We start from the raw sequence: 226,795 nt of genomic DNA, 5'->3' as shown, positions 1-226,795 counted from the left end.
CACGCTGGCGCGAATTTGCCTTTGGTGTCTTGGGTTTCGCAGAAGGGCAGGGTCCCGACCCGTCGGCGCTGTACTTGCGGATGGACGAGCGACCCGCCCGGATCATCGTCGTCCCCGGTGACATTGACCGGCTGGTGACAGTCGGCTGGGAGGTACGTGACCACGCCGCGCTGGACCGGGTCAGGGCCGCATTGGCGGGCGCCGATGTGCCCTTCAAACAGCTGTCGCTGGACGAGGCTGACGAGCGGCGCGTCGATGAAGCCATCACGTTCGAAGATCCGGCGGGTACGACACTCGAGGTGTTCCACGGGGCGGTGCTCGACCACAGCCCCGTCGTCACCCCGTTCGGGGCGCGCTTTGTCACCGGTGATCAGGGTCTGGGCCATGTGGTGGTACCCGCCGTCGACGTGAACGGGCTGTTCGAGTTTTACACCGGAGTCTTGGGATTTCGCTCCCGGGGTTCCTTCCGCATACCGGCGCCGCCTGAGTTCGGTCCGGTACGGGTTCGCTTCTTGGGAGTCAACGAACGCCACCACAGCTTGGCGATCTGCCCGGCCGCCAACCAGAATCCGCCCGGTCTCGTCCATATCATGGTGGAAGTTGACAGCCTCGACGCGGTGGGGCAGGCCCTGGACCGGGTCAACGCCAAGGGATTTCAGCTGTCCTCGACGCTCGGGCGTCACACCAACGACAAAATGGTTTCGTTTTATGTGCGCACACCCGGCGACTGGGACATCGAGTTTGGCACCGACGGCATGCGCGTCGACGAAACCTATTATACCGCAGAGGAAATCACGGCTGACAGCTATTGGGGCCACCAATGGGTCGGCGATTTGCCGGCGGCGATGCGCCAGTGACAACGCCCACCGACGTCTACCCGGTCCCGGCCTCCTCGATCGGCGCCTGGGATCTCGAGGCCGACGTCGTCATCGCCGGGTACGGGGTGGCCGGGGCGGCAGCGGCGGTCGAAGCCGCCAGATCCGGCGCCGACGTCCTGGTACTCGAACGCACCGGCTCGTGGGGCGGGGCTGCTGCCATGGCGGGCGGATTCATCTATCTCGGCGGCGGCACGCCACTGCAAAAGGCTTGCGGCTTCGCCGATTCCGTCGACAACATGGCGGCCTTCCTTAATGTCGCGATGGGACCCGGCGCCGACGAAAATCGCATCGCCGACTACTGCGCCGGCAGCGTCGATCACTTCAATTGGCTGGTCGACTGCGGGGTGCCGTTCAAGGCGGAATTCTTCGCCGAGCCCGGGTGGGAGCCGCTGGGCGATCAAGGGCTGATGTACAGCGGTGGCGAAAACTCCCACCCGTTCAACACGGTCGCGACTCCCGCGCCGCGCGGCCACGTCCCGCAGATGTCGAACAAGAAGCAGGGCCAGGCGAGCGCCGGCTACATGCTGATGAAGCCGCTCGTGCAGGCGGCCACCGCGGCAGGTGCGCGGGTGGTCTACGACGTACGGGTGCAGCGTCTGGTGGTGGCGGCCGACGGGCGGGTGGTGGGAACGTGCGCCCGCCGGTACGGCGATGACGTGACGGTCCGCGCGCGCCGCGGCGTGGTCCTCGCGACGGGTAGCTTCGCCTACAACGACGCGATGGTGGCCCAATACGCCCCGCGGATCGCCGGGCGTCCGGCCGCGTCGATCGAGCAGCACGACGGTCAGTCGATCAGGATGGCGCAGGCGCTGGGCGCCGACCTTGCGCACATGGACGCCACCGAGGTGGCGATCTTCATCGACCCGCAGCAATTGGTGCGCGGCATCCTGGTCAACGGCCGCGGTCAGCGCTATGTCGCCGAGGACACCTATCCGGGTCGCGTCGGCCAGCTCACCCTCTACCACCAAGACAACATTGCCTACCTGGTCCTCGACGAAGCCGCGCAAAACGAGGCGATGGCCTCGTTGTCACCGCGGCTGATGTTGCGCCCGCCGACCTGGGTGTGCGAAACCGTCGCCGAGCTCGAGGGTGAGATGGGTCTCGCGCCCGGCTGCCTGCAGGCAACCGTGGCCGCCTACAACGACGGCGCCGCGCGTGGCGAGGATCCGCTGTTACACAAGAAGGCCGAGTGGCTGCGCCCGATCGGATCCCCGGTGGGCGCGATCGATCTGCGCGAGAGTACCGGCGGTTTCACGCTCGGCGGCTTGCGCACCACGCTGGATGCCGAGGTGCTGCACGTCAGCGGACAGCCGATCCCCGGCCTGTACGCGGCGGGCCGCTGCACCGCCGGCCTGGCGGCGTGGGGTTACGCCAGCGGGATCTCGCTGGGCGACGGCAGCTTCTACGGCCGGCGCGCCGGGCGGGCCGCCGCCAAAAACTGAGGATCCGCAGCGGCGGTCGGTACCGTCGATCGCCTGTGCCGCAGCAATTTTCACCGTCCGTCTGACACCACCCACAGCAGTGTGATACATACAGGCATATTTCTATTAGACCGAAGTTGCGGCAAGTGAGGTAGACGGAATCTACGGCTGAGCTCAGATTCTGTCGGTTTGCGGATTGATAATGTAGCCAGTGAATATCGTGTGTCGATTCACAATATGCTTGAGTTGATCTATTACCATTGAGTGGTGGCGAAGCCAGCGCGGATGCACGTAGCCCGAACACCGAGCAAGTATGTGGACAAGGCGGGCAACGTTCGCCGCTATGAGTCGGTCCTGGTGCGCCGCACCTATCGAGACGGCAAGAAAGTCCGCCACGAGACGCTGGCGAACCTGTCCAAGCTGCCCGCCGACGTGATCGCCGCGGTTGAGGGCACGCTCAAGGGCCAGGTGCTGGTGCCGGCCGGGTCTGAGTTCACGATCACCCGGTCACTGCCGCATGGGGATGTGGCGGCGGTAGCTGCGATGGCCCGCCAGTTGGGGTTTCCGGCGTTGTTGGGGCCGGCGTGCCGGTCGAGGGATCTGGTGTTCGCGCTGATCATCTCCCGGGTGATCCAACCGGCCTCCAAGCTGTCCACGCTGGCCTCGTGGGCCGATTCCACCGTGGGGGTCGATCTGGATGTGGCCACCGCATCCACCGACGAGATCTACGCTGCGATGGACTGGCTGGCCGACCGGCAAGACACGATCGAAAAGAAGCTGGCTGCCAAACACTTAGGGCCACAGGCTAATCCCTCGCGGATGGCGTTGTTTGATCTGACCAGTGCCTGGATGACCGGACGGTGTTGCGAGCTGGCCTCGCGCGGGTATTCGAGGGACGGTAAAAAAGGGCTACCGCAAATCGAATACGGCATCCTCACCGATCCAGCCGGCCGCCCGGTGGCGGTGCGGGTGTTTGCCGGTAACACCGCCGACCCGGTCGCCTTCACCGACATCGTCGAGGTGGTGCGCACCCAATTCGGGCTTGATCGGTTGGTGCTGGTCGGTGATCGCGGCATGATCACCTCCGCGCGTATCGACGCAATCCGTGAACTCAATGACAACCCAGACACCGCAACTGGTTTCGGATGGCTCACCGCGCTGCGCGCCCCCCAGATCGCCGTGCTGGCCGCCGATGACGGGCCGCTGCAGATGAGCTTGTTCGATACCCAGGACCTCGCCGAAATCACCCACCCCGACTATCCCGGCGAACGGCTCATCGCCTGCCGCAACCCCGCCCTGGCCGCCCAACGCGCCCGCAAACGCGCCGCCCTGCTGGCCGCCACCGAGATCGACCTGGGCGCCATCGCCGAACGGGTGGCTGCCGGCCGGCTGACCGGAGCCGGCCGCATCGGGGAAGCCGTCGGCAAAATCATCGATAAATACAAGATGGGCAAGCACTTTGAGCGCACCATCACCGACACCAGCCTCACCTACCACCGCAACCAGGCCGGCATCGACACCGAAACCGCCCTCGATGGCATCTACGTGCTACGCACCAGCGTGCCCGCCACCGACCTCAACGCCCCAGGCGTGGTCGTCGGCTACAAGAACTTGGCCCACGTCGAACGCGACTTCCGCAGCATCAAAACCGACGACCTCGACCTACGACCCATCCGCCACCGGCTCACCGAACGGGTCAAAGCCCACGTGTTGATCTGCATGCTGGCCTGCTATGTGACCTGGCACCTGCGCCAGGCCTGGGCGCCGCTGACCTTCACCGACGAACACCCACCCCTACGCGACAACCCCGTCGCACCGGCCCAACGCTCCCAAGCTGCCCAAACCAAAGCCGCCACCCGCCACGCCCCCGACGGCACCGCGCTGCGCAGCTTCCGCGGCCTGCTCACCCACCTGGCGACCCTGACCCGCAACGACATTCGCTACCACGGCACCAACACCACCGTGCCCACCCTGGCCGAATCCACCCCCGAACAGCGCCGCGCCTTCGAACTCATCAAGACCCCCATCCCCTCCAAGTGGCGTAGCCAGAACAACCGACCCGACAAATCAACAAAACACCAGCTCAATCAGTAAATCCGACCGACAAACCGCCGCAACTTCGGATTAGAAATATTGCTGCCGAGGAGGCGCTTCGCGTGACTGCCCAATCCACTCCCACCGCTGTCATCGATCGGGTGTCGTTGGTGCTGGACGCCTTCGACGGGGCCGCCCGGTTGACGCTGGCTCAGATCGTGCGGCGCACCGGTCTGCCCCGATCGTCCGCACACCGCATGCTCGAGCGGCTGGTGCAACTGCGCTGGCTGCGCCGCGACGGTCGCGACTACGAGCTCGGCATGCGGTTGGTCGAACTGGGATCCCTTGCCGTGCACCAAGATCGGCTGCACCGCGCGGCAACACCGTTGCTGCACGATTTGCACCGCGCGACCGGGCTGGTGGTGCACCTGGCTGTTCTCGACGGCGCCGACGTGGTGTACCTGGAGAAGATCGGCGATCGCATGATTGCGGCAATCCCCAGCCGGGTCGGCGGTCGCCAGCCGGCGCACTGCACAGCGGTGGGCAAAGCGATCCTGGCTTACAGCGACAGCACCGATCCGGTCGAGTTCGCCCGCCGCAAAACCAGGTACTCCATCGCCAGCCGAGCGCAGCTGAAAACCGAGCTGACCAAGGTTCGTGAGCACGGAATCGCGTTCGACCGCGAGGAATCGGTGCCCGGATTCGGCTGTATCGCAGCACCAATCGGCGATCCCGGTAAGGCCATCGCAGCCGTGTCAGTGTGTGGGCCAATGAGCCGGATGATGTTCGACCAGCGCCTGGCCGCACCGGTACGCATGACGGCAATGGGCATCTGGCGCAACGTCGAAGACGGACCGAAGCGGGTGGCGCCGACGTTGCAGCCGCTGCGCCCGCTGCGCGGACAGGCGCCACGCCAAGCCGGGCTATCGAGGGCATTGCAATACACATGAGGCCTTTGGTGGCGAATCCCCACTCCGGCACCATCCCCGCCGGTACTGCTGTCCGTGACGTCACCGTCGACGTGTTGATCGTCGGCTCCGGGACGGGACTGGCCGCGGCATTAGCCGCCGACGAACTCGGACTCGACGTGCTGATCGTGGAGAAGTCGTCGTATGTCGGCGGCTCGACCGCCCGCTCGGGGGGCGCGTTGTGGTTGCCGGCCAGCCCGATCCTCGAAAAGCAGCAAGCCGATGACACGCTCGAACGGGCCGAGGCGTATCTCCGGTCGGTGGTGGCAGGCACGGCGCCGGCCGAACGGTCCGCTGGTTACCTGCGAAACGTGGCCGCAACCGTCGGAATGCTGCAACGCAGCACGCCGATCCGGTTCGCATGGGCCAAGGACTATTCGGACTACCACCCTGAGGCGCCGGGCGGCAGCGCGGCCGGGCGAACCTGCGAATGCCGGCCGCTCAACGCCGCGATCCTCGGTGAGTATCGGACCTGGTTGCGGCCCGGGCTCATGCAGCCCAAGATCCCCATGCCCACCACCGCCGCTGACTACCGCTGGATGAACCTGACGGCCCGCGTTCCGCACCGGGGCATCGCGATCATCGCCAAACGCCTCGGCCAAGGTGTGGGCGGACTGCTGCTTGGCCGCCGTTACGTCGCGGGCGGGCAGGCCCTGGTCGCCGGGCTATTCGCCGGTGTGCTGCACGCGGGGATCCCGATTTGGACGGACACGCCACTGCAGCAGTTGACCCTCAAGGGCCGACGGGTCAGTGGCGCGGTGGTGGCCCACGACGGGCGCGAGGTCACCGTCACCGCGCGGTGCGGTGTGGTGCTGGCCGCGGGCGGGTTCGACCACAGCATGGCCATGCGGTGGAAATTCCAGTCGGAATCGCTCGGTGAGCACATGAGCCTCGGGGCGGAGACCAACACCGGCGACGCGATTCGCGCCGCCCAGGACGTCGGTGCTGCAATCGATCTCATGGACCAGGCGTGGTGGTTTCCGGCCGTGGCGCCGCTGCCCGGCGGAACACCGTTGGTGATGCTGGCCGAAAGATCTCTGCCGGGCTCGCTGATCGTCGATCAGCACGGCGCCCGGTTCGCCAATGAGGCGACGGATTACATGTCATTCGGGCAGCGCTTGCTTGAACGGTCGCGGGCGGGCACACCGATTGAATCCATGTGGATCATCTTCGACCAGCAGTACCGCAACAGTTACGTGTTGGCCGGTGAACTGCTTCCGCGAATGCCGATTCCGCGGGCGTGGTATGAGGCCGGCGTCGCACACCGATCCGATGATCTCGGTGCACTCGCCGACAAAATCGGCGTTCCCCGAAGGCAATTGATCGCAACCGTGAACCGGTTCAACGATATGTCGCGAGCTGGATATGACGCGGACTTCCACCGCGGCGGCAGTGCCTATGACCGCTACTACGGCGATCCCACCGTCGTTCCCAATCCGAATCTGCGCGCCCTCGATAGAAAACCGTTCTATGCAGTGAAAATGGTGCTAAGCGATCTCGGCACCTGCGGGGGCCTGCGGGCCGACGACCGCGCCCGGGTGCAGCGCGAAGACGGCGGTGTGATCGACGGGCTCTACGCGATCGGCAACACCGCGGCTAACGCGTTCGGCACCGCCTACCCCGGTGCCGGCGCCACGATCGCACAGGGCTTGGTCTACGGCTACGTCGCTGCCCGTGACGCGGCCGGAGCATGATCAGTCCGGCTCCTCTGCGTTCGCTCTCTTCTCAATCTCGTACCAGAATTCCGGTGCGGGCCAGGGAATTTTGGTGGTCTCGCCGTCTGAGGCACGAGGGAAGACGGCTTCGGCCTCGTCGAGCTCTTTGATCAACTTCAGGGCAAGCTCCCGCTCGTTGGCGTAATACCGCTCGGCCCATTGCAATGCGATCCGCGCGTAGGCCCAGCACGGATCAGCGCCGGCCCAGCGCGCGTCCTTGGCCGCCTTGCGGTGCATCTTGTCGGCATAGGCCACATGGTCTTGGAGCAACTCCTTCAGTCGCGCCGGGCTGGTGAGATGTCCCAGTGTCACCCGCAGTAGCGCGCCGTGCTTGAGGGTCGGGCGGTCGACCGGCGTGTCGTTTGCCCACCGGGTCACCGCTGCCAGGCCGGCTTCGGTGATCTTGTACAGCCTCCGATTGCGCATTCCACCGGTGTTCTCGACACGTGAGGTCACCAGGCCCAGTCGTTCGAGTCTTTTGAGTTCGGAGTAGATCTGGCTGTAGGCCGGGCTGCCGTAGTAGAAGCGCATGCTCCAATCGATGAACTTCCGGATGTCGTAGCCGGAGAGCTCGTGCTCGTATGACAGCATGCCAAGCAGCGCCCAGCTGGTCGACGCGAGGCTCGGCTTGTCCGCAGAATCGCCGCCTTCCATCAGCCGCGTGCCGGGGCGAGCCGCTTGAGAGCCAGCCCGCCTTCGAACGGCCGGTAGCCGAACGCGGCCGGGGCGCGGTAGCCGGTGTCCGCCAAGGGGGTGTGCACCTCGACGACCGTGGGCCCGATCTTTTCGGCGACGGGCGCCAGCGCGTCAAGATCGAAACGGTATAGCCGACCAGCATTGCCGCCCAGGATTTTTCGGCATTCTTCCTCCGACCTGTTGTGCAGCGCCCAACGGATGGCCAGCTTGGAGTGCGGGGTGAAGCCTTCCTCATGCGGATAGTCACTGCCCCACATGATGTGGTCGGCTCCCATGAAGTCGATCATCGGCGCGTCGTAAGGCATCAGCTCGGCGGCCAGATAGCAGTTCCGCTTGGCGTATTCACTCGGGCTCATGGTCAGCGCGTCGACGGATGACCCACCGAACATCCCGTAGGTGCGGTTGTGCGCCTCGGATTTCATGGTAGGCACCATGGCGTCGAGCACCGCCAGTTGCTGCTGAACCCACAGCGTGCCCTGCTCGGTCGGCACGAACCGCAGCGTCGGGTACCGCTCGAACACACCGGCCAGTATCAGGTGGCCGAGGGTGCGCTGCGCCCATAGCGCCATCTCGGTGATCAACACGGCGTTGGACGCGGGCTGGTCCATCGGCATCTCGGGGCTGCCAGCACCCGCGTGCTGCACCACCGTCAGGTCCAACTCTGCGCACAGCGCCCAGACCGGTTCGTAGCGGGTGTGGAACAGCGGGGCGACGTGCGGATCGCCCGGTGAGACCGGAGGAATGAGCACGCCACCGAAGCACTGCTGTTCGGCGCCCCAGCGAATCTCCTGCAGCGCCATGTCGATGTCATTGGGGAAGATCTGGATCAAGCCGCGCCGCCGGGTGGGGGCCAGCGAACAAAAGTCGACCTGCCAGCGGTTGTGGGCCTGCACGCCGGCCCAACGTTTCTCGAACTCGTCGCGAGTGCGGGGCAGGCTGATGGTGATGTTGGGGGTGGTCGGGAAGAACGGTGGCACGGTGTTGGGCAACAACACCTCGCCGGCCACCCCGTCGGCGTCCATTTCGGCAATCCGGAACTCGTGGTCCCAGTTCCGGTTGGCCGTGGCGATAACGAGGTCGTCGAACGGGCTGACATATGACTTGGCCCAAGCGTCGAATTCGTCGTGCAGGCGTGCCGGCAGATACTGTTTGTAGCCGTAGAGATCAGCGCCGGCGTGGGTGTCCGTCGAGATGACGACGTAGCGATCGATCGTGTCCCAGGTTGCAGCCATCGGATCCTCCCGGGCGTTGTTGCTACACCAGGCTAGCTTCCCGATCGGCCCGGCGACCGGCAAGATCGTCATCTCAGTGAGCGGACCACCGGTCTTCGCCTGCACACCGCACCAGCGGGCATGGTGGAGGTCATGCGGATCGGATTCATCGGCTTGGGCAACATGGGCCGCGGCATGGCCGCCAACCTCGTCAACGCGGGTCATCAGGTCACCGTCTACAACCGCACCGCTGCCAAGATGGAGACACTTGTCCAGCGGGGCGCAGCCCCGGCTCACTCGGTCGCCGAGGCCTGCGGCGGCGAGGTGGTGGTCACCATGCTCGCCGGCGACGAGGCGGTCGAAGAGGTCACGTTCGGCGAACACGGCATCCTGGCCTCGCTGGCGGCGGGCGCCCACCACGTCTCGTCGAGCACCATCAGCGTCGGCCTGTCGAAACGCCTCGCCGCCGCGCACGCCGAGGCCGGTCAGCACTACGTCGCCGCACCGGTGTTCGGCAGGCCCGAAGCCGCTTCTGCGGCAGAACTTTTCGTCGTCGCAGCGGGCGCACCCCAGGTGCTGGACCCGCTGATCCCGCTGTTCGATGCGATCGGGCAGCGCACCTTCGTGGTCTCCGAGCAGCCGCACACCGCCAACCTCGTCAAGCTGTCCGGGAATTTTCTGATCGCCTCGGCCATCGAGTCGCTGGGCGAGGCGATCGCGCTCGTCGCCAAGGGCGGGGTGGACCAGCTGCAGTACGTCGACATCCTCACCTCGACCTTGTTCGGCTCGCCGGCCTACCAGACCTACGGCGGGCTGATCGCCCGCCGGCAATTCCACCCGGCCGGCTTCGCGGCCACCCTCGGGCTCAAAGACATCGGGCTGGCACTTGCCGCCGGTGACGAGCTTCGCGTCCCGTTGCCACTCGCCGGCCTGCTGCGCGACCGCTTCCTCACCCTGGTGGCCAACGGCCACGGCGATCTGGATTGGTCGGCGATCGCCAGCCTTGCGGCCCGCGATGCGGGTGTGGCGTCAGACCCGTCAGACCACTCCGCGTAGCCCATCGGCGCCAAACACCGGTTCGAGCATCGCCCTGAAATCCGGGCCGCGCCGCAGCGCGTGTCCGCCGTCGACGTTGATGACCTGTCCGGTGATCCAGCTGGCTGCATCGCTGAGCAAGAACATGGCCAGATTGGCGACGTCTTCGACCTCGCCCACCCGCGGCAGCGGGGTGCAGATCCGGTAGTCCTCGCTCAGCTCCGGCGATTCGGTGATCGCGGCCACCAGGTCGGTGCGGATCAGCCCCGGGCGGATGCCGTTGACACGAACCCACGACGGTCCCAGCTCGTCGGCGGCCAACATCATCAGGTGGTCGACCGCGGATTTGGTCACGCCGTAAGCGCCAAACCAGCGGTGGGTGTTGCTGGCCGCGATCGACGAAATCCCGACGAACGATCCGCCGCCGCCGCGCACGAGTTGACGCGCGGCATGTTTGAGCACGTACATGGTGCCGTTGACGTTGAGGTCGACGGTGCGTCGCCAGGCCTGGGAGTCGATCTGGGTGATCGGGCCGATGGTCTCCGACCCGCCGGCGCAATGCACCACGCCGTGCAGCCGACCGTGCCATGCGGTCGCGGCCTCCACCGCCCGGGCGATCTCGTCCTCGTCGGTCACGTCGGCGGACTCGTAGCGGATCGAGCCGCGGGTACCGGTGGCTGTCTCGATGTCGTTCACGGCGCCCGCCAGCCGGTAGGCATCGCGGCCGATGATCATCACCGCCGCCCCGGAGCCGACTAGTCCGGCCGCGACCGCCTTACCGATGCCGCTGCCACCACCGGTGATCAGGTATGTGCGATCGTCGAAGGAAAGCCGCACGCTCGCTCCTTACTCTCACCCGGCGCAAAGCAGCCCGCAGACCGCTGTTGCAGGATACTTTTGCGGCTGCTCAGCGTGGCTCACGGCTCGTCACGGCGGGCGATCTTCGACGGCTTCGCCTCGCGCCAGTCTTCGACATCGGGCGGCAGCCCGACGGGATAGCGGTTTTCGTTCCGCGCCGCCCAGTGGGCGTGCCCGAGTTCGTGTACATGGAATGCGTGCCGCAGCGCCTCGGTGAATCCCATCGCGTCAGAGGCGGCGTTCACCGAGTCTTTGATCAGCAGCGCCGCCATAGTCGGCCGCTCGGCAATCCGCCGCGCGAATTCCAACGTTTTCTCTTCCAACTGCTCAAGCGGAAAGACCTTGGACACCATGCCTAGCCGGTATGCCTCGTCGGCGTCCAGCGAATCGCCGGTCAACAGTAGTTCTTTGGCTTTGCGCGGGCCGAATTCCCAAGGGTGTGCATAGTATTCGACACCCGGCATACCCATTCGGACACCGACCACATCAGAAAATCTCGCGTTGTCGGCGGCGACGATGAGATCGCATGCCCAGATCAGCATCAACCCCGCGGAGATCGCATTACCCTGAACCTGCGCGATGGTGATCTTGCGCAGATCGCGCCAGCGGCAGGTGTTCTGGAAATAGAAGTGCCATTCCTGCAGGAACGTTTTCTCGGCGATCGGGTCCCGAGTGGCGCCATAGCCGCGAAACGTCGGGTGCTGGCCCGGACCGGGCTTGCGTTCGGCCAACGCGGCCTCCGACCCCAGGTCGTGGCCGGCGGAGAAGTTTCGGCCCCGCGCCGCCAGGATCACCACCCGGACCGTGTCGTCGGCCTCGGCGCGGGCGAATGCGTCGTCGAGCTGGACCAGCAGCGTACGGTTCTGCGCGTTGTGCGCCTCGGGCCGGTTGAGCCACACCCGGGCGATGCGGCCACCGTCGAGCGTTTCGTAAGTCACCAGCTCAGCGGTTTCACCACTGCTGATCGCACTGGTGCCCACTTCGTCGTGGACTGCCATTTCGCCACCTCACCTGGGTTCGTCCGATACTTACAGATTACGGCCACCGCGTAACGCCGCCGTCGGCGGGTTGTAACGCGTATGCGGCCAAAAGGTCATTTCGCCTACAGTGATGTCATGCCTACCAAGTCTGACCCCGGCGAAATCGGCGACGTGGAACCATTGACCGACAGCACCGCAAGCCAGGCCAGGCGCGTAGTGGCCGCATACGCGAACGACGCCGATGAATGCCGCATGTTCTTGTCCATGCTCGGTATTGCGCCGACGAAACCCGAGACGTAAGTGAGTCCCGGGGAAGGCCAGGGCACCAAAGCTTCGGGCTCCGGGGATTCCGATTTCGTGGTGGTCGCCAACCGGCTTCCGATCGACATGGAGCGGCTCGCCGACGGCACCACCACCTGGAAGCGCAGCCCGGGCGGGCTGGTCACGGCGTTAGAGCCATTGCTGCGCCGCCGCCGCGGAGCCTGGATCGGGTGGCCGGGCATCGTCGATGCCGACGAGCAGCCCATCGTCGAAGAAGACCTGCAGCTGTACCCGGTCCGGCTGTCCGCCGACGACGTTGCCCAATACTACGAGGGATTCTCCAACGCCACGCTGTGGCCGCTGTACCACGACGTCATCGTCAAGCCGATCTACCACCGCCAGTGGTGGGATCGCTATGTCGACGTCAACCGCCGATTCGCCGAAGCGACCTCGCGTGCGGCTGCCCGCGGCGCGACCGTGTGGGTCCAGGACTACCAGCTGCAGCTGGTGCCGAAGATGCTGCGCGAACTGCGGCCCGATCTGACCATCGGATTTTTCCTGCACATTCCGTTTCCGCCGGTCGAGCTGTTCATGCAGCTGCCCTGGCGCATCGAAATTATCGAAGGCCTGCTCGGCGCCGACCTCGTGGGCTTCCACCTGGTCGGTGGCGCCCAGAATTTCCTGTTCCTGGCGCGGCGGTTGGCCGGGGCCAATACGTCGCGCGCGGCGGTCGGTGTCCGATCCCGGTTCGGCGAGGTCGACCTCGGGTCGCGCACGGTCCGGGTGGGCGCGTTCCCGATCTCGATCGACTCCGCCGAGCTCGACCGCAAGGCCCGGGACCGCAACATCCGCCGACGGGCCCGCGAGATCCGGGCCGAGCTCGGCAACCCCCGCAAGATCCTGCTGGGAGTCGACCGGCTGGACTACACCAAGGGCATCGACGTTCGGCTGAAGGCCTTTTCCGAGCTGCTCGCCGAGGGCCGCGCCAAGCGCGACGACACCGTGCTGGTCCAGCTGGCGACCCCGAGCCGCGAGCGCGTGGAGAGCTACCAGATCCTGCGCAGTGACATCGAACGCCAGGTCGGCCACATTAACGGCGAATACGGCGAGGTCGGCCATCCGGTGGTGCACTACATCCACCGTCCCGTTCCCCGCGACGAGCTGATCGCGTTTTTCGTCGCCGCGGACGTCATGCTGGTCACTCCGCTGCGGGACGGAATGAACCTGGTGGCCAAGGAGTATGTCGCCTGCCGCAGTGACCTGGGCGGCGCACTGGTGTTGAGCGAATTCACCGGCGCTGCAGCCGAATTGCACCAGGCCTACCTGGTCAACCCGCACGACACCGAACGCGTCAAGGACGCGATCGAGGCGGCACTCAACCAGACCGACGACGAGGGGCGGCGCCGGATGCGGGCCATGCGCCGCCAGGTGCTCGCCCACGACGTCGACCGCTGGGCCCGGTCGTTTCTCGACGCGCTCGCCGAAGCGCATCCGCCGGGCTCTGGCTAGCATGCCCGGCGAGCGCGATACTCGACGCAGTGCTTTGCGCCGCGCGAAGGGAGGCACCAGGTGACCATCGCTCGCGGGTTGACCACCGCCGCCATCTGCACAGCGTTCGAAATCGGACTTGCGGTGGTGTCCGCGAGCCCGGCCGGGGCGCTGGCACCGCCGGCGGACGGCATCTACACCTTCAACCAGGCGGGGGCACCGGCGGCCACGTGGAAGGTGTCGTCGCTGTGCGATCAGGTAAACGGAAGCCGCTATTACGCCGACTACGCCAACCCGATTATCCAGGCCGATTTCTGTGCCGTGAACGTGGTGAGCTACACCGACAGCACCATCAAGCGGGAAGACAAGCTGCAAAACTTCACCGGCAGAGCGCGGCTGACCAATGGCCTGTGGACCTTACAAGTCAAACAAGACGCCGGAGTGTTGTGCCCGGACGGCAGCACCGCGCAGTCCACCGAGACCTACGCGTTCGACGACGAGACGATGACGGGCACGCACACGTCGCTGCACGGTGACGTCTGTGGTCTGCAGCCCGCGATGCACAAGGAGCCGTTCAGCCTGCAGTTCGTCGCGCCGCTAGACCCACCCGTCGAGCGTTATCCGCTGCAATGCAACAACATTGCCATTTGCTACTGAGCCGCCGTCAGATCGGCGTGATGTAGTTGATCAGCCACTTGCCGCCGATGCGTTTGTAGTCGACGCGCAATCGGCTGCCGTCGTAGACCGGTTGCCGTGACTTGTCCGTCACGGTGCGGTTCAGGTAGACCATGACCGTGGCCGAATCACGTTTGGCGGCCATGACTCCCACGCCGACGACGCTGGCCTGCACCACGACTTCGCGCTTGCGCGCCTCCGGGATGATCTGTTGGTTGGCGCTCTTTTTGAACTCCTGTCGATAGTCCGGGGTCAGCAGCGGATACGCGTCACCCAGGCTGCGTTCGACCGTCTGAAAGTCATAGCCGAAAACCTCGGGTATCTGCTTGGCGGCCAGTGCGGGCAGGACCGCCCGTGCCGACTGCTCGCCGCGGGTCTGAACCCGGTCCCAGTAGAACCAGCCACTGGCCGCAGCCAATGCGACGAACACAGCGCTGAGCAGGCCGGCGGCGATCACCTGCAACGGCCGCATCAATTCCCGCCTTCCGGATACTTCAGGTCGTAGCCGGTCATCCGGCCATTGTCGTCCTCGTGCACGATCACCCGCATGCGATAAGGCATGGACGGCTTGTTGACCCCGTCGATGTCGGTGACCGTGACCCGCACCGACACCAGCACGGATGCGTTGTCGGTGACGCCGTCGACGCTTTCCAGAGCCGCACCGCTGATGACCGCCTCGGAGCTGGCCTTGGTGTCGCGGAACAGGATTTTGAGGTTCTCCACGTTGTTGTTCGAGTCGAGCATGCTGCGCAGCGGCCCGCTGGTGCCCTCGACGAACCGATTCACACTCTGGTCGATGGTGTCTTGGGTGTAGCTGAACATGTTGACCACCGTCTGGGTGGCGGTGTCGACGAATCGCTGGTTGCGGGCCTGCTGGGCGTCGGCATGCTGCTGCTGGACAACCAGCACCGTCAGGCCGGCGGCCAACAGCGCGATCGCGACCATGCCCCCGCCCAGGCCGATCCATCCGACCAGGCGACGATGTGCGGGCCGCCGCGGCGGCGGTCCCGGCGCCGCCGTGCGCTGCTTTGGCGGCACGATCGATGCCTGCACCCGAACCGTGGTGGTGGCGCTGGACTCGCCTTTGGCCGGCCCGGCCGCGCGCGACGCCCGACGACGGGCACGGTGCGTCGCCGAGTCCTGCGCCGCCACTACAACTGCCTCGGGTCGCGCATCAGATCCACCCAGTTCTCCGCGCTCGACGCTTTGCTCATGCCGGGCGCGAAGATACCAGTGCCGCCCGCCGGATCCGGGAAGGCTCCAGTGTGCGGGTCATAGGTGGTGTAGGCCGGGCCACTGGCCTGCGGCACCGGACCAGGCGGCGGCCCCCACGGCTTCTCGGGCCCTGGGCCCGCTGGCGGGGGATTGATCCCGACCGGCGGTGGGGGCGGTGGAAGCCACTTCGGGTAAGGCAGCTGCGGCGGCTGCGGCGTGTAGGGCGCTGGCGGTATCCACGCCGGCCGACCATCGGTTCCGCCGGTGTTGGGCGGCGGTGGCACCGGGAACGGCTGATTGGGCGCCGGGCCGGGTCCCGGCACCACCCCGGGTGGCGGCGGCCCCACGATGGGGGTACCCGGATCCGGATCGGTGCCCGGGGGGATATACGGAAACTTGTTCGGCGGCAACACGTTAAGGCCGTTCGTCATCGGAGTGCCGTATGGTATCGGTGGTCCGCGCCACGGGTTGCTGCCTATCGGAACGTAACCGCGCGGGTCACGGCACAGCTGCACGGTCGGTGCCCTCTTCCCGGGGAACTCCTGGCATGGGTAGTTGCGCGCGCCGCGCACCGTGGTCGGGTCGTTCTGCGCGACTTTGCAGTACATGTCCGTCGGCAGCTCGCGCAATGTCTCGTCGGCGGGCGTCCGGATCAGTGGCGGCGGAAGGAACCCGGTGTTGCAGGGCGGCGGATCGCCGAGGTCGATCTTGAAATCCAGCTTGGCCCCCTCGTCTTGGGGTACGCCGCCGGCGGCAGTGGTGATCGCGGCGAACAGTGCCGGCAGCACCACCAGCAACTGCTCGAGCGTCTTGTGGTAGATGACGCCGACCCGGCCCAGGTTGGCCAGGCTCGCCGCCAGCACCGGGAACGAGGGCCGGATACCGGAGAAGGCGGTGCTGGTCTCATCGGCGGCGCCCGGAACCACGGCCAGCAATTTGCGAACCTGCGGATCGGCGTGGCGTACCTGCGAGGTGAATCGGGCCAGCCCGTCGGCCAGTGACCGGATGTCGCTACCGGAGCGGATCTGCGCCCGCAAGAACGGGCCCACCTGGTCGATCAATTCCGAGGTCTGCGGATAGTAGGCGTTGGCTTCGTCGACCAGCAACCGTGACGACTCAATCAGCCGGGCCAGTTCGGGACCAGTGCCGTTGAACGCGGTGAAGGTTTCGTGCAGCAGTTCCCGCAGCCGCGTGTCAGCCACACTGTTGACCAGGGTCTCGGACTTGCGCAGCAGTGTGGCGACGTCCTCGCTGAGCCGAGTATTACTGCGTGCAATGCGAGACCCGTTGTGCAGCTTGGTCGCTGACGGTTCAGCGGGCGGGACGAGGTCGATGTACTGCTCACCGATGGCAGAAACACTCTTGACGCTCGCGATGACGTTCGACGGGACCGGGGTTTGGCTGTTGAGCCGCATTTTGGCGTCGACGCCGTTGCGGTTCAGTCCCACCGACTCCACCCGGCCGACCGCGACGCCGCGGTAGGTGACGTTGGCGTTCTTGTACAAACCGCCGCCGGCTTCGAAATCAGCGGTCACGCTGTAGGTGCCCAGACCCAGGCTGGCCGGCAACCGGAGATAAAAAACCGCGATCAGGGTGACCGTGATGGCGGTGACCACCGCGAAGACGGCTAGCTGAATTCTGGTCAGCCGGTCATGCATCAGCGCGACCCCTGCTGCGGTTGTCCCGGCGGCAGCTTGAACGGGTCGGCGGCTTGCCCCGAGAGGTTGGCCAGTTCACCGATCAAGAAGTCCGGCGGGTTGAGGATCTCACTCATGTGCATCATGTTCGGATCGAGTGCATACGACGTCGTGAAAAACGTTTCGCCGAGCCGTCGGAGGGTCAGGTCGAAGGTGGTGAACACGTTGAGGTAGTCACCGCGGACCGCCTGCTTGATGCCGAAGTTGGGGAACGGGAACGTCAGCAACAGTTGCAATGAGGTGACGAAGTCCTTGCGGTTGTCGGCGAGCGCCTTGGTGGCCGAATACAGACCTTTGAGGTCTTCGGCGAAATCGCCCTTGATTTGCGAAAGCACATGGGAGGCAACGGTTGCCACACGTCTCAACGCGGCAAATGCCTCGACGATGTGGTCACGGTTCTTGTTGAGCACCCGAAGCGCATCGGGCAGCGTGTCCAGCGTCCGGCCCAGGCTGTCCTTGCTGCGGGCCAAAATCGCGGAGAAACGGTTCAGCCCCTCGGCGGCGGCGATGATGTCGTTGACCTGCCGGTTGAGACCCGCGGTCAGGGCCGCGAGCCTGGGTACGAGGTTGGTGAACTGGCCCTCCCGGCCCGCCACCGCCCGGTATGTCTCATCGGTAACCTCTTGCAGGGCACCAAGATTGCCTTTGTTGACCACCACGCCCAGCGCCGCGAGGACCTCTTCGGTGGTGGGATAGCGGCTGGTGCTCGACTCGGCAATCCTCGAGCCGTTGCCGAGCCTGCCGATCGGTGGCGTGTTCACCGGTGGGGCCAGGTCGATGTGCTGGGAACCGAGCAGCGACGTCTGCGACACCTTGGCGGTGGCGTTGGCCGGCAGTACGACGTTTTTGTCCAGCGCCAATTCCACAGCGGCGTAGAAGCTGCCGTCCGCTCGCTGGGCCGCCTGGATACCCGACACGCTGCCCACGGTGACGTCGTCGACCATCACCGGGGAGTTCTGGGGCAAGGTCGCGACGTCCTTTAACTCGACGGTGACCTTGTAGGAGCCTGGTCCGTGACCGGCCGTGCCGGGCAAGGCAATCGAGTTCAACCCACCGAATTGGCAGCCGGCCAGCACCACGCTGCCCGCCGCCAACGCGCCGCCGCGCAACCAGATCCGGTTCATCGGCCGCCCTTTTGCTCCGCCGGAGCCGGCACGGCTGGCGCCGCGCCGGGTGCAGGCCCATTGGGTGCGGAGGCCGCTGACGGCGCCCCCGGCGCGGGCTTGGCGGTCGGGGCAGGCGGCACCAGCAGCGCTTGCAAGTCATCGGGGTTCGGCGGATGTACACCGGGCGCCGGAATCCAGGTCAGCTCCGGGATCGGGGTCGCCGCCTTGGCTTCGGTGGCCGGGGTGTCGTAGATGATCTGACCCTTGTACGCCGTGATCGAGTTGATCGGGTGAAACAGGATCGGCGGGTAGTTGACCGTCAAGCGGCGCAGCACCGGCCCCAGCCGCTCGCGGCAGAACTCAGCCCGTCGGTAGTAGTCCGGAGCCGCTTTCCCGGCGGCGGTATCGAAGGACCCGCCGCAGATGAACTGCACCGGGTTGGCGAACTCCGGTATCGAGAGCAACCCGTTCAGCGTGCCCTGCGCAGGATCGTAGATGTTGTAAAAGTTGGTGATCCCGGGCCCCGCGACATGCAATACCTGTTCGATGTTCTCGCTCTGGTCGCTCAACACCTTGGTCAAGTCGTTCAGTTTGGTCACCGTTGCGACCAACGTCGAGTTGTTCTCGTGCAGGAAGCCCCTGATATCGGTGAGCGCGGTGTTGAGGGTGCCCAACATGGTGTCCAGATCACGTGAGTTATCGGCGAGCACCTGAGATACCGATGCCACGTGACCGGAGAATTCGACGATCTGCTCGTTGCTCTTCGAGAGCGCGTTGACGAGAACCTGGAGGTTTTTCACCGTGCCGAAGATGTCGGTGCGCGAATCCCCCAGCCGCCCAGCGGCTTGCGACAGCTCGCGTAGCGCTGCGTGGAACGAGTCGCCGTTTCCGTCAAGGGTGTCTGCGGCCTGGTTGATCAACTTGCCGAGGGGACCTTGCATCTGTCCCGCCGTTGGACCGAGCTGGCCGGCCAGCTTGCTCAGCGCATCTTTAACCTCGTCCCATTCCACCGGAACCGCGGTGCGGTCCAGCCCGATGACGGCACCGTCGGGCAATGCCGGTCCGCCGGTATAGGCGGGGGTGAGCTGAATAAACCGGGCTGCCACTAGGTTTGGCGCCATGATGACGGCCCTGGCGTTCGACGGCACCTTGACGTCGGGGGGGATCGACATGACGATCCTGACATCGGAGGCTCGTGGCTCGATGCGGTCGACCCGGCCCACTGGTACGCCCAGAATGCGCACCTGATCACCGGGATAAAGCCCTACCGCGGAGGTGAAGTAGCCGACGATCTTGTGGCTGGCCCGCGTCGGCCACACCAGGTAAACACCTGCCAGCAAAAGCAGGGCCAGAGCGGCGGCCGCTACCAACCGCAGCCCCCGCCTGCGTTCTCCAGCGACCGAGAAGAGCGTCATGGCGACTTCGGCCTGATGATCCACCGCTCCTGGATCAGTCCGCGCAGGTAGTCGGCGAAACTGTCGGGGAGCTTGTTGGGTTGGAAGACCAAGTCGAACACGATTGACACCAACGGTGCCGGCAGGACGCTGTAGACATTCACATTGAATCCAGGACCCGAACCAACCACCTCGCCGAGCGTGGTGGCATACGGCGGCAAGCGCTTGAGCGCCTCGGTGATGTACTCGTGGCGCTCATTGAGGTTGTCCAGCACCTGGTTGAGCTTGCTCAGCGACGGGCCAAACTCGCGGCGGTTGTCGGCGACAAATCCTGAGATCTGTTGGGCCAGTTCGTCAATCCCGGAAATCAGTTGTGCCAGCGCGGCGCGGCGGGCGTCCAGCGCGGCAAACAACTGATTGCCGTCGAGGATCAACTTGTTCACCTGCTCGGCACGTTTGGCCAAAACAGCCGTCACCGACTTCGCGTGGGCCAATAACCTGGCCAGCGCTTCGTCGCGGCGGTTGAGGGTGCGCGACAGCGACGTCACCCCATCCAGGGCACCGCGCAGCTGCGGGGTGGCGTCGTGCAGCGCGTCGGTGAGGACGCGCAGCGACGTCTCGAACCGGCCCTTGTCCAAGTCGCCGGCATTGCCGCCGAGATCCTCCAGCGCGGTGCCCAGGGCATACGGCGTGGTCGTTCGGCTCAGCGGAATGGTCGTCGTACTTGCGCTGCCGGCCGGTGTTACCGCGACCGACCGTTCACCCAGGATGGTGTCGGTGCGGATCGATGCCAGCGATTGGTCGCCGACGGCGATGCGGCGGTCGACGGTGAACGACACCTTCGCGGCGTCGCCCGCCAAAGCCACGGACTGCACCCGGCCCACCTTGATGCCCGAAACGTAGACGTCGTTGCCGGGTGCGATACCGCCGGCGTCGCTGAAGTAGGCGTCGTAGCGTTTGCCCTGCGGCCAAAACGGCAACTGGCTATAGCCGAACGACACCAACACAATGCATGCCACCAGGACCACACCGAAGATGCCGGTGCGGACGGGGTCACGTCCGTCTCTGCTATTTGGCAAAGGCGCACCTCCCCTTGCTGGGATCGACCTGGCCGCCCATCGGAATCAGTAAGTCGCCGCCGACGGGGCCGTTGAGCTTGATTGTCACCGAGCAGAAATAGATGTTGAAGTAGGCACCGTAGGAGCCGAGCGCGGCCAGGCGCAAGTAGTCCTCGCCCAGCTGTTCAATATCGTTGTTCACCTCGGCTTTTCGCTCGTCGAGCTCGGCGGCGATGAACCGGGTATTTTGCACGACGCCCTTGAAGGCGGGGCGCGAGTTCTGCAGCAGCGAAGTCAGATCGCGTTCGGCCGAGGCCAGCGGCGGGATCGCTCCGCCCACCGCGTCACGGCCCTGGGCCAGGCCGGTGATCAGTTGCTGCAGCTGGCCAACGCTCGCCGAAAACTGGGCGCCCCTTTGGTCGACGGTGGTGAGCACCGTGTTGAGGTTGTCGATCACGTCACCGATGAGCTGGTCGCGTGCGCCCAGTGTTGACGTGAAGGCGTCGGCGTCGGCCAGCAGGTTCGACAACGCCCCGCCCTGGCCCTGCAGAAGTTCGATCACGTAACTGCTGATGGTGTTGATTTTGTCGGCGTCCAGCCCCTTGAGCACGGGCCGTAGACCACCCAGCAACGCGTCGAGGTCCAGCGCAGGCTGGGTGTGGTGCTCATCGATGGTCCCGCCGGGTGGCAGCTTGCGCAACTCCCCGGGTCCGGAGGTGATTTCCAAATACCGGTCACCGACCAGGTTTTCGTATCGGATCACTGCACGCGTGGACGAATACAGTGTGTAGCGCTTGTCCACGCCGAACGTCACGTTGACGCTGTTGTTCGGGTTGAGCTTGACGTCTCGCACGGACCCGACCGGCACACCGGCGATACGAACCTTCTGACCGGGTTTCAACCTTGTCGCGTCGATGAACGTTGCGTGGTAGGTGTTTTGCGGACCGAACCGGAACTCGCCGAAAATCACCACAAGGCCGACGGCAACAAGCAGCATCGCAACGGTGAAGATGCTGACCTTCACCATTATTGCTCGATGAGATTCGTAGCGCGCCATCAGAAATCGTCTCGTTCCGCGAATGCGCCGTGGAACAGGAACTGCAGCGTCGACGGTGCATCCACCTGCATTTCGGTGAACGGCTCGTACGGAATATACGCGTTGTCGGTCACCAGAAACGGTGCCCGGTACCAGGAGCCACCGTTTTGCTTGGTCGGGATATCAGGTAGGCCACGGCAATTCGGGCCGCCGGAGGCGTTGACGATCGGCAGGCTCTCCGGGTAGGTATACGACGGCGCGCCCAGCACAAAGCTCGACGAGGTGAACAGTCCCGCCTTGCGCACGCCGAGCAGCGGGGCGAATTCCTTGATACCGCGGTCGATACCTTTGAACAGACAGCCAAATTCGGGTGAGTAGTCAGCGGCCACCTTGATCGGGGCGCGGAACCGCTTGATCGCGTCGATGAGGTTGCGCTCGGCCGGCTCCAGTGTGTCGGAGACGCTGTTAGAAGCCCCGATCGCCGCCAGCAGGGTGTCGTTGAGGTCGCTCTGCTGGTCCACGATCGTCTTGCTGATCGTCGGCACGTTGTCGAGCACGGTCGTCAGGTCCGCACCGGCGTCGGCATAAATGTTGGCTACCGCGGCGGTCTTACCGAAATCTTGTTGCAGAGTCGGCAACTTCGGATTCGTTTGCTTGGTAAGGGTGTTCAGGCCCGACAGCAGGTCGCCCAGGTCATTTCCGTGGCCGCGCAGGCCCTCAGCGAGAGCGCTCAGGGTACCGTTCAACTCGACGGGGTCGATCTTGTGCAACAGGTCAATCAGCGACTGGAACAACGTGTTGACCTCAACCGCGACCGCAGAAGCCTCGACGTGCGCGCCCGGCCGCAGCGACACGGGCAAGGGCGATGCGGGCGGAACGAATTCGACTGATTTCGCACCGAAAATCGTGTTGCTGGCAATGCGGACGGTCACGTTGGCCGGAAGGTAATGCAGGTCGTCGCTGTTGATGGCTAAGGTTAGCTGCGCCTCGTCACCGGAATACGCGATGTTTTTTACCTTGCCGATCTGGATGCCGCGGTATTTCACCTTGCCGTCACGTTCCATCACCAGCCCGGCGCGCGGCGCGCTGACAAACACCGTGTCGGTTGACGAGAACGCTGCGGTGTAAGACAGATACGTCAACACCGCGAAGCTCGCCAACGCGCTGGCGAGCACCGCCGCCGCGAGCCTGATCTGAGTGCGTCTGCCCACCTTTGCCACCGTTGCTCAGCCGGAGAGGTTGAAGTTACCCGAGGCGCCGTAGACCGCCAGGGAGATCGCCAGGGTAATGACGACGACAACGATCAGCGACGTCCGCACGGCCTGGCCGACCGCTAGGCCGACCCCGACCGGGCCCCCGGATGCGTTGTAGCCGTAGTACGTGTGGACCAACATCACCGCGATCGACATCACGATGGCCTGCAGGAAAGACCACAGCAGATCCGTCGGATTGAGAAACGTGTTGAAGTAGTGGTCGTACAGGCCTGCCGATTGACCGTTGACAAAGATCGTGATGAACCGTGCAGCGAAGAACGAGGCCAGCACGGCCAGTGAATACAGCGGGATGATGGTGATCAGCCCCGCGATCAGCCGGGTCGACACCAGATAGGACACGGAGTGCACGGCCATCGATTCGATGGCGTCGATTTCTTCGGCCACTCGCATGGCACCCAGCTGGGCTGTAGTGCCCGCGCCGATGGTGGCAGCCAGTGCGATACCGGCCACGACCGGGGCCACGATGCGGACGTTGAGAAATGCCGACAGAAAACCGGTCAACGCCTCGATACCGATATTGCCCAGCGATTCGTAACCCTGGACCGCGATCACGCCGCCGGACGCCAGCGTAAGAAATGCCGCGACGCCGACCGTTCCGCCGATCAGCAGCAGGGCACCGGTGCCCAGCGTCATCTCGGCGACGAGCCTTAACACCTCTTTGCGATAGCGCGTGATCGCGTTCGGGATCCAGCGCACCGATTCGCCGTAGAACAGCGCCTGCTCGCCGAAAGCGTCGACCGGCCCGGCGAACCGGGACAGCCACCGGCGCATGCGCAGCGTGACGTCGTAACTCAAGTGCGCCGCTCCTCCTCACCGCTGCGCTCTGCATCGTCACCGGTGCGGCTCACCGGGCCAGCACCCGCACACCGATCGCGGTCATGACGACGTTGATCACGAACAAGCAGATGAACGCATACACCACGGTCTCGTTGACGGCATTACCCACCCCCTTTGGGCCACCCTTGACCGTCAGGCCGCGGTAGCAGCCGACCAGCCCGGCGACCACCCCGAACAACAGCGCCTTCACCTCCGAGAGCACCAACTCACCCAGATGGGTCAGCACGGTCAGACCGTTGACGAATGCGCCCGGATTGACGCCCTGCAACAACACCGAAAAGACGTAGCCACCGCAAATACCGATCGCCGACACCAACCCGTTGAGCAAAAGCGCGACGAACGTCGACGCCAGCACCCGTGGCACTACCAGGCGCTGGATGGGATCGATGCCCAGCACCCGCATCGCGTCGATTTCCTCGCGGATGGTGCGGGCGCCCAGATCAGCGCAGATCGCAGTGGCTCCGGCACCGGCTACCACCAGGACTGTGACCACCGGGCCCAGCTGGGTGATGGTGCCGAACGCGGTGCCCGCGCCGGACAGGTCGGCAGCGCCGAGTTCGCGCAGCAGGATGTTGATCGTGAACGCCACCAGCACGGTGAACGGAATGGCAACCAGCAGCGTCGGGATCAGCGATACCCGCGCGATCATCCAGGTCTGCTCGAGGAACTCCCGAAACTGAAAGGGTCGCCGAAACGCTCCACGCAGGGTCTCCAGCGACATCTCCACAAACCCGCCCACGGCCCGGGCCGGAACCGCGAGCTGTTCGATCAACCTGAGGTCCCTTCTGGGCCGGGGTCTCTCTGCAACGTGGCGCGGAGCCTCGGCGTCGTCCTGTGCGCGCCGCTTCGTCTTTCTGCTGTCGGACGACGCCCCGCGTGAGCCGGATCATAGTAACTAGAACAGGTTCTGAGTGTCAAAGAACGAGAAAATTAGACAAAAGTTAGTATTTTGTCGAGGTCAGCGGCATTGTGAGCCAGATCATCCTGCAACGTGTTCTAGTCGGCGAAGAGCCCCGCCAGCTATCGTCTCCGCTGGATCAGGACTCCATCAGACCGGTCGCCGAAAAGCTGCGTTCCGGATCGCGCCCAGCAAAGTAGTCATGCAGTGTCGCGCTGAGCTCGCCGGGGTCCCAGGCCGGTGCGTCCGCGGTGAACTGGCGCTCGACGGTGGGCGCGGCCACCAACGTCACCCGCGGGCCATAGACGATGAAAAGCTGGCCGTTGACCGCCTGGGCGGCCGGAGAGGTCAGAAAGCGGACCAGGGTTACCACATGTTCGGGAGACAGCGGATCGATCTCGCCGGTCTCGGGTGCCGCGCCGAACACCTCGGCCGTCATCGCGGTCCGAGCCCGCGGGCAGATCACATTGGCGCAAACACCGTAGCGGCCCAGCGCCCGCGCCGCCGACAGGGTCAGCGCGGTGATGCCCGCCTTGGCGGCGGCGTAGTTGGCCTGCCCGACCGGGCCCACCAGCCCGGCCTCCGACGAGGTGTTGACGATGCGGCCGTAGACCGGGCCGTCGGATTGCTTCGCCCGGGCCCGCCAGTACGCGGCCGCGTTGCGGGTGAGCAGGAAGTGGCCACGCAAGTGCACGGCGATGACGGCGTCCCACTCCTCGTCGGACATGTTGAACAGCATCCGGTCGCGGGTGATCCCGGCGTTGTTGACCACGATGCTCAAACCGCCCAGCCCGTCAGCGCAGGCGACCAGCTCGTCGGCGGTGGCGCGTTGACTGATGTCGCCGGTGACTGCGACGGCTTTGGCGCCGACCGCGGAGATCTCGTCGATGACGTCGGAGGCGTCCAGCGCCGTCGCCACGTCGTTGACGACGATGGTGGCGCCGGCACGCGCCAAGCCGATGGCCTCGGCGCGGCCCAGGCCCGCGGCCGCGCCGGTCACCACCGCGACCTTCCCGGACAGATCGGTCGCGTTCGTGCTGCTAGTCAATTTATGAATACCTCTAGTCGGTGATTAGTCGCTGCGCTTCAGCGCCGCCCGCGGGCACTCGGCGATCGCCTGCTCGGCGAGTTGTTCCCGGTCGGGCGGTATCGGATCGGTCTTCACCACGGCGTAGTCCTCGTCGTCCAGCTCGAAGATGTCCGGCGCGATTCCCATGCACACCGCGTTGCCTTCACACCGATCGCGGTCCACTATCACTCGCACGGCTCTCCTCCTTGGCCTTTCCGGTTGCCGGTAGCACCACCATACGACGACACCTTGCTGGACCCGCATACTAGAACGTGTTACAACCAGGAAGGTAGACGGATCGCGAAGGGACCGCCAATGCGCATCGGTTACACCCCCGAGCAGGAGGAGCTGCGTCGCGAACTGCGGTCGTACTTCGCCAAGCTGATCACCCCGGAACGCCGCGAGGCGCTCAACTCGACGTCGGGCGAAATCGGCAGCGGCAACGTCTACCGCGAGATCGTCGCCGAAATGGGCCGCGACGGGTGGCTGGCGCTGGGGTGGCCCAAGGAGTACGGCGGGCAGGCTCGCTCGGCGATGGATCAGCTGATCTTCACCGACGAGGCCGCCATCGCCGGCGCCCCGGTGCCGTTTTTGACCATCAACAGCGTCGCGCCGACGATCATGGCGTTCGGCACCGAGGAGCAGAAAAAGTTCTACCTGCCCAAGATCGCCGCCGGCGAGATCCATTTTTCGATCGGCTACTCCGAGCCGGGTGCGGGCACCGATCTGGCCAACCTGCGCACCACCGCGGTGCGCGACGGCGACGACTACATCGTCAACGGCCAGAAGATGTGGACCAGCCTCATCCAGTACGCCGACTATGTGTGGCTGGCGGTACGCACCAACCCCGAAGCCAAGAAACATCGCGGCATTTCGGTGCTGATCGTGCCGACCACCGCCGAGGGTTTCTCCTGGACGCCGGTGCACACCATGGCCGGTCCCGACACCAGTGCCACCTACTACTCCGACGTCCGCGTGCCGGTGGCCAACCGGGTCGGCGAAGAGAACGGCGGCTGGAAACTGGTCACCAACCAGCTCAACCACGAACGCGTGGCGTTGGTATCCGCGCAGCCGATCATCACCGCGCTCAACGAGGTTCGGGAATGGGCGCAAAACACCAAGGACGCCTCCGGTGCGCGGCTCATCGACTCCGAGTGGGTGCAGCTGAACCTGGCCCGGGTGCACGCCAAGGTCGAGGTGCTCAAGTTGATCAACTGGGAGCTGGCGTCGTCGAACGAGGCTGCCCCGTCGCCGGCCGACGCATCGGCCGCCAAAGTGTTCGGCACCGAACTGGCCACCGAGGCCTACCGGCTGCTGATGGAGGTGCTGGGCACTGCCGCGACCGTGCGCCCGGATTCGCCCGGCGCGGTGCTGCGCGGCCGGATCGAGCGGATGCACCGGGCGTGCCTGATCCTGACCTTCGGCGGCGGCACCAACGAAATTCAGCGTGACATCATCGGCATGGTGGCGCTGGGCCTGCCGCGAGCCAACCGCTGACCGGGCAAAGGACTTATCCATGGATTTCTCGACAACCGAAGCGGCCCGAGACCTTGGCGGCCCGGTCACTACCATCGTGGACGCGGTATGCACACCGCAGCACCAGCGCGAGCTCGACGGGCTCGAGCAGCGGTTCGACCGTGAGCTGTGGCGCAAGCTGATCGACGCCGACGTGCTGAGCGCCGCCGCACCAGAGTCGTTGGGCGGAAGCGGATACGGGGTGCTGGAGCAGACCGCGGTGCTGGTCGCCTTGGGCCGGGGATTGGCCGCGGTGCCGTATCTGGAGTCGGTGACGCTGGCCGCGGGTGCGCTGGCCCGATTTGCCGCTGCCGAGCTTGCGCAGCAGTGGGGCGCACCGGCGGTCAGCGGCCAGCAGGTCCTCACCGTTGCCCTGGACGGCGACATGGGTGAGGGGCCGGTACAGGCGACCCGCTCCGGCGACGGCTACCGGCTCACCGGCACCCGCACCCAGGTGGGATACGGACCGGTGGCCAACGCCTTCCTGGTGCCCACCGAAACCGATTCCGGCACAGCGGTTTTTCTGGTCGCAGTCGACGATCCCGGCGTGGCGGTGGCCCCGTTGGAGACCACCGGTTTGGGCAGTGTCGGCCAGCTGGAGTTGTCGGGCGTGGAAATCGGCAGTGGGCGGCTAGTCGGCGGCCGCGAGGTTGCTGACTGGCTGTCATTGCGAGCCACTCTGGGCCGCAGTGCTTTTCAACTCGGTGTGCTCGACCGTGGATTGCAGATGACCGCTGACTACGCCCGCACCCGCGAACAGTTCGACCGGCCGATCGGCAGCTTCCAGGCGGTGTCGCAGCGACTGGCCGACGGCTACATCGACGTCAAAGGTTTGCGGCTGACGCTGACACAGGCGGCCTGGCGGGTCAGTGAGAACCTACCCGCCGACACCGAAGTAGCGACCGCGGCGTTCTGGGCCGCCGACGCCGGCCATCGCGTGGCGCACACCGTCGTTCATGTGCACGGTGGCGTCGGGATCGACATCGACCACCCGGTGCACCGCTATTTCCTGGCCGCCAAGCAGACGGAGTTCGCGCTGGGCAGTGCCACCGGAGCACTGCGGCGGATCGGCCGCGAACTGGCCGACAGCCCCGTTTGACTTATGGAGCGCCTACCGACCGTCACAGACTTGCTGAGACCGCTCGTCGACGTCGACGATCGGGGAGTCTATTTCGAGGACTCGTTTGTCAACTGGCGCGACCACGTTCGGCACGGCGCGGCAATCGCCGCCGCCCTGCGGGCACGGCTTGACCCGGGCAAGCCGCCACACGTAGGCGTGCTGCTGGAGAACACGCCGTTCTTTTCGGCGGTGCTGGTTGCGGCGGGGCTGTCGGGCATCGTGCCGGTGGGTCTCAACCCGGTGCGTCGCGGCGCCGCGCTGGCCCGCGACATTCGCCACGCGGATTGCCAGCTGGTGCTAGCTGACTCGAATTCGGCTGCAGCACTGGGTGATATCGAGCATGTCAACGTCGACTCCCCGGAATGGGCCGACGAGGTCGCCGCACACCGAGACACCGAGGTGCGCTTCCAAGAGGCGCGGCCCGAGGATCTCTTCATGCTGATCTTCACCTCGGGCACCAGCGGTGACCCCAAGGCGGTGATGTGCAGTCACGGCAAGGTCGGGATAGCCGGTGTGACGATGACCGACCGCTTCAGCCTCGGCCCCGACGATGTCTGCTACGTGTCGATGCCGCTGTTTCATTCCAACGCCGTGCTGGTGGGATGGTCGGTGGCGTTGGCTTGTCGCGGCTCAATGGTGTTGCGGCGCAAGTTCTCCGCCTCGCAGTTCCTTCCCGACATTCGCCGCTACGGCGCCACCTATGCCAACTATGTGGGCAAGCCGTTGTCGTATGTGCTGGCCACCCCGGAGCGTCCCGACGACGCCGACAACCCGCTGCGCGCGGTGTACGGCAACGAAGGCGCACCCGCCGACGTGGAACGCTTCGCCCGCCGATTCGGGTGTGTGGTGATCGACGGGTTCGGCTCAACCGAGGGCGGGGTGGCGATCAGCCGAACACCGGACACGCCGCCGGGTTCGCTGGGCCCGTTGCCCGACGGGGTTGAGATCGTCGACGTCGACACCGGACAACCGTGCCCGCCCGGCATGGTGGGCGAACTGGTGAACACCGCTGGGGCCGGCCGGTTCGAGGGCTATTACAACGATCCCGAAGCCACCGCGCAGCGCATGGCCGGCGGGGCCTATCACAGCGGCGACCTGGCCTATCGCGACGAGCGCGGCTATGTGTACTTCGCCGGCCGGCTCGGTGATTGGCTACGGGTTGACGGCGAAAATCTCGGCACCGCACCCATCGAGCGGGTGCTCGCGCGCTACCCGAACGTGACCGAGGTGGCCGTGTATGCGGTGCCCGACCCGACCGTCGGCGACCAGGTGATGGCGGCACTGGTGCTGGCGCCGGGAGCGGAATTCGACGCCGATAAGTTTCGCGCCTTTCTGGCCGAGCAGCCCGACCTTGGACCCAAGCAGTGGCCGTCGTATGTCCGGATCTGCAGCACGCTGCCACGTACCGCGACCTTCAAGGTGCTCAAACGCGAGCTGGCGGCCGAGGGTCTCGACTGCGCTGACCCGGTATGGCAGATTCGGCGGTAACCCTCGTCGAAGCGGGAGGCGGGTCGAGTGACAAAGCGCCAGCCGACAGTCGCGATCGCGGGAGCCGGGATGTCTGGCATCTGCGCGGCAATCATTCTGCAGCGGGGCGGTATTGACGATGTCACGCTGTATGAGAAGGCCGACGAGGTTGGCGGCACCTGGCGGGAGAACACGTATCCCGGCCTGACCTGCGATGTGCCGTCGCGGTTCTACCAGTTCAGCTTTGCGCCGAATCCGGGCTGGAGCCACTTGTTTTCACCCGGCGGCGAGATCCAGGAGTACTTCACCGACGTGGCCAAACGAACCGGCGTCTACGAGCGGATCCGGTTCCGTACCGAGGTCGTCAGCGCCGAGTTCGACGGTCGCGGCTGGGTTGTGTCGACCCGCGCCGGCGAGACGTCGCGGGTCGACTTTCTGATATCGGCGACCGGGGTGCTGCACCACCCGAAGATTCCGGACATTCGCGCACTCAGCGACTTCTCGGGTTCGGTGTTTCATTCCGCGCGGTGGGACCACAGCGTCGAGCTGCGGGGCCGCCGGGTCGCGGTGATCGGGACCGGCTCCACAGGAGTGCAGATCGTCAGTCGGCTCGCAGGCACCCCGGCCCGGCTGACACTTTTTCAGCGCACCCCGCAGTGGATCATGCCGATGCCCAATCCCCGCTACCCGCGACTGACGCACCGCACCCATCGGGTCTTCCCTTGGCTGAATCACCTTGGCTACCATGGATACCGGATCCCGATGGAGATCTTTTCCGCCGCGTTGGTCAAGCCGGGCTGGCGTCGGCGTTTCGTGGCCGCGCTGTGCCGGGCGAACCTGCGCACGGTGCGCGACCCGCACCTGCGCAAGGCCCTGACCCCGAACTACACACCGATGTGCAAGCGGCTGGTGATCTCCGGCGGGTTCTATCGCGCAATCCAGCGTGACGACGTCGAGCTGGTCACTTCCCGCATCGATCACATCGAACCCCGCGGCATCGTCACCGACGACGGCATCCTGCACCAGGCCGACGTCATCGTGCTGGCAACCGGATTCGACGCGCACGCCTACATGCGACCAATGCGGGTGGTCGGCCGCGACGGGATCTGCCTGGACGAGGCGTGGCGCGACGGACCGCACGCTTTCGAAACCGTTGCCATGCCAGGTTTTCCGAACTTCTTTATGCTGCTCGGCCCGCATAGTCCAGTGGGCAACTTTCCGTTGACCGCGGTCGCCGAATCGCAGGCCAATCACATCCTGGGTTGGATAAAGCGTTGGCAGCGTGAAGAATTCGACACCGTGGAGCCGACGCAATCGGCGACTCAGGCGTTCAACGCCGCACTGACGGCGGCGATGCCTAACACCGTGTGGACCACCGGGTGTGACAGCTGGTATCTCGGCAAGAATGGGCTGCCAGAAGTGTGGCCGTTCACACCCGCCAAGCACCGCGCCATGCTCGCCGAAACGAAGTTGGAAAACTACGACCTGCGCTTCACGCCCCCGGAACTGGCCCGGCATTGACTCGACCGCCGCCGACTACGCCTCGACAATATCGTGCCGGTAACGCTCGAAAAGCCCTAGAAACTCGGCTTTTTCGGCTTCACCGATCCCATTTTTCGCCAGGGCAGCAGCTGCGTACTGCATGTTGGCATTCCACTCCGCTTCGGTGATCCCCAGCCCGGCGTGCGAGGTCTTCATATCACGGCCGAGATATCTGCAGGGTCCGCCGCTTAGGTCACACATCTGCTCGACCAACAGCTGCTGAGCCCGCGCCTGTGAATCGAGGCTGCGGCCCGACGCGAATCGGGCAAAGGCGGGATCGGCGCGTAAGCTGTTGAACAAGTCCTCGATGACGGCCGCGATAACATCGTAGCCGCCGATCCGGTGGTACAAAGACGCCATTCGAGCCCCCGGCATGTGTGATGACGCTACCTAACCATCGACACCGAGAATGCGTGCGGCGTTGCCGTACAGAAACTTCGGCCACACCGCGTCGCGGAATGGGACGTCGGGCATCTCGGTGAAGATTCGCTCCAGCGACAATCCCATCGGGAAATACCCGGCGTAGAGCACCTTGTCCGCGCCGCGCGTGTTGGCGTAGTCGATGATCGCTTTGGGGTAATACCTGGGCGCGAACGCCGACGTCGAGTAGTACAGGTTCGGCCACTTGAGCATCAGCTTGACGGCCAGGTCCTCCCACGGCTCGCAGCCGTGGCGGGTGACGAACACCAGGTCCGGAAAGTCGAACATGACAATGTCGATACGCGCGACGTCCTGCGGCCCGAACGGCACCCGTGGCCCGGGCACCCCGGCGCACACGAAGATGGGTATGCCCAGCTCGACGCACGTGGCGTAGATCGGGTACATCTTCGCGTCGTCGATCGGTACCTGCGGAAACGTACCCGCAGGGAATACCGACGTGGCCCGGATACCGAACTCGTCGTGCTGGCGGTGAATCGCGGTCACCGACCCCATCACGTCGTTGGGATCGCTCACCGTCCCGGATGGCACGAAGCGGTCGGGGTGCCTCTTCAAGGCCAGCTGCGACGTCTCGTCGGCGACGCCGATCAGACCCTTCTCGATTCCGAAGCGGTCCATCTCGTGCAGCGTCACCCCGATGGGATCGCTGGTGGGCAGGTCTTTCGGCACCTCCTTGAACAGGTACTCGACCGGGAACTCGAACTGCTCGCGCGACTCGCGGTCCTTGGTCTGTCTGCGGATGAAGTCGTACTGGCCGAAGCCTTGCCGGGGAAAGCCGATCATCGTGTCGAACACGGGCAACCCGGCACAGCCAGCCATGAGGTCCTCCGAATCCAAGACTTGCCGATTGCGGCGTCCCCAAGATTGGGACAGGCGTCGATTTTTGTCCAGTGGTCCGGGCTCGGTCGTCAGCCGAGCATTGACGGGACTACCGCCTCGATGAGATGCGGTCCGGGGGTGGCGAACCCGGCCTGCAGCGCGTCGGCAAATTCCTCGGCAGTGTTCACGCGGCGGCCCGGCACTCCCATGCCTTCGGCCAGCTTGACGAAATCTATTGCAGGACAGGTCAAATTGAGCAGTTCGCGCGCCTTAGGCCCCGGTGCGTTTTCTGCGCCGACGCGTTGCAGCTCCAGCCGCAGGATATCGTAGGCCCCGTTGTTGTAGATGACAGTGGTGACGTCCAGGTTCGCCCGGGCCTGTGTCCACAGCCCGGCGAGCGTGTACATCGCCGAGCAGCACCGGTCGATTCGGCGCCGCGATTGCAGCACCTATGGCAGCGGGGATGCCATACCCGATGGCGCCGCCGGTCCGGCCACCGAGATCGACTTGGTGTCGAGGTAGGTTTCGATGCCTTCGCGGCCCAATTCCCGGCCGTAGCCGCTGGCTTTGACGCCGCCGAATGGGGCGTAGGGGTCCATGGTGTAGCCCTGGTTGACCCCGAACGTGCCGGTGCGGACACGGGCGGCCAGCGCCACCCCGCGCTCGGTGTCCTCGGTCCACACCGAACCGGCCAGCCCGTAGTCGGAGTCGTTGGCGATGGCGACCGCCTCGTCCTCATCGCGATAGGAGATGACGGTCAGCACCGGGCCGAAGATCTCTTCGCGCGCGATCAGCATGGTGTTGTCCGCGTCGGCGAACAGCGTCGGTCGCACATACCAGCCGCGGTCCAGACCCTCGGGCATGGCGGTGCCTCCGGTGACCAAGCGCGCACCTTCATGCTGGCCGTTTTCGATGTAGCCGAGCACACGCTGCTGCTGTCGCTGCGAGACCAGGGGACCCAGTTGCGTGGCGGGGTCGATCGGATCTCCCACCCGAATCGCGTGCACTTCGGCGGCCAACGCGTCGACGAAGTCGCTGGACCGCTTGGCGGGCACCAGGATCCGGGTGAGCGCGTTGCAGATCTGGCCGCTGTTCGAAAGGCTCGCCGAGCGGATTCCGGCCGCGACGGGCGCCGGGTCGGCGTCGTCCAGGACGATCGCCGCCGATTTGCCGCCGAGTTCCAGGCTCACCCGTTTAAGCCCGGCCGCGCAGGTCTCCGCGACGCGCTGTCCGGCGGCAGTGGATCCGGTGAACGACACCTTGTCGACACCGGGATGCCCGACCAAGTAGGTGCCGAGGTCGGCACCGCCGGGCAACACGCTGACGACGCCGGGCGGCAGCTCGAGCTGTTCGATGAGCTCGGCAAGCAGCAGCGCGTCAAGCGGGGATTCGGGCGCCGGCTTGAGCACCACGCAACAGCCGGCCAGCAACGCCGGCACCAGCTTGGTGACGATCAGGAACTGCGGCATATTCCACGGCACGATCGCCGCGACCACACCAACCGGTTCGCGGTGGATGCGGATGTCGGCGCCGTAGCAACCGCGGCGGGTCTCCTGCCATGGAAACCCCTCAGCCAGCGAGCAAAACGCGGTCATCATCATCCACGGCAGACCGACCTGGGCGCGCTGGGCGAAACTGATCGGAGCACCGATCTCGGTGGTGATCAGCTTGGCGATCTCCGACCGTCGCGCGTCATAGAGCGCCGCGAGCCGCCGCACCGCGTCGATGCGTTCGGATGGATCGAGCCGCGGCCAGGGCCCGTCGTCGAACGCCTCACGGGCGGCCGCGACCGCGACGTCGACGTCGGCCGGTCCGGCAGCGGCGACGTGCGCAACCGGCGTTTCGGTGGACGGCGAAACCACCTCGATGACGGCATCGCTGCTCGGCGCCGACCACGTCCCGCCGATGAAGAGCTGGTCTCGTCGTTGCACGCCAACCTCCGGGAATATCAAGTACTTGTGATTCTCTCTTTGAGCATATACCGTCGGCGCTGTGGGCAGGTGGTCGTTTCGACAGGAGTAGACATGGCTCGTTTCCCCAAACCACCGGAAGGCAGCTGGACCCAGCACTACCCCGACCTGGGAACCGGTCCGGTGTCTTATGAGGACTCCATCTCACCGGAGTTCTATGAACTGGAGCGGGCAGCGATCTTCAAGCGTGCGTGGCTGAATGTTGGTCGCGCCGAGCAGCTTCCGCGCAACGGAAGCTACTTCACCAAGGAACTTAAGGTCGTCAACACCTCGATCGTCGTGGTCCGCAACACGAACGGCGAGATCAAGGCGTTCCACAACATCTGTCGTCACCGCGGCAACAAACTGGTGTGGAACGACATGCCGCTGGAGGAAACCAGCGGCTTTTGCCGGCAGTTCCGGTGCAAGTACCACGCCTGGCGCTACGACTTGGACGGCAACCTGACCCACGTCCCACAGGAAAGCGAGTTCTTCGACCTGGACAAGAACCGCTACGGCCTGGTGCCGGTGCACTGCGAGGTCTGGGAGGGCTTCGTCTTCGTCAACTTCGCCGCTGAACCCGAGCAGTCGCTTCGGGAGTTCCTCGGCCCGATGATCACTGCGCTGGAAGGCTATCCGTTCGGGCGGTTGACGTCGCGCTGGTATTACCGCTCGGAAGTCAAGGCGAACTGGAAGCTGTACCTGGACGCGTTTCAGGAGTTCTACCACGCGCCGGTATTGCATGCGAACCAGTCACCGACCACGTACTCGAAGGCGGCGGCCGAAGCCGGGTTCGAGGCGCCGCACTACCGCATCGACGGACCACACCGGCTGGTCAGCACATCGGGTGTGCGCGCCTGGGAGATGGCCGCCGACATGCGCAAGCCGATCGAAGACATCTGTCGCAGCGGACTTTTCGGGCCATGGGACAACCCCGACCTCGGCGAGCTGCCTGCCGGCGTCAACCCCGCCAACTGCAATCCCTGGGGCCTCGACTCGTTTCAGCTCTTCCCGAACTTCGTGATCCTGATCTGGGGCCAGGGCTGGTATTTGACCTACCATTACTGGCCGACGTCGTACAACAGCCACCTCTTCGAAGGCACGCTGTACTTCCCGCCGCCGCGCACTCCGCGTGAGCGGGTCGCCCAGGAGCTGGCAACGGTGACATTCAAGGAATACGGCATGCAGGACGCCAACACGCTGGAAGCTACGCAATCGATGATCGAATCACGTGTGGTTGACCGCTTTCCGCTCAACGACCAGGAGGTGTTGCTGCGGCATCTGCACAAGGAAGCCGCCGAATGGGTTGACCAGTACCGGCGCAGCACTGCGGGGGTCTGATGACCGCTAAACTGCCGCCCGAATTCTCCGACTTGGAACCGTTTTCCGACTGGTGTCTGCCGACCGAGCCGCAGCGCTATCATAAGCGGCTCAGCAGCTCGATGGCCGAGATGCAAGCGTTCTACGACGCCATCACCCCCCGCGCGGAAGACGCACTCGCCTACTGTGACAAGTTCAGTCTCGACGACCTGCCCGAGGACGTCATGAACCTGATGCACCTGCTGTACTCGATGATCATGGTGTCCTTCCCGGTCGAATGCTGGAAGCAGCCCCGTATTCCAGACTCCGGCGCATCGACGTTGGATTGCGTTAGCGAACCCGTGCCGTGATCGTGCTGCGGGCCGCCCGCTGGGCTGACGTCGACGCCGGCGAAGTGCGCTCACCGGCTACGGTCGTTGTCGACGGCAACCGAATCGTTTCGGTCAATCCTCCCCAGCCACCTACTGATTCGATTACCGAGATCGACCTCGGCGATGTGACGCTGCTGCCCGGGCTGATGGACATGGAACTCAACCTGCTCATCGGCGGCCCCGGCGGACCGGAGGGATTGCCGACCCCGATGCACGGCGTGCAGGACGATCCCGCCTACCGCACCCTGCGCGGCGCGGTCAACGCGCGAACAACCTTGGATGCGGGTTTCACCACCGTGCGCAATCTCGGACTGATGGTCAAGACGGGCGGCTATCTGCTCGACGTGGCGCTGCAACGCGCGATCGACGCGGGGTGGCACGTCGGTCCACGGATCGTGCCGGCCGGGCACGCCGTCACGCCCTATGGCGGGCACCTGGATCCGACGGTGTTTCAGCGGCTGGCCCCGGGCATCATGCCGCTGTCCGTGGCCGAAGGCATCGCCAACGGGGTGCCGGATGTACGGGCGTGCGTGCGCTACCAAATTCGCCACGGCGCCAAGGTGATCAAGGTATCCGCCTCAGGCGGAGTGATGTCGCACAGCACCTCGCCTGGATCGCAGCAGTACTCCGACGAGGAATTGGCCGCTATCGCCGACGAGGCCCACCGCGCCGGCATCCGGGTGGCCGCTCACGCAATCGGCGACAGGGCGATCCGCGCCTGCATCAAAGCCGGCATCGACTGCATCGAACACGGATTCCTCGCCACCGACGACACCATTGCGATGATGGTCGACCATGGCACCTTTTTGGTGTCCACGACCTATCTGACCGAGGCCATGGCCGTCGACCGCGTCGCGCCCGAGCTCCGCAAGAAAGCCGCCGAGGTGTTCCCGCAAGCGAAAGCGATGCTGCCCAAGGCGATTGCCGCCGGGGTACGGATTGCGTGCGGCACCGACGCGCCGGCGATCCCGCATGGCCAAAACGCCAAGGAGCTCTGCGCGCTGGTCGAACGCGGCATGACGCCGATGCAGGCGATCCGCGCCGCCACGGTCACCAGCGCGGAGCTCATCGAAGCCGACCACGAACTGGGCCGACTGGCCGACGGTTACCTGGCCGACATCGTCGCCGTACCCGGCGACCCCTCGCATGACGTCGCCACCACCCTTGACGTGCAGTTCGTGATGAAAGACGGCCACGTTTACAAGCGTCCTTAGGACACCCCATGGAACTCACCGACAACATTTTGTGGCTGCTCAAGCAGGCCTTTCACTTCTCGCTGAAGACGGTCAACGACGCGATCAGCAGCCACGGGGTGACCACTGCCCAGATCGGCCTGATGCGCCAGTTGGCCAACGAGCCAGGGCTGTCCGGGGCGGAGCTGGCCCGCCGGCTGATGATCAGCCCCCAGGGTGTGCAGTTGGCGATAACCGCGCTGGAGCGCCGCGGCCTCGTCGAGCGCAAGCAAGATCCCCAGCACGGGCGGATCCTGCAGGCCTATCTCACCGACCAGGGCCGCGCGGTGGTCTCCGCGGTGCTCGCCGACGCGCTGGCCGCTCACGAGCGGGTGTTCGGCGTGCTCGACGCCGATGAACGACAGCTGCTGCACGATCTGCTGGCCCGGGTGGTCGAAGAAGGCACGGGCAACCCCCTGTTCAGGGAACAAGGCGATGATGAATCAAGTACTTGATACATATCACAAGTACTTGATACTCTGCTGGATGATGGAACACACGCTGAACGGCGCGCCGAGCCGCGACGGCTTCGCACCGCTTCGCATCAAACAGGTGGTGCGCGAGACCGCTGACGCTGTCTCGCTGATTCTCGATGTGCCGGAACCGTTTTCGCAGCAGTTCCATTACCAGCCCGGCCAGTTCCTCACCTTGCGTGTGCAGGTGGACGGCCAGGAACACCGGCGGTGCTATTCGATGTCGTCGTCGCCGGTGGTCGCCGAGGACCTGCGCATCACGGTCAAACGCGACCCGGGTGGCGTGGTGTCGAACTGGCTCAACGACACCGCCACCCCGGGCGACGAAATCCACGCCGCACCACCGGAGGGTCGGTTCCTGCTCGGCGATTCCGATCGCGAGCTGGTGGCGTTCGCCGGCGGCAGCGGAATCACCCCGGTGTTCTCCTTGATCCGGTCGGCTCTGGCCGTAACCACCCGGCGGGTTCGGCTGTTCTACGCCAATCGCACACGCGAGTCGGTGATCTTCGCCGACACGCTGGCGCGCCTGGCAGAAGAGCACCCGGATCGACTGGTCGTCGTGCAGCATCTCGACGAGGACAGGGGTGTCGTGCAGCCCGATGAGATCGAGGCGTTTCTCGCCGACGCCCGTGACGCCGAGTACTACATCTGCGGGCCACGAGAATTCATGGACACCGTGGAAGCCACCATGCTCGAAAACGGGGTGGCACCCGACCGAATCCATCTGGAGCGGTTCGACGTTGTTGACGCAGCGCTCCCAGCCGTGACGGTGACCGAGGAAGTGACGATCCGGCTGGACCGACGCAATACGGTGGTCCCGTATCGGGCGGGAAACACCGTGCTGCAGACTGCCCGCCTGGCTGGCCTGAACCCGCCGTCGTCGTGTGAAACCGGTTCGTGCGGAACATGTATGGCGCGACTGGTGGAGGGGAGCGTACGGATGATCAACAACGACGCGCTCACCGAGGACGAAGTCGCCGGAGGTTGGGTGCTGACCTGCCAATCCATGCCGACCAGTCGGACACTGAAGGTGGTGTACGAATGACCGAGCGGGTGGCGGTGGTGACCGGCGGCGCATCCGGAATGGGAGAGGCGATCTGTCATGAGCTGGGCCGCCGTGGCCACAAGGTCGCTATCCTCGACCTCAACGGCCAAGCCGCGCATCGCGTTTGCGACGAGCTCTGTGCGGACGGCGTGACCGCGTTGGCGGCCGAGGTGGATGTGACCGACCGTCGGGCGGTCGAGGAGGCGTTCGCCAAAGTGCGCAGCGAGCTCGGCCCGGTGGGCATTCTGGTGACCAGCGCCGGCATGGTGGGGTTTGCGCCGTTCACGGAGATCACTCCCGAGTCGTGGCAGCGGATCATCGACGTCAACCTCACCGGCACGTTTCACTGCTGCCAGGTCGCGATACCGGACATGGTGGCCGCGGGTTGGGGGCGGATCGTGATGATTTCGTCGTCGAGCGCCCAACGTGGCTCGCCCGGCATGGCTCATTACGCCGCCTCCAAAGGAGCGGTGATCACGTTGACCAAATCGCTGGCGCACGAGTATGCGTCCGCCGGCATCACAGTCAACAACATCCCCCCGTCGGGCATCGAAACGCCGATGCAACGCCAATCGCAAGCCGAGGGACACCTGCCGTCGAACGAGACGCTCGCCGGCCGGATTCCGGTGGGCCACCTCGGCACGGGCGCCGACATCGCCGCCGCGGTGGGATTTTTGTGCTCCGAGGAAGCCGGCTTCATCACCGGCCAGGTGCTCGGCGTCAACGGCGGAGCCGTGATGTGAAGGGAGGTTCACATGGCGAGATGGCCTAAACCGGCGGAGGGTAGTTGGACCGAACACTATCCGGAGTTGGGCACCGGACCGATCTCGTTCCGCGATTCCACGTCGCCGGAGTTCTACGCGGCCGAACGCGAGGCGATCTTCAAACGCGCCTGGCTCAACGTCGGGCGCGTGGAGGAACTTCCCCGCGTCGGCAGCTACTTCACCAAGGACATCGCCGCGGCGGGCACGTCGATCATCGTGGTCAAAGGCAAGGACAAGGTGATCCGCGCATTCCACAACATCTGCCGTCATCGCGGAAACAAGCTGGTGTGGAACGACTTTCCCGATCAGGAAACCAAAGGGATCTGCCGGCAGTTCACCTGCAAGTATCACGGCTGGCGCTACGACCTCGACGGCGCGCTGACGTTCGTGCAGCAGGAGTCGGAGTTCTTCGACCTCGACCGTGCAGAATACGGTCTGCGTTCGGTGCACTGCGACGTCTGGAACGGCTTCATCTTCGTCAACTTTGATCCCGAGCCGCGGCAAACTTTGCGGGAGTTCCTCGGCCCGATGATCACCGGGCTGGACGACTACCCATTCGACAAGCTGACCGAACGCTACGAGTGGGTCGCCGACAACAACAGCAACTGGAAGATCTTCGCCGACGCGTTCCAGGAGTACTACCACGTGCCGTCGCTGCACCCGCAGCAGGTTCCGCCCGAGGTGCGGGATCCCAACGCCGGTTTCGAATGCGCGCACTTCCAGATCGACGGACCGCACCGCCTGGTGTCCACGGCAGGCACCCGCCGCTGGCTGTTGGCGCCGGAGTACATGTATCCGATCGAGCGGGTCACGCGCAGTGGGCTGGTCGGCCCCTGGCGGACTCCCGATTTGGGTGAACTGCCAGCCGGGCTCAATCCGGGTGGCATCGAACCCTGGGGTATCAGCAACTTCCAGATCTTCCCGAACCTGGAAATCCTCATCTACGGCGGCTGGTACTTGCTCTACCGGTATTGGCCGACCTCGCACAACACCCACCGGTTCGAGGCGCTCACCTACTTCCATCCAGCCCGCAGCGTGCGGGAACGGATCGAACACGAGGTCGCGGCGGTGGTGCTCAAAGAGTTTGCACTGCAAGACGCCGGCATGCTGGGCGGCACTCAGGCCGCGTTGGAGACTGGCATCGTCGATGACTTCCCGCTCAACGATCAGGAGATCTTGGTCCGCCATTTGCACAAGGCGGTTGCTGATTGGGTGGCGGAATATCAGGCCGAACGTAGACCGGCAGGGGCGCGCCATGGCTGACACGTCGTTGCCTAGTGCTTTTGCCGAACTCGAGCCGTTCGCGCGGATTTGGTGTCTGCCGACCGAAGCCGAACGGTGGGACCGGCGGATGGCCAGCAGCATGGCCGAGATGCGGGAGTTCTACGACGCCTTCTTTCCCCGGTTGGAGGAGGCGATCGAGTATTGCGACAAGTTCTCGCTGGACGACATGCCCGAGGACGCGGTGCACCTGCTGCACCTCATCTATTCGCTGATCATGGTCGCGATGGCGGTGGAGATCATGCATCAGCCCCGGCCCACCGATGCTGCCGATGCCGTCATGACTCGCATCAGCGAGCCGGTGCCGTGAGCGCCGTCCATCAAGAAGGGGACAAGGCGATGAGTCTGCTAACCGTCAAAAAGCTCACCGCATCGGTGGGAGCCGAAGTCACCGGCATCGATCCCGATCGGCTCGCCACCGACGACGCGCTCGCCGAAGCCGTGCTCGACGCACTGGAAACCAACGGCGTGCTGGTCTTCCCCGAGTTGCATCTGAATCCCGAAGCACAGGTGGACTTTTGCCGCCGTCTCGGCGATGTCGACCACTCCTCCGACGGTCATCACCCCGTTCCGGGTATCTACCCGATTACGTTGGACCTGTCGAAGAATTCGTCGGCGGCGTATCTGCGCGCCACCTTCGACTGGCACATCGACGGCTGCACGCCGATGGGCGACGAATGCCCGCAGAAGGCCACCGTGCTGTCGGCGGTGCAGGTCGCCGAACGCGGCGGCGAAACCGAATTCGCCAGCACGTATGCGGCTTACGACGCGTTGAGCGACGACGAGAAGCAGCGGTTCGCGTCGCTGAAAGTCGTTCACTCGCTGGAGGCGTCGCAGCGGCGCGTCACTCCCGATCCCACGCCGGAGCAGTTGGCGCGGTGGCGGTCGCGGCCTACCCACCGGCATCCGCTGGTATGGACGCACAACGACGGTCGCAAGTCGCTGGTGCTGGGTGCGTCAGCCGATTACGTCGTCGGCATGGATCTCGATGCGGGCCGCGCGCTGCTGGCCGAGCTGCTCGAGCGTGCCACCGTGCCCGACAGGGTGTACAGCCACCGCTGGTCGGTCGGCGACACGGTGATCTGGGACAACCGCGGCGTGCTGCACCGAGCAGCGCCCTACGACCCGTTTTCGCCCCGAGAGATGTTGCGCACCACGGTGCTTGGCGACGAACCGATCCAGTGATGCGAAACGCCAAGTAACGCCCGCGTCGAGACTGCGGACACGGCGTCCAAACTGTACCTACGGCGTCGTGCAGGCCCGTTCGACAGCCATGGACGCAGTCTCGACATAGTCCGCTAGCCGAGCATTGACGGGACTACCGCCTCGATGAGATGCGGTCCGGGGGTGGCGAACCCGGCCTGCAGCGCGTCGGCAAATTCCTCGGCGGTGTTCACGCGGCGGCCCGGCACTCCCATGCCTTCGGCCAGCTTGACGAAATCTATTGCAGGACAGGTCAAATCGAGCAGTTCGCGCGCCTTAGGCCCCGGTGCGTTTTCTGCGCCGACGCGTTGCAGCTCCAGCCGCAGGATATCGTAGGCCCCGTTGTTGTAGATGACAGTGGTGACGTCCAGGTTCTCCCGGGCCTGTGTCCACAGCCCGGCGAGCGTGTACATCGCCGAGCCGTCGGATTCCAAGCACAGCACCGGTCGATTCGGCGCCGCGATTGCAGCACCTATGGCAGCGGGGATGCCATACCCGATGGCGCCACCGGTCAGAGTCAGCCAGTCATGTGCCGGCGCTCCGGCGGTGGCTTGTGCCAGCAGCGGGCCCGAGGTGTTGGATTCGTCGACGACGATCACGTCCTCGGGCATGAGCGCGCCAACGACGTCGGCTGCCGACGCCGCGGTCAGGGAACCGGTCGGCAGCACCGGACGCGACGGCGCAGCCAGCGGCGCAGCGATCCCGGGCGCCACCTCCTCGGCGAGCGCGATCAACGCGTCGGCGGCACCGACACCGTCGGCGAGGTGGTGAACTTCGCAGCCCTTGGGTACCAGGTCGCTGGGCCGGCCCGGGTACGCGAAAAACGATACGGGCCACTTGGCGCCGGCCAGCACAAGGTGTTTGGCGCCGTCGAGCTGGGCGGTGACGGCCTCGGCGAAGTAGGCGAGGCGCTCGACGACGGGCCGTCCGGCGCCACGCTGCAACCGGGTCGGGAACGTCTCGCAGTACCAGCGCGTACCGGTGGCCGTGGCGATGCGCGCAGCGGCGGTCAGCCCGGATTCGCGGGTGGCGTCACCGCCGACCAGGACCACCGTCGGCTCGCCCGAGCGCAACACCGTGGCGATTCGGTCAATGTCGGCAACCGGCGTCCGCCGCGCCGACACCGCCCTGGCTGTCGTCGCACCATCCGACCACGACACATCCGCAGGCAGGATGAGCGTCGAAATATGTTGGCTTGCTCGGCTTGTGGTGATGGCTTCGGCCGCATCGGCAGCGACCTCGCCGGTACTACGGCTGCGGCGCACCCAACCCGACACGCTGGCGGCCAGCGCGTCGATGTCGGATTCCAGTGGGGCGTCGTATTTCTTGTGATAGGTGGCGTGGTCGCCGACGACCACCACCATCGGCACCCGGGCCCGGCGGGCGTTGTGCAGATTGGCCAGCCCGTTGGCCAGCCCGGGCCCAAGGTGCACCAGCACCGCGGCGGGCGTCCCGGCGATGCGGGCATATCCGTCGGCCGCGCCGGTGGCCACCCCCTCGAACAGGGTCAGCACGCTGCGCATCCGCGGCGCGCTGTCAAGCGCCGCGACGAAGTGCATCTCGGAGGTGCCCGGGTTGGCGAAGCACACGTCGACTCCCCGTCGACCAGGGTGTTGATCAGCGCGTGGGCGCCGTTCACGTCTGTGCCTTCCGCGTGCCGACCTTGAAGACCCGTTCGGCGTTGGCATGCAAATAGTCGCGGCGGGCGTCGTCGCTCAGTCCGAGGTCGTCGAGGCCTGCCAGCGCATGGACATGCGCGATCATCGGATAGTTGGTGCCGAACAGCACTTTTCGCTGTCCGCTGCCGGTTTTCATGAACCGGATGAGTTCTTCGGGGAGTCGTTTCGTGGTGTAGGCCGAGGTGTCGATGTAGACGTTCTCGTGCTTGCGGGCAACGGCGACCATCTCCTCGGTCCACGGATAGCCGACGTGCCCGCAGACGATGACAAGCTCGGGAAAGTCCAGCGCCACCTGGTCGATGTAGGGAATCGGGCGGCCGGTCTCCGAGGGCCGGAGCGGACCGGTGTGGCCGACCTGGGTGCAGAACGGGACACCCAACTGCACGCATTCGGCAAACAGCGGATAGTAGCGGCGATCGGTCGGTGGCGCATCCCACAGCCAAGGCACCACACGCAGGCCGAGGAACCCGTCGTCACGCACTCGCCGCCGCAGTTCGCGCACCGCATCCATCGGGCGGTCCAGGTCGACCGCTGCCAGACCGGCAAACCGGTTGGGGTGCAATCGAACCCATTCGGCCACCTCGTCGTTGCTGACCAGGTCTTGACCATTCGGGCCGCGCCAGGCAGACAGCAGCCCGACGTCGACAGCCGCGGCGTCCATCGCGGCCAGGGTGGCCTCGATCGGGATTTCGGTATCGGGTATCGCCCCGCCAGTCCAGCGCCGCAGCGAGGCCAGCATGTCGCTGCGCAAAAAGCGCAGTGTCGGGTGCTGCATCCAGACGTCGATCGTCATCGCGCTCGACTGTAGCCTCGGATGCCCAGCTACTGAATCAGGCCCTCCACGGTGATCGGAGACGACCAGCTGCGCCCGGTGTGCGCATCAGGTTCGGGTCGCCGCGTGGTTGGCATGCACCTCGTCGGCGGGCCGGGCTTCGGTTTGCTCCTTGGCCCAGCGGTAATCCGGCTTGCCCGCGGGTGATCGCTTGATCTCGTCGACGTACCAGAGTTTGCGTGGCACTTTGTATCCCGCGATCTCGCTGCGCACAAACCGGTCGAGTTCGGCCAGGGTCGGGCGTGTTCCAGACCGAGGCTGCACCACCGCGGCCACGCATTGGCCGTAACGCTCGTCGGGCACCCCGACCACCAGGGCGTCGAACACGTCCGGATGGCCCTTCAGCGCGGCCTCCACTTCTTCGGGGTAGATCTTCTCCCCGCCACTGTTGATCGACTGCGAGCCGCGACCCAGCAGTGTCACGGTGCCGTCTTGCTCGACCGTCGCGTAGTCGCCGGGAATCGCGTAGCGCACGCCGTTGATGACCTTGAAGGTGGCCGCGGACTTTTCCGGGTCCTTGTAGTAGCCGACCGGGACATGACCCCGCTTGGCGATGACCCCCCGCACCCCGGAGCCGGGTCTGACCTCGTTGCCGTTCTCGTCGAGCACGACGGTCCACTTGTCGATGTTGACGCGCGGGCCGCCCGTGTGCGCCTGGCCTTTGGCGACGACGCTGGTGCCACCGAAGCCGGTCTCCGAGGAACCGATCGAGTCGGTGATCACCCGATTGGGCAGCAGCTCAAGGAGTTTCTCCTTGATACTGGGCGAGAACAGCGCAGCGGTGCTCGCCAGGAGATACAGCGATGACAGGTCGTAGTCGTTGTCCTTGCTCAGTGCGTCCAAAAGCGGCCTTGCCATCGCGTCGCCGGTGAAGAAGAGCAGGTTCACTTTGTGTTTATGCACCGTCCGCCACACTTCGTCGGCGTCGAATTCTGGTGCCAGCACAATGGTTCCGCCGGAGAACAGCGCCATCCACGTAGCGGATTGCGTCGCGCCGTGGATCATCGGGGGAATGGGGAACCGGACCATCGGTGGCGCCGCGGCCGCTTGCTTGGCCAGGTCGTATTCGTCCTTGACGTATTCACCGGTGGCGAAGTCAGTTCCGCCGAGCAGCACCCGATAGATGTCCTCGTGACGCCACATCACGCCCTTCGGGAACCCGGTGGTGCCGCCGGTGTAGAGCAGGTAGATGTCGTCGGCGCTGCGCGGGCCGAAATCACGCTCGGGTGAGCCCTTTTCGAGTGCAGAGTAGAACTCGACACCGCCGTATCGTCGGTAGTCCTTGTCGCTGCCGTCGTCAACCACGAGCACTGTCTTGACGTTGGGGGTATCGGGGAGCACGTGGGCGACGCGGTCGGCGTACTGGCGCTCGTGCACCAGCGCCACCATGTCGGAGTTTTCGAACAGGTAGCGCAGTTCGCTTTCGACGTAGCGGAAGTTGACGTTGACTCCGATTGCGCCCGCCTTGACGATGCCCAGCATCGCGATCACGATCTCGTTGCGATTGCGACAGTACAGGCCGACCTTGTCGTCCTTCTTGACGCCCTGGTCGATCAGGTAGTGCGCGAAGCGGTTGGCCTTCTCCTCGAGCTGGGCGTAGGTCAGCTGATCGTCGCCGCAGATCAAGGCGACACGGTCAGGCACGGCGTCGATCGCGTGCTCGGCGAGGTCGGCGATATTCAGGGCCACGGCCCCAAATTAGAACGTGTTACATTTTCTGACAAGTCCGGGGCCTATACGCAGGAAGGCAGACACCCGTGGAACAACCCGATGCCCTCGTCGAGCAGCGCGGACACACCCTCATCGTGACGCTCAACCGGCCGGCGGCCCGCAACGCGCTCAGCACCGAAATGATGCAAATCATGGTCGAAGCGTGGGACCGTGTCGACCACGATCCCGACATCCGCTGCGCGATCCTGACCGGGGCCGGCGGCTATTTCTGTTCGGGCATGGACCTGAAGGCGGCGACCGCGAAGCCGCCGGGTGAGTCGTTCAAGGACGGCAGCTACGACCCGTCGCGCATCGACGCCCTGCTTAAGGGTCGACGGCTGACCAAGCCGCTGATCGCCGCGGTGGAGGGCCCGGCGATTGCCGGCGGCACCGAGATCCTGCAGGGCACCGACATCCGGGTCGCCGGCGAAAGCGCGAAGTTCGGCATTTCGGAGGCGCGCTGGAGCCTTTACCCGATGGGGGGCTCAGCGGTGCGGCTGGTCCGACAGATTCCCTACACGCATGCCTGTGATCTGCTGCTGACCGGGCGGCACATCACCGCCGCCGAGGCCAAGGAGATCGGGCTCATCGGCTACGTCGTGCCCGACGGGCAGGCACTGACCAAGGCCTTGGAGATCGCGGACGTCATTTCGGCAAACGGGCCGCTGGCGGTGCAGGCGATTCTGCGCGCCATCCGGGAGACCGAGGGCCTGCCCGAGAACGAGGCGTTCACAATCGACACCCAGCTGGGGATCCAGGTGTTCTTGTCTGAGGACGCCAAGGAAGGGCCGCTGGCCTTCAAGGAGAAGCGGCCCCCGCGGTTCAAAGGCCGGTAGCTTGCGCCGAACGTGAAACTGTTGCGAATTTTCGGCCGATTTTTCGCCACAGTTTCACGTTCGATCGATTGTCGGACCGGCCCGGCACACTCCCGCCTATGGGGGAGCCGTTTATTGGCAGCGAGGCCGTCGCATCCGGCCGGGTGACGCCGTACGAATTGCGCACCAGATTCGTTGCTGTCCACCGCGGCGTGTTCCTACCACCTAGTAGCGAGATCAGCGCCGTAGTGCGGGCTAAGGCGGCATGGTTGTGGTCACGGCGGCGGGGCGTGATAGCCGGCCGCTCCGCTTCGGCTTTGCACGGCGCGAAGTGGGTCGACGCTCGGGCGCCGGCCGAGATCATCTTCGACAACCGCCACGCCCCGGCGTCGATCCAAACCTGGTCGGATCACGTCGAAGACGACGAGGTCATGGTGGTCGCCGGCATGCCCGCGACTACACCAGCACGGACGGCCCTCGATCTGGCGTGCCGGTATCCGGTCGGCAAGGCGGTCGCGATGATCGATGCCCTCGCCCGAGCCACACGCCTCAAGCTGGCCGACGTCGAGTTGCTGACCGAGAGGTACAAGGGCCGCCGCGGCATCCGAAATGCCCGCGTCGCGCTAGACCTCGTCGATTCTGGGGCCGAGTCTCCGCGGGAGACGTGGCTGCGACTGCTGTTGATACGGGCCGGTTTTCCTGCCCCGCAGACCCAGATCCCGGTGTACGACGAATACGGCCAGCTCGTCGCCGTTGTCGACATGGGCTGGGACCACATCAAAGTAGGGGTTGACTACGAGGGCGACCACCACTGGATGAATCGACGCCAGTTCAACCACGACATCCGCCGCGCCGATGCGTTGACAGATCTCGGCTGGATCGACGTTCGCGTCACGGCCGAGGACACCGAAGCCGGCATTATCCGGCGAGTATCAGCAGCATGGGATCGCCGAACGTGAAACTGTTGCGAATTTTCGGCCGAATGCTCACCAAGGTTTCACGTTCGGCGCAGCGGCTTTGTCGGTGTGAATACCACCGGCATTGACTCCAGGCCGCTGACGAAATTCGCCGGACGCAGCGGCAGCTGGCCGCCGGAGGCCAACCGCAGATCGGGTAGTCGTTCGAGCACCCGCCGCGTCATCAGTGTGAGCTCCAAGCGGGCCAGCTGATTGCCGAGGCAGAAATGCGTACCGAAACCGAACGCCAAGTGGCTGTTGGGGTTCCGGGTGATGTCGAAGCGCTCCGGTTCATCGAATTCCGCTTCGTCGAAGTTGGCCGACTCGAAGAGCAACATCAACTTTTCGCCCTTGTGCAGCTGGGTGCCGTGGAACTCGGTGTCCGCGGTCAGCGTGCGGCACATGTTCTTCACTGGCGACGTCCAGCGCAGCATCTCCTCGATGGCCCCGGGCAGCAGCCGATCCGGATCACGCCGCAGCATGTCCCACTGCTCGCGGTTGCGCAGCAGCTGCTCGGTGCCGCCGGAGAGTGTGTGTCGGGTGGTCTCGTCGCCGCCGATGAGGATCAGCAGTGTTTCCATGACGAGCTCGTCGTCGCTCAGCCGCTCCCCGTCGACTTCAGAACTCACCAGCACGCTGATCAGGTCGTCGGCAGGCTCTTGCCGACGCGCGGCAATCGTGGCCCTGGTGAAGTCGTTGTAGGCAGCGAAGGCATCCATCGTGACCTGGAAGTCCTCTTGCGACACATGGGAACTGAGGAATGACACCAGATCGTCGGACCACTTGAGGAACATGTCGCGCTGCTCTGGGCGCACTCCGAGCATGTCGCCGATAACCGCCATCGGCAGCGGCGCGGCGAGGTCGCGGACAAAGTCGCACTCGCCGCGTTCACACACGGCGTCGATGAGCATGTCGCAGAGCTCGGCGATCGACGGTTCCTTGTCCTTCACCTGCTTTCGGGTAAAGCCGGCGTTGACGAGCTTGCGCCGCAACAGATGTGGTGGGTCATCCATGTCGATCATCATCGGCAGCGCGTCCTGGTCGGGCCGGATGCCGCCGCTGTTGGAGAACAGTTCCGGGTTGCGCTCGGCGTCGATGATGGCCTGGTATGTCGACGCGGCGGCCAGACCGTTTCGGTCGCGAAACACCGGCTGGTTGGCCCGCATCCAGCGGTATGCAGCCCGGGCTTCCCCGCTGGCGTAGAACTGGCCGTCGGTCAGGTCTACGTCAGGAATTGCGATCGCTTCAGTCATCGCCACCCTCCCCACTACAGTGAGCGTCATGTCTGCCTCGCAACACACCATCGCCGGAACAGTGCTGACCATGCCCGTCCGGATTCGGAAGGCCGACGTGCACGCCGCGATGTTCTCGGTCGACGCCGCGGCGGCGCAAAAGCTCATCGACTACAGCGGTCTGGAAGTCTGCCAGTACCGACCCGGACGCGCCGTGGTCAACCTCATGCTGGCCCGCTACTTCGACGGTGACCTCGGGCAGTATCACGAATTCGGCACCGCCGTCATGGTCAATCCGCCCGGTTCGCGCGCCCACGGCTGGCGGGCATTTAAAGACGCCGCCGCGTTCATCCACCATCTGCCGGTCGACCAGTCGTTCACGTTGGAGGCCGGTCGTCGCATCTGGGGCTTCCCGAAGATCATGGCGGACTTCACCGTTCGCGAGGGGCGTCGCTTCGGTTTCGATGTCAGCGCCGAGGGCTTGCACATTGCGGGCATCGACTTCGGCCCGGGCTTGCCGGTCCCGTCGATGTTCACTGCGCGACCGCAAGTACTGAAGACCTACACACACGCCGAGGGCAGCACCCGGGAAGTGCCCTGGGAGATGAAGACGGCGGGAGTGCGGGGCCGCATCGGCGGCGCGACACTTCGGCTGGGGGCTCATCCGTACGCCGAGGAGCTGCGGTCGCTGGGTCTGCCCAGGCGAGCGCTGACGTCGGGATCGGTGCGCAATGTAGAGATGACGTTCGGCGACGCACGCCCGATCTGACCGGCCCACCAGGCCAATCTAGAACGCGTTCTAATTCGCTGGCAAGATGCGTGCCGAGCGGCCGCGGCCGAAACTAGACCAAGGTGGCTAGCTCACGGACCTGCTCGGGGCTGCGCGCCGAGACCACCATCATGGTGACCCCGGCGGCCTCCCACACGCTGATCTGCTTACGCACGTAGTCGATGTCGCCGACGATGACCGCGTCGTCGACGAGCTCATCGGGGATGGCCTTGGCGGCTTCGTCCTTGCGGTTGCTGCGAAACAACCGAGTGACGTCGTCGACGACCTCGCCGTACCCCATCCGGCGGTAGACGTCGGCGTGGAAGTTGGTGTCCTCGGCGCCCATGCCGCCGATGTAGAGCGCCAGATGCGGCTTGATGCCGGCGAATGCCGCGGTCCGGTCGTCGGTGATCACTACCTGCGCGGTAGCACAGATCTCGAAGTCCTCGCGGCTGCGGCGCGCGCCGGGGCGCGCGAAGCCCTCGTCCAGCCATTCGTTGTACATGTCGGCCAACCGCGGCGCGTAGAAGATGGGCAGCCAGCCGTCGCAGATCTCGGCGGCCAACGCCACATTCTTCGGGCCCTCCGCACCCAGCATGATCGGCAGATCGGCCCGCAGCGGATGGGTGATGGGTTTGAGCGCCTTACCCAACCCCGTCGTGCCTTGGCCGGTCAGCGGCAGCCGGTAGTGCGGGCCATCGCTGGTCACCGGTTTTTCCCGGGCCCACACCTGACGGATGATGTCGATGTATTCCCGGGTGCGCGCCAGCGGCTTGGGAAACGGCTGCCCATACCAGCCCTCCACGACCTGCGGACCGGACACGCCGAGCCCCAGGATGTGCCGGCCTCCGGACAGGTGATCCAGGGTCAGCGCTGCCATCGCGCAGGCAGTCGGGGTGCGCGCAGACAGCTGCACCACCGAGGTACCCAAGCGCACGCGTCGGGTGGATGCACCCCACCAGGCCAGCGGTGTGTAAGCGTCGGAGCCCCACGCCTCGGCGGTGAAAACCGCGTCGAACCCGGTCTCCTCGGCCGCGGCGACCAGCTCACCGGCGTTGTCCGGTGGCTGAGCGCCCCAGTATCCCAGCTGCAACCCGAGCTTCATTAGACTGCCTTTCGACCGATTCTTGCCTGGATTGTTAGAACCTGTTCTACTCGAAGACGTGACAGCCAGCTCAACTCGCCTGACCCTGATCGATCAACCCGAGCCACCCCTTTCGGCACCGCTGACGGTGTCCTTCGACTACACCCGTTCGGTCGGCCCGACGCTGGGTAAGTTCTTCACCGCCTTACGCGACCGCCGCATCGTCGGGGTGCGCGGGTCGGATGGCCGGGTGCATGTGCCGCCGGCCGAATACGACCCGGTCACCTTCGAACCGCTGAGCGAGATCGTACCGGTGTCCACTACCGGGACCGTCGCGTCCTGGTCTTGGCAACCCGAGCCGCTCGAGGGTCAGCCTCTGGACCGCCCGTTCGCGTGGGCACTGATCAAACTCGACGGCGCCGACACCACCCTGTTGCACGCCGTGGATGCCGGCGACGACGGACCGAAAGCCATGCGCACCGGCATGCGGGTGCACGCCCGGTGGGTCGACAACCCGGCCGGCGCCATCACCGACATCGCGTATTTCGCGCCCGGCGAGGGCGAACCGGCAAGAAAATCTCCACAGACCAGCGACAATCGCGACCCGGTGACCATGCTGAGCACCCCCATCCGCATGGAGATTCAGCACACCGCGTCGCGTCCCGAAAGCGCGTATCTGCGGGCCCTTCAGGAAGGAAAGCTGCTCGGGGCTCGCACTGGCGAGGACGGGAAGGTCTACTTCCCTGCGCGGGAAGCAGATCCGGCCACCGGCTTGCCGCTCGACAACTATGTCGAGGTGTCCGACAAGGGCACGGTGACGACGTTCGCGATCATCAACATCCCATTCGCCGGGCAGCGCATCAAGCCGCCCTATGTGGCGGCCTACGTGCTGCTCGACGGCGCCGACATCCCGTTTTTGCACCTGGTGACCGAGGTCGACGCCTCGCAGGTGCGGATGGGCATGCGCGTCGAAGCTGTGTGGCGTCCCCGCGAGGAATGGGGGCTGGGCATCGACAACATCTCCCATTTCCGACCGACCGGCGAACCCGACGCCGACTACGACTCCTACAAGCACCACCTGTAAAGGGCTGTACTGGCAATGAGCGCTCGCAATGTCGCGGTCGTCGGCTTCGCCCACGCCCCGCATGTCCGCCGCACCGACGGCACCACCAACGGCGTCGAGATGCTGATGCCGTGCTTCGCCCAGTTGTATGAGGAGCTCGGCATTACCCGTGCCGATATCGGATTCTGGTGCTCAGGGTCCTCCGATTACCTGGCTGGCCGGGCATTTTCGTTTATCTCAGCGATCGACTCGATCGGGGCCGTGCCGCCGATCAACGAGTCACACGTCGAGATGGACGCGGCGTGGGCGGCCTACGAGGCTTACATCAAACTGCTGACCGGCGAAGTCGACACCGCGCTGGTCTACGGGTTCGGTAAGTCGTCGGCGGGAATCCTGCGCCGGATCTTGTCGCGCCAAACCGACCCCTACACGGTGGCGCCGCTGTGGCCGGACTCCGTGTCGATCGCCGCGCTGCAGGCCCGTCTTGGGCTCGAGGCCGAAAAGTGGAGTTTCGAGCAGATGGCCCGCGTCGCCTACGACTCGTTCGCGGTGGCGCAGCGCGTGGACCGGGTACCGTCGCCCAAGAGTCTTGAAGACCTTTTGGATCAACCGTTTTTCGCGGACCCGCTGCGGCGCCACGACATCGCACCGATCACCGACGGCGCTGCCGCCATCGTACTCGCCGCCGACGACCGCGCTCGCGAGCTGCGCGAAAACCCCGCCTGGATCACCGGTTTCGAGCACCGGATCGAATCCCCGGTGCTGGGCGCACGCGATCTCACGGTGTCACCGTCGACCACCGCGGCGACGAAGATCGCCACCGGGGACAAAATGCGCACGATCGATGTCGCCGAAATCCATGCTCCGTTCACCCACCAACACCTCATCCTCGCCGAGGCGATGCGGCTGCCGGCATCGGTCAAAGTGAACCCGTCGGGCGGCGCATTGGCAGCGAATCCGATGTTTGTCGCCGGTCTCGAGCGTATCGGTTTCGCCGCCCAACACATCTGGAACGGCTCGGCACGACGCGTGCTCGCACATGCCACCAGCGGGCCTGCGCTGCAACAGAATCTGGTCGCGGTTATGGAAAGGAAGAACTGATGGTGCGCCGGCGACGACGCAGAGCGCGCAGTGCGATGAGAAGGAGTAGCGCCGATGGCTAAGCAGCTCGCCGCAGTTCTGGGCACCGGGCAGACGAAATACGTCGCCAAGCGCCACGACGTGTCGATGAACGGCATGGTGCGCGAGGCCATCGACCGAGCGCTCGCCGACTCCGGCGCCACCTTCCACGATATCGACGCCGTCGTGGTCGGTAAGGCGCCCGACTTCTTCGAAGGCGTCATGATGCCGGAACTGTTCATGGCCGACGCCGTTGGTGCCACCGGCAAACCGATGATCCGGGTGCACACCGCCGGCTCGGTGGGCGGATCCACCGGAGTGGTGGCGGCCAGCCTGGTGCAGTCGGGCAAGTATCGCCGCGTGCTGGCGATGGCTTGGGAAAAGCAGTCCGAATCCAACGCCATGTGGGCGCTGTCCATTCCGGTGCCGTTCACCAAGCCCGTCGGCGCCGGGGCGGGCGGCTACTTTGCCCCGCACGTGCGGGCGTATATCCGCCGCTCGGGTGCGCCGACCCACATCGGCGCCCTGGTCGCGGTCAAAGACCGCCTCAACGGTGCCAAGAACCCGCTGGCGCACGTCCAGCAGCCCGACATCACGGTGGAGAAAGTACTGTCGTCCCAAATGCTTTGGGATCCAATCCGATTCGATGAAACCTGTCCGTCGTCAGACGGTGCGTGCGCGATGGTTATCGGTAACGAAGAGATCGCCGACCAGCGTGTGGCCGAGGGTCATCCGGTGGCTTGGATCCACGCCACTGCGCTGCGCACCGAGCCGTTGGCGTACGCCGGCCGCGACCAAGTCAACCCGCAGGCCGGCCGGGACTGCGCGGCCGCGCTGTGGAAAGCAGCGGGCATCACCAGCCCGATCGACGAAATCGACGCCGCCGAGATTTATGTACCGTTCTCGTGGTTCGAGCCGATGTGGCTGGAGAACCTCGGATTCACTCCCGAAGGCGAAGGCTGGAAGCTCACCGAAGCCGGCGAGACGGCGATCGGCGGGCGGCTGCCGGTGAACCCCTCCGGTGGCGTGCTGTCGTCGAACCCGATCGGTGCCTCCGGCCTGATCCGCTTCGCTGAGGCGGCCATCCAGGTGATGGGCAAGGGTGGGGCTCATCAGGTTCCGGGTGCCCGCAGAGCGCTGGGCCATGCCTACGGCGGTGGCTCGCAGTACTTCTCGATGTGGGTGGTGGGGGCCGACAAGCCATGAGCGGTCGCATGAAATACACATGCAGCATCGCGATGGGTCCCATCGACGAACTACTCGACATTGCGCGCACCGCCGAAGAAGTCGGCTTCGACTCGATCGCACTGCCGGATTCGCTCTTCTACATGGAGAAGGCCGCTGCCGACTATCCCTACACCGCGGACGGATCGCGGATGTGGGACGAGAACACGCCCTGGGTGGACCCGTTGATCGCCGCTGCCGCCATGGGTGCGGTGACCTCGACGCTGCGGTTCTACACCAACGTGATGAAGCTCGGTTCCCGCAACCCGCTGCTGCTGGCACGCCAAGTCGGCTCAGTCGCCAACCTCACCAACAACAGGTTCGGCTTTGGAGTCGGCATTGGCTGGGCGCCAGAGGAATTCGAATGGTGCGGCCAGCCCTACGAGCGCCGCGGGGCTAGGGTCGACGAGATGATCGAGGTCATCAGGCTGGTGCTGGGCGGCGGCATGGTCGAATTTCACGGCAAATTCTATGATTTCGACCGATTGCAGATGAGCCCGGCGCCATCGCAGCCGGTGCCTTTTTACGTCGGCGGGCACACCGAGCCGGCGCTCAGGCGGGCCGCGCGGGTCGGCGACGGCTGGACCAGCGCAATGATGACAGCCGAACAGCTCGCCAAGACCATCAGACGGCTGAATGACTTGCGCGTCGAATACGGTCGTGGCGATCGACCGTTCGAGTTTCAGGCCGTGTGCATCGACAGGTTCGGCGTCGACGGGCACCGCGAACTCGCCCAGATCGGCGTCACCGACAACATTGTCATCCCGTGGGTTCTCGATGGCCTGGGCTTCGACGCGCCGCTGGGCAAGAAACGCGACTCGCTGAAACGCTTCGCCGACACCTATATCCACTCCGGCTGGCAGGAGCGATCATGACCGAGCATCCTGCGCACGCCGCTGGTCGGCGCTCACGAGACGCGGTGCAGGCCAGGGACAAACAAGCTTGGCTGGAAGTGTTCGCCGACAACGCCATCGTCGAAGATCCGATCGGGCCGTCGCCTTTCGACCCCGCGGGCAAGGGGCACCGGGGCCGTGACGCGATCTCAGCATTCTGGGACAAGGCGATCGCGCCCACCGACAAGATCGAATTCAACTTCCGCGACACCTACCAGTGCGGCAACGAAGAGGCCAACGTCGGCAACATCGTCATCACCATGGGCGGACACCAGATCACCGCCGAAGGGGTTTTCACCTACAAGGTCGACGACGACGGCAAGCTGGTCGCCCTGCGCGCCTACTGGGAGATGGACCGGGCCGCCGCCACCGCGCGGCCGGTCTAGACGTCGAGCAGCGCTTAGGCACGCTGAGGCGGCCATTTCGTGCGAAATGGGTGGCTCAGCGTCTGCTTCGCCCACCCCTCGCCCAGCGTCGTTGCACGATCGACGGGAAAAACTGTAACGTGTTCTAGTTAGGGGCATCGAGTGGGAGGTGACAGGTGAGTACCGACAGTGTCGGCGTCCGCGACATCGATTCCGGCGCCCTGCCGACCAGGTACGCCCGTGGTTGGCACTGCCTGGGACCTGTCGCGGAGTTCTCAGACGGCGAACCGCACGCGATCGAGGCGTTCGGTACCAAGCTTGTCGTGTTCGCCGACTCGCACGGCGATCTGCACGTGCTGGACGGCTACTGCCGCCACATGGGCGGTGACCTCACCCAGGGCACCATCAAGGGTGATGAGATCGCCTGCCCGTTCCACGACTGGCGCTGGGGCGGCGACGGGCGCTGCAAACTCGTGCCCTACGCCAAGCGCACGCCACGCATGGCCCGCACCCGATCGTGGACCACCGATGTGCGCAGCGGCCTGTTGTTTGTCTGGCACGACGTGGAGGGCAACCCGCCGCCACCGGAAGTCCGCATCCCGGAAATCCCGGAGTGGGCCAGCGACGAGTGGACAGACTGGCGCTGGAATCGCGAGCTGATCCCGTCGAATTGCCGCGATATCATCGACAACGTCGTCGATATGGCGCACTTCTTCTACATCCACTTCGGGTTCCCGACGTATTTCAAGAACGTCTTCGAGGGCCACGTGGCCTCGCAGTACCTGCGCACCGTTGGCCGCCCGGATGTCGATCTGGGTGGCTCCAGCTACACCGGCGAGCAGATATTGGATTCGGAAGCTTCGTATTTCGGGCCGTCGTTCATGATCAACTGGTTGCACAACAACTACGGCGGCTACCAGGCCGAGTCAATCCTGATCAACTGCCACTACCCCGTCACGCAGAACTCGTTCATGCTGCAATGGGGCGTCATCGTCCAAAAACCCAAGGGCATGGACGAAGAGATGACCAACAAGCTCGCCGACGCGTTCACGGTCGGAGTCAGCAAGGGGTTTTTGCAGGACGTCGAGATCTGGAAGAACAAGGCGCGCATCGACAATCCGCTGCTGGTCGAGGAGGACGGCGCGGTGTATCAGTTGCGGCGCTGGTATGAGCAGTTTTATGTCGACGCCGCCGATGTCACCCCGGAGATGACCGACCGGTTCGAGATCGAGGTGGACACCACGAAAGCAAACGAGTTCTGGCACAAAGAGGTCGAAGAGAACCTGCGGCGCCGGGCCGAAGCAGAAGGACAGGCTGCCCAACCGTCACGATGAGCTCGCACAAAGATCCGAGCATCCCAGACGTCGACCAGCTGGCTCGATCGATGCTGGCACTGCATGGCGCTCACCGCGACGGCGGACCGCCGCGTCAGCCGGGGCAGCGCGCCTCAGCACCGCCCGCACCGGTTTTGGAGCCGCACCGCGCCGACGCGCTGCGTGAGGCGACCCAACGCGAGAGGGATCGATACCTCAGTTGGGGCCTACAACCGGTTGACTGCCGGTTCTGCCATGTCTCGGTGCTGGTCCGCAAGCTGGGGCCAGGACATACCTCGGTGCAATGGACTTCCGAAGGCACCCGGGGCTGTGCCTTCTTCGCACAAGTACGGGAAGCCGGTGGCGACACCGCACGCATTCCCACCTGCCCGAAGCTGGCCGACAGCATCGATCATGCGATCGCTGAAGGCATTCTGGAGCCGGCGCCGTCCACACCGCCTCCGTGCGATGGCGAGGACTGCAACGGATAGGGACCCGTCAGAGCCCGGCGAACTTTTCCTTGACCGACTCTGCCGTCAACCCGTAATCGGCAAGCGAATACCTGTGTTTAGGGGCGCGGGGGCCGGTTTGGCTTTCGGCGTGGGCCTTTTTCATGGCAGCCAGCGCCTCGTCGGTGAGCCTCAGCCCGAAGTGACGATAGATCGCCTGTACGGTACCAATCGGGTCGGCCACGAAATCGGCGTAGTCGACGTCGTAGAACTGAGCCGGATTGTATTTGGCGCGTTCGGCGTTGAAACGCTGCAGGCCCCGCGACCAGGTTTCCATTGCGTCGTAGCCAATCTGTGCGCCCACGAACGTGTTTGACCAGCCCTCGGTCGTGTGCTGCGCCAACGAGCACATCGAGGCCATGATCGTCTCGACCGGCCGATGTGTCTGGATCACCAGCGCGTCGGGATAGGTCGCCATGAGGGCGTCAAGAGCGAACAAATGGCTGGGGTTTTTCAACACCCACCGCTTGGCGGCGTCGTTGAGCCCGATCAGCTGAAGGTTTTTACGGTGCCTCTGGTACGCGGGTGTCCAGTCCTGCTGCGACAGCCATTGCGCATAAGTCGGTATGTGCGCCAAGGTTTCATAGGACACCGAATGAAACGACTGCCGCAGCAGCTGCCAGCATTCCTCGAGTTCGTCAGCGGCCATGAAATGCAGCCCGGTGTATTCCGGATTCTCCTGATGATGCCGGGTGAACCGCGCGTCAATTTCCCGATGGACCGGGTTAGATTCCCAGGTTTCGCGTGGCGGGCGGGGCTGCGGGTACTCGGTCAACCACATCTGTAAACCCTGATGGGCCGGATCGGCGCCCAGCAGCCGGTGCAGCGCCGTGGTCCCGGTGCGCACCAACCCGGTGACAAAGATCGGCCGCTCGATGACGACGTCGGCGTGCTCGGGGTACTGTTTCCAGGCCGCCTCGGACAACAACCGCGCCACCAGCGCACCACGCAGGAAGAACCGGTTCATCTTGCTGCCCAACGGCGTCAGGTCCGCCTCGCGGCGGTACGAGTCGAGCAAGACGGCTAGCGCTTCACGGTAGTTGTCGTCGTCGCTGCCGAAATCGTCCAACCCGGTGACCTTGGTGGCCGACTCGTGCAGTTCCTCGACCGTGCCGACATCGGTGCGCTCGGTCACGCCTTGTACTCTCCGCAGTTGACGTCCAGGGTCTGGCCGGTAATGCCGCTGGCCAGGTCGCTCGCCAAAAATATGATGGCCGAGGCGACTTCGTCCTCGGTCGGTAGCCGCTTGAGGTCGGAATTCGCAGCTGTGGCGGTGTAGATCTCCTCCACTGTCGTGCCGTACTTGCCAGCCTGATGCTCGAAGTAACTTTTCAGTGTCTGTCCCCAGATATAGCCCGGTGCAACAGAATTGACGCGAATGCCTTGCTCGCCTAGTTCGCTGGCCAGCGACTGCGACATCGCCAGCAACGCTGACTTGGCCATCTTGTAGGCGCCATACTTCGGCTGAGAGTGCCGGATCACCATAGAGTTGACGTTGACAATCGCACCTTTGGACTCTGCCAGCGCAGGCGTAAAGCCCTGGCTGAGCCGCAGCGCACCCAGCACCGTGAGCTCGATCGCGTCCCGGATATGCTGGAATGTGGTGTCGGCCAAAGGTTTCATCGACGGCACCCGGAACGCGTTGTTGATCAGCACGTCGACCTTGCCGTAGGCCGCCATTGTAGAGTCGACGAGGTTGGCCACCTGCTCGTCGTCGGTGATGTCGGTCGCGACCGCCACCGCACGGCGCCCGGTGTCGGTGATCTGCTTAGCGACGTCGTCCAGGCGTTCGGCGGTGCGGGCCGCCAGCACCAGATCCGCGCCGTCGTGCGCGCATCGGCGAGCCAGCGTGCTGCCCAGTGCGGGCCCTACACCGCTGATCACCACTACCTTGCCGTCAAGCAATCCGGCCATGGCTACCCCAGCATCCGGTTGGCAATTTGTCTTTGGCGCAGAGCTATTCGTGCGCGCCAGTCATCTTGGGAAATCTTGTTGTGCTCGTAATACGGCAGCGCGGCAGGAATCGTGTCGAAGTCAACGAGTTCGACGGTGGGCCCGTCGGCCTCGGTGAGCGCGCGTGACACTCGTTGCCACCGAAACTGCAGAAAGCCGCGCCGGTGACCGAGCGTCTCCACCCAGTTGGTAACGCCGGGATTCTGGCCGGCGACCACGATGCGGATCTTGCCGTCCGGATCAGCTTGGGCCTGAGTGGCGTTCAGCGACGTCTGATGGTTGATGTAGTCCAGCGAGATGTACCACATGCTGCCCAGCTGGAAGCCCAGATAGGGCGCGTCGCTGACCGGCACCGTAATGATCAGCGCCTGATCGGCCGACAACTCGAAATGCCCGGCCGAGGAGTACTGGGTAGCCAGCCCACCCGGCGTCAGGCGGGGCGGCACCATGGTATTAACCGGGATGTTGAGGTAGAACCACTGCGGGAATTGCAGCCACGCCTTCACCCGTTGAACCAACTGCTTTCCTGCTGTGGCATAACGCTTTTCCAGCGTTGCGCGGCTCAGCGGCGGCGGTGCGGTGCCGACGGTGTCGAGTCGCGAGATCGCCAGCGTCCCCCGCTGTTGGGACCAGTCGCCGTACACCTCGCGGATCACCAGTTGCCCGGCAGTGGCTGGGCGCAGTCGCCACTCGAAGCTGCCGTCCTCGGCGATCTCGAGTTCGCGGTCGTCGAACGCCACCTGGCTGGCCGGCACATTGTTGTCAGTGTATTCGCCGCCGAGCAGCTGAAAGCTCAAATCGGTGGTCGTGCCGCGCCGGCCGGTGACGACATAGTCGTGGTCGGGAAGCACGCGGGTGCCGAAATAGAGGGTGTCCGGGTTGTCCAGGCCCATCTTGGTGAAGGGCCCGGTTCCCGACAGCAGGAACGGGTGGTCGCGCTCGTAGTTGAATGCCATGTGCGTGCAGGCTTCGATGCAGCCGGCCAAATATTGCAATCCTTCGAGCAGGTCGGCTTCGGTCTCGATGTGAGGAGCGGCGGCGACGAGTTTCTCTGCCTCGACGATCGCGGAAACCAGCGGCTCAGAAAAGGACGCATCGGACACGACTAGACGCTAGAACGTGTTCCTATTTTGAGTCAATGGCGAACATCCTCGCGCGTCGTGCGCGAGGATCAACGACGACGCCCGCTCACTACGGTGCGCATTGCTGCGATAGGTCGATCAAATGCTGCCGCACATCCGGATGCCGGTTCAGGTAGTCGATGATGCTGCCGTTGTTGCCCTCCGCTTGCGCCCTGGCTTGCAGCTGTTGGTGGAGGTCAGGGTGCTTTTGCAGGTACTGGTCAATAGAGTCGCCGACGGTCTGGTCGCACTGCGGATCTGCGGTGGCCGTGCCCGCCAGGGGCAGCGCGATCACCGTCGCGGCGGTCGCGGTTAGTAGCCCGCCCGCAAGCAAGCTATACCCGCTGCGACGAGCGCCGACTGTCTTGGATGTGCTCATGCGGCAAGGTTACTCGCGCGACCTTTGCGCGGCCCGTGCGTGCGATTTGTCAGGAGCGGCAGTTGCGCGCAGTTCAGTGCGTGACGACCTGACCCTGCTCCTGTTCGCGCTTGATTTCCAGCGCGATGTCGATGAGCTGGTCTTCTTGGCCGCCGATGAGTTTGCGCTGGCCGGCCCGGTACAGCAGCGCCGATGCGGGCACGTCGTAGCGCTCGGCCTGGCGCACGGCATGCTTGAGGAAGCTGGAGTAGACCCCGGCGTAGCCCATGATCAGCGCGTTGCGGTCGAGCAGGCATTCGGCCGGCATGGCCGGGCGCACCACGTCTTCGGCGGCATCGGCGATCTCGAAGAAGTCGATGCCGGTTTTCACGCCGATCTTGTCGAACACCCCGATCAGCGCCTCGACCGGAGCGTTGCCCGCCCCCGCCCCGAAGCGCCGGCACGACCCGTCGATCTGCTTGGCCCCCGCACGCACGGCCTCCACCGAGTTGGCGACCCCGAGGCCGAGGTTTTCATGCCCGTGAAAGCCCACCTGGGCGTCCTCGCCAAGTTCGGCTACCAGCGCCGCAACCCGGTCGCGCACGCCTTCGAGCACCAGCGCGCCGGCCGAGTCGACGACGTAGACGCACTGACAGCCCGCGTCGGCCATGATCCGGGCCTGCGCGGCCAGTTTCTCCGGCGGAATGGTGTGGGCCATCATCAAAAACCCGACCGTTTCCAGGCCAAGCTCTCGGGCCAGCCCGAAATGCTGGATCGACACGTCGGCCTCGGTGCAATGGGTGGCAATCCGGCAGATCGACCCGCCGTTGTCCTGGGCTTCTTTGATGTCGTCTTTGGTGCCCACCCCGGGCAGCATCAAAAACGCGATCCTGGCGTCTTTGGCGGTGTCGGCGGCCAGCTTGATCAGCTCTTGCTCGGGAACCTTGGAGAACCCGTAGTTGAACGACGACCCGCCCAGGCCGTCACCGTGGGTCACCTCGATCACCGGAACCCCGGCCGCGTCCAGCGCCGCCACGATAGCGCGGACTTCGTCTTTGCTGAACTGGTGGCGTTTGTGGTGCGACCCGTCCCGCAGCGAGGTGTCGGTGATCCGGACGTCCCAGATAGTCATCGCGTGCCTCCTGCAACCGACAGCGTTTCCTTGGCGATCTCCTCGCCGACCTTGGTCGCCGCCGCGGTCATGATGTCCAGATTGCCCGCATACGGCGGCAGGTAATCGCCGGCGCCCTCGACCTCGATGAAGGTCGTGACCACTGCCCGGCCACCCGAATTCAACGACGGCTCGTCGAACTGCGGCTCGTTGAGCAGCCGGTATCCCGGCACGTAGGTCTGCACCTCATCGACGACCTGGTGGATGGATTTGGCGATCGCGTCGCGGTCGGCGTCCTCGGGGATGGCGCAGAAGATGGTGTCACGCATAATCATCGGCGGCTCAGCCGGATTCAGGATGATGATCGCCTTGCCGCGCTGCGCGCCGCCAATGGTCTCCACACCGCGGGCGGTGGTCTTGGTGAACTCGTCGATGTTGGCCCGGGTGCCCGGCCCGGCCGACACCGAAGCAACCGAAGCAACGATCTCCGCGTAGGGCACTTGGACGACGCGTGACACCGCGTACACGATCGGGATCGTGGCCTGCCCGCCGCAGGTAATCATGTTGACGTTCGGCGCATCGAGGTGCTCGCGCAGATTCGCCGGCGGAATCACGGCCGGGCCGACCGCGGCGGGCGTCAAATCGATGGCCCGGATCCCGGCCTCGGCGTATTTGGGTGCGGCCGCCTTGTGCACGTAGGCGCTGGTGGCCTCGAACAACAGGTCCGGTTTCTCCGGCTGGGCCAGCAGCCAGTCGATGCCCTCATGGGTAGTCTCCAAACCCAGCTTGCGGGCGCGGGCCAGTCCCTCGGACTCCGGGTCGATGCCCACCATCCAGCGCGGCTCCAGCCACTGCGAGCGCAGCAGTTTGTAGAGCAGGTCGGTGCTGATGTTGCCCGACCCGACGATCGCGACCGAGGCTTTGGATGGCATGAACGCTCCTCTACTCGAACGACAACCGCACCGACCCCAGGCCGTCGAACTCCGCGACGAACGTATCGCCGGGCCGGGCGTCGACGGCCCGGGTACACGAGCCGGGCAACACGATGTCACCTGCTCGCAGCCGTACACCGAAGCTTTCCACCTTGCGGGCCAGCCATGCCACGGCCGTGACCGGATTGCCCAGCACGGCGTCGCTGCGACCCTTGGCCACCACCTCACCGTTGCGCGCCAGCACCGCTTCGACGCCGGTGATGTCGACGTCAACGGGCGCCACCCGCTGCCCGCCGAGCACAAAGCCGGCCGAGGACGCGTTGTCGGCGATGGTGTCGCACAACGCGATGTTCCAGTCGGTGATCCGGGTGTCGATCAACTCGATCGCCGGGACCAACGCGGCCGTCGCACCCAGCACGTCGTCCTCGCTGCACCCCGCGCCGGGCAGATCGGCGGCCAAGATGAAACCGACTTCGACCTCGACCCGCGGATACAGATACTTCGCCGTCCGGACCGGGGTGTGCTCGAACACCTGCATCTCGTCGAGCAAATGCCCGTAGTCGGGCTCGTCAACCCCCATCATCTGCTGCATCGCCAACGACGACAGCCCCACTTTGTGGCCCACCACCCGAGCACCCGCGGCCACCCGCCGACGGATATTTATCAACTGGATCTCGTAAGCGTCGACGACGTCAATCTGCGGGTGGACCGACGTCAACGGGGCGATCGGCTCACGGCTGCACTCCGCCCTCGCCAGATCGGCGGCCAACGCTTCGCGGATGGCGGCTGAAAGCATGAACCGAAGTCCCCTCGTGGGTGTGACCGGGGCAGTAGCGCCCGACGCTGGCAATTCTATAACGTGTTCTACATGACAGCTCAGGAGTTCGACGTCGTCGTGGTCGGCAGCGGCGGCGCCGGCATGGTCGCCGCCCTTACCGCCGCCCACCGTGGCCTTTCGACAATAGTCATCGAAAAGGCCCCGCACTACGGTGGGTCGACCGCCCGATCCGGTGGCGGCGTGTGGATTCCCAACAACGAGGTCCTCAAGCGCGACGGCGTCCGCGATACCCCCGAAGCTGCCCGTCGCTACCTGCACGGAATCATCGGAGGCGTCGTCGAACCGGAGCGCATCGACACCTACCTGCAACGCGGCCCCGAGATGCTGTCGTTCGTGCTGAAGCACACACCGCTGAAGATGTGCTGGGTGCCGGGCTACTCCGACTACTACCCTGAGGCCGACGGGGGCCGCCCCGGTGGCCGCTCGATCGAGCCGAAACCGTTCGACGCCAACAAACTCGGCCCTGATTTGCCCGGGTTGGAGCCGCCGTACAGCAAGGTGCCGATGAATGTTGTTGTGATGCAACAGGATTATGTGAGACTCAACCTGCTGAAGCGTCACCCGAAGGGGTTTTTACGCAGTATGCGAGTGGCAGCCCGCACCTTCTGGGCCAAGGCGACTGGCAAGAATCTAGTCGGGATGGGTCGTGCGTTGGTTGCCCCGCTTCGGATCGGGTTGCGGCAGGCGGGGGTACCCGTACTGCTCAACACGGCCTTGACCGATCTCTATGTCGAAGACGGCGCGGTGCGTGGCGTGTACGTGCGCGATACCAGTGCGTCCGAATCGGCGGAGCCACGGCTGATCAAGGCGAGGCGCGGCGTCATCTTGGCCTGCGGCGGATTCGAACGCAACGAGCAGATGCGGGTCAAATACCAGCGTGCCCCGATCAACGCCGACTGGACGGTGGGCGCGGCCGCCAATACCGGCGATGGAATTGTGGCTGCTGAAAAGCTCGGCGCCGCTTTGGATTTAATGGAGGACGCATGGTGGGGTCCGACAATCCCGCTGCCCAACGGGCCGTGGTTCGCGCTGTCCGAGCGCAACGCGCCCGGCTCGATCATCGTCAACTCGGCCGGCCACCGCTTTATGAACGAAGCGTTGCCGTATGTCGAGGCCACCCACCGGATGTACGGCGGCAAATGGGGTCAGGGCCCAGGGCCGGGTGAGAACATTCCGGCGTGGATGATCATGGACCAGCAGTGCCGCGACCGGTATCTGTTCGCTGGCTTGCAAGGCGGGCAACGCATCCCACGCAAATGGCTGGAATCCGGTGTTGTGGTGCTGGCCGATACCATTCCAGAGCTGGCCGAGAAAATCGGCGTGGATGTCGACGGGCTGGTGCGCACCGTAGAACGGTTCAACGGATTCGCCCGTACCGGCGTCGACGAGGACTTCCACCGGGGGGAAAGCGCCTACGACCGCTACTACAGCGATCCCACCAACAAGCCCAACCCGAGCCTGGGCGAGCTGAAACATCCGCCCTACTACGCGGTCAAGATGGTGCCAGGTGATCTGGGCACCAAGGGCGGCATCCGCACCGATGTCCACGGTCGTGCGCTGCGCGACGACGGCAGCGTCATCGAGGGGCTCTACGCCGCAGGTAACGTCAGCGCCCCGGTAATGGGACACACCTACCCCGGCCCAGGCGGAACCATCGGTCCGGCAATGACATTCGGCTACCTGGCAGCGTTGCATATCGCTGAATCACGTGCAGGAGGCGCTTAGCGATGCCCATCGATCCGGCTGTTGCACTTGGTGCCGAATTCGGGGCTGTTGAATTCTCGTGGACGGCAACGGATGTGCAGCTCTACAACCTGGCTCTGGGGGCCGGCGCAGACCCGGTCAGCCCACGTGAGCTCAGCTACGTGCGTGACCATACTCCCCAGGTTCTGCCGACATTCGGCTGCGTGGCGGCGTCGTTTCACCAGATCGAGCCACCGAAGGTCAGCTGGCCAGGCGTCCAGATCGACCTGGCGAAGATCCTGCATGCCTCCGAGCAAGTGAGCGTGCCGGCCCCACTGCCGCCGACGGGCAGCGCTCGTGCTCTCAGCAAAATCGTCGAGGTATGGGACAAGGGCAAGGCCGCGGTGGTCGTGCTGGAGACATCGGTGACCACGTCGGACGGAGCCTTGTTGTGGACGCAGCGGCGCTCGATTTTCGCCCGCGGCGAGGGCGGATTCGGCGGCGAGCGCGGGCCCTCAGGGGGCGGGTCGTCAGTCGCGGCGCCGGAGCGGGCGCCGGACATCGAGGTCGACATCCCGGTGCTGCCGCAGCAGGCGCTGCTGTACCGGCTCTGCGGCGACCGCAATCCGCTGCATTCCGATCCCGAATTCGCCGCCGCTGCAGGCTTTCCGCGCCCGATCCTGCACGGGTTATGCACCTACGGCATGACGTGCAAGGCGATGGTCGACACTGTACTCGATGGCAATGCCGGTGCCGTCGCTTCCTACGGCGCACGGTTTTCCGGTGTCGCGTTCCCTGGTGAAAAGCTCAGCGTCGCGATTTGGAAAGACGACGACCGATTGTTGGCCAGTGTGGTGGCGCCCGCCCGCGACAACTCGGTGGTGCTCAGCGGGGTAGAGTTGGTGCCGGCGTGAGTTCCTGTCCGGCCGAGCGTGACGCTGCGGTCACGATCGAATGCGGGGGTGACTGCACTGTCACGTTCGGTGAGCAAGCGCGGCGCGGACACGGCGGATGATGTCGGCCGGCCGATCAGTCGTCACGACCCGGACGACGATCCAGCCACGACGCTCTAACATCTCCAGCCGACGGATGTCCCAGAAGTATTGGGACCGATCGCTGCGGTGATGGTCGCCGTCGTACTCGACGGCGACCTTGGCGTCTTCCCACCCCATATCCAGATAGGCGATCACGTCGCCGAAGCCGCTGTAGACCGGGATCTGGGCCTGCGGTCTGGGTAGACCGGCCTGCATCAGGATCACCCGCAGCCAGCTTTCCTTCGGTGACTGGGCACCGGCATCCACGAGCTCTAGTGATTCTCGAGCCTGCTGAAGACCTCGTCGGCCCCGGTGACGCTGGACAAGCAAGTCGACATCGGCGAGTTTGAGTTCGCATGCGCGGGCCAGTGCGTCGATGGCAGGTACTGCCGTCAGGGTGGGATACCAACATGCGAGATCTAGCGCTGTTCTTGGCGGCGTGGTGACCGGAATGCCGTCGATAAGCCGGACTTCGTCGGGCTGAAGGTGATCGCCCCATACCTGGATACCGGGCAGTCGATGCCGGTTGTCGTGAATTAGCTCCGCTGGCTGACGAGCATCCACCCACTTGCTGCCGTACAGGGCAGACGCCGAGAATCCCGCGACCACGCCGCGCCGCCGCGACCACAACCATCCGGCTTTCGCACGCACTGCCGCAGTCAGCTCCGTGCCGCCGCTGACATAGACATCGCGGAACACGCGCCTATACCGGCGGCGCAGCTCGTTGTGGGTGGTCACGCCGGAAATCACTGCCTCACTGCCGATAAACGGTTCCCCCATGACCGGCCAGCGTGCCAGGGCACGGGAACCTAGTCACTTCAGAGTGACGTTGCAGTCACGTTCGAAGCCGAGCGTGACTGTAGCGTCACGTTCGAGCGGGAAGGGCGAGAAATCGTTAGCCCAGAATGAGGCCGGACGTCGGCACACCGGTGCCGGCGGTCACCAAGACATGCTCGACGTTCGGGACCTGGTTCACCGAGGTGCCCCGAAGTTGGCGCACCCCTTCGGCGATGCCGTTCATGCCGTGAATGTAGGCTTCGCCGAGCTGCCCGCCATGTGTGTTGATGGGCAGCCGGCCCCCGATCTCGATCGCGCCGTCGGCGATGAAGTCCTTGGCTTCGCCTTTGCCGCAGAAACCGAGCTCCTCCAACTGGATCAGCGTGAACGGGGTGAAGTGGTCGTAGAGGATCGCGGTCTGGATATCCTCGGGCCCCAGACCGGACTGCGCCCAGAGTTGCCGGCCGACCAAGCCCATCTCGGGTAGGCCGTCGAGCTCGGGCCGGTAGTAACTGACCATCGTGTACTGGTCGGGGCTGGAGCCTTGAGCGGCGGCCTCAACAACGGCCGGCCGGTGCTTGAGATCCTTGGCACGTTCGACCGACGTCACCACGATCGCGACGGCGCCATCGGTCTCCTGGCAGCAGTCCAGCAGCCGCAGGGGCTCAGCGATCCAGCGCGAATTCTGGTGATCCTCAATCGTTATCGGCTTTTCGTAGAAGTAAGCCTTTGGATTCCTGGCGGCGTGTTTGCGGTCCGCCACCGAGATCACACCGAAGTCGCGGCTGGTCGCTCCCGACAGGTGCATGTAACGCCTGGCGATCATCGCGACCTGCGCGGCCGGCGTGGATAAACCGTGCGGATACGAGAACGAGTTGTCCACACCGGTGGAATCGGCGTTCTCTGTCAGTCGGGTCTGTACCTGGCCGAATCGCATTCCGGAGCGCTCGTTAAATGCCCGATACGCCACAACAACATTGGCCACCCCGGTGGCGACGGCAATCGCCGCCTGCTGGATGATCGCGCACGCCGCGCCGCCGCCGTAATGAACCTTGGAGAAGAACGTCAACTCGCCGATGCCTGCCGCCCGCGCGACGGCGATCTCGGTGTTGCTGTCCATCGTGAACGTGGTCAGCCCGTCGACGTCGGACGGGCTCAGCCCGGCGTCATCAAGTGCGTCTTGAACTGCCTCGGCGGCCAGCCGCAGTTCACTGCGGCCGGAGTCTTTTGAAAAGTCGGTGGCGCCAATCCCGACGATCGCCGCCTTACCCGACAGCATCCGCACCGCCCAAGGCCAGCGTGGCCGTGGCGATAACATGATCGCCAAGACTGTTGCGGCCCATCACACTCACTGTGATCACTCCATCTTCGATCGCGGTCACTTCGCCTGAGAAGGTCACCGTGTCGTAGGCATACCACGGCACGCCCAGCCGCAGCGAAATCGACTTGATCAGCGCCGACGGGCCCGCCCAGTCGGTCACATACCGCTGCACCAGCCCGGTATCGGTCAAGATGTTGACGAAGATGTCCTTCGAGCCTTTGGCCTGTGCCTTGTCCCGGTCGTGGTGCACGTCTTGAAAGTCACGGGTGGCCAACGCCGACGAGATGATGAAGGTCGGATCGCCGTAGATCGACAGCTCCGGCAGCTTGGTCCCGACGTCCACCGCTGGGGCACTCATGCTTGCGGCTCCCAGGCGTAAAGTGTCCACGCGGGACCGCTGTTGCTGGCCGGAAAGTCGAGATAGATTGCACGAACGGGCATTCCGATTTCTACCTTCGCCGGGTCGACATTGCGCAGCTCGCCGAGCATGCGGACACCCTCTTCCAGCTCGACCAGCGCGACGACGAACGGGGGCGTCCGGCCGGGCACTTTCGGCGCGTGGTGCACCACATAGCTGAACACCGTGCCTTTGCCGCTGGCCACCACATAGTCGATCGGCGCTTGTTTGTCTTGCCAAACGGCCGGCACCGGGGGGTGCTGCAGGCTGCCGTCCGGGCGGCGCTGGATTCGCAGCTCGTGAGCGTTGACGCCGTCCCAGAAGAACTTCGTGTCATGCGACGCTGCCGGTCGCATCAGAGCCTCCGGATCCAGATCCTCTGGCACCGCTGGCCTTTCGGCATCCTTCGGCCGGAATTTTAGTATACGCCAGTTCATTTCGGCCACATCTTCGTCGCCGACCTGCCACACGATGTGCTGGTTGATGAACCAGCCTTCGCCTAAAGCGGTCTGCTTTGGCCCAATCACATCGCCGAGTTCAGCGCTGACACTGACTTCTTCGCCCGGGCGCAGATACCGGTGATAGGTCTGCTCGCAGTTGGTCGCCACCACCCCGACGTAACCGGCGTCGTCGAAGAGTTGGATGATCCGGCCCAGCGGATCGTCGTCGGGGCGGACACCACCCAGACCCACCATGGTCCATACCTGAATCATGGCTGGCGGCGCCACAATTCCGGGATGACCGACGGCACGGGCGGCTGCCTCGTCGACGTAGATGGGGTTGCGGTCGCCGATGGCCTCGACCCAGTTGTTGATCATCGGCTGGTTTACCGGGTCGCGGCCCACCCGTGGCTTGCTGCGCCCAGCCGCCTTGACCTGTGCAACGGCTTCCCGGATATCGCTCACCCCGGTCATCGCGGCACCCTCGGCACCTTGAGACCCGCGGCGGCGATCATTTCCCGCATCACCTCGTTGACACCGCCGCCGAACGTGATAACCAGGTTACGTTTGGTCTGCACGTCCAACCACTCCAGCAGCTCGGCCGTCTCGGGCTCGGCGGGGTTGCCGAACCGGCCGACGACCTCCTCGGCAAGCCGGCCGATCGCTTGAACACGTTCGGTGGAAAAGACTTTCGTTGCTGCGGCGTCCGCAACGTCGATGGTCTCCCCTGCGGCGGCCACCTGCCAGTTCAGCAACTCGTTGATGCGCCACACCGCGTGCATCTCGCCGAGCGCCCGGCGTACGTCTGCATGGTCGATCGGGGCCACACCGTCGGCCCGCGGCTTGGCGGCCCAGGCGTGCACCCGATCGTAGATGCCGGCGATGCGCCCAGCCGGGCCGAGCATCACCCGCTCGTGGTTGAGCTGAGTGGTGATCAGCCGCCAGCCGTCGTTCTCCTTGCCGACCAGCATATCGACCGGCACCCGCACATCACTGTAGTAGCTGACGTTGGTGTGATGAGCGCCATCGTTGCTGATGATCGGGGTCCACGAGTATCCGGGATCCTTGGTGTCGACGATCAGGATCGAAATACCCTTGTGTTTCGGTGCATTCGGATCGGTGCGGCACGCTAGCCAGATGTAGTCTGCTTCGTGTGCGCCGGTGGTGAAGATCTTCTGGCCGTTGACGACGTAGTGGTCGCCGTCGCGGACCGCGGTGGTGCGCAGTGACGCCAGGTCGGTGCCGGCCTCCGGCTCGGTGTAGCCGATCGCGAAATGTATTTCACCGGCCAGGATCGCCGGCAGGAACTTCTTCTTCTGCTCTTCGGTGCCGTACACCTGCAGCGTGGGGCCGACCGTTTGCAGCGTCACGTACGGCAGCTGCACGTCGGCCCGGGACGCCTCGTTGACGAAGATCTGCTGCTCGAGAGGCCCGAAGCCGCGTCCGCCGTACTCTTTGGGCCAGCCCACACCCAGCCAGCCGTCACGGCCCATGCGCCGCACCACTTCCTGGTAGGCCTTGCCGTGCCGGTCGGTCTTCATCTCCTCCGCTTCTTCGGGCGTGAGCAGCGTCGAGAAGTATTGCCGCAGTTCGGCTTGCAGCTGGCGCTGTTCGGGGGTCAGGTCGATGAACATTGCGCTCCCACCAAATCGTCTGGGTCGCGACCCGCTGCGCCCGGCTTCGCCGCGCTTGCGATCGCCACCAGGTCAAGACGGTGCGACCGTCCGCCCAGTAACCGGTTCAGGTCCTTGATCGTGGAGTAGTACCGGGTCATCGGGTAGGTGATGTCGACCCCGATACCGCCATGCAAGTGGTGACAGGTTTGCATCACCGGCGGCGCCTGCGACGTCACCCAATATCCGAGCACGTCGAGGTCGGCGTCGGCATCAAGGCCCTCGGCAAGACGCCAGACCACGGATTTGGCAGCCAAATCAATTGTGCGCGAGGCGATATAAATTTCGGCGAGTTGCGCGGCGACAGTCTGAAACGTCGACAGCGGTTTGCCGAACTGGTGCCGGTTGGCCACGTAGTCGGCGGTGAGCCGCAGCGCTCCGGCCACCAGCCCATCGGCATAGGCGCCGATCATCGCCAGCGCCAGCTGATTGACCCGATGGACAGCAGCACCGGTCAACACGTCCTGTTCGGGGACCGGCACGTCGAAAAACGTGACGGTGTATTCCTCGCTGCCATTGGACGTCGGGGTGCGGACCAGCTCGACACCGGCGGCCTTCGGCGACACCACGACGACGGCACTGTCGGTGGTGACGATCATCCACTCGGCCCGATCGGCATACCCGACACCCACCTTGGTTCCCGACAGGCGGCTATGCACGAACGTCGTGGCCGGCCGCTCAGGCAGTGCGGCACCTGGTTCATTCAACGCGGCGGTCAGCACCGTCCCGTTAGCCACGCCGGCCAGGTAGCGGTCTTGCTGAGCCTCGGACGCCAAATCCAGCAGTGGCACCACACCGAATCCCAAGGTAGCCAATGCCGGCGTGATGACGCCGTGCCGGCCCAGCTCGGTCAGCGCGGTTGCGACCTCGGCCAGGCCGACGCCGTCGCCGCCCAACCGTTCCGGCACCGGCAGCGCCGTCACACCGCGATCGACCAGCGCCTGCCAGGTCGAATCTCGTTGCAGCACTGAGGTAACCACATCGGCGACAGCCCGCTGCGCCGCGTCAGGTGTGAAGTCCATCAGCGCTCGACCGGGCACTTGCCGGTGTAGTCGACCTGCCAGTGCTTGATGCCGTTCAGCCACCCGGAGCGCAGCCGCTCGGGCTCCGAGATCGGTTTCAGGTCGGGCATGTGGTCGGCCACCGCGTTGAAAATCAGCTCGATCGTCATCCGGGCCAAGTTAGCACCGATGCAGTAGTGCGCCCCGGTGCCCCCGAACCCGACGTGCGGGTTGGGATCCCGCAGGATATTGAAGGTGTACGGATCGTCGAAGACCTCTTCGTCGAAGTTGGCCGAGCGGTAGAACATCACCACCCGCTGGCCCTTCTTGATCTGCACGCCGGACAGTTCGTAGTCCCGCAGCGCGGTGCGCTGGAAACAGGTCACCGGGGTGGCCCAGCGGACGATCTCATCAACCGCGGTCTGCGGACGCTCCTTTTTGAACAGCTCCCACTGGTCGGGGTGTTCAGAAAACGCGATCATGCCGTGGGTGATGGAGTTTCGGGTGGTCTCGTTGCCGGCCACCGCGAGCATCACCACGAAGAAGCCGAACTCGTCGTCGGACAGCTTCTCGCCGTCGATGTCGGCCTGGATCAGTTGCGTGACGATGTCCTCGCCCGGATTCTTGGCCTTTTCCTCAGCCATCTGCATCGCGTACATGATCAGCTCGGCCGACGACGCCTTGGGATCGATGTCGGCATACTCGGGATCCTCGTTGCCGGTCATCTCGTTCGACCAGCGGAACAACTTGTCGCGGTCCTCCTGCGGCACCCCGAGCAGGTCGGCGATGGCTTGCAGCGGCAGCTCGCACGACACCTGCTCGACGAAGTCACCGGCGCCCTGGCCGGCGGCCGTCTTGGCGATGTGTTGTGCCCGCCGGTTGAGCTCGTCGCGCAGCCGGCCGATGGCCCGCGGGGTGAAGCCGCGGGAGATGATCTTGCGCAGCCGGGTGTGGTGCGGCGCGTCCATGTTGAGCATCACGAACCGCTGCACCTCGATGTCCTCGCGCGCCATGTCGTCGGGGAAGCGCGGAATCACGCAGTTCTCGTAGCTGGAGAAGACGTCGCTGCGCAGCGACACCTCCTTGACGTCCTTGTGCTTGGTGATCGCCCAGTAGCCGCCGTCGTGGAAGCCGCCACCCTTGCCCGGCGCCTGTTCGATCCAGCGGATCGGCTCCGCTTTGCGCAGCTCGGCGAACTCCTTGACCGGCAGGCCCTTGACGTTGATGTCGGGGTCGAGGAAGTCGAACCCGGGGGCTAGATTCGCGGTAGGCATCGGTGGGCTCCTCATTACAACGTGTTCTAGTGCCAGTAAAACATGGCTCCACCACAGACGAAAGGCGCGAAAGCATCCTCGCTTGTCAGAGTAATGAAACGTGTTCTAGCCTAGCGGCATGGGTAAGCCGGTAATTGTCGAAGCCACCCGCAGCCCGATCGGGAAACGCAACGGATGGCTGTCGGGCCTGCATGCCACCGAACTGCTCGGTGCGGTGCAAAAGGCGCTTGTGCAGAAGGCCGGCATCGATGCCGGTGACGTCGAGCAGGTCATCGGCGGCTGCGTGACGCAGTATGCCGAGCAGTCCAACAACATCACCCGCACGTCCTGGCTGACCGTTGGCCTGCCCGAGCACGTCGGCGCCACCACCGTCGACTGCCAATGCGGCAGCGGGCAGCAGGCCAATCATTTGGTCGCGGGGCTCATCGCCGCGGGTGCCATCGACATCGGCATTGCCTGCGGCATCGAAGCGATGAGCCGGGTCGGGCTCGGCGCTAATGCGGGCCCGGAGCGCAACTGGCGAGCCGAGTCGTGGGACATCGATTTGCCCAACCAGTTCGAGGCCGCCGAGCGGATCGCCAAGCGGCGCGGCATCAGTCGACGAGACATCGACGAGTTCGGGCTGCAATCCCAGCTAAAGGCCAAACGGGCCTGGGACGAGGGCCGCTTCGACCGCGAAGTGTCGCCGGTCGAGGCGCCGGTGCTCGACGAGAACAAGCATCCCACCAGCGAGCGGCACATGGTGTCACGCGACCAGGGGTTGCGCGACACCACGCTGGAGGGCTTGGCTCAGTTGAAGCCGGTGCTGGACGGCGGTATTCACACCGCGGGCACGTCGTCGCAGATCTCCGACGGCGCGGCCGCGGTGTTGTGGATGGACGAAGACAAGGCCAAGGCGCTGGGATTCAAACCGCGCGCCCGGATCGTCAGCCAGGCGCTGGTCGGCGCCGAGCCGTACTACCACCTGGACGGCCCGGTGCAGTCGACGGCCAAGGTGCTGGAGAAGGCCGGCATGAAGATCGGCGACATCGACCTGGTCGAGATCAACGAGGCATTCGCCTCGGTGGTGCTGTCCTGGGCACGGGTGCACAACCCCGACATGGCCCGGGTCAACGTCAACGGCGGTGCGATCGCACTGGGTCATCCGGTGGGCTGCACCGGCAGCCGGCTGTTCACCACCGCGCTGCACGAGCTGGAGCGCAGCGACCAGAACACCGCGCTGATCACCATGTGCGCCGGAGGGGCCTTGTCGACCGGCACCATCATCGAGCGGATCTAGTGGTCGCTGAAGCCGATCGGATTGCCGCCGCGCAGTCCTACATCGACGCGCTGGTCAGCCATGACGCCGACGCGGTGCCGTTTGCGCCGAGCTGCGTGCGGATCGAGCAGGGGGTGCGGACCGGGCTTTCCGGAAACCATTTGCGCCGCAGCCTAAATCGTGGCTTGCAGTTCCGGCTGATCGCAGCGGCCACTCGACCGGCGTACACGGTCGTTGGCGACGAGGTGCGGGCGGTGTACGACGTGGTCACCAAACCCCGGCTGTTCGGCCGACAAGTTGCAGCGCGGATCGACGAGACATTCCTGATTCCGGCCGACGACGGATTGATCCACCACATCAGGGCGCGGTTCCGGCCCTACCTCCGACGAACGTAGGATCTCGCTCATGCCTTCGAAATCACCACCGCGGTTTCTCAATTCGCCGTTCACCGATTTCGTCATGAAGTGGATGTCGCGCGTCAACACCTTCCTGTACCGCCGCGGCGGCGGCGAGGGTTTCGGCGGCACGTTCCAGAAACGTCCGGTTGCGCTGTTGACCACCACCGGCCGCAAAACCGGGCAACCGCGGGTAAGCCCGCTGCTTTACATGCGCGACGGCGATCGTGTCATTTTGGTTGCATCCCGGGGCGGTTCGGCAAAAAACCCGATGTGGTACCTCAACCTCAAGGCCAACCCCAAGGTTCAGGTACAGATCAAAAAAGAAGTGCTCAACCTGACCGCGCGGGACGCCACCGACGAGGAGCGCGACAAGTACTGGCCGCGGCTGGTGGAGATGTATCCCTCGTACGAGGACTACCAGTCCTGGACCGACCGGAAAATCCCGGTTGTCGTCTGCGAGCCGTAGACCGGTGCGCGGACCAGCCGAGCAATCAAACCCGGCGCTGGCGTTGCCGAGCGTGTAGCCACGGCGAAAAAACGGGGGAGATTTCGCCACTGGTGCACGTTCGGCGCAGATCAGCTAGGCACCATAGACCGGCACCGGCGGCCGCGCCTTGGCGAGCAGGTCTGCGACCACCGGGCCGAGTTCGGCCGGATCCCAGCGCGCTCCCTTGTCGACCTGCGGGCCGTGCGTCCACCCTTCGGCCACCCGGATCAGGCCGCCCTCGACCTCGAACACTTTGCCGGTGACACCCTTCGATTCCGCACTACCCAGCCAAACCACCAGCGGCGAAACGTTTTCCGGCGCCATCGCGTCGAAGCCCTGGTCCGGTTTGGCCATGGTTTCAGCGAACACCTTCTCGGTCATCCGGGTGCGGGCGGCCGGTGCGATCGCGTTCACCGTGACGCCGTAGCGTCCCAGCTCGGCGGCGGCCACCAGCGTCAGCGCCGCGATCCCGGCCTTGGCCGCGCTGTAGTTGCCCTGCCCGACGCTGCCCTGCAGGCCGGCACCAGAGCTGGTGTTGATGATCCGGGCGTCCACCGATTCGCCGGCTTTCGCCCGCTCCCGCCAGTAGCCGGCGGCGTGCCGCATCGTGGCGAAATGGCCCTTGAGGTGTACGGCGATGACCGCGTCGAATTCCTCCTCGGTCGTGTTGGCGATCATTCTGTCTCGCACGATTCCTGCGTTGTTTACCAGCACGTCGAGGCTGCCGAAAGAGTCGATTGCCGTGCGGATCAGGTTGGCTGCGCCGTTCCAGTCGGCGACGTCGTCGCCGTTGACGATCGCTTCTCCGCCAGCCGCCTTGATCTCTTCGACGACTGCATATGCGGGACTGCGTTCACCGGCGCCCGTGCCGTCGAGCCCCACCCCGATGTCGTTGACCACGACTCGCGCGCCCTCGGCGGCGAACGCCAATGCGTGGGCACGTCCGATACCCCGGCCCGCTCCGGTGACAATAACCACTCGGCCGTCGACCAAACCCATCCCGGTTGCTCCTTTACTTGTTGGCGCTCGACGCGGCCAGATACGGCGGGGGCTCGCCGCCGCCATGGACGGCCAACGTCGCCCCGCTGATATAGGACGCCAGATCAGATGCTAGAAATGCTGCCGCCCAACCGATATCGACGGGCTTTGCCAACCGGCCCAGCGGCACGGTGGCCGCCACCCGAGCGATCGATTCGGCGTCACCGTAAAACAACTCCGACTGCTCGGTTTCGACCATGCCACCCACAAGCGCGTTTACCCGCACCTTGGGGGCCCACTCGACCGCCAGTGTCGCAGTGAGGCTTTCGATCCCGGCCTTCGCAGCACCGTACGCCGCCGTGCCGGGCGAGGGACGGCGCCCGCTGACCGAGGAGATGTTGACGATCGAACCACCGTTGCGCTGCTGCATCAGCGCGTTAGCGCGCTGGGAGACCAGCAAGGTGCTGAGCAGGTTGAGCTCGATGATCTTGCGATGAAACGTGTGTGTGGCCTCGGCGGCCAGTGCGTACGGCGATCCGCCCGCGTTGTTGACCAGCACGTCGAGCCGACCGTGCCGCTCGCCGATCGCATCGATCAACCGGTCGACCGCGTCCTCGTCACGCACATCGCACGCGTGAAATTCATAGGGCAACCCCTCGACCGCGCGGCGCGCACAGGTCACCACCGTCGCACCCTGGTCGGCGAACACCGCGCTGATGCCGGCACCGACCCCCCGCACACCACCGGTCACCAGCACAACCCGACCGGCCAGACCCAAGTTGTACGCGGGGGCTCCTTCGGCGCGGGTCACTGTGCTAGCGTACCAAGCAAGTGCTTGCTTAGGTAGTCGACCCCGGGAAGTGCAATGCCGATCACCTCCACCACCATCGAGCCCGGCATAGTCGCCGTTACCGTCGACTATCCGCCGGTCAACGCCGTCCCCTCGCGCGGCTGGTTTGAACTCGCCGACGCTGTGACAGCTGCGGGCCGCGAGCCGGACACCCGCGTGGTGATCCTGCGGGCCGAGGGCCGCGGCTTCAACGCCGGGGTCGACATCAAAGAAATGCAGCGCACCGAGGGCTTCACCGCGCTGCTCGACGCCAACCGCGGCTGCTTCGCTGCGTTCAAGGCGGTCTACGAGTGCGCGGTCCCGGTGATTGCCGCGGTCAACGGATTCTGCGTGGGCGGCGGCATCGGTTTGGTGGGCAACTCCGACGTGATCGTGGCCTCCGACGACGCCACGTTCGGGCTACCGGAGGTGGAGCGCGGCGCGCTGGGTGCGGCGACCCATCTGTCCCGGCTGGTGCCGCAGCACATGATGCGCCGGCTGTTCTTCACCGCCGCGACCGTCGACGCCGCCACGTTGCACCACTTCGGTTCGGTGCACGAGGTAGTGCCCCGAGAGCAGTTGCACGAGGCTGCGTTACGGGTGGCGCGCGATATCGCCGCCAAGGACACCCGCGTTATTCGGGCCGCCAAGGAGGCGTTGAACTTCATCGACGTGCAGCGGGTCAACTCCAGTTACCGTATGGAGCAAGGGTTTACGTTCGAGCTCAATCTGGCCGGGGTGGCCGACGAACACCGCGACGCCTTCGTGAAGAAATCATGAGCAATAAGTTGACCACGCTCGACGAGGCTGTTGCTGGGGTGCGCAGCGGGATGACGATCGGCATCGGCGGCTGGGGGTCACGGCGCAAGCCGATGGCGTTCGTACGGGCTATCTTGCGCACGGACATCACCGATTTGACCGTCGTCACCTATGGAGGACCGGACATTGGGCTGCTGTGCTCGGCCGGCAAGGTGCGACGGGTCTACTACGGTTTCGTGTCGCTGGATTCGCCGCCGTTCTACGACCCGTGGTTCGCGCACGCGCGCACGCATGGCTTGATCGAGGCCCGTGAGATGGACGAGGGCATGCTGCGTTGCGGGCTGCAGGCGGCGGCTCAGCGGTTGCCGTTCCTGCCGATTCGGGCGGGCCTGGGCAGCTCGGTCCTCGACTTCTGGGAAGGTGAGCTGGCGACCGTGACCTCCCCTTACCCCGCGCGGGGCGGCGGGCACGAGACGTTCATTGCGATGCCGGCATTGCGACTCGATGCCGCGTTTGTGCATATGAATATTGGTGACGCACAAGGTAATGCGGCCTACACCGGGATCGATCCATACTTCGATGACCTGTATCTGATGGCCGCGGAGAAGCGCTTCTTGTCGGTGGAGCGCGTAGTGACGACCGAGGAGCTGGTCAAGGCGGTGCCACCGCAGGCGCTGCTGGTGAACCGGATGATGGTCGACGCCGTCGTGGAGGCGCCGTTTGGCGCGCACTTCACTACTGCGGCACCGGATTACAGCCGCGACGAGAAGTTCCAGCGTCATTACGTGGAAGCCGCTGCGTCGGAGGAGAGTTGGAGTCGGTTCGTGGCGACCTACCTGTCTGGCAGTGAAGCCGACTACCAGGCCGCGGTACGGCAATTCGGAGCTTCGTCATGATCAGCCGAGCAGAAGTCTGCGTAATAGCCTGCGCCGAGCTGTTCCGCGATGCCGGTGAGATTCTGGTCAGTCCGATGACAACCGTGGCGTCCGTCGGCGCCAGGCTGGCCCGGTTGACCTTCTCCCCCGACATTCTGCTGACCGACGGCGAGGCCCAGCTGCTGGCAGATACCCCGGCGCTGGGAGTTTGCGGCGCGATCGAGGGCTGGATGCCGTTCGGCCGGGTGTTCGAGACGCTCGCGTGGGGTCGCCGGCATGTGGTGATGGGCGCCAACCAGATTGACCGGTACGGCAATCAGAACATCTCGGCGTTCGGGCCGCTGCAGCAGCCCACCCGGCAGATGTTCGGGGTGCGCGGCGCGCCCGGCAACACCATCAACCATGCCACCAGCTACTGGGTCGGCAACCATTCGCCGCGGGTGTTCTGCGAAGCCGTCGACGTAGTATGCGGGATCGGCTACGACAAGGTCGATCCCGCCAACCCGGCGTTCCGGTTCGTCAATGTCTATCGCGTCGTGTCCAATCTCGGGGTGTTCGACTTCGGCGGACCCGACCACACGATGCGGGCCTTATCGCTGCATCCGGGCGTGCGCGCCGGCGACGTGCGCGACGCGACGTCTTTCGAAGTGCACGGGCTATCGGACGCTGACGAGACCCGGTTGCCGTCCGACGACGAGCTGCATCTGATCCGCGACGTCATAGATCCGAAGTCGCTGCGTGACAAGGAAGTACGAGTATGAGTATTCTGCCTCCTCGTGGCTTTGCTCCGCATGGTCGGCGGTGGTTATGAGGCTGCGCACGCCGCTGACCGAGTTGGTCGGTGTACAACACCCCGTGGTGCAGACCGGGATGGGTTGGGTCGCTGGCGCCCGGCTGGTGTCGGCCACCGCCAACGCGGGCGGGCTCGGGATATTGGCGTCGGCCACCATGACGTTGGACGAATTGGCTGTTGCGATCGGTAAGGTGAAGGCCGCCACCGACAAGCCGTTCGGGGTCAACATCCGCGCCGATGCCGCCGACGCCGGCGACCGGATCGAGCTGATGATCCGCGAAGGTGTCAAGGTGGCGTCGTTTGCGCTGGCACCCAGGCAGGAGTTGATGACCCGGCTCAAAGACGCTGGCGTCGTGGTGATCCCGTCGGTGGGTGCGGCAAAGCATGCCCGCAAAGTGGCCTCCTGGGGCGCCGATGCGGTGATCGTCCAGGGCGGTGAAGGCGGCGGGCACACGGGCCCGGTCGCGACCACCCTGCTGCTGCCATCGGTGCTGGACGCCGTCGATATCCCGGTGATCGCCGCGGGCGGTTTTTTCGACGGTCGCGGCCTGGCAGCCGCATTGTGCTACGGCGCAGCAGGGGTGGCGATGGGCACCCGGTTCTTGCTTACTTCGGATTCGACGGTGCCCGACGCGGTCAAACGCCGCTACCTGGAGGCCGGCCTGGACGGCACGGTGGTCACCACCCGGGTGGACGGCATGCCGCATCGCGTGCTGCGCACCGAGCTGGTTGACAAGCTGGAAAGCGGTTCTCGAGCTAGGGGTTTCGTTGCCGCGGTGCGCAACGCCGCCAAGTTCAAGAAGATGTCGGGCATGACGTGGCGGTCGATGGTGCGCGACGGTTTGGCGATGCGCCACGGCAAGGAGATGACATGGTCGCAAGTGGTGATGGCGGCCAACACCCCGATGCTGTTGAAAGCCGGTCTGGTCGAAGGCAACACCGACGCCGGGGTGCTGGCGTCCGGGCAGGTGGCCGGCATCCTGGAGGATCTGCCGTCGTGCGCGGAGCTGATCCAGACGATCGTTGCCGACGCGATTAAACACCTAGAGGCTGCGTCGGCGCTGGTGGAGTGACCAGCGCGAGCGGGCGCACGTGTACGGCATTGCGGCGTGTTGGCGTACAAAGACGCCCGCTCGCGGCTTTGCGCTCTCCCGCGGGCCGGTCAGATTGTCGGCGGCTCGACCCGCTCGATGGTGTTGACGCGGTCGATGGACCGGTTGAAGGATGCGACGCGCCCAATGCCCGTGGTTTCTGCGCAGGCGACAAGATAGGCCTCCGCAAAATCGATTCGGTCGGTTTCATAGACCTCGACCGCTCGAAGCAGCAATGCCGGGTCTACGCAGACGATCGAGTCAAAGGTGACGAGTGAACGTATCGCCTGAGCAATCTGCTCGCGGCGTGTGCCGTACAACGACTCCAGCACGTCTACGGTTTCGGCGACCACAAAGTGGGCCAGCAGCAACTGCCCTCCCGGTGCGAGATATGACGTTGCGCGCGCAGCCAGATACGGAGGATCACCGGTCAGATGCCGGACCAATATGTTGGTATCGACGAATGCGCTCACCGTCGAGCCGCAGCTCGTTCGGATCTCGTAGGGCGGATCACATCGTCCCATGCGTGGTTTCGCTTCGCCGCGGGCACCGGGATTGTCCCTGCCAAGCTAGGGAAGTCTGGTGTCGCGATAGCACGGCTCGACCGTCCTCGACACGGAAGATAACATCGTCTCCCTCTCGGATGCCGAGCGCGTCGTGCACCGCCTTGGGTATAGTCGCCATTCCTATTGATGTCACCTCGACAGCGGCGTCAATCGCGTCCTCCTTACTTCTTTTTTGGAGTAAGAGATAGCGCGGCGTCTCGCAAAGTACCACGCTGAGGGCTTGGGTTGAGTTGGCGAATCAGTCGATCTCGAAACTGCTTCGATCGAACTTCAGCGTCGCAGCGTTCTCCGATACCGTCCGAATTCGAGTGTCGTCGAATCCTTCTGGTGCCTGGGCTTCGATCTCGATGCGAACATTCAGTTGCACGCCGGGTGGGCCACGAGGTGCTGCAGGACCGGCGTTGATTTTGCCGAAGTCCACGGCGTAGCGCTCCGGATCCAGTGTCCGCACCCCGAAGTACCGCGTCTTCGGTGCAGGCCCGGGCGGAGAAGGCGTGGATATCGGCCCACTACCGCGGTCCTCACTTTCCTCGGCGGCGCCTGCCTCTTCCTCCCCGAGCTCCTCGACTTCTCGGTTGCGCTGGGGACAGCCCGTGACGGCTCGACCAAGAGCAAGGTGTCGGTGATAGTGGGTGGCGGCTCCTGGTCGGTCGGCAGCACTAATCCCACGTATCGCTCGCCGTTCCACGCTTGAGCGAACGCGAATCCGTCTTTCTCCCAGAGAATTTAGTTGTCATACACCGACCACAAGCCGTCCTCGAATACCTGCCGGTCCCGCAGGCCGGGCCATGTACGGTACGGGTCGACGCGGTTGTAGGTTTTGCCGGTGATGCCCTTAGCGCCGTCTTTCGCGGCGAGCATCGCTGTCCAATCCGCTCCTTTGGGCAGCTCTGGTTGGAGAACCCGCTGCAGGAACGCGTCCAGTGCCGTACCGAGCAGCTCCTGCGCGCGGTCGACGCGGTCCCGGTTGCTCAGCGCCATCGGCTAGCTGTTTCATCAATCTCGTGCACGCAACCGCGACAGTATGGCAACTGAGGTGTGACACGTGGCGGTTCTGACGGGTGGTGACTTCCAGGATGTCGGTGCGGTCTGGATCTTCGTCCACCAAAGGGGTGCTGCTCAACAGCATCGCGACTGAGCCGCCCACCGGCGGTCGCTCAGTGCCCGGCGACGACGGAACCGAGGACGGGCGGATTGTTCGCGGTGTCATACCAGTTCGTGAACTCCCCGAGTTCTGAGCGCGACTCCACGTCGGAAAGCACATCGGTCATTGCGAAATCCGCGTAGCGCACGGGTCGACGCAACCGGACGACCACGGCCGGCTTTTGAGAAAATCGCAAGCCATGAGGGCGTGGATGGTGGTGGCGCCGTGGTGGGTGCGCTGGCTGGTGAGCGCTTTGGTAACGGCGGTGACGTTCACCGCGGTCGTGGTGTTACTGCTCCCGGGATTTGTCGCCAGAACCGGCTGGTTGTGGGCGCTGGTGGGGCTGGCGGGATTCAGTCTGGCTATTGCCGGGCCGGTGGTGCTTCTACAAAACCCTGTGCAAAAAAGCTACGCCGCGGCCGTTGCCGGGTTGAATCTCGAGCAGCGCTGTCAGGTCAGCAGGGCACTGCGGCGCGGTGAGGTTCCAGCCGATCCGCGCGTCTTGGCGGCAGCCATCCGTGTGGGCACCCTGAACCTGGCTTACTGTCGTCGCGTCACACGATGGCAGAGGGCGGCAAAGTGGTGGATGCCTGCGCTCTGCTTCGTGCTTGCCGTCTTGGCGTTCGTCGACAACGACGTACGACGCGGCCTGCTATGGGTCGGCTTCGCATTGTATTTCGCAGCGTACTTTGCATGGACGTCTTACCAGGCGCGGCGGCTACCACGCCACGTTGAGCTGTTACGTGCCGCCGCTACCGATATCCCCGAAGCAGCGGCCGCAGCAGGCGAGACCGAGGATTCCATCGTCTTGCCGCGGCGGCGCATCGTGGCGTCGCTGCTCATGATTGTCGTGGTTGGAATCAGCTTCGGGACAATAGGTTATCTATCGGGATCATCGGAGAGACAAACACCGGACTGCCGCACCGCCGGCGATGCCGTCAACTTCATCGACGCACATCGCGACATGCTCGACTCCAGTCTGATCACTGCCGGCGGTCCAGACCTAAGCAGATACCACGACTGGTCCGATCAGCTGCAAAAGTATGCACGACAAGTGTCCACACCGGATGTTTCCCGGCACCTGCGTCGTATCGCGGAACTATCCGCGCAGGCGGTGTCGCTCGTGCGAGACATACGAAACCCCATGGTCAGTCCATCGCCGGATGCCATCCGTGACCACCAAACCGCCTACCAGAAGACGGTCTCCGACCTGGTCCACGAAGACAGGGACCTCGTATCAGCCTGCGGCCCTGACGGTTAAACAAACCGGGCTGCGTCTTGCTGCGCCCGCTTGGCGGGGTGACACCACATTGCCTCGGTGCCAGTATTCCGGAACATCAAGGCCGTCCGCCAGCGATACGTCGCACCGCCCTGACCCTGGTGAAGGGAGTTGCGGTGTTGCGCTGGATAATGTACGACGTCGACCGGAGGTGGTGGGAATGGCGTTCGACGGCGAGTTTCGGGTCAGCCTGGAGGCTTTGGCACACTCGGCGGCGCATGTCAGCGGCCAGGGCGAGAATCTGGCGATCTCCCATTTGGCCTCGGACAACAAGATTGATTCTGCCCAGCCGGAGTGGGTGGGTGCGTCCTCGGTGGCGCTGGTCGCCCGGATGGGCGTGTGGTTGGAGACGTCGCGGACGTTGCTGACCAGAGTGAGTGAGCATGAGATACATGTTCACAACGACGGGATTGAGTTTGCCGCGAGGGAGCGCGAGGCCGCCGAGAAGTTGCGCGCCGTCGGCGGCGGTCCTCACAGGATGGCGGTGGTCGGGGAGTGAGCGGTGACGCTGACGGTCGCCGATATTGATCGGTGGAGCTCGGATGCGGTGCGGGCGGTGTTTCACGCGGCCACCGCGCGGGGGCAGGCCACCTTGGAGGTGTCGCGTCAACTGTCGTCGCTGGCGGTATTCGACACCTGGGAGGGTCAAACCGCCGAAGCCCGCAAACACCAAAACGCGCTGATCCGTCAAGACCTTGACGCACACGGCAACGAGGCGCTGGCGGTGGGTCGCGCGGCGGGCAACGCCGCGGACGATATCGACCACGTCCAGGCTGAATTGCGCCAGCTGCGTGCCGATGCCGCCGCGATGCAGATGTGCATCGATCCGTTGACCAACAAGGTGGTGGCCGCTGCGGGTTTCCGCGGCGACGAAAAGCAGCTGGCGGCCAGGCAGGCCGAGCTACAGCCTCGGCTGAACGCGATCCTAGCCGAGGCCAACGCGGTCGATGGGGAGCTGGCGGCCGCGATCAACATGGCCGACGGTGACACACCGATACCGCCGGGGCCCCATGACAATCGACCGGAAATCCAAGATGCGCTGTCCAAACCGCTGCCCGAGGACCCCAAGCAGTTCAACGATCTGTGGAATCGGCTGACCCCTGAAGAAAAGGACTGGCTGTATAGCCGTGACCACAACATCGGCAACCACCCCGGTATGCCCTGCGATCCCCCCGACCACCTCGGATATGACCACTACAACCGGCTCAATCTCGATGACCAGCTGGCCCGGGCCCGGGCCGCCGCTGCGCAAGCCGACGCGCTGCGCTCCCAACATCCCGACTGGGCGGCTGGCAAGAACATTCCCCAGGCCAATGAGCCGGGCGCGATCTTCGACGACCGGCTGGCCTACGAGGCCTGGCAACGCCAATACGACGCCGCCCGAAACGCCGCGAAATATTTGCCCGACCTGCAAGCCGTCGACAAGACACTTTAAGCCAGCCCGGATCGCAAGCTGATGCTGCTGGACACCCAAACCGGCAAGCAAGCCCGGGCTGCCATCGCGGTCGGAAACCCCGACGCCGCCACCCACGTTTCGGTCACCACTCCGGGCCTCAATACCACTGTGCACGGAGCCATCGAAGGCATGGCGGACGAAGCAACCATGCTCAGGGGCGAGTCCCTGCGGCAGTTGAGCCAAGCTCCCGGGCATGCGCATGACACCGTGTCGGCGATTGCCTGGATTGGTTATGACCCGCCGCAGGTGCCCGGCTTCGACGACCCCGGCAAATCGCTTGCCGGCGGTTGGGCGGTCAGCCACGACGACGTCGCCAAAGCCGGTGCCCACGACCTGGCCCGCTTCTACGACGGCATACAAGCGTCGCATCAAGGTGGCCCCGCCGATCTGACCGCGATCGGGCATTCGTACGGCTCGCTGAGCACGGGGTTGGCCTTGCAGCAACCCGGCGATCATGGGGTATCGCGGGCCCTGTTCTACGGATCGCCGGGCATCGAAGCCACCACGCCCCAGCAGCTTCATCTTCAGCCGGGGCACGTCTACGCCATGGAAACCCCCGACGACCCGATCCAATGGGTTTATGACGGTCCACCCATCGCGCACGACGTGGCCCCGTTCCTACCGCCCCCGTTCAACACTGTGGCTGAGGGCATCCTCGGTGGCGCAGACGCCACCGGCGCCGGCCACTTCGGCCCAAACCCGGCCACCAACCCCAACTTCACCCACCTCGCCACCGGCCCTGCCACCGCGCCCGATGGCAGGCTCCTCGAGGGCGCACACGGCCACAGCGACTACCCCCGCTTCCCCAACGACGGAGGGATCAGGACCACCAACTACAACATCGCCGCCGTTCTCGCGGGCCTCACGCCCATCAGCGAGAACTCACCACCGCGAAAATGACGAACCGCTCCCACCGTCGCCGTGCGAGGACTCTAGTGGTCGCGATCGTCGCGACCGTGCTAGTAGCAACAGGATGCCACGTGAAACAACCCTATGAACCCACCCCGCCTACCGAAGCGGCAAAAGCCCTCGAAGTACTCAAATCCCTACCCTCATTCGAAGACACCAAAACCCAGGTCCAGGCCGCGATGGATGAAATCACCGCGGCCGCTAGCCAACTCATCCCCTCCATCACCTGGGAAACGCCCCACGACGGCTCAGTCGAAACGTGCCATAGGCGCCCCTACGAGCAAACCAACGCGCGAGGGTACCTGTTGCCGGACGAAGTTGCTGAGAACGTCGATGTGTCAGAACAGAACTGGGCGAAAATCCAAGAGGTCGCTAAAGAGGCGGCCGCCAAGCTCGACGCTACCGAAATGCAGGTCATGAAAGACCAGCCTCGAAACCATGACGTCGGCTTCTATGGTCCAACGGGACTATTCATCAAGGTCGGCTACGCAGGGAATCTCGTGGTCTCTGGTTACACCGGCTGCCGGTTACCGCGTGACAAGAAATAGCCTCAGCGCTTTTTCCGGCGTCCACCAGCAAGCACCACCCGCGATGCGGTAGCGCCTGCTTGCACCCGACGCCTTCGGTCGGCGCTTATGCTGCAGATCCTCGTCGACGGGCACCAGCAATACCCCTACGGTTTGCCACCCAGCAGCTACGCACCGTGGGCGGACGCTACCGTGCGGCGAATACGGACTGGTCGTCGACGGGCCGCGGGTCGCCAGCGTGGAACGCAAGTCCCTGGCCGATCTCGTCGGCAGCCTCACCGGCGGCAAGCTGCGCTATCAAATCGCCGACCCGGCCGCGCTGCCGCGCGCGGCCCTGGTCGTGGATTACAGCCGTTCGATGATCGTGACGTTGGCGGTGCCGCCGCCCTCGCACATGGTCTGCAGGCCGTAGCGGCCGCCGGTGCGTTCCAGCTCGCCCAGCATGGTGGCGAACAGCTTGGCCCCGGTGGCGCCCAGCGGATGACCCAGCGCGATCGCCCCACCGTTGGGATTGACCTTTTCCGGGTCGGCCTTGATCTCCTTGAGCCAGGCCAAAACGACCGGCGCGAACGCCTCGTTGATCTCAACGACGTCGATGTCGTCGATCGACAGCCCGGTCTTCTCCAAGGCGTAACGGGTGGCCGGAATCGGGCCGGTCAGCATGAACACCGGGTCGGCGCCGCGCGCGCTGATGTGGTGGATGCGCGCTCGCGGGGTGAGCTTGTGGTCTTTGACCGCCTGCTCGGAGGCCAGCAGTACGGCACTGGCGCCGTCGGAGATCTGGCTGGCCAGCGCCGCGGTCAGCCGACCGCCCTCGCGCAGGGTCGGCAACGCCGCCATCTTCTCCAGCGAGGTCTCCCGCGGCCCTTCGTCGATGCGGAAATCCCCGACGGCGACGATCTCGTTGTCGAAATGCCCAGCGCGAATCGCCGATAGTGCCCGTTGGTGGCTGGCCAGCGCGTAGCGCTCCATCTCCTCGCGCGACAGATTCCACCGCTCGGCGATCAGCTCTGCCCCACGGAACTGCGAGATCTCCTCGTCACCGTAGCGGTGCTGCCACCCTTTCGACTCCGCGGTGGGCGTGGTGAAGCCGAACTGCTTGCCCACCTCCATCGCCGCCGCGATCGGGATCTGGCTCATGTTCTGCATGCCGCCGGCCAGGATCAAATCTGCGGTGCCAGACATGATCGCCTGTGCGCCAAAGGAAATTGCCTGTTGGCTGGAGCCGCATTGCCGGTCAACGGTGACTCCGGGAACCTCCTCCGGATAGCCGGCCGCCAGCCACGCCTGGCGGCCGATGTTGCCGGCCTGCCCGCCGATGGCGTCGACGCATCCGACGATCACGTCATCGACATCGCCGGGGTCGATGTCGAGACGCCCGAACAGACCGTGAAAAGCTGCGGCGCCCAGGTCGATCGGGTGCACACCGGCAAGGGAACCGTTGCGTTTGCCGACGGCGGTACGCACCGCGTCGATCACGTAGGCCTGGGAAACTCCAGCCATGTCAGACTCCTTCTGTTCTTACGGTGATTCCGCCTAACACGATGGCGAGATACTGTTGGCCGACCTGTTCTGCCGTCAGCGGCCCACCCGGCCGATACCAGCGCACCGACACCCAGGTGGTGTCCCGGATGAACCGGTAGACCAGGTCGACGTCGAGGTCTGGCCGAAAGTAGCCTTCCTCCATGCCTTCGCGCAGCACGTCGACCCACATCTTGCGTTGCTCTTTGTTGCGTTCCTCGATGTAGGAGAACCGCGGCTGCGCTGCCAGCCGCTTGGCTTCATCCTGGTAGATGACGACCTGGGCATGACGGTGTTCGATCGCGTCGAACGACGCCATGAACAGTCCCTTGAGCCGCTCCAAAGGATTGGGTTTGGTGTCGATGATTTCCCGGTAACGGCGGAACAGCCAGTCCAAAAAGCCGCGCAACACTTCGTCGACCATTTCCTCCTTGGAGGAGAAATGGTGATAAAGGCTGCCCGACAGGATGCCGGCGCCGTCGGCGATGTCGCGCACCGTGGTGGCCCGCAAACCGCGTTCGGCGAACATCGCCGCCGCCAGCTCAAGCAGTTCGTCGCGCCGGTTCATGGATGCTGGCTCGATACCGAAATCACCTCTCCAGTAAGGTAACTGGAGTAGTCGCTGGCTAAAAACGCGATGGTCGCAGCCACTTCCCATGGCTCGGCGGCGCGGCCGAACGCCTCTTGGGCCGACAGCCGGTCCAGCAGCTCGGGCGAGGCCGTCTTGTCCAGGAACTTGTGCCGGGCGATGCTGGGCGATACCGCATTGATCCGCACCCCGTATTCGACGGCTTCTATTGCGCTGCAACGGGTCAGCGCCATCACTCCGGCTTTGGCGGCCGCGTAGTGCGCTTGCGAGTGCTGGGCCCGCCAGCCCAGCACGCTGGCGTTGTTGACGATCACCCCGCCGTGGTCGGCGTCGCGGAAGTAGCGCAGCGCCGCCCGGGTGGCGCGGAACACCGACGTCAAGGTCACATCCAAGACGCGGTCCCACTCCTCGTCGGTCATCTCGACGACCGGGGTCTGCCCGCCCAGCCCGGCGTTGTTGACCAGCACGTCAATCCGGCCCATCCGCGCGGTGGCCGACGCGATCAGCGCGTCGACCTGGGCGGTGGACGTTACGTCGCACAGCACGTGCTCGACGCGCCCCAGTCCCAGCGCGGACAGCTCTTGAGAAGTCTCCCCCAGCCGTCGTTCGTGGTGGTCGGAGATGACGACGTCGGCACCCTCCATCAGCGCCCGCCGGGCGGTCGCCGAGCCGATACCGGTGCCGGCGGCCGCGGTCACCACGACGACTTTTCCCCTCAAAAGGCCGTGTCCGGCAATCTCTTTCGGCACGACAGCGAGCGTCATCCTTTGACCTCTCGGGGCAGGCCGAGCACCCGCTCGGCGATAATGTTGCGCTGGATCTCATTGGAGCCGCCGTAGATCGTGTCGGCCCGAGTGAACAAGTAGAGCCGCTGCCACTCGTCGAAATCTCCGCCTTCTAATACCATGCCCGCCTTGCCCTGCACGTCCATCGCGATCTCACCGAGTTCACGATGCCAGTTGGCCCACAACAGCTTTGAGACATTATCTTGCCCGGGCTGCTCGACGTCCATGGTGGCCAAAGCGTAGGAGCGCATCGCCCGCAAACCGGCCCAGGAGCGGGTCAGGCGTTCCCGGATCAACGGATCATCCGCGGCGCCGGTGCGTTTGGCGAGTTCGACGATGCCGTTCAGCTCGCGCGCATAGACGATCTGTTGGCCGAGGGTCGAAACGCCGCGCTCAAAAGTTAGCGTTGCCATCGCGACCCGCCAGCCGTCGCCGGGGGCGCCGACCACCAGGTCGGCGTCGGTGCGGGCGTCATCGAAGAACACTTCGTTGAACTCCGAGTCGCCGGTCAGCTGGACGATCGGACGGATCTTCACCCCCGGCTGGTCGAGCGGAACCAGTAGATACGACAACCCGGCGTGGCGCTTTGAACCCTTTTCGGAGCGTGCCAGCACGAAACACCACTGCGCCCAATGCGCCAGCGACGTCCACACCTTCTGCCCGTTGATTACCCACTGGTCGCCGTCGAGCACCGCGGTGGTGGACACGTTGGCCAGATCGCTGCCTGCGCCGGGCTCGGAATAGCCCTGACACCACAGTTCGGTGACGTCGAGGATCTTCGGCAAAAACCGCTGCTGCTGCTCGGGTGTGCCGTAGGCGATCAGCGTCGGCCCGAGCAGTTCCTCGCCGAAATGGTTGACCTTCGCCGGCGCGTTGGCGATCGCGTACTCCTCGTAGAACGCGACCCGGTGCGCAACCGACAAGCCGCGGCCGCCATGCTCGACCGGCCAGCCCAGGCAGGTCAGCCCCGCCTTGGCCAGGTGCTGGTTCCAGGCGCGCCGCTCCTCGAACGCCTCGTGCTCGCGCCCAGGCCCACCGAGCCCCTTCAGCTTGGCAAATTCGCCGACCAGGTTCTCGGCGAGCCACTCGCGGACCTCGGTCCGGAACTCCTCGACGTCCTGCATCCCTGTAGGCTAACCTACCAAGCACTTGCTTTGTAGCCCGGTGACGATGCAGAGCGCGCAGCGCGATGAGGAGGAACCGGGCGCGACAACCCAGCCCGGTGACGATGCAGCGTGGTGGCCAAGGAGCCGTGATGTCGAGGGATCTGCAGACGATTCCTGCGGTGCTGGATCGAATGGCGAGCGAGCTGCCTGACCATCCGTCGCTGGTCACGCCGGATCGCACCCTCACCTTCGGGCAGCTGCGCCAAGAGGTGCGGCAGGCCGCGGCGGCGATGATCAAGCTCGGCGTGGCTCCGGGCGAGCGGGTGGCGATCTGGTCGCCGAACACCTGGCACTGGGTAGTGGCGTGCCTGGCCAGTCATTACTGCGGCGCCGCGATGGTGCCGCTCAACACCCGCTACACCGCGGCCGAAGCCGCCGACATCCTGGCGCGCACCGGGGCCCGGCTGCTGATCGCGATGGGCGAGTTTCTCGGCGCTGACAAAGCCAGTGCCCTGCATCGGGGCGCACTGCCCGAGCTGCGTCACATCGTGCGAGTGCCAGTGGACGCAGACGACGGGACGTGGGACGAGTTCGTCGCCGCCGGCGTGGACCTGGAGGCCGCCGATGCCCGCGCCGCCGCGGTGCGCCCCGACGAGGTTTCCGACATCTTGTTCACCTCCGGCACCACCGGCCGCAGCAAAGGGGTGTTATGCGCCCACCGGCAGTCGCTGGCCGGTTCGGCGGCGTGGGCGGCCTGCGGCAAGATCACCAGCGACGACCGCTACCTGTGCATCAACCCGTTCTTCCACAACTTCGGTTACAAGGCAGGCATTTTGGCGTGCCTGCAGACCGGTGCCACATTGTTTCCCCAGCTGACGTTCGACCCGGAGCGGGCGATGCGGGCTGTGGCCGGACACCGGATCACGGTGCTGCCGGGGCCGCCGACGATCTATCAGACGCTGCTCGACCATCCTGCCCGCGGTCAATACGATTTAAGCTCACTGCGGTTTGCGGTCACGGGCGCGGCAACTGTGCCGGTGGTGCTGGTCGAGCGGATGCAAACCGAGCTCGACATCGACATCGTGCTGACCGCCTACGGTCTGACCGAGTCCGGCGGGTTTGCGACCATGTGCCGTCCCGACGACGACCCGGTCACGGTCGCCACCACGTGCGGACGCCCGATCGCGGACTTCGAGCTACGTATCGGGGACCGTGACGAGGTGCTGCTGCGCGGGCCCAACGTCATGCTCGGCTATCTTGACGAGCCCGAGGCCACGGCGGCTGCCATCGACGCCGAAGGCTGGCTGCACACCGGCGACGTCGGAAAGCTCGACTCCGCAGGGAATTTGCAAATCACCGATCGCCTCAAAGATATGTACATCTGCGGCGGCTTCAACGTTTACCCCGCTGAAGTGGAGCAGGTGCTGGTTCGACTCGACGGTGTCGTCGACGCGGCCGTGATCGGCATGCCCGACGAGCGTCTCGGCGAAGTGGGCCGCGCGTTTGTCGTGGTCCGGCCTGACTGCGGCTTGGACGAGCAGGCCGTGATCGCCTACACCCGTGAGCATCTCGCCAATTTCAAAACGCCCCGCTCGGTGCGGTTTGTCGATGAGCTGCCTCGCAACGCCGCCGGCAAAGTGGTCAAACCCCTACTGCGAGAGCTGGTATAGATGGATCTCGATCTCGACGAGGAAACGCTGGCATTCCAGCGTGAGGTGCGCGAGTTCCTCGCCAGCAACAGGGCGGCGTTTCCCACCAAGTCCTACGACACCGCCGAAGGGTTTGAGCAGCACCGGCGCTGGGACAGGGTGCTTTTCGACGCCGGCCTGTCGGTCATCACCTGGCCGCGCAAATACGGCGGGCGCGACGCGTCACTGTTACAGTGGGTCGTCTTCGAAGAAGAGTATTTCCGCGCCGGCGCACCGGGCCGGGCCAGCGCGAACGGCACGTCGATGCTGGCACCGACGCTGTTTGCGCACGGGACCCAAGAACAACTGGATCGCGTGTTGCCGAAGATGGCCACCGGTGAGGAGATCTGGGCGCAAGCGTGGTCGGAACCCGAGGCCGGCAGTGACCTGGCGTCGCTTCGTTCGACCGCCACGAAGACCGAGGGTGGGTGGCTGCTCAATGGACAGAAGATTTGGAGCTCGCGGGCGCCGTTCGGCGACAAGGCTTTCGGGTTGTTTCGTTCCGATCCCACCGCTGAGCGCCACCGGGGGCTGACCTACTTTATGTTCGACCTGAGGGCCGACGGCGTCACTGTTCGCCCCATCAAGCAACTTAACGGCGATACCGGTTTCGGTGAAATCTTCCTCGACGACGTGTTCGTGCCCGATCGAGACGTGATCGGCGACGTCAACGACGGCTGGCGAGCCGCGATGAGCACATCGAGCAACGAACGGGGGATGTCGCTGCGCAGCCCGGCACGCTTCCTGGCCGCTGCTGAGCGACTGGCTCAGCTGTGGAAATCCCGTGGCAGCAATGCTTTCGGCGATGAGGTTGCTGATGCGTGGATCAAGGCGCAAGCCTACCGGCTGCATACCTTCGGTACGGTGACGCGGCTGTCCGAAGGCGGCGAGCTAGGTCCCGAGTCGTCGGTGACCAAGGTGTTCTGGTCGGAGCTCGACGTGGCGCTGCATCAGACCGCGCTGGAGATCCGCGGCACGGACGCTGAGCTGGCCGATCCCTGGGGCGACGGGTTACTGTTCGCGCTGGGTGGCCCGATTTACGCTGGCACCAACGAGATTCAGCGCAACATTATCGCCGAACGGCTGCTGGGTTTGCCGCGGGAGAAATCACGATGAGATTCGACCTGGACCCGCAGCAGCGCGACTTCGCGGCCAGTATCGATGCCGCGCTGGCGGCAGCCGACGTCGCGGGGGCGGTACGCGCCTGGGCGGCCGGTGATTTCGGCCCGGGACGCAAGGTATGGGCCCGGTTGGCCGACTTGGGTGTCACCGCCCTCATGGTGCCCCAGCGGTTCGACGGCATCGACGCCCACCCGGTCGACCTCGTTGTGGCATTGGAGCGCCTCGGACGCTGGTGTGTTCCAGGACCCGTTACGGAATCTGTTGCGGTAGCGCCGATCCTGCTTGCCGCCGACGACCGGTGTGCGTCGCTGGCAACCGGTGAGCTGATCGCTACGGTCGCATTGCCGCCGCAAATTCCGCGCGCGGTGGACGCCGACGCCGCCGGCCTGGTGCTCTTGGCCCACCAGGGCCGGGTCAGCGAGGCTAATGTCGGAGATCGTCACGATTGCATCGATCCGAGCCGGCGCCTGTTCGACGTCACCGCCACCGCTACCACATGGCAGGCCGACGTTGCCCGGGCCTACGAGTTCGGCGCGCTGGCGACGGCCGCTCAATTGGTGGGCGCCGGCCAGGCGCTGCGGGACGCGGCCGTCGACTACGCCAAGCAGCGCAGCCAGTTCGGGCGGCCGATCGGCTCGTATCAGGCGATCAAGCACAAGCTGGCCGACGTGCATATCGCCGTGGAGTTGGCCCGCCCATTGGTGTACGGCGCTGCCCTGTCGCTGGCCGGCGACTCGGCGGACGCGCGCCGCGACGTGAGCGCCGCCAAAGTGGCCGCCGCCGACGCCGCCCTGCTGGCCGCGCGTTCGGCGCTGCAAACCCATGGCGCGATCGGCTTCACCGCCGAACATGATCTGTCGCTGTGGCTGCTGCGGGTCCAGGCGTTGCGGCCGGCATGGGGTGACCCGGCCGTACACCGCCGGCGGGTACTGGAGGCGTTATGACAGCGAGCGACGAACGCGAACTGCTGCGTGAAACGGTGTCGGCGCTGGTGGCCAAGCATGCTCCGGCCGCCGCGGTGCGGGAGGCGATCCAGTCCGAGCGCGGTTACGACGAAGCGTTGTGGCGGCTGCTGTGCGAACAGGTCGGCGCGGCAGCGCTGCTGGTGCCCGAGGAATTCGGCGGCGCCGGCGGCACCCTGGCCGACGCCGCCGTCGTCATCGAGGAACTCGGCAAAGGTCTGGTGCCCACCCCGCTACTCGGCACCACGCTGGCCGAGCTAGCGCTGCTCGCCGCCGACGAGCCCGACGCCCAAGCGCTCGCGCGGCTGGCGCAGGGCACGGCGATCGGCACGGTGGTGTTCGATCCCGACTATGTGGTCAACGGTGACAGCGCCGACATCGTCGTCGCAGCCACTGGCGACAGGCTCATCCGTTGGAGCGACTTCGTCGCCGAGCCCGTCGCCACAATGGATCCGACCCGCCGACTGGCCCGCGTCAGACCGCAACGCACCGTGCCGATAGGCGCGGACCCCGGTATCGCCGACAGCGCGGCGATCCTGCTTGCGGTCGAGCAGGTCGGCGCTGCGGCCCGCTGCCTGGAGTTGACCGTCGACTACACCAAGCAACGGGTGCAATTCGGCCGGCCGATCGGCAGCTTCCAGGCACTCAAACACCGGATGGCCGACCTGTATGTCGCGGTCCAGGCCACGCGCGCGGTGGTCGACGACGCAGTGACCGAACCGTCGCCGACGTCGGCGGCGCTGGCCCGGATTGCCGCGAGCGAGACGTTCAGCAGGGTGGCTGCCGAGGGTATCCAGCTGCACGGCGGGATTGCGATCACCTGGGAACACGACATGCACCTCTACTTCAAGCGTGCGCACTCAAGTGCCCAGCTGCTCGGGCCGCCGCCCGAATACCTGCGCCGGCTTGAGCGCCAAGTGTTGAATAGCACGACGTGAACGCTTCTATCGCGCTGCGCGCCGGCATCCCGCCGTTCTATGTGATGGACGTGTGGCTGGCGGCCGCCGAGCGTCAACGCACCCACAGCGACCTGGTGAACCTTTCGGCGGGCCAGCCAAGTGCGGGAGCGCCGGCACCGGTGCGCGCCGCCGCCAAGGCGGTGCTAGACAGCAGCCCGCTGGGTTACACGGTGGCTCTTGGCATTCCAGAACTCCGCGCCGCCATTGCTCAGACATATACGCCGCGATATGGGATCACCGTCGAGCCCGACGACGTCGTCATCACCACCGGCTCGTCGGGCGGCTTCTTGCTTGCGTTCCTAGCGTGTTTCGACGCCGGCGACCGGGTCGTTGTCACCAGCCCCGGCTACCCGTGCTACCGAAACATCCTGTCCGCGCTGGGCTGTGAAGTGGTGGACGTGCCATGCGGCCCGGACACCCGGTTTCAGCCGACCGCACATATGCTGGCCGCGCTCGACCCGCAGCCACGCGGTGTCGTCGTCGCCAGCCCGGCCAACCCGACCGGGACCGTCATCGCACCCGCGGAGCTGGCGGCGATCGCATCCTGGTGCGAGAACTCCGGCGTGCGACTCATCAGCGACGAGGTGTACCACGGCCTTGTGTACGAGGGAGCTCCCCAAACCAGCTGCGCTTGGGAGACCTCGCGAAACGCTGTGGTGGTCAACAGTTTTTCGAAATACTACGCGATGACGGGTTGGCGGCTGGGCTGGCTGCTGGTGCCGCCGGAGTTGCGCCGCACAGTGGACTGTTTGACCGGCAACTTCACGATCTGCCCACCCGTGCTGTCGCAGTACGCCGCGGTCGCGGCGTTCACCCCGGAGGCGGTCGCCGAGGCCAACGCACACCTACATCAGTACGCGATCAACCGTCGGCTGCTGTTGGACGGTCTGCGGCAAATCGGAATCAACCGGCTCGCTCCCACCGACGGTGCGTTCTACGTCTATGCCGATGTCGCGGACTACACATCGGACTCGCTGCAGTTTTGCGAGAAGTTGTTGGCCGACACCGGAGTGGCGATCGCACCGGGCATCGACTTCGACACTGCTCGCGGTGGGTCGTTTGTCCGCGTGTCATTCGCCGGACCGACATCCGATATCGAGGAGGCGCTGCGCCGCATCGAGCGGTGGCTGGGCTAACTGGGCGCAGCCGACGGAGTCAATTCGGCGTGCACCGTGCGGCCGTATTTGCGCCGCATCAGCCGATGCGTCAACGGCACCAGAACCCCATGCAGCAACGGGTATTTGCGGCGCAGCAGACGAGCCGCCGCCTGATATTCGGCGCCTTCCAGGAGCCGCACGCGGCCGGGTTGGGTCGGCCCGGTCGGCTTACCCGATGCCGTCGCCGGTCCGAATTCAACTTTCGGATCGCGCCGTATCCTACGTACTTTGAGCGCCCGCTCAAAACTGCGAAAGTATGCGCGGTCGCCGTCTACCGCGATGCTCACCGGACTACTGCCCGGGGTGCCATCCTTTCGGAAGGTGGTGAGCCGCACCGTCTTCTGCCGCACGAAGGAAGCCAGTCTGGGATCGGTTGCGGTGCCGACGGACCCGAGTACATAGCCGAGTTGGCGTAGCCGCAGCAGGAACGCTACGGCAAGTGCCACCGACACCACGCCGAGCACCCATGCCTGAGCGGGCGAACCGCCCAGATCGAGGTCCATCACGTGGTTCACCGTGTGCACGCCGTTGGCCACGATGAACCCAGCCAGCGCGGTGGCCAATGCATCCGACCAGATCAGCGCGAGCAGCAACGTGACACCCAACCCCAGCTGGAACGCGCCGATGTCATGCAGAAAATGCTCGTGCGTTTCGAATCCCACGAACCGGGCGAACAACCCGGGGCCGGCCAGACACCATATTCCAACCACAACATTGGCCAGACCGACCAAGGCCGTCAGCGTGACCAGGTATGCCCGCGCTGCTGTGTTCAACGGTCTCATGGTTAAGCCTCCCGTGATATCTGGTCGTCATCAGCTAGACGGGGCAGCGCGCCGATGTGTGACAAAAGTGGGAAAAGGCACGGCGAGCAGACGCAGAAGTCGCCGCCGCGCCGGGCTTATAGCCAGGTGTCCTGGGTGGTGGTGGTCAGGAACGCTTCGAGATCGTCGCGCCACGCAGCGGGCGTGTTCTTTTCCGGCTCGATTCCGGTGTACTCGCCGCGGTAGAACAGCAGCGGTCGCGGCTTGGCCCTCGGCACTTCCGACAGCGAGTGCACCGCACCGAACACCACGAAATGGTCGCCACCGTCGTGCACCGACGCTACCGTGCAGTCGATGTGCGCCAGTGTTCCCTCGATGACGGGTGAGCCCAATTCGGAGAGATGCCAGTCGATTCCAGCGAACTTGTCGGGCTCCTTCGAACCGAAGCGCGCCGAAATGTGCTGTTGCTTCTCGTGCAAGATGTTGACGCAGAACTTCCCGCTGGCCTCGATAGCCAGCCAGGTCCGCGACACCTTGGTGGGGCAAAACAACACCAGCGGCGGCTCCAGCGACAACGCCGCGAAGGACTGGCACGCGAACCCGACCGGTGCGCCGTCGTGCATGGTGGTGATGATCGTGATCCCGGTGCAGAACTGACCGAGCACGTTGCGAAACGTACGTGCGTCGATCGGTGTCGCGGCCATTACTGTTGACGGGCGCCGACGGTGAAGTCGTGACCCCATAGGCTGACCGCGGTGCTCTCCCTGGCTATCCAGTCCCGATCGTCGACTTGCAGGCCTTCACAACCGAATTCGACGTCGAACCCGCCGGGCGTCTTCATGTAGAACGACAGCATCTTGTCGTTGACATGCCGCCCCAATGTGGCAGACATCGGTACCTTGCGGCGCAGCGCCCGGTCCAGGCACAGCCCGACGTCGTCGGAGTTTTCCACCTCGACCATCAAATGCACGATGCCGCTCGGGGTGGGCATCGGCAGGAAAGCCAGGCTGTGGTGGCGCGGGTTACAGCCGAAGAAACGCAGCCAGGCCGGCGGTCCGTCCGCGGGACGGCCAACCAACTGGGGCGGCAGCCGCATCGAGTCGCGCAGCCGAAAACCCAGCACGTCGCGGTAGAAGTGCAAGGCCTCGGCGTCGTCGCGGGTGGACAGCACCACATGCCCCAGGCCCTGCTCACCGGTGACGAACTTATGCCCGTACGGGCTGACCACCCGCCGGTGCTCAAGCGCGGCGCCATGGAAGACCTCCAGGCAGTTTCCGGAGGGATCGGAGAATTGGATCATCTCGTCGACGCGTCGCTCCGCCAGTTCCGCCGCGGTGGCTTCCTTGTACGGTGTGCCCTCCACGTCAAGCCGGTTGCGGATGTCCTGCAGCCCTTCGGCGTTCGCGCATTCCCAGCCGGCTACCGCCAGGCGGTCATGCTCGCCGGGCACGATCACAAGCCGGGCGGGGAATTCGTCCATCCGCAGATACAGTGCCCCCTCGGTGCTGCCACTGCCCTCGACCATGCCGAGGACCTTGAGGCCGTACTCCCGCCAGGCCCCCACATCGGTGGCCTCGATGCGCAGATAGCCCAGTGACCGGATGCTCATCACGCACCTCCGAGGAAGTCAATCGTGAGCTTGTTGAACTCGTCGAATTTCTCCACTTGGACCCAATGTCCACATTGCCCGAAAACATGCAGCTGGACACGCGGAATCGTCTTCAACGCCACCAGTGCGCCGTCGAGCGGGTTGACCCGGTCCTCGCGACCCCAGATCAGCAATACCGGCTGGCGCAGCCGGTACACTTCACGCCACATCATCCCGGCTTCAAAGTCCGTGCCGGCGAACGACTTTCCCATCGCCACCGTCGCTGCCAGCGCCTCCGGGGTGCTGGCCAACGCATACCGCGCCTCCACCAGCTCCGGGGTAATGATGTTCTTGTCGTAGACCATCACCCGCAAAAACGCCTCGAGGTTTTCCCTGGTGGGCTGCATAGCGAACTTGTTGAGCCGCTTGACCCCTTCGGTGGGGTCGGCTGCGAACAGGTTGATGCTCAAGCCGCCCGGCCCCATCAACACCAGCCGCCCCGCCCGATCCGGGTAGTCCAGCGCGAATCGGACCGCCGTACCCCCGCCCAGGGAATTGCCCACCAACGGCGCCCGCTGGAGGCCAAGCGCGTCGAACAGGGCCTTGAGGGCTCTTGCGGCGTACCGGTTGAACTGCGGATGCTCGGTCCGTTTGTCCGAGTGCCCGTAACCGGGCTGGTCGACGGCCAGCACATGGAACCGCTGGGCGAACACCGCGATGTTGCGGGAGTAATTCGTCCAGCTCGACGCCCCGGGACCGCCGCCGTGCAACAGCACCACCGTCTGCGGATTGCCGACACCGGCCTCGTGGTAGTGCAGCTTAAGTGGGCCGTCAACGTCGAGCTGCGCGTAACGCGACGTGGACTCGAACGTCAGCTCGTCGGTTGTGGTCATCACACCATGGTGTCGCCGGGCGGCAGCCCGAACTCGTGGTTTCCGAAGATCACGTAGGCCCGTTCCGGGTCGTTGGCCGCGTGCACACGCCCGGCGTGGGCGTCGCGCCAGAACCGTTGGATCGGAGCGGTGTTGGCCAGCGCGGTGGCGCCTGAGGCCTCGAAGAGCCGGTCGATCGAGGCGATCGCGCGGCCGGTGGCGCGCACCTGATCGCGTCGCGCACGGGCCCGCAGCGCGAACGGGATCTCCTTGCCCGCCGCCAACAAGGCATACTCGTCACCCACGTTGCCGATCAACTGACGCCACGCGGCGTCGATGTCGCTGGCTGCCTCGGCGATGCGGACCTTGGCGAACGGGTCGTCCTTGGCCTTCTCGCCGGCGAACGCCGCGCGCACCCGCTTGCCCTGATGCTCCACGTGCGCGTCGTAAGCACCGTAGGCCATGCCCACGATCGGAGCCGTGATGGTCGTGGGATGCATTGTGCCCCAAGGCATCTTGTACACCGGTGCGGTGTTGGTCTGCAGCCCGGCGGCGGTGTGGTCGTTCATCGCCTTGTACGACAGGAACCGGTGGCGTGGCACGAAGACGTTCTTGACGTGCAGCGTGTTGCTGCCGGTGCCGCGCAGCCCCACGACATGCCAGACGTCCTCGATCTCGTATTCGCCGCGCGGGATCAAAAAGCTGCCGAAGTCGACCGGTCGGCCGTCTTTGATCACTGGGCCGCCGACGAACGTCCAGGTGGCGTGGTCGCATCCCGACGACCAGTTCCACGAGCCGTTGACCAGATACCCCCCGTCGACCACGGTGCCCGCGCCCATCGGCGCATACGACGACGAGATCCGCACGCTTGTGTCCTCGCCCCACACTTCTTCCTGGGCTTTTTGGTCGAACAGCGCCAGATGCCAGTTGTGCACCCCCACGATCGAACCGACCCAGCCGGTCGACCCGCAGGCACTGGCCAGCCGCCGAGCCGCCTCGTAGAACAGTGTGGGGTCGCATTCCAGGCCGTCCCATTGTCTGGGCTGCAGCAGCCGGAAGAAGCCGATCTCCTGGAGCTCGCTGACCGTCGCATCGGGCAGCCGGCGCAGGTCCTCGGTCTCCTGGGCCCGCTGCCGCAGCTTAGGCAGCAGTTCGTCGATGCCGTCTAGGACCGATTGGGCGTCGCGTTGTTCAATGGACGTCACTGGGTTCCTCCATCAGTACGGGCTTAAATCAGAGACTAGAACACGTTCCGATTCGTGTCGAGCAGGGTATTCCTGCGGCTGGTAGCGGTACTTAACGCGTTTTCTGTAACCTGTTCTAGTTATGTCAGACGAGAAAGCCCGGGTAGTTATGTCAGACGAGAAAGCCCGGGCCGTGGCGGATACCGTTCCCGACGAGCCGCTGGGCAGTCACGTGCTTGAACTGCAGGTCGCCGAGGTGATCGCCGAGACCGACGAGGCCCGGTCGCTGGTGTTCGCCGTCCCCGACGGCGCCGACATCCCGCCCGAGCGGCTGCGCTACGCGCCCGGACAGTTCCTGACGTTGCGCGTCCCTAGCGAGCGCACCGGCTCGGTGGCGCGCTGCTATTCGCTGTGTGGTTCGCCGTTCACCGGGGACGCGCTGACCGTGACCGTCAAGCGCACCGCCGACGGGTATGCGTCGAACTGGCTGTGCGACCACGCCCACCCCGGGATGCGGATCCACGTGCTGGCCCCGTCCGGCAACTTCGTGCCGAAGACGCTCGACGACGATTTCTTGCTGATCGCGGCCGGCAGCGGGATCACCCCGATCATGTCGATCTGCAAATCCGCGCTGGTCGAGGGCAGCGGGCAGGTGGTGCTGGTCTACGCCAACCGCGACGACCGCTCGGTGATTTTCGGTGATGCGCTGCGGGAGTTGGCGGCCAAGTATCCCGACCGGCTGACCGTCGTGCACTGGCTGGAGTCGCTGCAGGGCCTGCCCAGCGCCGCCGCGCTGGCCAAGCTGGCGGCGCCGTACAGCGACCGGCAGGCCTTCATCTGCGGACCGGGACCGTTTATGCAGGCCAGCCGTGACGCGCTGGAATCACTGAACGTGCCGGCGCACCGTATCCACCTCGAGGTGTTCCGCTCGCTGGACACCGACCCGTTCGCCGCGGTGACGGTCGAGGACTCCGGCGACGAACCTCCGGCCACCGCGGTCGTGCAGCTCGACGGTGAAACCCACACCGTGTCATGGCCGCGGCACGCCAAGCTGCTCGACGTGCTGCTGGACCGCGGCCTGGATGCGCCGTTTTCCTGCCGGGAAGGTCACTGCGGCGCGTGCGCCTGCACGTTGCGCAGCGGGAAAGTCACCATGGAGGTCAACGACGTGCTCGAGCAGCAAGATCTCGACGAAGGACTGATCCTGGCCTGCCAGTCTCGCCCGGAGTCCGATTCGGTCGAAGTCACCTACGACGAGTAGCCGTGGGCGTTAAGTTCGGCTGATGGGCAAGCGGCTGGTGACGGCGCTGGGCGGCGCGGGACTGATGCTTGGATTAGCTCCTTTGTCATCGGCCGCCAGCAACACCGCGACCACGTTGTTTCCCGTCGACGACGCGACCCAGCTCGAGACGCACATCGTGGTCGATTGTCACCGGGCAACCGGCAGTTGCGATTTCACCGCGGGGGCCGACTTGCGCACACCCGATGGGGTGACCGGGTTTCCGCCCGACCTATGGTCGCGGCAGAGCACCGAGATCCGCTCCACCGACCGGCTGGCCTACCTCGACGTGCACGCCAGTGGGCAATTCGAGAGGGTGATGAAATCAGGCGGGTCCGACGTGATCACCACCGTCTACTTCGGTGCCGGGCCGCCCGAGAAGTACCAGACCTCCGGACGAATCGACTCCACGGATTGGCGCACCGGCCAACCGAAGACGGACGTCAACGTGATCGCGTGTACGCACATCCAGGTGGTCTACGCCGGGGTCAACCTCACCTCGCCCAGCACCTGCGCGCAAACCGGCTTTTCCTGATTGTGCCGCCGCCCGCCAATTGGGTCGAAACGGCCACGTCGAAATTGCGCCCATGGTTGTGATTTCGTGAAAACCACAGCCATGAGTGCAATCTCGCGAAAGGTCTGCTAGCGCGGCAGGCCCAGCAGCCGCTCGGCAGCCAGTGTGAGCAGGATCTGCTCGGTACCTCCCGCGATGGTCAGGCAGCGGGTGTTGAGGAAGTCGTGCACGACGGCGTCCTCGACCACTCCGGCGCCCTCGGCGATGTCCATCCGGAATTCGGCCAGGGCCTGCCGGTATCGCACGCCGATGAGCTTGCGCACACTGGACTGCGCGCCGGGATCGTGACCGCCGACCGCCAGCTCCGCGATGCGCTGGTCGAGTAGCGCCCCGGTCTGCGCGGCGACGATCAGCCACCCGAGCTGGTCTTGACGAGCGACGTCGAGGTCCAAATCGGCTGCTGCAGTGAGCAACTCTTCCATCGGGTTACCCAGCGCGGTGCCGGTGGCCATGGCCACCCGCTCGTTGGCCAGCGTGGTGCGCGCCAACCGCCAGCCGTCGTTGACCGCGCCGACGACCATCTCGTCGGGAACGAACACGTCCTCCAGGAAAACCTCGTTGAACAAAGCGTCACCGGTGATCTCCCGTAGCGGCCGGATCACGATGCCGGGCGAGCTCATGTCCACCAGAAAGTAGGTGATGCCTTTATGTTTCGGCGCGTTTGGGTCTGTCCTGGCCAGGCACACTCCCCATTGCGCTTTGTGCGCCGACGACGTCCACACCTTCTGCCCGGTCAGCTTCCATCCGCCCTCGACACGCACCGCCTTGGTGCGCAGCGAAGCCAGATCCGAACCGGCTCCTGGCTCGGAAAACAGCTGGCACCAGAAGATTTCGCCGCGCAGGGTGGCCGGGACGAAGCGCTCGATCTGCTCGGGTGTACCGTGCTCGAGGATTGTCGGCGCGGCCCACCACCCGATCACCAAGTCGGGGCGCTCGACGCCGGCCGCGGCCATCTCCTGGTCGATCAGCAGCTGTTCGGCCGGTGATGCGCCGCGCCCGTAGGGCGCCGGCCAGTGCGGCGCCAGCAGGCCCGCTTCGGCGAGGGCCACCTGCTGTTTGTCCTTGGGCAGTGCGGCGATCCCCGCGACTGTGGCGGCGATCTGGGGCCGTAAATCCGCGACCCCCCCGAGGTCGATGCTCAGCCGCCGGCGCCCCCCGGCCCGGGTCAACGCCGCGGTGCGGCGCAACCAGCGCGCCGAACCGCCGAGGAATTGCCCGATGCCGTAGGCCCGGCGCAGGTACAGATGCGCGTCGTGCTCCCAGGTGATGCCGATGCCGCCGAGCACCTGGATGCAGTCTTTGGCGTTGGCCTTGGCGGCCTCGATACCGATGCTGGCGGCGACGGCCGCGGCGATCGACAACTGTTCGGGGTCCGGGTCGGCGACCGCGTGCGCGGCATCAGCCGCAGCCACTGCGACTTGCTCTGCGCGGCATAGCATTTCGGCGCAAATGTGTTTGATTGCCTGGAAGCTGCCGATCGGTTTGCCGAACTGCTCACGCACCTTGGCGTAAGCCACCGCGGTGTCCAGCGCCCAGCGAGTCACCCCGGCCGCCTCGGCGGACAGCACGGTGGCGGCCAGGTCCTGCACCGGGCCGTCGACCACGCTGGCCGGCGCGCTTGCCAGCACCACCCGCGCCAGCGGACGGGAGAAGTCGGTGCCCTGCAGCGGCTCGACCGACACGGCGGCGTCGACGGTGTCGATCAGCAGCCATTTGCCGTTTGCCGGCACCAACAACAGCCCGCCGTCGGTCGCACCGAGCGCCCATGGCACCGTGCCGGATGCGCGCAAAGCGGTATCGACGTGTAGGTCGGCGCTCAGGGCCACGCCGGCGACGCGTTCACCGGATGCCAGCTGGCCGCGCACCCGCGGATCGGATACCGCCAGCGTGGCCAGCGCCGTCGTCGCGACCGGGCCCGGCACCAAGGCCTTGGCCGCCTCCTCGACCATGGCGCAGAGGTCCTCGACCCGCCCGCCGGCGCCGCCGCAGTCCTCAGGCACCGCGACACCGAACAGCCCCAGGCCGGCCAGGCCGTCGTAAACCGGCTGCCAGGCCTCGCGCTTTCCCTGCTCGATGTCGCGAATCGCGGCCGTTGTTCCCGCGCCGGCGGCCCACTCGCGCACCAACCCACGCGCTGCCAATTGCTCGTCGCTGATGGTGGTCGGCACGTTGCGGCTCCTCCGTTGACTAGAACGTGTTCTAATAGTGCCAGCGATCGACCGTCAAGTCGAACGCCGTTGCAGCAGCACACGCCGGTGTCCCCAGCCGCACGGAGGTGAGCAATCGAGGTTCAGGATGCGTATCGTTTTCAGCGAGATCGCCAGATGAAGGAGCTGTCCGTCACATGTCCCCTCACATCTCGGGGCCAGCGAACACCGATGCGGCCGGCGCGCCGGGCGCGCAGCCTCGCGAGGTCATGAACGTGGCGGTGTTGGCCGAATCCGAGCTGGGCTCCGAGGCCCAGCGCGAGCGGCGCAAGCGCATCCTGGACGCGACGATGGCGATCGCCTCCAAAGGCGGCTACGAGGCAGTACAGATGCGTGCGGTGGCAGACCGGGCCGACGTGGCAGTGGGCACGCTCTACCGGTATTTCCCGTCGAAGGTGCATCTGCTGGTCTCGGCGCTGGGCCGCGAGTTCGAGCGCATCGACGCCAAGACCGACCGCTCCACGCTGCCCGGCGGCACGCCGTATCAGCGGCTGAACTTCATGGTCAGCAAGCTCAACCGCGCGATGCAGCGCAACCCGCTGCTGACCGAGGCGATGACCCGCGCCTACGTCTTCGCCGACGCGTCCGCCGCGGGTGAGGTTGATCATGTCGAGAAACTGATCGATTCGATGTTCGCCCGGGCAATGGCCGACGGTGAACCGACCGAGGACCAGTACCACATCGCCCGGGTGATCTCGGACGTGTGGCTGTCCAACCTGCTGGCCTGGCTGACCCGGCGCGCGTCGGCCACCGACGTCAGCAAGCGGCTGGACCTGGCGGTGCGGCTTTTGCTCGGCGAGGAGCACGCCAAAAGCTGACCTCAGGGGTGAGCGCACGGGCGGCGAATGCCAGGCGCGCCCGCCCGAAAGATCGCTTAGGCTCGGGTTCCGTGGTGGCGGTGGACCTCAACGCTGACTTGGGTGAGGGCTTCGGCGTGTGGCGGCTCGGCGACGACGACGCCATGCTCGGCATCGTCACCAGCGCCAACATTGCGTGCGGTTTTCACGCCGGGGATCCAGCGGGCCTGCTGCGGGTTTGCCGGGCCGCGGCCGCACGGGGGGTGCGGATCGGCGCACAAGTCGGCTACCGGGACCTGGCCGGGTTCGGCAGGCGGTTCATTGACGTCTCCGCGGACGACCTGCTCGCCGACGTCATCTACCAGATTGGGGCGTTGCAGGCTCTTGCGCAGGTCGCGGGCTCAGCTGTCTGTTACGTGAAACCCCATGGGGCGCTCTACAACACGATCGTCAATCACCGCGACCAGGCTGCCGCCGTCGCCGAAGCAGTGCGTGTGGTGGACGCCGGCTTGCCGGTGCTCGGCCTGGCCGGGTCAGCATTTTTCGACGAAGCACTGGCACGTGGTTTGCGCACCGTGCCGGAAGCATTCGCCGATCGGGCCTACCGCCCGGATGGCCAGTTGGTGTCTCGCCGCCAACCCGGTGCCCTCCTTCACGACCCGGCTGCGATTGCCGAGCGGGTGCTGAGCATGGTGACGACGGGCCGGGTCACTGCGGTTGACGGCTCGACGATCCCGATCAGCGTGGAATCGGTTTGCGTGCACGGTGATTCGCCGGGCGCGCTGCAGATCGCTTCGGCGGTGCGGGATCACTTGAAGGCCGGCGGTGTCGACGTGAAGGCCTTTTGCTGATGCGGCTCAAGCCCGGGCGGCCGAACATCGCGCGATACTCCGGCAGGTTCAGCCTGCCCGCGGCAAAATCTGACGCGCCGGTATCCGTTACCTGGCTCGGCGTGACGACCCTGCTACTCGACGACGGGACCTCCGCGCTGATGACGGACGGCTACTTTTCTCGTCCCAGCCTGCCCCGGGTGGCGCTGCGCAAGGTGTCGCCATCGCCGGCCCGCGTCTACGGCTGCCTGGCCCGCGCCAACGTGTCGCGGCTACAGGCCGTCATCCCGGTGCACACGCACATCGATCATGCGCTGGACTCGGCGCTGGTCGCCGATGTCACGGGTGCCCGGCTGGTTGGTGGCGAGTCGGCGGCCAACGTCGGGCGCGGATACGGCCTGCCCGAAGACCGGTTGCTGGTCGCGGCCTCAGGCAAGCCAATCTTGTTGGGCGCCTATGACATAACGCTGGTCGAATCACGCCATTCTCCGCCCGACCGGTTTGCCGGAGTCATCACGACACCGGTGCGACCGCCGGTGAAGGCGTCGGCCTTCCGGTGCGGGGAGGCGTGGTCGATGCTGGTCCATCACCGCCCATCGGGCCGACGGTTGTTGATCCAGGGCAGCGCGGGGTTCGTCAAAGGCGCACTGACCGGCCGGCACGCCGAGGTCGTCTACCTCGGCGTGGGGCAGCTCGGGGTGCTGCCGAGGTCGTATCTGCTCGACTACTGGACGCAGACCGTGCGGGCAGTGGGCGCGCGCCGAGTGGTGTTGATCCATTGGGACGACTTTTTCCGTCCCCTGTCAAAACCCTTGCGGGCCTTGCCTTATGCTGCTGACGACCTGGACGTGTCTCTGCGCGTCCTGGGCGAGCTGGCCGCACAGGACGACATCGCGCTGCACCTGCCGACGGTGTGGCGCCGCGAGGATCCGTGGGCCTGAACGTTGACACTGATCCTCGCCCTGGTATTGCTCGCTGTCGTCCTGGGCTTCGCGGTCGCGCGCCCACGCGGCTGGCCCGAGGCTTTCGCCGCGGTCCCGGCCGCTGTCCTGCTGATCCTGGTCGGCGCGATCTCAGTCCATGACGCTGCGGCTGAGGCTGCTCGACTGTCGCGGGTCGTTGCGTTCCTGGGCGCGGTACTGGTACTGGCCAAGCTGTGCGACGACGAAGGGCTGTTCGAGGCCGCCGGCGCCGCGATGGCCCGGGCACATGCCGGGCCGTCGCGACACCTGTTACGGCAGGTGTTCGTCATCGCCGCGATCATTACCGCGGTGCTGAGCTTAGACGCCACCGTGGTGTTGTTGACGCCGGTGGTGCTGGCCACGGTGCGCTGGCTGCGGGCACCGGTGCGTCCGCACGCCTATGCCAGCGCTCACTTGGCCAATGCCGCCTCCCTGCTGCTGCCGGTGTCGAACCTGACTAACCTGCTGGCCTTTCACGTCGCCAAATTGTCGTTCACCAAGTTCACCCTGGTGATGGTGTCGCCGTGGCTGGCTGCGGTAGCGACCGTGTATCTGGTGTTTCGCTGGTTTTTTGCCGCGGATCTGCGTGTGGTGCCCGATCGCCACGAGGTCGGCCCACCGCCACAGCTGCCGGTGTTCGCGGTGACGGTGGTCGTGCTGACGCTGGCGGGGTTCGCGATCGCCGAGGCCGCCGGTGTCGCGCCGGCGTGGGCAGCGCTCGCCGGAGCCACGGTGCTGGCTGTGCGAAGCCTGCGCCACCGCCGTACCTCGGCGACGGAGATCGTGCGCGCGGTCAACGTGCCGTTCTTGGTGTTCGTGCTGGCGCTGGGCGTCGTGGTGCAGGCGGTCATGGTCAACGGGCTGGCCAGCCGCATGTGTGCGCTGATCCCCGCCGGCCGTGGGTTGCTCGCACTGCTTGCAATCGCCGCGGTGGCCGCCACGCTGGCCAACATCGTCAACAACCTGCCGGCTACGCTGGTGCTGCTGCCCCTGGCCGCGACCAGTGGGCCCGCGGCGATCCTGGCGGTGCTGCTCGGCGTCAATATCGGTCCAAACCTGACCTATGCCGGCTCACTGTCGAACCTGTTGTGGCGCAGGGTTCTTCACAGGTATGACGTGCCGGCCAGTTTCGGCGAGTACACGCGGCTAGGGATGTGCACCGTGCCCACGGCACTGGTGGCGTCGGTGCTGGCGCTGTGGGTCAGCGCGCGGTTATTGGGGGTTTAACTCGCGACGGTATATGGGCGGCAACGGCAATGCTAGCTCCGTCATCACCCTGCGCAGCAGTGTGGGGTAGTCGGTGACGATGCCGTCAGCACCGGCGGCGATCAGGGCCCGCATGGCATCGGCGTCGTTGACCGTAGCTGGAATGACCTTGAGCCCCAACATGTGCGCCCGATTCACCAACGCTTCGTCGACAATTGCATAGTCAGGCGAGACGATGTCGGCACCCACAATCCTGGCGCCGACGATCGGATCGCGGACGACGGCCGGGTTGATGCCTGCCAGCCACACTGAACCCGGTGTCCATGTCGCCTCGTTCCATAACGCGACCAACGGAATCGACGGTTCGGCTTGACGCGCCATGGGCAGTGTCCGCCAGTCGAAGCTCTCGATTTCCACCCGGCCGACCTTGCCCGCGGCCCTGACCGCCGCCAGTATGACATCGACGAATTCCTGCGGGCCCGCCGTTCTCGCCGGATCGGCAGCATCGACTTTGGTTTCGATGTCGTAGCGCACGTCGGCTCGATAGGAACCGGTCAGCGCGAAGACATCGGGCAGGGTTGCGATCTTGTTGCCCAGCACGACTTCCGCATTCGGGAACTCGCTGAGCAGTTTGCCGCAGTCAAGCATGCGGATTTGCGCCAAGGTGAGCTCGTGCACCAGCTTTCCGACATAGGGATATTGCGGGTCCGCGGCGAACGCCGGCGCGGTGTCGGCGCACTTGGTGGGCTCGATCGTCAGGTCGTGCCACACCACAGGTTGATGGTCCTTGGTGATGCCGATGTCGAATTCCAGTGTGCTGACTCCAAGCTCGAGTGATTTTGCGAAGGCGCGCAGCGACTCCTCGGTCGTCTCACCGCTGCCGCCGCGATGGGCCACCAGATCGAAGTCGGCGGCCTGCGCGTTGGCCGCCGCCGGCGGACCGCACAGCGCGACGACCACCGCCAGGAGGAATGCGCCGAGCCGGGCCTGCATGGCAGCGAAGTTATCCGCGGCGCTGGCGGGCGATTTCGGCGAGTACCACTCCGGCAGCCACCGACGCATTCAGCGATTCGGCGGGGCCGGCCATCGGGATGGACACCACCGCGTCGCAGGTCTGCCGCACCAGCCTGGACAGGCCCTTGCCTTCCGAGCCCACGACGACCACCAACGGGTCGGTGCCGTCCAGCTCGTCGACGGTCGTAGCTCCGCCAGCGTCCAACCCGATTACCTGTAGCCCACGGTCGGCCCAATCCTTCAGTGTCCGAGTAAGGTTCGGAGCACGTGCCACTGGAACACGGGCGGCGGCACCGGCACTGGTCCGCCAGGCCACCGCCGTCACCGCCGCGGACCGCCGCCGTGGAATCAGCACACCATGCCCGGCGAACGCCGCCACCGAGCGCACGACCGCGCCCAGATTACGCGGATCGGAGATATTGTCCAACGCGACCAGCAGTGCCGGTGGTGACTCCATGGCCGCGGTGAGTAAGTCGTCGGGGTGAGCATAACGGTAGGGCGGGACCTGTAAAGCGATGCCCTGATGCAGCCCGTTGGTGGTGATGCGGTCCAGGTCTGTGCGCGGTACCTCCAGGATTGCGATACCTGAATCGGCTGCCAGCCTTACGGATTCGGTGAGCCGTTCGTCGGCTTCGGCGCCGAGCGCAACGTACAGTGCGGTCGCGGGGACGCCTGCGCGCAGGCATTCCAGCACCGGATTGCGCCCGAGCACCACCTCGGTGTCATCGCCGCGCTTGGCCGGTTGGCGGTGCGGCGGTTTGGCCCGCTTTGCCGCCGGATGATACGGACGCATGTGCGCCGGCGGGGTGGGACCGCGTCCCTCCAGACCGCGGCGGCGCTGTCCGCCTGAGCCCACGGTGCGGGCTTTCTTCGTGCCGGGTTTGCGCACCGCTCCGCGGCGCCGCGAGTTACCGGCCATCACTTGTTGTCATCGCCGACCAGCGACCACTGCGGCCCGTCGGCGGTATCGGTGACCTCAATGCCGGCTTGTTTGAGCCGGTCACGAATCTCATCGGCCAGCGCCCAGTTTCGTTGCTCGCGCGCCCTTTCCCGCCGCTGCAGTTCGGCCTGCACCAGCACGTCCAGGGCGACCAGTGCGGCCGACGTCTCATCGCGGGTGTCCCAACGCTCGTCGAGCGGATCGCAGCCGAGGATGCCCATCATCGCGCGGATCGCGCTGGCCTTGGCCAGCGCGGCGTCGTGATCACCAGCGTCGAGGGCGCGGTTGCCCTCGGCGCGCGTCTGGTGGATCTCGGCCAGTGCGATCGGAACCGAGAGGTCGTCGTCCAGCGCTTGCGCGAACCGGGGAGTCCAGCAACCGGGAAGCACCGTACCGACCCGTCGCCGTACCCGGTGCAGGAAATCCTCAATCCCGACGTAAGCATTGACCGCGTCCTGCAGTGCAGTTTCGGAGAATTCCAGCATCGAGCGGTAGTGTGCACTGCCCAGGTAGTAGCGCAGTTCGGCGGGCCGGACCCGTTCCAGCATGGCCGGGATGGACAACACATTGCCCAGCGACTTGCTCATCTTCTCCCCGCCCATGGTGACCCAGCCGTTGTGCAGCCAGTAGCGGGCGAACCCGTCCCCGGCGGCGCGACTCTGCGCAATCTCGTTCTCATGGTGCGGAAAGACCAAATCCATTCCACCGCAATGGATGTCGAATTCCGCGCCCAGGTAGGTGCGGGCCATCGCGGAGCATTCCAGGTGCCAGCCGGGACGCCCCCGGCCCCACGGCGTGGGCCAAGACGGCTCGCCAGGCTTGGCGCCCTTCCACAGGGTGAAGTCACGCTGGTCGCGTTTGCCGGTGGCCACCCCCTCGCCCTGATGGACGTCTTCGATCCGGTGCCCGGACAACTGCCCGTATTCGGGGTAGCTCAGCACGTCGAAATACACGTCGGCGTCGCCTTCCCGAACAGATGTGTAGGCATGACCGGTGTCGATCAACCGCTCGATCAGCTCGACCATCTGGGTGATGTGCCCGGTGGCACGGGGCTCTGCCGAAGGGGGCAAGACGCCCAGCGCGTCGTAGGCGGCGGTGAACTCGCGCTCGTAGGTGGCCGCCCACTCCCACCACGGCCGGCCGGCAGCGGCGGCCTTGTTGAGGATCTTGTCATCGATATCGGTCACGTTGCGAATAAATGCCACCTCGTATCCCCGCGCGATCAGCCAACGGCGCAGGATGTCGAAGGCCACGGCGCTGCGGACGTGCCCGATATGCGGCAGGCCCTGGACGGTGGCACCGCACAGGTAAATGGAGACATGCCCGGGCCGCAGCGGGATGAAATCACGCACGGCACCACTGGCCGTGTCGTGTAGCCGCAGCTGGGCGCGATCGGTCACGACGTGCCAGCTTACCGGGCTATTCGCCGGCCAGCGGCGTTCGCCGGTTCGGACCCCGCCACCAGACGCGCGGTCCCCGCATGTGCTGACGAAACTTGGCCCTACGCCTTCGCCCGCCGGAAGACCAGCGCGGTCGCCACCGCGGCCAGGCCTTCCCCCCGCCCGGTCAGGCCCAGCCCGTCGGTGGTGGTCGCCGACACCGACACCGGCGCGCCGAGCACCCCCGACAGCAACTCCTGCGCCTCGGCCCGGCGGGGACCCACTTTGGGCCGCTCGCCGATCACCTGCACGGCGGCGTTGCCGATCTGATAGCCGTGGGCGGTGAGCAGGTCGCGGACGTGGCCGAGCATGCCGGTGCCGCTGACGCCTTGCCAGCGGGGATCGCCGACCCCGAACAGGTCACCGATATCGCCGAGGCCCGCCGCCGACAGTAGGGCATCGCAGAGCGCATGCGCGGCGACGTCGCCGTCCGAATGCCCGGCGCAGCCGTCGACGTCGGGAAACAACAGGCCGAGCAGCCAGCATGGCCGCCCTGGTTCGATGGGGTGTACATCAGTGCCCAGCCCGATGCGCGGTAGCGAGCTCACCGGTTCACGATCGCCTTGGCCAACACCAGGTCGAGGGCGGTGGTGATCTTGAACGCCAGCGGGTCACCGTCGACCACTCGGACTTGGGCGCCGACGTGCTCGACGACCGAGGCGTCGTCGGTGAAATCGCCGCCCTCGGCGCGCTGGTACGCGCGCAGCAGCAGCTCGGTGGCAAAGCCCTGCGGGGTCTGCACTGCCCGCAGCCCGGCTCGCTCCGGCGTTCCCAGCACCACGCCGTCCGCGTCAACGGCCTTGATCGTGTCCGGCACCGGCAACGCGGGCACCACCGCCGGATGGCCGGCGCGCAGCGCCTCGACCACGCGCACCACCAACTCCGGCGGCGTCAGCGCCCGCGCGGCGTCGTGCACCAGCACGAAGTCGGGCTCGCCGGCGGCGGCCAACGCCAGACTGACCGATTGACTGCGGTTCGCACCCCCGGCCACGACGGTTGCCAGGTGTCCGAGGATCAGCTTGGCTTGGTCGGTGCGGTCGGGGGGCACCGCCACCACTGCCCGGTCGACGACGCCGGAGTCCAGCAAGCCGACGACGGCGCGTTCGACCAGCGTGCGCCCGTCAAGGTGGAAGAACGCCTTCGGGATACCGGCGGCTAGCCGCGCCCCCGCCCCTGCAGCCGGGACCACCGCGACTACCGTGCCCGTCACACTGCATGCCCCCGGGGCGTTTACGACGCGGCGGCCAAAACCTCGTCGAGGATGGTCTCCGCCTTCGCGTCGTCGGTGTTCTCGGCCAGGGCCAATTCACCGACCAAGATCTGCCGCGCCTTGGCCAGCATGCGCTTCTCGCCCGCCGAAAGGCCCCGCTCCTGGTCGCGGCGCCACAAGTCACGGACTACCTCGGCCACCTTGTTCACATCGCCGGACGCGAGTTTTTCCAGGTTGGCTTTGTAGCGGCGCGACCAGTTCGTCGGCTCCTCGGTGTGTGGAGCGCGCAGCACCTGGAAAACCTTGTCCAGGCCTTCCTGCCCGACCACATCGCGGACGCCGACGTATTCGGCGTTCTCGGCGGGCACTCGAACTGTGAGGTCTCCCTGCGCCACCTTCAAGACGAGATATTCCTTTTGTTCCCCTTTGATGGTTCGGGTTTCGATCGCCTCGATCAACGCAGCACCGTGATGTGGATAGACGACGGTGTCTCCGACCTTAAAAATCATCTGATTCGAGCCCCTTTCGTTACTTCATGCTAACACGGGCCCCCGACACGCGCGGAACAACGGTGCAGGTCAGGGGCACCGCAGGTGAGAACTGGGGCTTGACAGATGCGCAAATTCATGCAAGGGGCCGCCTCAACGGGAATCCCCGTGGAATGCCGACCGCCCTGGTCGATGCCCCGCTGCGCTGCTAAGACGCCCTGCGCTACCGCCGGGGTGAGCGTGCTACTACTGTGCATAGTCGAACCGCGTGGCTGAGCAGGAGGCATGAAGTGAACCGCGTCAGGACCGCCGTGCTGGCCGCGACCGGCCTGGTCGCCGTCGCCACGCTCACCGGTTGCAGCAGCGGCCAGATCGCGCAGACCTCGGAACAGCAGTCCGCGGTCAACGGTGGCGAAGGGTCGGTCAAATACGTCGCGCTGCGCAACGTCTACATCAAGGCGGTGCAAACGGGTGACTTCCTGCGGCCCGGTCAATCCGTGGACCTGGTGTTCGTGGCCACCAACCAGTCACCGGATATCGATGACAAGCTGGTCGCCATCACCACCGACGTCGGGACGGTGACCGTCACTGGTGACAGTCGACTGCCTGCCGGGGGCAAGTTACTGGTCGGCACACCCGACGGACAGGCCATCAAGGCGCTGGACGCCGTCGAGCCCGCGCATGCCGCCAAGGCCACTGTGGCGCTGGCCAAACCGATCACCAACGGACTGACCTACACGTTCAACTTCTCGTTCGAGAAGGCCGGCAGCGCCACCGTGAGCGTCCCCATTTCGGCCGGCTCGACGACCCTGGAGGAGCAGCCCCCGGCGCAGGCCGAGCATCCGTAGCAATCCAGCTTGTCACACCCCGCCGATATGGTCACGGCGTGGCCAAGGCGCGTTCGCAGTACCGCTGCTCGGAATGTCACCATGTGACCGCCAAGTGGGTGGGCCGCTGCCTGGCATGCGGTACGTGGGGCACAGTCGACGAGGTTGCGCTGCTGTCCGCGGTCCGCGGCAGCGCCCGCCGGTCGCCGCTTCAAGCGTGCCGGGCCCTTCCGATCAGCGCCATCGAGCCGCACCACACCTACCACTGCCCGACGGGAGTCGGTGAATTCGACCGGGTACTCGGCGGCGGCGTGGTGCCCGGTTCGGTGACGCTGTTGGCGGGCGATCCCGGGGCGGGCAAGTCGACGCTGCTGCTCAAGGTCGCCCACCGGTGGGCACAAATGGGGCGGCGCGCGCTATACGTCTCCGGTGAGGAATCCGCCGGTCAGATCCGGATGCGGGCCGACCGCACCGGCTGCAGCCACGACCAGGTGTACCTGGCGGCCGAATCCGATCTGCACGCGGTGCTGGGCCATATCGACGCGGTGGCGCCCACGCTGGTTGTCGTGGACTCGGTCCAGACTTTGTCGACCACCGAGGCCGACGGCGCAACAGGCGGAGTCACCCAGGTCCGAGCGGTCACTGCTGGGCTGACCTCGGCCGCGAAGAGGACCGGCGTTGCGCTGCTGCTCGTCGGCCATGTCACCAAGGACGGCGCGATTGCCGGACCGCGGTCGCTGGAACACCTTGTGGACGTGGTGCTGCACTTCGACGGCGACCGCAACTCCGCGTTACGCATGGTGCGCAGCGTCAAGAACCGGTTCGGCACCACCGACGATGTTGGTTGTTTTCTGCTGCAGGACAACGGGATTGACGAAGTGAGCGATCCATCCGGCCTGTTTCTCGATCAACGGCCCGAGCCGGTGCCGGGCACCGCGATCACGGTGACGCTGGACGGGAAGCGGCCTTTGATCGGCGAAGTGCAGGCATTGCTGGCCCGACCATCGGGCGGGTCACCCCGGCGGGCGGTCAGCGGCATCGACCATGCGCGTGCCGCGATGATCACCGCTGTGCTGGAAACACATGCGCGGCTATCCATTTCGGTGACCGACGTTTTCTTGTCCACCGTCGGCGGCATGCGGCTGACCGACCCGTCCTCGGATCTGGCGGTTGCGATGGCGTTGGCATCGGCGTATGCGAACCTGCCGCTGCCCACCACCGCGGTGATCATCGGTGAGGTCGGCCTGGCCGGTGACCTGCGCCGGGTCGCCGGGATGCAACGGCGTCTGGTTGAAGCCGCCCGGCAGGGGTTCACCACAGCGCTGATCCCATCCGGATCCGGTGCGCCGCCGCCAGGTCTGCGTGCGCTCGAGGCGCCGACCATCGTCGCAGCGCTGCACCACCTGGTTGATATCGCACAACACCGCCGCAATACGCCCGCGCCGCTGCATCAACTCGATCTGCCGCCCGGCGCGGCGGGCGATAGATCACAATGAGTGGTGATGAATCCGGGCAAGCTGAACGGCGCCACGCCGGTACCGCGTCCCACCTTGCGTGATGCGATCAGCCGGCTGGCACCGGGCACCGGGCTGCGGGACGGCCTGGAACGCATCCTGCGGGGCCGCACCGGTGCGCTGATCGTGCTGGGTTACGACGACACCGTCGAAGCCATCTGCGACGGCGGCTTCTCCCTCGACGTGCGCTACGCGCCGACCCGGCTGCGGGAACTGGCGAAGATGGACGGCGCGGTCGTGCTCTCCACCGACGGCAGCCGCATCGTGCGAGCGAACGTGCAGCTGGTGCCTGATCCGTCGATACCGACCGACGAGTCCGGAACGCGGCACCGCTCGGCGGAGCGGGCCGCCATTCAGACCGGCTACCCGGTGATCTCGGTCAGTCACTCGATGAACATCGTGACCGTCTACGTGGGCGGGGAACGCCATGTGCTGGCCGACTCGGCGACCATCCTGTCGCGCGCTAACCAGGCCATCGCCACCCTGGAACGGTATAAGGCCCGACTCGACGAGGTCAGCCGACAGCTGTCGCGCGCCGAGATCGAGGACTTCGTCACGCTGCGCGACGTAATGACGGTGGTGCAACGACTCGAGTTGGTCCGCCGGATCGGACTGGTGATCGAAAACGATGCGGTCGAACTGGGCACCGACGGGCGGCAACTGCGCCTACAACTGGAGGAGTTGCTGGGCGGCAACGACACCGCGCGAGAACTGATCGTGCGTGACTATCACGCCAACCCCGAACCGCCGTCAACGGCTCAGGTCACCGCCACGCTGGACGAGCTTGACGCGTTGTCGGACACCGAGCTGCTCGACTTCACGGTTCTGGCAAAGGTTTTCGGGTATCCCTCGACTGCTGAGGCTCAGGACTCGGCGATGAGCGCGCGTGGCTACCGCGCCATGGCCGGTATTCCGCGGCTGCAGTTCGCACACGTCGATCTGCTGGTTCGGACGTTCGGTTCGCTGCAGGACCTGCTGGCCGCCAGCGCCACCGATCTGCAGTCCGTGGACGGAATCGGCGCGATGTGGGCGCATCATGTCCGCGAAGGCCTTTCGCAACTGGCGGAGTCGACGGTCGCCGACCCGCTCAGCTGAGCTCACCGACTCAGTTGCCGGGTGGCACGGGCGGTGCCTCGGGTGCCGGGGCGCCCTGCTGGGGTGCGGCAGGGCCCGGGCCGCCCGGAGCAGGAGCCGCACCCGGCGGGCCGCCCGGAGCAGGAGCCGCACCCGGCGGCGCACCCGGCGGCACCGCACCCGGCGGCGGCGCCTGGGCCAAGATGAACGGAACGGGAGCCGAACGCAGGTTCCCCAGCTGCACGACGAGGTTGTAGGTCCCCGGTCCGATCGGCGGGCGCGGCAACGGGCAATGCGGCGCCGACCCCATCCCGGTCCAGGTGACCGCGGTGACCACCTGCTCCCCGGGCGCAAACGTTTTGATCAGCGTCTCGTTGGAGGGCGCGCAGTCCAGGTTCGACCACAACCGCTTGCCGTCCAACGAGTAGACGTAGGCGGCCAACACCGCCGCTCCAACATCGCGTTTGCAGGACACCAACCCGATGTTGGTGACGACCATGGTGAACTTGGGCTGGTCGCCGATGACATATTGGGGTTGGTTGGTCAGCCCTTTGACGGCAAGTGTCGAGTCGGGGCAGTCATCGCCTTCCTTGAGCACCGGCGGCGGCTGCACCGCCGAAGTGGATGTCTCGGGCGTGCCCGAATTCTGTGCGGCCGGAGGCGGAGCCGGCGTCGCGACCTGGGGCTGCACGATCGGGGACTTTGCCGGCGGTGCAGCACTTGGCTTTTCAGCCGCTGTGGTGTTGGCACCGGCACTGCTGCTCATCACAGCGACGACGATCGCGACCACGATCCCGATCACTACGACCGCAATGCCCAGCGCCAGCCCCCGGCGTCGCCAGTAGATCTCGGGCGGAAGCGGGCCATGCGGCTCTAGATCCAGCACGTTCACACCGTAAGCCCAGGTCACGCCGACACGAGCGACCACGCTCGGCGTGTCGCTTTGCCAGCCCCGGCCACCGGGTGCGCCCGCGGCCCGGTGGCATCGTCACAGCGCGCTACTGCTGGTGCGCCTCATCGCCGATGTCGCCGATGTGATCGCGCAGCACCGCCCGGCCCTCGGCCAGCCGGTAAGTGACGCAGGCGATTCCCAGAGTGCCTGCGGCCACCCGCTCGGCGATGACCGCCGAGCGGGCCAAAAGCTGCGCCGCCGTCTCCCGGACGTGGCGGGCCTCGAACTCGTCCACCGACGTCAGCCCGTCGCGGCGGCCCAACAGGATCGACGGCGTCACCCGCTCCACCAAGTCGCGCACGTAGCCGCCGGGCACCACACCGTCGTCGAGCGCGGCGAGGGTGGCCTTGACGGCGCCGCAGCCGTCGTGGCCCAAGACGACGATCAGCGGGACATCGAGCACCGACACCGCGTATTCGATCGAGCCCAGCACCGCCGAGTCGACGACGTGGCCGGCCGTGCGCACCACGAACATGTCGCCTAGACCCTGGTCGAAGATGATCTCGGTGGCCACCCGGCTGTCGCCGCAGCCGAACACCGCAGCGGTGGGTTTCTGCGCGGCGGCCAGGCTGGCCCGATGCTCGGCGCTCTGGCCGGGGTGTTGGGGCTTGCCGGCGACGAAACGCTCGTTACCCTCCTTGAGTGCCTTCCACGCGGTTACGGGATTGGTATTGGGCATGGCGCACATTGTGCCGTATCCGTCGATGAGCCTTCCCGCGCGCCAACTGCTCGAGTGGTACGAGCGGGCAAAGCGCGACTTGCCCTGGCGGCGCCCGGGCGTCACCCCATGGCAGATTCTGGTCAGCGAGTTCATGCTGCAGCAAACACCGGTGGCCCGGGTCATTCCGGTGTGGCAGGACTGGGTGGCGCGCTGGCCAACCGCCTCGGCCACCGCCGCGGCCAGTGCGGCCGACGTGCTGCGCGCCTGGGGCAAGCTGGGGTACCCGCGCCGGGCCAAGCGGCTGCACGAGTGCGCCACCGTCATCGCCCGCGACCACGCCGATGTGGTGCCCGACGACGTCGAGACACTGCTAACGCTGCCCGGCGTCGGCGGTTACACCGCGCGGGCGGTGGCGTGCTTCGCCTACCGAAAGCCGGTGCCGGTCGTCGACACGAATGTGCGCCGCGTGGTGGCTCGCGTGGTGCATGGCCGCGCCGACGGCCTCGCACCGTCGGCCGCCCGCGACCACGCTGACGTCGCAGCGCTGTTGCCGAATGACCAACGAGCACACCTATTTTCGGCGGCACTGATGGAGCTGGGCGCCACGGTGTGCACTGCGCGGAATCCGCGGTGCGGGTTGTGTCCGCTGCCCGAGTGTGCATGGCGGCGGGCCGGCTATCCCGCCTCGCAGGGGGTCAAACGGGTCCAGACTTACGCGGGAACCGACCGGCAGGTTCGCGGATGTCTGCTGGATGTATTGCGCGCCAAGGATTGTCCCGTCACAAAAGCCGAGCTGGACGTGGCATGGTCAAGCGACAGCCAGCAGCGCGAGCGGGCCCTGGGTTCGCTGCTTGCTGATGGCCTGGTTACGCGCACGGCCGACGGTCGGTACGCGTTAGTGGGCGAAGCGCCGTAAGAACGGCTCCACCGCCTGCCGGTAAACCTGCGGCGCCTCGTCGTGCACCAGGTGACCCGCTTCTGGTACATGAAGATAGCTTGTGCAGTAACCTATTTCGTGCATCATGCGCATCTGGCCAGGTGGTGTGACGGAGTTACCGGCCTCGACGAGCAGCGCAGGTGCGCGCACCGCCTGCCACTGCGACCAGTAGTCGCGGGTGCCCCACTCGGCCGCGATTTCGATCCAGCGTTCGACATGGCCGTGCAGCCGCCAGCCGGTCGCGGTCCGGTCGAAAGCCTCAAGGAAGTACTGTCCCGCGACAGGGCCGAACTCAGCGAATACCTTTTCAACAGAGTCGAATTCGGCGGGCAAAGCGTGCAGCCATGGTTCCCACGGGCCAGTGGTGCGGCCGCGGAAGTCCGGTGCCATGTCCTCCACCACCAGTGCCGCGACGAGTTCGGGATGCTCCGCCGCCAGGCACCATGAATGCAAAGCGCCCATCGAATGTCCAACCAGCCGCGCGGGCGTTCCCAATGCGCTCACCGCGTCGCGCAGGTCGGCCACGAAGCGCTCGGTGCTGATCGGGTACGGGTCGACGACGTCGCGGCCCCGGTGCCACGGCGCGTCGTATGTATAGACAGTGCCGAGCCGGGCCAACCACGGCAGCTGGCGCGACCAGGTGCTGCCCCGGCCCATCAAGCCGTGAACCAGCACCACGGGCCGGCCGTGTCCGCCGCGATGGGTCAGCAGGTCGGGGGGCACGTCGGGCACGGTAGCCTAGCGGCATGCCAGTGGTGAAGATCAACGCAATCGAGGTGCCCCCGAACGCGGGTCCCGAACTGGAAAAGCGGTTCGCGCACCGTGCACACGCCGTGGAGAACCAGCCGGGCTTCCTCGGCTTTCAGCTGCTGCGTCCGGTCAAAGGCGAAGACCGCTACTTCGTGGTGACGCATTGGGAATCCGACGAAGCTTTCCAGGCATGGGCGACGGGACCTGCAATCGAGGCGCATGCCGGTCACCGGGCCAACCCGGTGGCGACCGGCGCATCGCTGCTGGAATTCGAGGTTGTGCTGGACGTTGCCGCAAACCGCCCGACGGCCTAGCGCCGGCCGAGCGCTGCACCGTGTCGCGGCACTGACCGCCGCGGCCACGCTGGTCGCCGCCCTCGCCCCCGGATGCACTCCCCGCCCGCTGCACCGGCGAATGCCGCGGACCCAGGCGTCCGGATCGATATCCGAACACCGCCGGGTATGCGTGCGCAACAGACTGTGGACATGCTCAACTCGGATTGGCCTATCGGCCCGGTCGGGGTTCGTACCCTGGCCGCACCGGACATGGTGGAACCGGTAAAGACCACCATGGAAGAGCTGTGGTGGGACCGCCCGTTTAAGGTCGGCGGCGTCGACATTACCGCCGGCGCTGCGACGCTGCATTTGATCACTTCCTACGGTGCACGGCAAGACATCAAAATCCACACCAACGACGACACCCTGGTCGACCGCTTCGACCTCGTTACCCAAACCCCGACGATCTCGTCGTGGCGGGACGTCGATGTGACGTTGAGCAAGACCGGAGCCCGGTATTCTTACCAGGCGGCCAAAGTCAACGACGGCCGCTGCGAGCCCATCGCGGGCACCAACACCACGCAATCACTGCCGCTGGCATCGATTTTCAAGCTGTACGTGCTCTATGCGGTCGCCCGGGCGGTCACCGCGGGAACGGTGTCCTGGGATGACCAGCTGACCGTGACCGACAAGGGCAAGGCGGTCGGGTCGTCGGGATTGGAATTGCCGGTAGGAGCACATGTTTCGGTGCGCACAGCGGCCGAGAAGATGATCGCGACCAGTGACAACATGGCCACCGACATGTTGATCGGGAAAGTCGGCACCCAGGCTGTCGAGGAGGCGCTCGTCGACGCCGGCCATCACGATCCGGCCGCGATGACGCCGTTTCCGACGATGTACGAGCTGTTCTCCGTCGGCTGGGGCAAGCCGGATCTCCGCCGGCAGTGGAAGCAGGCCAATCCGCAAGTCCGAGCACAGTTGCTGCAGCAGGCAAATTCGCGTGTCTACCAACCAGATCCAAACCGCGCTCACACCCCAGCCTCGGGTTACGGTGCGGAATGGTATGGCAGCGCCGAAGACATCTGTCGCGTCCACACGGCCCTACAGGCCGCCGCCGTCGGTAAAGCCGCTCCTGTCAAGGACATCCTGGCAGCCGTCCCGGGTGTCGACCTTGACCGCCATGTTTGGCCATATGTGGGCGCCAAAGCCGGTGGCCTGCCGGGTGATTTGACGTTCAGCTGGTATGCGGTCGACAGGACCGGACAGCCGTGGGTGGTGAGCTTTCAGCTGACCTGGCCGCGTGACCATGGCCCCAGCGTGACCGGTTGGATGCTCCAAATCGCCAAGCAGGTTTTCGCGCTCCTGGCCGCACCACGTTAACACCATCACCGAGGAGCGCTAAATCGACCGGAGCGTCCAGGCGTGTCCGCGGCAGTGCATCACCGTGCGGCTGAGCGGCGCGATGTCGAGGCGCCAGAAGGACTTGGGCGGGGCGCCGAGAGCAACCAGAATCGCCGCCCGAATCACCGCGGGATGTGTTACCGCAATCGTCGGTAAAACCGTGGAGGTCAACGAGTCCAGCCATTGCGCCACCCGGTCGATCAGGACGGCGATCGATTCACCCCCGTGTGGTGCCCGGGCCGGATCAGTGAGCCACGCCCGTAACTGGCCGGGGCAAACATCGTTGAGCGCCGTGCCGCGCCACCGGCCGTAATCGAGATCGGCCAGCCGCGGCTCCACCTCCGCCCGCAGACCCAGCAGCTCCGCGGTCTGCAGCGCGCGCCGCTCAGGCCCGGCGAGTTGGCGGGTTTGCCGATTGATGCGCAGGCCAGCAGCGGTCTGAGCATGTCGGCGCCCCGCTTCGTTGAGCGGCTCGTCGGCGGGAAAACGCCCGGCCACCATCGCATCGGTCATCGCGTGCGACACCAGCGTCAGCCGCACGACTTCAATCACGCCGTGATACTCGCGGCCCGTCCATCTTCGGTTCGGGTAACCAGCTGCCGGCCGGCGAAAGTCGAAAAGACCAGCCCGATGGTCACCCACAGCACCAGCTGAATACCCACCGACGCCAACCTGAACTCGTACAAGTCATCGGCGGGAAAGCCGGGGTAGATGATCACGCCCGAGGCGTCCCGCATCGGTTCAGGTGTCTCATCCACGGCCGGCAGCAAAAGCATGACTACCGCGATTGCCAGCACGTAGACCGCCGCGGCGGTCAGCCCGGCATTCCACGCACCGATTCGGGACACAAGTTGGCGGGCCAGCCATACCGCACTCGCCGCCAGCACCACCGACGAGAACACCATCACCAAATACCAGCCCGTGCGCGCTGCGATGGTGTCGGCATGACCAACGGCCGGCGGATTGGCCGGGTACTTCAAGAACGGCACCAGGTACAGCGCGCCGAAGACCCCCATCGACAGCAGAACCGAAAACAATTGCGGCCCAATACTTCCCACACGTCCATGCAGGACGGAAAAAAGGACGGCGAACAGCGAGCCCATCGCGACACCGAAAATCAGCATGCCAAAACCAAGACCGGCGTTGGCCTGCACACCTCGGGTGAACAACTCGACGCCGTGATCGTGCACCCCATGAGCCGAGGCCACATCGGCGCGACCGTCCTCGTATTCGATTGCCCGACCGACAACGGGTTCAGCCAGCACGCGCGCGAGCACGAACGCCAGCGTCCCGGCTGTCGCTCCCGCAATACAACCAACGCCGACTAGACGCTTTTCCATGTCGGTGATCAGTGGCAGGGGAATCCGAGCAGATGCCGTGCGTCGTGGACGAACTCGTGCACGTGTGAATCACTGCCGAACACCGACACCGCACCTTGGTCGATCCCGACGAAGTAGATCGCCAGCAATGCCAAAAAAACGGTGCCCGCCAGCCACAGCGCCGCGCTTGCCGCAGACAGGTTGACAGATCGGATTCGGGTGCCGGGTGCCTGGGGATTGGCCACAGTTGACTCCTTCTGGGGATCTCGCGCCCCGCTCGGGGTGGCGCTGACGAGTACCGGGTCTGACTTTGTACAGTGGCGCGACCGTCCTGGAGTCTCACCAGATTCCGTTACCCATCAACGAATGCTGACGACGGCCAGTGTAAACCGTGACCGGCAACCGGCGTGAGCAGACGTAAAAGCCCCGGCTTTTACGTCTGCTCCCCGCAGCTCACTGGCTAGGCGACGCTGACCCGGGCGCGCTCGGCGCGCCAGCCTTAGCCAGGTCCGGCTCGACCGGCTCGGCCGGCTTTCGGGTTCCGGTGAACGTGAATACCGCGTCCTCGCCGGGACCCTCGCCATCCCAGTTGTCCACGTCGACGGTCACGACCTGGCCCGGACCGACCTCCTCGAAGAGGATCTTCTCCGAAAGCGCGTCTTCGATCTCGCGCTGAATGGTGCGCCGCAGCGGACGAGCGCCCAGCACCGGGTCGAAACCGCGCTTGGCCAGCAATGCCTTGGCCTTGTCGGTCAGCTCCAGCGTCATGTCCTTGCTCTTGAGCTGAGCAGCGACGCGGCTGATCATCAGCTCCACCATCCGGATGATCTCTTCCTGGGTCAGCTGGTGGAACACGATGATGTCGTCGATACGGTTGAGGAACTCCGGGCGGAAGTGCTTCTTCAGCTCGTCGTTGACCTTCTGCTTCATCCGCTCGTAGTTGTTCTCCCCGCCGCCCGGGCTAAAGCCCAGCCCGACCGGCTTGGAGATGTCTGCGGTACCGAGGTTGGACGTAAAGATCAGCACGGTGTTCTTGAAGTCGACCGTGCGGCCCTGCCCGTCGGTGAGCCGCCCGTCCTCGAGCACCTGCAGCAGACTGTTGTAGATCTCCTGGTGCGCCTTTTCGATCTCGTCGAACAGCACCACCGAGAACGGCTTGCGCCGCACCTTCTCGGTGAGCTGGCCGCCCTCCTCGTAGCCGACGTACCCGGGCGGGGCGCCAAAGAGCCGCGACGCGGTAAACCGGTCGTGGAACTCGCCCATGTCGATCTGGATGAGCGCGTCGTCGTCACCGAACAGGAACTCCGCCAAAGCCTTGGACAGCTCGGTCTTCCCCACGCCGGAGGGGCCGGCGAAGATGAACGAACCAGACGGGCGCTTGGGGTCTTTCAGTCCCGCGCGGGTACGCCGGATCGCCTTGGACACCGCCTTGACCGCGTCCTCTTGACCGATGATCCGCTTGTGCAGCTCCTCCTCCATGCGCAGCAACCGGGTGGTCTCGGCCTCGGTCAGCTTGAACACCGGGATGCCGGTCCAGTTGCCCAACACCTCGGCGATCTGTTCGTCGTCGACTTCGGCAACCACATCGAGATCGCCTGAGCGCCATTGCTTTTCGCGCTCGGCACGCTGCGCGACGAGCTGCTTTTCGCGATCGCGAAGCGCGGCGGCCTTCTCGAAGTCCTGCGCGTCGATCGCCGACTCCTTTTCGCGGCGCGCCTCGGCGATCTTCTCGTCGAACTCACGCAGGTCTGGCGGCGCCGTCATCCGTCGAATCCGCATCCGCGCACCGGCCTCGTCGATCAGGTCGATCGCCTTGTCGGGCAGGAACCGGTCGTTGATATAGCGGTCGGCCAGGGTGGCCGCGGCCACCATCGCACCGTCAGTGATCGACACCCGGTGATGCGCCTCGTAGCGGTCGCGCAGGCCCTTCAGGATCTCGATGGTGTGCTCCACGGTCGGCTCGCCGACCTGTACCGGCTGGAAGCGGCGCTCCAGCGCGGCGTCCTTCTCGATGTACTTGCGGTACTCGTCGAGGGTGGTGGCGCCGATGGTCTGCAACTCGCCGCGCGCCAGCTTGGGCTTCAGGATCGAGGCAGCGTCGATCGCGCCCTCGGCGGCACCCGCACCGACCAGCGTGTGCAGCTCGTCGATGAACAAGATGATGTCGCCGCGGGTGTTGATCTCCTTCAGCACCTTTTTGAGGCGCTCTTCGAAATCACCGCGATACCGCGAGCCGGCAACCAGAGAACCCAAGTCCAGGGTGTAGAGCTGCTTGTCCTTCAGCGTCTCCGGAACGTCGCCGTGCACGATTTTCTGGGCCAGGCCCTCGACGACGGCGGTCTTGCCGACGCCGGGCTCGCCGATCAGCACCGGGTTGTTCTTGGTGCGCCGGGAGAGCACCTGCATGACCCGCTCGATTTCCTTCTCGCGGCCGATGACCGGGTCGAGCTTGCCCTCCATCGCCGCCGCGGTCAGATTCCGGCCGAACTGATCGAGCACCAGCGACGTCGACGGGCTGCCCGACTCGCCGCCACGACCGCCGGTGCCGGCCTCAGCGGTCTCCTTGCCCTGGTAGCCGGAAAGCAGCTGGATCACCTGCTGGCGCACCCGGGTCAATTCCGCGCCGAGCTTGACCAGAACCTGGGCGGCCACACCCTCACCCTCGCGGATCAGGCCCAGCAGGATGTGCTCGGTGCCGATGTAGTTGTGGCCCAGCTGCAAGGCCTCACGCAGGGAGAGCTCCAGCACCTTCTTGGCCCGCGGGGTGAAGGGGATGTGCCCCGACGGCGCCTGCTGGCCCTGGCCGATGATCTCCTCGACCTGGCTGCGCACGCCCTCCAGTGAGATACCCAGCGACTCCAGCGACTTTGCGGCTACGCCTTCGCCCTCATGGATCAGGCCCAACAGGATGTGCTCGGTGCCGATGTAGTTGTGGTTGAGCATCCGGGCCTCTTCTTGCGCCAGGACGACGACCCTGCGGGCGCGGTCGGTAAATCTCTCAAACATCGGTGGTTACCTGCTCTCCCTCACCATCGGTACAGCGGTGGCATCGCGTACCTGCTATCCACTGTAATGGGCCGCTGCCCGAGGTTCCTACCTATGCGCTGCTAACGCGGGCACGCGTTCCCGGGTGGAAACACGGACGCAACAGACCAACGCCAAAATCGCCGAAAACTTTCCCACGCGACCCGGTGATCGGTTCGCCACCAGCGAAAAGCGAACCGGCGCCCGGCCATCAAGCCGGGCGCCGGTCTTCGCTGTCAGTTGGCGGCGTGGAAGGCCTCGATGATGTCGGCCGGGATGCGGCCTCGAGAGGACACGTTGCGTCCGTTGCGGCGGGCCCATTCCCGGATCGCCGCACTCTGCTCCCGGTCGATGGCCCCGCGGCCGCGACCCGCGCCGGCACGGCCCCGTCGCCGCCCGCCGACCCGGCGACCGGCTTCCACCCACTGCTTCAGGTCGTTACGTAGTTTCGCCGCATTCTTACTCGAAAGATCAATCTCATAGGTCACCCCGTCGAGCCCAAATTCGACCGTTTCATCCGCGGGCGCCTCACCGTCAAAATCGTCGATCAACGTGACGGTCACTTTCTTCGCCATTAGTTCACCCTCTACCGCAGCTCCGGAGCGCACTTACTGTGCAACTTGGATTGTGTCCCCGTTGGACCAATCTGCCATACAAACACAGCTTATTCAATCCCAGCGTTAACACTACCGCACTGGTTCAGTTGCCGAGCGGCCGAACAATGGGAAACAAAACTGTCTCCCTAATTGACAGCCCAGTCAAAGCCATCAACAACCGATCTATACCCATTCCGGTTCCCGTGCACGGAGGCATCCCATACTCCAGTGCGGCGAGAAAATCCTCGTCGAGCCTCATCGCCTCGTCGTCGCCCGCGGCAGCGGCCCGCGCCTGCGCTTCGAACCGCTGCCGCTGCACCACGGGGTCGATCAATTCTGAGTAACCAGTGGCCAGTTCGATTCCCCTCAGGTAAAGGTCCCACTTCTCGGTGACGCCGGGGATACTGCGATGCTGGCGGGTTAAAGGCGTCGTTTCGACCGGGAAATCCTTGACGAAAGTAGGTGCGGTAAGACCAGCGCCCACGGTGTGCTCCCACAATTCTTCAACCAGCTTGCCGTGCCCGTAGCCGGGATGGATCTCGACGCCAAGCCGTTCGGCGATACTGCGCAAGTGGTCGACTGTCGTATCCGGTGTGATCTCTTCGCCCAGTGCGGCCGACAACGAGGGATACATTTGAATCGACGCCCATTCTCCGTCGATGTCATAGACACTGCCGTCGGGTAGCGGCAGTTGTCGGGTCCCGAACGCTTCATCGGCGACGTGTTGAATAAGCTCTCTGGTGACGACGGCCGAATCATCATAGGTTCCATACGCCTGGTAGGTCTCCAACATGGAGAATTCCGGGGAATGGGTGGAATCGGCTCCTTCGTTTCGGAACACCCGATTAAGTTCGAAGACCTTGTCGAACCCACCGACCACGCAGCGCTTCAGGAACAGTTCGGGTGCGATTCGTAGGTAGAGATCGATATCGAGGGCATTGGAGTGCGTGATGAACGGCCGCGCCGCCGCGCCTCCGGCCAGAGTCTGCAACATCGGCGTCTCGACTTCGACAAACCCGCGGCGCTCCAGCCCGGCGCGTATCGCGCGAACGACGGCTATGCGCTGTCTGGCAAGTGTGCGCGCCTGCGGACGCACGATCAGGTCGACATAACGTTGCCGCACCCGCGACTCTTCGGTCATCTCCTTGTACGCGACAGGCAGGGGCCGCAACGACTTCGACGCCATCTGCCAGGAATCGGCGAGCACGGACAATTCGCCGCGACGTGAACTGATCACCTCGCCGTGCACATAAACGATGTCGCCGATATCGACGTCGGTCTTCCAAGCCTCGAGCGCCTGCTGACCGACGCTGGCGAGGCTGAGCATGACCTGCAGCTGGGTGCCGTCGCCGTCCTGCAGGGTCGCAAAGCACAGCTTGCCCGAGTCGCGGGCGAACATCACCCGGCCGGCAACCCCGACGATGTCACCGGTCGCCGAGTCGGTCGGCAGGTCGGGGTAGGCGGCCCGAATCTCGGCCAGCGTGTGGGTGCGTTCGACTGCCACCGGGTAGGGATCGCGGCCTTCCGCCAGCAGCCGAGCGCGCTTTTCCCGGCGTATCCGGAATTGCTCGGGAATGTCTGCATCGGCCGCGCTCACGACGTGCCAGCTTAAATTAACCAGTGCGGGCCGATATCAACCTGGCGATGGTGGCGGGGTTAGGGCCGGGGACGCGTTGAGCACGGCGGCGACCTCGCGGGCCGTTCGGTGCCCGGATTCGACCGCGCCGTCCATCGAACACGTCCAGCGCCGCGCCGTCTCGCTGCCCGCCCAGTGCAGCGGCCCAATCGGCGCGCGCAGCGCCGCACCGAAACGGGTCAGCGTCGACGGCGCGGTGAACGCGCCGTAGCATCCGCCGGTGTAATGCTCTGCGGCCCAATCGAGTTCGATATAGCCAATGGGCTCTTTTGCTGCGGGCCCGAAGTAGGCGGCCAGATCGGCGAGCACGTGGCGCCGACGGTCCGGTGGCGAGAGCCGGCTGGCGGCATCGGCACGCCTGCCCTCGGTGAAGACAACCAGCACGCCGGGGCTTCCAGCGGCAGGGGTGTTATCGAGCACGGTGGCGGCGGTGCGCCGGTTGCTGTTGGCCTGGCCGCTGAAACCAAGTCGACGCCAGAACGGCTCGTCGTAGACGACGTTGGTCTTGATCACCCGTCCCATCGGCATCCGCTGGATCAACTGATCACGGTCGGCGGGCAGTGCGGGCAGGTAGCGGATTCGGCCGCTGAGCGCCGGCGGCACGGCGATAATGGCCCGCCGCGCGGACAGTGTCGCCGCGTTGGGAAGACTGATCCGGACACCACTGTCCCCCCATTGCACGTCGGTCACCGGGCAGTTCAACCTGACCCGCTCGCCGAGTTGCGCGGCGAGGGTGAGCGCGATTCGTTGCGAGCCGCCGACGATGCGGTCCTGCAGCGCCCCGCCCCGAATGGTGGTCAATGCGTCTAGGCCCTGGTTGGCGCCAAGATACGCCAAGGCCCACAGTGCGGACAGATCTTCGGGTTCGGTGGTGAAGACGGCCCTGGTGATGAGCCGCAAAAACTCCCGCCCGCCACGAGTGTGCAGGTGGCGCTGAATCCAGGTGGCCAAGGTCTGCCCATCCAGCGCCGCCGCGCGTTCGTCGACCGTGCTGCCGGGTGGGGGCAGTCTGCGGGTAAGCCGGTCCAGGCGCCATGATCCGTAGCCGATGTCGGCCAGCACCAGCGGATGCAGCCGCGGAATGCGCCCGGTGTAGGTCAGCGTCCGTCCGTCGAAGTCGAGCACTTTGCGCCCCTGGGTGTGCGTCGGGAACAGCGAAAGCCCGAGCTCGGCGATCAAGTCGAGGATCTCGGTTTGGCCGGGGCCGACCCATTGCCCGCCGACTTCGATGGGCGCACCGCCGGGAAGCTGCGCATTGAGCACCCGGCCGCCGACCCGGTCACGAGCCTCCACGACGGCGACCTGCAGGCCGCTGCGCATCACGTCACGGGCGGCAACCAGGCCCGCGAGCCCGGCCCCGACCACCACCACGTCGACGTCTGGCATGTGCGCCTCCGCTCAAGCGCTTTCCGCGGCCGCCTTGATGCGTTGCAGCGTCGTGCGCATGGCCTGGGTGCGCTGTTCGTCGCGGCCACGCATGATGAAGTCTTCGGCCACCCGGACGTCAAGCGGCCAGCGCAGCGCCTCGAACGACTCGGTGACGTCGGTTCCGCCGTTTGCCGGCTGTAGGCGATAGGTCCAGCGGACGATGGGCCTGCCGCCTCGGATGGTCGCCCACGACAGTTCCCGCCCGGGATCTGCGGTGGTGATCTGGCAGGTCATCGACCAGCGCATCCAGCGCCATCGGTTCGACCCTTTGAAGCGGGCGCCCACCGTCGCCGGCGAACCGGCGCCGTCGAGCCAGCGCACCCGATAGCACTCCGGGCTCCACTCGCCCATCCGCTCGACGTCGGCCAACACCTCCCAAACCCGCTCGGGTGCGGCGTTCATGTGCAGTGTCACTTCGCCATGGCGCGCGCTTGTCATGATGACCTCCGTTGTTTGCGTCGTTTCTTCATCAGGTGGTCGTAGGCCATGTCGGCCACTTCATCGAGCAGCCGGCCCCACCGGTCGCCGCCGGGGTCGTTGGCGATCTGCTGGTCGACCAGCCCCGAACTGAGCGCGGTCAGCAGATCCTCATCGGCTTGACCGCCGGTCAGCCCGGCGTCGGCGAGCTGGCGGCGAAAGACGTCGAGCACCTCGATCGCCTTGGCATACGAAGGCTCCGAGGGCACGAACCCCGGGATCGTGCGCTGGAACAGCAACTGGTAGCGCACCGGGTCCGCGGTGCAGAAGTCGAAGAAGATGCGAAAGGTTTCCCGGACGAGCTCGCGGGGACGGCGCGGCAATCCGGCCTGTCGTTGCTTGATGAACTCGAGGAATTCCTCGTTGCCCTGAGCGAACATGGCGTCGTAGATCGCATTCTTCGAGGCGAAGTACGAATACAGCGACGGCACCCGCATCCCGACCCGGGCCGCCACGTCGCTCAAAGTGAGGCCGGCCAGGCCCTTGTCCCGGGCCGCCTGCCACGCCGCGTCCACGATCTCCTGCCTGGTGGCCCGATGCCGCCGACGCCTCCGATCTTCAATAGGTTCTCCTAATGCCATTAGGATATGCTAGTGCTACTCGACGCGGCTCGGCAAGGGTTTGCTTGAGCGGTCCCAGCGTGCACGCGCTCTCTTCAACCGCCGCCGTCGCCCCCAATCAAGCCGCCTACCGGCGCCTGCATGGGTCAACCGGCAGACCTTTGCGATTCGGGGTCCGTAGAGAACTCGATCCGCAACACCTTCGCGGGGCGTACAACGGGTCGCCAGTCACTCGCTGGTGCGCCGCGCCAGGGCCGGCCGGCTCCAAGGACACGCGGTCGACGATGTTTGCGCCGCGTGTGGTCAGGCAGGCGACCCCGGTGTGTTCGTCGAGGCAGAAGTCATCGAACCGGGGCAAACGACGTTGAACCTGCATGGACGGCATGGAATTCGGCCGATCCCCGCCCGGAACACATTGCTAGCGCGCTGTCTTCAGTCGGCCCCGTTGGCTGTCCCGGTTGCGTTCGAAGACCAGGCGCAGGCCGTGCAGGGTCAGGTGCTTGTCGTAGTGGTCGACGGTGTGCAGCTCAGGCAGCAACAGCGGCGCCGTGTGGCCGGTAGCCACCACCGCGACGTTGTCGCCGGCAAAGCCGTCTACGTCCTCGCGGATGCGCTGGATCAAGCCGTCGACCAGGCCGGCGAAGCCGAACACCGCGCCCGCCTGCATGCATTCCACGGTGTTCTTACCGACCACCGAACGGGGCCGGGCCAACTCGATGCGGCGCAATGCGGCGGACCGGGCCGCAGCAGCGTCGGAGGACAATTGCACACCGGGCGCTATCGCGCCGCCCAAGAACTCGCCTTTGGCCGACACTACGTCCACACAGATCGACGATCCGAAATCGACGACGATCGCGGCCGTACCGAATTTATGAAAAGCCGCCAAGCAGTTGACGATCCGGTCGGCGCCGACTTCTTTCGGGTTGTCGACCAGCAACGGGATGCCGGTACGTACGCCAGGCTCAATCAGCACGTGCGGTACCGACGGCCAGTACTGGTCAAGCATAATCCGCACTTCGTGCAGCACCGACGGAACAGTGGACAGGGCGGATGCGCCGGTGAGCCGATCGGAGTCTTCACCGATCAGCCCGTCGATCGTCAGTGCAAGTTCGTCAGCGGTAATCTCGGATTCAGTGCGAATTCGCCACTGCTGCACTACCTTTGCGTTGTCCTTGGACCCGGAGATCAATCCGACGACGGTGTGCGTGTTGCGGACGTCGATTGCGAGGAGCACGGTTAGCGAGGGGACAGCAGTTCGGATGCGTCGGCGGGCACGAAAGCCGGGTCGTGCCCGAGGTCGACCGCCCGGTTGCGCTCGTCGACGAAAACAATCCGCGGCTGGTAGCTGCGGGCCTCGGCGTCGTCCATGGTCGCATAGGCGATGAGGATCACCAGATCGCCGGGATGCACAAGATGCGCTGCGGCGCCGTTGATTCCGATTATGCCGCTGCCCCGCTCCCCGGTGATGGCGTAGGTGACGAGCCGGGCGCCGTTGTCGATGTCGACGATCGTGACCTGCTCGCCCTCGAGCAGGTCGGCGGCGTCCATCAAGTCGGCGTCGATGGTAACCGACCCGACGTAGTGCAAATCGGCTTGGGTGACCGTCGCGCGATGAATCTTCGATTTGAGCATTGTCCGTAACATCAATTCCTCCAACGTGATTCGCTGACCAGATCGTCGGCGGGTACCTGATTGTTGCCGCCGGTGAGAGTTCCGATTTCAATGGCGATGTTGTCCAGAAGCCGGGTCTTGCCGAGCCGCGCCGCGACCAGGAGCCGGGCAGGGCCGCAGGTGGGGGCAGGACCCAGTGCCGGGTCCCGCACCTGCACATAGTCGACCTCAATCCCGGGGACCGCATCGAGCACGGCGCGGGCGGCATCCACCGCCGCGTCGGCACTCGCCGAGGCCGCACGCCTGCCCGCCAGCAGCGCCGCCGACAGCGCCGCCGCCGCTTCGCGCTGCACGGGGTCGAGGTAGCGGTTACGTGACGACATGGCCAGGCCGTCGGGTTCGCGCACGATGGGCACGCCGACCACCTGCACGTCGAGGTTCAGGTCGGCGACCATCTGCCGCACCAGCACCAACTGCTGATAGTCCTTTTCGCCGAAGAACACACGATCCGGCTGCACGATCTGCAGCAGCTTGAGCACCACGGTCAGCATGCCGGCGAAATGCGTGGGGCGAGAAGCACCTTCAAGCTCACAACCCAATGGACCTGGGTGCACCACGGTGCGCGGGCCGTCGGGATACATGGCCGTGACGCTCGGGGTGAAGGCCACTTCGACGCCTTCGGTGCGTAACAGCGCCGCGTCGTCGTCGATGGTCCGCGGGTAGGAGTCGAGATCCTCGCCCGCGCCGAACTGCAACGGATTGACGAAGATAGAAACGACCACCACCGAGCCCGGCACCCGCTTGGCGGCGCGGACCAGCGCCAGGTGCCCGTCGTGCAGCGCACCCATGGTCGGCACCAGCATCACTCGCCGGCCGGTGTGACGTAGCGCACGGCTGACATGGCTGACGTCGCGTGGTGCCGAGTACACGTTAAGCTCGCCGGCGTTGAACTTCGGCGCGTTGTGGGGCATCACCGCGCCAGCACCGCCAAAACGTCGTCGGGGGCATGTGCACGCTGCGCGGTGCGCAGCGCGTTGTCGCGGTAGGCCTCGGCCAGCTCCGGCGCGACATCGGCCAATGCGGCCAGATGCTCGGCGACGGCGGCTGCGTCACCGCGGGCGACCGGTCCGGTAAGCGCGGCCTGACCCTGTTCCAGCGTGTTTTCCAGCGCAGCGCGGGCCAGCGGCCCGATGATTCGTTCGGCGATCCCGCCCGGCCGGTCGTCGACCGTCTGCTGGTCCACCAGGCCGGGCCCGGACAGCGCGGCCCGTAACGCCTGCAACGCGTCCGCGAGCACGGTGACCAGGTGGTTGCTGCCGTGAGCGAGCGCGGCGTGGTACAGAATCCGGGCCTCGTCGCGGACCAGGAACGGCTCCCCGCCCATCTCCCAAACCAGCGACTGGCCGATCGCGTAGCCGACGTCGTCGGCTGCGGTGATGCCGAAGCACGTGTCCGCCAACCGGGTGATGTCCTCGTCAGAGCCGGTGAACGTCATCGCGGGGTGGATGGCCAACGGTATGCAGTCCCGGTGGGCCAGCGGTGCCAGCACGCCCAGGCCGTTGACGCCTGAGGTGTGCACCACGATGGTCCCCGGCCGCACCGCCGCCGTAGCGGCCAGACCGGCCACCAGGCCGGCGAGCTCTGCGTCGGTCACCGCCAGCAGCAACAGTTCCGCGCTGTTCGCGACATCGGGTACCGGCAACACCGGGGTGTCGGGCAAGCGGGACTTGGCGCGTTGCCGCGAAGCTTGCGAGATGGCGCTGCAGGCCACCACGACATGGTCGGCGCGTTGCAGCGCGACCCCCAGCGCGGTGCCTACCCGACCGGCCGAGATGATGCCCACCTTGAGCCGAGCCGGGCGCAATCCGTCGAACTGCACCATCGCAGAAAGGGACCTCGCACGTCGGTTGGTTCGTTCCAGTCCCGCTGCGCGGGTACCGGACGGTCGCTAAGACTCTACCCGGAGACGATGCGGCCGCGCAGTGGGCCTTGTCACTCTTCGCGCCGGCGACGCCGGCCGCCGGTGGGCTCGGCCTGCAACCGTGCCAGCAACTCGGCGACTGATTGCGTACCAGAAGATGGGCCCGCCGCAGGCCCGTCCGAGCTGCGGTGCCGGGCAGTGGGCTCGGCCTGCGCCGACATGGTCGACTCGGCACGCAGCGGGGACTCGGGAGGCGGCGGGCCCGGCACCGGTGGAGCTGCTGGCGGGCCGGCGCCGTGCTCCGCCGAGTGCCGGGGCCGCTGGCTGGTCTCGCCATAACCCCAGCTCATAGCGGTTCCTCCGGGCGGCATGACCGGTGGCTCGGACGGGCGGGCGTGCCGACCAGAGCGCGGCACCTCGGGAGCGGGCTGGCTTACAGCGGTGGAACCGTTTGCGGTGTTGCCCGCTACACCCGCGACGTCGGGATTGTCGGGACGCTCAGGAACCCAGGTGTTTGCCGGCGTCTTCGGGTTCGCCCAGTGGCCCTCGGCGCCGATCGGCTGCCATTGGCTGGCCGGGCCGCGACGCTGAGGCGTCTCGGCGGGCGCGGCATGCCAGTCACCGCCCGTGGGCTCGGCGGGTGCGGGCTGTGGCGCTACGGTTCCGGTTTCGCCGAACCGCAGCTGAGACGATGGCGGCGCCGCGTGCGGCCGCTGGGCAGGTCGTTCCGGCTGGGCTGCGAAGCGCTCTTGGGCAAAAGACCAGCGCCGCTCCCCGGATTCGCGGCCCTGAGACCATTCACGCTGCTCTGGGTGTCGCGCGCTCGGTGACCAGGGGCTGTCTTCTGTTTGCCGCCATGGAGAACCGCCATGCCCCTCGGCCTGGGAGGGCTCGGCGGACGGAGCATGGGTTTCGGCGGTCCGGTATGCCCCGGCGGCCGGATACGGCCCGGGGGCGGGTTCCGGCGCTGCCGGCCGAGGCGGCGGCAGCAGCGGTTCCTCCGGCACGTCGATGATCGACCGGTCTTCGCTGCGGCTGGCGGCCTCTTCCGGCCGCAGCGAAGTCACCCGATCGAACCGGTCGCGCGGACTCTCGTCCTGCCGCTCCCACTCGCTGTAGCTGCGTACCGTGGTGCGTTCGGTCTCAAGCGCAGGCCGGTGACTGAGCTCGGCATCGAACAAGATCTCCAAATTGGTGCGCAGCGCCGCCAATTCGGCCCGCAGTGCCGCCACCTCGTCGGCAGCCTGGGCACGCAGTTCGGAAGCCAGCTCGCGCCGCAGCTGCGATTCCACGGTCAACTCGTATTCGCGGCGAGCCGAGATTTCCCGATCCAACTGCAAGTCGTAAACCAGCTTAAGGTCACGTACCCGCGCCTGATCCACGTCGCTTTGCCGGCGATAAATCACCGACACGAATGCCGCGACGACGGCGGCCCACAAGGCCAGGATCACCGCGAGCTTGAGGAGTTCCACCCGATTGGTGAACACCAGCGCGGAACTGGCCCCGATGGCGAGGACCAGCAACGCCGTCAACAGCAGCCAACCCGGCCTGTGGCCGCCGCGCCGTACCCGGGCGCCGCGGGACAGAACGGTCATGGCCTGACTGTACCGGCCCGAGGTCAATGCGCGTGTCGGTCGCGTACCGGCGATTCTCAACCGGGCCCATTACCCCGTCAGCTTTCGGTGCCTTCGCCTCGTTTGGTGGGGTCGCTCGGCGATCTGCAGCAATGCTGCAGCCACAGCGCGGCGACGAGCAGGGCCAGGGCGCACGCGGCCGCGACCACGGCGCCGGCGGTGTCCTCGCCGGCCACCCGCAGCGTCGAGCGCCGCGGCAGGAGGTACACCAGCACCCCGATCCACCAGCCCAGCACCACGGCGCCCACCCACGCCGAGGCCTTGGCGATCATCACACTGCGGGCCACTGCCAACGGATGCAGCCAGCCGGGCCCGTCGCCGATCTCGCCGTCGTTGATTTTGGTTCGCACATACCGTCCCCACACCGCCTCGGCTGCGGCGACGGCCAGCAGCGACAGGCCCGTCCACACCGTGATCGGCGGAAACCACCGGTACAACAACACCACCAGCAGATAGCCGACCACCGCGGTGGCGATCACCGCGGCCGTCAGGTCCCGTTTGCGTGTCGGTCCCATCAGCATCCTGACGCCGGGGTCGTGAGCACCAAATCCGTCCGTCGCACACCGCTACGATCGGCGGGTTCCAGCTCCGCCAGCAACCGGGACACGGGTCGCTTCTCGCCGGCCACCGTCAGCTCGGCGTCCGGATCGATGGCCAGCCACGGGACCATCACGAACGCCCGCAGATGGGCCAACGGGTGCGGCAGGGTCAAGCCGTCGTCGCGGGACAGCACTTCGTTGCCGCCGTCGTCGTAGCAGGCGACCAAGTCCACGTCGAGAGTGCGCGGACCCCACCGCTGGCCGCGCGTGCGATCGGCTGCCCGCTCCAACGCCTGGGCCCGGCGCAGCCAACCGTGGCCGTCACACGCCGGGTCATCGGCGATCAGCACCGCGTTGAGGAACGGCCCCTGATCCACGCCGCCCCACGGGTCGGTCTCGTAGACCGGGGAGACCGCCCGCACCCACGCGCCCAGCCCGTCGACCACCGACTGCAGCCGGGCCAGCCGATCGCCCAGGTTGGAGCCCATCGACACCACGATGCGGGTCATCGCGCCCCTCCGGCCGGCACCACCGATCCGCGCCCGCCGCGACGCGATCGCCGTGCCACCACCGCCACGTCGGCGAAAGTCTGCGGGATAGGGGCGCTGGGCTTGTGCACCACTACCTCGACGGCATGCACCCGGATGTCTTTCATGACGTCGTCGGCGATCTCGCCGGCGACCGTTTCGATCAGTTTGCGCGGCGGGCCGGCGACGATGTCGCTGGCCCGCTGGGCCAGCACCCCGTAGTCGTAGGTGTCCGAGATGTCGTCGCTGGCGGCGGCATCGGCCAAGTCGATCCACACGGTAATGTCGACGACGAAGTCCTGACCGGTGGCACGCTCGTGCTCATAGACACCATGTCGCCCGCGAACGGTCAAGCCGCGCAACTCAATTCGATCAGCCATCGATCCCGCCCTGTTTCCAGGCCTCGACCACCTTCAGCGCATCGACGGTGGCCCGCACGTCGTGCACCCGCACACCCCACACGCCGTGCAGGGCGGCCAGCGCGGAAATCACAGCGGTCGCCGTCTCGCGTCCGTCGGGTGGGCGCAAGGTCCCGTCAGCGTCGGCCAGCAGCGCGCCGAGAAACCGCTTGCGCGATGCCCCGACCAGCACCGGGATGCCGGTCGCGACGAATTGCGGCAGCGCATGCAGCAGTGCCCAATTGTGTTGTGCGGTCTTGGCGAATCCCAGCCCTGGGTCGATGATCAGTTTGGCCGCGTCCACCCCGGCGGCGACCGCGCGATCGACGCTGGCGAGCAGTTCGGCGCGCACCTCGGCCACCACGTCGCGGTAATGCGGCACCCGGTGCGGGTACTCGGCCGACACCGAGCGCCAATGCATCAATACCCACGGCACTTTCGCTTCGGCCAGCAGCGGCGCCATCGCCGGGTCAGCCCGCCCACCGGAGACATCATTGACGATCCGGGCGCCGCTATCCAGCGCCGCGCGCGCCACCCCGGCGTGGATCGTGTCGATGCTGATCGTAATTCCTTGCGCAGCAAGTTGTTTCACGACGGGAACCACTCGGGCAGTTTCCACCTGCGGCTCGACGCGCACCGCTCCTGGCCGGGTGGATTCTCCGCCGACGTCGATGATGCCCGCGCCCTCGGCGGCCAAGGCCAGGCCGTGTTCGACGGCGCGGTCGGGGTTCAGGTAGCGCCCGCCGTCCGAGAACGAGTCATCGGTGACGTTCACCACGCCCATCACCTGCACGCGTGTCGTGGTCACTTGCGCAAGATGAGCTCGAGCGCTTCGGCCCGAGACGCGGCGTCGGTCTTGAACTGTCCCCGCACCGCCGACGTGGTGGTAACCGCTCCGGGCTTGCGCACCCCGCGCATCGCCATACACAGGTGTTCGGCCTCGACGACGACGATGACCCCGCGCGGATCGAGTTTGCGCATCAGGGCGTCGGCGATCTGGCCGGTGAGCCGCTCCTGCACCTGGGGCCGCCTGGCGTAGAGGTCGACCAGTCGTGCGATCTTCGACAGACCGGTCACCCGCCCGTCGTCGCCGGGGATGTAGCCGACGTGCGCCACACCGTGGAAGGCCACCAGGTGGTGCTCGCACGTCGAGTACAGCGGGATGTCTTTAACCATCACCAACTCGTCGTGTTGCTCGTCGAACGTCGTGTTCAACACGGTGTCGGGGTCGGTGTAGAGCCCGGCGAACATCTCACGGTAGGTGCGGGCGACCCGGGCCGGCGTGTCCTCCAGACCGTGCCGGTCCGGGTCCTCGCCGATCGCGTAGAGCAGTTCGCGGACCGCGGCCTCGACGCGGGCCTGGTCGAACACCGGCATGCGTAGCGTGCGAGTGCGGGGATTCGGCTGCGCCATCGAAGCCTCCGTTGTCAGCCGTGGGCCGGCGGATTGGGCCGGCTCGCATGCTGACCCTGCTCGTCCGGTGACGTGTCGACCGGTGGTGGTGAGTCACCGGGCGCCGGATTCTGCGGGTAGGGCTGACGCGGATAGTTCTGCGGTGGCTGCGGCCGGTACGGCGACTGGGGCGGCGGCGACGGCGGCGGATACCAGTAATTCGGCTGCTGCGGCGGCCACCCGGGCGCGCGCCAGCCTGCCGGGGCTCCGTAATCGGGCTGTGTGGGGCGCCGTGGTGGAGCACCACGGCCGTCGCCAGCCCCCTGACCTGCCGGTGCACCGTTGGCGCCGTTGGTGTTCCGCTCGCGCTCGGCCTCCGCCGCCTCGGCGCTGGCCCGTGCGATAGCTGCCTTGAACGCGGGTTCGGGCACCGGCGGCGGCCACGGCTCTCCACGCTCTTTGGCCAACTCGCCGGGAGTCTTGATCGGCGGCTTGTCCGAGGGGATGCGACCACCGAAGTCGTCGAACATGGTGAGCCGGGGCCGCTTTTCGACGTCGGCGAATATCGCCTCCAGCTCGGCGCGGTGCAGGGTTTCCTTCTCCAACAGCTCACCGGCCAGCGTGTCGAGCACGTCGCGGTATTCGGTGAGAATCTCCCACGCCTCGGTGTGTGCTGCCTCTATGAGCTTGCGGATCTCTTCGTCGATGTCTCGCGCGACCTCGTGCGAATAGTCGGGCTGGGTGCCGATCGTGCGGCCCAGGAACGGGTCACCGTGTTCGGTGCCGTATTTCACGGCGCCAAGCTTGGAACTCATCCCGAATTCGGTGACCATGGCCCGGGCGATTTTGGTGGCCTGCTCGATATCGGACACCGCTCCCGTGGTCGGTTCGCGGAAAACCAGCTCTTCGGCCGCGCGACCACCCATCGCGAACACCAGCTGCGAAATCATCTCCGAGCGGGTGCGCAATCCCTTGTCCTCCTCCGGCACCGCCACCGCATGACCGCCGGTGCGCCCGCGGGCCAGGATCGTCACTTTATATATCGGCTCGATGTCGGGCATCGCCCACGCCGCCAGCGCGTGCCCGCCCTCGTGGTAGGCGGTGATCTTCTTCTCCTGCTCGCTGATCACCCGGCCCTTGCGCCGCGGCCCGCCGATCACCCGGTCCACCGCCTCCTCCAGCGCGGCACCGGTGATGACGGTGCCGTTCTCGCGTGCGGTCAGCAGCGCCGCCTCGTTGATGACATTGGCCAGATCGGCGCCGGTCATTCCGACGGTCCGCTTGGCCAGCGCGTCGAGGTCGGCGTCGGGCGCCATCGGCTTGCCCTTGGCGTGCACTCGCAGAATCGCCTTGCGGCCGTTGAGATCTGGGTTGGTCACCGGGATCTGGCGGTCGAACCGACCGGGCCGCAGCAGCGCCGGGTCGAGGATGTCGGGCCGGTTGGTCGCGGCGATCAAGATGACACCGGCGCGCGGGTCGAAGCCGTCCATCTCGACCAGCAACTGGTTCAGCGTCTGCTCCCGCTCGTCGTGGCCGCCGCCCAGGCCGGCGCCGCGCTGGCGTCCGACCGCGTCGATCTCGTCGACGAAGATGATGCACGGGCTGTTTTGCTTGGCCTGGTCGAACAGGTCGCGCACCCGCGAGGCCCCCACACCGACGAACATCTCGACGAAGTCGGAGCCCGAGATCGTGAAAAACGGCACCCCGGCCTCACCGGCGACGGCCCGGGCCAGCAGCGTCTTACCCGTCCCCGGCGGGCCGTAGAGCAGCACGCCCTTGGGAATCTTGGCGCCCAGCGCCTGATACCGCCCCGGGTTCTGCAGGAAGTCCTTGATTTCGTAAAGCTCTTCGACGGCCTCGTCGACACCGGCGACGTCGGCGAAGGTGGTCTTGGGCATGTCCTTGGAGAGCTGTTTGGCCCGAGATTTGCCGAAGCCGAAACCCATCCGCGCCCCGCCCTGCATGCGGGAGAACATCACGAACAATCCGACCAACAGCAGCAGCGGCAACACATAGATCAGCAGCGAGCCCAAGATGTTGCCCTGGTTGACGACGGTGCTGACCTGGGCATTCTTGCTGCTCAACGCGTCGAAAAGCGGGACAGCGTAGCCGCTGGGGTACTTGGTGATGATCTTGTCGGAGCCGTTGGTGTCGCTGTTGGCGCTCTTCAGCGTCAGCCGCAACTGCTGCTCGCGGTCGTCGATCTGCGCGCTTTTGACGTTGTCGGCTTTGATCTGCGCCATCGCCACCGAGGTGTCGACGGGCTTGTACCCTCGGGTGTCGTCGCTGAAATAGAAAAACGACCAGCCAAGGAGCAACACGACGGCGATCGCCGTGAGGGTGCGGATCACGTTTTTCCGGTTCATCAAGCATCGGCCGTGCTCGGCCAGGTCCTTCCCGATACGCGCAGCTGGAAAGTTCAGGTTACCGCTACGTCTAATTGCCCGGCTCGTCAGCGGGCCCCCTACGGCCCGCGTCGGCGCCGTCTAATGCAACGAGCGTGCGACGGGTGGTGGTTCCCGCCGGTCGCCCGGAACGACGCCCCCTTCTCAGCCGGTTGCCGTTGTGCTTTGGTGAGACCGTGCACGCATCGACCGAGCGGTTAGTTGATACCAACGGCGTACGGCTGCGAGTGGTCGAGGCCGGGGACCGTGGCGCGCCGGTGGTGGTGCTGGCGCACGGTTTCCCGGAGCTGGCCTACTCGTGGCGACACCAGATTCCAGCGCTCGCGGAGGCCGGCTATCACGTGCTGGCCCCCGACCAGCGCGGCTACGGCGGGTCGTCTCGTCCAGAAGCCGTCGAGGCCTATGACATTCGGGAGCTGACCACCGACATCGTCGGTCTGCTCGACGACGCCGGCGCCGAGCGGGCAGTTTTCGTCGGTCACGACTGGGGCGCCCCGGTGGCATGGGGTTCGGCGCAGCTGCACCCTGATCGCGTCGCGGCGGTGGTCGGGTTGAGCGTGCCGCCGGTGCCGCGTGCCCAGGTGCCGCCCACCCAGGCGCTCCGCAAGCTGTTCGGTGAGAAGTTCTTCTACATGCTGTATTTCCAAAAGCCGGGAGTCGCCGACGCCGAACTGGGCGCCGACCCGGCCAAGACGATCCGGCGGATGATGGGCGGCCTGCCCGGCGGCAGCGACCCGGCCGCCGCGCTGCGGATGGCCCGGCCGGGGCCGGAGGGCTTCGTCGACCGGTTGCCCGAGCCCGACGGCCTCCCCGACTGGATCAGCGCCGACGACCTCGACCACTACATCGCCGAGTTCACCCGAACCGGGTTCACCGGTGGGCTGAACTGGTACCGCAACCTCGACCGGAACTGGGAGATCATGGCGCATGCTGTGAGTCCCACCATCAGGGTGCCCGCGCTGTTCATCGCCGGCGCGGACGACCCGGTACTGAGCTTCATGCGCCGCGACCGCGCCACCGAGGTCGTGACCGGACCGTACCGCGAAGTGGTGATCGACGGCGCCGGGCACTGGCTGCAACAGGAGCGCCCCGGTGAGGTCAACGCCACTTTGTTGGCCTTCCTGAACGGATTGGAGTTGCGATGAACCAGCCATTGCGCTTCGGCGTCTTCATCACCCCGTTTCACCCGACCGGCCAATCACCCACGGTGGCACTGGAATACGACATGGAACGCGTTGTCGCACTCGACCGTCTGGGGTTCGACGAAGCATGGTTCGGCGAACACCACTCCGGCGGCTACGAACTGATCAGCTGTCCCGAAGTGTTCATCGCGGCTGCAGCCGAGCGGACCAAACACATCCGGCTAGGCACCGGAGTGGTGTCGCTGCCCTACCACCATCCGTTGATGGTGGCCGACCGCTGGGTGCTGCTGGATCATTTGACCCGCGGCCGGGTGATGTTCGGCACCGGTCCCGGAGCGTTGCCCTCGGACGCCTACATGATGGGCATCGACCCGGTCGAGCAGCGCCGGATGATGCAGGAGTCTCTCGAGGCGATTCTGGCCCTGTTTCGCGCCGAGCCCGGCGAGCGCATCAACCGTCACAGCGACTGGTTCACGCTGCGCGACGCGCAGCTGCACATCCGCCCCTACTCGTGGCCTTATCCAGAAATCGCCACTGCTGCAATGATTTCCCCGTCCGGACCACGGCTGGCCGGCCAGCTGGGAACGTCGCTGCTGTCGCTGTCGATGTCGGTGCCCGGGGGCTACGCGGCGCTGGAAAACGCCTGGGAGGTGGTCTGCGACCAGGCCGGCAAAGCCGGACGCGACGAACCGGACCGCGCGGGCTGGCGGGTGCTGGGAATCATGCATCTTGCTGACAGCCGCGACCAGGCGATAGACGACTGTACCTATGGCCTGCAAGACTTCGCCAAGTACTTCGGGGCCGCCGGGTTCGTGCCGCTGGCCAACCTTGTCGAGGGCGCCCAGTCCCCGCGAGAGTTTGTCGAAGACTATGCAGCCAAAGGTAATTGTTGCATCGGCACACCGGAGGACGCGATCGCCTATATTCAAGATCTGCTCGACCGGTCCGGCGGTTTTGGAACTTTCTTGATGCTGGGCCACGATTGGGCCGCACCGGAAGCGACCTACCGCAGCTACGAATTGTTTGCCCGCAAGGTGATTCCCCACTTCAAAGGCCAACTGGCCGCGCCACGGGCGTCTCATGAGTGGGCCCGCGGGATGCGGGACCAGCTGCTGGGACGCGCCGGTGAGGCGGTGGTCAAAGCCATCAGCGAGCACACCGACGAGCTCAAGCTGGAAAGCGAGCAGAACTGATGCGCGCCGCGGTTCTACGCGAGGGGCGCGTGGTCTACCGCGACGACGTGCCCGAACCGGTACCTGGGCCGGGCCAGGTGCTGGTCGCAGTGCGCTCGTGTGGAATCTGCGGCTCAGACCTGCATTTCGCCGCCCACCGCGACGAGATGCTGGCTTTGAGCGAACAAATGGGTGCCAGCGTGGGCGCTGACCGCAATCGCGACGTCATCATGGGCCACGAATTCAGTGCGGAGGTGATCGAAGCCGGTCCTGACACCGACACTCATCCACCGGGAACACTGGTCACCTCGACGCCGGTGCTGCTTTCGGCCGAGGGCATCGTACCGATCGGCTTCACCGACAGAACAATCGGCGGCTACGCCGAACGGATGCTGCTTTCGGCACCGCTGCTGTTGGCGGTGCCCAACGGATTGGATCCCAGGCATGCGGCGCTGACCGAGCCCATGGCGGTCGGGCTGCATGCGGTCAACAAATCCACGATCCAGCGAGACGAGACGGCACTGGTGCTCGGCTGCGGTCCGATCGGCATCGCGATCATTGCGGCTCTGCGGGTTCGTGGCGTGGAGACAATTGTGGCGTCGGACTTTTCAATTAAGCGCCGAGAACTCGCTGCCACGATGGGCGCCCATCAGACGCTCGACCCTGCGCAGGGCTCGCCGTTCGACACGGTCAGGCCCAAGGTGGTGTTCGAGGCTGTGGGGGTACCCGGCATCATCGACGACGTCATGCGGCGGACACCGGCGGGCAGCCGCATCGTGGTCGCCGGGGTCTGCATGCAGCCCGACACCGTGCACCCATTCTTCGCCATCGCCAAAGAGATCAACATCCAGTTCGTACTTGCCTACAACCCAAATGAATTTGCAGAATCGCTATGCGCAATCGCCGAAGGTCAAATCGATGTCGCCCCGGTCATCACCGGGGAGGTCGGTCTCGAGGGCGTCGGAGCGGCATTCAACGACCTGACCGACCCCGAACGGCACTGCAAGATTCTGGTCACGCCATGAAACCTGGGCAGATGGCTGGGAACTGCCTGCAACCACCCCTGGCACGGCAGCACTGCGCCACAGAAGTTACGCACCAGTAGCGTGGAGCCCGGACCCAGGAGTGGTCTTTGCCGATCGAGCAGATGTGCTGGACAGCATCCGGTTTAGGCAAAACCGGCACGCCATTTTGGCGAAAACCCCGCCAGCGCAAAGCGGTCGAGTTAGCCTCGCTTGTTTGAGTACGATTTCTGAACTGAAAGGGGGTATCCACGTACCGCGGCTCAGGGCAGGCCAAGGCTACGCGGAGCGATTGCGCCATTTCCATGCTCCAGTCTGACCAGCTCCGACGATCAACTGCTCAACCTCTACCAATCTGACCCAACCCGAGTACCGGCCTGGAAGGACTCTCAATGACATTGACCAGTCTTAGCACCCGCACTGCGATCGCCGTGTCCGGTGCCGCGGCAGTATCGGTGCTGACCGCCGCCGTTGCCCCTGCCGCCTACGCCCAGGAGGAATGGGGCGCAATTGCCGTCTCGCCGGACGGCAAGTCCATTGGTGTAGCGACGAATAAACCGAATGAGTACCAGGCTAACATGGCTGCGAGCTCAGACTGCCAGGAAAATAACCCCGTCTGCAACGTGCTGATCACCTTCAAGTACCCCGACTGCGGCGCGGTCGTCCAAAACGGGAACCAGTATTTCGGAGACAGCGGCGCCACGCAGCAGGAGGCCGAACAAAACGCAACGCGCCAGAGTCCGGGCAGCACAGTGCTGCGCTCGGCATGCAACAACCCGCCCGCCGGCGCAACTAGCACCCCTACCACCACAAGCAGCACCCCGACAACGGCAACAAGTACGCCGACAACTACCAGTAGCACCCCGGAAGGCGAGTGATAGCGCTGCCAGCCGCGGCTTCCTCAGCTATCTCGCGGCAATCCGGCTGCCCAGCCTGTTAGCCAGACGTGAACGGTTGCCCAGCCCAGCAGGCCCACATGCCAGCCTGCTGGGCTGGTGTTCATTCTAAGTGTTTGAGCAGCAACATGATCGACCTCGTCCAGACCGGTAACCGGCGCTATCATCGACGACCTTCGCGTGGCGTAGTTCGGCTAATCGCCGCTGCCACGCTGACGGCTGGCCTCGTCGCATGCAGCGCCGAAAACACCGGCAACCGGGCAACTGCGGAGCTCCCTGTGACCGCACGGAGAATCATGGCGAAACCGGCATATGCGAACGCGCGGTGGCTCTACTACGTCGCCGATCGCGACTCGGGTGAAGTCCTGCTGAGCCAGCGGCCCGACGAGATGGTGCTCACCGGTTCGACCGCAAAGGAATTCACGATCGGCACGCTGTACGACACGATGGGGCCCAGCACCCGGCTGACCACACCGGTGTATGCCACCGCGCCGGTAGTAGACGGCGTGCTGCACGGCGACGCCATCCTGGTCGCGTCCGGTGATCTCGCCTTGGGAGGTCGGGGCGCGATGCACGACCGCGTCGACGACGCGTTCGACGCCACCAGTATCGATCACGTCTACGCCGATATCGCTCCCAACGCCCGCAAGGTCAACGACGATCCACTGGCCGGGCTCGACGACCTGGCCCGCCAAATTGCGACGAAAGGTGTGAAAACCATCGACGGCGACGTCATCGTGGACACCCGGATCTGGCGGTCAGCGCAGGGACACGACGGCGCGGTTCCGCCAATCTTCGTCAACGACAACCTGCTCGACATCGAGGTGTCGCCGGGTGCTGTCGGACAGCCGGCCACCGTCCGAACTTCGCCGCCCACAGCGGCGTTCACCGTGCAGTCGAGGGTGTCGACGGTCAAGCCCGGTAATCAGTCGAGCATCGAAGTGACCACGGACCCGGCCAACCCGCACAACATCGTGGTCAGCGGGCTGATCCCGCAAGGCAAGTCGCAGCTCACGATCTACCGGGTAGCTGATGCCGACACCTGGGCTCGCACTTTATTTGTTGAAGCGCTAGGCCGCGCAGGAATTACAGTGCGCGCTCCGGTAATCGGCCCGAATAACCAGCACTGGCTGCCGGCACCCAATAGTTATTCTGCTCGTCGCCGATTGGCAGCACTGCGATCTCCGCCGCTGCGGGCGTTCGGCTCGATGATCTTGCGAACCAGCTACAACACCGGAGCCAACGCGATGCTGTGCCTGCTGGCAACCAAATCCGGATCGACCGATTGCACCGACGGATTGCGAACCATCCGGACCACCGTGGACAAGGCCGGGTTGCCCTCGGACGCCGTCGTACTGACCGACGGGGAGGGCGCCTACCCGGCATCCTCGACCCCTCGGCAGATGACCAACTGGGTCAAGTGGGCGGCCGGCCAGCCGTGGGGGCCGGCATTCGTCGCCGCACAGCCGGTGTTGGGTGAAACGGGCACAATAGCACCGGTCGGCGGCAACAGTCCGGCTAAACCGAAGTTCCCCCTGGTGTGGAGCGGTTTAGTGGGTTGAGCTGGGGTTTTGTGTTGGTGTGCTGACTACGCGAGTCCGTGGCGGTGTGAGACGCCGAGTAGTTCGAAGGCTCGCCGCTGTAGTGGGGTGGGGTTGGTGATCTTGGTGAATGCCGGCAGGTCGTCGGTGGGCTGGATGTGGTTGGCGCAGATGGTGGCCAGGTCGGCGAGCAGGCTGGTGAAGCTGTGCACCGGGTAGTCGTTTTCGGTGCGTTTGCGCGCTGCCTTGGCCAGCGCTTGATCGGAGCGTTGGGCGGGAGCGACGGGGTCGGCACGTTTGGCGGCGGCGGCGGGTTTGTCGTTGTCCTGGAAAAGGATTGGTGCGAGGGCTTGTTTCATGTGCCAGCTGATGTAGTAGGACAGCATCCGTAGGAGCATGTGCGCGCGCACCCGATCGGCGAGGCGGTGCCGGATGGGTCGCACGTCCAGTTCGGTGTTGAGGGTGCGGAAGAACCGTTCGACGTCGGCGAGGTCCTTGTAGCGCAGCACGACCTCGTCGCGCTGCAGTGTCTGGTCGGGCAGGCTGGTGCGGAGCACGTAGATGCCGTCGAGGGCGGCCTCGGCGGCGATGGCGTCCTGGTTGCGGGAGAAACTGAACGCTTCGTCGGTGATTTGCAGGTCAAAATGCTTGGCCATCTTGAACTTGTTGCGCACCTTGCCCACCCGCAGCGCGATCTTGTCCCGCCCGCGTAGTGGTCGTTTGGCGCGGCGGGTGGCCTCGGCGATGGTCTGTAGTTCGTGTTCGGTGGCCGCCAGCAGCTCGCCGCGTTTGCGGGCACGCTCATCAGCCAGGGCGGGGTTGTGGCAGCACACCAGCCGCTCGCCGGGGTAGTCGGGGTGGGTGATCTCGAACAGGTTCTGCTCGTCGAACAGCGACAGCTGCAGCGCCCCGTCGTCGACCAATGCCTTGATCTGCGGGGCGCGCAGCGCGCTGATCCAATCCAACTGCGCCGGGTGCAGCTCGTCGCGGATGCGCGCGCTGGTGAGCATGCCCCGATCCCCCACCAGGGCGATGGTGGTCAGCCCGAACCGGGTCTTGAGCTTGGTGATCTGGGCGCCCAGGGTTTTCGGGTCGGCGGTGTTGCCGTCGAACACCTCAATGGCGATCGGCACCCCGGCTGGTGAGCACAGCAGCCCGTAGACGATCTGCAACCGGCCTTTGACCCCGTCGCGGGCATGCCCGATTTTCCCTAACGGGCAGGTGTGGCCCTCGAACGCCGCCGAGGACACGTCATAGAGCACCAGGGTTCCGTTGGCCAGATGCCGTGCGGCCAACGAGTTTTCGATGGCATCCTGGCGCTCGACCACCCAGTCCATCGCGTCATACAGGTCATCCTCATCGGCACCCGCCACGCCCAGCACCGCACCCAGGGTGCTGGTGGCGGTCTCGATGCGCAGCCCGCGCGCCATCGCCAGCTTGGAGCCCGGCTCGATCACCGACGCGGCCAGCATGGCGCACACCAAGTCCCGGTTACGCGACGGGGCGGGGTCGATCAGCTCGGCCATGCCCAGCTTGGCGGCGGTGCCCAACACCGCGGCCACATGCCCGTGCGGCAGGCTGCGGGTGATGTCAAACGCCCCGGCCAGATCGCCCGTCCCCGGCAGGCCCTTGAGCGCGCGCTGCAGTTTGTCCACCTTGTGCTCGGGCCAGCGCGACAGGTTGGCCAGCGTGCGGGTTTTCACCTTGCCGTTCTCGCGGTAACTTTCGCGCAACAGCACCGCCGGCGGTGATCCACGGTTGGGCACCCGCGTCACGTACATGATTACTTTCTAGCACAACAGCAGTACGAGAGTAGCGAATTTAGAAAATGACACGCCGAACAAGTCTTGCGAATACATGATTACGCCTTGCCGGCACATGAACACTGAAACACCTGCTCACAAAGCAGAAAGGAAATCAGCCCCCTCTCAGAAGGGGGGAACTTCGGGCTAAAGGCAAGGTGCAGGCCAAGACTGGAACCGTAGCGGTGGCCGACCCCGCGACCGGCCGCGCCCTGGTCAACGTGCAGAGCCTGGCGGGCTATATCACTACAGACAAGGGCCGTCGCCTGGTTTTCGACCTGTCGATGAGTGGCGCCGTCTACCCGGACGTGCTGACTGGCCTGCGGGAGGCCAACGACGATGTCGGAATGGTGGCGGCGGCGCTGCAGCAGTCGTTATCTCAATGAGTCGGTCCCTCGGCGCGATGGACAACGTAACCGAGTACGACGAGCGCCAACCAGACGACACCTACCATGATCGCCATGCGCCCATGGGCGGTGAAGGACAGCAAAGCCACCACAACGGCGAGAAATACCAAGGCCAGTACCGTGGTCACCGGTGCGCCCGGCAGCCGATAATCGGAGGCCGGCAGTCTTCCTGCGGCCACCTGCCGGCGATACACCAGATGCGAGGCTAAGATTGAGGCCCACACGAAAATAATCCCAATGGCGGACACCGAGGTGATGTAGGCAAAGGCACGCTCGGGAGAAAGCCAGTTGAACAAACACGCCAAGGCCCATTACCAGAGCCGAGAAGGCGATCGCCGGCAGCGGCACATGGCGAGAGCTCAAGGCCTGCAAGGCGGCTGGCGCCTCACCGCGCTCAGACAAGCTGTGCACCATGCGTCCGGTCGAGTAGATGCCCGCGTTGCACGACGACAGGGCGGCGGTCAACAGAATGAAATTGACGATGCCTGCGGCGGCCGGGATGTCGATGTACTTGAACACCGCCACGAATGGGCTCTGGCCGCTGTGGAAGTGCCGCCATCCGCGGACCGACAAGATGACGAGCAGCGCACCAACGTAAAACAAGCCGATCCGCAACGGCAGAGTGTTAATTGCCTTGCGTAAGGTAACTTTCGGATTCTCTGCTTCTCCGGCAGTCACGCCCACGAGTTCCACTCCAACGTAGGCGAACACCACAGTCTGAAGGCTCAGCAAGGCCCGGCTAAAGCCGGTCGGGAAGATGCCCCCGTCGTTCCACAAGTTGGCAACCGTCGGCCCGGCCGGTGGGCCGATAGTTGGAATAGGTAGCAGCACAGCGATTCCCACGATGATTATTCCGACGATGGCCGCGACTTTGATCAGTGAAAACCAGAACTCCGCCTCACCGAAGATCCTCACCGAAATCAGGTTGGCGGCGAACAGAATCGCCAGCACTGTCAACGCAGTCACCCACTCGGGTATGGCCGGCAACCAGAACCGCACGTACTTGCCGGCAACGGTGATCTCGGCCATACAGGTGGTGGTCCAAACCGCCCAATACGTCCAGCCGTTGGCGAAACCGACGAGGCGCCCGAGAAATTCCTCCGCGTACTCAGACATGCTGCCCGATACCGGCCGGTAGACCAGCAACTCCCCGAGGGCACGCATGACCACGAAGATCGCCAAGCCTCCAACCACATACGCCAATATCAGTGCCGGACCGGCCTGTTCGATGCCGCCGCCCGCCCCATAGAAGAGGCCCGTGCCGATCGCGCCGCCGATCGCCATCATCTGGACGGTGCGCGCCGACAGGCCACGTTGATATCCGACGTCGGCGGTGACGGTCCCGGGCTTGGGGACGTTCATGGGCAACTCTTTATCACAGCATCGGCAGTCGCTATTCGCGGCAGAGCGGTTGCCCGATTGCGTGTCTGGGCGGCAACAGCAAATGTCCTCCGTGCTCGGTGAACACGGTGCTCAGCGGCGGCGGCGCGATTCCTGGTCGCCACGAATCACGTCGGCGAGCGGCCGCATCAGGTTGTAGGCCACCGCGACGGGCACCCTCATGTCCGGGTAGCGCGATTGCCAAACACCGTTGCGCTCAGCCCACGCCGCCAGATTCATGCTTCTCTTCCTACAGCACACCACCAGCACACCACCGACAACTACCGACCACTCGGGCCGCAACAATTGGCAGCCCCCACCCGATCATGCGGCCCAGGTCGTCGTAGTCAATGTCTCGGCCGGCGAGCGTGGTCGTCAGATCCAGCTCGGGCATGCCGACAGCATCCGCCAACTGTGACCTGGTGATCGGTTCACCGGCTGCCAACTGCCGAGCAGTTTTTCGCTCAGGTCGGCCGCGACGGTGTCGTCTGGCATGGGGTTTAGTTGGCCAGGACCACCGCCGCTCGTGCGGTGTCGCGGCACGGTCACAAGCGCCCGATTCCCCGGCAACAGGCCCGCAGTGCCGCGTGGACGCGTTGCGGGGTCGGCAGGTCAAGCCGGCACGCCTGGCCGGTCGGAGCCGGGGCGTTCCGCATGATGTCGACGCCGTCGAGCAAGACCGTCGGCGACGGATAGGGCCCGACCCGCTCCAGGAACAGCACGTCGATGTCGAGATCCGCCAGGCAGTCGGTGATCACTTTTCTTGCCGCGGCAGCATTGGGGCAACCCGGCGCGGTGAGCAACTCGATTCTCATTGCGACTCCTGATTGCCGGTGCTTGTGCCGGCTGCTGATTCGATGGCGTGCAGAAGCGGGCAATTGCGCTTCACCCGCGGTTGACGACAGCTATCGACCAGCTGTGCCAGCGCATCGCGCATTGCGGTCAATTCGTCAATGCGGTGCTGCAACTCAGCGATGCGACCGGAAGCCATCGCCTGTGCGTCCTCGCAGGCATCTGGTCCACCGTCGGCGAGGTGTAAGAGCTCCTCGATGTCGGCGAGGCTGAAGCCGAGTTGTTGTGCCCGCTTGACGAACCGCACCACCCGCACCGCGTCGGGGCGATAGACCCGATAGCCGGATTGGGTTCGTTCGGGTTCGGGTAACAAACCCCGCCGCTCGTAATACCGCAGGGTTTGGGTGTTGACCCGAGCTTGCGCGGCAACCTCGCTGGTTTTCACTCCACCAGCATGGACCCTGCACCCGAGTACCGGGTCAAGGTGCGCGAGCGCAAGAATGTGACCCGGGCCTGCCGCGGGTCAGCGGCGGCTGGCAGTGGCCAGCACGCTGGCCAGCGCATCCAGGACGCCCGGAACCAGCCGGTAATACGCCCACTTGCCGCGTTGCTCACGTTCGATCACCCCAGCGTCGACGAGAACCTTCAGGTGATGCGACACCGTCGGTTGCGACAGTCCCACGGGATCGGTCAGATCGCACACGCAGGCCTCGGCCTCGTCGTGCGCCGCGATCAGCGACACCAGCCGCAGCCGGGTCGGTTCGGCCAGCGCCTTGAGTACCCCAGCCAGCCGCTCCGCGGCCGCGGCGGTCAGCACAGCACCGGTGATCGGCTCGCCGCACCCCGCAAAATCGGTGGCCATGGCGCCGATTCTGGCACATGCATTGACAACTATCGATTTGTAGGGCAGCGTGTCATATAGATATCAGTCAATGTGAGGAGCTCGGGGTGGCTACCGGAGACAGGCGGCGTGAACAAGTTCGGGCCCGCTATGCCGAAGCTGCCGCCGCAGTGACTTCGAGTCGCGCCGACCTGCAGCTCGTCAGCGCGGCCGGCTGCTGCAGGGCAGTCGATGTCGACGGGGGTTTCGGCGCCGGCCTATACAGCCCCGGCGAGCAATCCGAGTTGCCGACCGAGGCCGTTGCGGCCAGCCTGGGTTGCGGCAACCCGACCGCGGTGGCCGGGTTGCGCCCAGGCGAACGCGTGCTCGACCTGGGTTCGGGCGGCGGCATCGACGTGCTGCTCTCCGCACGGCGCGTCGGCCCGGCCGGGTACGTCTACGGCATAGACATGACCGATGAGATGCTTACGCTAGCCGAGGCGAACAAAGCCAAAGCCGGTGCCTCCAACGTCGAATTTCGCAAGGGCACCATCGAAGACGTCCCGCTGCCGGACGCTTCTGTCGATGTGGTCATCTCGAACTGTGTGATCAACCTGTCGGTCGACAAGGCCGCTGCGCTCGCCGAGATGTTTCGCGTGCTGGTTCCCGGCGGGCGGATCGGGATCTTCGATGTGGTCGCAGAAGATCATTTGGGCGCCGCCGACCGGGCCCAACGCGGCTCTTATGTCGGCTGCATCGCCGGCGCGCTGTCCAGGCAGGAATACCTCGACGGCTTGACGGCAGCTGGATTCACTGAAGCATCGGTCACTTTCACTCATCCGGTCGCTGATGGGATGCACGCTGCTATCGTCCACGCCGGCAAACCCGCCAGGTAGACCCGGTTAGTCCGTCACCGGCGGCGGTAAGAGCTCGCCGACTAGGGCTTCCACACGGGCCTTGATGTCATCGCGGATGGCGCGTACGCAGGGCAAGTCTTTTCCCGCTGGGTCGGCCACGTTCCAGTCACGGTAGGACACGCCAGGAAAGTACGGGCACGTGTCGCCGCAGCCCATCGTGATCACCACGTCGCTGGACTGAACGGTGTCCGCAGTTAGGAATTTCGGTGTGCTAGAGGCGATGTCGATTCCAAGTTCGGCCATCGCAGCGACGGCGACGGGGTTGACCGATTCGGCGGGCACGGTGCCAGCGGAGCGCACTTCGATGCGGTCGCCGGCGAAATGGCTCAGGAACCCGGCGGCCATCTGGGAGCGTCCGGCATTGTGGACGCAAACGAACAGCACGCTGGGCTTGTCAACCATTAGTGCCCTGCCCCTGATGGCGCGGTCGCGCGAAACAGTCTGCGGCGCAGCCCTAACGACACATAGACCAGGGCAACCAGGCAGGGAACTTCAATAAGCGGACCGACGACGCCGGCCAGTGCCTGGCCTGAGGTGACGCCGAAGGTCGCGATCGCGACCGCGATTGCCAGTTCGAAATTGTTGCTGGCGGCGGTGAAGGCCAGCGTACTGGTCCGGGCATATCCGAGGCGCAGCGCGAAGCCGACCGCGTAGCCGCCGGCCCACATGATGGCGAAGTAGGCCAATAGCGGGACCGAAATACGGGCGACATCCCAAGGGCGCGAAATAATTTGGTGACCCTGGAGGGCGAACAGAATGACGATGGTGAACAGCAACCCGTACAGCGCCCACGGTCCGAGCCCGGGCAGCAGCCGATTCTCATACCAGCTGCGGCCCTTGATCTTTTCACCGATGCGGCGAGTTACGTAGCCTGCGAGCAACGGCATGCCGAGAAAGATGAGCACCGATTTGGCGATCTGCCACATCGAGGTGTCGATGCCGGTCTGCGGCAGCCCGAACCATCCGGGCAGCACCGCCAGATAGAACCAGCCCAGCACCGCGAACATGAGTACCTGGAACACCGAGTTGAGCGCCACCAGCACCGCGGCAGCCTCACGGTCGCCTCCTGCCAGGTCGTTCCAGATGATCACCATGGCGATGCAGCGGGCCAACCCGACGATGATCAGTCCGGTGCGGTATTCGGCCAGATCGGCCAGCAGCAGCCAGGCCAACGCAAACATCAACGCCGGACCGACGAGCCAGTTCAGCAGCAACGACGCAAGCAGCAGCCTGCGGTCGCCGGTGACATCACCGAGCCGGTCGTAGCGCACCTTTGCCAGAACCGGGTACATCATCACCAGCAGACCCCCGGCGATGGGCAGCGAGATTCCATCGACCTCGACGGCACTGAGCGCATCACCCAGTCGGGGCACCGTCCGGCCCAGCACCAGTCCGGCGGCCATCGCCGCGGCGATCCACACCGGCAGCAGCCGATCCAGCATCGAAAGCCTGCTCGCCACCGCCGTTTCGGTGGTGGCCGCAAAACCGATTGACACGCCGGTCACCGGACGCAGTTCGGCGAGGCTTTCGACGGCCGTTCGTCGAGCTGCAGAACGGCCGAAAGCCGCTGCAACGCAGCGGGTATGACCCAGTAATAAACCCAAGTCCCCCGACGCTCGCAGTCGATCAGCCCCACCGAACGCAACACCTTCAAATGGTGCGAGATCGTCGGCTGGGAGACGTCGAAGGTCGCCGAGATATCGCATACGCATGCTTGCCCGCCCGGATAGCTGGCGATCAAGCTCAGCAACCGGAGCCGCACCGGATCCGCCAGCGCCTTGAACATCCCCGCCAGTGACATCGACTGCGCTTCATCCAGGGGCGTCCCCGAAAGCGGCGGACCCCACAGCGTGGCTTGATTCGACATGCATCTATATTGACATAAATCAAATCAGTCCGCCAGCCGAGGTCCGGGCTGTGGACAAATCCGGCAATGACCCGTTCTGGGCCGGCGGCGATGTCGGTGCGCCCAGTTATCGTCGCAGCGATGCGAGATAACGCGATTGATCCGCTGGAGGCCTGCGGCGTCGGCGAGCCCGCCGCGATGGCCGCTCTTGTGCCGTCGGCGCTGGTGGAGGTGATCGGGTCGGCGCATCGGCTCGAGTCAATGCTGGTGGCGAGGCGGTTGGCTGCGGTGGCGGCGCTGCTGCGGCATCGGCTGGCAGAGCCCGACCGGGCTGATGCCGAGCGCGGCTACGCGGTGATCGACGGGTTCGAGCAGACGACGGCCGGGGTGGCCGCGGTGATGAATCTGTCCCCGACGGCCGCGAGCTATCTGGTCTCGCAGGCCAACGCGCTCGATACCCGGATGCCTAGGGTGGCGAAGCTGCTCGCCGAAGGCCGAACTGATTGGCGCACAGTGCGATTGACATCAGCCGCACCGACCTGGTGACCGATGGGATAGTGATCGCCAAGCTGGACGATTCGCTGGCGTCGCGTATCGGCAAGTGGCACGGCTGGTCGCGCCAGCGCATCGTCAATGCCGTCGATGCCGCGGTGCGTATCGCCGATCCCGATGCCGCCCGTGAGCGTCGCGAGCGCGCCGAGGATGACCGGTACATCGCAACCAGCGCCGGTGAGCATGGCATGTCCGAGATTCACGGGACGGTCGCAGCGTCGGCGGCCACCGCTTTCGACCGGCGGCTTTCGGAATTGGCCAAACAAGTGTGCCCGAACGATCCGCGGACGCTGGATCAGCGCCGCGCCGACGCGCTGACCGCGCTGACCGAGGGCCGCCTCTTAGCGTGCGGCTGCGGAAAATCGCGATGCACCAACAAAACCGAGACCAGCACGGGTCGCGCTACGGGTGGTGCCCAGGTCGTCGTCAGCGTAGTGGCCAGCGAACAGACAGTGACCGGCGGTGGTTCGCGGCCTGGCTACCTTGAGGGGTACGGCGTCATCGACCCGGAGCAGGTTCGCCGGCTCGCCGCGGCTGCGTCGATAAGGTTGGCCGATGCGCAAACCACCCCCGGGGACGCGTTGCGGTATCAACCGTCTGCCGCGCTGGCGCGGGCGATCCGGTGCCGGGATTTGACGTGTCGGTTTCCCCGGTGCAGTCGTCCGGCCATGGCTTGTGATATCGACCATACGATTCCGTTTAACCACTCCGACCCGAAAGCCGGCGGGCTGACTGTGCCATGGAATCTCAAATGCCTTTGCCGCCAACATCATCGGCTGCAAACGTTCGACGGGTGGCGCGACAGCCAGCTGGCGGACGGCACGGTGATCTGGGTTTCACCAACGGGGCAAACCTATCGTACCGCGCCTGCGGGAGTGGACCTTTTCCCGCAGCTGCGCGCTAGCCCGTGCGTTGCCCCCAGGCCGAATCGGCGCAGCCGCTCAAAGTAACGTGCAGCTCGAATCGCCTGCGCGCGCAAGCACAATCGCGAGCAGCGGCCGGTCAACGAGGCGTGACGCTACCTCGAGGACGCTCGCAAAGAGGAGATCGGCGCCCGCAAGTTTCGAAACCATATGCGCGACATGGTGTTTTTATTCAAGGGCACACCGAGCGCCAGCCCTTTTTGTACCTGGGTGAACGATCCTCAGAGAACCTGAGGAGCTGCCGCCGGACTGGCGACCACCCCCGCCGAAACCCCTGCCCGACGATCCGCCGTTCTGACCAACGCTAGGGTGTCGATGATGTCCATGGCTGCGAGCGGGAAACCCTTGTTGCGTTGGGTGCTGGCGCTGAGTGTCACAGCAGCCGCGGTGTCTGCGTGCGGTGCCGACACCGGTTTGATCGCCGACAATCCCCGTCAAGTCACGGTTACCGGGTCGGGCCAAGTTCAGGCTGCTCCGGATACGTTGACCGTCGATGCCGGCATCGAATTCGTCGCCCCCGACGTCACGACCGCGATGAACCGGACAAACGAACGCCAGCAAGCGGTGATAACCGCGCTGACGGACGCGGGTGTGGCCAAACCGGACATCAGTACGACGAACGTCAGCGTGCAACCGCTGTACGGCGGTAGCGAAGGAAACATCATCGGTTACCGCGCCAACAACTCGATCCAGGTCAAGATCCGCAAGCTGGAATCGGCGTCGCATCTGCTGGCTGTCATCGTCAGCACTGGCAGCGATGCCACCCGGATCAATTCCGTGCGCTATGGCCTCGCCGACGATTCCCAGTCAATGCGTGACGCGCGGGCTCGAGCGTTCAACGACGCCAAGAACCGGGCCGAACAGTACGCCCGACTGTCGGGACTTCGGTTAGGTGAAGTGATTTCGATCTGGGAAGTACCCGCAACACCTACTCCGGTGCCGTTGCCTCGGGCGCCGACGGCCGCCACCGACGTTCCGCTGGAACCCGGCCAGCAGACGGTGAATGTCTCGGTGACGGCGATCTGGGAGCTGGGTTAGTCCTGGTAAACGCGCGGATCCAGGGTGCCGATGTAGGGCAGGTCGCGGTAGCGCTCGTCGTAGTCCAGGCCGTAACCGACCACGAACTCATTCGGAATGTCGAAACCGACATAGGCGATGTCCACGTGGGCGCGCATCGCATCCGGCTTGCGCAACAACGTGCATACCCGAAGCGACCGCGGACGGCGGGTGGCAAGGTTGCGCAGCAACCACGACAACGTCAGTCCGGAGTCGACGACGTCTTCGACGATCAGCACGTCGCGGTCGTTGATATCGCGGTCAAGGTCTTTGAGGATCCGCACCACGCCCGACGACGACGTCGAGGAGCCATAGGAGCTGACCGCCATGAACTCGAACTGGGTCGGCAGCGAAATCGCGCGCGCCAAGTCGGTGACGAACATGACCGCGCCCTTCAAAACGGTGATCAGCAGCAGGTCGTGAGCACCGGGAACATCGGTCACGCCGCGGTAGTCGTCACCGATCATCGTGCCGAGTTCGGCGGTGCGGGCCTGAATCTGTTCCTCGGTCAGCAGCACCGATTTGATGTCACCGGGGTACAGCTCGCCCGATTGCGCTGCCACGACCACAGCGTGCCATGCCGCCAACCGACAGCCAACATCGGCGTGTCCAATTGCGGCCATCCGGCCCGCCGAGGGGGCAAACGATGCTCTTCCCGCCAGATAACTGGGCCATCACGTCGTCGAAGTCGACCCACACCGCACGGTCAAGCGATCCGAAGCAGCGGTAACGCTGGTTCATCACCCCCCGGCCGGGGGTTGCGCCATCACGGTGAGCTTGACGCCGTACCGCGGCGCGGCGAAGCCGGCAGCATTGCGCGTGGCCGAAGCCACACCCGGCATCCCAGGCGCCGGTACCACCGAGCCGCTTGCCTGCGGCGCGGCCGTCCAGCCCGAGCCCGCCAGCGTTGCCGGCGCCGCACTTGAGGCCGGGCCCGCCGCAGCCCAACTGTTGGGCACCGACAACCCCCCGATCGAGGCGGCCTTGCCCACACTTCCCGTCGCTCCGCCGAGGCCGCCCGCCAGGCCCGGGGCCGCCGCGGCCGGAGAAATGCTCGCCGGCAACGCCGAGGCGGCCTTGGCCGCGGCCTCGCCGCCGGCCTTCGCGGATTTTTCCATTGTCTCGACGGCCTTGGAGAAGAGGCCTTCGATATCCCTGAACGCGGTGGCGAAGAGCCTCACGTTGGAAATCTGTCTGGCAAACGCGTTAAATGGCGTCGCCGCATTCAGGGTTGACGACCCGCTGATCCCCGCCAGCATGTCGCCAAGTACTCCGCCGACGATCACCCCGGAGCCGGATGGCTCCAAGGTCAGACCGAGCCCGGCAAGCCATGGCGGAGACGTCGTCGAACCGGCAAGGCCCGCCAGCACACCGGGCACCACCGACGTGAACCGCGACAGTTCTTGCGCTGTCGTGCCGGCCCAGGTGCCGACAGCCCGCGAGGCCGCAGCGCTTTGGGCCGCCAACGCAGCCGGGTTGGCAGACCGCGCCGGCGGAACGAACGGCGTCAACCTCGAGGCCGCCGTCGCTGCACCGGCATAGCTGTACATCGCCGCGGCATCCTGGGCCCACATTTCGGCGTAGTGCGCCTCAGCGGCGGCGATGGCCGGGGTGTTTTGGCCGAGAACATTCGTCGCCAGCAGCTGCGCCAACAATGCCCGGTTGGCCGCGATCACCGGCGGCGGCACCGTCGCCGCGAACGCCGCCTCATAGGACTGCGCCGCCGCGGCGGCTTGAGTGGCGGCTTGTTCGGCCTGCTCGGCGGTGTTGTCAAGCCATGCCATGTGGGCCTGCGCCGCGGCCGCCATGGACGCGGCGGCAGGCCCCTGCCACGGCCCGCCCACCAGATCGGCCGTCACAGCCCGGTACGCGGCTGCGGTCGCGTGCAGTTGGGTAGCCAGCTCTTGCCACGCGGCCGCGGCAGCCTGCAGCGGCCCCGGGCCGGACCCGGAATACATCAGCGCGGAATTGATTTCCGGCGGCAAGGCAGCGAAATCCAACATGGTTCCCTGTCCCTAGCTGAACGCGGCGGTGTTGGCGGCTTCGGTAACCGCGTACGAACCGGCGCTAAGGCCCAGCGTCGCCGCCAACTGGTCTTGCACCGCGCCAGCCTGGACGCAGACCGCCTGATATAGCCGTGCGTGCGCGGCGAACTGGGCTGCGGTCAGCACCGATACCAAGTCGGCGCCGGCCGGGGCCACCGTAGTCGTCGGGCCTGCCGCTGCCGTGCTGGCGGCTCTCAGCGCCGAGTTGATGTCGTGAAAATCTCCGGCGGCCGCGGCCAGCATCTCCGGCTCTGCAATTACGAGTGCCATTTACGTTCCTCCTCGAAGGCGATCGCCGTGATGCTAAGCGGCCGATTCGAGGTAATGCTTCTGTGCTGGGCAAACGCATAGAAACCGCGCTCACTATTCATAAATGCGTAAACAAACGTCCATTGTTGAAATTGTATTTAATGAGTCGACTATGCATTTCATCGAAATAGTTCGCCGCACCAGTGAGTAAATGGTATGGGCGGTCACGTTGTCGCACGTGCCAGCGGGAGGCGTCAGCTGCGTTGCACGGGTTCGCGGCGCAAAATCAACATCCCGTTGCGTCGCCCGGCTACCAACCGCTGACCGCGCAGCGCGGATCCCACGGCCACCCCACCCTGACCGCGCCACGCGGTGACCAGGGTATCGATCCCACGAATCTGCTTGTCGGTCAATCCAATAGCGCCACCGGCCAGCAGCCAGCGGCGGATCACCCGCCGGCGAATCGGGTCGGGCAGCGAGGCCAGCGCCGCAGTGTCGAGGCCGTCGCCGACGGCGGCGGCCGCCAGCGCCTGTCCGGCAAGGGTGTCGATGAGCTCGCTGTCCTCTCGCAACGCCGTCGCGGTGCGTGCCAGCGCTTCGGCGACCCCGCCGCCGAGGACCTCTTCAAGCAGCGGCAGCACCTCCTGGCGCAGCCGGGTCCGGGTGAACCGGCGATCGGTGTTGTGCGGATCGTGCCATGCGGCCAAGCCCAGCTCGTCGCAGGCGGCGTGGGTCACGGCGCGTCGCACGCCCAGCAGCGGCCGACACCACGGCGGATCATGCGGGCGCATCCCCGCGATCGAGCGGGCACCTGAACCGCGGCCCAGCCCGAGCAGCACCGTTTCGGCTTGGTCGTCGAGCGTGTGCGCCAACAGCACCGGACGGTCCCCGCGGGCGGCCTGCAACGCCTCGTAGCGCGCGGTGCGGGCGGCCGCTTCCAGGCCGCCGTCGGCGCCGACCTGCACGCGAAGTACTTGGGCGTCAACGCATCCCAGTGACGTGGCCTGTCGCTGCGCGGTGGCGGCGACTTGGGCCGAGCCGGCCTGCAGGCCGTGGTCGACGATCAGCGCGGTGGTGGGGCGCAGGCGGGCCGCGGCCGCGGTGAGCGCCAGCGAGTCGGGGCCGCCGGACAGTCCCACGCACCACCGCTCAACGCCGGTGAGGTAGGTGTCGGTGAACGCCGTGACAGCCGCGGTCAGCTGCGCTACAGGACTCGGTCGATCCATCGTTGCGGGTGTTCGATCTCCGCGGGCAAGGGCAGCGTTTCGGGACCTGACCAGATCGTGTTGAACCGTTGCATGCCGACCCGGCTGACCACCTGGTCGACGAAGGCTTTGCCGCGGGTGTACTGCTTTAACTTGGTGTCGATGCCCAGTAATGCACGCAGCAGCCGCTGCAGCGGGGGCTGCCTGCGGTGGCGACGCTCATCGAACCGTCGGCGGATGGTGTCGACCGACGGCACCACCATCGGCCCGACGGCATCCATCACATGATCGGCGTGGCCCTCGAGCAGGGTGCCGAGCACCAGCAGTTGATCGAGCGCCTGCTGTTGCGGCTCGGACTGCACGGCGCGCAGCAGGCCCAGGATTCCCGGCGAGTTGCCGTCCGGGTTCGCATCGGCGGCGCCGCCGCGACCGCGGACAAAGTCGGCGAGCCGGCGTAGCACCTGGCTGACGTCGTCTCCGCTGTCACGGGTCAGCACGGCCAACGCCTGCGACATGTAGCCGGACAGCCAGGGATTGACGCTGAACTGCACCCGGTGCGTCACCTCGTGCAGGCATACCCACAACCGGAAGTCGGCGGGCGGCACCCGCAGTTGACGCTCGACCGCGATGACGTTGGGGTAGACCAGCAGCAGGCAGCCCCCGTTGCCGGCGGCGAACGGGTCGTACTGGCCGAGAATTCCCGAGGACACGAACGCCAGCACGGCGCCGGTCTGCGCGCCGGTGAGCCGCCCGACGAAAACGCCGCGCGGCTTGTCGGTCCCGCCGGTCATCACCCGCATGGACTCCGCCGCCGCGCGGATCCACTGCGGCCGGTCCACGACCCGCGCGTCGGGGACCGGCCCACCGATGTCCAGGCCCGTGACCTCGCGCACCGGCGGTTCGGCCGCCTTTGCCGCGCTGGTCAGATCGGCGATCACTTGGCGGCGGGTGTACTCGGTCGCCGGTGGACCCGGGCGTGCGAGCCGTTCACCCACGTCGGCGGCGAAGCGCCAGTCGATAGCCCGTCCGACGGTCAGCTCGGCTGATCCGGTCATGTCAGGCATCCACAGGTGCGCAGCCGCGCGGCCAGGGCGTCGATCGCCAAGCGACCGGTCGGGCCGGCGTCGTTGGAGATGAACGCGAACGTCAGCACCCGTCCGCTGGCGTCGGTGACCACCCCGGCCAGGGAATTGACGGCGGTCAGCGAGCCAGTCTTGGCCCGCAACCAGCCCGCCGCGATCCCGTCGGCAGCCGGATCGACGAAGCGGTTGGACAAGGTGCCGCTACCGCCGGCGATCGGCAGCAAATCCAGCAGCGGCCGCAGCGTCGGCTGGTTCGGCCCGGCGGCGGCCTGCACCACGGAGTCGAGTGTCTTGGCGGTCAACCGGTCATTGAGGGACAGCCCGCTGGAGTCCACCAGCGCGGCCCCCGAGGTGTCGACCTGCGCGGCGGCCAGCCGACTGGTCACCGCGTCGACGGCGCCGGCGAAGCTGCGCGGCCGACGCATGGCCGCCGCCACCTCGCGCGCGATGCATTCGGCCATCACGTTGTCGGAGGCGTCCATCATCTCGCCCAGCCGCTCGATGAGCGGCGCGGAGCGGACGGCGGCCAGCTCGCGGGCACCGGGCGGCGCCGTCGCCAACGTCACCGACATAGGGTCGACGCCGAGCGCGGTGGCCAGGGCGCGCCCGGCATCCAAAGCCGGGGTGTGCGAGCGGGTGGAGTCAGGAGTCGCCGGCTGAACACGTCCACCGTCGAGCATCACCGGCTCGATCGGTGCGACGTCCCCACCGTCGATATCGGCCGGGTCCCAACCCGGCGCGGTCTTCGGACCGGTGAACGCCGAGGTGTCCACCTTGACCGCAGTCGGCTTCACCTCACTGCGGCGAACCTGGCCGGCGAGATCGCTGATGCGCGCGGCGTCGTGATACCACGTTTGCCCGCCGGGCGGCACCGCCGACAGGGTGGGATCGCCGCCGCCCACGAGCACGATCACCCCGGGCTCGGCGCCGGCAACCACCCGGGTGGTGATCGTCGCCTCCCGGTCCAGCGTCAGCAGCGCGGCGGCCGCGGTCAGCACCTTGTTGGTCGACGCCGGCAGCAACGGCACGTCGTCAAGCTGATGCCAGAGCTCCTTGGCGGTCATCGCGTCGGTGATCCGGCCGCCCAACCGGCCCAGATTCGGGTCGGCCGCTTGCGGTGCCAGCGTCGCGGCCAGCCCCGCTTCGGTCGGCGCGGGGGCGCTGGCGGGGACCGGAACCACTGCGGGCGGCGCGGCGACAGTGTGTGGCTCCGGCGAGGTCCGTGCCATCTTGGCGTCGCGGCCGCCTGAGGTCAACCACGCCGCCGCCGCCACCAGGGCAGCAACCACCGCCACCACGGCGACCCCGATGATCGCGTGGGTCGATCGCCGCCACCGAGTGGGACGCATGACTCTCCTGACTGTTCTTGTCTTAATTGTGCCGAACCGTTCACCGACCACCGCCGGGTTGGCAGCTGTTCTGTGCTCGGTATCGCTGCACTAGGGTTGACCTGACCCACGACCCGCGACGTCAGCCGACGATCAGCGACCCCCGCAAAGGAGCCGGCACGGTGCAGTTCGACGTGATCATCGAAATCCCCAAGGGCCAGCGCAACAAATACCAGATCGATCACGAGTCAGGACGGATCTATCTGGACCGTTACCTGTACACGTCGATGGTTTACCCAACCGATTACGGCTTCATCGACGACACCCTGGGTGAAGACGGCGACCCGCTCGACGCGATGGTGTTACTGCCCGAGCCGGTATATCCCGGTGTGCTGGTCAAGTCCAGGCCCGTCGGGATGTTCCGGATGACCGACGAAGCCGGCGGTGACGATAAGATCCTTTGTGTCCCGGCCGGCGATGTGCGTTGGGATCACATCAAGGACATCGACGACGTCCCCCGGTTCGAATTGGATGCGATCAAACACTTCTTTTCCCAATACAAGGCCCTTGAGCCGGGCAAGTTCGTCAAGACCGCCGACTGGGTGAACCGCGCCGAAGCGGAGGCCGAGGTGCAGCGCTCAATCGAGCGATTCAAGACCAGTGGGCATTAGACGCTAATCGCTTGTCAGCCGCCCCATTTGGCGGCTTCGGCTTGGTCGCGGGCCAGCATGGCGGTGGTGTTGGTTTCGTGGGTGCCGGCCATCGCCCGATACGCCAGCACCAGCTGCTCCATCGCCTGATTCCACTGCGCCTGCCAGGCCTGATAGGTCATCCCGGTATCGCCCTGCCAGGCCGACGACAACGCCGCCTGCTCACTGGCGATATCCGACCCCAGCGCCTGCAGGGTCCCCGCATAACCGGCCATATCGGCAGCATGCGCCAGCATGGCCGGGTAGTTGTACATGATCTGCGACATCACAACCCCTTTCGCTTCAAACCTTGACCGCTCAGAACCCGGTGTAGGTGGACGCGGCCGCGGCATCGGCGGCGGTGTAGGTGCCCGCCGCCTCACCCAGATTGGCCTGCGCGATATCCAGCAGCGTGTTGATCTTGGCCGCCACCGCCACAAACCGGGCATGGGCGGCCTGAAACGCCGCCGCCGACTCCCCCTGGTGAAACGCCTGCGCCGACAACGCCTCCTGCTCGGCCTGCCCGATCGTCGAGCGCATCAACGCCGCCTTGGCACCAAACGCCGACTGCGCGGCCACCAACTGCGGAATATGAGCATCCAACAAACTCATCACACATCACCTTTCACTCAAATCGGCTGCGACCGTTGGGGTGTCGCTAGCCGTCCTGCTCCCGCTCCCAGCTGCCCGGCAGCATCGGCATGGTCGGCCCCTCACCGAACTCGTCACCGGCCAGCGTCGCCAACCCCGACGCGGTGGCAGGCCTTTGACCCACCGTCCCCGCGAAGCCAAACGATCCGGCGCCGGACTCAGAAGCCACCGCCGAAACGGCGGATTCGTCGTCGATTTCCAGGTATTCATAGCGATAGCCGCGATCGATGATCGTTCCGGGACGCCGCCGCACCCGCGCCTGCTGCTGACTCGGCGCGGACGGTGCGGCTGCCACGGCAGCGGTCTCGGGGGCCGGCCGCGTGGCTCTGCTTCGGCCGGCCAGTGCCGACTCCTGACCAAGACCGATGCCGCCCACCAGGTAACCGAAGCCTTCAGCGCCGGTCACCGGGGTCGGCGGCGCGGGTGGAGGCGGTGGGGGCGCGGCGGATAGGGAAGCGGTTGTCGCGGCCGATGCTGCGGGGGCGGTGGGTGTCACCGGGCTCGTCGGGACGCTCGGCGTCGGTGCGGTGACGGGCGCCGCCACCACCGGCTGCGCACCCGTGGCGGCCGGCTGCGGGAGCGGCGCGGCCACCGCGCCCACCGGCTGCGTCAGCGCGGCCAATCCGGCCAGGCCAGCAGGACTGGCCAGAGCGGTTACGCCGCCGAGGTTGACAATCGCCAGGTTCAAGCCCACCGACACCAGCAGCGGAAGCTCTTGAATGAGAAACCGCAGCGTTCGCAGCGTCCAGTTGACGATCCGGTAGGTCTGCCACGCGATGAAGTAGGAAATCAGCGCCGGGGCCTGGGACGGGTTCAGCAAGCCCTGCCAGTTTTGTTGCAGCCAGGCCAGAGCTTGGGCATTGCCGTTGAAGAAGTTCGGCAAGTTTTGCAAGTACTGCTCGGGGCTCCAATTCGGCTGACCCTGGCCGGGGATCTGCTCCCCGTCCGGGCCGAAGAGCATCTGCCAAATCTCGTCCGGTGTCGGCAACTGGAACGAGCCCGTTCCGCCGCCACCGCCGCCCCCGCCACCCCCACCGGCCCCGCTGCCCGCGCCCCCACCGCTTCCGGCTCCGGCCCCCGCGCCGCTGCCGGCTCCGGCGCCCGCCCCTGCGCCACTTCCCGCTCCGGCGCCCGCGCCGCTGCCGCTGCTGGCCGCCTCGGCGGTCGCGTGATAGGTGCTCATGGTGGTGGCGGCCTGAGTCCACATTCGCGCGTAGTCGGCCTCGTTCAGTGCGATCGGAATTGTATTGATGCCAAGGAAATTCGTCGCGACCAGTGCTGCATGTATGGCGTGGTTGGCAGTCAACTCGGCCATGGTCGGCATCGCGGCCAACGCGGTGGTGTAGGCCGCGGCCACGGTCTCATGCTGGGCAGCCGTTTCGGCACTGACCGCGCTGGCCAACCGCAGCCAGGCCAGATACGGCAGGTGCGCCGCCACGTATCGGTCGGCGGTAGACCCCTGCCACACCGCCTGCGCACCGGACAACACCGCGGTCAGTTCGGTTGCCGCAGCATCATATTCGATGCTCAGCGAACTCCACGTGGCCGCGGCGGCCAGCAGCGGCCCCGGACCGGGACCACTGCTCAGCAACGACGAATGCACCTCGGGCGGAAACGCCATCCACACCGGCGCAATCATTGTCAGCCGCCGGTCACCCAATACGTCGAAGCCGCCGCGGCATCACCGGCCGCGTAACTCGATCCGGCCGCGGCCACCCCCACTCCGGCACGACCCAACACCTCGACGCCCTTGGCCGCCGCGGCCGTATGCTGGCTGCCCCGCGCACTCAACGTCGCGGCGGCTTGCACCGAAACCGGATCGGCCGCCGGCGGCACCACCGCGGTGATAACCGGCGCTGCACCGGCATGCGCAGCCGCCAGCTGGGCGGTGATCGCCTCGACCGCGGCGCTGGTCGCGGCCAGACCCTCGGGAATCACTCGCAACGTCATGACAGCTACTCCTTCCCAACCTCACCGAATCGCGGAAGGCGCCCGATGCCGCGGGCCAACCCCCAGCCCAGCAGCCCGGCCGCCAACCCGAATACCAAGTGCCACTGCAGCTTTTCGCCCATCCCGACTGACAAGATCCCGGCCAGGTGACCGCCACGGATCACAGCAGCGACCGGATCCGCCATCGCGACAAGGTGGATCGGTGCGGCTGCGATCACCACGAGCCAGGGCCGCCGTTGCACCGCGGGTGCTCCAGCCACCGCGTAGAGCATGGCTGCGGCCGCGAGATAGCGGACACTCGGCGATGGCCCGGCATGAAGCATCACCGTCGCCGCCGTGCAGGCGGCCCCGACCGCGATAACCGTGTCTCGCCGGCGCGTCACCAGAGCAACCGCCACCAGCAAGCTCAGCCAGATCAGTGCCCGATGCCCGGGCAACCCGATCGGAATCCTGATATCAGCGGAGCCGACAATCGCGGCAACCGACATCGCGGGAATGGCGACCTCACGGGCAAACAGCAATCCGGTCGTGTCGCGGCCCGCCGAGCGCGGCAGCACACTCGTGGGCGATCGGCAGGCCGAAAGCATGCCCGATCATAACCTCATCCGCGCAATGATTGGGGAATAACAAACTTGAATGCGTAGTTTCGTGGGCTATACGTTATGTAAGTGCGGATAACTGTCAGCGGACTGCTCGGGCCGGTTGCGGCGGTGCTCGCCCTCGGCGCGTGTGCCACCGCAATCGACGCTCGCCACGGCGGCGACCTCGTCGTGCAGCAGACCGGCAGGGAGCTCGCCCGGCTGACGCTGCAGCGGCTGCAAACTCTTCCGCAGGCCGAGATCGTTACCCCGCAGTCGCGAGGCGCCCACGTCCAAAAAGGACCCACCGTGCGCACCGTCCTTGACGTTGCCGGGGCCGCCGACGTCAACAGCGTGCGCGTACAAGGACGCGACCCCGCCCAAACACTGCGCGCAGACGAGCTCACCGACCAAGTCATCTTGACCATCACCAAACACGACACGCTCAAGCTCGCCGGTTCTCATCTCGGTGTCGATCGCTGGGTCCGCGACGTCACCGCGTTGGTCGTCAACCCATGAATCACGCGCTGGCCGGCGTCGATTTGCTCATCGGCATCGACGACACCGACAACTTGCGCAGCCCGGGAACCGGGCGCCGCGCCCGCGCACTGCTGTGCGAACTGGCGACCGCGGGCCTCGGGACGCCGGCCGGAGCCACCCGCCACCAGCTTCTGTTAGACGACCAAATCCCCTACACCACACACAATTCCAGCGCCTGCCTGGCCTGGCGCAGCCGCGACGGCAACCCGGAACAGGTGAAGCGGGATGTCATCGCAGTGGCAGCGAGGTTCCTGGAGCGGGTCTGCCCACCGGACGCCGATCCCGGCCTCGCGGTCGCCGTCCCGGGCCGGCTCACCCATGCGGTGTCACAGGTCATCGACTTCGGCCGCCGGGCAAAGCGGGAAGTGTTGCACGCCAACGAAGCCCGTGAACTCGCCGCAACACTCGGCGTGCATCTATCCGGACACGGGGGCACCCAGGACGGCGTTCTGGGCGCGCTGGCCGCGGTGGGGCTGCACCTGTCGGGCGATGACGGACTGTTCATCACCTTGCCCGGGCTGGAGCAACTGCCCCGTGAAGCCACCGTCGACCAGTTGCGCGCGCGGGTATCCATCGACGAGGTCCGCGACAGCCAGGATCGCCGGCCCGGCACCGGCGAGCCCATCGAGCTTGGCGACTGGGTCCATCCGGTGCTTGTCGACGGCCAGGCCGTGTTGCTGCTCGAACCGCCCACGCGTCAGCCGTGCGGTCGCCGGCGATGGCGGACCGCGCCGCGCTGGCTCGTCAGACAATACTGACCACCGGCCGGCGCGCACCGGTGGGCATCCTGGCATCGGTGACTCCGATGTGGCATTTCGCTGCGAATTTCTGGTGGCTGGTCCTCCCGCTCGGGGGTGCGGTCGGCGGGGGCTTGAGGGCGATCGCCGCCGCCAATGAGCGCCGGGCCGAAAGACGGCTGGAACGGTATCGGTCGAAGCAGCAGGCCAAGATCGCGATGGCGGAGTCCTCCGGGCGGACGCGAGTCAACAAGGACAGCTACCGGCGAGCTTGCCGAACTCCTCGACGAGCACGACCGGACCAACGCCCCGTGGTTCGACTACGAAATCGACGTCGCCGAGCTGCTGGACTTTCCGATGATGACCGATATGCTGCAATCCGCTGACGGCGGCGTTCCACAAGGCCACGCGGCACGCCGACCTGCTGCGCCCGGAGCGTCCGGACGACATTCTCGACGACCGCAACGCGCAGCTGGACTACCGGAACGCCGTGCATGAGTACGTCACCGCTTTCGAGATCGCCGAAGCGGAGGCGATTCGCCGGCGCCACAGCGATTTCTCCGCCGACGAACAACAGCGGATGGCGCGCGCAATCGTGGGGATGATCGAAGGTTAGCCGGCGTCGGAGCGCCGCCCCGGTGGGGTCTTTGTCCGGGTTGGCGGCCGGCCGGCCCGGGCTGATCACGCTCGCTGTGGTACTCGGCGAACCCATCGCCCGCGGACACCGACCTAGCCGGCGTTGACAACCCGGGTGGCCCGCAGGCTGGCCAGCGCGGTGAACGCGAGTGTCACCACGATGACCGCGAGGCTAAGCAGGGTCGGGATCTCGGGCACCTCGACATGGCGGCCGCCGTTGATGAACGGGATCTCGTTCTCCCGCAATGCATGCAGCACCAACTTCACCCCGATGAAGAACAGGATCACGGCAAGTCCGCGGGACAGATACACCAACCTGTCCAGCAGGGCGCCGAGCAGGAAGTACAGCTGTCGCAGACCCATCAACGCGAACACGTTGGCCGCGAGTACCAAGTACGGTTCGCGGGTGAGCCCGTAGATCGCCGGAATGGAATCCAGCGCGAAGACCAGGTCGGCGGCTCCCAGCCCGAGGATGACCAGAAACATCGGCGTCACCAGCCGGTCGGATCCCTGTTTGACGCAGAGCTTCAGGCCGTCCCAGGTGTCGGTGGTGGGTAATCGCCCGCGCGCGAACCGGACGACCACGTTCTTAGCGTCGCGGTCGCGCCCGTGGTCGCGGGCCAGTTTGGCGGCGATGTACACCAAAAACGCGCCAAAGAGATAGAAGACCCAGGAGAACTGCCGGATGGCCATCGCGCCAAGCGCGATGAAAACACCGCGCAGGATCAGCGCGATCACAATCCCGACCAGCAGCGCCTGTTGCTGATACACCCGGGGAACATTGAAGCTCGCCATGATGACGATGAACAAGAACAGGTTGTCAACCGACAAACTGTATTCGGTGAGCCATCCGGCGAAGAACTCCAGCCCGAACTGCTGGCCTTGGAAATGCCAAACCCAGATCCCGAACAACGCCGCGAGCCCGATATAGGTCGATAACGCGATTGCGCATTCCCGCATCGTCGGCTGGTGCGCCCGGCGTGCGATCACCACGACGTCGAACAACAAGATTGCGATCGCCAACCCTGAAACGACGATCCATTCGAGGTCGTGCAGTGGTTCGTGCAATGGATGACCTCCGCTTTTCACGCAAAGCCAGAGGTCTCTTCCACCGCCAGATGCACCCACGGTCCGCGACGCCGGCCGGCCGATGGCGGTCGACGGGATGACGACGCCGCGGTGCCGGAATACTCCCCTCTTGCCGGTAGTCTTGCAGACCAGGGTTAACGGAAGCTGTCGGGCTGGGGACCGGCTCTTAGTATTTTCAATCTGTGCCGATACCGGAGCTGCCCGCTGGGCAGCGGTCGTCGCTGTGACCGAGGTCGGCGGTGCGTCCGCGTCGGCTGCTTTCGAAGGAGCATCCACCGGGCCGATCACACGCGGCAGCGTGGCCCGCGTCGGCACGGCGACCGTTCTGACGGCCTTGTGCGGCTACGCGGTGATCTACCTGGCCGCGCGTGATTTGGCGCCAGCCGGGTTTTCGGTGTTCGGGGTGTTCTGGGGCGCGTTCGGCTTGGCCACCGGCGCCGCGAACGGGCTTCTGCAGGAGACCACCCGGGAGGTCCGTACGGCGCGCTACACCGACATGCTGCCGGACGGCCGCACGCATCCACTGCGGGTAGCCGCCTTGGTCGGGGTGGCGGCGGCTGTGGTGATCGCGGGCAGCTCGACACTGTGGAGCCGGCAGGTCTTCGTCGATGCCCGCTGGCTTTCCGTGGGGCTGCTCAGCGTGGGTCTGGCCAGTTTTTGCGTCCATGCAACGCTGCTGGGCGTGCTGGCCGGGGCCGACCGCTGGAGCCAATATGGGGCGCTGATGGTGACCGACGCCACCATCCGGGTCGCGGTCGCGCTCACGACCTTCGTCATCGGCTGGGGACTGCGGGGATACTTGTGGGCCACGGTCGCGGGGGCGACGGCGTGGCTGATCGTGCTGATCGCCTCGCCGGCCACGCGGGCGGCGGCCCGGCTGCTGACACCCGTAAGCACCGCCGCCTTCCTGCGCGGGGTGGGCCACTCGATCACCGCCGCCGGCGCCAGCGCCATCCTGGTGATGGGGTTCCCGGTGCTGCTGAAGGCGACCTCGGCCGAGCTGGGCGCCGAAGGCGGGGTGGTCATCTTGGCGGTGACCTTGACCCGGGCACCGCTGCTGGTTCCGCTGACCGCGATGCAGGGCAACCTGATCGCGCATTTCGTCGACGAGCGCACCGACCGGCTGCGGGCGCTGATCGGCCCGGCGGCGGTCGTGGGGGCGATCGGCGCGGTCGGGGTGGTGGCCGCTGCGCTGGTGGGCCCATGGTTGTTGCGGGCCGGGTTCGGACCCGGCTACCACGCCGCCAGCGCGCTACTGGCCTGGCTGACCGCTGCGGCGCTGGCAATTGCCATGCTGACGCTGACGGGTGCCGCGGCGGTCGCCGCGGCGCTGCATCGGGCTTATGCGCTGGGCTGGGTGGGCGCCACGCTGGCCTCGACGTTGCTGCTGCTGCTACCGATGCCGCTGGGCACTCGCACGGTCGTCGCGCTGTTGTGCGGTCCGCTGGTCGGGATCGCGATACATCTGGCCGCGCTTGCCCGTCCGCGCGGCTGATCGGCGTGTAGCTTGGGGCATCGACATGGGTTACCCCGACGCCTGGATCGTCGTTCCAGCCTTCAACGAAGCCACGGTCATCGGCGAGGTGATCGCCGACGTTCGCTCGGTCTTCGACCACGTCGTATGTGTCGACGACGGCAGCACCGACATAACCGGCGAGATTGCGCTGGGGGCCGGGGCGCACGTGGTGCGCCACCCGGTCAACCTGGGCCAGGGGGCTGCGATCCAGACCGGCGTGGAGTACGCCCGCCGTCAGCCCGGCGCGCAGGTCTTCGCCACGTTCGACGGCGACGGCCAGCATCGCGTCACAGACCTGGTCACCATGGTCGACCGGCTGTCCGCCGGTGACGTCGACATCGTCATCGGAACCCGCTTCGGCCGGCGCGGCGGCAACCGGCCGCCACTGCTGAAACGGATCGTGCTGCGCACCGCGGCGTGGGTGAGCCCGCGCGGTCGCCGACTCGGGTTGACCGACACCAACAACGGCCTTCGGGTGTTCAACAAGAAAGTCGCCGACAAGCTCGACATCACGATGAGCGGGATGAGCCATGCCACCGAGTTCATCATGCTGATCGCCGAAAACGGTTGGCGCGTAACCGAAGAACCCGTCGAGGTGCTCTACACCGACTATTCCAAATCCAAGGGGCAGCCGCTGCTCAACGGTGTCAACATCATTTTCGACGGATTCCTGCGTGGAAGGATGCCGCGTTGAACTGGATACAGGTGCTGTTGATCTTTTCGATCATTGCGCTGCTGGTCTACCTGTTGCGCTCGCGGCGCAGCGCGCAGTCGCGGGCCTGGGTCAAAGTCGGCTACGTCGTGTTCGTGCTCGCGGCAATCTACGCCGTGCTGCGGCCCAACGACACCACGGTGGTGGCGCACTGGCTGGGAGTGGCGCGCGGCACCGACTTGATGCTCTACGCACTGATCATCGCGTTCAGTTTCACCACGCTCAGCACCTACTTGCGGTTCAAGGACCTGGAGTTGCGCTACGCCCGGCTGGCCCGCGCCATCGCGCTCGAAGGCGCCCGGGCCCCCGAGCGGCGCTAGACCGCGTGCAGCCGGCGGAAGTAATCAACGGTGCGCCGCACGCCTTCTCCCAATTCGACCTGCGGCGACCAGCCCAAAACCCGTTGCGCCAGGCCGATATCGAGGCAGGAGCGCCTCAGGTCACCGAGCCGCGGCGGACGAAACTCCGGCTCGTCTGGCCCGCCGACCGCGGCCGCCACCACCGAATGCAGTTGGCGGTCCGAGGTTTCCACTCCGGTGCCGATGTTGAAACGCATGCCGTCACCCACCGGTCCGGCCGCTTTGACGAAAGCATCCACCACGTCGTCGACGTAGACATAGTCGCGGGTGTTGCCGCCGTCGCCAAAGATCTTGGTGGGCTTGCCGCACAGCAGTGCCTCGGCGAAGATCGCCACCACCCCGGCCTCGCCGTGCGGATCCTGGCGCGGCCCATACACATTGGCCGGCGCTATATGCGAGCACTGCAGGCCGTAGAGGTGCCGAAACGTGTTGAGGTAGATCTCGGCGGCCACCTTGCCCGCGGCATATGGCGACGCCGGGTCGGTCGGCGCCTCTTCGCTGGTCGGGTAGACCGGCGGAGTGCCGTAAATCGATCCGCCCGAGGAGGTGTTCACGATCTTGCGCACACCGGTGCGCCTCGCCGCCTCGGCAAGCCGGATCGTCCCGACGACGTTGACCGAGGCGTCGAACTCCGGGTTGGCCACCGAATGCCGCACGTCGATCTGCGCAGCCAGGTGGAACACCACCTCCGGGCGATGCTGGTCGAGGATGGCGTGCACGTCCGCGGTGACGATGTCGGCCTCGACGAAGAGGAACTCGCGATTGCCGGCCAGATGTTCGATGTTGGTCGCGCGGCCGGTGGCGAAGTTGTCCAGCCCGACCACGGTGTGACCGTCGGCGATCAGGCAGTCGACTAGCGTCGAGCCGATGAAACCGGCTGCCCCGGTGACCAGTGCACGCACCGGCCCACCATACCGACGGGCTCCGCGGGTCGCGCTGGCCGCCGCCGCGTTGATCGCAGCCCAGCTGGCGGCCCGCGCGGTGCTGGCGTTCGGCGGCTACTTCTACTGGGACGACCTGATTCTCGTCGGCCGGGCCGGCACCCATAATCTGCTGTCACCGTCGTACCTGTTCGACGACCACGACGGCCACCTGATGCCGGCCGCGTATCTAGTGGCCGGGGCCATCACCCGGCTGGCGCCGCTGAATTGGATCGGACCGGCGATCAGCCTGGTGGTCCTGCAACTGCTGACCTCACTGGCGTTGCTGCGCGCGCTGCACGCGATCCTGGGCTGGCGGCCGGTCCTGCTGGTCCCGCTGACCTTCGCGCTGTTTACCCCGCTCGGGGTGCCGGGTTTCGCGTGGTGGGCCGCGGCGCTGAACAGCCTGCCGATGCTGGCCGCACTGGCCTGGGTGTGCGCCGACGCAATTCTGTTGGTGCGCACCGGCAACCAGCGCTACGTGATAACCGGTGTGCTGGCGTATCTCAGTGGCCTGCTGTTCTTCGAGAAGGCCGCGGTGATCCCGTTCGTCGCGTTCACGCTCACCGCGCTGCTGTGCCACGTGCAGGGTCACCCGGCCGCGCTGACGACGGTGTGGCGGGCCGGTTTTCGGCTGTGGACGGCGTCGCTGGCGCTGACCGGTGCCTGGATTGCCGTCTATCTGGTGGTGGTGGACCAGCGACGGTGGAGCACCGACCTGACGATGACCGGTGACCTGCTGCGCCGTTCGATCACACACGGCATCGTTCCGGGTCTGGCCGGCGGACCGTGGGACTGGGACCGCTGGGCGCCGGCCTCGCCGTGGGCGACGCCGCCGCCGCAGGTGCGGGCGCTCGGCTGGCTGGTGCTGGCCGGGGCGCTGGCGGTGTCGCTGCTCCGCAAGCACCGCATCGCGCTGGTCTGGCTTGCCGCGGCCGGCTACGCGGTGGCCTGCCAGGTGCCGATCTATCTGATGCGCTCGTCGCCGTTCACCGCGCTCGAACTGGCCCAAACCCTGCGGTATTTCCCCGATCTGGTCGTCGTCCTGGCGCTGGTGGCCGCGGTCGGATTTTGCGCACCGAATCGACCGTCCTCACGCCGGCTCGATGCATCGGCGACGCGCACGGCCGTGACGGCGGGCTTGGCGACGCTGTTGGTGGCCAGCAGCCTGTATTCCACGGCGACATTCCTGCGGTCCTGGCGCGACAATCCGGCCCAGCCGTATTTGCAGCATGCGCGCCAGAGTTTAGCCGCCGCCCACGCGGCGTCTTCGGTGCCGCTGCTCGACCAGGAGGTCGACCCGTTGGTGCTGCAGCGGGTGGCCTGGCCGGAGAACCTGGCCAGCCACGTATTCGCGCTGCTGCCGGATAGACCTGAATTCGCCTCGACCACGACACAATTGCGGATGCTCGACAGCTCGGGACGGCTGGTCGGGGCACGGGTGGCCTGGGTGCGCACGATCCTGCCGGGACCGTTGCCGCAATGCGGATACTTTGCGCAGCCGGACCGGCCGGCGCGGCTGGTGCTCGACGGGCCGCTGCTGCCCGCGGACTGGACCACCGAGATCAACTACCTGGCCAACAGCGACGGCTCACTCACGCTGTCGCTGACCGAAGGCCCCACGGTCAAGGTTCCGGTGCATCCGGGCCTCAACCACGTGTACGTGCGGCTTCCCGGCGCGGGTGAGGCGATCACCGCGCGGGCCGACACCGCCGCGCTGGCCGTGTGCATCGCTGCCGGCCCCGTGGGCTATCTGATGCCGGGGTAATCCCAGCCGCCGTGACGGAGCCACCTAACGGAATCGAACCGTTGACCTGCTCATTACGAGTGAGCCGCTCTACCGACTGAGCTAAGGTGGCATGCCCTGCCGGGCGGCATGAGTCTACCGGTCCAAGCGCAGTGCCTGGCCAATGGTGGCGACCATCGCGTCGACGGCGAACTTGGGTTTGACGTTGACAGCCAGCGCTTCGCGGCACTGCAGCACCGCTTCGATGCAGCGCAACAGCCGCTCCGGGGAGGCATGTGCGGCCATCGCGGTGGCCCGATCCACCATGTCGGGGTGGTTGGCGCGCACCGTGTGCGCGCCGGTGGCCACCATCAGCGAATCCCGGAAATAGGTCGCCAGGTCGATCAGCGCGCGGTCCAAGGCATCGCGTGACGCCCTCGTCTGACGCGACTTCTGCCGTCGCTCAAGGTCTTTGATGGCTCCGGTCGCGCCCCGCAAGGTGGCCGCGGTGCCCTTGCCGGTGCCGCCGGCACCCAGCGCGGTCCGCAACTCCTCGGTCTCCGCCTCGTCACGCCCGGCGGTCGACTCGTAAGCCTCCGCCTCCGCGGCGGCCACCAGCTCCTCGGCGGCGGCGTAGGCCCGTGACGGGGTAGCCGCGTCACGGGCCAGCTCCAGCGCTCGCTGCCGCCGCCGCCGCGCATCCGCATCGGTGGCCAGCCTCCGCGCCCGCCCCACATGCCCGCCGCTGACCGAGGCCGCCCAGTGGGCGGTGTCGGCGTCCAGCCCGTCGCCGTCGACCAGCACCTGGGCGATCGCTGGGGCCGACGGGGTCACCAGCGCGACGTGGCGGCATCGGGAGCGCAGCGTGATCGCGATGTCTTCCGGGTCCACCGACGGCGCGCACAGCAGGAACACGGTCGACGGCGGCGGTTCCTCGACGACCTTGAGCAGCGCGTTGGCCGCCCCTTCGGTCAGCCGGTCGGCGTCTTCGATCAGCACGATCTGCCAGCGCCCGGTGCTGGGGCGCCGCGAGGCGATCTGCACGATGGCCCGCATCTCGTCCACACCGATGGACAAGCCTTCCGGGATCACACGCCGCACGTCGGCGTGGGTACCGGCCATCGTCGTCGTGCACGCCCGGCACTGTCCACAGCCGGGAACACCATCGGCGGTGCATTGCAGCGCCGCCGCGAAGCTCAGCGCCGCCACCGAACGCCCCGAGCCGGGCGGGCCGGTGATCAGCCAGGCATGCGACATCGCCGGGCTGTGAGCCGAATCACCGCGGGCCGCACGCGCAGCGGCCACCAACTCGGCCTCCACCGCCTGCTGGCCGACCAAGCGCGCGAACACTCCGGGCATCACCGCAAACAGTACTGGTCACCGCCGACACCAGCCGCGGCTCAACCTGCTTTTTGGTTGCCGCTAAGTGCCGGCAGCCGGATACGGTGGGTCCGTGAACACCGCAGTGGCACTGAGCGGACGAACCAGCGCGTTCGTCCGCTGGCTGGTGCGCACGCCGTGGCCGGTGTTCTCGCTGAGCATATTTCAGGCCGACATCATCGGCGCGCTGCTGGTGCTCGGCTTCCTGCGCTACGGCCTGCCGCCCGAGGACCGCGTCGAGTTGCAGGATCTGCCTCGGACCAACCTGGCGCTCTTCGCGATCACGCTCGTCGTGCTCGTCGCGACCGGGTTCTCGGTGAGCGTGCGGCTGCTGGTGCCGGTCTTTCGCTGGCAGCGCCGCGACGGCCTGCTGGCCGACAGCGACCCGGCTGCCACCGAGCTCGCCCGCATCCGCGCGTTGCGGATGCCGTTCTACCGCGTGCTGATCAGCCTGTGCTACTGGTGCGTGGGCGGTGTGGTGTTCATCGTCGCCAGTTGGCGAAAAACCAGCCACCTAGGACCGGTGGTGGGCGTCGCCGTCGCCCTGGGCGCCGCCGCGACCGCGATCATCGGCTACCTGCAGGCCGAACGGGTCCTGCGCCCGGTGGCGGTGGCCGCCCTGCGCGGTGGTGTGCCCGAGAATGTGCGGGCACCCGGTGTCATCCTGCGGCAATTGCTGACCTGGGCGCTGTCGACCGGGGTGCCGCTGCTGGCCATCGTGCTCGCCGTGATGGCCGACAAGGCGGCGTTCCTGCACGGGCCACCCGAAAAGCTGCTCAACCCGATCCTGCTGATGGCACTGCTGGCATTGGTCATCGGGCTGGCCAGCACACTGCTGGTGGCCATGTCGATCGCCGACCCGCTGCGCCAGCTGCGCTGGGCGCTCGGCGAGGTGCAGCGCGGAAACTACAACGCGCACATGCAGATCTACGACGCCAGCGAACTTGGCCTGCTACAGGCCGGTTTCAACGACATGGTGCGCGACCTGGCCGAGCGGCAACGGCTGCGCGACCTCTTCGGCCGCTATGTCGGCGAAGACGTCGCCCGCCGCGCCCTGGAGCGCGGCACCGAACTGGGCGGGCAGGAACGCGACGTCGCCGTGCTGTTCGTCGACATGGTCGGCTCTACCCAGCTGGCGGCGACCCGTCCGCCCGCCGAGGTCGTGAACCTGCTCAACGAATTCTTCCGGGTGATCGTGGAAACCGTTGGCCGCCATGGCGGTTTCGTCAACAAATTCCAGGGCGATGCCGCGCTGGCGATCTTCGGCGCGCCTATCGAGCACCCCGACGCTTCCGGTGGCGCGCTGGCGGCAGCGCGCGAACTGCACGACGCGCTGCTGCCGGTGCTGGGTTCGCTGGAGTTCGGGATCGGGGTCTCGGCCGGCCGCGCGATCGCCGGCCACATCGGCGCGCAGGCCCGCTTCGAATACACTGTGATCGGCGACCCGGTCAACGAGGCCGCCCGGCTCACCGAGCTGGCCAAGCTCGAAGAGGGCCACGTGCTGGCTTCCGCGGTCGCGGTCAGCGGCGCGATCGACGCCGAAGCGTTGTGCTGGGAGGTCGGCGAAGTCGTTGAACTGCGCGGGCGAACCGCCCCCACCCAGCTGGCCAGACCGCTGAACCTGGCTGCGCCCGAACAGGTTTCCAGCGAGGTGAGTAGCTAGGCCCGCTTCTTCGCCGCCGCCTTGCGGGTTGTCTTTCTGGCCGTCCGCTTGGCCGGCCCGCGGGCCCGGCGGTCGGCTAGCAATTCGGCGGCGCGCTCGTCGGTGATGGACAACACGTCGTCGCCCTTGCGCAGACTGGCGTTGGTCTCCCCGTCGGTGACATAGGGTCCGAACCGGCCGTCCTTGACCAGCATCTGCCTGCCCGAGGCCGGGTCGATTCCCAGTTCACGCAGCGGCGGCGCCGAGGCGCCTTGGCGGCCACGGCGTTTGGGCTCCGCGTAGATTTTCAAAGCTTCGTCCAACGTGATCGTGAAAATCTGGTCTTCACTCGCAAGCGATCGAGAATCGTTGCCCCGCTTGAGGTATGGCCCGTAGCGGCCGTTCTGTGCGGTGATCTCCTCACCCGTCTCGGGGTCGACACCGACGACGCGGGGCAGCGACAGCAGTTTCAGTGCGTCATCGAGGGTGACGGTCTGCAGATCCATGCTGCGCAGCAACGACGCGGTACGGGGTTTGGGACCACCGGGTTTTCTGCCCTTCTTGGCGGTAACGCCGTCACCGTCGGGCTCCTCGGGCAGAATCTCGGTGACATAGGGCCCGTATCGGCCGTCTTTGGCCACGATCTGGTAGCCGGTCTCGGGATCGTTCCCCAGCACACGACCCTCCTGGGGGGTGGCGAAAAGCTCCTCGGCCACCTCCAATGTCAGCTCGTCGGGCGCCAGGGTGTCGTTAAGGTTGGCCCGCTGAGGCGTCGGCTCGCCGTCGTCCCCGGCCACCATGCGTTCCAGATAGGGCCCGTTCTTGCCCACCCGCACATAGATGGGGCGTCCTTCGGCGTCGTCAAACAACTTGATGGAGTTGACTTCTCGCGCATCGATGCCTTCCAGGTTGACGCCGACCAGCTTCTTCAAGCCGCCCGAACGCGCCACCGAACCCGGTACACCATAGTCGCCGCCGAAGTAGAATTTGGAAAGCCAGTTCGTGCGGTGCTCATGGCCGGCGGCGATCTCGTCGAGACCGTCTTCCATCGCCGCCGTGAATTCGTAGTCGACGAGCCGGCCGAAATGCTGTTCCAAAAGCCCGGTGACCGCGAACGCCACCCACGACGGGACCAGGGCGCTGCCCTTCTTGTACACATAGCCGCGGTCCTGGATGGTCTTGATGATCGACGAATACGTCGACGGCCGCCCGATGCCCAGCTCTTCGAGCGCCCGGACCAGCGAGGCCTCCGTGTAGCGCGGCGGCGGGTTGGTGGAGTGCTGATCCGGGACCACTTCGGCGGCGTCGAGCCGCTGCCCCTCCCTCAGGTGCGGCAGGCGTCGCTCGGCGTCGTCGGCCTCACCGCCGGCCAGCTCGTCGACGGTTTCCACATAGGCCTTGAGAAACCCGGGGAAGGTGATGGTGCGCCCGCTCGCGGCGAACACCACCTGCCGGTCGCCGGACATACCGGTGATCCGCAGGCTCAGCGTGGTGCCGCGCGCGTCGGCCATCTGGGAGGCCACCGTGCGCTGCCAGATCAGCTCGTAGAGGCGAAAGTCGTCACCGTCGAGTTCGCGGCGCACCGCGTCGGGAGTGGCGAACGTCTCACCGGCCGGCCTGATCGCTTCGTGCGCCTCCTGGGCGTTCTTCACCTTGCGGGTGTACTGCCGCGGCGACGGCGACACGTACTCCTCGCCGTAGAGCTGGCGCGCTTGGGTGCGGGCGGCGTTGATCGCCGACTCCGACAGCGTGGTGGAGTCGGTGCGCATGTAGGTGATGTAGCCGTTCTCGTAGAGCCGCTGCGCGACGCTCATCGTCCGTTCCGCGGAGAACCGCAGCTTACGGCCGGCCTCCTGCTGCAGCGTCGAGGTCATGAACGGCGCGTACGGCCGCCGGGTGTAGGGCTTTTCCTCGGCGGACGCCACGGTCAGCCGCGCGCCACGCAATCCCTCGGCGATCGCGGTGGCACCGGCCTCGTCGAGCACGATGAGGCCGGAGACCTGCCGGTCCGCGCGCAGGCCGCCCAGCGCGTCGAAATCGCGCCCGGTGGCCACCCGCAGGCCGTCGACGCTGGTCAGCCGGGCCGTGAAGGTGGGTGGGCTCGCCTTGGGATCGGAGGCGCTGGCGTCCAGCTCGGCGACCACGTCCCAGTACTCGGCGCTGCGGAACGCCATCCGCTCACGTTCGCGCTGCACGATGATGCGGGTGGCCACCGACTGCACCCGGCCCGCCGAAAGCTTGGGCGCGACCTTCTTCCAGAGCACCGGGCTGACCTCGTAGCCGTATAGCCGGTCCAGGATGCGGCGGGTCTCTTGGGCGTCGACCAGGTCGTTGTCCAAATCGCGGGGATGCTCGGCGGCGGCGCGGATCGCCGGTTCGGTGATCTCGTGGAACACCATCCGTTTGACCGGTATGCGCGGCTTGAGCGTTTCCAGCAGGTGCCAGGCGATGGCCTCACCTTCGCGGTCGCCGTCGGTGGCCAGATACAGCTCGTCGGCGTCTTTGAGCCGGGCTTTGAGCTCGTTGACGGTGCTTTTCTTGTCGGGGCTGATGATGTAGAGCGGTTCGAAGTTGTGGTCGACGTCCACACCGAGCCGGGCCCACGGTTCAGACTTGTACTTGGCGGGCACGTCTGCGGCGTTTCGTGGCAGGTCGCGGATGTGACCCCGGGAGGACTCGACGATGTAGTCGGAGCCCAGGTAGCCGGCTAATTTGCGCGCTTTGGTCGGCGACTCCACGATGACGAGTCGCCGCGCGCTGCCATTTCTGCCGGTGCTGCGGCCGCCGTTAGCCAACTGTGCTTACGCTCCATCTCTGTCCTCGGTACCCCGGGAGCAGCCATCGGGCCGCTGTCCAAAGACCCTCGGTCAACCCTGTGGACAACTGACAATGTGGCACCCGCGGCCAGCCGACGCAAACCGACTCTCCGGGACCGGTGCGGTGGTTGGCGGCTAAACGCGAGGCCACTGCGACAACGCCTGCGGGTCGGCGGGCGGTTCCCCGACGTTTTCTACCAGGCGCGATAGCCGTCGTCGGCCGCTGATCCGCAACGCCGGCCGGCTGCCGCGGGTGCCGATGAGCGTGGGTGCGATCCCCACCCGCATCAGCGCCGAGGCCAGCGGTGAATGGGTGTCGGGCGCGTGCGGGTCGAGCCCGAGCAGGTAGCGGTCGGCGTCCGGGCATCCGGCCGCCAGCGTCCAGGCCCGCAGTTCCCGCGGGCCCGGCAGCCACTGCGGTGGCACGGTCTTGACCGCCCCGCGGGTCCACTCAGCGGCGACCGCCCGAAGCCGGGGATCGACGGCCGTGCGCACCAGCGGGGTGTCTTCGTCGGTGCGGGTGATCTCCGGCACCAAGCCGGCGTCGTCGATCATCGCTGCCAGCGCCGCGGCACGCCACGGCTGCTCAACCACGACCGATAGCCGCGCGCCGGCACCGACGATTACGATCTGCCCGGGCGCCGCCAGCACCCCGGTGAGGTCGGCGACCGCGGGCGGCACCGACTCCGCCGAGAAAAACGACAGCTGGCTCACGTCACCGACAGTAAGTCACGCCCGGCACCGATTCGCGCTGCGCAGGCATAACGAAAATCCCCGGCGGACCCGGTAACCGGGACCACGCGGGGATTTCGCCAGGAGCTTTCGCTCAGATGGAACGGACGTCGGTAGCCTGCGGCCCCTTGGGGCTTTGACCGACCTCGAACTCGACTCGCTGATTCTCCTCAAGCGTGCGGAAGCCCGTTCCCTGGATTTCCGTGTAGTGGACGAACACGTCGGCCGAACCGTCCTCGGGGGCGATGAAGCCGAATCCCTTCTCCGCGTTGAACCACTTCACAGTTCCCTGTGGCATTTTTCGATCTTTCCTTCTCTTCTGGGTGCGGTACACCGTGTTTCCGGTGCCCGGGCCTGCTGTGACCGCCATACCTCGCGGAGTCGCTCGGAACTTCACCCGACCTACACCCTCGCAGGAACCGCGGCCGCAACGAGAGATCCTGCGAAAGTTTGACACGAACACAGAAGCTGCGGCCGCCATAAGTCAATCACGTTCCCGGCTTGAGCGACAGCTTGTGGTGCTCAATTCGCCCAATCAGCTGGTGAACAATGCGGTTGATGGCCAGGGCGAGGAGGCACACGTGACATTCGGCAGCGAGTTGCTCGCCGCCGCGGTCGCCGCGGCCGGGCCGGGCGAGCATCCGTTGCGCCATGTCGCCGACCTGGCGCCGCAGGGCGGCCAGCCGCACAGCTGGCCTAGCTGGGCGCGACCGGAGGTGATTCGCGCGTTCACCGATTACGGCATCAGCTCACCGTGGTCGCACCAGTATCGCGCCGCGGAACTGGCCCACGCGGGCCGTCATGTGGTCGTCAGCACGGGCACCGCCTCAGGCAAATCGCTGGCCTACCAGCTGCCCATCCTCAACACGCTCGCGGCGGACCCACGCGCACGAGCGCTGTATCTGTCACCGACCAAAGCGCTCGGCCATGACCAGCTGCGCACCGCGCACGCGCTGACCGCGGCGACCCCGCTACTGGCCGACGTGGCGCCCACCGCCTACGACGGCGACAGCCCCGCCGAGGTGCGCCGCTTCGCGCGGGAGCGCTCTCGGTGGCTGTTTTCCAATCCGGACATGGTTCATCTGTCGATACTGCGCAACCATGCCCGCTGGGCGGTGTTTCTGCGCGGCCTGCGTTTCGTGGTGGTTGACGAATGCCACCACTACCGCGGCGTTTTCGGCTCTAACGTGGCGATGGTTTTGCGTCGCCTGCTGCGGCTGTGTGCTCGCTACACCGCTCATCGCGACCGGCGGCCGACGTTCATCTTCGCCAGTGCGACGACGGCTTCGCCGGGCGCGACGGCCACCGAGCTCATCGGCCAACCGGTCGAGGAGATCACCGACGACGGTTCCCCCCGGGGGGCGCGCACGGTTGCGCTGTGGGAACCCGCGTTGCGCCCCGAGGTGACCGGTGAGAACGGCGCCCCGGTACGCCGCTCCGCCGGTGCCGAGGCAGCACGGCTCATGGCGGATCTGGTCGCCCGGGGCGCGCGCACGCTGACATTTGTGCGTTCGCGGCGCGGTGCAGAACTGACCGCGCTGGCCGCCCGGTCCCGGCTGCACGACATCGCGCCGGAGTTGGCCGACAAGGTGGCGTCCTACCGGGCGGGTTATCTCGCCGAGGAGCGCAGCGCGCTGGAGCATGCCCTGGCCGACGGCCGGCTGCGCGGTCTGGCCACCACCAATGCCCTCGAGTTGGGCATCGACATCGCGGGTCTGGATGCCGTGGTGATCGCCGGCTTCCCGGGCACGGTGGCCTCGTTCTGGCAGCAGGCCGGACGCTCCGGGCGCCGCGGTGCGGGTGCCCTGATCGTGCTGATCGCCCGCGACGATCCGCTGGACACCTACCTGGTGCACCATCCGGCGGCGTTGCTGGACAAGCCCATCGAGCGGGTCGTGATCGATCCGGCCAACCCATATCTTCTCGGTCCACAATTGCTTTGTGCGGCAAGTGAATTGACACTCAGCGACGATGAAGTTCGGGCGTTGCGTGCTGAAGACGTGGCCAACAGGCTGGTCGACGACGGCCTGCTGCGGCGCCGCGACGGCAAGTACTTCCCCGCGCCGGGCCTGGACCCGCATGCCGCGGTCGACATCCGAGGGTCCACCGACGGCCAGGTCGTCATCGTGGAGGCGGACACCGGGCGGCTGTTGGGCACCGTCGGCGCCAGCCAAGCCCCGGCCGCTGTGCACCCCGGAGCGGTGTACCTGCACCAGGGTGAGAGTTACGTCGTGGATGCACTCGACGCCGAGGACGGCATGGCGTTCGTCCACGCCGAAGACCCCGGATATGCCACGTTCGCGCGGGAAGTCACCGACATCGCGGTCACCGGCGAAGGCGAGCGCATGGTTTTCGGGCCGGTGACGCTGGGCTTGGTCCCGGTGACCGTCACCAACCGGGTCATCGGTTATCTGCGCCGCCGGCTCGACGGTGAAGTGCTCGACTTCGTCGACCTCGACATGCCCGCACACACCCTGCCCACGACCGCAGTCATGTATACAATCACCCCAGAAGCCTTGCAGCGCAACGGCATCGACGGGCCGCGAATCCCGGGGGCACTGCATGCGGCCGAGCACGCGGCGATCGGGCTGCTGCCGCTGGTGGCCAGCTGCGACCGGGGCGACATCGGCGGGCTGTCGGCCGCGGTGGGCCCCGACCCGTTTGCCCGGCTGCCCAGTGTCTTCGTCTACGACGGCTATCCGGGCGGAGCCGGCTTCGCCGAACGCGGCTTTCGTCAGGCGAGCACCTGGCTGAGCGCGACGGCTGCGGCGATAGAGGCGTGCGAATGCCCGAGTGGCTGCCCGTCGTGTGTGCAGTCACCGAAATGCGGCAGCGGCAACCAGCCGCTGGACAAGGCGGGTGCGGTCGCCGTGCTGCGGTTGGTGGTCACCGCATTGACCGACGGATGACGACCGACCCCTCGACGGGCGACTTCCGTGGCATGGCGGTACCGCCGCCAAACGCTTGGCTGATCAGATGCGGACGTGCCGAATCGGCGACACGGCGCGACGAACGGTCGGACAACGCGATCCGTTCCCAACCCCGACGGCTTCGGGCGCAGCAGCAAAATACCCGCCCGGGGCAATGAACGCAACTCGTCGGCGAAAGCCGCCGCGCAGAAAACGAATGTAGACAAGCTCAATGTGGCCGATACCGATGTTGGCCGACGTAAAGTCGCTGCTATGGGCCATGACTGGCTGCTGGTGGAGACGCTGGGCAAAGAACCCGTCGTGGTGGCGCAGGGAACGCAGCCCCGCAACCTTGTGCCGATCACCGCCTTCTTGCGGCGCAACCCGCATCTCGCGGCCATCCGCATGGCGATTGCCGAGTCGATGCGAACCCGGGCGAGCCTGGTGGCCACCACACCCACGAGCGACCGGGTCGTCCGCACCGAACCGGTGGTGATGTCCGACGGTCGCATCCATGGTGTCCACGTCTGGTGCGGAGCGGCCGTTGACCGGCCACCCGAGCGAGCAGTCCCCGGCCCGCTGAAATGGGATCTGACCATCGGGGTGGCCACCGGCACCCGCGAGTCGCTGGCCAACAGCGGCAAAAATCCCGACGTCGAGCCCACCCACGGCAGATCGTTCGCCGACGACCTGCCCACGCGAGAGCTCAACCCCAGCGAAAGCAAAGTGCTCGCCCTGGCGATCAAGGCACAGCCCGGGCAAACCCTGTGCGGCACCTGGGACGTCACCGACTGGCGGGGCAACCCGATACGGGTGGGGTTCGTCGCGCGCAGCGCCATCGAGCCCGGGGCGGACGGCTGCGACCACCTGATCGCGCGGGCCATGAACTGGCGCGCCGAGCCCGAGTGCACGGCCGGCTCCGGCGACCGCCTGGCGCAACAGATCGTGCAGGGGCTCGCACAGCCGGGAGTGCATCGCGCCCTGTTCGATCTCAAAAACTGGTCGCTGCTCAAATGGCTCGACGAGCCGTGCCCCTTCTACGATTGGCGCAGCACCGCCCGCTCGCCGCGGGTGCATCCCGACGACGAACAGCTGATGGCTTCCATGACAACGGAATTCGCTCACGGTGCCACGGCGCGGGTATTGCGCCTGCCGGGTCATGACGGAACCTGGACGCCGCTGCATGTGACCGTCAACCGGATCGAAGTCGAAGACAAGACGTTCGCCGGACTGATCTCGCTGCGAGTGCCAACCGACAACGAGTTGGCCGAAGCGGGATTGTCTCCCTCCGGCAACCACACCGGCTGAGACCACCACGACGTTCACCTGGCCGTGCCGATGGGCCCCGCACGGGCCGCCGCCCTGGCCGACCCCCCTCCGGCCACCGCCGCCTCGACCGTGACGACGACATCGAGCCCCTGCAGCTCGCATTCGATGTCGCGGGCCCGCATCCGCCTGGCCACCAGCCCGGCCCGGGCGCAGGCCGCCTCGGCGCCGGCCGGCACGCGTGCGGCTGCAGCAAGCGCAGCCAGGTCGGCGGCCGCCTGTGCGCGGTGGCGGGCCACCACGACCGAGCCGAGGTACACCCCGGCCCCGGCGACGCACAGCAGGACGGCAATCATTGCCGCGGCCAGCACCGTGGCCGAACCGTCCTCACCGCGGCTCGGCCGCCGAAATCCCCTCGGCCCCGATGACCAACGCAGGCAACAAATGCGATCGTGCGGTGACGGTTGCGACGACGAGCTCGCCGTCTCGGCGCACCTGCACGTGCGCTGAGCGTGGCGCGATGCGCCGAGCCGTGTCGACCGCGCGCTCGTCGCCGCGCGCCGCCAGTCGAGCCGCCTCCCGCGCGGCGTCGACGCAACGCACCTGCATCGACATCGCCATGACACCGGCAACGCACACCACCAGCACCGCGACCAGTGCAGCGATCGCCAAGGCCGCCTCCACGGTGCTGGCGCCGGCATCGTCGGCTAGGTCTTGGTGTTGAGGGCCCGGGCGATGATGTTGGTCAACGCACTCACGATGGAATCGCCGGTAACGACCGTGTAGAGGATCGCCCCGAACGCCGCGGCCGCAATGGTCCCAATGGCGTACTCGACCGTGGACATGCCCGACTCGTCGACCACCAAAAGCGCCAGGCGCGCGTGCAATGCGCGAAATACGCTGCCCTTGTACATGTTTCTCTCCCTTCTCCACTCCGATGTGTCGACGCCTCACAGCACACCCGACCGCAGCACGTCGCCGGCAAGCCCAACCACCACCGGAACGATTCCCAGACAGACAAATGCCGGCAGAAAACACAGGCCCAACGGACTGGCAATCAGCACCGCGGCGCGCTCGGCGGTCGCCTCGGCGGCGTGCGCGGCGTCGTGACGGGATTGCGCGGCGAGTTCAGCGACCCCGTCGGCGAGGGCAGCACCCGAACTCGCCGATCGCCGCGCCAGCCGCAACAACGCTTGGGTGTGGTTGTCAAGTGCGCCCGACAGATCCGGCGGCGCCGACCAGGCGGCAGCCGGATCGGCGCCGAGCCTCAGCAGGTCGGCGGCCCGGCGAAGCAGGCAGGCCAACCGCGGGGGTGCCGATGCGGCGGTCGCGGCGGCCGCGGTCGGCACAGCCATGCCGGCCGCCAGGCAGACCGCGAACACGTCCAGGCTGGACGCGACCGCAAGCGGGTCCGCCGCGCGCGCGGTTGCCCGCCGCGGGCGATCCGCGCGGCACGACAACCCGGCCCGCGCCCGCACGACCGACGGACCGGCGGCGGCCAGCAGCGCCAGCGCCAACAACACCGCCGCGGCGCTCACGGCGCCACCCGATCGGTGATCCGGTCCGACCACAGCAGCCCGCCACACATCAGCACGGTTCCGGCCACCAGCAGCCAGCCGCCGGCATGGCCGTCCAGCAAGAACCGCAATGGTTGCGCCCCGATCAACTGGCCCAGCAGCACACCCAACACCGGCAGGCCCGCCAGTATCGCCGCGGTCGCGCGTGCTCCCGCCATCCGCGCTCTCACCTGTGCCGAAAACCGTTGTCGCTCAGCAATATCACGCTGCGCCGCGCGCATTAGCGTAGACATCGCCAGGCCGTGCTCGGCAGCTAGCTGCCAGCACACCGCGAGCCGATCCCAATGCGTCGGCATCGCCGAAGACTGGGCCGCGCCGCGCAGACCGGCGGCGACGTCGGCGCCGAGCCGCGCACGTGCGGCGACCGCGTGAAAGCGCTCGGCGACGGTGCCGCCGGTTTCGGCGGCAGCAACCGAGAATGCCTGTACCGGATGAGCGCCCGCGCGCAATTCGCCGACCAGGACATCGACCGCGGCTTCCAGCGACCGGCTCTCGTCCACACCGAGCCGGGCATGCCGGTGGCGACGGTAGCGCAGCACGACGGTGGCCCCGACCACGGCAGTGGCGAGAGCCGTTGTCGCTGGCAGCAACACAGCCGTCACCGCCGCGGCACATCCGGCGACCCACCAGGCGCGTCTTCGACATGACTGCCGACCCGGCCGGCTGCCCGACGCGAGTCGCCGCCGCGGCGACGACGGCAACACCGCAACCGCGAGCGAGAGCATCAACGCGGCCGCCGCTGGACCGGTCACGTCGACATCCTGGCGTCCAGCAGCCGGCGCAGATCGCCTGCAGCATCGGTCAGCCCGCGCATCGCGTGCCATGCCGTGACGACATCGACTCGCCCACAGTCGCTTTGGCGTAACACGGCGATCTCGGCAAGCCTGCGACGGCCGGCGCGGTCGCGGGCGACGTGCAACAGCACTTGGACCGCTGCGGCGAGCTGACTATGCAGCGCGGCCCGGTCGAGGCCGCCCAGGGCGGCCAACGCTTCCAGCCGGGCCGGGACTTCGCCGGGGCTGTTGGCGTGGACCGTGCCGGCGCCCCCGTCGTGGCCGGTGTTCAGCGCCGCCAGCAGATCCACCACCTCGCCGCCCCTGACCTCGCCGACCACGATGCGGTCCGGGCGCATGCGCAGGGCCTGCCGCACCAGTTGGCGCACCGTCACTTCGCCCACGCCTTCGACGTTGGCGCAGCGCGCTACCAGCTTGACCAGATGCGGATGCGGGGGTGCCAGCTCGGCGGCATCTTCGACGCAGACGATCCGCTCGCCGGGCGCCACCGCGCCCAGCATCGCTGCCAGCAGAGTCGTCTTCCCCGCGCCGGTGCCGCCCGACACCAGAAACGCCAGCCGGGCGGCGAGGATGTCGGCGAGCAGTTGGGCAGCCTGCGGCGCGATCGCGCCAGCCGCGGTCAACACCGCCAGATCCTGGGTGGCCGGGCGCAGTACCCGCAACGACAGGCAAGTGCCGCCGGCGGCGATGGGCGGCAGGACCGCGTGCAGCCGCACCGCGAACCGCCCGGCCCCCAAACCGGTCAGCTGGCCGTCCACCCAGGGTTGGGCGTCGTCGAGACGGCGGCCGGCGGCCAGCGCCAACCGCTGCGCCAGCCGCCGCACCGCCGCGTCATCGGCAAACCGGATTTCACTGCGCCGCAAGCCGTTTCCGTCGTCAACCCAGACCGCATCAGGAGCGGTGACCAGGACGTCGGTGGTACCCTCGGCGCACAGCAGCGGCTCGAGGATGCCGGCGCCGCTGAGCTCGGTCTGCAGCACCCGCAAGTTGGACAGCACTTCGGTATCGCCGAGCACCCCGCCGGATTCCGCCCGGATCGCGGCAGCCACCACATTCGGCCGCAGTGGCCCGGACTCGGCGGCGAGCCGCTCACGCACCCGGTCGATCAGGGAACCGCTCACGCTGCCCCGCTTTCTGACTCCGCCGGTCGGCTCGGTAGCACGGCGAGGACGCGGCGGGCCGCGCCCGCCAAGGCGGATCGCCGCGGCAACCGCAGCCCGCCATGTTCGAGTCGCTCCGCGATTCGCGGATCGGCTCTCATCGACGCCAACAACGGCACGGCGGCGACAGCAGCGATTTCCGCGGCGCGCAGCCCGCCCGGCGACGGACCGCGCACGACGAGACCCACGTTGGGATTGATCGTGCACAGCACCGGTGCGATCGTCGCGGTAGCCGCACATGCCCGCACATCGCATGGACTGACCAGCACAACCAGATCAGCTGACTGCAAAGCGGTTTCGCACGCATCGCTCAGCCGGCGCGCAACATCACAGACCACGGTGACCCCGCCGCGGCGCCCGGCGTCGACGACGGCCTCCACCGGCGCGGGTTCGAACTCGTGGCTGTTGCGGGCGGCTGAGAGGACGCTCACCCCGCGGTGTCGCGGCAGCGCCTCGCGCAGCGCCGACCAGTCGAGCCGCCCGCCCCGCACCGCGAGATCCGGCCAGCGCAATCCAGGCGCAGTTTCGCAACCCAGCACCAGGTCGATGCCACCACCCCAGGGGTCGAGATCGACCAACAGCGTGTCACCGGCGGCCTGCGCTAACGCGGCCGCAAACACCGATGCGCCGGCTCCGCCACGCCCGCCGATCACCGCAATCACCCCGCCGCGCAGCCGCTGGTCATACATCGACTCCGCGGCATCGGCGAGCTCACGGACGAGCTCGCGCTCTTGCGCGGGCAGCACCAGAACATGTTGGGCACCGACGGCAACGGCGGCCGCCCAGGTGGACGCGTCGGGTTCGGTGCCGCACACCACGACCACGTGGGAGCGCCGTGGCAGTGCCTGCTGCCCGCATCGGGCGGCCGCCGCCGCGTCGAGAACCACAGCGGCAGCGGCCGACCAGGTTTTCCGACTCGCTGCCGCCGAGTCGCTGGTGCGGACCACCCGCACCCCGACCGCGGCCGCCGCCCGGTCGAGCTCGTCGCGCAAAAGCGGTTCATCGAGCAGCGCCAACACCCCGACACTGCCGGTCGGGCCGATTCGGCTGCGGGTGGAGGCCACGTCCCCACCGTGCCGGGCCGCTGCGCTAAACCACCAGCCCTACCGCAGATTTTGTGGATAGCGGCCGGTCTGTGGACAACTCGGCCACGAGCTCACCACCGGCCGTGGGAAAGGTGATTCCGCAACGCTCACCAGAGCTTTCGAAAAGGGACGACCCCCGCCAGGGGGGGAGGAGGCGAGGGTCGTCGTGTATCAGCCCCGGGGGGTCGGGCTGATACACCTCGGCACAGGCCGAGTACTGGTTACTATACACGCGACAGTGCCCGCACGCGCAAGTGCTGCTTGCAACAGGAAGCAGGACACCTCGGTGATTGCGAATCCGAAATCATCGACGGGCACGCCGCCCCGACCCACCCTGAGCCGGTCTTTTATCCACAGCCTCACCCCGTGTGCGGGCATCGCCCTATGCTGAGCCGGTGACCGTCGCCAATTCGGCCGCGCCGCAGCAAACTTCGCCGCCGCCGCCCGCGCAACCCGACCGGCAACCCCGCACCGCCGCGTTTTTCGACCTCGACAAGACCATCATCGCCAAGTCCAGCACGCTGGCGTTCAGTAAACCCTTCTTCGACCAGGGGCTGATCAATCGGCGCACGGTGCTCAAGTCCAGTTACGCCCAGTTCCTCTACCTGCTGTCGGGTGCCGACCATGACCAGATGAACCGGATGCGCCTCCACCTGACCAACATGTGCAGCGGCTGGGATGTCGAGCAGGTCAAGTCGATCGTCAACGAGACCTTGCACGACATCGTCACTCCGCTGGTGTTCGCCGAAGCGGCCGATCTCATCGCGGGCCACAAGCTGTGCGGCCGCGATGTGGTGGTGGTGTCGGCCTCCGGCGAGGAGCTGGTGGCACCGATCGCCCGGGCGGTGGGCGCCACCCACGCGATGGCGACCAAGATGGTGGTCAAGGACGGCAAATACACCGGCGAGATCGCGTTCTACTGCTACGGCGAGGGCAAGGTCGAGGCGATCCGGCAGCTGGCCGCCCGGGAAGGGTACGAGCTGGACCACTGCTACGCCTACTCCGACTCGATCACCGACTTGCCGATGCTGGAGGCGGTTGGCCATCCGAGTGTGGTCAACCCCGATCGAGCGCTGCGCAAGGTCGCAAGCGCCAGGGGCTGGCCGGTGCTGATGTTTTCCCGGCCGGTGTCGTTGCGAGACCGCATTCCGGCGCCGTCGAGCGCAGCGGTCGCCACGACGGCCGCGCTGGGTGTCAGTGCGCTGGCCGCGGGAGCCCTCACCTATTCGCTGCTGCGCCGCTTCGCGTTCTGACCGTCAGCAAACATCGGCCGGACCGCTTGAGGCCCTCGCGCCACATTTAAGTCTTGATGTGATTGGGGTCACGTAGTACAAAGGAGTCACGGAAGCCCGGTGAGGCCAAGGTCGATTCGGAAGAGAAGAATCGGTCTCCCGATCCGGGCGGCCCAGCACGGATACCGGCACCCACGCGGAGCTACAGCCGCGATAATGGCAGAAGTGTTGCGGGCCTGCGTAATTGCGAAGATCGGACGGTTTCGACGGCCCTTTGGGTGGGGTCGCAGCCGGACACTTCGCAAGATCGCCGAGGCCAACCCACGCAACCCGAAGTTGCACGCTTGGTAACCGAGTTCCGTGCTAGCGGGCGGCGCGCCGAGACCATTCGGATCGCCGCCCGCTTCACATGTGTGTAGGGCTTATTCCCGATCGGCTCGGCTAACCACGCGCCACGGCGTCGGCGATCGACACCGCCTCGCGCGCACCGGCCTGCAACGCGCGGCAGCACAACAGCACCCAGGCCCTGACGCCTTCCGCCGTGCCGGTCGCGAAGCCGTTGGCGGCGTCGCGATAGTCGGCGCCGCGGCGCATCCAATACACCTCGGGCACACCCAGCCCATGCGGGTCCAATCCGGTGGCAACTGTCACCAGCCGCGACACCGCCCTGGCGACCACACCGTCGGCGCTGCCGAACGGGCCCAGCGTCAACAGCTCGCCGTGCGCGACCGCCGCCACCACCGGCGCCGGGGCCCGGGTGCCGCCGCTGACCAGATCCGCGAGCAGCTCAAGACGCGGCGCGACGTCGGCGTCCACCCGGGGCCGGCCCAGCTGGTCCGCGTCGACCTGACCGGCGGCCGCGAGCATGTGCAGCCGGGCCAGCGCCTGCATCGGCGCCCGCTGCCACACCCCGACCAGGCTGGTCTGTCCACCTTCCAGGGCCTGCGCCACTCGCAGCGCGCCGGCGAATATCGGGTCGCCGGCCGCGGAGACGTCCAGCCTGAGCACGCCGCCATCGAGCACGGCCGAGGCCCGCGCCGCCCGCAACGCCGCCTCGGCCGCGGTCACCGGCCAGTCCCGCAGGTTGGCCGGGTGCCGGTGCGCCCGGCCCAGCGCGTCACGCGCCTGCTCGCAGGCCATGGCCACGCCGGACAGCTCCAGCAGCGGAGCCAGCGGGTCATTGGTCACAGGAGCCTCACGCTATCGGGTGGGTGCGCCGGGGGATGGCGTCGAGCAGTTGGCGGGTGTGCTCATGGCGCGGTCGGGTGAACACGTCCTCGGTCGGTGCGTGCTCGACCACCCGTCCGGCGTGCATCACCAGGACCTCGTCGGCGATTTGGCGTATCACCGCCAGATCGTGGCTGATGAACAGATAGGTCAGGCCGAGTCGAGCCTGCAGGTCGGCGAGCAGGTCCAGTATCTGGGCCTGCACCACGACGTCAAGCGACGAGACGGCCTCGTCGCACACCAGCACCTCCGGGTGCAGCGCCAGCGCCCGGGCGATCGCGACCCGCTGGCGCTGGCCGCCGGACAGCTCGCGAGGCAAGCGGCCCAACAGCCACGACGGCAACGCCACCTGGTCGGCCAGCTCACGCACCGCCTGCGCACGTTGCCGACGGTCGCCGATGCCGTGGACGCGTAAGGGTTCCTCGATGGCACGAAATACCGAGTACATGGGATCTAAACTGCTGTAAGGGTTTTGAAAAACCGGCTGTATTCGCCGGCGAAACGCGAACGCTCGCCGACGGTCTAACGCGCCGACATCCTGGCCGTCGAAAAACACTGTGCCTGAGCTCGGTTGCAGCAGACCGAGCACCATCCGTGCCAGGGTGGATTTCCCCGAACCGGATTCGCCAGCGATCCCCAGCGTGCTGGCTCGCCGCAGCCGAAACGACACGCCGTCGACAGCGCGCAGCTCCGCATGCCGCCACGGCGCTCCGCGTGACATCCGGTAGACCTTCGTCAACTCCGAGGCGACCACGATGTCGTCACCGGTTCGCCGAGCGGGCCTGCCCGCTGGGCGCATCGCCGGTGCCGCGGCGATAAGCTGACGCGTGTAATCGTGCTGGGGATTGGCCAGAACCTCCTGTGCATCACCGGATTCCACGACCACACCGCGCTGCATGACGACCAGACGCTCGGCGCGTTCGGCGGCCAGTGCCAGGTCATGAGTGATCAGCAACACCGCGGTACCGCGTTCGCGGGCCAGACGCTGCAGATGATCAAGCACCTTTCGCTGCACGGTGACGTCGAGCGCCGAGGTCGGCTCATCGGCGATCAGCAGCCGTGGCCGTCCGGCCAACCCGATGGCGATGAGGGCGCGCTGGCACATGCCGCCGGACAGCTGATGCGGATAGCGGCGGGCCTGGGTGGCCGGATCCGGTATGCCCGCCCAGGCGAGCAGGTCCAACGGTCGGTGGTCGGAGATATTATTGGCGCGCAATGCTTCTCGGACTTGAAAGCCGACCCCCCACACTGGGTTGAGGTTGGTCATCGGATCCTGCGGCACGTAACCGATCGCCCGGCCCCGGATCGAGCGCAATACCCGCGGATTGGCCGCGGCGAGATCGAGGCCTTCGAAGAGGATGCGGCCACGAGTGATCCGTCCGTCGCCGGGAAGCAGCCCGAGTATGGCGGCCGCGGTGGTGGATTTGCCTGAGCCGGATTCGCCGACCACGCCAACGGTCTGCCCATGGTGCACCGTGAGCCACACTCCACGAACCGCGGCATCGTCGTCGCCGAATCTGACTTCGAGGTCCTCGACCGCGAGCAGCGGCCCTTCCGCGCCACTCATGACCGTGACACCGGATCCAAGGCGTCGCGTAACGCGTCGCCCATCATCATGAAAGCCAGCACCGTAATCGCTAATGCCCCCGCCGGATAGAACAAGATCGGAGAGCCGGCGCGCAGTCGGGTCTGGGCGATGCTGATGTCACCGCCCCAGGACACCACCGACGGCGGCAGCCCGACGCCGAGGTAGGACAACGTCGCTTCAGTGACGATGAATGTACCCAGCGCGACGGTGGCGACGGCGATCACCGGGCCCACCGCGTTGGGCAGCGCGTGCCATACCAAAATCCGAAACCTGCTCAGCCCCATGGCCTTAGCTGCCAGCACATAGTCGCTGGTCCGCACCTGGATGACCGCGCTGCGCGCGATGCGGGCGATCTGTGGCCAGCCGAACGATGCCAGGATCGCGATCACCGTCCACACCGTGCGGTGCTGCATGACCTGCATGAGCACGATCGCGGCGAGCAGCAGCGGTATTCCGAAGAACACATCAGCGAGGCGGGACACCGCCGCGTCTATCCAGCCGCCGTAGAAGCCGGCCAGCGCGCCCAGGGTTCCGCCGACGACGAACACCGCCAGCGTCGCGCCCAACCCCACGGTGATGGAAGCCCGCGCGCCGTACACGGTGCGGGCGTAGATGTCGTGGCCCTGTAGGTCGGTGCCGAACCAATGCGCCGCCGACGGGTTCAGCAGGCTTTGGCCGGGGTCGGCGTAGGTCGGGTCGGCGCTGGTGAACAACGCGGGGAAAGCGGCGACCAGACCGACGAACACGATCAGCGCTGCGGCCACAAGGAACTTCGGTTGCCGGCGCAGTCCCCACCAGGTGGTGCGCCACAAGCCGTGGCTGACAACTTGTTCAGCCATAGCGGATCCGGGGGTCCAGAACCGCGTAGAGCAGGTCCACCGCCAGGTTGGTGATCAGGTACACCACGACAAGCACGGTCACGATGGACACCACGGTCGGCACCTCCTGCCGGGTGACCGCCTGATACAGCACACCGCCGACACCGTGGATGTTGAAGATACCTTCGGTCACGATCGCACCGCCCATCAGCGCGCCGAGGTCCGCGCCGAGAAACGTCACCACCGGAATCAGCGAGTTGCGCAGAATGTGCACGGTGACCACCCGGGGCCGGGAAAGTCCCTTGGCGGTCGCAGTGCGCACATAGTCGGCGTGGGCATTGGCAGCCACCGCCGAACGGGTCAACCGCACCACGTAGGCAAACGACACCGAACCCAGCACGATGCCGGGCAGCAGCAGCCGCGCGAATGTCGCCTGATCGCCCACCGTGACCGGGACGATCCCCAGCCGGACGCCGAAGGCGAACTGCGCCACGAAACCCAGCACGAAGATCGGGACCGCGATGATGACCAGGCTCGCGGTCAGCACCCCGGCGTCGAAGATGCCGCCCTGGCGCAAGCCGGCGATCACGCCCAAGCCGATCCCGAGGATCGCCTCCACCGCCAGCGCGATCGCCGCCAACCGCATTGTCACTGGAAAGGCTTGGGCCAAAACGGTGCTGACCGGCAGACCAGAGTAGGCGCGGCCGAAGTCACCGCGCACAATGTCGGCCAGATAGTGCAAGTACTGCACCACGAAGGGGTCGTCGAGGTGGTATTGGGCTCGCAGCTGTGCCGCCACCGCTGGGCTCAGCGGCCGGTCCCCGCCCAGTGCGGCTATCGGATCTCCCGGCAGCAGGAACACCATCCCGTAGATCAGCAGGGTGGCGCCGAGAAAAACGGGAACCATCAGCGCGATACGGCGGACGACGTACCAGGCCATGTCACGTCTTGCGGATGTGTTCGTAGTCGGGCAGACCATTCCAGGTCAAGACCACGTTGCGCACCGCGGGTGAGTATCCAGCCACGCTGATGGTGTACCACAGCGGTACAACTGGCATGTCGTGCAACAGGATTCGCTGAGCTTGGTTGGTCAGCGCGTAGGACTGCGGCAGGCTGGGCGCGGACTCGGCGCTGGCCAGCGCGGCGTCGAAATCCCGGTTGGAGTAGCCGACGTCGTTGGCGCCGGCGCCGGTGACGAACAGGGGCGCCAAAAACTCCAGCATCGACGGGTAGTCGCCCTGCCAGCCGGCGCGAAACGCAGTAGTGATGGTGTGACCGGTGATCTGGGTACGAAACCCCGCGAACGTGGGTTGTGGTGCGCCGACCGCGTCGATGCCCAGCGTGTTCTTGATGCTGTTGGCCACCGCGTCCACCCACTCCTGGTGACCGCCGTCCGCGTTGTATGCGATTGCATAGCTCCCGCTCCATTGCGAGATGCCGTTGGCCCGCGACCACAGCTGGCGCGCCCGGTCCGGGTTGAAGTCCAGCGCGTCGCTGCCTTCGATGTTCGGGTTGTATCCGGGCAGCGAACTGGCGGTGAAATCACGTGCGGGCGCGCGGGATTCGATGAAGATCTGTCGACAGATCTGGTCCCGGTTGATCGCTGCCGACAGGGCGAGCCGGCGCAGCCTGCCTTCTTCGCCGCCGAAGTGCGCTAGCCGCAGCGGCGTATCCAGGGTCTGATTGACCGCCGCGGGTGCGGTGACAGCACGCCCGCCGAGGTCTTTGCGGTAGACCGGCAGTACGCTGGTCGGAATCGTGTCCAGCACATCGAGGTTGGCTGAGAGCAGGTCTGCGTAGGCGGTGTCGAGGCTGGCGTAGAAGACGAAACGCAGCCCTTTGTTCTGCGGCACCCGGCTGCCATGGTAAGCGGGGTTGGGCACCAGCTCGATTTTGACGTTGTGCTGCCAGGACCCGCCGTCGGCGAGCTTGTACGGACCGTTGCCGATCGGATGCTGCCCGAACGCCGCCATGTCTCGAAACGCTACCGGCGGAAGCGGATAGAATGGCGAAAAGCCAAGCCGCAGTTTGAAATCGATAGCGGGTGCTTTGAGCCGCACAGTGAATTCACGATCGCTGAGCACCCGCAATCCTGTCATGGCCGTCGCGGCAGGTTTCGGTGCGGCCACCTCGTCGAAACCGGCGATCGGACTGAAGAAGCTTTGCTGCAGCTGGGCGTTGGTGGCCAGCGCGCCGTAGTTCCAGGCGTCGACGAACGAGTGGGCCGTCACCGGTGATCCGTCGCTGAAGGTCCATCCCGGTTTGAGCACGATGCGGTAGTTGACGTTGTCGGTGGTCTCGATCGACTGTGCGACCTCAAGCGTCGGTGTGCCCTTGGCGTCATAGGACATCAGGCCCGCGAAGAGCCGGTCGATGATGCGCCCGCCGTTGCTGTCGTTAGTGTTGGTCGGAATCAGCGGGTTTTGCGGCTCACCGCCGTTGACGATCACCGCGTCGGAGCTGACCCCGCCGCCGCCGCAGCCTGCCAACATTGCGGCGGCAATCACCACAACCGCCGCCACGGCGTGCATCCGACGCATGGGGCCGACCCTAAGTGCTTCGGCTGCGTCGACGTCATCGCCCCGGTTACGCTCGCTCACGTGACCGAGACGCACACCCAGGCACCGTCGTCGTATCCCCCGCCCCCGGACTTCGTCGCACAGGCCAACGTCGGCGACGACGCGTACCGGGAGGCCGAGCGGGACCGGCTGGCGTTTTGGGCCAAGCAAGCCGGCCGGCTGTCCTGGGCGGCGCCGTTCGAACAGGTGCTGGACTGGTCGCAGGCCCCGTTCGCCAGGTGGTTCGTCGGGGGCAAACTCAACGTCGCTTACAACTGCGTGGACCGCCACGTCGAGGCCGGCCACGGCGACCGGGTGGCCATCTTTTGGGAAGGCGAGCCGGTCGGGGAGAGCCGCACCCTGACCTATGCCGAGCTCAAGACCCAGGTATGCAAGGCCGCCAACGCGCTGACCGGGCTCGGTCTGGTCGCCGGCGACCGGGTCGCGATCTATCTGCCGATGATCCCCGAGGCAATCGTGGCAATGCTGGCCTGCGCCCGGCTGGGCATCATGCACAGCGTCGTGTTCGCCGGCTTTACTGCCACGGCGTTGCGGGCGCGGATCGCCGACGCCCAAGCCAAGCTGCTGATCACCGCCGACGGCCAGTTTCGGCGCGGCAAACCCGCTCCGCTCAAGGCCGCCGCCGACGAGGCGGTCGGGCAGCCGGACAGCCCCGTCGAGCGCGTGCTGGTGGTCCGGCGCACCGGCAGCGACGTGCCCTGGACCGATGGCCGCGACCTGTGGTGGCACGACGTCGTCGACCCGGCGGCGCCCGAGCACACGGCCGAGCCGTTCGATGCCGAGCAGCCGCTGTTTTTGCTGTACACGTCGGGCACCACCGGCAAGCCCAAAGGGATCATGCACACCAGCGGCGGGTATTTGACCCAGACGTCGTACACGCACTACAGCATCTTCGACATCAAGCCGGACAGCGACGTGTTCTGGTGCACCGCCGATATCGGCTGGGTCACCGGGCACACCTACAGCGTCTACGGGCCGCTGTCCAACGGCGCCTCGGAAGTCATCTACGAGGGCACGCCGGACACCCCCAACCAGCACCGGCACTTCGAGATCATCGAAAAATACGGTGTGGCAATCTATTACGCGGCACCGACATTAATCCGCACTTTCATGAAATGGGGCCGCGACATTCCCGCCGCCCACGACCTGTCCAGCCTGCGGCTGCTCGGGTCGGTCGGTGAACCCATCAACCCGGAAGCCTGGCGCTGGTATCGCACCGTCGTCGGCGGCGGCCGCACCCCGGTCGTGGACACCTGGTGGCAGACCGAGACTGGTGCCGCGATGATCTCACCGCTGCCCGCCGTGGCCGCGGCAAAACCGGGTTCGGCGATGCGGCCGCTGCCGGGCATCTCGGCCAAGATCGTCGACGACCACGGCAATCAACTCCCGCCCGGGCCCGACGAAGGCGAGCACGTCACCGGCTACCTGGTGGTGGACCAGCCGTGGCCGGCCATGCTGCGCGGCATCTGGGGTGACCCCGAGCGGTACCGCGAGACCTACTGGTCCAGATTCGCCCGGCAGGGCTGGTATTTCGCCGGCGACAGCGCCCGCTACGACGCCGACGGCGCGATCTGGGTGGTGGGCCGCATCGACGACGTGATGAACGTGTCCGGGCATCGGATTTCCACCGCGGAGGTGGAATCGGCGCTGGTCGGCCACTCGGGGGTGGCCGAGGCCGCGGTCGTCGGCGCCAGCGACGACACCACCGGCCAGGCGATCTGCGCGTTCGTGGTCTTGCAGGCCAACCAGCCCGCGACGGTAGGCGAGGAGATCATCGACGAGCTGCGCGCCCAGGTGGCCCGCGAAATCTCGCCGATCGCCCGGCCCCGCGAGGTCCATGTGGTGCCCGAGCTGCCGAAGACCCGCAGCGGCAAGATCATGCGCCGGCTGCTGCGCGACATCGCGGAAAACCGCGAACTCGGCGACACCTCGACACTGCTGGACCCCGGCGTGTTCGACGCGATCCGCGCCGCCAGGTAGCTGTCAGGTCATCAGGCCGGCACCGGCACGAAACCGGCGCCGGGCCGGCCCTTGGCGGCCAGATCCGCCAGCACCGCGTTGATCGACACCACCACCGCCGGGGTGTGCAGCGGGATGTATTTGATGACGCAACCCGGCAGCTTCTCGCTGAAGGCGCCGTGGATCATCCCGACCAGCATGCTGTTGACGGTGACCGGTCCTCCTGAGTCGCCGGGCTGGCCACAGAGCTGGGCGACGATGGTGCCGGGATCTTGGCCCGGCCCGAACGTGACACCGCAGGAATCACCGGTGGTCCGGCCCAGCTTGCAGACCACCTGCCCGGTCGCCGGATCCGGTCCGATGCCATTGATCGGGAAGTTGTTGAAGTTCGCCACCGGCGCCACCTTCGCCGGGTCGAACCGGATGACCGCGTAATCGAGGCTGTCGTTGCCGGCCACCATGGTGCCCAGGGTGCCGTGGTCTTGCGCGGCTTCAGCGGCGACGACGGCGCCGGGCCCGCCGCAATGCGCGGAGGTGAAGCCGATCAGCGCGCCGGTGTTGTCGGTGCCGATGGTGGTCAGGGTGCACAGCGCCTCCCCGTTGACGACGATGCCCGCGCCGCCACCGAGAATGACCTTGTCGTCCGCCTTGCCGGTACCGGCCGGGCCGGCCGCCATCAGCAGGATCAAGGCCACCATCGCCGCCATGACGCGGCGGTGCGCGGTCTGCAAGGCATCCACTCCCGTCGATGAGTCCGGCCCAGAATCGCCAAACGCTGCGTCAGTCTAGCGTGACCACAGGTTTGCCACTGCCGTCTGCGGGTTCTCCTGCGCTGGCCTCGTCTGGCATTGCGCGGCATGGCAACATGAACCGCGACGATGGCGAACCGAAAGGACCGTGTGTGAGCGACGGTGATCGTACGAACACAAACAGCAGGACCCGCCACAAAGACCCGGTGTCGGGCACGCTGACCACGATTCCCTTGACGGATCCGCACGCCTCCCCCGTCGAGCCGTCGATCGGCGCCCTGGTCAAGGAAGCGACAACCCAGGTATCCACGCTGGTCCGCGCTGAAATCGAGCTGGCCCGCGCCGAGATCACCCGCGACGTCAAAAAAGGCCTCACCGGCAGCGTGTTTTTCGTCTCGGCGCTGGTGGTGCTGTTTTATTCGACGTTCTTCTTCTTCTTTTTTCTCGCCGAGCTGCTCAACACCTGGCTGTGGCGATGGGCTTCGTACCTGATCGTGTTCGGCCTGATGGTCGTGGTCACCGCAGTGCTCGCGGTGTTGGGTTATCTGAAGGTCCGCCGCATCCGCGGGCCGCGCCAGACCATCGAATCGGTCAAGGAAACCCGCACCGCATTGGCGCCCGGCCACGAAAAAGCCGAGCAGCGGGCGATCACACCGCAGCGCGGGACGCCCGCCGATCCTTCAGGCTGGTAGATGGCGCCACCGGATCCGTCGGTAACCCGTATCGACGGGCCATGGCGGCATCTGGACATCCACGCCAACGGCATCCGGTTTCACGTCGTCGAAGCGGCTCCGGCCGGTCGCGGCGCGACCGCGCCGCCGTCCGCGCGGCCGCTGGTCATCCTCCTGCACGGCTTCGCCTCGTTCTGGTGGTCCTGGCGTCACCAGCTGCGCGGCCTCACCGGCGCCCGGGTCGTGGCGGTCGACCTGCGCGGCTACGGCGGCAGTGACAAGCCGCCCCGCGGTTATGACGGCTGGACGCTGGCCGGCGACACCGCGGGACTGATCCGGGCGCTCGGACACTCCTCGGCCACCCTGGTCGGCCACGCCGACGGCGGACTGGTGTGCTGGGCGACCTCCGTGCTGCATCCGCGGCTGGTGCGCGCCATCGCGGTGGTCAGCTCGCCGCACCCCGCCGCGCTGCGCCGCTCAGCACTGACCCGTCGAGACCAGGCCCGGGCACTGCTGCCGACCTTGCTGCGCTATCAGGTGCCGATTTGGCCCGAGCGCGCGCTGACCCGAAACGACGGCGAAGAAGTCGAGCGTCTGGTGCGCGGCCGAGCCTCCGCGAAATGGCTTGCTTCCGAGGACTTTTCCGAAACAATTGGCCATCTGCGGCTGGCCATCCAGATTCCGTCGGCGGCACACTCGGCGCTGGAATATCAGCGGTGGGCGGTGCGCAGCCAACTGCGCGACGAGGGCAGGCGGTTCATGAAGTCGATGAGCCGACAACTGGGCATCCCGGTGCTGCACCTGCGCGGCGACGCCGATCCCTACGTGCTGGCGGACCCGGTTGAGCGCACTCGGCGCTACGCGCCGCACGGTCGTTACGTATCCGTCGGCAGCGTAGGCCATTTCGGTCACGAAGAGGCGCCGGACGAAGTCAACCGCCACCTGATGCGATTTCTCGAGCAGGTGCACGGACCCCGGATCAGCTGACGCAGGCTCCGGTGCCGACCGGCTGGGTGTCGCCGATTTTGGCCAGTTGACCGGCTACCTCTTTGGCCGTGAGGACAAACCCGGTGTCGGGGTCGTCGACCGCGGCGCCGAAAACGACGCCGAGCACGTTACCGTTGAGGTCTATCAGTGGTCCGCCCGAATTCCCTTGTTCCACAGTGGCTCTGATCGTGTAAACCTCGCGGGTGACGGTGGCGTTGCGGTAGATGTCGGGACCGCTCAGCTCGATGATCTCCCGGATTCTGGCCGGGGTTGCCACAAAGTCACCGCCGCCCGGATAGCCCAACACCAGCGCGTCGGTGCCGGTTTTCGCCGCCGCATCGGCGAACGCCAACGGCCCGGCCGGCAGGTTCGGCACGGCGAGGATGGCGATGTCGACCGACGGGTCATAGGACACGACGGTGGCGTCGTAGGGGGTGCCGCTGGCGGCCACCGTGACACTGTTGGCGCCGGCCACCACGTGCGCATTCGTCATCACTCGCTGCGGGGAGAGGACAAATCCACTGCCCTCCAACACTTTCTGGCAACCGGGAGCGATGGCCCGGATCTTGACCACACTGGGCTCGGTGGCGGCAACCACCGGGTTACTGGTTATCGCAGCATCCGGTGCCGCGACTGCGACCACCGGTGTGCGGCTGAACGGTTCCAGCACTGCGGGCAGACCCGAGGTGTCCAGCAGCGAGGACATCCGCTTGGGCACCGTCTTGAGCCAGCTGGGCGCGACGTGGTTGACCTCGGCCAGTACCCGCGAGCCGCGCACGGCCGCGGCCAGGGCCGGCTGATCTTTGGACTCGGTCAGTGGCGTGGCCAGCAGCCACGCCGCAACCAGCACCACCACCAGCTGCAGGGCCACTCCCACCAGCGAGTCGACGAATCGGATTGGGCGGCTGCGGATCGCGCCGCGCACCGCGCGGCCCAACACCACGCCGGCGATTTCGCCGACCACGACCAACGACAGGATCAAAAACAGCGCGGCGAATAGCTTGGCCCGCGGCGCGCTGATGTGCGTGACGATGTGCGGGGCCAGCAGCACACCGGCGACGGCGCCCAGCATCACGCCGACGAATGACAGCAGCGAGCCCATCGCGCCCGAGCGCCAGCCCGAGATCGCCGCGATGAACGCCACTGCCAGTACGGCGATGTCCAGCCACTGGGAGGAGGTCATCGAGCTCATCGCGGTGTACCGCCTTCGCCGCCGACCAGCGCCATCGCCTCGTCCAGCTCCAGCACATTGCCGGTGTCCCAGGGCTGTGCCCAGCCGGCCACATCGAGCATCGCCGAAATCACTTGGCCAGTGAATCCCCACACCAGCATCTCGTTCAACAGGAACGCGGGTCCGGCGAAGCGCCGACTGTGCGGACGGCGATACACCATCAGCCGGTTGGCCGGGTTGACGAAGGCGCGCACCGGAACCCGTGCCACCACCGCGGTTTCGGCTTCGTTCACCACGGCGACCGGCCCCGGATCAGGTGAGTAGGCCAGCACCGGGACAACGTGAAAACCCGAGGGGGCGATGAAAGTTCGCTCCATGGTCGCCAGTGGACGAAGTCGGCTGGTGTCGATACCGGTCTCCTCGTGCGCTTCCCGCAGTGCGGTGGCCACCGGCCCGTCGTCGTCGGGATCGCATGCGCCCCCGGGGAATGCGGCCTGTCCCGCGTGGTGGCGCAACGTCGAGGCCCGCACCGTCAACAGCAGATCGGCATCGTCGGGAACAGCGCCGTCCACCGGTGCCGACTCCGGCCCGGAGAACAGCACCAGCACCGCCGCGTCGCGCCCGTCACCGCGCAGCTGCGCCGTCGCCTTGGCGGCGGTCACCAGGGCCAGCACATCGGCGGGCAGCCGGCGCCGAAATGCGTCGGGCACCCGACCGACATTGTCGACCAGCGGGCGCAGCCAGGCCGGGCCGACGTCAGGCGTCAGCGAAACCGCTGCGCTCACCGGCACCTCCTCACCAATCCGGCTTTCCGACCGCTGCCGCGATCTCGTCGGCACTGGCGAAGGCTCGCGGCAGCGTCTGCGCAACGCTACCGTCCGACCGCAATACCACCGTCGCGGGCATCACATTTGGGACGCGCAGCGCCGCAGCGACCCGTCGGCGTCCGTCCTGGAAAGTCGGCAGCCGCACGCCCAGCTCGGCCAGCCGCAGCAATGCGGCCGTTTCGTTCTCGTCCTGGTGCACCGTCACCACTGTCACCGCGGGCCCGACGCGGCGTTGATATTCGGCCATCGCCGGCAATTCGGTTGCGCAGGGACCGCACCAGTACGCCCATAGGTTCAGCACCGCCCGGCGCCCGGCCAGCGATCGTGCGGCATCGACGAGTGCGCCGTCGGCCGCGCATTCCACCACCACGCCGCGCAGCGCGCCCGGTTCTCGTTTGCCCGCGGCCATGGGACAGGGCGGAAGACCGGCACGCTGCCGGGGCCCGGCCAGCGCCGCCGGGGTATCGGCGTCGCGCTGTTCGCGTCCGTCGGTCAGCGGGCCGGTCGGCACCGGCACCCCTGGCGGCGACGAGCTCTCGCGCAGCGTGAGCACCAGCGCGGCAGCCAGGGCGGCCACCACCACCAAGACCGCAATGGTCCAGCGGGTGGTCCGATCGGCAGGAGCGCTCATCACGGCGCGCTACAGGCCGGCAAGCGCCAACAGATGCTCGGTTTCCGGGCCTTGCACCAGCGCGGCCGCGACCAGCGGCTCGGTGGGGCCGGCGCCGAACGACGGACAGTCCCTGGCCAGCACGCACACTCCGCACGCCGGTTTGCGGGCATGGCACACCCGGCGACCGTGGAAGATCACCCGGTGGCTCAGGTCGATCCACTCGCTGCGTTCGATGAGCTCGCCGACCGCGTGCTCCACCTTGACCGGATCTGTTTCGGTGGTCCAGCGCCACCGTCGCACCAGCCGCAGGAAGTGGGTGTCGACGGTGATTCCCGGAATGCCGAACGCATTTCCCAGGATCACGTTGGCGGTTTTGCGACCGATACCGGGCAGCGACACCAGCTCCTCCATCGTGGCAGGGACCTCGCCGTCGAACCGCTCGACCAGCTCCTGGCCCAGGCGGATCAGCGCTGTCGCCTTGTTGCGGTAGAAACCGGTGGGACGGATGAGGTTTTCGAGCTCTTCGCGATCCGCCTGCGCGTAATCCAGCGCGGTTCGGTAGCGGGCAAACAGCGCCGGCGTCGTCAGGTTCACCCGCTTGTCGGTGCTCTGCGCCGACAAGATGGTGGCCACCGTCAGCTCCAGTGGCGTGGTGAAATCCAACTCGCAGTACACGTGCGGAAAGGCTTGTGCCAGTTTGCGATTCATTCGGCGGGCCCGTCGCACCAGGGCGGTGCGAGTCTCCGATGCCCAGCGCCGGTCGGTGGCGGCGTCCGGCACCACGGCTGTTGGGGCGGCACGCCGAGAAGTCTTACCCGCTGTCACCTTCGACAGAGTACTGATTTGTGATCCCACTGAGACATTCGCCGTGTTTACTTGCACCTTGTGTCTTGGTTGCTCGTGGCCTTCGCCCCGGCATTGCTGATGCTCGCGACGTTCGGGCTGGCCCGGCTGGAGGCGAGACTGGCCAATGACACCGTGACCGCCAAGGATGTTGCCGAGTTTCTCGAGCAGGCCGAGGCCGACGACGTCAACACTTTGGCCAAAGACGGGATGCCCGAGGCGTTAGACCACATGCACCGTCGGCAAAGCGAGCGCCTTTCCGATCCCCCGCTCGCCGCGGTCAGCCGCAACAAACACTACGCCGACCCGTTCTACCGGGCCGCGTTCGCCGTTCCCGAAGAGCCGGGCTTGCCGACCAGTCGGCACCGGCATTCGCCAACCAATCCGCAGTTTAGGCCGACTCGACATGCCAATCCTGTGTAGCGTTGGCACGTCGAACGAATGGCCTACCTCTAGACTCGCTTCACCAGCCGGTTAGAGGTTGGCCAGCCCGGCGACAATGCGGGCCGGTGACGGCACGGGGCGAAGCCGGGCAACGAACCTGCGCCAATCACATTGAAAGAGCTAGAGGGGCAACGTGGACGAGATCCTGGCGAGGGCCGGAATCTTCCAGGGGGTCGAACCCAGCGCCGTCGCCGCGCTGACGAAACAATTGCAGCCCGTCGACTTCCCACGCGGACACACGATTTTCGCGGAAGGGGAGCCGGGCGACCGGCTGTACATCATCATTTCCGGAAAGGTCAAAATCGGCCGGCGTTCACCCGACGGCCGGGAAAATCTGCTGACGATCATGGGCCCGTCGGACATGTTCGGCGAGTTGTCGATCTTCGATCCGGGGCCACGGACCTCCAGCGCGACCACCATCACCGAAGTGCGCGCGGTGTCGATGGACCGCGACGCGCTGCGGTCGTGGATCAAGGATCGCCCCGAAATCGCCGAGCAGTTGCTGCGGGTGCTGGCCCGTCGGCTGCGCCGCACCAACAACAATCTCGCCGACCTGATCTTCACCGACGTGCCCGGCCGGGTCGCCAAGCAGCTGCTGCAGTTGGCCCAGCGGTTCGGCACCCAAGAAGGCGGGGCGATGCGGGTCACCCATGACCTGACGCAGGAGGAGATCGCGCAGCTGGTCGGCGCCTCGCGGGAAACGGTGAACAAGGCGCTGGCCGATTTCGCCCATCGCGGTTGGATCCGCCTGGAGGGCAAAAGCGTGCTGATCTCCGACTCCGAACGGCTGGCCCGCCGGGCGAGGTAGGCGGACTACCGGGTCCGTAGATAGTTCAGCTGCGCCTGCACCGACCATTCGGCGGCGTCCCAAAGTTCCTCACCGACGTCGGTGTAGACGTGCTCGACGATCTGGCGCGCGGTGGCGTCATCGCCGAGCTCTGCCAACGCCGACCGGATCTGGTCCAGCCGCTGCTCGCGGTGGGCCAGGTATTCCGACACGACGGCCGCTAAATCGGGCAAGTCCGGCCCGTGGCCGGGCAACACGGTACGACGGCCCAGCGCCTGCAGCCGACGCAGAGACTCCAGATAGTCGCCCAGGTCGCCGTCCTCGGTGTCGATGACGGTGGTGCCGCGGCCGAGCACGGTATCGCCCGTCAGCACCGCGTCGTCGAGCACGAACGACAGCGAATCGGCGGTATGGCCCGGGGTGGCCAGCACCGTGATCGTCAACCCGGCGACGTCGATCACTTCCCCATCGGTCAGCTGCCCACCGAGGCCGCGCAGAAACCCGCTGCCCACCGCGCGCACCACGGCGCCGGTCGCATCGACCAGCTTGTCGATGCCGTCGGTGTGATCGCCGTGCCGGTGGCTGATCAGCACCAGCGCGATGCGGCCGAGCGCGGCGACCCGGCCGATGTGCTCGTCGTCGTCGGGACCGGGATCGACGATCGCCAGCTCGGCGCTGCCCCTGCCGCGCAACACCCAGGTGTTGGTGCCCTCCAGGGTCAGCAACCCGGGGTTGTCGGCCAGCAGCACCGACGCCGTCTCGGTGACCGGCCGCAGCCGACCGTAGGCGGGATGGGTCAGCGCCTCGCCGGCCACCGCGGTCATTCGACCTCGACGACCAGTTCGATCTCGACCGGCGCGTCCAGCGGCAGCTCGGCCACGCCGACCGCCGAGCGGGCATGCGCCCCGCGGTCGCCGAACACGTCGCCCAGCAGCTCCGACGCCCCGTTGACCACACCGGGCTGACCATGAAAGCCAGGTGCCGACGCCACGAAGCCCACCACCTTGACCACCCGGGTCACCGCGTCGATGCCCACCACGGAGTCCACGGCCGCCAGTGCGTTGAGCGCACAAATCCGCGCCAGTCGAGCTGCTTGCTCGGGGCTGACCTGGCCACCGACCTTGCCGGTTCCCGCCAGTTTGCCGGCCTGCATGGGAAGCTGGCCTGCGGTATAGACCAGGTTGCCGGTACGCACGGCCGGGACGTATGCCGCCAGCGGCCGCGCCACTTCCGGCAGCGTGATGCCGAGCTCTTCGAGGCGGGCGGAGGCGCTCACTTAGGGCGCTTCAGATAGGCGACATGCTGCTCACCGGTCGGCCCGGGCAATACCGTGACCAACTCCCAGCCGTCGGCGCCCCACTGGTCGAGGATTTGCTTGGTGGCGTGTGTCAACAGCGGGACGGTGACGTACTCCCATGCGCTCGGTTGCGTCATAGACCGAGCTTATCGGTCGGGTCCGCGCGCCGCGGGCTAGCATGCGCTGGTGGGGAGCACACCAAGTGGCGGGCGTCCACTCGGCTGGCCGTCGCGGCTGGAGAAGGCCCGCTTGCATTTCGTGACCGGTAAGGGCGGTACCGGCAAGTCGACGATCGCAGCGGCGCTGGCGTTGACGCTGGCCTCCGGCGGACGCAAGGTGCTTTTAGTGGAAGTCGAAGGGCGCCAAGGTATTGCGCAACTGTTCGACGTTCCGCCCCTGCCTTACCAGGAGGTCAAGATCGCGACCGCCGAACATGGTGGGCAGGTCAACGCTCTCGCGATCGACATCGAGGCCGCGTTCCTGGAATACCTCGACATGTTCTACAACCTCGGCATCGCCGGCCGGGCGATGCGCCGCATCGGGGCAATCGAGTTCGCCACCACTATCGCGCCGGGTCTGCGCGACGTGCTGCTCACCGGCAAGATCAAGGAGGCGGTGGTTCGCGTCGACAAGAACCGCCTCCCGGTTTACGACGCGGTCGTCGTCGATTCGCCTCCGACCGGCCGCATCGCGCGGTTCCTCGACGTCACCAAGGCCGTCGCCGATCTGGCCAGAGGCGGGCCGGTGTATTCGCAAAGCGAAGGCGTGGTCAAGTTGTTGCACTCCGAGCAGACCGCCGTGCATCTCGTGACGCTGCTCGAGGCACTGCCCATGCAGGAAACGCTGGAGGCCATAGAGGAACTCAGCCAACTGAATTTGCCGATCGGCAGCGTGATCGTGAACCGCAATATCCCGGCCTATCTGGAGCCCGACGACCTGGCTAAGGCCGCCGAAGGCGTTGTCGATGCCGACGCGGTTCGGGCCGGATTGGCCAGGGCCGGAATCCACTTGAGCGACGCCGACTTCGCCGGCTTGCTCACCGAGACCATCCAGCACGCCATCCGCATCACCGCGCGTGCAAAGACCGCAGAAGAGCTCGACCAGCTCAGCGTGCCGCGGCTGGAGCTGCCGACGGTCGCCGACGGTGTCGATCTTGGCAGCCTGTACGAGCTGTCGGAAAGCCTTGCCCGACAGGGGGTTCGATGAGCGCTACGCCGCCGAAACTGGATATTGGCGCGATCCTGGCCGATACCACCAATCGGGTCGTGGTCTGCTGCGGCGCCGGCGGTGTCGGGAAGACCACCACCGCAGCGGCGATGGCGTTGCGCGCCGCCGAATACGGTCGCACTGTGGTGGTGCTGACCATCGACCCCGCCAAGCGATTGGCACAAGCTCTGGGAATAAACGACCTTGGCAATTCGCCACAACGGGTTCCGCTGGCTGCCGAGGTGCCCGGCGAGTTGTACGCGATGATGCTCGACATGCGCCGCACGTTCGACGAAATGGTGATCCAATACTCGGGACCCGAACGGGCACAAGCGATTCTGGACAATCAGTTCTATCAGACCGTTGCTACGTCACTGGCCGGAACCCAGGAGTACATGGCGATGGAGAAACTCGGCCAGCTGCTGAGCCAAGACCGTTGGGACTTGGTGGTGGTCGACACTCCCCCGTCGCGTAACGCGCTGGATTTCCTGGACGCGCCCAAGCGGCTGGGCAGCTTCATGGATAGCCGGTTATGGCGGCTGCTGTTGGGACCCGGACGCGGCATCGGGCGCCTGGTGACCGGTGCGGTCGGTTTGGCGATGAAAGCGCTTTCGACCGTTCTTGGTTCGCAAATGCTCTCCGACGCGGCTGGTTTCGTGCAATCTCTGGACGCTACGTTCGGCGGCTTTCGACAGAAGGCTGACCGCACTTATGCGCTGCTGAAGCGGCGTGGCACCCAGTTCGTGGTGGTGTCTGCGGCCGAGCCGGACGCGTTACGCGAAGCAGCGTTCTTCGTCGATCGACTGTCGCGCGAGCAGATGCCGCTGGCCGGGCTGATCTTGAACCGCACCCACCCGATGTTGAGCGCACTACCGGCCGAGCGGGCAATCGACGGCACGGAAACACTGGAAGCGGCCGGACCCGAGGACTCCACGGCGCTGGCCGGCGCGGTGCTGCGAATCCACGCTGAGCGGGCCCAAATCGCCAAACGAGAAATCCGGTTGTTGTCCCGATTCACCGGGGCTCATCCGCACGTGCCGGTCGTCGGCGTGCCGTCGCTGCCATTCGAAGTCTCCGACCTGGAGGCGCTGCGGGCGCTCGCCGACCAGATGACGTCGGTGCAGACCAGTCAGGCAACCGGAGCCGGCTAGCCCGCGCTGCGCTGCTTGCGTTGCGCAGCGAAGAAATCTGCCCAGGACACCACCTCGGGGTGTTGTTTGAGCAGTGCCCGGCGCTGGCGTTCGGTCATGCCGCCCCACACTCCGAACTCGACGCGGTTATCCAGGGCGTCGGCTCCGCACTCCAACATCACCGGACAGTGCCGACAGATCACCGCGGCCTTACGCTGCGCGGCTCCGCGGACGAAGAGCTCATCGGGGTCGGCGGCACGACACAATGCCTTCGATACCCACGCGATGCGGGCTTCAGCGTCGGTGCGGCGGACAGTGTTGGGCGCGGGTGCTGTAGTCGCCTTGCGCGCCGCGGACCGTGTACCTGACACCAGCGATTCCCCTTCGCTCGGGCCACCGTGGCGGCGGCAACGTGCAGGTCGGGCCGACAATGCGATCTGGGCCACACTATGCACGTCGGTGTTACCTGAATCTCACTGTCCGTCTAAGTTAGGTGGTCAGGTGTCATTTGCGCAACAGTTCAATAGCGGCTTTTTTGGCACAACCGTGCCGTCCGATCATGATGAGGCCCCCAACCAGCTCGTCAACGAGCCGATCTTGAGCTGACCGCTGACGCCGGGGACAATATCGGTTAAGCCCCCCGGCCGTTCCCGGCGGGCTGCCCCACAGCGTCGTTACTGTAGTACCTATGTCGGAGCGCCCTTCGACCGGCATTACGGTCCTCAAGCTGGCCGGATGCTGCCTACTGGCCGCGGTCGTGGTCGCGGCCATGCTGTTCCCGATCGCCGGTGGCATCGGGCTGATGTCCAACCGGGCCTCCGAGGTCGTCGCCAACGGCTCGGCCCAGCTGGTCCAGGGCGACGTGCCCGCGGTGACCACCATGGTGGACGCGAAGGGCAACACCATCGCCTGGCTGTATTCGCAGCGCCGATTCGAGGTGCCCAGCGACAAAATCGCCAACACGATGAAGCTGGCAATCGTCTCGATCGAGGACAAGCGCTTTGCCGAACACAACGGCGTCGACTGGAAGGGCACGCTGACCGGCCTGGCCGGCTATGCGTCCGGCGACGTGGACACCCGCGGTGGGTCGACGATCGAGCAGCAGTACGTCAAGAACTACCAGCTGCTGGTCCTCGCCCAGACCGACGCCGAGAAACGCGCGGCCGTCGAGACCACGCCGGCACGTAAGCTGCGGGAAATCCGGATGGCGCTCACCCTGGACAAGACGTTTTCCAAGCCGGAGATCCTGACTCGCTATCTCAACCTGGTGTCGTTCGGTAACGGTGCGTTCGGCGTGCAAGCCGCCGCCCAGACGTATTTCGGTGTCAACGCCTCCGAGCTGAACTGGCAGCAAGCGGCGCTGCTGGCCGGGCTGGTGCAGTCCACCAGTGCACTCAATCCCTACACCAACCCACAAGGTGCGCTGGCGCGTCGAAACCTGGTGTTGGACACCATGATCGAGAATCTGCCGCAAGAGGCCGACGCGCTGCGTGCCGCCAAGGCCCAGCCGCTGGGGATCCTGCCGCAACCCAACGAGCTGCCGCGGGGCTGTATCGCCGCCGGCGACCGCGCCTTCTTCTGCGACTACGTGCAGGCGTATTTGGCCCGGGCCGGGATCAGCAAAGAGCAAATCGCCAGGGGCGGCTACCTGATCCGCACCACGCTGGACCCCGAGGTGCAAAGTTCGGTCAAACAGGCGATCGACAGCATCGCCAGCCCGGATTTGAACGGGATCGCCAGCGTGATGAGCGTGATCAGACCCGGGAAGAACTCGCACAAGGTGCTGGCAATGGCCAGCAACCGCCGATACGGGCTCAACACCGAGGCGGGTGAAACCATGCGCCCGCAGCCGTTCTCGCTCGTCGGTGACGGCGCCGGATCGATCTTCAAGATCTTCACCACCGCCGCCGCGATGGAGATGGGCATGGGCATCAACACCCAGCTGGAGGTCCCGCCGAGATTTCAGGCCAAGGGCATGGGCAGCGGCGGCGCGAAGGGCTGCCCGAAAGAAACCTGGTGCGTGGTCAATGCCGGCAATTACCGGGGATCGATGAACGTCACCGACGCGCTTGCCACCTCGCCCAACACCGCGTTCGCCAAGCTGATTTCGATGATCGGGGTGCCGCGGGCGGTGGACATGGCGGTCCGGCTCGGCCTGCGTTCCTACGCCGACCCCGGCAGCGCCCGCGACTACGATCCCGACAGCAACGAAAGCCTCGCCGACTTCATCAAACGCCAGAACATCGGATCGTTCACCCTGGGCCCGTTCGAGCTCAACGCTTTGGAGCTGTCGAACGTGGCGGCGACCCTGGCCTCCGGCGGCGTGTGGTGCCCGCCGAGCCCGATCGACAAGCTCATCGACCGTGACGGCAACGAGGTCGCCATCAACGCCGAGCCCTGCGATCAGGTGGTGCCCGAAGGTCTGGCCAACACCCTGGCCAACGCGCTGAGCAAGGACAGCCAGGCCGGGGGCACCGCGGCCGGTTCGGCCGCGGCGGCGGGCTGGAACCTGCCGATGTCCGGCAAGACCGGCACCACCGAAGCGCACCGGTCATCGGGCTTCGTCGGCTTCACCAACCAGTACGCGGCGGCCAACTACATCTACGACGACTCCAGTTCCCCGTCGGATCTGTGTTCCTTTCCGCTGCGGCGCTGCGGCAGTGGTGATCTCTTCGGCGGCAACGAGCCGGCCCGTACCTGGTTTACCGCGATGAAGCCCATTGCCACCAAATTCGGCGAGGTGAAACTGCCGCCGGTCGACCCGCACTACGTCGAGGGCGGACCCGGCTCGCGGGTCCCCAGCGTGGCGGGTCTGGACCTGGATGCGGCGCGCCAGCGTCTCAAAGAGGCCGGTTTCCAGGTCGCCGACCAGCCCACCCCGGTCAACAGCAGCGCAAGGTACGGCGAGGTGGTCGGCACCTCGCCGAGCGGGCAGACCATCCCAGGCTCGGTCATCACCATCCAGACCAGCAATGGGATCCCACCCGCCCCGCCTCCGCCGGAGAACGGCCCGCTGCCGATCGGATCGACAACCGTGGAGATTCCGGGTTTGCCCCCGATCACCATCCCCCTGCTGGGCCCCCGCCGCCCGGCGAGCCGCCGCCATAGGCACTGCTGCGCGCTGTCATCTGCCCAACGGCAGTAGGCTGCCTGCTATGCCTGCCGCTTGGAAAACTACCGGCGCCGCCGCGCTCGGCGCAGTCGTCGCCGGCATCGGTTACGCGTCGGTCATCGAGCGCAACGCATTCGTGGTGCGTGAGCTGACCATGCCGGTGCTGACGCCCGGCTCGTCGCCGCTGCGAGTACTGCACATCAGCGACATCCACATGCGGCCGGGCCAGCGTCGCAAGCAGGCGTTCCTGCGCGACCTGGCCGCCTGGGAGCCCGACCTGGTGGTCAACACCGGTGACAACCTCGCCCACCCGAAGGCCGTGCCCGCGGTGGTGCAAACCCTCGGCAACCTGTTGTCACTGCCGGGCGTCTTCGTCTTCGGCAGCAACGACTACTTCGGGCCGCGGCCCAAGAACCCGCTGAACTACCTGACGAACCCGGACCATCGCGTCCATGGGCGGCCGCTGCCGTGGCAGGACTTGCGGGCGGCGTTCACCGAGCGCGGCTGGCTGGACCTCACCCACAACCGTCGCGAGTTCGAGGTGGCCGGCCTGCACATCGCCGCCGCCGGCGTCGATGACCCACATATCGACCGGGACCGCTACGAAACGATCGCCGGCCCGGCCAGCTCGGTCGCCAACCTGCGGCTGGGGCTGACACACTCCCCGGAGCCGCGAGTGCTGGACCGCTTCGCCGCCGACGGCTACCAGCTGGTGCTGGCCGGGCACACTCACGGGGGGCAGGTGTGCCTGCCGGTGCACGGGGCCGTGGTCACCAACTGCGGTTTGGACCGGTCCCGGGTCAAGGGAGCCTCGCGCTGGGGTGCGACGATGCGCCTGCACGTGTCGGCCGGAATCGGGACGTCGCCTTATGCCCCATTGCGGTTCTGCTGTCGGCCCGAGGCCACGCTGTTGACGTTGATCGCGGCACCGATCGGCGGTCGTGACTCGAGTCGCAGGCGTGGCCGGTCGCAACCGACCGCGTCGGTGCATTGAGGCCACCGACCCGTGTCGCGGTTCACAGCCGGCCACGCGGCTGGACCGATCATGCGATCCGGCTGATCGAGGCTGACGCCCGCCGCAGTGCCGACACCCATCTGCTGCGCTACCCGCTGCCCTCGGCGTGGGCCGGCGACGCCGACGTCGCGCTGTATCTCAAAGACGAGACCACACACATCACCGGCAGCCTCAAACACCGGCTGGCGCGGTCGTTGTTTCTCTATGCGTTGTGCAACGGGTGGATCGGCGAGGACACCACCCTGGTCGAGGCTTCGTCGGGGTCGACCGCGGTGTCGGAGGCATACTTCGCGGCGCTGTTGGGTTTGCCGTTCATCGCCGTGATGCCGGCTTCCACCAGTGCGTCCAAGGTCGCTTTGATCGAATCACAAGGCGGCCGTTGCCATTTCGTCGAGCACGCCGGCCAGATTTACACCGAGGCGCAACGCCTGGCCGCGGAGACCGGCGGTCATTTTCTCGATCAGTTCACCAACGCCGAGCGCGCCACCGACTGGCGGGGCAACAACAACATCGCCGAGTCGATCTATGTGCAGATGCGGGAAGAACAACACCCGGTCCCGCATTGGATCGTGGTGGGGGCGGGCACCGGCGGGACCAGCGCGACGATCGGCCGCTACATCCGCTACCGGCGCCACGCCACCCGGCTATGTGTCGTCGACCCGGAGAATTCCGCGTTCTTTCCCGCCTACGCCGAATGCCGCTATGACACCGTGATCAGCGGCTCGTCGCGCATCGAAGGGATCGGGCGGCCACGGGTGGAGCCATCGTTTCTGCCCGACGTGGTGGACCGGATGGTTTCGGTGCCCGATGCGGCGTCGATCGCTGCCGCACGACATGCCAGCGCGGTGCTGGGCCGACGGGTGGGGGCATCGACCGGCACCAACCTATGGGGAGCTTTCGGGCTGCTCGCCGAAATGGCCGCGCAGGGCCGCACCGGCTCGGTAGTCACGCTGCTGGCCGACAGCGGCGACCGCTACGCCGACACTTACTTTTGCGACGAATGGGTTGCCGCGCAGGGGCTGGATTTGACCGACCCCGCGGCCATACTGGCCGAGTTCGAGCGCTCCGGCGGCTGGGAGTGATCCCAGGCATCGTCGACGTCGCCATCTGGTGCGGTCAGCAACAGCCACAGCACCGCAAGCCCGAGCAGCCCCCCGAATACCACGGCACCCAAGACCGTCATGACCTTCTCGCTTTCCTTACCTGTGGTTAGTCTGCTCAACGCCGTCGGTGAAACCAGCTGTTCCGGGGTGATTTGTGGGCGATGTCGCATCGGTGGCCCGCTGTGATCTGCTGCACGCCACGGTCTTAAGTCGCCGTTGCGGCGCGGTTTGGCCGGTCCGCGGGCCGGTGCGATAGGCTGTCGTGGCTTGCAGCGGGGTGTGGCGCAGCTTGGTAGCGCGCTTCGTTCGGGACGAAGAGGCCGTGGGTTCAAATCCCGCCACCCCGACTCAGTGACTACTTCACGAGTCGCTGTAAAGCAAAGACTGCAGCGGGTTACGGCTGCGCCCATTCCCGCTGACACGCAGCGCACTGCCGGATGAGCGCCGCCCGACCCGGGTCACCCTCACCCGGTGGACGAAACAGATGAGCGGCTAAAACCCCGCAGCCGGGACACACGCAAACCGTCCGGAATTGTTCCGGCGCCGGGGATGCCGTCACACCGGCATCCATCTGACCCGGGTGGGCCGGCGGTTGCCGGCGCGAGCCGGGCACCGGCGGGTCACCCCACCAGACGCGGACGCACAACACCGACGCCATCAACAGCAAGCCGGTGGATACCGCTGCCACCGACGACACCGCAGGGGCCACCATCGCCGTGATGCCGGCGACGAGCGCCAGCGCGAAGCACGTCACGCTGATCTGACGGGCCAGCCGCCGCCCGCCCCGATCCATTGCCTCCCAGTCGCCGATCGCCTCCCGGCGCTGAGCGAGATCAACCAGGGTGGGGTGCCGCCAAGCCCATGACGCGGGCATGCGGCGAAGTTTACTCAGCCGCTCTCCTGCCGCCACGCCCGGCGAACGGTGGCCGGTGACCGCTGGTTACTTCAACATCCGCGTGCCGTCTAAGACCACCAACCGGTGGGTAATACCTCTTCTTGACGTCCGGACTCAAGGGAAGAGGTGTGCGATGGCAGGCGCTACGGTTGCCGACTTCGTGTTGGAACGGCTGCGCGATTGGGGCATCGACAAGGTCTTCGCGTACGCGGGTGACGGGATCAACGGCCTGCTGGCGGCGTGGGGCCGCGCAGAGAATAGACCGAAATTCGTGCAGGCCCGCCACGAAGAAATGTGCGCGTTCGAAGCGGTCGGCTATGCGAAATTCAGCGACCGGATCGGGGTCTGCGCCGCGACGTCTGGCCCTGGAGCGATACATCTGCTCAACGGTCTTTACGACGCCAAGCTCGACCGGGTGCCGGTGCTCGCGATCGTCGGGCAGACCAACCGCAGCGCCATGGGCGGCTCCTATCAGCAAGAAGTCGATTTGATGAGCCTCTACAAGGACGTGGCCAGTGACTACGTCCAGATGGTGACGGTGCCCGAGCAGCTGCCCAACGTGCTGGACCGCGCCATCCGCACCGCGCTCACCAGGCGCACGGTAACCGCGGTGATCATTCCCGCCGACGTGCAGGAGCTGCAATATTCGCCGCCGCCGCACGAATTCAAATACGTGCCGTCCAGTCTTGGATTCGAATGGCCCGACGTCGAGCCCTCGCAGGTGGGCCTGCAGCGGGCCGCCGATGTGCTCAACGCCGGAGAACGTGTCGCCATGCTCGTCGGCTGCGGCGCACGCGGGGCGGTCCGGGAGGTCACCGAGATCGCCGATTTGCTTGGCGCCGGCGTCGCCAAGCCACTGCTCGGCAAAGACGTGCTCTCCGATGAATTGCCATGGGTAACCGGGGCGATCGGGCTGTTGGGCACCCGTCCCAGCTATGAGCTGATGCGTGACTGCGACACGCTGCTCACCGTCGGCTCGAGCTCCCCATATACCCAGTTCCTGCCGCCGTACGGCCAAGCCCGCGGGGTGCAGATCGACATCGACCCGGCGTTGATCGGCATGCGGTATCCGAACGAGGTGAACCTCGTCGGCGACGCCACGGCGACGCTGCGCGCGCTGATCCCGTTGATACAGCGCAAGTCTGACCGTTCCTGGCGCCAGACAATCGAAAAGAACGTGCAGCGTTGGTGGGAAACCATGGCGATGGAAGCCGACGTGTCCGCCGATCCGATCAACCCGATGAAGCTGTTCGCCGAGCTGTCGCCCAAACTGCCCGACAACGCGATCGTCACCGCTGATTCCGGCTCCTCGGCCAACTGGTATGCGCGACAGCTGAAGTTCCGCGGCAACATGCGCGGTTCGCTGTCGGGCAATCTCGCCACAATGGGCCCTGGCGTGCCCTACGGCATCGGCGGCAAGTTCGCAAACCCGGACCGCCCAGTGATCGTGTTTGCCGGCGATGGCGCGATGCAGATGAACGGGATGGCCGAGCTGATCACGATCGCGCACTACTGGAAACAGTGGGCCGATCCGCGGCTGGTCGTCGCCGTACTGCACAACAATGACCTCAACCAGGTGACCTGGGAGATGCGGGCAATGGCAGGCGCACCGAAATTCGCTGAGTCGCAGACGATTCCGAGCGTCGACTATGCCGGTTTCGCCGCAAGCCTGGGCTTGGGTTCGGCGACGTTGACCGATCCCGGCCAGATCGCCTCGACATGGGATCGGGCGCTGGGTGCTGATCGTCCCACGGTGCTCGACGTGCACTGCGACCCGAATATTCCGCCGGTGCCGCCGCACGCCACCTTCGACCAGATGAAAGCCGCGGCGATGTCGGTGCTCAAAGGCGACGAGGATGCGTTCGGCATCATGAAGGAAGGCATCAAGGTCAAGGCACAGGAGTTTCTGCCGCACCGCAGCACGAGCCGCACGTGAGCTGGTCGGTGACGGCTACACCGCATCGTCGTCTTCGTCGTGGCGGAGCAGTTTTTCCGGGTGGTGGAAGAGGTTGACGCGCGGCCGGCCGCGATCCAGGTGCGGCGGAGGTATCCATTCGGTGGCACCGTCGTCGCGTTTGCGGGTTCGCCAGCCGCCCGGCTGGACGATGCGGTGGTTGGTACCGCAGGCCAGGGTCAGGTCGTTGACGTCGGTGACCCGGCACTTGGCGTAGTCGGTAACGTGATGGACCTCGGTGAAGTAGGCGGGTACGTCGCAGCCCGGGGCAGTGCACCCACGATCCTTGGCGTACAACACGATTCGCTGGCCCGGTGACGCCAGCCGTTTGGTGTGATACAGCGCCAGCGCTTTGCCTTTGTCGAAGATCGCCAAATAGTGATGGGCATGGCCGGCGATGCGAATCACGTCGCTCATCGGCAGCAGCGACCCACCGCCGGTGAGTCCCGTGCCGACGCCGGCCTCCAGCTCGGCCAGCGTAGTAGTGACAATGATCGAGGCAGGTAACCCGTTGTGTCGACCGAGTTTTCCGCTGGCCAGCAGCGCCCGCAATCCGGCATTGAGCGCATCGTGGTTGCGCTGCGCGGGCGAGCGGGTGTCGCGGTCGATGGCTTGCTGGCTGGGCGCGCCGTCCACGCATGCCACTTTCTCGGCGGGGTTGGCCATTCCCGGCGCGGCCAGCTTGGCCAGCACCGCCTCAATGGTGGCGCGGGCTTCCGGTGTCAACCAGCCCCGAATCGGGCTCATTCCGTCGAGGTCTTGCTTACCCAGCGTCAGCCCGCGCCGCTGTGCCCGGTCCTCGTCGCTGAAGTTGCCGTCGGGATTGATGCAGTCGGCGATCTTGTCGGCGAGCTTGGCCAGCTGGTCGGGGCGAAACTGAGAGCCTTGGCGCGCCAATTGAGCCTCGGCGCGCTCGCGGGTCGGCTCATCGACCCAGCCGGGCAGCCGCTGGCAAAACCGCCGAATCACCGCCACATGCTCGGCACCGATCTTGCCGGCCCGTTGGGCGGCTGCAGTGGCGGCCAGGTGGGCCGGCAGCCGCTCTCCGGTGAGCCCGGTGCGTGGCCCCAGGTCGGCAGCTTCGCGGATGCGCCGCGTGGCCTCGGTGCGGCTGACCAGCACCCACTCCGCCAGGGCATGCGAAAACTTGCCGCCGAGCTCTTCGGCGCTGGCCTGGTTGCCGATCGCGTTGACCAAGGGATGCTCAATGGCCGGGAGTCGACGACGCACCCGTTCACAGCGCTCCAGCAACGCGAACCGCTCAGGAGTGGTCAACGACTCGCCGTTCAACTCCAGGACTGCGTCCAGCGCCGCGTCGAGCGCGTCGAACTTCTCGACGATCTCCTCACGGGTAGTCGAACGCATGAGCGAATGCTAACGCCAGGTACTGACAACCAGCGGTCCCAGCGGCGATCCGTGAGAAGAACCCGCCACGGATTGCGACGCGGTCACGGATTCGTACCGGATGACACCTCACCGATCACAAATGCCACTCAGATCACTATCGTCACATCAGTTGACCGCTGACGTCTATCGGGGACGTCCTGCCCCGCTGAAAGGTGTGACGTGTCGCCGGTTCCTCGAATCGTGTCGGTATCGGCGGTGTCGGCGGTCGCTTTCGGGCTCATCGTCGCCACCGGCCCTGCGCCGCCGGCGGCCGCACTGCCCTGCAGCGCTCCTGAAGCCAACGTCGATCCGCCTGCCGTCACCCCAGCCACGCCACCGCCCGCGCCGGTCGTCCGGCCACCGACCGGGCGCCGGCCTCGCGGCGCCAACGAGCGGGCGCCACTACCCAAGTTGGGCCCGCTAATTTCTTCGCTGCTGCACCCCAGAGCGCCGGTGCGCCAGCAAGCGGCGGTGATCCCCCCGGGCCCAACCCGCCCGGTGCCGGTAACCAGCAGCCCCCGAATGCGGCGCAGTTGAATCCGAACGCGGCCCCGGGCCAGCCCGAAGCCGCGCCGCCCGCCTCCATCGCGGGTGCCCCGACGTCGCTTGTCGAGTGGGTGACCGGACCCAACGGCCCCAACAAGACCCTCGACCGTTTCGGCATCTCCGGGACCGACCTCGGAATCCTTTGGGACAATGGTGATCCCGTTAACCGCCAAGTGCTCATGGCTTTCGGCGACACGTTCGGCTATTGCCGCCTGCATGGCCAGCAATGGCGCTACAACGTGCTGTTTCGCAGCCAAGACCGCAACCTGGCCGATGGAATCACCGTGCCGCCCGGCGTTCCCAATGACAGATACTCCGGCTCGCCCATGCAGCAACCGAACTTCTCCAAGCAGGTGCTGCCGGGTATCAGGTGGGCACACCAGGAGGGCATGATCCCAACGGCCGGCATCGCCATCGGCAGAACGCAGTACATGAACTTCATGTCGATCAAGCAGTGGGGCCGCGACGGCGAGTGGTCGACAAACTACTCGGCGATCGCGATGTCCCCCGACAACGGCCAGAACTGGGGGATCTATCCGGGGACCGTCCGCGCGTCGTCGCCCGACAGCGTGCCGGGCGCGCGCTATATCCCGGGAAACGAGAACTTTCAGATGGGCGCGTTCATGCGCGGCAAGGACGGCTACATCTACTCGTTCGGAACCCCGTCCGGCCGCGGCGGTCCGGCGTTTCTGGCGCGTGTCCCCCCGAACTTCGTGCCCGACGTCACCAAATACCAGTACTGGAATGGCGACCACAACGCTTGGGTCCCCAACAATCCCGGCGCGGCGACCCCGGTTTTCCCGGGTCCGGTGGGCGAAATGTCGGCCCAGTACAACGATTACCTCAAGCAGTACCTGGTGCTCTACACCAACGGAGGCAGCAACGACGTCGTGGCAAGGACCGCGCCTGCCCCCCAAGGGCCGTGGAGCCCGGAGCAAGTGCTCGTCTCCTCGTTCCAGATGCCGGGCGGCATCTACGCGCCGATGCTGCATCCCTGGTCGACGGGTAAAGACCTGTATTTCAATTTGTCGCTGTGGTCGGCATACGACGTGATGTTGATGCACACGGAATTGCCTTAGGCCGTCCCACCCCGTTTGACCGGTGCCGGGTTGGGGGTATCTGATCCCGGTGACTGGTGCGGCAACCGAACTCGAACCTTCGCTTCCGGCGGCGCACGGGCCGCTGTCGATGGCCGTTCGCCGCTGCCTCACCGAACCGGCTCCGCGCGGACACCTCACCCGGATCGGCGCCTCAGTCCGCGATTCGGATCCCTACGGGCTTGATCTGCAGCTGGCGTTGTACATGTGCTACGAGCTGCATTACCGGGGTTTCGCCGGCGTCGACCCGACCTGGGAGTGGAATCCGGGGTTGCTGCACCTGCGCGCTCAACTGGAGAGGACCTTTCTTTCCGGGGTGCGCCGCGACGTGGGGCCCATCGAACCCGATCACACCGCGATGGCCGAAATGGATGCTCTCTCAATTGAGCCCGCGGTCGGCGAAGGTCTGTCGCATTACCTGCGCAGCACCGGAACCTGGGAGCAGATGCGCGAATACTTCGTGCATCGCTCGCTGTATCACCTCAAGGAGGCCGACCCGCACGCGTGGGCGATCCCCCGGCTGACCGGACAAGCCAAGGCGGCGTTCGTCGCGGTGGAGTTCGACGAGTACGGCGCCGGCCGCGGTGCACACCTGCACCAGCAGCTGTTCGCGGATTTGATGGCCGCAGCCGGGCTGGATTCGACGTATCTGGGTTATCTCGACGCCGTGCCCGCCGAGTCACTGGCGGTGGTGAACCTGATGTCGATGTTCGGGTTGCACCGTTGGCTGCGCGGGGCATGCATTGGGCATTTCGCGGCGACGGAGATCACCTCGCCGCCCGGGTCGCGGCGACTGGTGCAGGCCCTGCAGCGGCTCGGCGCTCCGCAAGCATGCGTCGCCTTCTATCGCGAGCACGTCGAGGCCGACGCGGTGCACGAACAGGTGGTGCGCGTCGACGTGGTCGGTGATCTGGTGGCCGGGGATCCGCGCCTGGACCACGATGTGGTGTTTGGCATGCGCGCCCACGCTGTCGTGGAGAATCGCTTGGCCGACACCATCATTACCGCGTGGAAGGCCGGCCAGACGTCGCTACGGCGTCCGCTGAGCTGACAGCGCGCGCCGGCATCGCCGGTGGCTGGTATCGCAGAGCGGATAGTTCTTGCTGCGTCGGCACATGCAAACGGCCACCATGAATCGATCGGATTCCACGACTGCGCCCTCAGGCGTCTCGATGCGCACCGGACCGGAAATCAGCAGCGGGCCGTTCGCAACCATCCGCACCAACGTGGATTTCGCGGCGGTCATGGCTTGTCCGCTCGGATCACGACCAGTTCGTCTTCGCGGCACCCACGCGGCATCAGCCCGGTGTCTTCTAACCAACCAGCACGCACAGACAGCACCGGGCCGAACGGAATCCGTTGCGAAGAAACAATTTCAGCGCACAGCTCATGCGACCACAGGATGTCCAGCGAGCGTTGGGCGTCGGCGATCGCAGACTGGACCAGCAGCATGGAACCCCCCTCACACAACAGGTTTGACGCTGAGGCGCACAGTGGATCGAGCACGAGGCGCCCGTCGGGACCAGCGTTCCACGCCCACGACGGGCCGGCAGCAGAGTCGATGTAGCAGGAGTCGTCGACGGGCGGGGTGGGCACGTAGGGCGGATTGGACACGACCACGTCGAACGGCGCACAGTCAAGCGCGCACGTCCACGACCCTGCGCGCACGTCGACGTCGACGCCTGCGTGCACCGCATTGCCCTGAGAGCACCGCACGGCGCGCGGGCAGACATCGAACGCGGTAACGCTGGCGGCGCCCAGTTCAGCGGCCGCGATGGCGACCGCTCCACTGCCGGTGCACAAGTCGAGCACACGACGACCCGGCACCAGAGAGCTGCGTTCCATCGCGTCGATGAGCAGAAGCGTGTCATGTTGCGGCGGATATACCCCATCGGCGGTCAGAAAATCGCCGGGGGCGGCGTAACTTGTGGTCACGTGGGCCTTTCGAGACGTCGCCGCGGCGGTCACGGCGTCAGCCGTGACTATGCCCGCATACCGGGGTGTTGAAACCGTCCGGCGGAACTTACGCCCCGGAGGGCTCGTGCGCGAAGGTCTCGACAATCGCCGAGCAGAACGCCGGCAGGTCGCGCGGTGAGCGGCTGGTGATCACATTCGCGTCGACCACGACTTCGTCGTCGACGACGTTGGCGCCGGCTACCGCGCGGTCGACCCGAATCGTTCCCGCCGGCTCCAAGTCGTGGTTGCGTGTCTGGATCTCACCCGGTTTTCAGCGACAACAACTCGGTATGCGCGCCCGCGTCTTCCAGGACCGCCCGTGGTTGTTCCAGCTCCACTTTCTCCACGCCGTCGGCGGCCAGGAACGCAATCCGCTTGCCCTGCAATCGCTTCGGGGACATGCTGTGCTCCTTCGATGGATTACGCTTGTCAGTCATCACCGCCGCCTTTGCCGGATGCGTCGCGCAGCGCGCTTAGCAGCGGTTCGGCGGCCTCTTGCAGGAAGAGGTCCTGAGATTCGCCGCCGATTTGCACCACGGCGACGTCGGTGAAACCCGCTTCCCAGTACGGCCGCACCGCGTCGACGATCGCGTCGAGGTCAGGCCCGCAGGGGATGGCATCCGCGACGTCCTCCGGGCGCACAAACCGTGTGGCGCCGGCGAATCCCGCCGTCGTCGGCAGGTCCGCGTTGACGCTCCATCCGCCACCGAACCACCGGAACTGGTCGTGGGCGCGCTGCACCGCGGTATCGCGGTCCGGGTCCCAGCACACCGGTATCTGGCCGACCACGCGACCACCGCCGGCCAGGCCGCTGGCCTGCCGCGCTGAATGCCACTCGGCGACGAGCTCGCCGTTTGGCTCCACGGCGATCAGATGGTCGGCGTCGGTGCCGAGCTTCTCGATCGCCTTCGTGCCGCCCATCGCCACGGCGATGCCGACCGGCACCTCGGGCAGGTCCCACAGTCGGGCGGAATCCAGCTGGAAGTAGTCGCCGCGCCAGTTGACCAGCGCGCCCGACAGCAACGCGCGAATGATCTGGACGGCCTCGCGCAGCATCTCCTGGCGGCGCACCACCGTCGGCCAGCCCTTGCCGACGACATGCTCGTTGAGGTTCTCGCCGCTGCCCAGTCCCAGGGTGAACCTGCCGTCGGCGAGGATCTGCAGGGTTGCCGCCTGCTGAGCAACGACCGCTGGGTGATAGCGCATGGTCGGGCAGGTCACGTAGGTGTAGAGATCGACGCGTTCGGTGGCGTGTGCCACTGCCCCCAGCACCGTCCAGGCGTTGGGTGCGTGTCCCTGCGACGCCAGCCACGGCGAGAAGTGATCACTGCAGACCTCGAAGTCGAAGCCCCGCTCTTCGGCCGAAATCGCATACCGCACAAGGTCTTTGGGACCACTTTGCTCCGTCATCAACGTGTAGCCAAATCGGGTCATACGCACACGGATACCCAGGCGCGGCGCGTGCAAACGGCCCGTGCGGACCGCAACGGCTAAAGACGGTCCCTGACCGCTGCCGCTAACCGGGCGCCGTCGGCTTTGCCCGCCGCGATCGCGGTGGCCGCTTTCATCACCAGACCCATCTGCTTTTTGCCGGGCTGCTCGCCGAGTTGCTGCGCGACCTGAGCGATCGCGGTGTCGACCACGTTGACCAGCTCACCCTCGGTGAGGGGCGTCGGCAAGTACTCGTCTATGATCC

The 226,795-nt window shown here is 66.2% G+C and carries 224 protein-coding genes, 2 tRNA genes and 11 pseudogenes (2 of these 237 cut by a window edge); 98 read left to right on the top strand and 139 right to left on the bottom strand.

Annotated features, from left to right (window positions below; translation table 11 throughout):
- The 5 genes from bphC to MHEC_RS02635 form a co-directional block, all read left to right on the top strand.
- Nucleotides 1-857, top strand: partial view of a biphenyl-2,3-diol 1,2-dioxygenase gene (gene bphC / locus MHEC_RS02655; RefSeq protein WP_048893532.1) — the 3' portion only. It extends 52 nt beyond the left edge of the window; 857 of the gene's 909 nt are visible here — the last part of the coding sequence; its start codon lies beyond the left edge, outside the window; the stop codon is at nt 855-857.
- On the top strand, nt 854-2,320 hold the full coding sequence (locus tag MHEC_RS02650; RefSeq protein ID WP_235434989.1) for an FAD-dependent oxidoreductase: 1,467 nt from the start codon (nt 854-856) through the stop codon (nt 2,318-2,320). Before bphC ends, MHEC_RS02650 begins: the two co-directional genes overlap by 4 nt.
- 264 nt (nt 2,321-2,584) lie before the next feature.
- Entirely contained in the window at nt 2,585-4,393 is a 1,809-nt protein-coding gene (locus tag MHEC_RS24645) for an IS1634 family transposase (RefSeq protein WP_414018103.1), read from the top strand.
- Between the two features lie 62 nt (nt 4,394-4,455).
- Nucleotides 4,456-5,283, top strand: a complete 828-nt coding sequence (locus MHEC_RS02640; protein WP_048891192.1) for an IclR family transcriptional regulator — start codon at nt 4,456-4,458, stop codon at nt 5,281-5,283.
- A gap of 8 nt (nt 5,284-5,291) precedes the next feature.
- Nucleotides 5,292-6,995 carry a 3-ketosteroid-delta-1-dehydrogenase gene (locus tag MHEC_RS02635; RefSeq protein ID WP_099868949.1) on the top strand — a complete coding sequence of 568 codons (1,704 nt, stop codon included), beginning with the start codon at nt 5,292-5,294 and terminating at the stop codon, nt 6,993-6,995.
- Here the strand turns inward: MHEC_RS02635 and MHEC_RS02630 are convergent, their stop codons facing one another.
- Nucleotides 6,996-7,670: a PadR family transcriptional regulator gene (locus MHEC_RS02630; protein WP_048891190.1), complete on the bottom strand. Its 675-nt coding sequence runs from the start codon at nt 7,668-7,670 to the stop codon at nt 6,996-6,998.
- Nucleotides 7,670-8,944, bottom strand: a complete 1,275-nt coding sequence (locus MHEC_RS02625; RefSeq protein ID WP_048891210.1) for an amidohydrolase family protein — start codon at nt 8,942-8,944, stop codon at nt 7,670-7,672. Before MHEC_RS02625 ends, MHEC_RS02630 begins: the two co-directional genes overlap by 1 nt.
- Nucleotides 8,945-9,076: 132 nt before the next feature.
- Here MHEC_RS02625 and MHEC_RS02620 point away from each other — a divergent pair, with 132 nt between their 5' ends.
- Nucleotides 9,077-9,979: an NAD(P)-dependent oxidoreductase gene (locus MHEC_RS02620; RefSeq protein WP_048891209.1), complete on the top strand. Its 903-nt coding sequence runs from the start codon at nt 9,077-9,079 to the stop codon at nt 9,977-9,979.
- Here the strand turns inward: MHEC_RS02620 and MHEC_RS02615 are convergent.
- The gene (locus tag MHEC_RS02615) at nt 9,962-10,795 is read right to left on the bottom strand and encodes an SDR family oxidoreductase (RefSeq protein ID WP_048891189.1); all 834 of its coding nucleotides are present in this window, start codon (nt 10,793-10,795) and stop codon (nt 9,962-9,964) included. The two genes, MHEC_RS02620 and MHEC_RS02615, sit on opposite strands and share 18 nt — an antisense overlap.
- 80 nt (nt 10,796-10,875) lie before the next feature.
- A complete protein-coding gene (locus MHEC_RS02610; RefSeq protein ID WP_048891188.1) occupies nt 10,876-11,814 on the bottom strand; it encodes an enoyl-CoA hydratase in 939 nt (312 codons plus the stop codon).
- 117 nt (nt 11,815-11,931) lie between these two features.
- Between MHEC_RS02610 and MHEC_RS02605 the strand changes: the two genes are divergently transcribed.
- The 3 genes from MHEC_RS02605 to MHEC_RS02595 are packed head-to-tail and all read left to right on the top strand — an operon-like array spanning nt 11,932 to nt 14,202.
- Nucleotides 11,932-12,096 (top strand): hypothetical protein, encoded by a 165-nt coding sequence (locus MHEC_RS02605; protein ID WP_099868951.1) that lies wholly within the window; start codon nt 11,932-11,934, stop codon nt 12,094-12,096.
- Complete coding sequence (locus tag MHEC_RS02600) at nt 12,097-13,566, top strand: alpha,alpha-trehalose-phosphate synthase (UDP-forming) (RefSeq protein WP_048891186.1); 1,470 nt, start codon at nt 12,097-12,099, stop codon at nt 13,564-13,566.
- A gap of 60 nt (nt 13,567-13,626) precedes the next feature.
- Nucleotides 13,627-14,202: a hypothetical protein gene (locus tag MHEC_RS02595; protein WP_048891185.1), complete on the top strand. Its 576-nt coding sequence runs from the start codon at nt 13,627-13,629 to the stop codon at nt 14,200-14,202.
- Between the two features lie 7 nt (nt 14,203-14,209).
- On the opposite strand, the gene MHEC_RS02590 is transcribed toward MHEC_RS02595, so the two are convergent.
- The 12 genes from MHEC_RS02590 to MHEC_RS02535 all read right to left on the bottom strand — a co-directional run bounded on the left by MHEC_RS02590 (nt 14,210) and on the right by MHEC_RS02535 (nt 25,999).
- A complete protein-coding gene (locus tag MHEC_RS02590; protein WP_048891184.1) occupies nt 14,210-14,692 on the bottom strand; it encodes a hypothetical protein in 483 nt (160 codons plus the stop codon).
- Nucleotides 14,692-15,372, bottom strand: coding sequence for a hypothetical protein (locus MHEC_RS02585; protein WP_048891183.1), 681 nt, complete (start codon nt 15,370-15,372; stop codon nt 14,692-14,694). The genes MHEC_RS02590 and MHEC_RS02585 overlap by 1 nt, the downstream gene beginning before the upstream one ends.
- Entirely contained in the window at nt 15,372-17,093 is a 1,722-nt protein-coding gene (locus tag MHEC_RS02580) for a virulence factor Mce family protein (RefSeq protein WP_048891182.1), read from the bottom strand. Before MHEC_RS02580 ends, MHEC_RS02585 begins: the two co-directional genes overlap by 1 nt.
- The gene (locus tag MHEC_RS02575) at nt 17,093-18,256 is read right to left on the bottom strand and encodes an MCE family protein (protein WP_048891181.1); all 1,164 of its coding nucleotides are present in this window, start codon (nt 18,254-18,256) and stop codon (nt 17,093-17,095) included. The genes MHEC_RS02580 and MHEC_RS02575 overlap by 1 nt, the downstream gene beginning before the upstream one ends.
- Complete coding sequence (locus tag MHEC_RS02570; protein ID WP_048891208.1) at nt 18,253-19,653, bottom strand: virulence factor Mce family protein; 1,401 nt, start codon at nt 19,651-19,653, stop codon at nt 18,253-18,255. The genes MHEC_RS02575 and MHEC_RS02570 overlap by 4 nt, the downstream gene beginning before the upstream one ends.
- Complete coding sequence (locus MHEC_RS02565; RefSeq protein WP_048891180.1) at nt 19,650-20,711, bottom strand: MCE family protein; 1,062 nt, start codon at nt 20,709-20,711, stop codon at nt 19,650-19,652. The genes MHEC_RS02570 and MHEC_RS02565 overlap by 4 nt, the downstream gene beginning before the upstream one ends.
- Nucleotides 20,701-21,747, bottom strand: a complete 1,047-nt coding sequence (locus MHEC_RS02560; RefSeq protein WP_048891179.1) for an MCE family protein — start codon at nt 21,745-21,747, stop codon at nt 20,701-20,703. The genes MHEC_RS02565 and MHEC_RS02560 overlap by 11 nt, the downstream gene beginning before the upstream one ends.
- Complete coding sequence (locus MHEC_RS02555) at nt 21,747-22,946, bottom strand: MCE family protein (RefSeq protein WP_048891178.1); 1,200 nt, start codon at nt 22,944-22,946, stop codon at nt 21,747-21,749. Before MHEC_RS02555 ends, MHEC_RS02560 begins: the two co-directional genes overlap by 1 nt.
- A 6-nt stretch (nt 22,947-22,952) precedes the next feature.
- The gene (locus MHEC_RS02550; RefSeq protein WP_048891177.1) at nt 22,953-23,795 is read right to left on the bottom strand and encodes an MlaE family ABC transporter permease; all 843 of its coding nucleotides are present in this window, start codon (nt 23,793-23,795) and stop codon (nt 22,953-22,955) included.
- Nucleotides 23,796-23,844: 49 nt separating this feature from the next.
- Complete coding sequence (locus tag MHEC_RS02545; protein ID WP_003923164.1) at nt 23,845-24,609, bottom strand: MlaE family ABC transporter permease; 765 nt, start codon at nt 24,607-24,609, stop codon at nt 23,845-23,847.
- A gap of 265 nt (nt 24,610-24,874) precedes the next feature.
- Nucleotides 24,875-25,783 (bottom strand): 3-oxoacyl-ACP reductase, encoded by a 909-nt coding sequence (locus MHEC_RS02540; protein ID WP_048891176.1) that lies wholly within the window; start codon nt 25,781-25,783, stop codon nt 24,875-24,877.
- A gap of 24 nt (nt 25,784-25,807) precedes the next feature.
- The gene (locus MHEC_RS02535; protein WP_048891175.1) at nt 25,808-25,999 is read right to left on the bottom strand and encodes a ferredoxin; all 192 of its coding nucleotides are present in this window, start codon (nt 25,997-25,999) and stop codon (nt 25,808-25,810) included.
- Nucleotides 26,000-26,119: 120 nt separating this feature from the next.
- On the opposite strand from MHEC_RS02535, the gene MHEC_RS02530 reads away from it, so the two are divergent.
- From MHEC_RS02530 to MHEC_RS02515, 4 genes are read left to right on the top strand one after another with little or no spacing between them, the layout of a single operon-like run.
- A complete protein-coding gene (locus MHEC_RS02530; RefSeq protein ID WP_048891174.1) occupies nt 26,120-27,301 on the top strand; it encodes an acyl-CoA dehydrogenase in 1,182 nt (393 codons plus the stop codon).
- Nucleotides 27,302-27,320: 19 nt separating this feature from the next.
- The gene (locus MHEC_RS02525) at nt 27,321-28,418 is read left to right on the top strand and encodes an acyl-CoA dehydrogenase family protein (protein WP_071700509.1); all 1,098 of its coding nucleotides are present in this window, start codon (nt 27,321-27,323) and stop codon (nt 28,416-28,418) included.
- Nucleotides 28,419-28,421: 3 nt separating this feature from the next.
- Entirely contained in the window at nt 28,422-29,927 is a 1,506-nt protein-coding gene (gene fadD17, locus MHEC_RS02520) for a long-chain-fatty-acid--CoA ligase FadD17 (RefSeq protein WP_048891172.1), read from the top strand.
- 27 nt (nt 29,928-29,954) lie between these two features.
- Nucleotides 29,955-31,427, top strand: coding sequence for a flavin-containing monooxygenase (locus tag MHEC_RS02515; protein ID WP_048891171.1), 1,473 nt, complete (start codon nt 29,955-29,957; stop codon nt 31,425-31,427).
- 15 nt (nt 31,428-31,442) lie between these two features.
- Here the strand turns inward: MHEC_RS02515 and MHEC_RS02510 are convergent, their stop codons facing one another.
- The 4 genes and pseudogenes from MHEC_RS02510 to MHEC_RS02495 all read right to left on the bottom strand — a co-directional run bounded on the left by MHEC_RS02510 (nt 31,443) and on the right by MHEC_RS02495 (nt 34,636).
- Complete coding sequence (locus tag MHEC_RS02510; protein ID WP_071700508.1) at nt 31,443-31,808, bottom strand: group I truncated hemoglobin; 366 nt, start codon at nt 31,806-31,808, stop codon at nt 31,443-31,445.
- 30 nt (nt 31,809-31,838) lie between these two features.
- Complete coding sequence (locus MHEC_RS02505) at nt 31,839-32,705, bottom strand: amidohydrolase family protein (RefSeq protein WP_048891169.1); 867 nt, start codon at nt 32,703-32,705, stop codon at nt 31,839-31,841.
- Nucleotides 32,706-32,794: 89 nt separating this feature from the next.
- Nucleotides 32,795-33,194: pseudogene (locus tag MHEC_RS02500) on the bottom strand (thiamine pyrophosphate-dependent enzyme); the annotation flags it as partial.
- Nucleotides 33,155-34,636, bottom strand: coding sequence for an aldehyde dehydrogenase (locus MHEC_RS02495; RefSeq protein ID WP_048891207.1), 1,482 nt, complete (start codon nt 34,634-34,636; stop codon nt 33,155-33,157). The pseudogene MHEC_RS02500 and the gene MHEC_RS02495, both read right to left, overlap by 40 nt.
- 93 nt (nt 34,637-34,729) lie before the next feature.
- On the opposite strand from MHEC_RS02495, the gene MHEC_RS02490 reads away from it, so the two are divergent.
- The 9 genes from MHEC_RS02490 to MHEC_RS02450 are packed head-to-tail and all read left to right on the top strand — an operon-like array spanning nt 34,730 to nt 42,325.
- Nucleotides 34,730-35,995, top strand: a complete 1,266-nt coding sequence (locus tag MHEC_RS02490; RefSeq protein WP_048891167.1) for an aromatic ring-hydroxylating oxygenase subunit alpha — start codon at nt 34,730-34,732, stop codon at nt 35,993-35,995.
- Complete coding sequence (locus tag MHEC_RS02485) at nt 35,995-36,324, top strand: hypothetical protein (protein ID WP_048891166.1); 330 nt, start codon at nt 35,995-35,997, stop codon at nt 36,322-36,324. Before MHEC_RS02490 ends, MHEC_RS02485 begins: the two co-directional genes overlap by 1 nt.
- A complete protein-coding gene (locus MHEC_RS02480; RefSeq protein WP_048891165.1) occupies nt 36,321-37,559 on the top strand; it encodes a metal-dependent hydrolase family protein in 1,239 nt (412 codons plus the stop codon). The genes MHEC_RS02485 and MHEC_RS02480 overlap by 4 nt, the downstream gene beginning before the upstream one ends.
- 8 nt (nt 37,560-37,567) lie before the next feature.
- Complete coding sequence (locus MHEC_RS02475) at nt 37,568-38,032, top strand: MarR family winged helix-turn-helix transcriptional regulator (RefSeq protein WP_048891164.1); 465 nt, start codon at nt 37,568-37,570, stop codon at nt 38,030-38,032.
- Nucleotides 38,033-38,066: 34 nt separating this feature from the next.
- Complete coding sequence (locus tag MHEC_RS02470) at nt 38,067-39,095, top strand: 2Fe-2S iron-sulfur cluster-binding protein (protein ID WP_372507331.1); 1,029 nt, start codon at nt 38,067-38,069, stop codon at nt 39,093-39,095.
- On the top strand, nt 39,092-39,838 hold the full coding sequence (locus MHEC_RS02465) for an SDR family NAD(P)-dependent oxidoreductase (protein WP_048891162.1): 747 nt from the start codon (nt 39,092-39,094) through the stop codon (nt 39,836-39,838). The genes MHEC_RS02470 and MHEC_RS02465 overlap by 4 nt, the downstream gene beginning before the upstream one ends.
- A 12-nt stretch (nt 39,839-39,850) precedes the next feature.
- The gene (locus MHEC_RS02460) at nt 39,851-41,122 is read left to right on the top strand and encodes an aromatic ring-hydroxylating oxygenase subunit alpha (protein WP_048891161.1); all 1,272 of its coding nucleotides are present in this window, start codon (nt 39,851-39,853) and stop codon (nt 41,120-41,122) included.
- Complete coding sequence (locus tag MHEC_RS02455) at nt 41,115-41,450, top strand: hypothetical protein (RefSeq protein ID WP_048891160.1); 336 nt, start codon at nt 41,115-41,117, stop codon at nt 41,448-41,450. The genes MHEC_RS02460 and MHEC_RS02455 overlap by 8 nt, the downstream gene beginning before the upstream one ends.
- 29 nt (nt 41,451-41,479) lie before the next feature.
- A complete protein-coding gene (locus MHEC_RS02450) occupies nt 41,480-42,325 on the top strand; it encodes a TauD/TfdA dioxygenase family protein (protein ID WP_048891206.1) in 846 nt (281 codons plus the stop codon).
- 113 nt (nt 42,326-42,438) lie between these two features.
- Here the strand turns inward: MHEC_RS02450 and MHEC_RS02445 are convergent.
- The 3 genes and pseudogenes from MHEC_RS02445 to MHEC_RS02435 all read right to left on the bottom strand — a co-directional run bounded on the left by MHEC_RS02445 (nt 42,439) and on the right by MHEC_RS02435 (nt 46,543).
- Nucleotides 42,439-43,982, bottom strand: a pseudogene (locus MHEC_RS02445) (acetolactate synthase large subunit).
- Complete coding sequence (locus tag MHEC_RS02440) at nt 43,979-44,815, bottom strand: amidohydrolase family protein (protein WP_048891158.1); 837 nt, start codon at nt 44,813-44,815, stop codon at nt 43,979-43,981. The pseudogene MHEC_RS02445 and the gene MHEC_RS02440 overlap by 4 nt, the downstream one beginning before the upstream one ends.
- A gap of 87 nt (nt 44,816-44,902) precedes the next feature.
- Complete coding sequence (locus tag MHEC_RS02435) at nt 44,903-46,543, bottom strand: acyl-CoA synthetase (RefSeq protein ID WP_048891157.1); 1,641 nt, start codon at nt 46,541-46,543, stop codon at nt 44,903-44,905.
- A gap of 68 nt (nt 46,544-46,611) precedes the next feature.
- On the opposite strand from MHEC_RS02435, the gene MHEC_RS02430 reads away from it, so the two are divergent.
- Nucleotides 46,612-47,400, top strand: a complete 789-nt coding sequence (locus tag MHEC_RS02430) for a crotonase/enoyl-CoA hydratase family protein (RefSeq protein WP_048891156.1) — start codon at nt 46,612-46,614, stop codon at nt 47,398-47,400.
- Nucleotides 47,401-47,498: 98 nt separating this feature from the next.
- Nucleotides 47,499-48,338, top strand: a complete 840-nt coding sequence (locus MHEC_RS02425; RefSeq protein ID WP_048891155.1) for a hypothetical protein — start codon at nt 47,499-47,501, stop codon at nt 48,336-48,338.
- A 38-nt stretch (nt 48,339-48,376) separates the two neighbouring features.
- Here MHEC_RS02425 and MHEC_RS02420 read toward each other — a convergent pair whose 3' ends face one another.
- Nucleotides 48,377-49,588, bottom strand: a complete 1,212-nt coding sequence (locus tag MHEC_RS02420) for a cytochrome P450 (RefSeq protein ID WP_048891154.1) — start codon at nt 49,586-49,588, stop codon at nt 48,377-48,379.
- 28 nt (nt 49,589-49,616) lie between these two features.
- Here MHEC_RS02420 and MHEC_RS02415 point away from each other — a divergent pair, with 28 nt between their 5' ends.
- Nucleotides 49,617-50,336, top strand: a complete 720-nt coding sequence (locus MHEC_RS02415; RefSeq protein ID WP_048891153.1) for an acetoacetate decarboxylase family protein — start codon at nt 49,617-49,619, stop codon at nt 50,334-50,336.
- A gap of 73 nt (nt 50,337-50,409) precedes the next feature.
- On the opposite strand, the gene MHEC_RS02410 is transcribed toward MHEC_RS02415, so the two are convergent.
- Entirely contained in the window at nt 50,410-51,441 is a 1,032-nt protein-coding gene (locus MHEC_RS02410; protein ID WP_048891152.1) for an LLM class F420-dependent oxidoreductase, read from the bottom strand.
- A 58-nt stretch (nt 51,442-51,499) separates the two neighbouring features.
- Here MHEC_RS02410 and MHEC_RS02405 point away from each other — a divergent pair, with 58 nt between their 5' ends.
- The 7 genes from MHEC_RS02405 (at nt 51,500) to MHEC_RS02375 (ending at nt 57,888) form a co-directional block, all read left to right on the top strand.
- A complete protein-coding gene (locus MHEC_RS02405; RefSeq protein WP_048891151.1) occupies nt 51,500-52,504 on the top strand; it encodes a Zn-ribbon domain-containing OB-fold protein in 1,005 nt (334 codons plus the stop codon).
- 15 nt (nt 52,505-52,519) lie between these two features.
- Nucleotides 52,520-53,584: a thiolase domain-containing protein gene (locus MHEC_RS02400; protein WP_048891150.1), complete on the top strand. Its 1,065-nt coding sequence runs from the start codon at nt 52,520-52,522 to the stop codon at nt 53,582-53,584.
- A 54-nt stretch (nt 53,585-53,638) separates the two neighbouring features.
- Nucleotides 53,639-54,808: a thiolase domain-containing protein gene (locus MHEC_RS02395; protein WP_048891149.1), complete on the top strand. Its 1,170-nt coding sequence runs from the start codon at nt 53,639-53,641 to the stop codon at nt 54,806-54,808.
- A gap of 8 nt (nt 54,809-54,816) precedes the next feature.
- Nucleotides 54,817-55,701, top strand: coding sequence for a TIGR03619 family F420-dependent LLM class oxidoreductase (locus MHEC_RS02390; protein WP_048891148.1), 885 nt, complete (start codon nt 54,817-54,819; stop codon nt 55,699-55,701).
- Entirely contained in the window at nt 55,698-56,105 is a 408-nt protein-coding gene (locus MHEC_RS02385) for a nuclear transport factor 2 family protein (protein ID WP_048891147.1), read from the top strand. Before MHEC_RS02390 ends, MHEC_RS02385 begins: the two co-directional genes overlap by 4 nt.
- A gap of 155 nt (nt 56,106-56,260) precedes the next feature.
- Complete coding sequence (locus MHEC_RS02380; protein WP_048891146.1) at nt 56,261-57,418, top strand: Rieske 2Fe-2S domain-containing protein; 1,158 nt, start codon at nt 56,261-56,263, stop codon at nt 57,416-57,418.
- Nucleotides 57,415-57,888 (top strand): hypothetical protein, encoded by a 474-nt coding sequence (locus MHEC_RS02375; protein WP_048891145.1) that lies wholly within the window; start codon nt 57,415-57,417, stop codon nt 57,886-57,888. Before MHEC_RS02380 ends, MHEC_RS02375 begins: the two co-directional genes overlap by 4 nt.
- A gap of 7 nt (nt 57,889-57,895) precedes the next feature.
- Here the strand turns inward: MHEC_RS02375 and MHEC_RS02370 are convergent, their stop codons facing one another.
- The 7 genes from MHEC_RS02370 to MHEC_RS02340 all read right to left on the bottom strand — a co-directional run bounded on the left by MHEC_RS02370 (nt 57,896) and on the right by MHEC_RS02340 (nt 64,177).
- Nucleotides 57,896-59,041, bottom strand: a complete 1,146-nt coding sequence (locus MHEC_RS02370; protein ID WP_048891144.1) for a sulfotransferase family protein — start codon at nt 59,039-59,041, stop codon at nt 57,896-57,898.
- The gene (locus MHEC_RS02365; protein ID WP_048891143.1) at nt 59,038-59,820 is read right to left on the bottom strand and encodes an SDR family oxidoreductase; all 783 of its coding nucleotides are present in this window, start codon (nt 59,818-59,820) and stop codon (nt 59,038-59,040) included. Before MHEC_RS02365 ends, MHEC_RS02370 begins: the two co-directional genes overlap by 4 nt.
- 2 nt (nt 59,821-59,822) lie before the next feature.
- Nucleotides 59,823-60,962 carry a hypothetical protein gene (locus tag MHEC_RS02360; protein ID WP_048891142.1) on the bottom strand — a complete coding sequence of 380 codons (1,140 nt, stop codon included), beginning with the start codon at nt 60,960-60,962 and terminating at the stop codon, nt 59,823-59,825.
- A gap of 88 nt (nt 60,963-61,050) precedes the next feature.
- Nucleotides 61,051-61,359 (bottom strand): hypothetical protein, encoded by a 309-nt coding sequence (locus MHEC_RS02355; RefSeq protein ID WP_048891141.1) that lies wholly within the window; start codon nt 61,357-61,359, stop codon nt 61,051-61,053.
- Between the two features lie 73 nt (nt 61,360-61,432).
- A complete protein-coding gene (dmpG, locus tag MHEC_RS02350; RefSeq protein ID WP_048891140.1) occupies nt 61,433-62,470 on the bottom strand; it encodes a 4-hydroxy-2-oxovalerate aldolase in 1,038 nt (345 codons plus the stop codon).
- Nucleotides 62,467-63,381, bottom strand: a complete 915-nt coding sequence (locus MHEC_RS02345; RefSeq protein WP_048891139.1) for an acetaldehyde dehydrogenase (acetylating) — start codon at nt 63,379-63,381, stop codon at nt 62,467-62,469. The genes dmpG and MHEC_RS02345 overlap by 4 nt, the downstream gene beginning before the upstream one ends.
- 10 nt (nt 63,382-63,391) lie before the next feature.
- The gene (locus MHEC_RS02340; protein ID WP_048891138.1) at nt 63,392-64,177 is read right to left on the bottom strand and encodes a 2-keto-4-pentenoate hydratase; all 786 of its coding nucleotides are present in this window, start codon (nt 64,175-64,177) and stop codon (nt 63,392-63,394) included.
- A 72-nt stretch (nt 64,178-64,249) separates the two neighbouring features.
- Here MHEC_RS02340 and kstD point away from each other — a divergent pair, with 72 nt between their 5' ends.
- Complete coding sequence (gene kstD / locus MHEC_RS02335) at nt 64,250-65,944, top strand: 3-oxosteroid 1-dehydrogenase (RefSeq protein ID WP_048891205.1); 1,695 nt, start codon at nt 64,250-64,252, stop codon at nt 65,942-65,944.
- A 2-nt stretch (nt 65,945-65,946) separates the two neighbouring features.
- Nucleotides 65,947-66,816, top strand: coding sequence for a MaoC/PaaZ C-terminal domain-containing protein (locus MHEC_RS02330; protein ID WP_048891137.1), 870 nt, complete (start codon nt 65,947-65,949; stop codon nt 66,814-66,816).
- Nucleotides 66,817-66,876: 60 nt separating this feature from the next.
- On the opposite strand, the gene MHEC_RS02325 is transcribed toward MHEC_RS02330, so the two are convergent.
- The 7 genes from MHEC_RS02325 to MHEC_RS02295 all read right to left on the bottom strand — a co-directional run bounded on the left by MHEC_RS02325 (nt 66,877) and on the right by MHEC_RS02295 (nt 73,819).
- Nucleotides 66,877-67,716 carry a hypothetical protein gene (locus tag MHEC_RS02325; protein ID WP_048891136.1) on the bottom strand — a complete coding sequence of 280 codons (840 nt, stop codon included), beginning with the start codon at nt 67,714-67,716 and terminating at the stop codon, nt 66,877-66,879.
- Between the two features lie 115 nt (nt 67,717-67,831).
- Complete coding sequence (locus tag MHEC_RS02320) at nt 67,832-68,992, bottom strand: lipid-transfer protein (protein ID WP_048891135.1); 1,161 nt, start codon at nt 68,990-68,992, stop codon at nt 67,832-67,834.
- Entirely contained in the window at nt 68,979-69,392 is a 414-nt protein-coding gene (locus tag MHEC_RS02315) for a MaoC family dehydratase (protein ID WP_048891134.1), read from the bottom strand. Before MHEC_RS02315 ends, MHEC_RS02320 begins: the two co-directional genes overlap by 14 nt.
- Nucleotides 69,389-70,345, bottom strand: coding sequence for a bifunctional MaoC family dehydratase N-terminal/OB-fold nucleic acid binding domain-containing protein (locus tag MHEC_RS02310; protein ID WP_099868925.1), 957 nt, complete (start codon nt 70,343-70,345; stop codon nt 69,389-69,391). The genes MHEC_RS02315 and MHEC_RS02310 overlap by 4 nt, the downstream gene beginning before the upstream one ends.
- Nucleotides 70,342-71,505, bottom strand: coding sequence for an acyl-CoA dehydrogenase FadE29 (fadE29, locus tag MHEC_RS02305; RefSeq protein ID WP_048891133.1), 1,164 nt, complete (start codon nt 71,503-71,505; stop codon nt 70,342-70,344). The genes MHEC_RS02310 and fadE29 overlap by 4 nt, the downstream gene beginning before the upstream one ends.
- Nucleotides 71,490-72,566 carry an acyl-CoA dehydrogenase family protein gene (locus tag MHEC_RS02300; protein ID WP_048891132.1) on the bottom strand — a complete coding sequence of 359 codons (1,077 nt, stop codon included), beginning with the start codon at nt 72,564-72,566 and terminating at the stop codon, nt 71,490-71,492. Before MHEC_RS02300 ends, fadE29 begins: the two co-directional genes overlap by 16 nt.
- On the bottom strand, nt 72,566-73,819 hold the full coding sequence (locus MHEC_RS02295) for a cytochrome P450 (protein ID WP_048891131.1): 1,254 nt from the start codon (nt 73,817-73,819) through the stop codon (nt 72,566-72,568). Before MHEC_RS02295 ends, MHEC_RS02300 begins: the two co-directional genes overlap by 1 nt.
- A gap of 118 nt (nt 73,820-73,937) precedes the next feature.
- Here MHEC_RS02295 and MHEC_RS02290 point away from each other — a divergent pair, with 118 nt between their 5' ends.
- Genes MHEC_RS02290 through MHEC_RS02280 form a run of 3 tightly spaced genes read left to right on the top strand, consistent with a single transcriptional unit; the run spans nt 73,938 to nt 75,941 of the window.
- Nucleotides 73,938-75,098 carry a steroid 3-ketoacyl-CoA thiolase gene (locus tag MHEC_RS02290; RefSeq protein ID WP_048891130.1) on the top strand — a complete coding sequence of 387 codons (1,161 nt, stop codon included), beginning with the start codon at nt 73,938-73,940 and terminating at the stop codon, nt 75,096-75,098.
- Nucleotides 75,098-75,472 carry a hypothetical protein gene (locus MHEC_RS02285; RefSeq protein WP_048891129.1) on the top strand — a complete coding sequence of 125 codons (375 nt, stop codon included), beginning with the start codon at nt 75,098-75,100 and terminating at the stop codon, nt 75,470-75,472. Before MHEC_RS02290 ends, MHEC_RS02285 begins: the two co-directional genes overlap by 1 nt.
- A 10-nt stretch (nt 75,473-75,482) precedes the next feature.
- The gene (locus MHEC_RS02280) at nt 75,483-75,941 is read left to right on the top strand and encodes a nitroreductase family deazaflavin-dependent oxidoreductase (protein ID WP_048891128.1); all 459 of its coding nucleotides are present in this window, start codon (nt 75,483-75,485) and stop codon (nt 75,939-75,941) included.
- 114 nt (nt 75,942-76,055) lie between these two features.
- On the opposite strand, the gene MHEC_RS02275 is transcribed toward MHEC_RS02280, so the two are convergent.
- Nucleotides 76,056-76,961 (bottom strand): SDR family oxidoreductase, encoded by a 906-nt coding sequence (locus MHEC_RS02275; protein WP_048891127.1) that lies wholly within the window; start codon nt 76,959-76,961, stop codon nt 76,056-76,058.
- A gap of 13 nt (nt 76,962-76,974) precedes the next feature.
- A complete protein-coding gene (locus MHEC_RS02270) occupies nt 76,975-77,751 on the bottom strand; it encodes an SDR family oxidoreductase (RefSeq protein ID WP_048891126.1) in 777 nt (258 codons plus the stop codon).
- 54 nt (nt 77,752-77,805) lie between these two features.
- On the opposite strand from MHEC_RS02270, the gene echA20 reads away from it, so the two are divergent.
- Genes echA20 through ipdC form a run of 4 tightly spaced genes read left to right on the top strand, consistent with a single transcriptional unit; the run spans nt 77,806 to nt 81,269 of the window.
- Nucleotides 77,806-78,549 (top strand): (7aS)-7a-methyl-1,5-dioxo-2,3,5,6,7,7a-hexahydro-1H-indene-carboxyl-CoA hydrolase, encoded by a 744-nt coding sequence (gene echA20 / locus MHEC_RS02265; RefSeq protein WP_048891125.1) that lies wholly within the window; start codon nt 77,806-77,808, stop codon nt 78,547-78,549.
- Nucleotides 78,546-79,424 carry a cholesterol ring-cleaving hydrolase subunit IpdA gene (gene ipdA, locus MHEC_RS02260; RefSeq protein WP_048891124.1) on the top strand — a complete coding sequence of 293 codons (879 nt, stop codon included), beginning with the start codon at nt 78,546-78,548 and terminating at the stop codon, nt 79,422-79,424. Before echA20 ends, ipdA begins: the two co-directional genes overlap by 4 nt.
- Nucleotides 79,421-80,164 (top strand): cholesterol ring-cleaving hydrolase subunit IpdB, encoded by a 744-nt coding sequence (ipdB, locus tag MHEC_RS02255; protein ID WP_048891123.1) that lies wholly within the window; start codon nt 79,421-79,423, stop codon nt 80,162-80,164. The genes ipdA and ipdB overlap by 4 nt, the downstream gene beginning before the upstream one ends.
- Nucleotides 80,165-80,210: 46 nt before the next feature.
- Entirely contained in the window at nt 80,211-81,269 is a 1,059-nt protein-coding gene (gene ipdC, locus MHEC_RS02250; protein WP_048891122.1) for a (3aS,4S,5R,7aS)-5-hydroxy-7a-methyl-1-oxo-octahydro-1H-indene-4-carboxyl-CoA dehydrogenase, read from the top strand.
- A gap of 89 nt (nt 81,270-81,358) precedes the next feature.
- Here the strand turns inward: ipdC and MHEC_RS02245 are convergent, their stop codons facing one another.
- From MHEC_RS02245 to MHEC_RS02230, 4 genes are all read right to left on the bottom strand, one after another.
- Nucleotides 81,359-81,760: a PIN domain-containing protein gene (locus tag MHEC_RS02245; protein ID WP_200902177.1), complete on the bottom strand. Its 402-nt coding sequence runs from the start codon at nt 81,758-81,760 to the stop codon at nt 81,359-81,361.
- A 37-nt stretch (nt 81,761-81,797) separates the two neighbouring features.
- Entirely contained in the window at nt 81,798-81,986 is a 189-nt protein-coding gene (locus MHEC_RS24925) for an AbrB/MazE/SpoVT family DNA-binding domain-containing protein (protein ID WP_412176928.1), read from the bottom strand.
- A 105-nt stretch (nt 81,987-82,091) separates the two neighbouring features.
- Nucleotides 82,092-82,274 (bottom strand): hypothetical protein, encoded by a 183-nt coding sequence (locus MHEC_RS02235; protein ID WP_201399418.1) that lies wholly within the window; start codon nt 82,272-82,274, stop codon nt 82,092-82,094.
- 305 nt (nt 82,275-82,579) lie between these two features.
- Nucleotides 82,580-82,834 carry a hypothetical protein gene (locus MHEC_RS02230; RefSeq protein WP_048891119.1) on the bottom strand — a complete coding sequence of 85 codons (255 nt, stop codon included), beginning with the start codon at nt 82,832-82,834 and terminating at the stop codon, nt 82,580-82,582.
- A 362-nt stretch (nt 82,835-83,196) separates the two neighbouring features.
- Between MHEC_RS02230 and MHEC_RS02225 the strand changes: the two genes are divergently transcribed.
- The 5 genes and pseudogenes from MHEC_RS02225 (at nt 83,197) to MHEC_RS23890 (ending at nt 87,580) form a co-directional block, all read left to right on the top strand.
- On the top strand, nt 83,197-84,258 hold the full coding sequence (locus MHEC_RS02225) for a hypothetical protein (RefSeq protein ID WP_048891118.1): 1,062 nt from the start codon (nt 83,197-83,199) through the stop codon (nt 84,256-84,258).
- 178 nt (nt 84,259-84,436) lie between these two features.
- Nucleotides 84,437-84,775, top strand: coding sequence for a hypothetical protein (locus MHEC_RS02220; protein WP_048891117.1), 339 nt, complete (start codon nt 84,437-84,439; stop codon nt 84,773-84,775).
- Nucleotides 84,776-84,778: 3 nt separating this feature from the next.
- Nucleotides 84,779-86,632, top strand: a pseudogene (locus tag MHEC_RS02215) (alpha/beta hydrolase).
- Nucleotides 86,633-86,712: 80 nt separating this feature from the next.
- A complete protein-coding gene (locus MHEC_RS02210) occupies nt 86,713-87,189 on the top strand; it encodes an LppA family lipoprotein (RefSeq protein WP_048891203.1) in 477 nt (158 codons plus the stop codon).
- Nucleotides 87,190-87,244: 55 nt separating this feature from the next.
- Nucleotides 87,245-87,580, top strand: a complete 336-nt coding sequence (locus tag MHEC_RS23890) for an ERCC4 domain-containing protein (protein WP_412176929.1) — start codon at nt 87,245-87,247, stop codon at nt 87,578-87,580.
- Here MHEC_RS23890 and fadA6 read toward each other — a convergent pair.
- From fadA6 to ipdE1, 4 genes are read right to left on the bottom strand one after another with little or no spacing between them, the layout of a single operon-like run.
- Nucleotides 87,514-88,671: a steroid 3-ketoacyl-CoA thiolase FadA6 gene (gene fadA6 / locus MHEC_RS02205; protein ID WP_048891116.1), complete on the bottom strand. Its 1,158-nt coding sequence runs from the start codon at nt 88,669-88,671 to the stop codon at nt 87,514-87,516. The genes MHEC_RS23890 and fadA6 overlap by 67 nt on opposite strands.
- Nucleotide 88,672: 1 nt before the next feature.
- Nucleotides 88,673-89,257 carry a TetR family transcriptional regulator KstR2 gene (gene kstR2 / locus MHEC_RS02200; RefSeq protein WP_048891115.1) on the bottom strand — a complete coding sequence of 195 codons (585 nt, stop codon included), beginning with the start codon at nt 89,255-89,257 and terminating at the stop codon, nt 88,673-88,675.
- Nucleotides 89,254-90,042, bottom strand: coding sequence for a (5R,7aS)-5-hydroxy-7a-methyl-1-oxo-2,3,5,6,7,7a-hexahydro-1H-indene-carboxyl-CoA reductase (ipdF, locus tag MHEC_RS02195; RefSeq protein WP_048891114.1), 789 nt, complete (start codon nt 90,040-90,042; stop codon nt 89,254-89,256). Before ipdF ends, kstR2 begins: the two co-directional genes overlap by 4 nt.
- Complete coding sequence (ipdE1, locus tag MHEC_RS02190) at nt 90,039-91,187, bottom strand: acyl-CoA dehydrogenase IpdE1 (protein ID WP_048891113.1); 1,149 nt, start codon at nt 91,185-91,187, stop codon at nt 90,039-90,041. The genes ipdF and ipdE1 overlap by 4 nt, the downstream gene beginning before the upstream one ends.
- Nucleotides 91,188-91,318: 131 nt before the next feature.
- Between ipdE1 and fadD3 the strand changes: the two genes are divergently transcribed.
- From fadD3 to MHEC_RS02165, 5 genes are read left to right on the top strand one after another with little or no spacing between them, the layout of a single operon-like run.
- Nucleotides 91,319-92,839 (top strand): 3-((3aS,4S,7aS)-7a-methyl-1,5-dioxo-octahydro-1H-inden-4-yl)propanoate--CoA ligase FadD3, encoded by a 1,521-nt coding sequence (fadD3, locus tag MHEC_RS02185; protein WP_048891112.1) that lies wholly within the window; start codon nt 91,319-91,321, stop codon nt 92,837-92,839.
- On the top strand, nt 92,840-93,973 hold the full coding sequence (locus MHEC_RS02180) for an acyl-CoA dehydrogenase family protein (protein ID WP_048891111.1): 1,134 nt from the start codon (nt 92,840-92,842) through the stop codon (nt 93,971-93,973). It begins immediately after the preceding gene.
- Nucleotides 93,964-94,923 carry an acyl-CoA dehydrogenase gene (locus MHEC_RS02175; RefSeq protein WP_172442114.1) on the top strand — a complete coding sequence of 320 codons (960 nt, stop codon included), beginning with the start codon at nt 93,964-93,966 and terminating at the stop codon, nt 94,921-94,923. The genes MHEC_RS02180 and MHEC_RS02175 overlap by 10 nt, the downstream gene beginning before the upstream one ends.
- Nucleotides 94,920-95,879, top strand: coding sequence for an acyl-CoA dehydrogenase IpdE2 (ipdE2, locus tag MHEC_RS02170; RefSeq protein WP_048891109.1), 960 nt, complete (start codon nt 94,920-94,922; stop codon nt 95,877-95,879). Before MHEC_RS02175 ends, ipdE2 begins: the two co-directional genes overlap by 4 nt.
- 44 nt (nt 95,880-95,923) lie before the next feature.
- A complete protein-coding gene (locus MHEC_RS02165; RefSeq protein ID WP_048891202.1) occupies nt 95,924-97,036 on the top strand; it encodes a pyridoxal phosphate-dependent aminotransferase in 1,113 nt (370 codons plus the stop codon).
- Here the strand turns inward: MHEC_RS02165 and MHEC_RS02160 are convergent.
- From MHEC_RS02160 to hsaA, 5 genes are all read right to left on the bottom strand, one after another.
- The gene (locus MHEC_RS02160; protein WP_048891108.1) at nt 97,033-97,839 is read right to left on the bottom strand and encodes a PPOX class F420-dependent oxidoreductase; all 807 of its coding nucleotides are present in this window, start codon (nt 97,837-97,839) and stop codon (nt 97,033-97,035) included. The genes MHEC_RS02165 and MHEC_RS02160 overlap by 4 nt on opposite strands.
- A gap of 116 nt (nt 97,840-97,955) precedes the next feature.
- Nucleotides 97,956-98,522: a 3-hydroxy-9,10-secoandrosta-1,3,5(10)-triene-9,17-dione monooxygenase reductase subunit gene (hsaB, locus tag MHEC_RS02155; RefSeq protein WP_048891107.1), complete on the bottom strand. Its 567-nt coding sequence runs from the start codon at nt 98,520-98,522 to the stop codon at nt 97,956-97,958.
- Nucleotides 98,522-99,427: an iron-dependent extradiol dioxygenase HsaC gene (gene hsaC, locus MHEC_RS02150; RefSeq protein WP_048891106.1), complete on the bottom strand. Its 906-nt coding sequence runs from the start codon at nt 99,425-99,427 to the stop codon at nt 98,522-98,524. Before hsaC ends, hsaB begins: the two co-directional genes overlap by 1 nt.
- The gene (hsaD, locus tag MHEC_RS02145) at nt 99,427-100,299 is read right to left on the bottom strand and encodes a 4,5:9,10-diseco-3-hydroxy-5,9,17-trioxoandrosta-1(10),2-diene-4-oate hydrolase (RefSeq protein WP_048891105.1); all 873 of its coding nucleotides are present in this window, start codon (nt 100,297-100,299) and stop codon (nt 99,427-99,429) included. The genes hsaC and hsaD overlap by 1 nt, the downstream gene beginning before the upstream one ends.
- Complete coding sequence (gene hsaA / locus MHEC_RS02140) at nt 100,299-101,483, bottom strand: 3-hydroxy-9,10-secoandrosta-1,3,5(10)-triene-9,17-dione monooxygenase oxygenase subunit (protein ID WP_048891104.1); 1,185 nt, start codon at nt 101,481-101,483, stop codon at nt 100,299-100,301. The genes hsaD and hsaA overlap by 1 nt, the downstream gene beginning before the upstream one ends.
- Before the next feature lie 148 nt (nt 101,484-101,631).
- Here hsaA and MHEC_RS02135 point away from each other — a divergent pair, with 148 nt between their 5' ends.
- Both MHEC_RS02135 and MHEC_RS02130 read left to right on the top strand, forming a co-directional pair.
- Complete coding sequence (locus MHEC_RS02135) at nt 101,632-102,723, top strand: ferredoxin--NADP reductase (RefSeq protein WP_048891103.1); 1,092 nt, start codon at nt 101,632-101,634, stop codon at nt 102,721-102,723.
- Between the two features lie 22 nt (nt 102,724-102,745).
- Complete coding sequence (locus MHEC_RS02130) at nt 102,746-103,276, top strand: hypothetical protein (RefSeq protein WP_048891102.1); 531 nt, start codon at nt 102,746-102,748, stop codon at nt 103,274-103,276.
- Nucleotides 103,277-103,383: 107 nt separating this feature from the next.
- Here the strand turns inward: MHEC_RS02130 and MHEC_RS02125 are convergent, their stop codons facing one another.
- Entirely contained in the window at nt 103,384-105,483 is a 2,100-nt protein-coding gene (locus MHEC_RS02125) for an acyl-CoA dehydrogenase (protein ID WP_048891101.1), read from the bottom strand.
- A gap of 254 nt (nt 105,484-105,737) precedes the next feature.
- Here MHEC_RS02125 and kstR point away from each other — a divergent pair, with 254 nt between their 5' ends.
- The 4 genes from kstR to MHEC_RS02105 all read left to right on the top strand — a co-directional run bounded on the left by kstR (nt 105,738) and on the right by MHEC_RS02105 (nt 109,338).
- Nucleotides 105,738-106,340 carry a cholesterol catabolism transcriptional regulator KstR gene (kstR, locus tag MHEC_RS02120; protein ID WP_003921731.1) on the top strand — a complete coding sequence of 201 codons (603 nt, stop codon included), beginning with the start codon at nt 105,738-105,740 and terminating at the stop codon, nt 106,338-106,340.
- 71 nt (nt 106,341-106,411) lie between these two features.
- The gene (locus tag MHEC_RS02115; protein ID WP_048891100.1) at nt 106,412-107,170 is read left to right on the top strand and encodes a LamB/YcsF family protein; all 759 of its coding nucleotides are present in this window, start codon (nt 106,412-106,414) and stop codon (nt 107,168-107,170) included.
- Entirely contained in the window at nt 107,170-108,090 is a 921-nt protein-coding gene (locus MHEC_RS02110; protein ID WP_048891099.1) for an MBL fold metallo-hydrolase, read from the top strand. The genes MHEC_RS02115 and MHEC_RS02110 overlap by 1 nt, the downstream gene beginning before the upstream one ends.
- A gap of 3 nt (nt 108,091-108,093) precedes the next feature.
- On the top strand, nt 108,094-109,338 hold the full coding sequence (locus MHEC_RS02105) for an SLC13 family permease (protein ID WP_048891098.1): 1,245 nt from the start codon (nt 108,094-108,096) through the stop codon (nt 109,336-109,338).
- On the opposite strand, the gene MHEC_RS02100 is transcribed toward MHEC_RS02105, so the two are convergent.
- The 6 genes from MHEC_RS02100 to carD all read right to left on the bottom strand — a co-directional run bounded on the left by MHEC_RS02100 (nt 109,324) and on the right by carD (nt 114,429).
- Nucleotides 109,324-110,310, bottom strand: a complete 987-nt coding sequence (locus MHEC_RS02100) for a glycerophosphodiester phosphodiesterase family protein (RefSeq protein ID WP_048891200.1) — start codon at nt 110,308-110,310, stop codon at nt 109,324-109,326. The two genes, MHEC_RS02105 and MHEC_RS02100, sit on opposite strands and share 15 nt — an antisense overlap.
- 10 nt (nt 110,311-110,320) lie before the next feature.
- A complete protein-coding gene (rlmB, locus tag MHEC_RS02095) occupies nt 110,321-111,250 on the bottom strand; it encodes a 23S rRNA (guanosine(2251)-2'-O)-methyltransferase RlmB (protein WP_048891097.1) in 930 nt (309 codons plus the stop codon).
- Nucleotides 111,250-112,671 carry a cysteine--tRNA ligase gene (gene cysS / locus MHEC_RS02090; RefSeq protein ID WP_048891096.1) on the bottom strand — a complete coding sequence of 474 codons (1,422 nt, stop codon included), beginning with the start codon at nt 112,669-112,671 and terminating at the stop codon, nt 111,250-111,252. The genes rlmB and cysS overlap by 1 nt, the downstream gene beginning before the upstream one ends.
- 101 nt (nt 112,672-112,772) lie before the next feature.
- Nucleotides 112,773-113,258, bottom strand: a complete 486-nt coding sequence (gene ispF / locus MHEC_RS02085; protein WP_048891095.1) for a 2-C-methyl-D-erythritol 2,4-cyclodiphosphate synthase — start codon at nt 113,256-113,258, stop codon at nt 112,773-112,775.
- The gene (ispD, locus tag MHEC_RS02080) at nt 113,255-113,920 is read right to left on the bottom strand and encodes a 2-C-methyl-D-erythritol 4-phosphate cytidylyltransferase (RefSeq protein WP_048891094.1); all 666 of its coding nucleotides are present in this window, start codon (nt 113,918-113,920) and stop codon (nt 113,255-113,257) included. The genes ispF and ispD overlap by 4 nt, the downstream gene beginning before the upstream one ends.
- 20 nt (nt 113,921-113,940) lie before the next feature.
- Nucleotides 113,941-114,429 carry an RNA polymerase-binding transcription factor CarD gene (gene carD / locus MHEC_RS02075; protein WP_003921720.1) on the bottom strand — a complete coding sequence of 163 codons (489 nt, stop codon included), beginning with the start codon at nt 114,427-114,429 and terminating at the stop codon, nt 113,941-113,943.
- Nucleotides 114,430-114,698: 269 nt separating this feature from the next.
- Between carD and MHEC_RS02070 the strand changes: the two genes are divergently transcribed.
- Genes MHEC_RS02070 through disA form a run of 3 tightly spaced genes read left to right on the top strand, consistent with a single transcriptional unit; the run spans nt 114,699 to nt 117,844 of the window.
- Nucleotides 114,699-115,256 carry a hypothetical protein gene (locus MHEC_RS02070; RefSeq protein ID WP_048891093.1) on the top strand — a complete coding sequence of 186 codons (558 nt, stop codon included), beginning with the start codon at nt 114,699-114,701 and terminating at the stop codon, nt 115,254-115,256.
- 38 nt (nt 115,257-115,294) lie between these two features.
- The gene (gene radA / locus MHEC_RS02065) at nt 115,295-116,731 is read left to right on the top strand and encodes a DNA repair protein RadA (protein WP_048891092.1); all 1,437 of its coding nucleotides are present in this window, start codon (nt 115,295-115,297) and stop codon (nt 116,729-116,731) included.
- Between the two features lie 6 nt (nt 116,732-116,737).
- A complete protein-coding gene (disA, locus tag MHEC_RS02060) occupies nt 116,738-117,844 on the top strand; it encodes a DNA integrity scanning diadenylate cyclase DisA (protein WP_048891199.1) in 1,107 nt (368 codons plus the stop codon).
- 10 nt (nt 117,845-117,854) lie between these two features.
- Here disA and MHEC_RS02055 read toward each other — a convergent pair whose 3' ends face one another.
- A complete protein-coding gene (locus MHEC_RS02055) occupies nt 117,855-118,709 on the bottom strand; it encodes a hypothetical protein (protein WP_235434781.1) in 855 nt (284 codons plus the stop codon).
- Nucleotides 118,710-118,821: 112 nt separating this feature from the next.
- Nucleotides 118,822-119,454, bottom strand: coding sequence for a carbonic anhydrase (locus MHEC_RS02050; protein ID WP_048891090.1), 633 nt, complete (start codon nt 119,452-119,454; stop codon nt 118,822-118,824).
- Between MHEC_RS02050 and MHEC_RS02045 the strand changes: the two genes are divergently transcribed.
- A complete protein-coding gene (locus MHEC_RS02045) occupies nt 119,453-120,352 on the top strand; it encodes an HhH-GPD family protein (RefSeq protein WP_048891089.1) in 900 nt (299 codons plus the stop codon). The genes MHEC_RS02050 and MHEC_RS02045 overlap by 2 nt on opposite strands.
- On the opposite strand, the gene MHEC_RS02040 is transcribed toward MHEC_RS02045, so the two are convergent.
- Nucleotides 120,332-121,096, bottom strand: a complete 765-nt coding sequence (locus MHEC_RS02040; protein ID WP_048891198.1) for an alpha/beta fold hydrolase — start codon at nt 121,094-121,096, stop codon at nt 120,332-120,334. The two genes, MHEC_RS02045 and MHEC_RS02040, sit on opposite strands and share 21 nt — an antisense overlap.
- Nucleotides 121,097-121,119: 23 nt before the next feature.
- Between MHEC_RS02040 and mhuD the strand changes: the two genes are divergently transcribed.
- Both mhuD and MHEC_RS02030 read left to right on the top strand, forming a co-directional pair.
- Nucleotides 121,120-121,437 carry a mycobilin-forming heme oxygenase MhuD gene (mhuD, locus tag MHEC_RS02035; RefSeq protein WP_048891088.1) on the top strand — a complete coding sequence of 106 codons (318 nt, stop codon included), beginning with the start codon at nt 121,120-121,122 and terminating at the stop codon, nt 121,435-121,437.
- Nucleotides 121,412-122,778 (top strand): annotated as a pseudogene (locus MHEC_RS02030) (serine hydrolase). The gene mhuD and the pseudogene MHEC_RS02030 overlap by 26 nt, the downstream one beginning before the upstream one ends.
- Nucleotides 122,779-122,796: 18 nt before the next feature.
- Here MHEC_RS02030 and MHEC_RS02025 read toward each other — a convergent pair.
- The 20 genes from MHEC_RS02025 to ftsH all read right to left on the bottom strand — a co-directional run bounded on the left by MHEC_RS02025 (nt 122,797) and on the right by ftsH (nt 142,227).
- Nucleotides 122,797-123,351, bottom strand: coding sequence for a histidine phosphatase family protein (locus MHEC_RS02025; protein ID WP_048891086.1), 555 nt, complete (start codon nt 123,349-123,351; stop codon nt 122,797-122,799).
- Nucleotides 123,348-124,139: a CbtA family protein gene (locus MHEC_RS02020; protein ID WP_048891085.1), complete on the bottom strand. Its 792-nt coding sequence runs from the start codon at nt 124,137-124,139 to the stop codon at nt 123,348-123,350. Before MHEC_RS02020 ends, MHEC_RS02025 begins: the two co-directional genes overlap by 4 nt.
- Nucleotides 124,140-124,147: 8 nt before the next feature.
- Nucleotides 124,148-124,363 carry a CbtB domain-containing protein gene (locus MHEC_RS02015; protein WP_048891084.1) on the bottom strand — a complete coding sequence of 72 codons (216 nt, stop codon included), beginning with the start codon at nt 124,361-124,363 and terminating at the stop codon, nt 124,148-124,150.
- A 208-nt stretch (nt 124,364-124,571) separates the two neighbouring features.
- Nucleotides 124,572-127,124: an ATP-dependent protease ATP-binding subunit ClpC gene (gene clpC1 / locus MHEC_RS02010; protein WP_048891083.1), complete on the bottom strand. Its 2,553-nt coding sequence runs from the start codon at nt 127,122-127,124 to the stop codon at nt 124,572-124,574.
- Between the two features lie 254 nt (nt 127,125-127,378).
- On the bottom strand, nt 127,379-127,717 hold the full coding sequence (gene lsr2 / locus MHEC_RS02005; protein ID WP_048891082.1) for a histone-like nucleoid-structuring protein Lsr2: 339 nt from the start codon (nt 127,715-127,717) through the stop codon (nt 127,379-127,381).
- Between the two features lie 124 nt (nt 127,718-127,841).
- Nucleotides 127,842-129,335: a lysine--tRNA ligase gene (gene lysS, locus MHEC_RS02000; RefSeq protein WP_048891081.1), complete on the bottom strand. Its 1,494-nt coding sequence runs from the start codon at nt 129,333-129,335 to the stop codon at nt 127,842-127,844.
- A 36-nt stretch (nt 129,336-129,371) separates the two neighbouring features.
- Nucleotides 129,372-130,760, bottom strand: coding sequence for a flavin monoamine oxidase family protein (locus MHEC_RS01995; RefSeq protein ID WP_048891080.1), 1,389 nt, complete (start codon nt 130,758-130,760; stop codon nt 129,372-129,374).
- Nucleotides 130,761-130,772: 12 nt separating this feature from the next.
- On the bottom strand, nt 130,773-131,240 hold the full coding sequence (locus MHEC_RS01990; RefSeq protein ID WP_048891079.1) for an SRPBCC family protein: 468 nt from the start codon (nt 131,238-131,240) through the stop codon (nt 130,773-130,775).
- Nucleotides 131,237-131,860 (bottom strand): TetR/AcrR family transcriptional regulator, encoded by a 624-nt coding sequence (locus MHEC_RS01985; protein ID WP_048891078.1) that lies wholly within the window; start codon nt 131,858-131,860, stop codon nt 131,237-131,239. The genes MHEC_RS01990 and MHEC_RS01985 overlap by 4 nt, the downstream gene beginning before the upstream one ends.
- 397 nt (nt 131,861-132,257) lie before the next feature.
- The gene (locus MHEC_RS01980; protein WP_048891077.1) at nt 132,258-133,073 is read right to left on the bottom strand and encodes a type III pantothenate kinase; all 816 of its coding nucleotides are present in this window, start codon (nt 133,071-133,073) and stop codon (nt 132,258-132,260) included.
- A 2-nt stretch (nt 133,074-133,075) separates the two neighbouring features.
- A complete protein-coding gene (panD, locus tag MHEC_RS01975; protein ID WP_048891076.1) occupies nt 133,076-133,483 on the bottom strand; it encodes an aspartate 1-decarboxylase in 408 nt (135 codons plus the stop codon).
- On the bottom strand, nt 133,483-134,421 hold the full coding sequence (gene panC / locus MHEC_RS01970; RefSeq protein ID WP_048891075.1) for a pantoate--beta-alanine ligase: 939 nt from the start codon (nt 134,419-134,421) through the stop codon (nt 133,483-133,485). The genes panD and panC overlap by 1 nt, the downstream gene beginning before the upstream one ends.
- Nucleotides 134,421-135,332, bottom strand: a complete 912-nt coding sequence (locus MHEC_RS01965; protein ID WP_048891074.1) for a Rossmann-like and DUF2520 domain-containing protein — start codon at nt 135,330-135,332, stop codon at nt 134,421-134,423. The genes panC and MHEC_RS01965 overlap by 1 nt, the downstream gene beginning before the upstream one ends.
- A gap of 110 nt (nt 135,333-135,442) precedes the next feature.
- Nucleotides 135,443-136,966 (bottom strand): DUF6779 domain-containing protein, encoded by a 1,524-nt coding sequence (locus tag MHEC_RS01960; protein WP_048891073.1) that lies wholly within the window; start codon nt 136,964-136,966, stop codon nt 135,443-135,445.
- A 77-nt stretch (nt 136,967-137,043) separates the two neighbouring features.
- On the bottom strand, nt 137,044-137,520 hold the full coding sequence (locus tag MHEC_RS01955) for a DUF3180 domain-containing protein (protein WP_048891197.1): 477 nt from the start codon (nt 137,518-137,520) through the stop codon (nt 137,044-137,046).
- Nucleotides 137,520-138,053 (bottom strand): 2-amino-4-hydroxy-6-hydroxymethyldihydropteridine diphosphokinase, encoded by a 534-nt coding sequence (folK, locus tag MHEC_RS01950; protein WP_048891072.1) that lies wholly within the window; start codon nt 138,051-138,053, stop codon nt 137,520-137,522. The genes MHEC_RS01955 and folK overlap by 1 nt, the downstream gene beginning before the upstream one ends.
- Complete coding sequence (gene folB, locus MHEC_RS01945) at nt 138,050-138,451, bottom strand: dihydroneopterin aldolase (RefSeq protein WP_048891071.1); 402 nt, start codon at nt 138,449-138,451, stop codon at nt 138,050-138,052. Before folB ends, folK begins: the two co-directional genes overlap by 4 nt.
- On the bottom strand, nt 138,444-139,253 hold the full coding sequence (gene folP / locus MHEC_RS01940; RefSeq protein WP_048891196.1) for a dihydropteroate synthase: 810 nt from the start codon (nt 139,251-139,253) through the stop codon (nt 138,444-138,446). Before folP ends, folB begins: the two co-directional genes overlap by 8 nt.
- Nucleotides 139,254-139,273: 20 nt before the next feature.
- On the bottom strand, nt 139,274-139,882 hold the full coding sequence (gene folE / locus MHEC_RS01935; protein ID WP_039890633.1) for a GTP cyclohydrolase I FolE: 609 nt from the start codon (nt 139,880-139,882) through the stop codon (nt 139,274-139,276).
- Nucleotides 139,883-139,896: 14 nt separating this feature from the next.
- Nucleotides 139,897-142,227 carry an ATP-dependent zinc metalloprotease FtsH gene (ftsH, locus tag MHEC_RS01930; RefSeq protein ID WP_048891070.1) on the bottom strand — a complete coding sequence of 777 codons (2,331 nt, stop codon included), beginning with the start codon at nt 142,225-142,227 and terminating at the stop codon, nt 139,897-139,899.
- 215 nt (nt 142,228-142,442) lie between these two features.
- Between ftsH and MHEC_RS01925 the strand changes: the two genes are divergently transcribed.
- The 5 genes from MHEC_RS01925 (at nt 142,443) to MHEC_RS01905 (ending at nt 148,060) form a co-directional block, all read left to right on the top strand.
- Nucleotides 142,443-143,411, top strand: a complete 969-nt coding sequence (locus tag MHEC_RS01925) for an alpha/beta fold hydrolase (RefSeq protein WP_048891195.1) — start codon at nt 142,443-142,445, stop codon at nt 143,409-143,411.
- Complete coding sequence (locus tag MHEC_RS01920; RefSeq protein WP_048891069.1) at nt 143,408-144,601, top strand: LLM class flavin-dependent oxidoreductase; 1,194 nt, start codon at nt 143,408-143,410, stop codon at nt 144,599-144,601. Before MHEC_RS01925 ends, MHEC_RS01920 begins: the two co-directional genes overlap by 4 nt.
- Nucleotides 144,601-145,605, top strand: a complete 1,005-nt coding sequence (locus MHEC_RS01915) for a zinc-binding dehydrogenase (protein ID WP_048891068.1) — start codon at nt 144,601-144,603, stop codon at nt 145,603-145,605. Before MHEC_RS01920 ends, MHEC_RS01915 begins: the two co-directional genes overlap by 1 nt.
- 389 nt (nt 145,606-145,994) lie before the next feature.
- Nucleotides 145,995-146,480, top strand: coding sequence for a DUF4189 domain-containing protein (locus MHEC_RS01910; protein WP_082169841.1), 486 nt, complete (start codon nt 145,995-145,997; stop codon nt 146,478-146,480).
- Nucleotides 146,481-146,794: 314 nt separating this feature from the next.
- A complete protein-coding gene (locus MHEC_RS01905) occupies nt 146,795-148,060 on the top strand; it encodes a D-alanyl-D-alanine carboxypeptidase (protein ID WP_235434780.1) in 1,266 nt (421 codons plus the stop codon).
- A gap of 26 nt (nt 148,061-148,086) precedes the next feature.
- Here MHEC_RS01905 and MHEC_RS01900 read toward each other — a convergent pair whose 3' ends face one another.
- Nucleotides 148,087-149,820: an IS1634 family transposase gene (locus MHEC_RS01900; protein WP_071700660.1), complete on the bottom strand. Its 1,734-nt coding sequence runs from the start codon at nt 149,818-149,820 to the stop codon at nt 148,087-148,089.
- Between the two features lie 104 nt (nt 149,821-149,924).
- Here MHEC_RS01900 and MHEC_RS01895 point away from each other — a divergent pair, with 104 nt between their 5' ends.
- Nucleotides 149,925-150,227, top strand: coding sequence for a D-alanyl-D-alanine carboxypeptidase (locus MHEC_RS01895; RefSeq protein ID WP_330849087.1), 303 nt, complete (start codon nt 149,925-149,927; stop codon nt 150,225-150,227).
- Here the strand turns inward: MHEC_RS01895 and MHEC_RS01890 are convergent.
- From MHEC_RS01890 to MHEC_RS01865, 6 genes and pseudogenes are all read right to left on the bottom strand, one after another.
- Nucleotides 150,221-151,610, bottom strand: a pseudogene (locus tag MHEC_RS01890) (amino acid permease). The gene MHEC_RS01895 and the pseudogene MHEC_RS01890 overlap by 7 nt on opposite strands.
- A gap of 111 nt (nt 151,611-151,721) precedes the next feature.
- Nucleotides 151,722-151,868 (bottom strand): hypothetical protein, encoded by a 147-nt coding sequence (locus MHEC_RS01885; RefSeq protein WP_162490254.1) that lies wholly within the window; start codon nt 151,866-151,868, stop codon nt 151,722-151,724.
- A 10-nt stretch (nt 151,869-151,878) separates the two neighbouring features.
- On the bottom strand, nt 151,879-152,022 hold the full coding sequence (locus MHEC_RS01880; RefSeq protein ID WP_162490253.1) for a hypothetical protein: 144 nt from the start codon (nt 152,020-152,022) through the stop codon (nt 151,879-151,881).
- 151 nt (nt 152,023-152,173) lie between these two features.
- On the bottom strand, nt 152,174-152,443 hold the full coding sequence (locus MHEC_RS01875) for a hypothetical protein (RefSeq protein WP_048893839.1): 270 nt from the start codon (nt 152,441-152,443) through the stop codon (nt 152,174-152,176).
- Nucleotides 152,440-152,865 (bottom strand): heavy metal-responsive transcriptional regulator, encoded by a 426-nt coding sequence (locus MHEC_RS01870; protein WP_071700590.1) that lies wholly within the window; start codon nt 152,863-152,865, stop codon nt 152,440-152,442. The genes MHEC_RS01875 and MHEC_RS01870 overlap by 4 nt, the downstream gene beginning before the upstream one ends.
- 78 nt (nt 152,866-152,943) lie before the next feature.
- A complete protein-coding gene (locus MHEC_RS01865) occupies nt 152,944-153,282 on the bottom strand; it encodes an ArsR/SmtB family transcription factor (RefSeq protein ID WP_048893621.1) in 339 nt (112 codons plus the stop codon).
- 86 nt (nt 153,283-153,368) lie between these two features.
- On the opposite strand from MHEC_RS01865, the gene arsM reads away from it, so the two are divergent.
- Nucleotides 153,369-154,136, top strand: a complete 768-nt coding sequence (arsM, locus tag MHEC_RS01860; protein ID WP_048893622.1) for an arsenite methyltransferase — start codon at nt 153,369-153,371, stop codon at nt 154,134-154,136.
- A 6-nt stretch (nt 154,137-154,142) separates the two neighbouring features.
- Here the strand turns inward: arsM and arsB are convergent.
- Nucleotides 154,143-155,599: pseudogene (gene arsB / locus MHEC_RS01850) on the bottom strand (ACR3 family arsenite efflux transporter).
- A 59-nt stretch (nt 155,600-155,658) separates the two neighbouring features.
- Nucleotides 155,659-156,024: an ArsR/SmtB family transcription factor gene (locus tag MHEC_RS01845; RefSeq protein ID WP_048893624.1), complete on the bottom strand. Its 366-nt coding sequence runs from the start codon at nt 156,022-156,024 to the stop codon at nt 155,659-155,661.
- Nucleotides 156,025-156,201: 177 nt separating this feature from the next.
- Between MHEC_RS01845 and MHEC_RS01840 the strand changes: the two are divergent.
- Both MHEC_RS01840 and MHEC_RS01835 read left to right on the top strand, forming a co-directional pair.
- Nucleotides 156,202-157,776: pseudogene (locus tag MHEC_RS01840) on the top strand (HNH endonuclease signature motif containing protein).
- 20 nt (nt 157,777-157,796) lie between these two features.
- The gene (locus MHEC_RS01835; RefSeq protein ID WP_048893632.1) at nt 157,797-158,516 is read left to right on the top strand and encodes an SIMPL domain-containing protein; all 720 of its coding nucleotides are present in this window, start codon (nt 157,797-157,799) and stop codon (nt 158,514-158,516) included.
- Here MHEC_RS01835 and hpt read toward each other — a convergent pair.
- The 6 genes and pseudogenes from hpt to dacB all read right to left on the bottom strand — a co-directional run bounded on the left by hpt (nt 158,513) and on the right by dacB (nt 164,464).
- Nucleotides 158,513-159,135, bottom strand: a pseudogene (hpt, locus tag MHEC_RS01830) (hypoxanthine phosphoribosyltransferase). The gene MHEC_RS01835 and the pseudogene hpt sit on opposite strands and share 4 nt — an antisense overlap.
- Nucleotides 159,136-159,274: 139 nt before the next feature.
- Complete coding sequence (locus tag MHEC_RS01825; RefSeq protein WP_048893626.1) at nt 159,275-160,537, bottom strand: PPE family protein; 1,263 nt, start codon at nt 160,535-160,537, stop codon at nt 159,275-159,277.
- Nucleotides 160,538-160,549: 12 nt separating this feature from the next.
- Entirely contained in the window at nt 160,550-160,849 is a 300-nt protein-coding gene (locus MHEC_RS01820) for a PE family protein (protein ID WP_048893627.1), read from the bottom strand.
- A gap of 233 nt (nt 160,850-161,082) precedes the next feature.
- A complete protein-coding gene (gene tilS / locus MHEC_RS01815; RefSeq protein WP_048893628.1) occupies nt 161,083-162,054 on the bottom strand; it encodes a tRNA lysidine(34) synthetase TilS in 972 nt (323 codons plus the stop codon).
- Nucleotides 162,033-163,088: a zinc-dependent metalloprotease gene (locus MHEC_RS01810; RefSeq protein ID WP_048893633.1), complete on the bottom strand. Its 1,056-nt coding sequence runs from the start codon at nt 163,086-163,088 to the stop codon at nt 162,033-162,035. The genes tilS and MHEC_RS01810 overlap by 22 nt, the downstream gene beginning before the upstream one ends.
- Nucleotides 163,085-164,464, bottom strand: a complete 1,380-nt coding sequence (gene dacB, locus MHEC_RS01805) for a D-alanyl-D-alanine carboxypeptidase/D-alanyl-D-alanine endopeptidase (RefSeq protein WP_048893629.1) — start codon at nt 164,462-164,464, stop codon at nt 163,085-163,087. The genes MHEC_RS01810 and dacB overlap by 4 nt, the downstream gene beginning before the upstream one ends.
- 161 nt (nt 164,465-164,625) lie before the next feature.
- Here dacB and MHEC_RS01800 point away from each other — a divergent pair, with 161 nt between their 5' ends.
- A complete protein-coding gene (locus MHEC_RS01800) occupies nt 164,626-165,114 on the top strand; it encodes an inorganic diphosphatase (RefSeq protein WP_048893630.1) in 489 nt (162 codons plus the stop codon).
- A 14-nt stretch (nt 165,115-165,128) separates the two neighbouring features.
- On the opposite strand, the gene MHEC_RS01795 is transcribed toward MHEC_RS01800, so the two are convergent.
- From MHEC_RS01795 to MHEC_RS01775, 5 genes are read right to left on the bottom strand one after another with little or no spacing between them, the layout of a single operon-like run.
- On the bottom strand, nt 165,129-165,419 hold the full coding sequence (locus MHEC_RS01795; protein WP_099868935.1) for a WXG100 family type VII secretion target: 291 nt from the start codon (nt 165,417-165,419) through the stop codon (nt 165,129-165,131).
- 31 nt (nt 165,420-165,450) lie between these two features.
- Nucleotides 165,451-165,744: a type VII secretion system protein EsxG gene (gene esxG, locus MHEC_RS01790; RefSeq protein WP_048893952.1), complete on the bottom strand. Its 294-nt coding sequence runs from the start codon at nt 165,742-165,744 to the stop codon at nt 165,451-165,453.
- A 46-nt stretch (nt 165,745-165,790) separates the two neighbouring features.
- Nucleotides 165,791-167,422: a PPE family protein gene (locus MHEC_RS01785; protein ID WP_201399416.1), complete on the bottom strand. Its 1,632-nt coding sequence runs from the start codon at nt 167,420-167,422 to the stop codon at nt 165,791-165,793.
- A gap of 2 nt (nt 167,423-167,424) precedes the next feature.
- Nucleotides 167,425-167,733, bottom strand: a complete 309-nt coding sequence (locus tag MHEC_RS01780; protein ID WP_048891501.1) for a PE family protein — start codon at nt 167,731-167,733, stop codon at nt 167,425-167,427.
- A gap of 5 nt (nt 167,734-167,738) precedes the next feature.
- Nucleotides 167,739-168,290, bottom strand: coding sequence for a hypothetical protein (locus MHEC_RS01775; RefSeq protein WP_236591465.1), 552 nt, complete (start codon nt 168,288-168,290; stop codon nt 167,739-167,741).
- Between the two features lie 111 nt (nt 168,291-168,401).
- Between MHEC_RS01775 and MHEC_RS01770 the strand changes: the two genes are divergently transcribed.
- The 3 genes from MHEC_RS01770 (at nt 168,402) to MHEC_RS24920 (ending at nt 170,204) form a co-directional block, all read left to right on the top strand.
- Complete coding sequence (locus MHEC_RS01770) at nt 168,402-168,830, top strand: hypothetical protein (protein ID WP_162838784.1); 429 nt, start codon at nt 168,402-168,404, stop codon at nt 168,828-168,830.
- Nucleotides 168,827-169,609, top strand: coding sequence for a hypothetical protein (locus tag MHEC_RS01765; RefSeq protein ID WP_048891499.1), 783 nt, complete (start codon nt 168,827-168,829; stop codon nt 169,607-169,609). The genes MHEC_RS01770 and MHEC_RS01765 overlap by 4 nt, the downstream gene beginning before the upstream one ends.
- A gap of 469 nt (nt 169,610-170,078) precedes the next feature.
- A complete protein-coding gene (locus tag MHEC_RS24920) occupies nt 170,079-170,204 on the top strand; it encodes a hypothetical protein (RefSeq protein ID WP_372507343.1) in 126 nt (41 codons plus the stop codon).
- A 113-nt stretch (nt 170,205-170,317) separates the two neighbouring features.
- On the opposite strand, the gene MHEC_RS01760 is transcribed toward MHEC_RS24920, so the two are convergent.
- A complete protein-coding gene (locus tag MHEC_RS01760; protein ID WP_099869467.1) occupies nt 170,318-171,292 on the bottom strand; it encodes a TerC family protein in 975 nt (324 codons plus the stop codon).
- Nucleotides 171,293-171,491: 199 nt separating this feature from the next.
- On the opposite strand from MHEC_RS01760, the gene MHEC_RS01755 reads away from it, so the two are divergent.
- Genes MHEC_RS01755 through MHEC_RS01745 form a run of 3 tightly spaced genes read left to right on the top strand, consistent with a single transcriptional unit; the run spans nt 171,492 to nt 173,861 of the window.
- The gene (locus MHEC_RS01755; protein ID WP_172442199.1) at nt 171,492-172,808 is read left to right on the top strand and encodes a hypothetical protein; all 1,317 of its coding nucleotides are present in this window, start codon (nt 171,492-171,494) and stop codon (nt 172,806-172,808) included.
- A 25-nt stretch (nt 172,809-172,833) separates the two neighbouring features.
- Nucleotides 172,834-173,523, top strand: coding sequence for a glycosyltransferase family 2 protein (locus MHEC_RS01750; protein ID WP_048891497.1), 690 nt, complete (start codon nt 172,834-172,836; stop codon nt 173,521-173,523).
- A complete protein-coding gene (locus tag MHEC_RS01745) occupies nt 173,520-173,861 on the top strand; it encodes a DUF2304 domain-containing protein (protein WP_048891496.1) in 342 nt (113 codons plus the stop codon). Before MHEC_RS01750 ends, MHEC_RS01745 begins: the two co-directional genes overlap by 4 nt.
- Here the strand turns inward: MHEC_RS01745 and MHEC_RS01740 are convergent.
- Nucleotides 173,858-174,802, bottom strand: a complete 945-nt coding sequence (locus MHEC_RS01740) for an NAD-dependent epimerase/dehydratase family protein (protein WP_048891524.1) — start codon at nt 174,800-174,802, stop codon at nt 173,858-173,860. The two genes, MHEC_RS01745 and MHEC_RS01740, sit on opposite strands and share 4 nt — an antisense overlap.
- Between MHEC_RS01740 and MHEC_RS01735 the strand changes: the two genes are divergently transcribed.
- Nucleotides 174,768-176,588, top strand: coding sequence for a hypothetical protein (locus tag MHEC_RS01735; protein WP_172442196.1), 1,821 nt, complete (start codon nt 174,768-174,770; stop codon nt 176,586-176,588). The genes MHEC_RS01740 and MHEC_RS01735 overlap by 35 nt on opposite strands.
- 18 nt (nt 176,589-176,606) lie before the next feature.
- Here MHEC_RS01735 and MHEC_RS01730 read toward each other — a convergent pair.
- Both MHEC_RS01730 and MHEC_RS01725 read right to left on the bottom strand, forming a co-directional pair.
- A tRNA-Thr gene (locus tag MHEC_RS01730) sits at nt 176,607-176,679 on the bottom strand.
- A gap of 23 nt (nt 176,680-176,702) precedes the next feature.
- Nucleotides 176,703-177,905 (bottom strand): DNA polymerase III subunit delta', encoded by a 1,203-nt coding sequence (locus MHEC_RS01725; protein WP_071700307.1) that lies wholly within the window; start codon nt 177,903-177,905, stop codon nt 176,703-176,705.
- Between the two features lie 67 nt (nt 177,906-177,972).
- On the opposite strand from MHEC_RS01725, the gene MHEC_RS01720 reads away from it, so the two are divergent.
- Nucleotides 177,973-179,589, top strand: coding sequence for an adenylate/guanylate cyclase domain-containing protein (locus MHEC_RS01720; protein WP_235434794.1), 1,617 nt, complete (start codon nt 177,973-177,975; stop codon nt 179,587-179,589).
- On the opposite strand, the gene topA is transcribed toward MHEC_RS01720, so the two are convergent.
- The 3 genes from topA to MHEC_RS01705 all read right to left on the bottom strand — a co-directional run bounded on the left by topA (nt 179,586) and on the right by MHEC_RS01705 (nt 183,414).
- Nucleotides 179,586-182,363: a type I DNA topoisomerase gene (gene topA / locus MHEC_RS01715; protein ID WP_071700308.1), complete on the bottom strand. Its 2,778-nt coding sequence runs from the start codon at nt 182,361-182,363 to the stop codon at nt 179,586-179,588. The two genes, MHEC_RS01720 and topA, sit on opposite strands and share 4 nt — an antisense overlap.
- Nucleotides 182,364-182,519: 156 nt before the next feature.
- Nucleotides 182,520-183,098 carry a hypothetical protein gene (locus MHEC_RS01710; RefSeq protein WP_048891492.1) on the bottom strand — a complete coding sequence of 193 codons (579 nt, stop codon included), beginning with the start codon at nt 183,096-183,098 and terminating at the stop codon, nt 182,520-182,522.
- A gap of 112 nt (nt 183,099-183,210) precedes the next feature.
- Complete coding sequence (locus MHEC_RS01705) at nt 183,211-183,414, bottom strand: cold-shock protein (RefSeq protein ID WP_003921638.1); 204 nt, start codon at nt 183,412-183,414, stop codon at nt 183,211-183,213.
- Nucleotides 183,415-183,697: 283 nt separating this feature from the next.
- On the opposite strand from MHEC_RS01705, the gene MHEC_RS01700 reads away from it, so the two are divergent.
- Both MHEC_RS01700 and MHEC_RS01695 read left to right on the top strand, forming a co-directional pair.
- Nucleotides 183,698-186,025: a DEAD/DEAH box helicase gene (locus MHEC_RS01700; protein WP_071700317.1), complete on the top strand. Its 2,328-nt coding sequence runs from the start codon at nt 183,698-183,700 to the stop codon at nt 186,023-186,025.
- A gap of 273 nt (nt 186,026-186,298) precedes the next feature.
- Nucleotides 186,299-187,333: a PAS domain-containing protein gene (locus MHEC_RS01695; RefSeq protein ID WP_071700310.1), complete on the top strand. Its 1,035-nt coding sequence runs from the start codon at nt 186,299-186,301 to the stop codon at nt 187,331-187,333.
- Between the two features lie 14 nt (nt 187,334-187,347).
- Here MHEC_RS01695 and MHEC_RS01690 read toward each other — a convergent pair whose 3' ends face one another.
- From MHEC_RS01690 to ssd, 7 genes are read right to left on the bottom strand one after another with little or no spacing between them, the layout of a single operon-like run.
- Nucleotides 187,348-187,662 carry an Rv3654c family TadE-like protein gene (locus MHEC_RS01690; RefSeq protein WP_099869454.1) on the bottom strand — a complete coding sequence of 105 codons (315 nt, stop codon included), beginning with the start codon at nt 187,660-187,662 and terminating at the stop codon, nt 187,348-187,350.
- 16 nt (nt 187,663-187,678) lie between these two features.
- On the bottom strand, nt 187,679-187,975 hold the full coding sequence (locus MHEC_RS01685) for a TadE family type IV pilus minor pilin (RefSeq protein WP_048891491.1): 297 nt from the start codon (nt 187,973-187,975) through the stop codon (nt 187,679-187,681).
- Between the two features lie 23 nt (nt 187,976-187,998).
- Nucleotides 187,999-188,205, bottom strand: a complete 207-nt coding sequence (locus MHEC_RS01680) for a DUF4244 domain-containing protein (protein ID WP_048891490.1) — start codon at nt 188,203-188,205, stop codon at nt 187,999-188,001.
- 36 nt (nt 188,206-188,241) lie between these two features.
- On the bottom strand, nt 188,242-188,829 hold the full coding sequence (locus MHEC_RS01675; RefSeq protein WP_200902180.1) for a type II secretion system F family protein: 588 nt from the start codon (nt 188,827-188,829) through the stop codon (nt 188,242-188,244).
- Nucleotides 188,826-189,620 carry a type II secretion system F family protein gene (locus MHEC_RS01670; RefSeq protein WP_048891489.1) on the bottom strand — a complete coding sequence of 265 codons (795 nt, stop codon included), beginning with the start codon at nt 189,618-189,620 and terminating at the stop codon, nt 188,826-188,828. The genes MHEC_RS01675 and MHEC_RS01670 overlap by 4 nt, the downstream gene beginning before the upstream one ends.
- Entirely contained in the window at nt 189,617-190,783 is a 1,167-nt protein-coding gene (locus tag MHEC_RS01665; RefSeq protein ID WP_048891488.1) for a TadA family conjugal transfer-associated ATPase, read from the bottom strand. Before MHEC_RS01665 ends, MHEC_RS01670 begins: the two co-directional genes overlap by 4 nt.
- The gene (gene ssd, locus MHEC_RS01660) at nt 190,780-191,832 is read right to left on the bottom strand and encodes a septum site-determining protein Ssd (protein WP_048891518.1); all 1,053 of its coding nucleotides are present in this window, start codon (nt 191,830-191,832) and stop codon (nt 190,780-190,782) included. Before ssd ends, MHEC_RS01665 begins: the two co-directional genes overlap by 4 nt.
- Before the next feature lie 470 nt (nt 191,833-192,302).
- Between ssd and MHEC_RS01655 the strand changes: the two genes are divergently transcribed.
- On the top strand, nt 192,303-193,160 hold the full coding sequence (locus MHEC_RS01655; protein ID WP_048891487.1) for an HAD-IB family hydrolase: 858 nt from the start codon (nt 192,303-192,305) through the stop codon (nt 193,158-193,160).
- A gap of 420 nt (nt 193,161-193,580) precedes the next feature.
- Here the strand turns inward: MHEC_RS01655 and MHEC_RS01650 are convergent, their stop codons facing one another.
- Genes MHEC_RS01650 through MHEC_RS01630 form a run of 5 tightly spaced genes read right to left on the bottom strand, consistent with a single transcriptional unit; the run spans nt 193,581 to nt 199,312 of the window.
- Nucleotides 193,581-194,327 (bottom strand): oxidoreductase, encoded by a 747-nt coding sequence (locus tag MHEC_RS01650; RefSeq protein WP_071700312.1) that lies wholly within the window; start codon nt 194,325-194,327, stop codon nt 193,581-193,583.
- 7 nt (nt 194,328-194,334) lie between these two features.
- Nucleotides 194,335-195,933 (bottom strand): dipeptide ABC transporter ATP-binding protein, encoded by a 1,599-nt coding sequence (locus MHEC_RS01645; RefSeq protein WP_071700313.1) that lies wholly within the window; start codon nt 195,931-195,933, stop codon nt 194,335-194,337.
- Nucleotides 195,930-196,793 carry an ABC transporter permease gene (locus MHEC_RS01640; protein ID WP_048891484.1) on the bottom strand — a complete coding sequence of 288 codons (864 nt, stop codon included), beginning with the start codon at nt 196,791-196,793 and terminating at the stop codon, nt 195,930-195,932. The genes MHEC_RS01645 and MHEC_RS01640 overlap by 4 nt, the downstream gene beginning before the upstream one ends.
- Nucleotides 196,786-197,712, bottom strand: coding sequence for an ABC transporter permease (locus tag MHEC_RS01635; protein WP_048891483.1), 927 nt, complete (start codon nt 197,710-197,712; stop codon nt 196,786-196,788). Before MHEC_RS01635 ends, MHEC_RS01640 begins: the two co-directional genes overlap by 8 nt.
- A 1-nt stretch (nt 197,713) precedes the next feature.
- Nucleotides 197,714-199,312: a peptide ABC transporter substrate-binding protein gene (locus tag MHEC_RS01630; RefSeq protein ID WP_048891517.1), complete on the bottom strand. Its 1,599-nt coding sequence runs from the start codon at nt 199,310-199,312 to the stop codon at nt 197,714-197,716.
- 60 nt (nt 199,313-199,372) lie between these two features.
- Between MHEC_RS01630 and acs the strand changes: the two genes are divergently transcribed.
- A complete protein-coding gene (gene acs / locus MHEC_RS01625) occupies nt 199,373-201,331 on the top strand; it encodes an acetate--CoA ligase (protein WP_048891482.1) in 1,959 nt (652 codons plus the stop codon).
- Between the two features lie 11 nt (nt 201,332-201,342).
- Here the strand turns inward: acs and MHEC_RS01620 are convergent, their stop codons facing one another.
- Complete coding sequence (locus MHEC_RS01620; RefSeq protein ID WP_048891516.1) at nt 201,343-202,041, bottom strand: S1 family peptidase; 699 nt, start codon at nt 202,039-202,041, stop codon at nt 201,343-201,345.
- Nucleotides 202,042-202,265: 224 nt separating this feature from the next.
- Between MHEC_RS01620 and MHEC_RS01615 the strand changes: the two genes are divergently transcribed.
- Nucleotides 202,266-202,751 (top strand): phage holin family protein, encoded by a 486-nt coding sequence (locus MHEC_RS01615; RefSeq protein WP_099869472.1) that lies wholly within the window; start codon nt 202,266-202,268, stop codon nt 202,749-202,751.
- Nucleotides 202,752-203,717 carry an alpha/beta fold hydrolase gene (locus MHEC_RS01610; protein WP_048891481.1) on the top strand — a complete coding sequence of 322 codons (966 nt, stop codon included), beginning with the start codon at nt 202,752-202,754 and terminating at the stop codon, nt 203,715-203,717.
- Here MHEC_RS01610 and marP read toward each other — a convergent pair.
- Genes marP through nth form a run of 4 tightly spaced genes read right to left on the bottom strand, consistent with a single transcriptional unit; the run spans nt 203,710 to nt 207,036 of the window.
- Complete coding sequence (marP, locus tag MHEC_RS01605; RefSeq protein ID WP_099869474.1) at nt 203,710-204,900, bottom strand: acid resistance serine protease MarP; 1,191 nt, start codon at nt 204,898-204,900, stop codon at nt 203,710-203,712. The genes MHEC_RS01610 and marP overlap by 8 nt on opposite strands.
- Before the next feature lie 5 nt (nt 204,901-204,905).
- Nucleotides 204,906-205,691 carry an NUDIX hydrolase gene (locus MHEC_RS01600; protein WP_172442208.1) on the bottom strand — a complete coding sequence of 262 codons (786 nt, stop codon included), beginning with the start codon at nt 205,689-205,691 and terminating at the stop codon, nt 204,906-204,908.
- Nucleotides 205,684-206,346, bottom strand: a complete 663-nt coding sequence (locus tag MHEC_RS01595; RefSeq protein ID WP_048891479.1) for a TlpA family protein disulfide reductase — start codon at nt 206,344-206,346, stop codon at nt 205,684-205,686. The genes MHEC_RS01600 and MHEC_RS01595 overlap by 8 nt, the downstream gene beginning before the upstream one ends.
- A 9-nt stretch (nt 206,347-206,355) precedes the next feature.
- On the bottom strand, nt 206,356-207,036 hold the full coding sequence (gene nth / locus MHEC_RS01590) for an endonuclease III (protein WP_099869476.1): 681 nt from the start codon (nt 207,034-207,036) through the stop codon (nt 206,356-206,358).
- Between the two features lie 216 nt (nt 207,037-207,252).
- Between nth and MHEC_RS01585 the strand changes: the two genes are divergently transcribed.
- Both MHEC_RS01585 and crp read left to right on the top strand, forming a co-directional pair.
- On the top strand, nt 207,253-207,594 hold the full coding sequence (locus MHEC_RS01585) for a hypothetical protein (RefSeq protein WP_235434796.1): 342 nt from the start codon (nt 207,253-207,255) through the stop codon (nt 207,592-207,594).
- A 154-nt stretch (nt 207,595-207,748) separates the two neighbouring features.
- Nucleotides 207,749-208,423: a cAMP-activated global transcriptional regulator CRP gene (gene crp, locus MHEC_RS01580; RefSeq protein ID WP_003921614.1), complete on the top strand. Its 675-nt coding sequence runs from the start codon at nt 207,749-207,751 to the stop codon at nt 208,421-208,423.
- A 5-nt stretch (nt 208,424-208,428) separates the two neighbouring features.
- Here the strand turns inward: crp and MHEC_RS01575 are convergent, their stop codons facing one another.
- Genes MHEC_RS01575 through MHEC_RS01565 form a run of 3 tightly spaced genes read right to left on the bottom strand, consistent with a single transcriptional unit; the run spans nt 208,429 to nt 209,836 of the window.
- Nucleotides 208,429-209,226, bottom strand: coding sequence for an MBL fold metallo-hydrolase (locus tag MHEC_RS01575; protein ID WP_048891476.1), 798 nt, complete (start codon nt 209,224-209,226; stop codon nt 208,429-208,431).
- Nucleotides 209,223-209,678 carry a RidA family protein gene (locus MHEC_RS01570; protein ID WP_048891475.1) on the bottom strand — a complete coding sequence of 152 codons (456 nt, stop codon included), beginning with the start codon at nt 209,676-209,678 and terminating at the stop codon, nt 209,223-209,225. The genes MHEC_RS01575 and MHEC_RS01570 overlap by 4 nt, the downstream gene beginning before the upstream one ends.
- On the bottom strand, nt 209,675-209,836 hold the full coding sequence (locus MHEC_RS01565) for a DUF4177 domain-containing protein (protein ID WP_071700314.1): 162 nt from the start codon (nt 209,834-209,836) through the stop codon (nt 209,675-209,677). Before MHEC_RS01565 ends, MHEC_RS01570 begins: the two co-directional genes overlap by 4 nt.
- Nucleotides 209,837-209,882: 46 nt before the next feature.
- Between MHEC_RS01565 and MHEC_RS01560 the strand changes: the two genes are divergently transcribed.
- Together MHEC_RS01560 and MHEC_RS01555 are read left to right on the top strand one after the other, a co-directional pair.
- Entirely contained in the window at nt 209,883-210,905 is a 1,023-nt protein-coding gene (locus MHEC_RS01560; RefSeq protein WP_099869458.1) for an ArsA-related P-loop ATPase, read from the top strand.
- Nucleotides 210,902-212,056: an ArsA family ATPase gene (locus tag MHEC_RS01555; protein WP_048891473.1), complete on the top strand. Its 1,155-nt coding sequence runs from the start codon at nt 210,902-210,904 to the stop codon at nt 212,054-212,056. Before MHEC_RS01560 ends, MHEC_RS01555 begins: the two co-directional genes overlap by 4 nt.
- Here MHEC_RS01555 and MHEC_RS01550 read toward each other — a convergent pair.
- On the bottom strand, nt 212,053-212,406 hold the full coding sequence (locus tag MHEC_RS01550; protein WP_048891513.1) for a WhiB family transcriptional regulator: 354 nt from the start codon (nt 212,404-212,406) through the stop codon (nt 212,053-212,055). The genes MHEC_RS01555 and MHEC_RS01550 overlap by 4 nt on opposite strands.
- Nucleotides 212,407-212,723: 317 nt before the next feature.
- Here MHEC_RS01550 and ponA2 point away from each other — a divergent pair.
- The 4 genes and pseudogenes from ponA2 to MHEC_RS01530 all read left to right on the top strand — a co-directional run bounded on the left by ponA2 (nt 212,724) and on the right by MHEC_RS01530 (nt 217,612).
- Nucleotides 212,724-215,143, top strand: a pseudogene (gene ponA2, locus MHEC_RS01545) (transglycosylase/D,D-transpeptidase PonA2).
- A gap of 47 nt (nt 215,144-215,190) precedes the next feature.
- Nucleotides 215,191-216,141 carry a metallophosphoesterase gene (locus MHEC_RS01540; RefSeq protein ID WP_048891471.1) on the top strand — a complete coding sequence of 317 codons (951 nt, stop codon included), beginning with the start codon at nt 215,191-215,193 and terminating at the stop codon, nt 216,139-216,141.
- Nucleotides 216,138-217,244: an L-cysteine desulfhydrase Cds1 gene (cds1, locus tag MHEC_RS01535; protein WP_048891470.1), complete on the top strand. Its 1,107-nt coding sequence runs from the start codon at nt 216,138-216,140 to the stop codon at nt 217,242-217,244. The genes MHEC_RS01540 and cds1 overlap by 4 nt, the downstream gene beginning before the upstream one ends.
- Nucleotides 217,245-217,538: 294 nt before the next feature.
- A tRNA-Pro gene (locus MHEC_RS01530) sits at nt 217,539-217,612 on the top strand.
- Nucleotides 217,613-217,659: 47 nt separating this feature from the next.
- On the opposite strand, the gene MHEC_RS01525 is transcribed toward MHEC_RS01530, so the two are convergent.
- Nucleotides 217,660-218,139 (bottom strand): hypothetical protein, encoded by a 480-nt coding sequence (locus MHEC_RS01525; RefSeq protein WP_048891469.1) that lies wholly within the window; start codon nt 218,137-218,139, stop codon nt 217,660-217,662.
- 154 nt (nt 218,140-218,293) lie between these two features.
- On the opposite strand from MHEC_RS01525, the gene MHEC_RS01520 reads away from it, so the two are divergent.
- Nucleotides 218,294-220,096, top strand: coding sequence for a thiamine pyrophosphate-requiring protein (locus MHEC_RS01520; RefSeq protein ID WP_048891468.1), 1,803 nt, complete (start codon nt 218,294-218,296; stop codon nt 220,094-220,096).
- A gap of 15 nt (nt 220,097-220,111) precedes the next feature.
- Here the strand turns inward: MHEC_RS01520 and MHEC_RS01515 are convergent, their stop codons facing one another.
- Complete coding sequence (locus MHEC_RS01515) at nt 220,112-221,479, bottom strand: HNH endonuclease signature motif containing protein (protein ID WP_048891467.1); 1,368 nt, start codon at nt 221,477-221,479, stop codon at nt 220,112-220,114.
- A 201-nt stretch (nt 221,480-221,680) separates the two neighbouring features.
- Here MHEC_RS01515 and MHEC_RS01510 point away from each other — a divergent pair.
- Both MHEC_RS01510 and MHEC_RS01505 read left to right on the top strand, forming a co-directional pair.
- Nucleotides 221,681-223,125: pseudogene (locus MHEC_RS01510) on the top strand (DUF4185 domain-containing protein).
- Nucleotides 223,126-223,234: 109 nt separating this feature from the next.
- Nucleotides 223,235-224,194 (top strand): iron-containing redox enzyme family protein, encoded by a 960-nt coding sequence (locus MHEC_RS01505; protein WP_099869433.1) that lies wholly within the window; start codon nt 223,235-223,237, stop codon nt 224,192-224,194.
- Here the strand turns inward: MHEC_RS01505 and MHEC_RS01500 are convergent.
- The 5 genes and pseudogenes from MHEC_RS01500 to MHEC_RS01480 all read right to left on the bottom strand — a co-directional run.
- The gene (locus MHEC_RS01500) at nt 224,174-224,389 is read right to left on the bottom strand and encodes a CDGSH iron-sulfur domain-containing protein (protein WP_048891464.1); all 216 of its coding nucleotides are present in this window, start codon (nt 224,387-224,389) and stop codon (nt 224,174-224,176) included. The two genes, MHEC_RS01505 and MHEC_RS01500, sit on opposite strands and share 21 nt — an antisense overlap.
- The gene (locus MHEC_RS01495; RefSeq protein WP_048891463.1) at nt 224,386-225,078 is read right to left on the bottom strand and encodes a HemK2/MTQ2 family protein methyltransferase; all 693 of its coding nucleotides are present in this window, start codon (nt 225,076-225,078) and stop codon (nt 224,386-224,388) included. Before MHEC_RS01495 ends, MHEC_RS01500 begins: the two co-directional genes overlap by 4 nt.
- Nucleotides 225,079-225,166: 88 nt before the next feature.
- Nucleotides 225,167-225,500 (bottom strand): annotated as a pseudogene (locus MHEC_RS01490) (DJ-1/PfpI family protein).
- Between the two features lie 28 nt (nt 225,501-225,528).
- Nucleotides 225,529-226,533, bottom strand: a complete 1,005-nt coding sequence (locus MHEC_RS01485) for an LLM class F420-dependent oxidoreductase (protein WP_048891462.1) — start codon at nt 226,531-226,533, stop codon at nt 225,529-225,531.
- A 56-nt stretch (nt 226,534-226,589) separates the two neighbouring features.
- Nucleotides 226,590-226,795, bottom strand: the 3' end of a protein-coding gene (locus MHEC_RS01480) for a GatB/YqeY domain-containing protein (RefSeq protein WP_048891512.1). 259 nt of this gene lie beyond the right edge of the window; 206 of the gene's 465 nt are visible here — the last part of the coding sequence; the start codon falls outside the window, past its right edge — the gene reads right to left on this strand; the stop codon is at nt 226,590-226,592.

The sequence above is a fragment of the Mycobacterium heckeshornense genome, from assembly GCF_016592155.1.
Classification (GTDB): Bacteria; Actinomycetota; Actinomycetes; order Mycobacteriales; family Mycobacteriaceae; genus Mycobacterium; species Mycobacterium heckeshornense.
The sequence above is the reverse complement of the archived record's forward strand: the minus strand, read 5'-3'. Positions and strand labels throughout refer to the sequence as shown.

Coding starts and splice junctions, on each gene's coding strand:
- rlmB (WP_048891097.1), bottom strand. CDS start 111,250: ATGGCCGGTAACTCGCGGCGCCGCGGAGCGGTGCGCAAACCCGGCACG.
- MHEC_RS02325 (WP_048891136.1), bottom strand. CDS start 67,716: ATGGGGGAACCGTTTATCGGCAGTGAGGCAGTGATTTCCGGCGTGACC.
- MHEC_RS02110 (WP_048891099.1), top strand. CDS start 107,170: ATGCGGCTCAAGCCCGGGCGGCCGAACATCGCGCGATACTCCGGCAGG.
- MHEC_RS01595 (WP_048891479.1), bottom strand. CDS start 206,346: ATGAGCGCTCCTGCCGATCGGACCACCCGCTGGACCATTGCGGTCTTG.
- MHEC_RS01505 (WP_099869433.1), top strand. CDS start 223,235: ATGGCCGTTCGCCGCTGCCTCACCGAACCGGCTCCGCGCGGACACCTC.
- MHEC_RS02510 (WP_071700508.1), bottom strand. CDS start 31,808: ATGGCGTCTTTGTACCACCGGATCGGCGGCTACGATGTTATCGCGGCC.
- MHEC_RS02290 (WP_048891130.1), top strand. CDS start 73,938: ATGGGTAAGCCGGTAATTGTCGAAGCCACCCGCAGCCCGATCGGGAAA.
- nth (WP_099869476.1), bottom strand. CDS start 207,036: ATGAATCGCAAACTGGCACAAGCCTTTCCGCACGTGTACTGCGAGTTG.
- MHEC_RS01555 (WP_048891473.1), top strand. CDS start 210,902: ATGAGCGCTACGCCGCCGAAACTGGATATTGGCGCGATCCTGGCCGAT.
- fadE29 (WP_048891133.1), bottom strand. CDS start 71,505: ATGTTCATCGACCTGACCCCCGAACAGCGCCAGCTGCAAGCCGAACTG.
- MHEC_RS01880 (WP_162490253.1), bottom strand. CDS start 152,022: ATGCCCGAGCTGGATCTGACGACCACGCTCGCCGGCCGAGACATTGAC.
- fadA6 (WP_048891116.1), bottom strand. CDS start 88,671: ATGGCTGGAGTTTCCCAGGCCTACGTGATCGACGCGGTGCGTACCGCC.
- ipdB (WP_048891123.1), top strand. CDS start 79,421: ATGATCAGCCGAGCAGAAGTCTGCGTAATAGCCTGCGCCGAGCTGTTC.
- MHEC_RS02135 (WP_048891103.1), top strand. CDS start 101,632: ATGTCAGACGAGAAAGCCCGGGCCGTGGCGGATACCGTTCCCGACGAG.
- MHEC_RS01750 (WP_048891497.1), top strand. CDS start 172,834: ATGGGTTACCCCGACGCCTGGATCGTCGTTCCAGCCTTCAACGAAGCC.
- ipdE2 (WP_048891109.1), top strand. CDS start 94,920: ATGACAGCGAGCGACGAACGCGAACTGCTGCGTGAAACGGTGTCGGCG.
- MHEC_RS02455 (WP_048891160.1), top strand. CDS start 41,115: ATGGCTGACACGTCGTTGCCTAGTGCTTTTGCCGAACTCGAGCCGTTC.
- clpC1 (WP_048891083.1), bottom strand. CDS start 127,124: ATGTTTGAGAGATTTACCGACCGCGCCCGCAGGGTCGTCGTCCTGGCG.
- MHEC_RS01835 (WP_048893632.1), top strand. CDS start 157,797: ATGTCCATGGCTGCGAGCGGGAAACCCTTGTTGCGTTGGGTGCTGGCG.
- MHEC_RS01485 (WP_048891462.1), bottom strand. CDS start 226,533: ATGACCCGATTTGGCTACACGTTGATGACGGAGCAAAGTGGTCCCAAA.
- MHEC_RS02575 (WP_048891181.1), bottom strand. CDS start 18,256: ATGAACCGGATCTGGTTGCGCGGCGGCGCGTTGGCGGCGGGCAGCGTG.
- MHEC_RS01900 (WP_071700660.1), bottom strand. CDS start 149,820: ATGTACGTGACGCGGGTGCCCAACCGTGGATCACCGCCGGCGGTGCTG.
- MHEC_RS02295 (WP_048891131.1), bottom strand. CDS start 73,819: ATGCCTACCGCGAATCTAGCCCCCGGGTTCGACTTCCTCGACCCCGAC.
- MHEC_RS01985 (WP_048891078.1), bottom strand. CDS start 131,860: ATGGCATTAGGAGAACCTATTGAAGATCGGAGGCGTCGGCGGCATCGG.
- hsaB (WP_048891107.1), bottom strand. CDS start 98,522: ATGGCCGCGACACCGATCGACGCACGTACGTTTCGCAACGTGCTCGGT.
- MHEC_RS01680 (WP_048891490.1), bottom strand. CDS start 188,205: ATGTACAAGGGCAGCGTATTTCGCGCATTGCACGCGCGCCTGGCGCTT.
- MHEC_RS02160 (WP_048891108.1), bottom strand. CDS start 97,839: ATGAGACCGTTGAACACAGCAGCGCGGGCATACCTGGTCACGCTGACG.
- MHEC_RS01915 (WP_048891068.1), top strand. CDS start 144,601: ATGCGCGCCGCGGTTCTACGCGAGGGGCGCGTGGTCTACCGCGACGAC.
- marP (WP_099869474.1), bottom strand. CDS start 204,900: ATGACCTCCTCCCAGTGGCTGGACATCGCCGTACTGGCAGTGGCGTTC.
- MHEC_RS01610 (WP_048891481.1), top strand. CDS start 202,752: ATGGCGCCACCGGATCCGTCGGTAACCCGTATCGACGGGCCATGGCGG.
- MHEC_RS02180 (WP_048891111.1), top strand. CDS start 92,840: ATGGATCTCGATCTCGACGAGGAAACGCTGGCATTCCAGCGTGAGGTG.
- MHEC_RS01990 (WP_048891079.1), bottom strand. CDS start 131,240: ATGACAAGCGCGCGCCATGGCGAAGTGACACTGCACATGAACGCCGCA.
- MHEC_RS02355 (WP_048891141.1), bottom strand. CDS start 61,359: ATGAGCACATCCAAGACAGTCGGCGCTCGTCGCAGCGGGTATAGCTTG.
- MHEC_RS02525 (WP_071700509.1), top strand. CDS start 27,321: ATGGATTTCTCGACAACCGAAGCGGCCCGAGACCTTGGCGGCCCGGTC.
- tilS (WP_048893628.1), bottom strand. CDS start 162,054: ATGGATCGACCGAGTCCTGTAGCGCAGCTGACCGCGGCTGTCACGGCG.
- MHEC_RS02620 (WP_048891209.1), top strand. CDS start 9,077: ATGCGGATCGGATTCATCGGCTTGGGCAACATGGGCCGCGGCATGGCC.
- MHEC_RS01820 (WP_048893627.1), bottom strand. CDS start 160,849: ATGGCACTCGTAATTGCAGAGCCGGAGATGCTGGCCGCGGCCGCCGGA.
- MHEC_RS01875 (WP_048893839.1), bottom strand. CDS start 152,443: ATGAGAATCGAGTTGCTCACCGCGCCGGGTTGCCCCAATGCTGCCGCG.
- MHEC_RS01995 (WP_048891080.1), bottom strand. CDS start 130,760: ATGCCAGACGTCGACGTGGTGGTGGTCGGGGCCGGGCTCGCGGGCCTG.
- MHEC_RS01645 (WP_071700313.1), bottom strand. CDS start 195,933: ATGAGTGGCGCGGAAGGGCCGCTGCTCGCGGTCGAGGACCTCGAAGTC.
- MHEC_RS01795 (WP_099868935.1), bottom strand. CDS start 165,419: ATGTCGCAGATCATGTACAACTACCCGGCCATGCTGGCGCATGCTGCC.
- MHEC_RS02045 (WP_048891089.1), top strand. CDS start 119,453: ATGGCGCACATTGTGCCGTATCCGTCGATGAGCCTTCCCGCGCGCCAA.
- MHEC_RS02280 (WP_048891128.1), top strand. CDS start 75,483: ATGCCTTCGAAATCACCACCGCGGTTTCTCAATTCGCCGTTCACCGAT.
- MHEC_RS02485 (WP_048891166.1), top strand. CDS start 35,995: ATGACCGCTAAACTGCCGCCCGAATTCTCCGACTTGGAACCGTTTTCC.
- disA (WP_048891199.1), top strand. CDS start 116,738: ATGAATCCGGGCAAGCTGAACGGCGCCACGCCGGTACCGCGTCCCACC.
- ipdC (WP_048891122.1), top strand. CDS start 80,211: ATGAGGCTGCGCACGCCGCTGACCGAGTTGGTCGGTGTACAACACCCC.
- MHEC_RS02560 (WP_048891179.1), bottom strand. CDS start 21,747: ATGGCGCGCTACGAATCTCATCGAGCAATAATGGTGAAGGTCAGCATC.
- MHEC_RS02020 (WP_048891085.1), bottom strand. CDS start 124,139: ATGGAAAAGCGTCTAGTCGGCGTTGGTTGTATTGCGGGAGCGACAGCC.
- MHEC_RS02475 (WP_048891164.1), top strand. CDS start 37,568: ATGGAACTCACCGACAACATTTTGTGGCTGCTCAAGCAGGCCTTTCAC.
- MHEC_RS01575 (WP_048891476.1), bottom strand. CDS start 209,226: ATGACCGCGGTGGCCGGCGAGGCGCTGACCCATCCCGCCTACGGTCGG.
- MHEC_RS01845 (WP_048893624.1), bottom strand. CDS start 156,024: ATGTCGAATCAAGCCACGCTGTGGGGTCCGCCGCTTTCGGGGACGCCC.
- MHEC_RS01965 (WP_048891074.1), bottom strand. CDS start 135,332: ATGGTGCAGTTCGACGGATTGCGCCCGGCTCGGCTCAAGGTGGGCATC.
- MHEC_RS02590 (WP_048891184.1), bottom strand. CDS start 14,692: ATGCGGCCGTTGCAGGTGATCGCCGCCGGCCTGCTCAGCGCTGTGTTC.
- MHEC_RS02410 (WP_048891152.1), bottom strand. CDS start 51,441: ATGAAGCTCGGGTTGCAGCTGGGATACTGGGGCGCTCAGCCACCGGAC.
- MHEC_RS01910 (WP_082169841.1), top strand. CDS start 145,995: ATGACATTGACCAGTCTTAGCACCCGCACTGCGATCGCCGTGTCCGGT.
- folB (WP_048891071.1), bottom strand. CDS start 138,451: ATGGCTGATCGAATTGAGTTGCGCGGCTTGACCGTTCGCGGGCGACAT.
- MHEC_RS01955 (WP_048891197.1), bottom strand. CDS start 137,520: ATGGGACCGACACGCAAACGGGACCTGACGGCCGCGGTGATCGCCACC.
- echA20 (WP_048891125.1), top strand. CDS start 77,806: ATGCCGATCACCTCCACCACCATCGAGCCCGGCATAGTCGCCGTTACC.
- MHEC_RS01765 (WP_048891499.1), top strand. CDS start 168,827: ATGAATCACGCGCTGGCCGGCGTCGATTTGCTCATCGGCATCGACGAC.
- MHEC_RS01635 (WP_048891483.1), bottom strand. CDS start 197,712: ATGGCCTGGTACGTCGTCCGCCGTATCGCGCTGATGGTTCCCGTTTTT.
- MHEC_RS01810 (WP_048893633.1), bottom strand. CDS start 163,088: ATGACCGGATCAGCCGAGCTGACCGTCGGACGGGCTATCGACTGGCGC.
- MHEC_RS02580 (WP_048891182.1), bottom strand. CDS start 17,093: ATGCATGACCGGCTGACCAGAATTCAGCTAGCCGTCTTCGCGGTGGTC.
- MHEC_RS02330 (WP_048891137.1), top strand. CDS start 65,947: ATGCCCATCGATCCGGCTGTTGCACTTGGTGCCGAATTCGGGGCTGTT.
- fadD3 (WP_048891112.1), top strand. CDS start 91,319: ATGTCGAGGGATCTGCAGACGATTCCTGCGGTGCTGGATCGAATGGCG.
- MHEC_RS02400 (WP_048891150.1), top strand. CDS start 52,520: ATGAGCGCTCGCAATGTCGCGGTCGTCGGCTTCGCCCACGCCCCGCAT.
- carD (WP_003921720.1), bottom strand. CDS start 114,429: ATGATTTTTAAGGTCGGAGACACCGTCGTCTATCCACATCACGGTGCT.
- MHEC_RS01500 (WP_048891464.1), bottom strand. CDS start 224,389: ATGACCGCCGCGAAATCCACGTTGGTGCGGATGGTTGCGAACGGCCCG.
- MHEC_RS02310 (WP_099868925.1), bottom strand. CDS start 70,345: ATGACCGGGGTGAGCGATATCCGGGAAGCCGTTGCACAGGTCAAGGCG.
- MHEC_RS01640 (WP_048891484.1), bottom strand. CDS start 196,793: ATGGCTGAACAAGTTGTCAGCCACGGCTTGTGGCGCACCACCTGGTGG.
- dmpG (WP_048891140.1), bottom strand. CDS start 62,470: ATGACTATCTGGGACGTCCGGATCACCGACACCTCGCTGCGGGACGGG.
- MHEC_RS02165 (WP_048891202.1), top strand. CDS start 95,924: ATGGACGTGTGGCTGGCGGCCGCCGAGCGTCAACGCACCCACAGCGAC.
- MHEC_RS02610 (WP_048891188.1), bottom strand. CDS start 11,814: ATGGCAGTCCACGACGAAGTGGGCACCAGTGCGATCAGCAGTGGTGAA.
- MHEC_RS02365 (WP_048891143.1), bottom strand. CDS start 59,820: ATGGCCGGATTGCTTGACGGCAAGGTAGTGGTGATCAGCGGTGTAGGG.
- MHEC_RS01705 (WP_003921638.1), bottom strand. CDS start 183,414: ATGCCACAGGGAACTGTGAAGTGGTTCAACGCGGAGAAGGGATTCGGC.
- MHEC_RS01630 (WP_048891517.1), bottom strand. CDS start 199,312: ATGCGTCGGATGCACGCCGTGGCGGCGGTTGTGGTGATTGCCGCCGCA.
- MHEC_RS02320 (WP_048891135.1), bottom strand. CDS start 68,992: ATGCTGTCGGGTAAGGCGGCGATCGTCGGGATTGGCGCCACCGACTTT.
- MHEC_RS02605 (WP_099868951.1), top strand. CDS start 11,932: ATGCCTACCAAGTCTGACCCCGGCGAAATCGGCGACGTGGAACCATTG.
- MHEC_RS01520 (WP_048891468.1), top strand. CDS start 218,294: ATGGCAGGCGCTACGGTTGCCGACTTCGTGTTGGAACGGCTGCGCGAT.
- ipdF (WP_048891114.1), bottom strand. CDS start 90,042: ATGACGCTCGCTGTCGTGCCGAAAGAGATTGCCGGACACGGCCTTTTG.
- hsaC (WP_048891106.1), bottom strand. CDS start 99,427: ATGAGCATCCGGTCACTGGGCTATCTGCGCATCGAGGCCACCGATGTG.
- MHEC_RS02300 (WP_048891132.1), bottom strand. CDS start 72,566: ATGGACTTCACACCTGACGCGGCGCAGCGGGCTGTCGCCGATGTGGTT.
- MHEC_RS02630 (WP_048891190.1), bottom strand. CDS start 7,670: ATGGAAGGCGGCGATTCTGCGGACAAGCCGAGCCTCGCGTCGACCAGC.
- MHEC_RS01920 (WP_048891069.1), top strand. CDS start 143,408: ATGAACCAGCCATTGCGCTTCGGCGTCTTCATCACCCCGTTTCACCCG.
- MHEC_RS01865 (WP_048893621.1), bottom strand. CDS start 153,282: ATGGCCACCGATTTTGCGGGGTGCGGCGAGCCGATCACCGGTGCTGTG.
- MHEC_RS02050 (WP_048891090.1), bottom strand. CDS start 119,454: ATGCCCAATACCAATCCCGTAACCGCGTGGAAGGCACTCAAGGAGGGT.
- MHEC_RS01540 (WP_048891471.1), top strand. CDS start 215,191: ATGCCTGCCGCTTGGAAAACTACCGGCGCCGCCGCGCTCGGCGCAGTC.
- MHEC_RS02440 (WP_048891158.1), bottom strand. CDS start 44,815: ATGACGATCGACGTCTGGATGCAGCACCCGACACTGCGCTTTTTGCGC.
- MHEC_RS02375 (WP_048891145.1), top strand. CDS start 57,415: ATGAGCTCGCACAAAGATCCGAGCATCCCAGACGTCGACCAGCTGGCT.
- MHEC_RS01695 (WP_071700310.1), top strand. CDS start 186,299: ATGGGCCATGACTGGCTGCTGGTGGAGACGCTGGGCAAAGAACCCGTC.
- MHEC_RS24645 (WP_414018103.1), top strand. CDS start 2,585: ATGCACGTAGCCCGAACACCGAGCAAGTATGTGGACAAGGCGGGCAAC.
- MHEC_RS01735 (WP_172442196.1), top strand. CDS start 174,768: ATGAAACCGGCTGCCCCGGTGACCAGTGCACGCACCGGCCCACCATAC.
- MHEC_RS01725 (WP_071700307.1), bottom strand. CDS start 177,905: ATGCCCGGAGTGTTCGCGCGCTTGGTCGGCCAGCAGGCGGTGGAGGCC.
- MHEC_RS02340 (WP_048891138.1), bottom strand. CDS start 64,177: ATGCTTTCAGCCGCCATCCGCGAAGCGTTGGCCGCCGATCTGGCGAGG.
- MHEC_RS02625 (WP_048891210.1), bottom strand. CDS start 8,944: ATGGCTGCAACCTGGGACACGATCGATCGCTACGTCGTCATCTCGACG.
- MHEC_RS02465 (WP_048891162.1), top strand. CDS start 39,092: ATGACCGAGCGGGTGGCGGTGGTGACCGGCGGCGCATCCGGAATGGGA.
- MHEC_RS01525 (WP_048891469.1), bottom strand. CDS start 218,139: ATGCCCGCGTCATGGGCTTGGCGGCACCCCACCCTGGTTGATCTCGCT.
- mhuD (WP_048891088.1), top strand. CDS start 121,120: ATGCCAGTGGTGAAGATCAACGCAATCGAGGTGCCCCCGAACGCGGGT.
- MHEC_RS02220 (WP_048891117.1), top strand. CDS start 84,437: ATGGCGTTCGACGGCGAGTTTCGGGTCAGCCTGGAGGCTTTGGCACAC.
- MHEC_RS02230 (WP_048891119.1), bottom strand. CDS start 82,834: ATGGCGCTGAGCAACCGGGACCGCGTCGACCGCGCGCAGGAGCTGCTC.
- MHEC_RS02490 (WP_048891167.1), top strand. CDS start 34,730: ATGGCTCGTTTCCCCAAACCACCGGAAGGCAGCTGGACCCAGCACTAC.
- MHEC_RS01780 (WP_048891501.1), bottom strand. CDS start 167,733: ATGACGTTGCGAGTGATTCCCGAGGGTCTGGCCGCGACCAGCGCCGCG.
- lsr2 (WP_048891082.1), bottom strand. CDS start 127,717: ATGGCGAAGAAAGTGACCGTCACGTTGATCGACGATTTTGACGGTGAG.
- MHEC_RS02450 (WP_048891206.1), top strand. CDS start 41,480: ATGAGTCTGCTAACCGTCAAAAAGCTCACCGCATCGGTGGGAGCCGAA.
- MHEC_RS02420 (WP_048891154.1), bottom strand. CDS start 49,588: ATGACTGAAGCGATCGCAATTCCTGACGTAGACCTGACCGACGGCCAG.
- kstR2 (WP_048891115.1), bottom strand. CDS start 89,257: ATGAACCGGCGCGACGAACTGCTTGAGCTGGCGGCGGCGATGTTCGCC.
- ipdE1 (WP_048891113.1), bottom strand. CDS start 91,187: ATGCAGGACGTCGAGGAGTTCCGGACCGAGGTCCGCGAGTGGCTCGCC.
- kstD (WP_048891205.1), top strand. CDS start 64,250: ATGACAGCTCAGGAGTTCGACGTCGTCGTGGTCGGCAGCGGCGGCGCC.
- MHEC_RS01825 (WP_048893626.1), bottom strand. CDS start 160,537: ATGTTGGATTTCGCTGCCTTGCCGCCGGAAATCAATTCCGCGCTGATG.
- MHEC_RS02345 (WP_048891139.1), bottom strand. CDS start 63,381: ATGCCATCCAAAGCCTCGGTCGCGATCGTCGGGTCGGGCAACATCAGC.
- fadD17 (WP_048891172.1), top strand. CDS start 28,422: ATGGAGCGCCTACCGACCGTCACAGACTTGCTGAGACCGCTCGTCGAC.
- dacB (WP_048893629.1), bottom strand. CDS start 164,464: ATGCGTCCCACTCGGTGGCGGCGATCGACCCACGCGATCATCGGGGTC.
- MHEC_RS01905 (WP_235434780.1), top strand. CDS start 146,795: ATGGCGAAACCGGCATATGCGAACGCGCGGTGGCTCTACTACGTCGCC.
- MHEC_RS01515 (WP_048891467.1), bottom strand. CDS start 221,479: ATGCGTTCGACTACCCGTGAGGAGATCGTCGAGAAGTTCGACGCGCTC.
- folE (WP_039890633.1), bottom strand. CDS start 139,882: ATGGCGCAGCCGAATCCCCGCACTCGCACGCTACGCATGCCGGTGTTC.
- MHEC_RS02315 (WP_048891134.1), bottom strand. CDS start 69,392: ATGAGTGCCCCAGCGGTGGACGTCGGGACCAAGCTGCCGGAGCTGTCG.
- ipdA (WP_048891124.1), top strand. CDS start 78,546: ATGAGCAATAAGTTGACCACGCTCGACGAGGCTGTTGCTGGGGTGCGC.
- MHEC_RS02390 (WP_048891148.1), top strand. CDS start 54,817: ATGAAATACACATGCAGCATCGCGATGGGTCCCATCGACGAACTACTC.
- MHEC_RS02415 (WP_048891153.1), top strand. CDS start 49,617: ATGTCTGCCTCGCAACACACCATCGCCGGAACAGTGCTGACCATGCCC.
- MHEC_RS01960 (WP_048891073.1), bottom strand. CDS start 136,966: ATGACCGTTCTGTCCCGCGGCGCCCGGGTACGGCGCGGCGGCCACAGG.
- MHEC_RS02530 (WP_048891174.1), top strand. CDS start 26,120: ATGCGCATCGGTTACACCCCCGAGCAGGAGGAGCTGCGTCGCGAACTG.
- MHEC_RS02570 (WP_048891208.1), bottom strand. CDS start 19,653: ATGACGCTCTTCTCGGTCGCTGGAGAACGCAGGCGGGGGCTGCGGTTG.
- MHEC_RS01585 (WP_235434796.1), top strand. CDS start 207,253: ATGCTCGCGACGTTCGGGCTGGCCCGGCTGGAGGCGAGACTGGCCAAT.
- ftsH (WP_048891070.1), bottom strand. CDS start 142,227: ATGAACCGGAAAAACGTGATCCGCACCCTCACGGCGATCGCCGTCGTG.
- esxG (WP_048893952.1), bottom strand. CDS start 165,744: ATGAGTTTGTTGGATGCTCATATTCCGCAGTTGGTGGCCGCGCAGTCG.
- MHEC_RS01565 (WP_071700314.1), bottom strand. CDS start 209,836: ATGACGCAACCGAGCGCATGGGAGTACGTCACCGTCCCGCTGTTGACA.
- MHEC_RS02100 (WP_048891200.1), bottom strand. CDS start 110,310: ATGCAGGCCCGGCTCGGCGCATTCCTCCTGGCGGTGGTCGTCGCGCTG.
- folP (WP_048891196.1), bottom strand. CDS start 139,253: ATGGGCGTGGTGAACGTCACCGATGACTCGTTCTCGGACGGCGGGCGC.
- MHEC_RS01785 (WP_201399416.1), bottom strand. CDS start 167,422: ATGATTGCGCCGGTGTGGATGGCGTTTCCGCCCGAGGTGCATTCGTCG.
- MHEC_RS02225 (WP_048891118.1), top strand. CDS start 83,197: ATGAGGGCGTGGATGGTGGTGGCGCCGTGGTGGGTGCGCTGGCTGGTG.
- hsaD (WP_048891105.1), bottom strand. CDS start 100,299: ATGACCACAACCGACGAGCTGACGTTCGAGTCCACGTCGCGTTACGCG.
- MHEC_RS02425 (WP_048891155.1), top strand. CDS start 47,499: ATGGGGGAGCCGTTTATTGGCAGCGAGGCCGTCGCATCCGGCCGGGTG.
- panC (WP_048891075.1), bottom strand. CDS start 134,421: ATGCCCCACAACGCGCCGAAGTTCAACGCCGGCGAGCTTAACGTGTAC.
- MHEC_RS02385 (WP_048891147.1), top strand. CDS start 55,698: ATGACCGAGCATCCTGCGCACGCCGCTGGTCGGCGCTCACGAGACGCG.
- MHEC_RS02470 (WP_372507331.1), top strand. CDS start 38,067: ATGGAACACACGCTGAACGGCGCGCCGAGCCGCGACGGCTTCGCACCG.
- MHEC_RS02275 (WP_048891127.1), bottom strand. CDS start 76,961: ATGGGTTTGGTCGACGGCCGAGTGGTTATTGTCACCGGAGCGGGCCGG.
- MHEC_RS01885 (WP_162490254.1), bottom strand. CDS start 151,868: ATGAATCTGGCGGCGTGGGCTGAGCGCAACGGTGTTTGGCAATCGCGC.
- MHEC_RS02395 (WP_048891149.1), top strand. CDS start 53,639: ATGGCTAAGCAGCTCGCCGCAGTTCTGGGCACCGGGCAGACGAAATAC.
- folK (WP_048891072.1), bottom strand. CDS start 138,053: ATGACCCGCATCGTGGTGTCGATGGGCTCCAACCTGGGCGATCGGCTG.
- MHEC_RS02505 (WP_048891169.1), bottom strand. CDS start 32,705: ATGGCTGGCTGTGCCGGGTTGCCCGTGTTCGACACGATGATCGGCTTT.
- panD (WP_048891076.1), bottom strand. CDS start 133,483: ATGTTACGGACAATGCTCAAATCGAAGATTCATCGCGCGACGGTCACC.
- MHEC_RS02130 (WP_048891102.1), top strand. CDS start 102,746: ATGGGCAAGCGGCTGGTGACGGCGCTGGGCGGCGCGGGACTGATGCTT.
- MHEC_RS02460 (WP_048891161.1), top strand. CDS start 39,851: ATGGCGAGATGGCCTAAACCGGCGGAGGGTAGTTGGACCGAACACTAT.